This window comes from Rhodococcus sp. HNM0563, from assembly GCF_012726195.1.
Taxonomy (GTDB): domain Bacteria; phylum Actinomycetota; class Actinomycetes; order Mycobacteriales; family Mycobacteriaceae; genus Rhodococcus.
Genome location: NZ_JAASAF010000008.1, coordinates 1 through 230,686, shown reverse-complemented (window position 1 = coordinate 230,686; position 230,686 = coordinate 1). Strand labels below are relative to the sequence as shown.

Here is a 230,686-nt window from a genome sequence, read left to right as displayed (position 1 = left end):
GGTCGCGGGACTCGACACGCCCGACGAGGGGACCGTCACGGTCGGCGGCGCTCCTGCGTCCCCGGGGTGCGCTGCACTGATGCCCCAGAAGGATCTCCTGTTCCCATGGCGCACAGTCCTCGACAACTGCGCGCTCGCCCTCGAAGTTCAGGGCGTGCCACGTCGGGAGGCACGCGCGCGGGCGCGGACACTGTTCCCCACGTTCGGACTCGCCGGGTTCGAGGAGGCTCGTCCGTCGCAACTGTCCGGCGGGATGCGTCAGCGTGCAGCGTTGGCGCGAACAGTGATCCAACAACGCGAGATTCTGTTGCTCGACGAACCGTTCGGCGCTCTCGACTCACTCACCCGCACCGACATGCAGTTGTGGCTGCAGTCGGTGTGGCTGCGCGACCGGTGGACCGTCCTGATGATCACGCACGACGTACGTGAGGCCGTCCTGCTGTCCGACCGCGTCCTGGTCCTTTCGCCGCGACCTGCACGGATCCTGCACGAAGTCCGGGTCGGGCTACCGCGACCACGGTCGTTGGAGTTGCTGGCCGACCCCGAATTCGTGGCGATCGAACGTGAACTCGTGTCGGTCCTGCACTCACGATCCGACATGCTTTGATCGCTCGCGCTGTTCGGACAACCCGCAATATCGAATCGGTAACAGGATGCCACCCCACCTGCAGCTGGCGTGCCACGTCGTATCTATCGGATTACGAGGCCCACCTGCACCACACCTCGGGCGTAGCTTGAATGATCCGTAGTTCGAACACCCGTCCGGTGTTGCGGCGAGTGGCGAGGAGGCGACGAGATGAGCAGCGCATTGTCCGCCCCCCTCGTCGCGCCTGTCCGTGCACGCTCCACCCCGCAGATCGAGGAATACGGCGGCGTCAGCATCGCCTCGCGCGCCCTGAGCATCTCCTTGCGCCACACGGTGCGACCACTCCTCGACGCGTGGGCGCTCACGCCGTCCCTTCCGTGGCCCACGGGTCTGGTCGACCGCGCAGCGTTCCCCCTGCTCCCGGCACCTGGGACCGAGTATCACCGCATGACGTTGGATACCTGCCCCGCCGAGTTCGTCCGTGCCCCCGGCGCCGGCGGCCGCACCGCAATCCTGTACCTGCACGGCGGAGCGTTTCTGTGCTGCGGGCTGACCACCCACCGCCAACTGGTGTCGCGCATCTCGGCGGCAGCAGGCGCCCCGGCCCTGTCGGTGGCCTACCGGATGCTGCCACGTCACCCGATCCGACATGCGGTCGACGACGGCCTGTCCGGACTCCGCTGGCTCATCGCCCATGGCTACCCGATCGATCGGATCGTCATCGCAGGCGATTCCGCGGGCGGATTTCTCGCTTTCTCCGTGGCTCACGAAGCACTGCGGCTGGGGCTGGGTCGAGCCGCGGGCACCGTCGCGATCTCGCCGCTGACCGACCTCGATCACCGCCCCAAGCTCGACCATCCGAATGCCCGGAAGTGCGCGCTGTTCCCGCGCCGGGCGGTGCCGGCATTGTCCACCCTGATCGAGAGGGCCGAACAGATCGATGACCGCTACGCGCCCGTGCCTTCTCCCGTGGATCTCGACCTGACCGGCATGCCGCCTGCGCTGCTCCAGACCGGATCCGAGGAGATGACGTTCGTCGACGCCGAGACGATGGCCTACCGTCTCGCCTCGGCAGGTGTGCCGACGCAACTGCAGGTGTGGGAGAAGCAGGCGCACGTGTTCCAGGCTGCCGCGTCACTGGTTCCCGAGGGCAGTCGCGCGATCGTCGAGATCGGAATGTTCGTGCGCTCGCTCGACACGGTGTGATCCAGCGAACAGCAGGACCCCTCTACGGCATCCACAGCTAGGAGTCGGGTGGGCGGTACTGTGCGTCACGGCGCCCGGTTCGAGCCGGTTGCCCGAATCATCATGTATCGATCGAAGGGGTCAGCGTGAGCTCTCTCAATTCCGGCCAAAGCCTCGGTGTGGGCCAGGAACTGAAGTCCGACAACGGCAAATACACTCTCGTGCTCCAGCGGGACGGCAACCTGGTCCTGTCCGAGGGCGGCAAGGCCGTGTGGGCGACGGGAACCGACGGCTCCGGCGCGGTGCGCGCGAATGTACAGGAGGACGGCAACTTCGTCCTGTACAAGGATGACAACTCCCCCGTGTGGGCGTCGGAGACGAGCGGTAATTCAGGTGTGCGGCTGACGGTGCAGGACGACCGCAATGTCGTGCTGTACGCGGGAGACAAGCCGGTCTGGGCAAGCAACAGTGTTGCTCCGAAGGCTGCAGAGCCCGTTGCCGAGCCGGCCCACGTGGCTCCCGCACCGGCCGAGCCCGCTCCTGCCGCGGCCCCGGCCGCCCGCACCCACACTGTCGCCTCCGGCGACACTCTCTGGGCAATCGCCGAGCGTTTCTACGGCGACGGCAACCAGTACCAGCGCATCGCCGATGCGAGCGGCGTCTCCAACCCGGACCTGATCCAGCCCGGCCAGGTGCTCACCATCCCCTGACGACCGCAGGCCGTTGATGCCGAACGTCCCCACACCGACTGTCCGGTTGTGGGGACGTTCGGCATTCACCGTCTCTCGGTTCACGGATCCTCCTCGTCGAGAGGCCCCTGACCTGCGAGAGGCTCCTGACCTGCCTGGCGACGCCGCTGCTTTGCCGCGAACGTGAACAACCGCACCACCAGGGCAAGAAAGACCAGATTGCCCACGATCTGCGCCGAGACCACCGCCCTCGTTCCGTCGGTGACCGCGGCGATGTCCCCGAATCCGACGGTCGCGAACACTGTGAGACTGAAGTACAGAGCACCCATCCGGGTGAGGACCTCCGTGAATCCTTCCGGCTCGACCTGCGAGATCACCGCGTACAGCGACGCGAAGCCGAGGATGTAGACGGTGACGGTCGCGGCGATCCCCTCCATGGCCTGGACCATCGGATGCGGCGACCGCAGCACCGACCACACCTGCCAGCCGCAGACCGCGCACACCACTACTGATCCGAATACGAGCAGGAGCAGTGTGGGAAGGTCGTCGAGTCCCGAGAAGGGAAGCGTGAAGTAGGCGGTGCCCGCCACCACGAGCGTCGTCACGGTGCGAAGCAATGCCCGCCACGTGAGTGCGCGTAGTTGCGCCGCCTTGCCGGTCCCGGCTGCATCGGATGACTGCGCGCTGTTCGGCACAGGTGCCAGTATGCGCCTGGCGCTGCGTGGGCGCGCTCACCGGCGGGCACGGTGTCGGTGGGTCCGACTAGTGTTCACGACACGGGTCAATGTCGGGAAGGAAGGGGGCAGGTTCATGGACGAACCGGAAAGCGGATTCGACCGCGACGTCGACCGGGCCTGGCGCGAGTTCCGGGGGGACCTCGCCGACCACGTCGCAGCCATGCGCGATGGAGGCGGACTCGTGCTCGAGCCACTGGCAGAGGAGGCCGGAGGACCGGCCGGGCCGTGCGTGCAGTTCTACGCATGGGGTGATCAGCAGGTGCGCTGCGAAGTACCGTCGAATCTCCATCTGACCGAGGATCGTCATCTGTCGCCGCACGACGAGGCGCTGCTGTTGGATTTGGGATGGCAGACACCGTCGCGTGATCCCGACGCACCGGAGGACGGCGGCTCGCCCGCGTTCTGGATGGACCTCCCCTCGTCGTGGGCCGATCGGCTCGCCGAGGTCGCGGTGCGCGTGTTGCGCGAGGTATGGGGCGTTCCGCATCCTCTGTTCCTACGTGCGGAATCCTTCGGGACCGCCGGCAGCCACGAGTTGGAAACTCCGGCACCGGTCGCCGAGGTCTCTCCCAAAGTGCCGATGCGAGGCCCTGTCCATCCCCTCGGCGAGGAGCACCTGCGAGAACTCATCGAGGACACCGTGGGCGACCGGGTCGGCGACACCCCCACATGGGACGAAGACGGCGACCTCGTGCTGCGTCTCGCCGACGTCCTCGTGTTCGTCGGGGTCGGTGCGGGCGCAGCAACGGTGGATCTCCTTGCGCCGATCGTGCATTCGATCAGTGGTCGCACACGCGCGATGGAGGTGGTGTCCGATCTCAATCGGCAATGGCCGCAACTGAAGTTCGTGCTCATCGACGATCGCGTCGCCGTCGTCAACCACCTGCCTGCGTCGCCCTTCGTGCCGGAACATCTGGTGTCCGCTCTCGATCGCATGTCCGGCTTCCTCGAGGGCGTCGACCACGACTTCGCAGCGCATATCGGCGGCCTTCCGATGCGCGGTCACGGTCACGATCATTATTTCGAGGCCCCGGATTTCGAATCCTCCGACGAGCGCAATCTGTTCGAGGACGACCTGTGGGAACCCCGCCTCGAAGACGATCTTCCGGCGGCACTGCTCGAACTTCGTGATCATCACATCCACGGGCGCTCCGATATACCGGTCGAGACGGTCGCGGCGATCGGAAACCGGGAGGCCTCCCGGCTGCAGCAGTTCCTCGAACTCAGCACCGAGCAGCACGTGGGCTGGACCAGCGAATCCCTCAACCGTGCCTTCATGGGCGACGACGACGGTGTCGCCGCTGCCGACGCAAAGGCCCTCGAGTGGAAGCTGACGAGCTGGTCGCTGGCCGCAGCCCTCAGCTACCTCGACCTGCCCACGGAGATCCCGAACCACCGGCGCCCGCCGGCGAAGCCGAGCACCGACCAGCCGCCGCTGTTCGACAATCCGGACGAGCCGACGCTCTTCGACGGATTCGGCGACTAGCGTCCCGCTACTGCCCGTCGCAGCACGTCAGCGACGGCGCTCGTGTATCCGACGAGGGTGACCGTGGCAGCCGCCGTCGTAGTGGCGCGAATCGCCGAGACCGCCTGCGCGGCGGCGTCCTCCACCGGCCATCCGTAGACGCCGGCAGAGATCAGCGGAAAAGCCACGGTCGCCGCACCGAGCTCGTCCGCGACCATCAGTGACCGGCGATAGGCGGAGCGGAGAATCAGCGACCGGTCGTCGTCACGTGCGTACACGGGACCGACGGTATGGATCACCCACCGAGCAGGCAGTCGTCCTGCTGTGGTGGCCACCGCGTCGCCCGCGGGAAGGCCGTCGGGCAGTGTGGTGTCGCGCAGCGCGCGACATTCGGTGAGGATCTCCGGCCCGCCCGCGCGGTGGATCGCGCCGTCGACTCCGCCTCCACCGAGCAGCGACGAGTTGGCGGCGTTGACGATGGCGTCGACCGCAATCGTGGTGATATCACCTTCGACGACGTCGATGATTGTCATGTGGTCTCTCGTTCGTGGTAGTGCCACCACGGGCGTTTCCTGGCATGATTCCAGAGCGTGACGTCGTCGGACAAGCTTCGCGAACTCGCCGGGTACCACGGGGTGTCCTGCACCTACCGTGGATGGGACACCCTCGAACATCATGTCCCCGATCGGACGCTGCGCTCGATCCTGGCAGCGCTCGACGTGCCCGCCGGTTCGGACGCCGAGATCGACAAATCCCTCGCGGATGTCCCGAACGCACCGTGGCGGCAGATGCTGCCGCTGTCGCTGGTTGTCGCCGAAGGCGATAGGCGTCCTTTTGCCGTACACGTGCCGCACGGAGATCCGGTCTCGGTGTGGGTAGTGGCCGAGGACGGCTCCGACGTCGACGCCGAGCAGCTCGACGTGTGGGTCGAACCGAGGATGGTCGACGGACGGCTCGTCGGCCGGGCCACCTTCACGGTGCCTGCGCTACCACTGGGCTGGCACACGATCCATGCGCGCAGCAACGACATCGAAGCGACCGCGACGCTCGTGGTGACGCCGGCGCGACTGTCCACGGCAGACCGCGTGCTGCGCTCCCGACAGTGGGGTTTGGCCGCACAACTGTATTCGGTCCGGTCGAGCCGGTCTTGGGGTATAGGCGACTTCGCCGATCTTGCCGATCTCACAGCAGTGACCGCGGGCCATGGCGGCGACTTCGTGTTGATCAATCCCGTCCACGCCGCCGAGCCGCGGCCCCCACACGAGCCGTCTCCGTACCTTCCGTCCTCACGGCGGTTCGTGGACCCCCTCTATCTGCGGGTCGAGGACATTCCCGAGGCCGCCTATCTTTCGCGCAAACAGCGCAGACTGCTCGACGAGAGCGCACGGGACTGCGCGAAAGCGAACCGGAAAGGTGCACGGCTGAAGCGGAATCCGGTGTTCCGCGCCAAACTGAAGGTGCTCGAGCGGATCCACAGTGTGCCCCGGGGTCCTGCCCGTCAGGCTCGTTACGCAGCATTCTGCGCTGACGGCGGCCGGGCACTCGACGACTTCGCATTGTGGTGCGCACTCGCAGAGAAGGCCGGGCCGCACCACTGGGACGAGCGGGCCACGGCTCCGGACGATCCCTGGGTGAAACGCCAACGCGTCGTACTGGCCGAGCGCATCGATTTCCACCGCTGGTTGCAGTGGTTGTGCGACGAGCAACTCGCCGCCGCACAGATCGCGGCACGAGCCGCGGGCATGGGCATCGGTGTCGTACACGACCTGGCGGTGGGGGTGAAACGCGAGGGCGCCGACGCGTGGGCATTGGGCGATGCGCTGGCCGCGGGGGTCACAGTGGGCGCCCCACCCGACGACTTCAACCTGAACGGACAGAACTGGAACCAGCCGCCGTGGCGTCCCGATCGCCTCGAGGAACTCGGCTACGGCCCGTACCGCGAGATGCTCCGGTCGGTGCTGCGACATGCCGGTGGTGTGCGGATCGACCACATCCTCGGTCTGTTCCGCACATGGTGGGTGCCGGAAGGATCGTCGCCGAGCGAAGGCGCGTATGTGCGGTACGACCACGAGGCGATGATCGGCATCCTGGTACTCGAGGCACACCGCGCGGATGCGGTTGTCATCGGTGAGGATCTCGGTGTGTTCGAGGGATGGGTCCAGGAGTATCTCGCTGAGCGTGGGGTCGCGGGTACGTCGATCCTGTGGTTCGAGAAGGACGGAGACACTCCGCGCGCACCTGAGAGCTACCGCCGGTTGTGCCTGACGTCGGTCACCACACACGACCTACCTCCGACGTCCGGATACCTTGCCGGGGAGCATATTTCGATCCGGTCGAAGCTCGGGTTACTGAAAGACGACCTGGCGACCGAGTTCGCTGCCGCGGAAGCCGAACGCGATGCGGTGCTCGGTCTCGCCCGCGATCGCGGGCTGCTCGACCCGGTAGAGGGCGAGAGTCTCGAGCACCAGGTCGAGGCGCTGCATCGGCTCGTCGCGGCGAGTCCGTCGGCCATGCTGGCGTTGTCACTGGCCGACGCGGTCGGTGAACCCCGTAGCCAGAATCAGCCGGGCACCGTCGACGAGTATCCGAATTGGCGTGTGCCGCTCGCAGACGCCGACGGTGAGGCCGTCCTCATCGACGACCTCACCGGTCATGAGCGTTTTGCGCGACTCGCGGAGGCGTTGTCCCCGGCCGAGCCCGGCTGAGCTTCACCGCTTCACGTAGATGCCCTCGATGTCGGCGGCGAACTTCTCGGCGACCACATTGCGCTTGATCTTCAGCGTCGGGGTCAGCTCACCGGTCTCCTCGGTGAGGTCGCGATCGAGGATCACGAACTTCTTGATGGCCTCCGTATGCGAGACCGTGCTGTTGGCGTCGTCGACGATCGTCTGCATCGCATCGCGCAGCGACGGATCGTTTCGCAGGTCTGCGATAGTGGCGTCCGCCGGCTTGCCGTTCTCCCGCTTCCAGTTGTCGAATACGTCGGGGTCGACCGTCAGCAATGCCGAGATGAACGTGCGCCCGTCGCCGAGAACAACGGCCTGCGAGACCAGCGTGTGCGATCGCATCCGGTCTTCGAGCGGACCCGGAGAGACGTTCTTGCCGCCGGCGGTGACGATGAGGTCCTTCTTACGTCCGGTGATCGTGGTGTAGCCGTCGGCGTCGAGCGAGCCGAGGTCGCCGGTACGAAACCATCCGTCGTGGAACGCGTCCTCGGTCGCCTTCTCGTTGCGCCAGTAGCCGTTGAATACGACTCCTCCGCGAAGTTCGATCTCGCCGTCCTCAGCGATACGAACACTGTTGCCACCCAAGGGCTGACCCACCGTACCGATCTTCTGCGATCCAGGCATGTTGACGGTGTGTGCCGCTGTCGATTCGGTCAGGCCGTAGCCCTCGTAGATCGGCACGCCGACGCCGCGGAAGAAGTGTCCGAGCGTGGTGCTGAGCGCTCCGCCACCGGAGATGGCCATCTGACACTCGCCGCCCATGGCCTCACGTAGCTTGCCGTAGACGAGCTTGTCGGCCATGGTCCGCTTGGCCTTCAAGAACAGGCTCGGGCCACCGTGGTCGAGCGACTCGCTGTACGCGATCGCGGTGTCCTCGGCGAACTGGAAGATGGCCGCATTGAGCTTTCCGCCTGCTGCCGCCTTACCGGCCGCGGCGTCACGTACCTTCTCGAACACGCGAGGCACGCCGAGGATCATGTGTGGCGAGTACCGGGAGAACTGGCTCGATACGGTTCCGAAATCAGACCAGTGCGACTGTGCTGCACCACCTTCGAATGATGCAAGCGACACTGCCCGCGCCAGCACGTGTGCCAGGGGCAGGAACGTCAGGATCCGGTTACCCGGCTTGGCAGCCATCTGACCGATCGGTGCCGTCAGAATTCCGCGAACCTCCGAGAGGAAGTTCCGGTGGGTGAGGATGCAACCCTTCGGCCGGCCTGTGGTGCCGGAGGTGTAGACGAGGGAGGCGAGATCGTCGACGCGGATCCCCTCGCGGCGAGCGGTGAGTTCGGCGTCGTCGATCCCTGCGCCCGCGGCGATGAGTGCGTCCACGGCCCCACCGTCGATCCGATGGATCTCACCGAGGGTGTCGGGCATGCCGACGAAGAGCGCCTCATGGGCGGCGGTCTCGACGATGGCGAGGCAGGCGCCGGAGTCCTCGAGGATCCAGCGGATCTGCTCGGTGGACGACGAATCGTAGATCGGCACCGATGCCGCACCCGCCGCCCAGATCGCGTAGTCGAACAGCGACCACTCGTACCGAGTGGCCGAGAGCAATGCGACACGATCGCCGGGTTGCACTCCTCTGGCGATCAAGCCCTTGGCGACACCGGCGACCTGCTCCGCGAACTGCGATGCGGTGACCGCGACCCACTCGTCACCGAGCGGGCGCGAGTACATCACGCGGTGCGGGGTCTTCTCCGCTTGGATGAATACCGTGTGGACCACGGAATCGTTGTCCGCAACAGTGAACTGGGCGGGGGTCGAGTACTCACGCACTGAAATCTCCATCGTTCTGGTCGGTCGAAGGCGGGGTGGACGGGTCCACACCGAAGCGGAAGCGGCGCAGCAAGTGGATGAACGTGTCGATCTCATCCTGGTCCCATCCCGCCAGTCCTGCTGTGACTTCGCCGTATCGGCGAGTCACTGTGACGGCGAGCACCGCGTGCCCCTGGTCCGTCAGCCTGAGCGGGTGTCCCAACCTGGTCGGTCCGGAGTCCGCAGAGAGCCAACCCTCGTCGATGCAGTGGCGTACTTGCCTCGAGACGGTCGACCGATTGACGCCGAAAACCTCCGAGATATCGGTGGCGCGGCAACCCGGATTGCGGGCGATGAACCCGAGCAGCGAATGCTGCGCGAGCGACAGGGAACTGTCATCGGACCGCTCCCCTGCAGTCAGGAAGCGCACGAGGTGAACGAATTCGTCGTAGGCCTCGGATACCGAGGTCCGATTCGGTGAATCGGACCTCCGCTTCTGTTGCATACGGCAACTATAAGCCCGGTGTGCTCCACGCCTCGAATCAGGGCAACCCACCGCGTTCGGTCAGCGGAATCGCTCGGCGGCCGCCTGCACCCGGGCATGGTGAGCACGCACCTGCGCGTCCTCGTGGTACTGCAAATTGTCGAAGTCTCGCCGCCATCCGGCCGAGCCGTCGATCATTTCCCGCACTATGTCGGCGTGCCCGGCATGGCGGGCAGTTTCACTGTTCATGTGCACGAGGATGCGGTGCAGCGTAATGCGGCCCTGGCCCCACAGCTCCACGCGCGTCACGTCGTCGAGCTCGGTCGCAGCGAAAGTCTCCGCGGCATGCTGCCACGAGCGGCGATACAGACCCACGAGGTACTCGCGCGACTGGTCGGCAGTAGCCCACATGTCGATGTTCGCACCGTCAGCACCCTCCGGATCCGCCCAGGGCAGCGCAACCGGAGATGGCCGGCCGAACGCCTCACCGAAATAGCCGAATTCGCAGGTCGCGAGGTGTTTGACGAGCCCGAGAAGGTTGGTTCCGGTCGGTGTCATCGGGCGCCTCGCGTCGTACTCGGACAGCCCGTCGAGCTTCCACAGGATCAGGTCGCGCGAGGCCTGTAGCTGCTCGACGAGGTCGCTCGCAAACCCGTCGGTACCTGTCATGGGCCCATCGTAGGCGCACACCTCACCCTCACCCCGAGGCTCGACGAATCCGAGCAACTAACCTGTGCGTACCGTGGTGGTGGCGCACAGGAAGGACGACCGATGGGTGATGGGGGGTCCCGCGGCCTGTTCCGCTACCTGGTGGCCGACGAATCCGACGACTACGTCGCGATCATGGACTACTTCACAGGCGTCCTGCTCGCCGACGCGACTGCCGCCGACATCGCCGCCGCCCTCGCTGCCTGTGGACATCGCATCGACCGGGACGTCGTGGAGGTCCGGTGCCGACAACTCGTGGCGTGGGGCAACCTCGGCGAGGGAGGCCGCGACACCCGCGTCGGGTCGATCGGCGACTACGTCCGCGCCACCGCCCGATATCGTCCGACAGTGCTCGGCGGCCGCATACACCGCGAAGCCACAACACTGCTGTCGTCCCACGAAGGCGCCCGCGAAGTCACCCGAGAATCCCTCGCGCGCATCTGCGACGCACTCACGCACATCGACGCAGCGACCCGCACCGGATTCGCCATCGATCCCGACACCCTCGCGGGACACGTCACCGGGGTGTTCGTGCACCACAGAGCATTCACCGACAGCGTCGCCGACTTCTACAACTACCTGGCGGAGATCTCGGGTCGACCGGATCTCTCCGGCGACGACTACACCGAACTCAAGTTCCTGCTACTCGACTACATCGACGTCATCACCTCCGATCTGGGCCGCTACGCGACCCGGATCCACACGGCGGTGAAGCGCCTGCTCCCACACATCGACGACCTGCTCGCGGCGCTCCCCGATCCGGGGTTCCCCAGCGGCACCGCCTCCCGCTCCCCCGGGCGCACACGAGACGAATGGGAACATCTCGTGTCCTGGTACGACGAGGAAGCAGGCCCGCGTGAGCTGCGCGACGCCGCGACCACGGCACTGAACCGGCTGCTCACTCATACCCGGACCCGCACCTCCGACGCTCCCGGGTTCTCCCACCGAGCCGATCTTCTGCGCCTGGCCTCGTGGTTCTCGGAGTCCTCGGACGAACAGGCCCACCGGCTCCATGCCGCTACATTCGGGGCCTATCCGAGTCGGCACCTGCTGCTGGGCCCGGAAGAACCGGACCCGCGGATCGGGGCCGGAACATCTTGGTGGAGCGCCGATCCGGTGTCGGTGCCGGTGTCGCTGCGCGAACGTGGCGACCGCTCGCCGCGTGGCCGAAACGCCCGGATTCCCGACCCGGCCGCCGACCGTACCCTCATCGCAGCGCTGGCCGAGAAGGAATCGGGAGAACTCGCCGACGCCGTCGCCGAACTACGCGCATCCGGCGACCTGGACGGCGAGCGGATCTCCACGACCGCGCGCGACGTACTCCTCGACCGACTCGCGGCACTTCTCGCACGGCACCAGGAACTCGACGGCGTGTACCGCATCGACGACCACGACCTCGGCCTCACTCTGACCGCCGAACCCGGTCGCGACACCACCGTGCACTGCCCGGACGGCGATCTCACAGTGCACGGGTTGATCCTTCGCACCTCGTCGCCGCTGCTGGCGCCCGCCGATTCCGGACACACGATCGGGGTGTGGTGAATACCGGTACCGCAGTCCAGGATGCTGCAGGCCGGCGCGACGGCGCCCGCGCCGTGCTGCAGCGACCGATCCTCACGGCCGTCCACGACCCCGACACTTTCGATCTGGTCCGCCGCCACGCAACAGCACTGCGCGCCATGTTCGCCGATCAATTGGGCTACACGCTGATCGTGGAGGCGGAGTTCGCACGGCTGGTGAAGACACCGCTCGATCCCGCAGCGCCCCTGCGACCGCTCCATCGCGCAACCGGCGGCGAGTTCGGCGCGATCGGATACACCTATCTCGCATTGACCGCCGCCGCACTGCTCGCACCCGGTCAGGGCGACCGCATTCCCATGGCGGTACTGGTCGGGCAGGTCCGAGCCGACGCCGCCGCGCAGAACATCGAGATCGCCGACGGGTTGTCGGAACGGCGACATCTCGTGGCCGCATTGCAGGTCCTGATGGAGTGGGGGGTGGTCGGGGAAACCGACCTCGGCGACGACGGGGACGGCTGCGAGGGGGATGAGGACGAGGTGGTTCTCACCGTCTGCCGGTCACTGCTGCGGCACCTCACCGCTTTCGCCTTACACGACCTTCCCGGCCCGTCGGCAGCGATCACCGCGCGACCAGAGACACCGCGGCGCCGTCTGTATCGCAGGCTCGTCGAAGACCCGTTCACGGCACGCGACGATCTCGATCCTGAAACTCTCGACGTGTTGATCCGCGAACGAGCAGAGATCGCACGTCGTCTGGACGAGGATTTCGGTCTGGTCCTCGAGGTACGCACGGAGGGCGCGCTCGCCTACGACCCGGACGGCAGCCTCACCGACCTACTCTTCCCCGGCGCAGGGACCGTGAATCAGGCTGCGCTTCTCCTGATTTCGGAGTTGGTCGACGTAGTCGACCCCGTACCCGGCAACCCCGTGCACATCGACACGGCCACCCTGGACAGGACCTTGACCGGCCTCACAGCAACCCATGCCAGGAGCTGGCGCGGCGAGTACGTCCGTGATGTCACCGCTTTGCGCCGCGATGTCACGGCACTGCTGGTGCGACTCGGTCTCGCACGTGCCCTCGACGACGGAATCCTTCTCGCTGCCCCCGCCGCCCGGTATCGCCCGACCATCGCCGAAAGCCCCCGACCATGACCCATTCGTCCGACACGCCCGTACTCGATGCCGCCACCGCCTCATCGCACCCGCACCGGTGGAAGCTCTCCCGCGCGGGCATCGTCAACGTCTGGCATTACCTCGATACCGAGTTCACACTCAGCGATGGGCGCATGATCCTGCGCGGCACCAACGGTTCCGGGAAATCACGTGCCCTCGAGATGCTGCTGCCGTTCCTGCTCGACGCCGACCGCAAACGCATGGATGCCACCGGCGCGGGCAAGGTCGATCTCGACGAACTGATGCGGATCGGAGCAGGCGGTCAGAACAACCGAATCGGCTATCTGTGGCTCGAATTATCGCGTCCTGAAGGTGTTCTCACGATCGGCGCGCAAGTGCGCTACAGCGCAACCGCGCACCGGAGCGAGGTGTATTTCTTCACCGCGGATGCCCGGGTAGGCACCGACCTCCCACTGGTCGACGAGCATCGGGTGCCACTCTCACGCGACGACCTCGCTGCCCGCATCGGCCCGGACCGGATCACGCGCAACCCCGAGGAACACCGCGACACCGTCCGCACGCTGGTGTTCGGTCTGCACGGCGACTCCGGGCGCGATCGGTACACGGGCCTGCTGCAGCTACTCCACACCCTGCGGTCACCCGATGTCGGCAACCGGATCGACGAAGGCCGTCTACCTCAGATCCTGTCCGACGCACTCCCCCCGCTCAACGAGAACATGCTCGCCTCGGCGGGTGATCGTCTCGATCTGCTCGGTGAGAGCCGTGCAGCCCAGACTCGGCTGGAATCCTCGCTCACCCGAGTCCGTCAGTTCCACGCCGTCTATCGTCGTTACGCGGCCGACCTGCTCCGGGCAAGTGCGGATGCCGCCGCACAGACCGCCGATCGGGTCGCCCGGGCGCGTACCGAACTCGACGAGGCCGAAGCCGAGGTCGCGGACCTCGACGCTCAGGTCGCCGCAGCCGACACTCGCCTGAGCGAACGACGTGACCAGCTCGCCGAACTCGATCGTGCCATCCGAGGCCTCGAATCCCATGCTCTGTTCCGCCACGCCGATGACCTGGCTCAGCGGACGCTCGCCGTCGACGCGCTCGGCCGCGCTGTCGACCTGGCCATGCATCACGCCGCGCAGGCCAGAGACCGCGAGTCCCTGGACGCCGAGCGCGCAGACACACATCTGGGCGCTCTGGAGGTCACCGTCGCCGGGGCGTCCGAGATGCTCGCGGCCGCGAAACTCCGCCTCACCAACTCAGCCGTAACGGCTGACGCACTCCCGGAGCGGATCCGTCTCGACATCCAACGACCCCAAGACCATTCCGAACCCGTCCGCACGCGGCGCGAAGCCGTCGCAGAGTCCATCGTCAGGCCCACGGTCGCGCAGGTACGGCTTCTTCCGGAGGGCTGCGAAGATGCCCGCGTCGCCGCCTACCACGCGGCGACAGCCGCGCGGCGCAGGCGGGATCAAGCATCGAGACGACTGGTCGAGGCCCGTCGCCTCGAACTCGCCGAACGTGGAGTGCGCGACGCCGAAGCCGAGGCCGAGCGCGCCGCACACGATGCCGAACGCGAGATACTCGAACGCGATGCCGCTGCTCATGCACTGGACGACGCTGCCCTCGACCTCGAGCACCGATGGCGTGCATGGTTCACATCCGAGCGCACCACTACTCTGCTGCCGCACCTCGACCAGAACGGTGCGGCGTTGATGCAGCGCCTCGTGGACGCCATCGAATCACTCTCCGGCGACGACCCCGACCCCGCGGCTACCGACGCGGTCCTCACCGAACTCGTGGCACTCACTCGAACCGCGACACCCGGCGACCTCGACATCACCAGCGCGACAGGCACGGCCGAGTCCCCCAGCACAGCCGAGAGGGAGTTGCGGTCGGCTCTGCTGGAGGAACGACAACGTCTCGAACTCGGCTCCGAAGGCCCTTCGATGGCACCGTGGCGGAGTCCCCAGAGCGGAGTCCCGTTCTGGAGGGCCGTCGATTTCGTCGATGTCCTCGGCGATGACGATCGGGCAGGTATCGAATCCGGACTGCTGGCCGCAGGATTACTGACTGCCACCGTGGACGGTGAAGGTCGGCTACGTGCGTCTTCAGGGCAGATCCTCGTCTCGCCCCGCGGTGAACCTCCGCTCCGGCCGCTTTCGACAGTTTTGCAGCCCGACCCGACTTCCGAGGCGCCGGTCGAGGCGGTCGCTTCGGTTCTGTCCGCGATCGGGTTCGAGGATGCCTCGGCGTCCGCATCCGTCTCACGCGACGGCCGCTGGCACAACGGCGTATTGCGCGGACGGCACACCGCAGAGGCACCCGGATTCATCGGTGAGGCCGCCCGGAGCAGAAACGAGGCCGCGCGCCGGAGCCGGCTCGACGAGATCGACGGTGAACTGGTCCGATTGGACCTCGTCGAGCAGAGACAGGCGGTCGACAACCGTGTCGCGCCGAGGCCACACGACGAACTCGACGCCCATCTTTCCTCCGCGCCCACCGCGCACGCTCTACACCGGGCATACGCACGGTCTCGCGCACACGCCGAGTACGCGCTCCGCCGTACGGAGGCCGCGGCCCGAGCTCGGGAGCGGGCGGGTGCACTGCGCTCCCGGTGGGCGGCCGATCTCGAATCCCACCGGACCGCCTGCGCCCATTTCGCGTTGCCGATCGGGGTCGCCGACCTGGACGCAGTCGTCGTGGCCTGTGCCGAGGCGGACACCGCGTGCACAACTCTGGACCGCGGCATCGGCGACGTCCTGGCCGACTACGCAAGATTCGGCGGTTCCGCGCACGCAGTCACCCAGTCGGCAGAACTGCGCGCACGCGCCGAGCTTGAGGCCGACGCCCGTTGGCACGAGTGGCACGAGCGGGCAGCGGTGATCGCCGCGCAGACTCAGGCGGTCGACATCGAGGTCGCCGACCTCGCGGAGGAATTGCGAAGCTCGGAGACGGAGAGGGCCCGGACCGACGAGCAGTGCCGCCGCACCCTTGCTCACCGCGAGCAGCTGGGCAAGGCTGTGGCAGCGGCGATGCAACAGGCCTCGGCAGCGCGGGAGCGACTCACCCGTCACCGCGAGGAACTCGAGGCCGCTGCGGGCATACTCGAGGCTCGGCTCGCCATCCCCGCCCTCTCCGCAGCAGCCGATGTCGAAGGTGGTCCGATCGCGCATCTCGACTCGCAACATGTCCGTGAGGCTGCCGATGCCGTGCTGACAGCACTGCCACGCGCCACGGACACGGGCGAGAACCGGATCCTCGCTGCGCTGCAACGATTCGATCGGGAGATCTCGGAAGCGCTCGACATCGAGCACACCGTGGAATCTGGCGCCCATGTGGTGCGCCTGTCCGGCGCGGGTCCCGACACCACCCCGACAGGGGTACTCGCCCACCTCACCGCCCGTGTCGAAGAGGGCAGGGCCGCGCTGTCCCAGCGTGAACACGATGTGTTCACCGGCTTCGTGCTCGGAGGTGTTGCCGATGAACTCCGCAGGCGGATCACGCAGGCCGAGAATTTGATTGCGGCGATGAACGAGAGTCTCAGCGACAGCCGGACCAGCCACGGTATCGGCGTCCGCATCGGGTGGCATCCGGTCCGTGAGGACGCCGACGCGGCGCGGATCACCGGACTCCTCACCGGTAGCACCCGGTCGATCGAGGACAGTGACGATCTGATCGAGCTGCTTCGTCACCGCGTGGAGGTCTCGCACGGCACCGACCCGTCGGCCGGGTATGCAGCGCATCTGTCGCGGGCACTGGACTACCGGGCGTGGCACACCATCGACGTCACCATCATCGGCCCGGAGCCCGATCAAGAGCGTCGTATTTCGAAGCGGGCGAAGATCTCCCAGGGCGAGACTCGATTCGTGTCGTACGTTGCACTGTTCGCCGCAGCAGACGGCTATCTGTCGGGACTGCCCGACACCGACCTCGCGCTGCGGATGGTGCTGCTCGACGACGCGTTCGCCAAGATCGACGAGCCGACGATCGGTGAGCTCATGGGTTTGCTGGTGCGCCAGGACATCGATTTCGTCATGACCGGGCACGCGCTGTGGGGATGTGTGCCCCAGGTGCCGGCACTCGACATCTACGAAGTCCGTCGCCTCGGCGACAGCTCTGCCGTCACGACCCATGTCCATTGGGACGGGCGCAGCAGACACGTGCGCGGGGGCGACTGAGTAGGCTCGCGACGTGAGTTTCCGCCGCCTCCGCCACTCGGTCCGCGCACTTCTCGTCGACCCGGACGATCGACTGCTGCTGTGCCGTGCGCGCACGCCCGATGGGTACACCGTGTGGATCACCCCCGGGGGCGGCATCGAGACCGGGGAGACCCCGCTCGAGGCCTTGGCGCGCGAACTCGTGGAAGAGGTCGGATTCGAGCTTTCCACGGAGCCGTCACACGTATGGCATTCGACGATCATCTCGCCCGATCATGTTCCCGGTTTCGACGGCATCATCAACGACTACTTCCTGATCCGCACCGCCCCGTTCGTCCCGAGCCCCACTCTGACCGCAGACGAACTCGCACAGGAGAACCTGACCGCGTTCCGCTGGTGGGCGCGTTCCGAGATCACCGGATACGCAGGTCCGGATCTGCTGGCACCGCGTTCGCTCGCCAGTGACTACCCGCGTCTGCTCGACAGCCCGGTGCCGAATCTGCCCATCGACCTGTCCCCTCCTCGGTAGGCCTCGCGGCCGCTATCCTCTGTGACACACACCACATAGAGGAGTCCGTATGCCCGCGTCGCACTCATCCACGCTTGTCGGCCGCCTGGAACATTGGGCACAGACCATCCCCACCTCTCCCGCGGTCCAGTATCTGGACCGGTCGCACAGTTGGCGCGAGTGGCACGACCGGATACGGCACCTTACGGGAGCACTCGCGGCGGCCGGGATCGGCGCGGGCGACACCGTCGCGTTCGTCGACAAGAACAACCTCGCCTGCGTCGAGGTGACCTACGCGGCGTCGGCACTGGGCGCGGCCAACGCGATCCCCAATTTCCGCTCGGCCGGAGACGAGCTGGCGTACATCCTCCGCGACTCGAACGCGAAGATTCTGTTCGTCGGAGCCGAGTTCGCCGAGATGATCGCGTCGATCCGGGACCGGCTCGGTACGGTGACGCAGGTGATCGTCGTCGGTGGCGACGGTGACGAGTTCGAGTCGTTTCTCGGATCCGGCGACCCGGCACGGCCACTGCCGGATGTCGAGCCCGATACGACGGCGCTCCTGCTGTACAGCTCCGGAACCACGGGACGCCCGAAGGGGGTTCAGCTGACCCACCGCAACCTCACTGCGCACGCGGAGGCCATGCTCTCGATACTCCCCTTCCACGACCACGACTGCCTGCTCGTGGCGATGCCACTGTTCCACGTCGGAGGTACCTGCTACGCGATCATCGGAATCCACGACGGCCGACGGTGCATCTTCACCCGCGAAGCGGACGCGCAGTCGCTGTTCGGCGGGATTGCGGCTGGCGCGAATGTCGCGTTTCTCGTGCCTCCCGTGATCTCGGGCGTCCTTGCGGCAGGTGACCAGGCGATCGCCGCACTGTCTCGACTGAAGCGCATCACCTACGGCGCAGCTCCGATGCCGCTGCCCTTGTTGCGCGCAGCTCTGGCCGCGTGGCCTGATTCCGAATTCGTGCAGGTATACGGGATGACCGAGCTCGCCGGGGTCATTACCGCACTGATGCCGGAAGTCCACCGCGACCCGACGCAGGAGCGGCGGATGGCGTCGGCGGGAACTCCGATACCCGGCATCGAGATGCGTGTCGTCGATCCGGTCGGTGAGGCCGACGTTCTGGTGGGTTGCGTCGGCGAGTTGTGGTGGCGGTCGGCGCAAACGACACCGGGGTATCTGGGCCGGCCGGACGCGACCGCCGAGGCGATCGTCGAGGGCGGTTGGCTGCGCAGCGGCGACATGGGCCGCGTCGACGAAGGCGGGTTCGTGTTCATCGAGGACCGGCTCAAGGACATGATCATCACAGGCGGCGAGAACGTCTATTGCCCCGAGGTCGAGCGCGTACTGATCGAGCATCCGGCGGTCGCGGAGGTCGCGGTGATCGGAGTGCCCGACGAAAAGTGGGGTGAAGCGGTCAAAGCCGTGGTGGTCCTCACTCCGGACGGGTCGGTCGGCGAGGACGAACTGATCGAGTACGCGCGCGCAGGACTCGCAAAGTTCAAGTGCCCGAGCAGCATAGACATCGTCGGTAACCTCCCCCGCAATTCCACGGGGAAGATCCTCAAGCGCTCGCTTCGCGAACCTTACTGGGACGGGCACGAACGAAGCATCTGAGACCGAGGTCGGGGGCCGGGCGACCGGTCCCCGACCCCGGTCTCGGGGTCCATCCGTTCTACGGGTCGTCCGTCAGCCGACTCGACGCAGCAATGCGGCGAGGGCCTGGCCACCGCCGATGCACATCGTGACGATACCCAGTTCGAGGTCGCGGCGGACCAGGTCCTTGGCGACACGGACGGTCAGGATTGCGCCGGTGGCGCCGACCGGGTGACCGAGCGCGATCGCTCCGCCGTACGGATTGGTCTTGGCGGGGTCGAGCTTCGCGTCGCGGATCACGGCGATTGCCTGCGAGGCGAAGGCCTCGTTCAGTTCGATCGTGTCGATGTCGGACGGTGTCGTGCCGGTCTGCTCGAACAGCTTCGCAAGCGCGTGAGTGGGGGCGTAGCCCATCAGGGACGGATCCATCGCTGCGACGGCGACCGAGTCGATCACCACGGAGCCGGTGAGGCCGCGCTCCTGCGCGACGGACTGCTTTGCCAGCACTACTGCGGCGGCACCGTCGTTGATACCCGAGGCATTGCCTGCGGTCACCGTGCCGTCCTTGATGAACGCCGACCGCAACTTACCGAGCCCTTCGAGGGTGGTCTCGGGCTTGGGATGCTCGTCGGTGGTCACGGTGACCGGCTTGCGTCCACCGACCTCGACCGGAGTGATCTCTTCGGCGAAGGCGGCCTTGGCCGCGGCACTGTCTGCGCGTCGCTGCGATTCGAGGGCGAACTCGTCCTGTTGCTCGCGGGTGACGTTGTACTCGCGGGCGACGTTCTCAGCCGTGACACCCATGTGCTTGCCGCTGAACGGGTCGGTGAGCATGCCGGTGGTGCCGTCGACGAGCTCGCGGTTACCGAGCTTGTAACCGCTCCGGGCGCCGAAGTCGTAGAACGGCATCCGCGACATGTTCTCGTCGCCACCGGCGATGGTGATGTCGGCGCCGCCCCAGTGCATCTGCTGTGCAGCCGACCAGATGGCCTGCAGTCCGGAACCGCACAGGCGGTTGACGGTGAATGCAGGGGTCGATATCGGCAGGTCCGCCGCGAGGGCGACTCGGCGCGCGTTGTATGCGTCGCCACCGACCTGCCCGATGCAGCCCATGACCACTTCGTCGATGTCGCTGCCTGCCACACCGGATCGCTCGAGCGCTGCTCGGACGGCAACCGCGCCGAGTTCGTGAGCGGGGACATCTTTGAACGCGCCGCCGAAGCTTCCCACCGGGGTACGTGCGCCGTCGACGATGACGATCGGGTCCGGAGTGGTCATATCTGAAATCCAATCTGGTCGAACACTCTCGTGTTGGGCTGCCGTGCTGTACACCCCGAACGAAGGCTACGGCACTCAGTGCCGCAGAATCCATTACGCAATGGACTCTCGACCCCGACTATATGGAAGTATCGCTCTCTTTTCCAGAGAATCCGACTTTCATTCGCCGAGTCGGTCAGGGTCGCGAAGGTCGGCTCGCCGGAACCTCTCGACCGCCCGCGGGGTGCCGAGTTCGCTTCGCGCGGCAGGGTGAGACGTGTAGAACTCGAGCATCCGGTGAAGCAGCACCGGGTCGACCGCGTAGCGCCGCGAGTCGATCTCTATGCGCGGTGTCTCCGGGAACCTGTCCAGCCGGAACAGCGCACTGGTGCGGCGACGCGCCCACGCCGCGGTCGGCGTTCCCTCGATCCACGTTTCCGGGTATCCGAAATCCAGTGCCTGTACGCCGGCCACCGACATCCACGGCAGATACGACTCGAACGACCATCCGCGCTGACGAATGCCGTCGGGGCTGAGCACGAGCGCCCCCACCGCCAGGCGACCGAGCGCCACTTCGATCACGAAGGTCACGCACGGCACGCCCAGCAGCGCCAGGACCAGACTCACCCAAGGGATGCCGTTGTTGAACAGGAACACCTCGACGGCGGCGCCCACGGCGAGCGCTGCCGCGCAGCCCACCATCGAAACGAGAGCGACGAAGACCGACATCCGTGAGCGCACCTCGGTCCCCGCGCCGAGACCACCCCGGCGCAGAGTCCGCACCCCCGGGGCACCGCGCCTCGGCCACCAGAACACACATCCGAACGCCGCAGTGAGCAGCATCAGCGCGGAGAGGATCAAGAAGAATCTGGATTCGGGCCCGAAGCCGGAGCCTGCGGACGACAGTCCGCCGACGAAGGCGAGGACACTGACCACGGCTGCCACCACGATCGAGATCGCAGCCCGGGCATTCCACCTGGGCCGCCCCCACTCACCCGGACGCACCAGGCCGTTCGCGTGCTCCTGACGTTCCCCCGAGCCCTGCCCGTTCCGAAGAATCGGCCGTTGCATAGGTACTCCCTTCCGGAGCACCGGAGGCCCCGACGCCTCCGGTGAATGCCGGTCGCGGCCCGACGCTACCGCACCCGACCCCACCGACGAGTACCCCGTCAGGTGCTCAGCACAAAGTCTTGGCACACGCCAGTGTGACAATTACCATACTCACCGGTCAGATAGGGTATTTATCCTGTTCACAGTGCCTTTGAGGGGGGTTGATTCGGTCGTGTCTGCGGAGCCGGAGAATTTTCATGTACGGATGAGTAACACCCTCGCCGATGAACACGACACAATCTGTGACGATTCAGACGAGACCGGAGGAATCTGCATGACCATCCAGCTTGATTCGCCTGGCATCGAGCGCGCCGAAGCAGCATCGTCGGCCAACGACACGGACCTGGGAAGCCTCTTCGACCAGATCCGCGACCTCGACGCCCATATCCTCGAGGCGGTCAAGCGGCGCTCCGAATTGTCCCAGCAGATCGGCGCCGCAGCGAAAGAATCGGGTGAGACCCGCGAAGCACAGTCCAACGAGATGAGCGTGCTCGATCGGTTCGCCGAACTCGGCAACGACGGCAAGACCCTCGCCATGACCCTGCTTCGACTGGGACGTACGCGCCGGTCCTGACCACACTCTCCTGAGCGAGGCCCCCGCACCGATGGTGCGGGGGCCTCGTGCGTAGATGCGCACACCCTCGGTCGACCACGACTATCCGACGATCGCCCGAGACTCGTCCAGTTCGAACTCGGCGAGCGCCCGCCCTGCCAGCGCGGCAACACGCGCGGAGGGAAGCCCGTCATACGCGCTCAGCACGATCGTGACCTGCTCGAGCGGGGACAGAGCTCCGAACAGCACCGTGTCGTCGACGCCGAGATCCGGATGAGGCGGACCACAGTGAGGCCGCTTCGCCTGCAGCAGATACCCGAACCAGTACAGGACGTAGGCACACAATTCGGGCCCCACAGGCTCCCGCCAGGTCGCCGCGGCACGAGCGACCGCCCGATCGAGCAGCGCGGTGTCCACGTCATGACTGCCTGCCAGAAGTCGTGCGCAAGGCGCGAGATCCGGAAGCCGGGCCTCGAGGAGACTGCGCAGTGGCGGTTCGGCACCACGACGACCGGGCGGCAGGTTCCCGCCCGGAACGCCACCGTGGCCGAACCCGCCGACTCCGTCACCCGTATTCGCCGACCAATACATAGCCGCGCTTCTTCCTGTGCCGTTGTGCTGTGCGCCGCGATCGATCACATGTTTCGAGCTGCGATTCGTCGCCCACTTCGACTATCGCCCGAAACGTGTCGAACGTCACACACTGCCGAAATCGGCGTGTCGCGGCGCACGGCACGTGGTGCCGATCAGCGCAGGATGGTCTTGATCTCCAGGAACTCCTCCAGTCCGAAGACGCCGGCCTCACGGCCGATGCCCGACTGCTTGTACCCGCCGAACGGAGCATCGGTGTTGAACGCGCCGCCGTTGATGTAGACCTGGCCGGTGCGGATACGGCGTGCAACGGACTCGGCGCGCGCAGGGTCTCCCGACCACACACCACCCGACAGTCCGTACTCACTGTTGTTGGCGATGCGCACAGCGTCGTCGTCGTCCTTGTAGCCCATGATCGACAACACCGGTCCGAAGATTTCCTCCTTGGCGATGGTCATGTCCTCGGTGACATTGCTGAAGACCGTGGGACCGACGAAGTAGCCCGTGGAGAAGCCGTGCTCGCGCCCGTCGAGGGTCAGTTCGGCGCCCTCGGCCACACCCTTGTCGATGTAGGACAGCACCCGCTTCTGTTGCGTACCGCTCACAAGCGGTCCGAGCTTCGAACCCGGCTCGGACGGGACCCCGACGGTGTAGGCCTTCGCCACCTCGGCGGCGATCGCGGCAGCCTCGGGCAGTCGATCAGCGGGCACGAGCATCCGGGTGAGCGCCGTGCAGGTCTGTCCGGAGTTGAGGAAGCACTTGCCCACGCCCTCGGTGACAGCGGCGGCAAGGTCGGCATCGTCGAGAATGAGGTTCGCCGACTTACCGCCGAGTTCGAGCGCCACCTTCTTCACGGTCTCGGCGGCAACCACCGCGACCCGCTTACCCGCGCGCGTCGACCCGGTGAACGACACCATGTCGACGTCGGGATGCGCGGCGATGGCCTCGCCCACGACAGGGCCGTAACCGCTGACGACGTTGAATACGCCCGGGGGCAAGCCCGCTTCGTCGACGATGTCTGCAAGCGCGTAGGTGATCAGCGGCGCCACTTCGGTGGGCTTGAGGACCACAGTGCATCCGGCTGCCAGCGCCGCAAACACCTTGAGGACCACCTGATGTAGCGGGTAGTTCCACGGGGTGATCGCACCGACGACCCCGATCGGTTCACGCACCACAAGGGCGTTGCCGATCTCCTGGTCGTCGAAATCGTAGGCGCCTGCCAATGCGGCATAGGCGGCGATGTTCTTGAGCGGCATGCCGATCTGCACCGGCTTCGCCAGACTCAGCGGCATCCCCATATCCTGAGACACGGTCGCGGTCAGTGCATCGACACGCTCGTTGGCGAGGGACGAGATCTTCTCCAGGTAAGCCGCGCGCGCAGACCCACTCAGCGACGACCATGCCGGGAACGCCTCATGGGCGGCTGCCACCGCCCGATCGACGTCGGAAGCCACACCGTCCGCGACCTTCGCGATGACCTCTTCGGTGGTGGGATCGACGACCTCGATGTGTCCGGCGCCGTCGGAGTCGACCCATTGCCCGCCGATGTAGATCTTGGTTCGGTCGAGAACTTCACTCATCTGCAACACCCCTGCTCTTCTTCGATACCTGCACGTACGGATCGGACGACGATCGCAGCGTATCCGACCCCTGTGACCTGCGGCACTCACACAGATGCCACCCCGCCTGTGACGCACGACGCGGACCCACGGCCGTAACCTGTGCGCTACAATCGACAACGCTGCTCGCGCGCTCCACTGTCGCAACGCTCGGCGCATTCGGACAAAGACGTCTGTTTTCTGATCTTTGGTCACCGTCGCAGGCACCGGTCTACCCTTGGCGCTTTCCGTGCGTATACGCACGCGCCTTCCGCCGCCGTCGGTCGACTTCGAATCGCCGAGGAGGATGGCCCGTTGACGCATGACGCCGACACCGGATTGTACGACCGCGCGCTCGACAAGAGCAGCTGCGGAGTTGGATTCATCACCCGCAAGGACGGTGTCCAGACCCACGAGATTCTCGTCCGCGCCCACGAAGCGCTGTGCGTGGTCCCCCACCGCGGCGGCATGTCGGCCGAGGGTGTCGGCGACGGCGCAGGCGTCAACGTCGATCTGTCCGTCGACCTCTTCTCTGCTGTCACCGGACATCCCTTGCGCGCGAATGAATTCGGTGTCGGCAATTTCTTCATGCCTGTCGACGGATCCGCACCCGACGCGGAGGCCTTGATCACCGGCGCTCTCACCGCAGCCGGCATCGATGTACTCACCATCCGTGAGGTTCCGGTGGACCACTCCGTGCTTCGTCCGGCCGCCGTGGCACACCAGCTGCCGATCCGGCAGTGGATCTTCCGCCGCCCCGAGAGCTGCTCGTCGGCAGAAGAATTCGATTCCATGCTGCACGAGGTCCTGCTCGCAATCGAATCCCGCGCCTACACCGATCCCGAATCGGCAGGCCTCTATCCGCTGTCGCTGAGCGCGCGAACCCAGGTGCTCAAGGGACGCTTGAACTCTCACGAAGTCATCCCCTACTTCCGCGACCTCGTCGACCCACGACACGCGGTGCACACCCTGTTCTTCCACACCCGCTTCTCGACGAACACCGACCCGCATCCGACGATGGCGCAGCCGTTCCGCCTGATAGCCCACAACGGTGAGCTCAACACCGACCGGAAGAACCGCCTGTTCGAAGGTGCCCAGGCGCGAGCGGCCGGACGCGACATCGTCCGCCCACCCGGCCAATCCGACAGCTGCCGCTTCGACCAGACTCTCGCCGCCCGTGTCGCACCCGGCGATCCGGATCTCGTCACCGCAGTCGTCCAGATGGTTCCTCCCGCATGGGAGAACGATCCGACCGTGTCGCCGCAGGTCCGCGCGATGCTCGAGTTCTTCTCGCTCTACGAGGAGAAGAACGACGGGCCCGCCGCACTCATCTTCGGCAACGGGACCGTCGTGGGCGCGCGGCTCGATCGGCTCGGCCTGCGTCCCCTACGGACCGTAGAAACCGACGAGTATCTCGCCGTCACCTCCGAGGCCGGCCAGTTCGACTTCGCACCCGAAGCGGTGATCCGCCGCGGTCGCATCGAAGCCGGCGGCATGCTGTACTTCGACCACCGCACCGGCAGATCGTACGGAACCGACGAGGCACTCGAGATTCTCGCGGCCCAGCATGATTACCCGACGATGGTCGACGAGGCCCGCCGCAACCTCGATGCGCTGCCCCCGGTCCCGGCCGAGAAAGCCGGTTCGCCGCTGCGGTACAACGGCAACCTCGAGCGCCACCAGCGCTACGTGTCCTACTCACTCAACCAGGAATCGTTCCGGTTCATGCTCGACCCCATGCTCGCGTCGGGTCAGGAACGGATCTCGGCGATGGGCTACGGCAACGCGATCAATGCCCTGTCCGACCAGGAGGGTGGTGTCGCGAAGTACTTCTCCCAGCGATTCGCCCAGGTCACCAATCCTTCGCTCGATTCCATCCGCGAAGCGGACGGGATGACGCTGCGGGTCGCACTCGGCGCACGCCCCGGCAGCGGCGCGCCGTCGGCCGCCCAGATCGTGGTGCCCACCCCGATCCTCACTCACCTCGACATGCTCCGGATCCGCGAGCAGTCCGAGACACCGGTGCAGCGTTTCGAGATGCTGTACTCCCCGGTGTTCGACGACACCGAAGCGAACTCTGCAGCGCTCGCCGCCGCCGTGGACGAGGCCGCATCCAGCATCGCCGAATTCGCACGTGACACAGGCGGTATCGCTGTCCTGACCGATCGTCACGTGTCGACCGATCGTGCGCCGCTGCCGATGATCCTCACGGTCGCGGCCGTCAATCAGCGACTCATCGACGACGGCGTGCGTCTCCGGGTGTCCGTGGTCGTCGAATCCGGCCAGTTGTTCTCGTCGCATCACATCGCGGCTACCCTCGGTTTCGGTGCTGCCTCCGTCTACCCGCTGACAGTGCAGATGCGTGCCGAAGAGAAATTCAGCGACGACGCCGACGCAGCGTTCCTGAAGTTCCGCAAGGCCGCAGAGAAGTCGCTCATGAAGACGATGGGTCGCGTGGGGCTGTGCACCGTCGAGTCGTACATCGGCGGCGAGTTCTTCGAACCGAGTTACCTCGACACCGACGACGAGGTGCTGCGCCGCTGGTTTCCGAACGTCAAGACTCCGGTCGGCGGCGTCGGATTCGACACCATTGCACAAGCCGTCGCCGACTGGCACCGCCACGCCCTGAACGTGCAGGGTGAGACCGACGTGCCGTTGCTCGGCCTGTTCAAGGAGCGCGCCGAAGGCGCAGGCCACTCGTTCGGCACTGCGGCGGTACGCGGATTCGTCGACATGACCGAGGAAGCGGTGGCCCTGCCGGTCGAGCAGACCGGCGAAGCCGACCTGACCGACGCACTGCGCCTGCTTCCCCTGCACCGTCTGTCCGACGCACACGGCCTCGACGACGACGCATACCGCTACGGCGGGTTCCGCGCGCTCACCCCGGCCGAGATCGACGCATTCGACATCACCCCCGGCTATCGCGCCTTCGCGCGCACAATCGCCGATGAGCGCATGCACCGCCCGGCCGCGCTGCGCGACGTACTCGCATTGCCCGCCGACATCACCTACCTCACAACCGCCGACGACTTCCGGCGCGAAATGGGCCGGTTCGCCCGGCACGGCAACAACTCCATGCTGGTGCGCGGGCTCTCGGCGTCCCGCGTCGGCGACACCGAGTTCGTGCTGCGTCTGACCGGCCCGTTGGCCGACGATCACACTCGCCCCGAGGCGCTCGCGCAGTCGCTCGTCGCTCGGTTCGGCGACGCGATCATCCGATACCGCTGCTACGGCGACACGCTCACCGTGCAGGCGCTGGGGCAGGCTGCCGACTACCTCGGACAGATCCGGCAGGCGCCGCAGAGCCTGCGCCTCGACCGGATCCAGCCGGCCCACGAGATCACCCGCACCCTCGCGTCGGGTGCGATGAGTCACGGCGCGCTCAATTCCAATGCCCACGAGGCTGTCGCGCACGGCACCAACATGGTCGGCGGCATGTCGAACTGTGGTGAGGGCGGCGAGCACATTTCCCGCTACGGCACCATCCGCGGCTCGCGGATCAAGCAGTTCGCGTCGGGTCGCTTCGGGGTGTGGGCCGGGTACCTGGCCGATCCGATGCTCGAGGAGATCGAGATCAAGATTGCACAGGGCGCCAAGCCGGGTGAGGGCGGTCAGCTGCCCGCGAAGAAGGTCACCGTCGAGATCGCCGCGGCGCGCGGCGCGACTCCGGGCGTCGAACTGGTCTCGCCTCCCCCACACCACGACACGTACTCGATCGAAGATCTCGCGCAGCTCATCCACGACGCCAAAGCAGCCCGCGTGCGGGTGGTCGTCAAACTCGTCTCGTCGGAGGGCATCGGCACCATCGCGGTCGGCGTCGCCAAGGCCGGGGCCGACGTCATCAACGTTGCCGGTAACACCGGTGGCACAGGTGCGGCCTCGGTGACCTCGCTCAAGTATGCCGGTCGATCCGCCGAGATCGGTGTCGCCGAGGTCCACCAAGCACTGTGCGCGAACGGATTGCGCGACAAGGTGATCCTTCGCTGCTCCGGCGCCCACCAGACCGCCTCCGACGTCCTGACCTCCGCGTTGCTCGGTGCCGACAGCTTCGAGTTCGGCACCACCGCGCTGATGATGCTCGGTTGTGTCATGGCGAAGAACTGCAACGTCAAATGTCCCGCGGGACTGACCACCAATCCCGAGATGTTCAACGGCGATCCTCGGGCGATGGCGCAGTACCTGCTCAACATCGCGCACGAGACCCGAGAGTTGCTCGCGCGCTTGGGCCTGCAGTCGCTGGGCGACGCGCGCGGCCGATCCGACCTGCTGCACCTGCTCGATCATCCGTCGAGCGTCGGTGAGCTGGACCTGCGTGCAATGCTCGCGGTGGTTCCCGAAATCCACATAGACCAGCCGGTATACCTCGAGAAGGACTACTCCCTCGACGACGAATGGATCGCCCAGGTCCGCGATGCGCTCGAACACGACAACGCGCTCACGGTGGCGCTCGGCAACGGCGTGCGCCTGACCAACAACAACAAGAGCGTCGGCGCGCAGCTCGCGATCGACATCGAGCGCATGCTCAACCACGAACAGATCGGCCACACCGCTGCCATGCTGTCCGACGAGCGCGGACGCCGCTGGCTGCGCGACGGCACGGTCGATCTCACCACCACCGGCTCGGCGGGCCTGTCGTTCGGGGCGTTCTGCAACGACGGCATGGTGCTCCGCCACACCGGCACTGCCAACGATGGTGTCGGCAAGGGCCAGTGCGGCGGGCAGATCGTGATCTCCTCGCCCGGCGGCGGCACGAACGACCGCGGTGGCAATGTACTGATCGGCAATTTCGCGCTGTTCGGAGCCACCGGTGGTCGCTTGTTCGTCCAAGGCGAGGCCGGTGACCGCTTCGCTGTCCGCAATTCCGGGGCGACCGCCGTCGTCGAGGGTGTCGGCGACTTCGCCTGTGAGTACATGACCAACGGTGCCGTGCTCAACATCGGTGGGTTCGGGAAGGGTGTCGGCAACGGCATGTCGGGCGGCTTCGTCTACCAGTACGACCCGCACGGCCTGCTCGCGGGCAAGGCCAGCGCGGACTCGATCGTGCTCGGCTCCATCACCGGCGACGACCCTCAGGCCACGATCCACAATGCGACCGTGCTGCGCTTGCTGCACCTGCACGTCGAGGCCAGCGGATCCGAGAAGGCCCGATTCCTGATCGACAACTGGCAGGTCGAGCAGCAGCACTTCGCCTACGGTATGCCGCGGGCGCTGCTGCAGTACCAGGATTTCGACGAGATCCTCGCCTCCTCGACCCGCAAGGAACTCGCGAGCGAGGTTGCGGCAGCACTCGTCGCGCACCAAGTGCGCAAGTTCAAACAGAGCTACCGTTCCGGGGATCCCGTCGTGGACGGTGTGACACCGGATGGCACCGATACCGAAGCGATGTACGCGCTGCTCAACAACTACACGGTGCTTGCCGCCGCGCAGGCGATGGCACTGCAGAAGGTGCCGGGCGCAGCCGGAGCCGACGACCCCGCGGTCCGGAAGGCTGCACGAAACTTGCTGCTCACCGAGGACTTCTTCCTCATCAGCAGACTCGAGCGCTTTGCGCTGGAGGCGATTTCGAGCTACACCGATCTACAGCTGGCCGCACTCGTCGCCGACAAGCGTCTCACCGACTACAAGCGGGCGCTCGCACTGCGCAACGTCCGGTCGGTCGATGCGCCGGGCACCTACGGGTGGATCCTGTGGCAGAACCGCAAGAATCTCGACATCGCCGGTGATCTGCCCGGCTACGAGGAACTGTTTGCCCGCCACGCTGTGCCCGGCCTCGTTGCCCCGACCCTCGGAGTTCCCGCATGACCGCGCCGTTCATCCCCACCGACGCCCCGTTCACCCCCGACCAGCGTTCCTGGCTGGCCGGCTTCCTCGCGGGCATGCAGACCCGCCTGTTCTCCGGTGATCCCGCCAACGACGTCGGAATCACCGGTACGGCCCCCACACTGCACGTGCTGTACGGGTCGCAGACCGGCAATGCCGAATCCATTGCCGACGATGCCGCTGCCACGGCCCGCACTCACGGATTCGCGCCCGTCGTCTCTGCTCTCGACGACGTCGACATCGCCGCGTTCACGGAGTTTCGCCGAGTCCTGATCGTCACGTCCACCTATGGCGAGGGTGAGATGCCCGACAACGCCGAACTGTTCTGGGATGCACTGTCGGCCGAATCCGCGCCGCGACTCGACGGTATGGACTTCGCGGTGTTCGCTCTCGGCGACACCGGGTACGACGGGTTCTGCCAGGCAGGCAAGCTGATCGACATGCGGCTGGAGCAACTCGGAGCCACTCGCATCGTGCCGCGAGTCGACTGCGACGTCGAGTTCGAGGATGTTGCCGCAGCCTGGATCGCCGAGACTCTGCCCCTCGTCGCGGCCGTCGAAGGCATCAATGGTGACGGTGTCGCCGCTGCTTCGGCAGAGCCCTCACCGGCACGAGCGAAGGCACAGTGGACGCGGAAGAATCCCTTTCCTGCCACTCTCACCGTCAACCGTGTGCTCTCGGGTGAAGGCTCCGCGAAAGAGATCCGGCACTTCGAGTTCGCACTTGCCGACTCCGGGATCGAGTACGAGGCAGGCGACGCACTGAATGTAGTTCCGGTCAACGACGCCGGACTCGTGCAGTCGTTGGTCGACGCGCTCGGGCTCGATGGTGCGACGATCCCCGACGGTCACGACGAGAGCCTCGAGCATCTTCTGATGTACCGGTACGAGATCACCGCGCCGAACGTCGACCTGCTCGAAGCGGTCGAAGAACGCACGGGCAACGAGGAACTCACCTACGTGCTGCGCCACGGCGACAAGGCCGCTCTCGACGAATGGCTCTGGGGCCGGGACATTCTCGATATTCTGTCGCTGAAACCCACTCCTGCCTTCTCATCGGAGGAGCTTCTCTCGGTCCTCAAACCGCTGCAGCACCGTGCCTATTCGATCTCGTCGAGCCCTCTCTACGCCGACGGATCGGTGCACCTGACGGTCGCGGCCGTGCGCTACGGCACCGATGACCGTGAACGCCGGGGGGTGTGCTCGACGTTCCTGTCCGACCGCGCCGCCGAGAACCCGGTCGGGATCTTCGTGACGAAGAACAAGTCGTTTCGTGTTCCGTCCGACGACACCGCTCCGATGATCATGGTCGGTCCGGGCACAGGTATCGCCCCGTTCCGCGGATTCCTGCAGGAACGCCGCGCCCGCGGCGCCACCGGGAAGAACTGGCTGCTGTTCGGTGACCAGAGGCGCAGCTGCGACTACATCTACGAGGACGAACTCGCGGATTTCGTCGAGTCCGGGCTGCTCACCCGCCTCGACCTGGCATTCTCCCGCGACCAGGCTCAGAAGATCTACGTCCAGACCCGGATGAAGGAGCACGGCGCCGAACTGTTCACGTGGCTCGAGGAGGGCGGCCATTTCTACATCTGCGGTGACGCATCGCGGATGGCGAAGGATGTCGATGTCGCACTCCACGAGATCGTTGCCGAGCACGGCAGCATGAGTGGGGAACAGGCTGCCGAATACATCACCGCGCTCAAGCGCGAGAAACGGTACGTGCGCGACGTCTACTGACACGCACCATGGCCGAATGTCACCCTCATACACTCGAAGTGCACGAGGGTGACATTCGGCCATGTCGCCTCGGCAGATCAGCAGCCGGGCACTGCGCTACCGTCGCCCTGGATCGCAAGCAGCGTGCAGAACGTGACAGCAGAGACCTTCCACTGACCATCCTCGAGCAGCGCTTCACCCGACTGGTCGGGGAGGACGGGTGCGCCGTTCATCAGCAGGGTCCACGAGACCGTGGCAGCATCATCTCCCGCGCTCATCACGCCTTCCACCGTCGCAGTGGTCGCCGTTGCCTGCGGATCTGCTGCCATCCCCTGCAGGGCGGGGAGGAACTCGTCACCGTTCTCGACGAGGCCTGCGCGGGTCTCGGGCGGGGTCGTTCCGTCGAAGAATGCGACCCAGGCATCGGTGACGGCCTGCGTCGTCTCCGCGTCGGCAGCGCCCCCTGCAGCTTCCGACGTCTCCGCCTCGGTCGTCCCGTCGGCGTCCGTCGTGGCGGTGGCGACGGTGGTCGATGTCGTGTCGTCGGTCCCGTCCGACGAATCGTCGCTACTGCAACCGACGACTCCGGCGAGAGCAACGGCGGCGATTCCGGCGACCGCCAATGCCCGACGGATGGAATGTGTGCGCACTAGGTGTTCCTTTCGAAGGGTGGACCTTCGTCCACGTGGATGGTGCAGACGAGTCAGGGTGTGGTGGGGTCTGCGGGGAGTCGCTCACTGAGCCGAGCAAACTCGTACGACTGGCGGGCCAGCCAGAACCTCAGGAATCCTGTGATCGAATACCTCAGGAAAACAGCGGATCCCACGATGCCGACGCCGATACCGAGCAACGCGATGATGATGGCGTCGCGCTGAACGAGCGCGTCGGAGGTGTTGTGCGACATGAGGTACGCCACGATCGTCAACACCGGACCGAGAATCATCAGCGCAACACCGAGTTTCAACCACAGCCCGGACCGGCCGGCAGCCGGATCGGGGATCTTCAGTTCGGTCAACTCGCGTGCGAACTTGTCGGCACGTGTTTCCGTGGCGGTCATGATGCACTTCCTAGGTAGAGGGACGCGAGCTCGTCGCCGAGTTCGTCCGGTGGGCCTTCGATCTGGATTTCGCCGCGGACGAGCACCGCGGCGTGGTCGGCGGTATGCAGCACCGCGGTGGCGAACTGTTCGACCACCAACACCGCGACCCCCTGCCGCGCGGCCTCGGCGACGTGCTCGTACAGTTCGGCCACGATCCGCGGCGCCAACCCCATCGACAGCTCGTCGAGCATGAGTACTGCCGGATCGGTGGCCAGCCCGCGTGCCAGCGCGAGCATCTGCTGTTCGCCGCCGGACATCGTTCCCGCCGTCTGGGATACGCGCTTCCCGAGGATCGGGAACCGCGTGTAGGCAACCTCCTCGATCTCCTCGATCGAGCGGCCCGTGAACGTCATCATCACGAGGTTCTCGCGGACGGTGAGGTTGGGAAAGACTCCGCGCCCCTCGGGAATCAGGCAGACGCCGATCCGGGCGAGTTCGCGCGGCGAGACACCTGTCATGTCCCGGCCACCGAGCAGTAGCTGGCCCGAACTGACGGGATGGGCGCCACACGCGACGCGCAGTGTCGTGGTCTTGCCCGCACCGTTGGGGCCGAGCAGCGCCACGATCTGCCCTGGCATCACGCTCACGTTCACGCTGCGCAGCACAGTGATCTTCCCGTAGGCGGCGGAGACGTCGCACAGTTCGAGAATGGGGTTCATGTCGCTCCCAGGTACGCGGTGATGACTCGTTCGTCGCTACGAACCTCGTCGGGTGTGCCGACGCTGATGATCTTTCCGAGGTCGAGCACGTGGACGGTGTCGCACACCTCCATCACCAGTTCCATGTCGTGCTCGACGAGGAGCACCGCTACGCCGTCGTCGGCGACTGTGCGCAGCAGTGCAGAGAAGCGTTCGGTTTCTTCGCGGTCCTGGCCGGCGGCTGGTTCGTCGAGGAGAAGAACGCTGGGCTTCGCTGCCAGGGCCCGTCCCACCTCGACGAGACGTCCCATGCCGGTGGACAGCGCATCCGCAGTCGTGCCGGCGATACTGCGCAGATCGAGACGGTCGAGTAGTCCGTCGACAACCGCGGACGCCATCTTCCGGTCGGGACCCATCTCGGCCGCGACGAGGAGGTTGTCTCGGACACTGAGCCGCCCGAACAGTTCGAGTCGTTGGAAGGTCCGGGACATCCCGAGCCGTGCGCGACGGGCAGGACCGAGTTTGGTGATCTCGCGACCGCCGAGGGCGACACTGCCGTGCACAGGCTTGCGCAGCCCTGAAATCACATCGAACAGCGTGCTTTTTCCTGCTCCGTTGGGGCCTATCAGTCCGGTGACATGCCCGGGCTCGGCCCGCAGGCCGACACCGTCGAGAGCTCTGCGTCCCCCGAATGCCACCGTGACGTTCTCAACCTCGAGTTGCGATGGCACGATCGAGCACCTCCTCGTCGTTCTCGTCCCACGGGCGTTGCAGTCCCCACCACTCGACGGGTATCTCCCGCTCCGAATCCGTCCGGGAGACTCGACTCGCGCCCCATCCGAACGCAACCGCTGCCGCGATCGCGATCCCGGCGACGAGCACGTAGCCGTTGATCAGGTCTGCGAGCCGCAGCATCCACAGCGCGACGACGGCCACCGCGAGCAACCCCATTGCGAGCGGATTGCGCAATGCACTGTCGAAACGTTCCCGCAGGGAGGGCACGACGCCGTCGTCGACCGAGCCCGATCCGTATGCGAGTCCGGCCAATGCCGGGAGGGTCTGCACGAAATTCTGTGTCGCGGGTATCAGTGCGACCAGTGCGTTCATCGGTCCCGCAATCATCGCGCCGGTGAACAGGCCGTTGCCGACGACACCGAGGCCACCCACCACCGCGATCAGGAAGATGCCGAGACCCGCCACGAAGTTGAACTGTTCGGGTGCCACCGCTTGGAGCTGCATCCCGTACAGCGCCCCGCCGAGTCCCGCGATCGCAGCCGAGATCGCGAACACCGATGTCTTCATGAGAAGCAGGCTTCCACCGAAGGTTGCGTACGCGGTTTCACTGTCGCGCAATGCAATCAGACGGCGCCCCAGCTTCCCCCGTCGAACAGCTGCGACGAAGGCGGTCACCAGTGCCAGGCATACGGCCGCGAACACCGTCAGCTCTGCTGTGCTGTCGAGACGGAATCCGAACAGGCTGGGTCCGACCAGGTTCGCGGATCCCATGTTGAAGAAGGCGAACTCTCTGCCGAATATCTCGAGTGACGCCATCGGGAAGATCCACCGGTCGAGTACCACGGCGATGGCACCGGTCCCCAGCGCCAGATACACACCGGACAGTCGAAGCGCGGGCAGCGCCACGAGCGCACCGATCGCACCCGCGACAAGCATCGCGAGGGGTATCGCCCACCATTGACCGTCTGCACCGAAGTTGGCGCACACGACGGCACCGATTCCCGCGATTCCCAATTGGGCCAGCGAGATCTGCCCGGCGTAGCCGATGAGCGGCACCATCGACACGGCGATCACACCGAACGCGAAGATCTGGCCGTAGGTGATCAGGTCTCCTTCACCGAGCACCGTGGCAAGCATGAGACCGAACATCACGATGATCACAGCGAATACGATCGTGCCCCGCACGGTGGGAACCGGAACCTGGGTGAGATTGCGTTCGCGCCCGCGCAGTTTCCGGTGCGGGAAGATGAGCAGTGCTATCAACAGCAGGATCGCCGGCGCTGCGAGTCGAAGTCCCGGCAGATACTCGTTCTGCGGCAGATAGCCGGCAAGATAGGCCTCCATACATCCGACGACGATCGCGCCGACGAACGTCATGGGCAGGCTCGTCAATCTGCCGAAAATCGCGGCCGCATACGCACTGACGATCAACAGCGACAGTTGCATTGCGTCCAGCGACACCATCGAGGCGATCAGGACCCCACCGAGAGCCGCAAGCATGGTTCCTACCACCCAGGCGACCCTGTTGGCGCGCACCGGATTCGCTCCGGTCAGACCGACGAGCGCACGGTCGTCGACGGTGGCCCGCATCTCGACTCCGGTGCGGGTGTTGAACAGCAGAACGCGGAGGGCGAGCGCCACCGCTATGGCAATCACCATCGTGATTGCCTGATGCCAGCTGACCGTTGCCGAACCGATGTGGAACGGTGCTCGGTCGGCAAAGAAGCTCGGCAGCGACCGCGGTTCCATCGGGTCCCAGATCCACCGAGCAAGCGCGATGAGCCCGCTCAGCAGCGCAATCGTCATCACCAGCTTCTCGGCATCGCCGAGCCCCTGAACGGGCCGCATCAGCAATTCGACGAGTATCCCGAACAGCGGCGCCAGCACCAGCAGAATGACAGGCAGCGCAAGCCATACGGGCCATCCCCAACCGACACTGAGCTGCCAGTAGGCGAACGCTGCCATCATTCCTGTCGCGCCGTGTGCAAAGTTGAAGACACCGGTGGTGGCGTAGGTGACCACCAACCCGCTGCTGATGATCGCGTAGATTGCGGCCGTCGACAGTCCGACTACACCGAATGCGATGAACTGGTCCATCATTCGAGGTCGTTCATACTCTTGCCGACATCGGCGAGGGACAACGGCGGAGTCGATGTACCCTCAGAGAGCTCACGCGCAGGGATGTCGCATCGATAGAGGCCGTTGTCGGGCCCGAAGTCTGCGGGTTCCCACCCATCGGACGTCGCACGCTCGACGTTGAAGCAAGGCTGCGGCGGGAGCGGTTCCGCCAGATCGTTGGCGACATGAAGCCCTCCGCCGGTCCACGCAGTTTCTTCACGTGCGTTCTCGTAGAGGCACTTTCGTGTCAGGTCGTCGCCACAGGCTGTGGCCGCTTTCGCGAAGAGCAGCCACGAGGACCACGCGCGCATCGCGGGAAGTGTGATCTGACTTCCGGGCGCGTACTCGTCGAACAACGCCTTCAGTTCTTCGACCGCAGGCTCATCGCTCTCGAGTGGAGCGACACCGCTGAGGTCGACGACGTTGTTCTGGAAGTCCGCAGACCTGCCCAACAACTGGATGAACTGATCGTTGTACGCGTTGTTGTTGGCGTCGATCCAGTCGAGCTTGTAGTCCATGTTGGTGAGGGACTCTTCGAGCTTGGAAAGCGAGTCGAACGTGCCGAGGAAGACCAGGCCGCGGACACCGCTGGACTTGATGGCCTGCGCATAGGGAGTCCAGTCCGTCACGCCCGACAGTGGGAACAGCTCGTCGTAGACGATGGTGGCACCGAGGTCGACGAGTGTCTCCCGGTTGATGTCGCCGATCAGCTTGGAGACCGCGGCATCGCCGTTCAGCATGCCGATGGCGCCCTTCGATTCCGGGTATGCCTCGTCCATCAGCCAGGTACGAATACCGGCGTAGTTGTCGTACCCGGGAATCTTCGAAGGTGATGCCGCAACCTCGAGGTCGGCGCCAGCGGACTTCTCCTGCACGGCCTGGGCGGGGAAGCTCGGCAGCAGGCACTCGAGCCGCGTTTCGACACCGAGCCCGTCGAGTGCTGCACCACCCCCGACCAGGGCGAAGTCGTCGCGGCACGCCTCGATCATCCGCTGGCGCGGCTCCATAAGTTTGGAATCGCGCGTATTGGCGATGAGCTCACGACCGTTGATTCCACCGGCCTCGTTGCACCACGAGGTGAACACCTTTGCGGTGTCGACGAATTCGGAGTTCTTGGTGAATCCGATGTCGGAGAACACTCCGACCTCGATCGAATCGGCGGTCACGCCTTGGGCCGAGGCCGTGGACGCATCGCCCGGGCCGCATACTTCGGTCAGGTCGCCGAAGTTCGCTGTCGCTGTCGAGTCCGACTGGCCTGAGCCCGAGTCGATCTCCTCTGCGCCTTCTCTGCCACCACATCCGGTCGCGAGTACTGCGAGAGCCGCGAACGCCACAACCACCTTGTGTAATTTCAAATTGGAGTCCTTCATCCGGGCCGTCGCCGGCCGTGTCGATGATTCGGGCTATCCCCACGCCCGGAGAATCTCAGGGAGAGTGCCCCATCGACAGAACGAATCGATGCCACTCACCGCGCGTTGCTCAGAAATGCTGCCGTTTCGACCCCTCTGCCCCGTAGTCCCCCCGACCACATCGAGCGCGTCCGATCCGCGATCGACTCACATATGGTGCAACTCACATACTCGATTGTCAATAACGCAATTCTCATTCTTGAAATACGTTATTTCGCGGTGGATAAACTTTCCCTATGGGTATGTTTTCGGTCGCGCCCAGGCGCGTCGATCACGTGTTGCGCCCGCCATTGACGCCGAGAATCTGCCCGGTGATGTAACCGGCCTCCTCGCGGATCAGGAAAGAACAGGCAGCCGCGATATCCTCGGGACGGCCCGCCCTCCGCACCGGGGTTCGCTCGATGTGTTCCTCGATGGAGCCGCCGAGCAAGCCTTTCCCCTCTGCGCGTCGCAGCATCGGAGTGTTCACGAATCCCGGTGGTACGGCGTTGACCGTGATCCCTTGTGGGCCGTATTCGAGTGCAAGTGACTTCGTGAGCCCGTTGACTCCCGACTTCGCCGCAACATAGGACGACATGAACGGCTGCCCCGAGTGGGTACTCGACGACGAGATGTTGACGATGCGCCCCCAGTCGGCATCGACCTGAGCGCGATCCGTGACGTCGACCTTGTACTCGAGTTCCCCTCCCGACGGAGCGATATCGAACACGGCCACCTGATACCCGTCCTTGCGCAACCGGGCGGCGACCGCCTTGCCGATCCCCGATCCACCACCGGTCACCACAGCCGTCCTCACGTCCACGGCTCATCCCCGACGATGGTCGTCCGCTGCATCAGCCGCCCGGATGCGGGATCGTACGATTCTGCACGGTGCAGGATCCCCGTGTTGTCCCACAGGACGAAATCTCCGACCTCCCATTCATGCAGGTAGGAGAATTGCTTCTGCGTGCTCCACGCCAGTACTTCGTCGAGCAACCTGCGACTTCGCTCCGGATCCATGCCGACGACATGATCTGCTGTCGCGCCCAGCACCAGCGAACGTCGTCCGTCACGACGGTCCCAGATCAGCGACGATTCGTTCTGCGGCAGCATGCGCCACAACTCGACCTGCTCGTCGGTGGGATCCGGGTACACGGTGCGCTGTGCGGCCTCGAAACTGTGGACGACCCGCAGCCCCCCGTATCTTTTCTTCTCGTGCTCGGACATGTTCTCGTACGCTGCGTACGTACTGGCGAACTCGGTTCTGCCTCCGACTTCGGCGACCTGCCGCGCCGTCAGTGTGGTGACTTTCGCCGGGACCTTGTTCGTGGTGTCGTCGATGTGCCAGCTGAAGGTCCCGGCGAGGTACTCTGCCGCCGCTGTCTTCTCCGGGTCGAGCGAGACCGTCATGATCTTCTCGTTTCGCACCGGTTCCACCAGATCGCCGAGTCGCCGGCTGAAGGCGATCTGTGCGTCGTCGTCGAGATGCAGTCCGCGGATGAGTACGACACCCCGCCACTTCAGGGCCTCGGCGATGCGGGCCGCGACGATGTCGTCGTCGAGAGTGTCCACTCCCCGAAATTCCGTACCGAACAACGGGGTGATTGCCACAGACTCCATCAGGCTTCGGCCTCCATCGTCGCGTCCTTCACGCCCTCACGCAGGTATGCGTTCCGGTAGCTCTCGGCCACTCGCCGGTGCTGGCTCATACGCTCTTCCAGGGACATCTACAGCCTTTCGAGTGAATGCTTTCCGGTTGGAATGGAACGCTATTCGGAGATCTGAACGTCTTCGTAACTGCCGAGCATGGCGCTCTCGGGAAGCGCCATCTGCAGGTAGACGTCGATATGGGAAATCTTCCCGGCGTCGTCGAATTCGTAAACCGATACAGAATTGACCACGCTGGAGAAATCACCCACGCTGCTTCGTTCCTCGAGCTCGAGGAAGACGACGTCCGGTGTTTCGGTGATGCGCCTGAAGGATCCTGCCCACTGCGACGAGCCGGCCCAGCCGGTGAGAAACTCGACGTATTCGGACCAGTTCATCACCTCCTTGAAGTTCCCGACCCGCACGAACTCGTCCGTGGCGACGAGTTCGGCGAGGGGCGCCCAGCCTTCCTTCGAGAACCCCGGCTCTTTGGCGAGGTCCACGAGAGACTTCATGAGCAGGCTGTATTCGAGCACAGTGCGTGCTCGTCCGGTGTAATCGTCAGCGACGTCGACAATTTCGCGTAGTTCCGTGTCCCTCTCCTGGTGCTGTGGTGTGGTTCCGGTTGCGAACGTGTGGATCAGGCCCGCTCACTCGCACCGAGGTAACGGTCGAGCACAGAATGAAAGTGCGCCACAACCACTTCCTCCGACACGAGAAGAAGATGGTCGAGCGCCTCGTTGCGCAGGCCCCGCTGCTGGCGAGGCATCTGTTCGTAATCCTGCTGGAGCGCTTCGAAATACTTGAACTCGCCCGGTTCCTTCACCTCGATGGGTGTTGCGCGCAGCGCGTCCTTCATCTCGTCGGGCAGGAACATGACGCTGATGATCTGCCAGACGCATCGATTCGGGTCGCCCTCCGGGTCGGGCTGGGCAAGAATCACTGTGGCTTCACCTGCACGAACCGTCATGAAGAAGTTGGGGAACAGGACCCAACCGTGGTTGTCGCTCATCTGAGCGTCTGTGAGGCCGGAGACGTCGAGACCCGATTCCGTCAGAACCTCCCGCGTGGCTCGCTGCAGGACGGTTCGCGCAGTGACCCCGTCGGGGAACGACAGTGCCCGGCCGTCGGTGCGGTGGCTGTCGACTATTTCCTCGAAGCGTGGGAGGACCCGCATGATCGATGGAAACGTCTCGGGCAGTTCACGAATCCCCTGGACCTGCCCCTCGGCAGTGAATTCGTCGACGTGCGCGACCTCGAACGGAGAACAGGACACCGCGTGCCGATCGAGCAGGCGGTATCGACTCTTCTCGACCACTACTTTCCCAACAAGGCCGAACTGGTCAAGGCCGCCTTCACCGCTATCGCGCAGGTGACCCTGCCGCGCTTGGAGGCCGCGGCCGAGCGAGCCGACGGTGTTCGGGCGAAGCTCCTGGCGGTACTCGACGAGGGCGCTGCCGTTCTGCTCGAGAATCCTCACTCCGTGGCGTTCGACCGCGCACTGCGGATGGAAAACGCCGAACATCTCCATCTGGGTGAAGACAGCGACGTGATCTTCACATCGCTACACGACGTGATCGCCGGAATCATCGATCAGGCCGCCCGGGAAGGCATCCTCAACACCGGCACGGCAGGTGCAACGGACGCGATCATCACGGTGCTTCGGGGTCTGCACGACCATGCCGCGACCGCCACACCCGAGCAGTATCGGGCCACCCACGCCGCAGTCAGAATGTTGATCCAGGGATCGCTGTTCGATTATCCCCGCAGCGACACCTGATCACGTTGTCGGTGTCGCGAAGACGAAGTCGTTGTTCGCATAACCCAACGGCGGCCCCACGAACTCACCGCCGCACGTGACCAGCACCAACGTTTCCGGTCCGCCGAGTCGGTTCACTTCGTCGAACGGCACGTCCCCGCCCTTACCGACACTGACGACCCGATCGACACGGTACTGGTGCCTCGATCCGCCTCCCAGCGACAAGGTCACCTCGTCACCTTCGTCGAGTTCGGTGAAACGCACGGCGAATCCGTCACCCTGCTCGACGTCGTCGACGTGCCCTGTGACGACGATCGATCCGGTCCCGGATCCGGGTAGCGCCGAATCCGCCCACCATCCCAACCGCGACACATCCTGTGGGGGCATCAGGACACCCGCGGTATCGGTCGCGACCGGATCCGTCGGGGCGGAGTCCTCGCCGATGGTCAGAGCCACCGGCACGGCCGGGTCGTCGGCGATCGCCATCACCGGCGGCGGCATATCGCGCTTACCATCCTCCTGCCGAGTGGTAGGTGGGGAGACCTCCGAGCCTGTGGTGGGGGCATCCGAGGAACAGGCTCCCGCGAGGACGAGAACGGCCGCCGCCAACGCTGCGAGAAGTACCCGGGCGCGCATCTCAGGGCCTTTCGACCGGGCCGGCCGGTATCGACCGCACCGGTACGCGAAGGTCGGGATTGCGGAAGACCGGCCCGGGGTTCTCGGGCATGTTCAGTGCCTGGACGGTGAAGTACTCACCCTCTGTCGCGGTGAATGTGATCGGGGCGGTGTCCGCGATGTACCCGTCGGGTGCGCTGATTTCCTTCGCCACGTAGCACCCGGGGGCGAGCATGAGGGGGATCAGACCGTCCGCACCTGTGACCTCACGATGGTTCCACTCCGAGTTGCACGGACCCACGACGAAGATCGCTCCCTCGAGAGGCGAACCGGATATCCTGTCCATCTTGATGATTCGTCCCTGCACGGTAGGCGTCGGCGGATCCGGCGGAGATGAACGGTCGAGGACGACCTCGACGCTGCGCACGACCCCCGGGGCATCGAGTTCGACGGTGAACGGTCCGCCGGACACTACTGTCGAGCCTGCAGGAATCGTCGTGGCGGTCACTTCGTAGCAGTTCAGCGGGAACGTCGCGCTCGCTGCACCGTCCATATCCGTTGTCAGGTAACCGTAGGGCCCGTCCTCGACACAGGAGCGCACCGACGCCGTCACTCCTGCGATCGGCGTTCCGGTAGTGAGGTCGCGAGCCCGCAGATCGATCGTGCCCTCTCCGGGTGGTGCCCAGCGAGCAAAGGTGAACCCCACGCTCTGCACCTGTCCCGGAGCCGTGACCTCGACCTGCCATGGCCCTACCGACACGGGGTCGTAGCCGTCGGGGAAACCCACAGCCGTGGCGGTGTGGCATCCGAGTGGGACCGACACGCTCGCGGTTCCCTCCGGACCGGTCGCCGGTGTCCCGACGATCTCACCGGTGTCGCAGCGCGCGACTTCGACCGACACACCGGCAACCGGCTGATCGTCGGAAAGGGTGGCCGCTCGGATCGCCACCGTACCCATCTCGATGCCGACATCGGGTGGCGCCGGGTCGGTGTTCACGGACGTCGTCGGCAGTGACGGCGCAGTAGTTGTGGGCACAGTTGTTGAGGGCACAGTTGTTGTGGCTGTGATCTCGGTCGTGGTGGGGACGGTCTCCGACGGGTCCGCGAGAGCGACTCCGGACAGTGCGACGACGAGAGCGGAACCGAACAGCACGGAGAGTACGCGTGAGGGAGTTCGCATGGTGGGTGCCTCCTTCGACTTTCGAAAGGTGGGTACCCCGACACCGGTGTCGTCGACGTGGCTCCGTCACCCGTTAGCACCTCGGAGCGACTCGAGACCGAGACGTAGCCGCATCGTCATCACACGGTGTTCGACGGTTCCCGTCGTCTCCCGATGATCGAAAGGGGACCGCCGCAGCCGTGTCGCTGCCTAAACTGGGCGGAAGCGACACGAGGAGCAGGTCGATGTCAGATCGCACCGCATCACGTACTCGGCAGGCGCCCGTTGCAGAAACGCCGGACGCCATACGCAACGTCGCGCTGGTCGGGTGCAGCGCCACGGGAAAGACGACGCTCGCGGAATCACTCGCCTTCGCATCAGGTGCAATCGGCCGTGCGGGCCGGGTGGCCGACGGCACCACAGTGTCCGATTATGAAGAGATCGAGCAGGAACACCGACGCTCCGTGCAGCTGGCGGTACTGCCCCTCGAATGGAAAGGCGTCAAGATCAATTTGATCGACACGCCCGGCCACCCCGACTTCGACGCCGAACTCCGCGCCGGGCTCCACGCCGCCGACGCAGCGATCTTCGTCGTCTCGGCCACCGATGCCATCACTCCGGCCACTCGCGCGTTGTGGCGCGAGTGCGACGACGAGGCGATTCCGCGCGCAATTGTCGTGACCAAACTCGATATCGCGCGACACACCTACGACGAACTACTGGAGCAGTGCCACGACGCGTTCGGACTCGGCCCCGACACCGTGCGCGCACTGTTCTATCCGGTGTTCGACGGGGACCGGCCGATCGGGTCGATGGGGCTGCTGACGGGTCGAAGCTACGGCGAGCCCGGCCCATGCCCTGTCTCCGATGCCGCGCGCGAAAGCCTGGTGGAGGCAATCTCCGGCCAGGACGACACACTCATGGAACGGTTCGTCTCCGGTGAAGAACTCGATCCGGATTCCTTGCAGGACGGACTCACCCGCGAGATACTTTTGTGCGCAATGCACCCTGCGGTTCCCGCGACCGAGAGCGGCGTCGGCGCGGTCGAGTTGCTCGAGTTGATCGTCACGGGATTCCCCGACCCCACCCACCGGTTGCGGGGCGCTCCGCCGTGCGATCCCGACGCCCCACTGGTTGCCCAGGTCGTGCGGGTGACGGGAGACTCGTATGTGGGCAGGATCAGTCTGGCGCGCGTCTACGCGGGAACGTTGCGACCGGATACGACAGCCGCACTCACTGGAAGCGAGCGCTCGTCCGAACGAATCCCCGCGCTGACCAGCCCGTTCGGCAAGCAACAAAGACCGACCGGCGAGGCGGTGGCCGGAGATCTCGTCTGCGTGGGCAAGCTCGCGACCGCTCGCCCCGGCGATACGCTCCACGACCCCGACCACCCCGCAGACCTGGCGATGTGGCCGATTCCCGAACCGCTGCTGCCCCTCGCGGTCGAGGCACATTCACGCACCGACGACGACAAGCTGTCACAGGCCCTCTCGCGCTTGACGGCCGAAGATCCCGCCGTGCGCGTGGAGCAGAATGCCGACACCAATCAGGTCGTACTGTGGTGCACCGGCGAAGCCCACGCCGAACTGGTCGTGGATCGGCTCCGCAACCGGCACGGCGTGCAGGTCGATCTGGTCGAGCATCGTGTCCCGCTCCGCGAGACGTTCACTGCCCCGACCTCAGGGCACGGTCGTTTGGTGAAACAGTCGGGTGGACACGGCCAGTACGCGGTGTGCGACCTGGAGATCGAACCTCTCCCGGTCGGCAGCGGGGTGGTGTTCGAAGAGCGCGTGGTCGGAGGCGCGGTGCCGCGGCAGTTCATTCCGTCCGTGGAAAAAGGTGTGCGCGCGCAGGCCGCCAAAGGAGTCGCGACAGGAAATCCGATGGTGGATGTACGAGTCACGCTCGTCGACGGCAAGGCCCACTCGGTGGACTCGTCGGATGCCGCGTTCCAGGCCGCTGCGGGCCTGGCGCTGCGTGATGCCGCGGCCCATGGCGAGACCCGCCTGCTCGAGCCGGTAGCGGCGGTTCGGGTGACGTTGCCGGAGGAACACCTCGGGTCGGTACTGAGCGATCTGTCGGCGCGCCGCGGCCGGGTGCTCGGAACCGAAGCCCCCGGCCCGGGGGTCGCGCTGCTACGCGCGGAGGTGCCCGAACTCGAATTGGGCCGCTACCCGATCGACCTGCGCGCCATCACCCAGGGCACCGCGGATTTCGCTCGTGGATACCTGCGGCACGAACCGATGCCGGCATCGCTCGCCGCACAGTTCCTCGACGGGACGGCACCCGCTCGGTCGTGAGGCTGGTTTCGCGGCCCGCCGACTCGGGTACGTGGAAGTCAGAGAATCCGCACGACGAAAGGAATACCATGCCCGACCCCGATCGACGTGCACACGACAACGACCTGACCGGCGACAACCTGTCTCAGCTCATCGACGACATGGAAGAGAACGTCAAGAAGGAGCGGAACGAGGAGGGCGTCCCGGGAAGTTCCACCGACCGTGAGAAGACCGAGAAAGTCGAGCCCGACGATCAGGCACCCTCCTGACTACATCCCCTGCCCTGCGCGCGCGGCCGTCTTCGAGGCGAGATCGGTGAGATCGGCGGCACGATATCCGGGCCAGCCGTGCAGCATCTGCTGCCAACGTTCCGGTACTGCCGACGCGCCCCACCGGGCTCCGAGCAGACCGCCTGCAATCGCCGCGGTCGTATCCGTGTCGCCGCCGGCACGCACTGCAGCCTCCAGCGCATCGACGAGGTGGCCCGGTCCGGACGCGTCGGTGTGGGTGATCGCCCACCACGCGACCTGCAGCGCGTGCACGACCCATCCGTTCTTGTCGAATACTCTTGCGGTATCTGCCTTCTCAGCCTCGTCGAGTAGCCCTCCCCAGAAGTCGGCCACCTCATCGGATGCTCCGTCGAGATACAGTCGGGCCCCGTCGAAGTTGCCGTGCAGCACGGCGTGACGGATCGCGTACGACCACAGGCGACACGCTTCGATGGCCTGAGGGTCGTTGTGAGTCAGGGCACTGATGTCGCCGGCCGCGGCGACACACGCGCCGGCGTCGTGCAGATAGGCAATGCCGACGGGCGCGGTGCGCATGAGCGACCCGTTGCCCGCTTTGCGTCCCGGAAGTTCGAGGGCATGCCGCCGCATCGCCGCGGCCGACGTCGGCCGCGCGGAGAGCACGGCCCGCGTCTGGTTGCCGATGTCCTTCGGGTGGGTGTCGTACCAGCGCACGAACTGCGCTGCGACGGCATCGAGTCCTTCGCCGTGCCCGATCGGTCGTCCCGAGGCGGATACCTCGGCAATGGCGAGGGCCATCGAGGTGTCGTCGGTCCACTCCCCCGGTGCAAACGGGCCCAGTCCGCCACCGATCATGTCGATTGCCATATCCGGTCGCGGATAAGTGAATTCGTATCCGGCACCGAGCGCATCGCCCGCGGCGGTGGCCACGAGCACTCCGGCGACACGATCCTTCTGCTGCGCGTCCAGTTCCATACTCTCCCCTTTGATCAAACTTGCGCCAACCAAGTTAGCGCAAGTTTGATTTAATAACAACATGAGCAAGAGTCCGCGGTCACCGAGCAAGCCCCTCACCGACTATCCGCGCCCCTCGGTCGCCGTGGACGTGGCGGTACTGACCGTCGTCGACGACACCGTGAAAGTGCTGGTGGTCGATCATCCGCGGGGACGCGCGTTACCCGGAACCTTCCTGCATCCCGGTGAGCGCCTCGCCGACGCCGCCGCACGCGCACTCCACGACAAGGCCGGACTCGACAGCGTGGAGTTCCATCAGATGGTGATGCTCGACGACCCCGCGCGCGATGACCGCGGCTGGGTACTGTCGATGACCCACAGCGCAGCCGTGCCGTTCGAGCGCTTCCCCACCGGGGCTCAGCTGGCACCTGTGGACGACACGAGTGAGCTCGCGTTCGACCACGCCGACATCGTCGACCTCGCCGTCGACGATCTGCGTCGCCGCTACGCAACAGCGGTCGATCCGTCGGGATTGATCAGCGACGAGTTCACCATCCTCGAATTGCGACGCCTCTACGAAGTGATCTACGGGCGTCGGTTCCCGAAGGACACCTTCCGACGCCACCTGTCACACGGCCTCGAAGCAACGGGCGAACTCAGCCGCGAAGGTGTGGGCAGGCCTGCCGAGCTCTATCGGAAGACACACACGCCGCTGCTTCCAGGTGCAGCGTCTTTCCTCTGGAACCGGTCCGGCTGATGGGCGAGCACATCTACGTCGTCACGCACCCCGAAGCGACCCATCACGTCGACGGTCTCGTCGGCGGCTGGTACGACTCCGCACTCACCTCCCGCGGAGTGATCCACGCGCATGCGATCGCTACACGACTGCGGGATCTCATACCCGCCGATTCGATTCCGGCTCTCTACACGTCGGACCTCACCCGTGCCACCGAGACCGCCCGCCCCCTCGCGGAAGTTTTCGACGTCGAACCCGTACTTCTTCCCGACCTACGCGAGAAGTCCTACGGCGTTGCGGGTGGTCGTCCGCAGGCCTGGCTCGACACCTACTTCGTTCCTCCCCCTCCCGCCGGAGAACGCCTGGATCACGACGAAGGAATCGAGGGTGCGGAAACCAAGCTCGACTGCGTCACTCGCGTCTACCGGGCCATGGCTCGAATCACTGCCGACAGCAAGGCGCATCGCATTGTCGTCACCCACGGCGGTTCGCTGAGCTGGGTCATTGCCTCCTGGCAGCGGCTACCGATCAGTGCCTGCGCGTATGTGGCCTATCGCGCCGCTCCCGGCAGCATCACGGTGCTCGAGCAAGACGACGTCTTCCACAACCGAACGCTGCACACCCTCGGGGACGTCGGTCACCTACTCTGAGGCCGAGTGCCTTCGGTCAGCATGCACCCTGGAGGGCTGTCGCGATCTCCGCTGCGACCTGCACGTTCCTCAAGTACACCGCAATGTTCGTGTCGAGGGTGGCACCCTCCGTACCGCGGTGCATGTGGTCGAGCAGAAACGGCGTCAGGTCCTTGCCATGAACACCGGCCGTGGCCGCCTCCCGCTCCGCCTCGGCGAGTACGCGATCATGCAGGGCCGGATCCACCTGCTCGTCGGCAGCGACCGGATTGGCGATGAGCACAGCCGACCGTATCCCGAGATCGTCGCGGGCTCGGGCTACAGCGGCAGCAGCTTCCGACGACTCCACCGCCTCGATCGAACACCCGCTGTCGCGCACGTAGTAGCCCGGGAAGCGGGTAGTGCGATACCCCAGCACGATCACGCCGAGCGTTTCGAGCCGTTCGAGTGTGGCAGGCACGTCCAGGATGGATTTCACTCCCGCGCTGACGATCAGAATCGGAATCGACGACAGCGCGACGAGATCTGCACTCTCGTCGAAGGTTGTCGCCGCACCGCGGTGGACACCTCCGAGACCCCCTGTCGCGAACACTGCTATCCCGGCGCGGTGCGCAAGCCACGCGGTCGAGGCCACGGTCGTTCCACCGTGCAGCCTCTTCACCGCAGCCGTGGGCAGGTCGCGGATCCCGGTCTTCACGGTCCCCGCGTCCACGGCCTCGATCAGTTCGATCTGATCGCGGGACAGACCGACGGTGGGGACACCCGCAACCACTCCGACGGTCGCCGGAGTCACGCCTGCGTCGCGCAATGATCGTTCGGCCTCGAACGCCACCTCGAGGTTGCGCGGCCGTGACAGGCCGTGGGTGAAAATCGTCGACTCGAGCGCCACCACGGGCCTGCCCTCCGCGACGGCCGCGCGCACCTCGTCGGCAACGACGATCGTTTCGGTCATACACCGACGATAGGGGTCATCACTTTGCTCGGCGTCCCAATCGCGCCAGTACCCGCTCCTGTCGATCGTCGGAACCGGCTTCCGCACCGGGCTTGCAGACACCGTCCATGTAGAGGGAGTCGCCGAAGCTGTTCGCCCCGGCCTCCATCCGGTCGAGTTCGGCATCGGTGAAAGACACCGGGATTCCGGCGCCCTGCGCAATGTCCCAACGATGAACGAGCAGATCCCAGATGTAGAACTGCTCGAACGTCGCACCCAACGTCGTGGGGCCGAAGTATCCCTCGTACGGGGCGCCGACGAGCTCGTCGTCGGTCAGCAGCGCCGCGACACGAGCGGTGTGCTCACGCCATCCCGCCGCAGGATCGCCGAGGTCGGGACGCTCACCGACATCGAGACCACGACCGGTGAGGAATTCCCGTTGAGTATCGACGATGTGGGCAACCACATCGCGCGTGGTCCAGCCGTCGCAGGGCGATGGCCGGTCCCACGAACCGGACGCGACGGCGCCGATGAGCGCGGTGAGCGGCGCGTTCGCCTCGTCGTGTCGGAGTGCTGTTGTATTCATGGACGCTGTACTCATGACATGACAATATTTCCGCGCAAAGGATGCGGTATTGATGAAACCCGACACGGGCGACGATCCGGATCGACAGCCGATCGAACGCGCACACCTGAACGACCCGACCGACACCTCCAGCAGGGTGTTCCGGTATTCGGCCGCACCCGAGCTCACTGCATTGATGCGTCGGTACTGGATTCCGGTGTGGTCTGTGCCCGACGGTGAGGAGTCCGTCCAGCGAGTTCTGCAATACCCCGTGTGCCTTGCAGTGATCGCACAGGACTACGCGCGCTTCTACGGCATCACGTCGGGGTTGTCCCGTACCACGCTCAGAGGCAAGGGGTGGGCGGTCGGGGTGATGTTCACCCCGGCAGCAGGTCGGTTACTTACACACACACCGGTCGCGGCGTTCACCGACCGGTTCGTCGATCTGCGCGACATCTTCGGCGACGCCGGTGCCCGCCTCACCGACGAGGTACGTATCGCGATGGCGACTTCGCCCCGTGCTCCCGAATCGCATCGCGCCGCAATGGACCTGTTCGACGACATGCTCCGGCCATATGCGTCGATCGACGACGAGGGGCGCTTGATCAACCAGGTGGTCGCATACGTCGAGGACAATTCCGACGTCCTTCGCGTCGAGCAGGTCCGAAACGAGTTCGGCCTGTCGGAGCGGGCGCTGCAGCGGCTGGTACACCGCAGGATCGGGCTGACACCGAAATGGTTGATCCAGCGTCGCCGTCTCCAGGAAGCGGCGGGACGATTGCGTGAGCATGCAATCCCCCTGGCCGAAATGGCCGCGATGCTCGGGTACGCAGATCAACCGCATTTCGTACGCGACTTCGCGAAGGTCGTCGGCATGACACCGGCAGCCTTCGCGCAGCAGTACGGGCTCTGACCCGGTCGTCAGGCGGTCTCCCCGGTCGCGTCGCTGTCCGCGTTCTCATGCTCGCCGATCGCCTTCGCACTGACGTGATCCGGATACCAGGAGGTGAATTTGATCGCACATATCATCGCCCCGGTCTGCAGCACCCAACCCGTCCAGATGTTGTTGCTGTCGTCGAGAACAGCGTCGCCGTACCAACCGGCGGCCGCCGCAACCGCGAATGCTACGGCCCACGCTGCTGTGATGATGTAGTTGGTCCTGATGAACAGTGGGGAATCCCAGTACTCGCGCTCGACCATCTCGCGCGCGTACTGGAGGGTGAAAGGCACCCGGATCAGGATCGATCCCACCGCAATGATCACCAGGGTGATGTTCGCGATCTCACCGATCCATTTCTCGAGCCATACCTCACCGTCGGCGCTCAGGAAGAACTGCAGGACGAACAGGCCGGCGAAGAAGAGCACGTCGACGGCCCCGAGAAGCTTGAGGCTCTTTCCGCGGATCCGATCCGCCACGACGAAGAACACCGAGATGGCGAGCGCCACCGCAGACACCCAGCCGATGCTGCCGGGTCCTTCGAAGATGGCAAGGAAGATCCAAGGCGCGAGGCCTGTCAGCGGTCCGTCGAGCACCTTGTCGATGATCGATGAACCCGCACCCTCCCCCGCCGATGAAGCGCGATTGCTTGTGGTGTTGTCAGCCATGGCTGCCTCGATGTCACGACAATGGGCCCCGACCCTCATCCGAGGGTAGACCCGTTACTGCAGCCGAATGTCACATTCGTTCACTTCGACTGCCTGACGACCACATTCGGCCCACGTATCCTGACGCCATGGCAGCCGATGAGTCCACTCTCGAAGCCCTGTTCGGCGACACCGGAATCGCCGCGCTCGTCACCCTCAAACGTTCAGGCAGACCTCAGGTCTCGAACATCCTCTACCATTACGATCACCGGACACACACGTTCTCCATCTCGATCACCGACTCTCGCGCGAAAACGAGGAACATGCGCCGCGACTCGCGCGTGAGCCTGTTCAAGGACTCCGACGGTGGTTGGTCGTACGCCGTCGCCGAGGGCAACGCCGAGTTGTCCGATGTCGCACGCACTCCCCACGACGACGCGGCCGAACAACTCGTCGCGCTCTACCGCAAGGTCCAGGGCGAGCATCCCGATTGGGACGAGTTCCGCGCGGCGATGGTCGACGAACAACGACTGGTAATGCGAGTGCGTGTCGATCGGTTCTACGGCGTCGCGGGTCGATGACACCCCGCCGCCGGGTCGCTGGGGGTGGCTAGGCTCGGTTGTCCACACCGAGTTCTGAGGAGAACAGTGAGCACCCTGCAAACCCTGGACCGCGGCCTTCGCGCCTTGGAGATCATCTCTCAACGGCCGGGTGGAATCTCGATCGCTGAACTCGCCGCGGAACTCGATGTCGCGCGTGCCATCAGTTATCGAATCGTCGCGACACTCGAGGCGCATTCGCTCGTCGCTCGAACCGAGGATGGCCGTATCAGGCTGTCAGCGGGGACGGCGATACTCGGTTTGCGATTCCACCCCCGCCTGCGCGAGGTGGCGCAGCCTCTGCTGCGCGAGCTGGCGCAACAGACGTCGGCCACCGCGTTCCTTTCCATGCTGGAGGGTGACGAGTGCGTGGTGATCGCGGTGGCCGAGCCCGATTCGGGCATCTTGCGTGTGGGCTACCGGCTGGGCACGAGGCATCCCGTATCGCGGGGAGCGGCGGGTATCGCGATCCTCGCAGGGCGGCCCGCCGCCGACTCCGACACCGATCAGGTGCGCCAGGCACGTCGGGACGGATTCAGCATCACTGCCGGCGAGCTCGAGCATGGCGCCGTGGGAGTCGCAGCCGGTGTGGGTACGCCGTTGGACCACGACGGACTGGGATTCGAGTCGAGCGTCGGCGTCGTCGCGATCGAAGGTCTCGACACCGACATCGCCGCGGCCGCAGTTGTGAAGATTGCCGCCCGGATCGCTGCCTTGCTCGACATCTGACCGGAACACGACCGGCCATCGAGGGGACGCTCACCGGAGCGTCCCCTTTTTCGTCGTGCCCACGTCCACGAAGCAACGCCCCGCCTTGACGACACGATGTGACGGCGCTTACTCTGCAAATGTTCGTTTAACGAACACATATGTCCACTATTAGTAACGCAGAGTCCACCGCCTGGAGAAGCCCATGACCAGTCCGTCGAGCGGAACCGTCCTCGAAGCCAGACGAGCGTCGACCGACGGCCGATGCCCCATCGACCACAGCGCCGTCACATCTCCCGGCGGTTGCCCGGTCTCGCCCCGAGCGGCCGCATTCGATCCATTCACCGGCCCTTACCAGACAGACCCTGCAGCGTCACTCCGCTGGTCACGGGACGAAGAACCCGTCTTCTACAGCCCAGAACTCGACTACTGGGTGGTCACACGCTACGAAGACGTGAAAGCCGTCTTCCGCGACAACGAACTGTTCTCACCCGCGATCGCACTCGAAAAGATCACTCCCACCTCGGACGAGGCGAATTCTGTTCTTGCACAGTACGACTACGCGATGTCCCGGACGCTGGTAAACGAAGACGAACCGGCGCACATGCCGCGACGACGCGCCTTGATGGAACCGTTCACCCCTGCCGCGCTCGCCCACCACGAACCGATGGTGCGCCGATTGACTCGCGAATACGTAGACCGCTTCGTCGATGCCGGGCGCGTCGACCTCGTCGACGAGATGCTCTGGGAGGTCCCGCTCACCGTGGCACTGCACTTCCTCGGTGTTCCCGAAGAAGACATGGATACGCTGCGCGAGTACTCGATCGCCCATACCGTCAACACCTGGGGACGGCCGGCACCCGAACAACAGGTTGCCGTGGCCGAGGCCGTCGGGAAATTCTGGCAGTTCGCAGGCACCGTCCTCGACAAGATGCGAAAGGACCCGAGTGGGCACGGCTGGATGCCCTTCGGCCTCCGCGTACAACAGGAACAGCCCGATGTCGTCACCGATTCCTACCTGCACTCGATGATGATGGCCGGCATCGTCGCCGCACACGAGACCACCGCCAACGCCTCTGCCAACGCCTTGCGGCTGCTGCTCGAGCACCGCGACGTGTGGGAGGAGATCTGCGCCGATCCCAGCCTGATCCCCAACGCGGTCGAGGAGTGCCTTCGCCACTCCGGCTCCGTCGCCGCGTGGCGACGCCTCGCCACTGCCGACACCACGATCGGCGGCGTCGACATCCCCGAGGGTGCAAAACTACTGATCGTCAACTCTTCGGCCAACCACGACGAACGCCACTTCGACCAGGCAGACGACTTCGATATCCGTCGCGACAACGCCAGCGACCACCTCACCTTCGGCTACGGGAGCCACCAGTGCATGGGCAAGAACCTTGCGCGCATGGAGATCCAGATCTTTCTGGAGGAACTGACCCGTCGCCTACCCCACATGGAACTGGTTCCCGACCAAGAATTCACGTATCTGCCCAACACCTCGTTCCGCGGACCGGACCACGTTCTGGTCCAATGGGATCCGGCCCGCAACCCCGAACGCGCTGACCCGGAACTGCTGTCTCTCCGACAGCCGGTCAAGATCGGGGAACCCTCGAGGAACACCATCGCCCGCACGATGACCGTCTCGGAGCTCGAACACCTCGCCGACGACATCCTGCTGGTGACCCTGTGCGACACCTCGGGGCGACCATTGCCCAAATGGTCGGCCGGGTCGCACATCGACATCGACTGCGGCGCGGTGTCGCGGCAGTACTCACTGTGTGGCGACCGTGACGACCGCACCGCTCTGCAGATCGCGGTGCTCCACGATTCCGACAGTCGCGGTGGATCCCGTTGGGTGCACACCCAACTCGACATCGGGACCACACTGCGTATGCGGGGGCCGCGTAACCATTTCAAACTCGATCCTGATGCCCGGCGATACGTGTTCGTCGCCGGCGGCATCGGAATCACCCCCGTGATCGCGATGGCCGACGAGGTCAAGGCCTCCGGAGGTGACTACGAGATCCACTACGCTGGGCGCTCGCGCACCTCCATGGCGTTCCTCGACCGCCTCGCCCGCGACCACGGCGACCGTGTCCGGATCTATCCGAGCCACGAGGGCACCCGAATGGGTCTCGCCGAACTCTTTGCGACCGTAGAGGACGGCACACAGGTGTACTCGTGCGGACCCGAACGCCTCCTCACGGCGCTGGCAGACGCGACCGCACACTGGCCCGACGACACCCTGCATGTCGAGCACTTCTCCTCGACCCTCGAAGCACTCGACCCGTCGAAGGAGCATGCATTCGAGGTCGTGCTGAAGGACTCCGGAATCACCGTCCCGGTCGCCGCCGACCAGACGGTGCTCCACGCACTTCGGGCCGCGAACATCGACGCGCAGAGCGACTGCGAGGAAGGCATCTGCGGCGCGTGCGAGGTACCCGTCCTCGACGGAGATGTCGACCACCGCGACCTGGTTCTCACCAAGACCGAGCGCATCGCCGGAAAAACCATGATGACCTGCTGCTCCCGCGCCTGCGGCAGCACGCTGACCCTCCAGCTCTGAGCTACCCTTCCGAAAGGCAACCGCATGACCACCGTCGAGAATGCGAACATGCCGTCCGTTCCACCGGACGCAGACGCACCGACCACCGGCACCCCGTTCAAACGGGTCCTGGCCGGCAGTATGGCCGGTGCAGTACTCGAATGGTACGACTTCGCGATCTACGGCATCCTCGCCGCGACCGTTCTCGGACCCCTGTTCTTCCCCAGCGGTAACGCCGTCGCCTCCCTCCTGATGGCTCTCGCGACACAAGGTCTCGGGTTCGTGGCCCGCCCGCTCGGCGGCATCGTCTTCGGGCACCTCGGCGACAAGTTCGGGCGCAAACCTGTTCTCGTAGCGACCTTCCTGATGCTCGGGGCGGCAACAGCCGCGATCGGTCTGCTTCCGACCTACGGCCAGATCGGTATCTGGGCGACCGTTGCGCTCGTAGTCCTGCGCATGATCCAAGGATTCGCGCTGGGCGGCGAGTTCGGCGCTGCAGTCATCCTCGTCAGCGAATACGGTGAGCCCAAGCGGCGAGGATCCTGGGCCGCTTGGCCCCAGGCCGGCGCGCCGGCCGGTACCGTCCTGGCGACCGTCACTGTGGGCATCCTCGCGGTGGCCTTCCCCGGCGGTGCGTTCGACACATGGGGCTGGCGGGTCGCGTTCCTGCTGGCCGTGCCCCTGCTCGTGATCGGCTTCCTGATCCGTCGCGGTGTCGAGGAATCCCCCGTTTACCAAGCGGCGCAGGAGAAGAGCCAGACCGGTGCCGACACTTCCCAGGAACGCTCCAGCATCATCGAAGCGCTGCGCAAGCCCCGCTCCATCCTGCACGGGCTCGGGATGCGCCTCGGGGAGAACATCGCGTTCTACGTCTACACGATCTTCGTCATCGCCTACGCGACCACCTACTTCCAATACACGCGCGGCGCGATCGTCACCACCGTCGCGTTCGCGTCGGTCTGCCAATTCGTCGGGATGATCGGCGGCGGTCGGTGGTCGGACCGCGTCGGACGCAAGGTCGCTATGCTCGTCCCCGCTATTTCGCTCGTCATCTGGGCACCGATCTTCTTCTCGCTCGTGCACACCGAGAGCATGCTGGCGTTGGGTGTGGGCGTGTGCGTCGGTGCACTGCTCCACGGCATGTTGGCGGGTCCCGAAGCCGCGTGGATCACCGAGCTTTTCCCCACGAAATACCGCTTCGCAGGCTCATCGCTCGTGTTCCAGGGGTCATCGATCATCGCCGGCGCCCCCGCGCCGTTCATCGCGGTGTGGCTTGTCGACCGCTTCAGTGCCACAGCCGTAATCATCTACCTCATGATCACGATGGGGATCACCGTCCTCGCGGTGGCCACCAGTCGCGAGACGAAAGGCGTGGACCTCGGGAAGCTCGACGAACTCTACTGAGAGTCGTCCATCTCCACCCGCACCCCCACCAGCCGCACCTGCCGCTCGTGATCGAAGCGGTCGAGCAGCGATACTGCTGCCGCCGCGATCACCGAAGGATTTACTGTCGATTCGGGCAGCGCGCGGCTGGTGGTGTGCGTGGTGAACGGCGCGTACCGTACCTTCACCTCGACCCGGATCCCCGCCCGCTGTTCTGCGGCGATGTCCTCGGCAACCCGCTCGCTCAACCGGCGCACATGCTCGGCAACCTCGTCCCAGTCGGTGAGGTTGTGTTGGAATGTCGTTTCGCGACTGTGTGATCGCGCAATCCACGGTTCGCTCGACACCTCCGCGCTGCCCACCCCCCTACCGAGCCCCACGAGCCATGGCCCGGTCTTCGGACCGAATCGCGACGCCATCTCATCGACAGAGGCGGTTGCCAATTCGCGAACAGTGTGAATTCCTAAGGCATCCAACTTCTTCGCGGTCTTCGAACCGATCCCCCACAACGCGCTCGTGCCCAGATCTCCCATCACCGCGAACCAATTGACGCGGGTCAAGGTGAATTGGCCCCGAGGTTTACCGAATCCGGTCGCGATCTTCGCGCGCAGCTTGTTGTCGCCGATCCCCACCGAGCAGTGCAGACCGGTCGCGTCGAGCACCGACCGTCGCACCACCGTCGCGAACGTTTCGGGATCGTCGCTCTCCACTCCGAGGAATGCTTCGTCCCACCCCAGCACCTCGACTGTGACGCCCAGCCCGCGCAGGGCATCCATCACCCGTTGCGACATTTCGTTGTAGGCATCTGCGTCGACAGGCAGGAACACCGCGTCGGGTATCTTGCGGGCCGCAACACGCAGCGGCATTCCCGACCTCACCCCGAACCTGCGGGCCGCGTACGACGCGGTCGACACCACGCCACGTTCGGTGGGGTCGCCGCGACCCCCGACCACCACCGGTTTTCCGGCAAGGTCGGGGTGCCGGAGAACTTCGACGGCAGCAAGGAACTCGTCGAGGTCGACGTGCAGCACCCAATGCACATCGCACACGCTACCGTCGGAGTCGGAAGCCCGAACCCGATATTGTCACCAGCGTGACCGACCCCGATCAACTCTGGAGTCTTGTGCACGCCGAACGGACGGTGCTTGCGGACGACCTTGCGGACCTCGATTCTGCCCAGTGGGCACGTCGGTCGCTGTGCGGCCAGTGGACGGTCGAGCAGGTCGTCGCGCATCTCACCGCGGTCGCCACTGTGGGACCGCTGCGGTGGATCGGAAGTGTCGTCGGTGCACGCTTCGATACCGACCTCCACAACGCACGACGACTCGCAGAGCACCTCGGCACCACACCCGATGACACGCTCGCGAACTTTCGACGCGTGCTGACCAGCACCACGGCTCCGCTCGGCCCGACCGCCGCATGGCTGGGTGAGGTGGTGGTGCACGCACAGGACATTCGTCGCCCGCTCGGCATCTCGCGCACACCGGCGATCGCGGTAACCATAGAAGTTGCACGCTTCTACGCGCGAAAAGACTTCGCGGTGAACAGCAGAACCGCGGCCGAGGGGGTGCGGCTCACCGCCACAGACAGCGATTTCACCGTGGGCTCCGGACCGGAGGTGGGTGGCCCGACCCTTTCGCTGACGATGGCGATGGCAGGCCGCACCGACTACTGCGATGATCTCACGGGGCCCGGTGCCGACATCCTCCGCGCGCGCTGTCCATGACATCTCACCCCAGAATCCCCACGGCAACGCACGCCGCGACCACGACGAGCACCACCACGGCATCGCCCACCCCGAGCCGCGGCCAGGCCCGCGCAACAGGGCGTGGGCCGCGCACCGACAGGGCGTCACCGAGGTCTCGCACCTGCCGCATCGACACCGACGCCACGGCACCGACCGCATCGATGACCTCGTTCCACGACCCGCGTGGTGACGGGAGTCCCGCTCGGCCACGAAGCCTTCGCGCCGCGAACAACATGCGCAGTTCCCCGCGGATCGACGGCAGCACGCGCAACGCCAATGCGCACGTGGTCACCCATTCGTCGACCGGGACACGCAGGATCCTCAGTGGTGCCAGCAGCACGGGTAGGGCATCGACGAGCTCGGACAACCGCGTCGTCCACCCCACCAGCGACGCAAGAACCAACAGCGCGACACCGAGCAGCGTCGCCCGGATGTATGCATCGATACCACCGCCGACCGCATTGATGACGCTGAAGAAGGCGAAGAAGGCGAACACCCACCACGGGATGGTCGGCACCACACCGCGCGGAATGCGCGCGACGAGCAGACCCGCGAGGAGCACCGCGACGATGACGCCGAGCCCCGCCCACGACGGCTGGAAACTCACCACCACCGACAGCACTGCGGCCGCAGTCACTTTCGTGCCCGCCCACACGCGGTGCAGGGGTGTCTCACGCGGAACCGGCCGCAGCAGGATAAGGGGACGGCGCTGACGCTGCTTCTTCATCACGCGGCCGCCTTCGTTCCGTCGTCGACGACGGTGCCGTCCTCGAGGACCACGGTGCGCGAGCACACCTCTTCCATGCCGTGCAGGTCGTGGGAGATGACGATGATCGTGACGTGCTCGACGGTTCTCAGATGCACGAGGATCGAAATCAGTTCGCGGCGTCCCGCGGAATCGAGACCGGCAAGGGGCTCGTCGAGCACGAGCACACGCGGTGCGCGCGACAGTTGCGCGGCAATCGCGACTCGTCGCATCTCGCCGCCGCTGAGCTGATCGATAGGGCGAGCTGCGAGGTCGGCGCTCAATCCCACCCGATTCAGGACGGCAGCGACATATCGGTGGTCGGTGCGGTGGAGGCCCGCGACTTCCGATATTTCGCGAGCAACAGTCGGGCGCTGCAGCTGTAGCCGCGCCTGCTGGAACACGAGCCCGACCTCGCCGCGCACCTGCGCGGTGGGAGTGTCATGCACGGTGCAAGTGCCACTCGTGGGTCGCAGGAGACCCGCGATGGTCCACGCAAGGGTGGTCTTGCCGGAGCCATTGACTCCGACCACCAGCACCCCTTCCCCGCGGCCGACGGTCAGCGACACGTTGTGCAAAGCGGTGTGCGCCCACGGGGTGCGCGCCGCATACGTGTGGGTGACTTCGTGAAGTTCGAGCACCGGGAGCCACTGCACCGGCGGCGCGGCCGTGATCGTCTCGCGTCGTCGTTCGGGTGCCGGCGGCGCGACCATATGCCCCCGATCCAGATGTACGACCCGGTCGGCGCGCGCAGCTTCGTCGTCCAGATGGGTGATGAGCACGACGGCAGTGCCACCGGCAGCTATCTCGGCGAGCAGACCGACCAGTGCGGTGCGGCTGCCCGAGTCCACCATCGCGGTGATCTCGTCGGCGATGAGCAGCTTCGGAGTACGCGCAAGTGCGGCGGCCAACGCCAGGCGCTGTTGCTGCCCGCCGGAGAGATCTTCGGTGGCGCGATGTGCCATGCCTTCGAGTCCGACTTGGGCGAGCAGGGAGTCGATGTCGATATCGCTGCTCGTGCCCCAGCGCAGATCCTCACCGACCGTACGGCCGAGCACCTGCGCTTCCGGGTGTTGGAAGACCAGCACTGTTCCGCCCGGACTACCGAGTCCCACCCGGCCGGGACGATCGACGAAACCCGAGGTGGGGTCGAGACCTGCCAGAATGCGAGCGAGTGTCGATTTTCCGGAGCCGTTGGCGCCGACGACTGCGACGAACTCGCCTTCGGCGATCGTCAGATCCACGTTGCTCAACGCTTCGACGGTTGTGCCGGGGTAGCGGTACGAGACCGAGTTCAGCTTGACGGGAAGCGGGCCCGGCTCACGTTCGGTGGTCCGTTGCGGCCACCCTGCCTGTTGCCGCGGCCAGGTACTGCGCTGTGCGACGGACGCGAACATCCCGAACGCCAGCAGTGCCGTGCCGACGACTCCGAGGACAACAGCACTGCCGATCCACAGCCACCAGTAGGTGACGAGGAAATCGATGGTCTCGTTCACGATGCGGCTCAGCTCGGTACCCGCCCCAGCGGCCTCGAACGCGGCAAGCATCCCGCGCATGGTGTTGACCAGTGCCTCGAGCAGCAGGACGCGGGTCTGTTCGAACACGACCAGGAGGCCGACGACCGCCGCCGCCACCGTCAGACCCATCGGTACCGAGCACGCGAAGATGACGAATACCGCCGATCGTCCCCAGCGGCGTTGCGCAAACCCCACAAGGGTGCCGATCGCCGCGAGCAGCACCACCGCCGCGACCGCGAACGGTCCGCCTGCGATCAGTGCTACGACACCCGCTGCGGTAGTGGCGGCGATGACGGTGCGGACGCGGCCCGTGATGGCGAGAAACGCGATGGGTAGCGCCACCAGAACCTGCGCGATCCCGACCGGAATCAACCCTGCGACCACCGACAACACCGCCGTGAGTGCTCCGAACACTGCCGCAGCTGCGAGTTCCGGCGGCTGGAGTGGTCCTCTGGTTCTGGTTCTTGTCCCCGCGTTCACCGGGCCCAGTCTGCCAGCGTCGACTCCGCCTTACCCTGGGTGAGGTGAGTATCGAAGATGCCGGAACGGCCCCCACAGACGGACTCGCCGGATGGGCGCTCGATCTCATGGATCAGCTCGGCGGGGTCGGCGCGGGCATCGCCATTGCGCTCGAGAACTTCTTCCCTCCGCTCCCCAGCGAGGTCATCCTCCCGCTCGCGGGCTTCGCGGCGAGCCTCGGCAGCTTCACCCTCTTCGGTGCGCTCTTCTGGACCACGCTCGGCTCGATCGTCGGAGCACTGGGGCTCTACTCCCTCGGACGCTGGGTGGGTGAGGCACGGATACGCCGCGCGGTGGACCGGCTGCCTCTCGTCGACGTCGACGATCTGGACCGGACCACCGAATGGTTCCGGCGGCACGGCCGCAAAGCAGTGTTCTTCGGCCGGATGGTGCCCATCTTCCGCAGCCTCATCTCGATCCCGGCCGGCGTGACACGCATGCCGATCTGGCAGTTCACTGCGTTCACCACCGCGGGCAGCCTCATCTGGAACAGCATCTTCGTGATCGCCGGGTATCAGCTGGGCGAGAACTGGTACCGGGTCGAGCCCTATGCGGAGACGTTGCAGTACATCGTGATCGCCGTCGTGGTGATCGCTGTTGCCTACGCCATCGTGCGACGCATGCGGTCGAAGGCAGAGCACAATACGGACGAGTCGGCCGGCACAGACAAGTAGTGGGTCCGTCCGACTCGGTAATGCGCAGGTAATGACCCGAAAGCCCCTCCCGCAGAGGTGGCAGATGGGTGTATGTTCTTCTCCGCGCGGCTCAGTGAGGGTCGGCTCACCTTAGTACGGGAGTTGCTCCATGTCCGCTCTGGCTGCAGGCGCCGATGCACCGTCCATTGCCACTCAACTGGCGGGGTCCGGGCTCATCGGCCTCCGCGAGGGACTCGAAGCCGGAATCGTCGTCATGATCCTCGTGGCGTTCATCGTCAAATCCGAACGTCGCGATGCCCTCAAATGGGTGTGGCTCGGCGTCGGGATCGCTGTGGCGTTGGTCGCTGCCACCTTCCTGATCATCCATTTCGGGACGAACACGCTCGACGGTCTGGCCGCCGAGATCGCGGCGGGCATCGCCTCGCTCATCGCGGTCGTGATCGTCACGACCATGGTGCTGTGGATGCGTAACGCCGCCCGGACGATCTCCGGCAATCTCAAGTCCGGCATGGAGAAGGCACTGGTCGTCGGACCGGTCGCCGTGCTGTCCCTGTCGTTCTTCGCGGTCGGCCGTGAAGGTCTCGAAACCGCGTTGCTGATGGTCGGCTACGCAGAGAACACCGCCGGTAGCCCGTGGCCGCTCATCGGACTCCTGCTCGGTATCGCCGTCGCCGCCGGGATCACCGTGTTGATGTATCTCGGCGCTATCCGAATCAACATGGCGAAGTTCTTCACGTTCACCGGAGCCTTCCTCGTGGTCGTGGCGGCAGGGATCCTCGGCTACGGCGTGCGTGCACTACAGATCGGCGGGGTACTGCCCGGTGGCACGTCCCTTGCCTTCGATGTGTCCGACACCTACGACGCCGGAAGCTGGTACGGAACGGTCCTCGGCGGCATCTTCAACCTCCGCCCCGATCCGACGGTCCTGCAGTTCACCGCGTGGCTCCTCTACCTGGTCGTCGTCCTGTTCCTGTTCCTGAGGCCGTTCGCTGCCGAGCCACGGGTCCGCCCGTCGCAGGCCGCCGTAACCCCCTGATTTCGCGTCCGCGATCCGTGTGCGCTCGCTCGAAAGGTACGAATATGCGTCGTTCCCTCTACTGCGCCGGGGCTGCCGCCCTGCTTCCGTTGGTCCTCGCCGGATGCACGGAGAAAGCGTCGTCCGACGCCGAGGCGATCACGGTGACGGCCACCGACACGTCCTGCGACGTATCGACCGAGGAGGCCGTCACCGGCCATTCGACGTTCGCTATCACCAACAACGGCACCAAGGTCACCGAGTTCTACGTGTTCGCCACGGGCGACCGCGCGCTCGGTGAGGTCGAGAACATCGGCCCGGGCCTGACTCGGCAGCTCATCGTCAGCATCCCCGAAGCCGGTGAATACGAGCTTTCGTGCCGGCCGGGCATGGTGGGCGATGGTGTCCGCCAGCCGTTCACCGTCACCGGAGACTCCCAGGCGGCAAGCGACGCCGACGGGAAACTCGCCGAAGCCGCCGACGGCTACCGCCGCTACATCCGAAGCCAGGCCGAGGCGTTGGTGACCACCACCGGCGAGTTCGTCGCCGCGGTCGAAGCCGGCAATGTCGACGAAGCCAAGCGGATGTTCCCCCTGACCCGCACATATTACGAACGCATCGAGCCCGAGGCCGAAAGCTTCGGCGACCTCGATCCGCGCCTGGACCTACGCGAGGCCGACCTCGAACCCGGTCAGGATTGGACGGGCTTCCACCGCATCGAGAAGGACCTGTGGGTCGACGGACTCCAGCCCGACACCAACGCCATTGCCGATCAGCTCGTGGTCGACATCCAGGAGCTCGCGAACCTGGTGAATGCAGAGGACTACACGATCGATCCCACCCGCATCGCCGGCGACGCACAGGGCCTACTCGACGAGATCTCCACGTCGAAGATCACCGGTGAGGAGGACATCTTCTCCCACACCGACCTCTATGATTTCCAGGCCAATGTCGACGGCTCGCAGGCTGCGATCGCCGCTCTGCGTCCGGTCCTCGACGAGCAGGATCCAGAACTCGGACCGGTGATCGACAGTCGGTTCGCCGACCTCGATGCAGCCTTGCAGCAGTATCGGGAAGGCGAAGGGTTCGTCTCCTACGACACGGTGACCGAACCGCAGCGTCAAGAACTGTCCCGCTTGCTCGACGCACTGTCCGCTGAGGTCAGCAAGGTTCAGGGCGTTGTTGCGGAGGCATCGGGGCAATGACCGAGAACCCGGGGATCTCCCGCCGCCGACTGTTCGGCGCGGTGGGGGCCGGAGCGGTGCTCGCAGGAACGGGTGCGGTGATCGGCAGAGCCACCGCACCCGAATCCGACACGACCGACCCCATCGTCGCGTTTCGAGGGGCGCATCAGGCCGGGGTGGTCACTCCGGCGCAGGACCGCTTGCATTTCGTTGCGTTCGATGTCACCACCGATAACCGTGACGCGTTGATCGCGCTCTTGAAGACGTGGACCGAGATGGCCGACCGGATGACCGCCGGCCGCGAGGCCACGGAGGACGGCGCGACGGGCGACGGCGCCTATCACCCACCGAGCGATACCGGTGAAGCACTCGACCTCGGCCCATCCCACCTCACACTCACCATCGGATTCGGCCCGTCCCTGTTCGACGACCGGTTCGGGCTCGCCCACCTCAGACCCACAGCACTCGAAGACCTCCCGCACTTCCCGGCCGACAATCTCGACCCGACGCGTGGCGGCGGCGACATCGCCGTCCAGGCCTGCGCCGACGACCCGCAGGTCGCGGTGCATGCAATCCGCAATCTCGCGCGCGTCGCGTTCGGAACTGCATCGGTGCGCTGGTCGCAACTCGGTTTCGGGCGGACCTCGTCGACGTCGACATCGCAGACGACACCGCGGAACCTGTTCGGATTCAAGGACGGAACGAACAACCTCAAAGCCGAGGATCCTGCCGCACTCGACCGGTCGGTATGGGTCGCACCAGCAGACGATCAGCCTTGGCTCGGCGGCGGCACGTATCTTGTTGCGCGACGCATCCGGATGCTCATCGAACAGTGGGATCGTGCGGTGCTCGGCGAGCAGGAAGCGGTCATCGGGCGCGACAAGAGAGAGGGTGCACCGCTCGGGAAGACCCACGAGTTCGACGAACTCGATCTCGAATCCAACGGTCCCGACGGGCCGTTCATCCCCACCACCGCGCACGTCCGGCTCGCGTCGGCGCAACATCTCGGTGGCATCGAGATCCTGCGTCGCGGCTACAACTTCACCGACGGGTCCGACGGCTTCGGCCATCTCGATGCCGGCTTGTTCTTCATCGCCTTCTGTCGCGACCCACAGACCCAGTTCGTGCCGATGCAACTCGCGCTTGCCCGGTCCGACGCTCTCAACGAATACATCCAGCACGTCGGATCGGCAGTGTTCGCGTGCCCGCCCGGTCCCGGTGAGAACGGTTACTGGGGCCAGACACTCTTCGAGGCCTGACCTGCGGCCCAGGCATTCCCCGAGTCCTGACCCAGGGCACAAATTTCGTCCGAGCGCAATGTAACGAAAAGAACACAGTGAACGACACCCCTGACGAGGCATGTAGAACAAAGGGGTTCATCGTGGCACACCAGCAGTTGCTGTTCATCGGACGTCCGGACGCGACCGAGGTCGCCCACTGGAGCACCTTGCGCGAGCTGGCTCCGCAGCGAGGGTGGGTTCCCACCCGCAAGTTCGAGCCCGGCAAAGTGACCTGGGCGGTCGCTGCGAACAGCCTTCTGGCAGATCAGGCAGACGTCGTCGACGCGTTGCGCGAAGCCGACGTCCCGTGCACCACCGCACTCGACGCGATCAAGAACGCATACAGCTGATACCCGAAGTGGGGATCCGGGCCCGGATCCCCACTTTTCAAATACTCACGTGATGTCGCCCGACCGGCAGCACCAGCGGCTTTCCGGAGACAGGGTCCTCGATCACGCGGCTGTCGAGCCCGAACACCGCGGCGACGGTCTCACTCGTGAGCACGTCCGACGGATCACCCGCCGCATAGAGCCGCCCGTCTGCGATCGCGACGAGGTAGTCGGCGTAACGGGCGGCGAGGTTGAGATCGTGCAGCACCATGACGATCGTCGTGCCGCGGTCACGATTGAGGTCGGTGAGCAGGTCCAGCACCTCCACCTGATGACTCACATCGAGGAAGGTAGTGGGTTCGTCGAGCAGCAGCACGTCGGTCTGCTGCGCGAGGGCCATCGCGATCCACACCCGTTGACGCTGGCCACCCGACAATTCGTCGACGGCGCGTTCGGCAAGTTCGGTGGTATTCGTGGCGGCGAGCGCATCGGCGACGGCGGCGTCGTCCTCGCGACTCCACCTCGACAAGACCCGCTGATGCGGATGCCTGCCGCGTCCGACGAGATCCGCGACGACGATCCCCTCCGGAGCTATCGGCGACTGCGGCAGCAGGCCCATAGTACGAGCGAGCTTCTTCGCAGGCAGCTTGTGGACGTCCTTGCCGTCGAGCAATACATGCCCGCCGCGCGGCGCGAGCAGTCGCGACATCGACCGCAGTAGCGTCGATTTGCCGCACGCATTTGCGCCGACGATGCATGTGATCATCCCGGAAGGTACGTCGAGATCCAGGTTCTCGACGACCGTCCGGTTACCGTAGCCGAGTTCCAGATTCTCGACCGTCAAAGTGTGCGATGCGGTCACAGCGAGCCTCCCGCTCGATTGGAGCGAATGATCAGGTAGACGAGGTACGGTGCTCCGAGGGCGCCGGTCACGACGCCCACCGGGTAGCGGGTACCGAATGCGTACTGGCCCACGAAGTCGGCGACGAGGACCAGCAACGCACCTACGAGCGCCGCCGGGACGAACAGCGACGTACCCTGCCCCACGATGCGCGCGGCGATCGGACCGGCGAGGAATGCGACGAACGCGATCGGTCCGGCTGCCGCGGTGGCGAACGCGATGAGTCCGACGGCGGCGACGATCGCCACTATGCGTGTGCGCTCGACGCGCACACCGAGTGCCTGCGCGGCCTCGTCGCCGAGCTGGATTACCGACAGGTTGCGGGTCTGCGCCAACAGCACCGGACCGAGAATCGCGAGTGCGACGATCACGGGCACGGTCGCGCCCCACGTTGCACCGTTGAGGCTGCCGGTCAACCAGCGCATGGTCTCCTGCAGATCCCATGCGGCTGCGGTGCTCAGCAGATACGAGGTGACGCTGTCGAGCATGGCTGCGATGCCGATGCCGATGAGGATCAGCCGCGTCCCCGCGACACCGCCTCGATACGACAGCGCATAGATCAACAGCGCCACGCCGAGCCCCGCGACGATCGCGAAGATCGACACCTGAGTACTGCCGAGACCGAGCACGATGATCCCGAACGCGGCAGCGGCGCTCGCCCCGGCACTGATCCCGATGATGTCGGGACTCGCGAGCGGATTGCGCAGCATCGTCTGAAAGGTGATGCCGCCCAGACCGAAGCACACTCCCGCGACCACGGCGAGCACAGTGCGCGGCAGGCGGAGTCGGCCGACGGTGAACGTCGCACCGGGGACGTTTTCGCCGAGGATCACGCGGACGATGTCGGACGGCGGATAGAACGTCTTCCCGAACATCAGGCTCGCGACGAATGCGGTGAGGACGAGCGCGCCGAGGATTCCGATCACGATGCGTCGACGTCGTCCGCGGCGCACTCGGCTCGCGGCGACCTCGTCGACATCCGGTTCGATGGTGGTGAGTGTGGCTGTCACAGTTCTCGGAGTTTCTGCCGGCGGACGATGTACACGAAGAACGGTGCGCCGATGAGCGCGGTGATGATGCCGACGTCGATCTCGCTGGGTCGCGCGACGATGCGGCCGACGACGTCGGCGGCCGTGAGCAGCGCGGCACCGACCAGTGCGGAGAAGGGCAACAGCCACCGGTTGTCGACGCCGATCAGGAGCCGGCACAGGTGCGGCACGACGAGACCGACGAAGGCGATGGGGCCGGCGATCGCGGTCGCGGCGCCGCACAGCAGCACCGCTCCGAGCGAGGCGAGCCCTCGCGCGAGCGCGACACGTTCGCCGAGCCCGGCGGCCATTTCGTCACCCAAGGCCAGGGAGTTGAGGCTGCGCGCCGACAGCAGGCAGATCACGAATCCTGCGATCAGGAACGGCATCGCCTGCCCGATCACGTCGAAGGTCGCGCCTCCCACACCGCCGATCTGCCACGAGCGCACGTTCCCCGCGATGTCGTTGCGCGGAAGGATTATCGCGGTGATGAACGACGAAAGGGCGGCCGCGGTAGCGGCTCCGGCGAGTGCGAGTTTGAGCGGTGTCGCTCCGCCGCGGCCGAGCGAACCGATCATGTAGACGAACACCGCGGTCACGCCTGCGCCGAAGATCGCGACCCACAGCATCGCGGTCTGCGTCCACAGCCCGAACCAGGCCATGCCTACGACCACCGCGAGCGACGCTCCCATGTTGACGCCGAGGATTCCGGGGTCGGCCAACGGGTTTCGGGTGACGCCTTGCATCACCGCACCTGCGAGTCCCAATGCCGCCCCGACGAGAAGTGCGAGCACCGTTCGCGGGATTCTCTTCGCGATGGCGCCCTGCCCGATGTTGTCGGTCGACCCGCCGAGCGCGGCGACGATGTCGGCCCACTCCACATCACGCGACCCGATGGTGACCGACGCAACGACGAGGAGCGCGAGCACCCCGAGCAGAACGAGGAGCCACGCGGAGTTGCCGAGCGCCGAGCGCCGCGAGAGTGCGGCGCCCGGCGTCGATGCTTGTTGTACGGAGGTCACTCCGCGTTGGTCTTGCTTGCTGCTTCGGCGAGCATCTCCACGTAGTCCGAGAGCACCCACGAGATGGCGAGCGGCGTCGGGTTCGCGGCGGTGCCGAGCGGGCCGGAGCCGTCGAGGAAGACGATCGAGTCGTTGGCGACCGCGGGCATCTGCGACAGCAGAGGGTCTGCCTTCAACGAGTCGACGAGTGACTGGTCGCCGTAGGTGACGATGATCTGGACGTCATCGAACACGTCGACCTGCTCGGCGCTGACCTTCTGCGAGAACTCGTCGCCGGTGGAAGCGTCAGCGACGCTCTTCGGGGTGGCGAGTCCGAGGTCTTCGAAGAACGCGGCCCGCGTGTCGTTGGCGGTGTAGAAGCTGACCTGGCTCAGGTCGGCGGTGTCTACGTGGGTGAGGAACATCGCCGCCTTGCCTTCGAGTTCCGGGTGAGAGGCGGCTTCGTCGGCGATCTCGCTCTCGAGGCTCGCGATGAGATCCTGGCCTTCTTCGGCCATCCCCATCCCCTCGCTGTTGATCGCGATCATGTCGCGCCATGCCGTCGCCCAGGGGGCTTCGGGGTACGCGATGACCGGAGCGATCTCGCTGAGGGTGTCGTAGTCCTCCTGCGTGAGTCCGGAGTAGCCGGCGAGGATGACGTCGGGGTCGGTATCGGACACGGCTTCGAAATCGATGCCGTCCGTCTCGTCGAACAGCACCGGGGTTTCGCCGCCGAGCTCCTCGAGCTTCTCCTCGACCCACGGCAGCATGCCGTCGCCGTCGTCGTCGCCGAAGTTCGCGGCGGCCATACCGACCGGCACGACACCGAGCGCGAGGGGCACTTCGTGGTTGGCCCACTGCACGGTGGCGACGCGCTCCGGCTTCTGCTCGAGCGTGGTGGTGCCGAGGGCATGCTCGATGGTGATCGGGTATCCGCCGGAGGTGGTGCCGGTGTCGCTCTCGGTGGTTTCCGGGTCGGAGCTACAGGCCGACAAGCCGAGTGTGACGGCGACCGCGGCGGCGGCCACTGCCAGGAAGCGCTGTGAACGCATGGGGACGAACTCGCTTTCGTGCAGGGGGTGCCCACATCCGGACAGATCGGATGTTAGGCGAGGTTTGCCTAAACCTAATGTTTGCCGACCTGAGACGCAATCGCGCGATCGGGCCACCGGTTATCGCGATCGGGTCACGACTCGTCGCCCGTTCAGCCCGCGCGGAACGATGCCGGTGTCGCCCCCGTGGCCCGCCTGAACGCCGCACCGAATGCGCTCGCCGAGCGATACCCGAGCTGCTCTGCGACTTCGCCCAGCTCGATGCCGTGTCCGAGGAGCATCACCGCGTGCTGCGCTCGCACTGCCGCCACCCAACGGCCGAAGCTGAGGCCTGTCTCCGCGCGGAACGCACGTGTGACGGTGCGGCGGCTGACCCCGAGTTCCGTCGCCCAGTCCGACAGGGTCCGCGGGTCACCGGGGTCCTCGCCGATCGCTTCGACGATGGGTCGCAGCAACGGTGAGGCAGGCACCCGGACCAGCAGCTCGTGCTCAGCGGGGACGAGCACGTCGATCACCATTTTCTCCGTCAACGATCGTGATGCAGGCTCGAGCGAATCGTCGGCGAGGCGGTCGAGTAGCAGACGCAGCAATGGTGTCATCTCGACGGCCACCGGGCCATCGGACAGCGACGGCGCATGGTCGATACCGAAATGCGCAGTGCGATACCACGTCCCCGTCGGCATGATGCCCCAGTGCAGCAGACCCGCCGGGATCCACAGTCCGATCGTCGGGGAGATGGTCCAGGTCTGGGAGCCGATCGTTGCGCTCGATGCGCCGCGCTCGTTCCACAACAGCTCATGGGTGGGATGCGAGTGCGGCTCGAAACGGGTGTCGCGTCCGATGAGTTCGTCCATACCGGCGATCACGAACGGCACCTCGATCTCTCCAGCGGCGTAAACCGGCAGTGCCCTCGTCTCCACGACTCCTCCTCGCTTCCAGCTCTCGGCGGTCGATTATGTCGCCCTCGGTCGGCGCGGCCGATTCCGGCCCGAGTACCGGCCGTGCGGGAGACAATTGCCCGAACCCCTTCGACCGAAAGGCTCGATCGTGTCCGAGGTCAGTGAAACTTCCGTCCTGGTCGTCGGCGCCGGCCCCGTCGGGTTGACAGCCGCAATCGAACTTCGCCGCCGGGGCGTCTCAGTCGTCGTCATCGACAAATTGAAGACACCCACGCACTACGCCAAGGCCGTGGGGATCCAGCCTCGAACTCTCGAAGTGTGGGACGCGATGGGAGTGGCCCGACCCGCGCTCGATCTATCGACTCCGATGCACGGGCAGATCGTGTTCGTCAACGGCGACGAGGCAATGCGAGTCGACCTCGAACTGCCCGACGATGTGCCGTATCGCTTCACGTGCATGCCGCAGTACGCGACCGAAGAGGTACTCCGAAGGGCACTGGCAGAACGCGGCACGAAGGTGCGGTACGGCGTCGAACTCACCGGCTTCGAGCAGTCCTCACGGGGCGTCGTCGCCGCCCTGCGCAGCACGGACGGCACCGAGCACCTGTCGGCACGCTATCTCGTCGGCTGCGATGGGGCCCACAGCGCGACGCGTAAAGGATTGGGATCCTCGTTCGAGGGCGACGCGTTTCCCGAGGAGTACATGCTCGCCGATGTCGAACTGGATTGGTCGTTGCCCTCCGGATATGCCGTACGTGCAATGACGCAGGAGAACGGTTCCACGTCTGACCTGATGGTGTGCATCCCGCTACCGGGCGACCAGCGGTACCGCGTATCGTCGCTGGTCGCACCCGATCTGGCCACCACCAGAGGGGACGGCGCGGTTGCCCATGGCCTCGAGGGAAAGAACCCGCCGACTCTCGCCCACATCCAGGCCGTGCTGGATCGTCTGGCCCCGGAGCCCACACGCGCGCGAAACATGCGGTGGTCGTCGGTGTTTCGGATAAGCCACCGGATCGTGGATAGTTACGGCGCCGGGCGGGTGTTCCTTGCGGGCGACGCCGCGCATATCCATCCGCCCACGGGCGCACAGGGTATGAACACGGGAATTCAGGATGCGTACAACCTCGGCTGGAAACTCGCGCTCGCCGTGAGTGGAAATGCTGCCGACGGTCTGCTCGCGAGCTACGACGTCGAACGCCGGCCGATCGGCGAGGACGTAGTGGGTCGCACCGTGCGTCACGCACGTGAGGGTATCGGAAGCGGCGAGACCGACGTGGAGACAATCATTCTGAGGGAAGCCCAGCTGCTACTGAACTACCGGAACAGCCCGATCGTCGGGGGCTCGACAGATGGTGGTGGCCCCGTCCCTGGCAATCGGGCGCCCGATGCTCGCGAGCTGCGTCAGGATGCACTGGCCGCACCACTGCGACTGCACGACCTCCTGCGCCACCCGGGCCACACTGTGTTGTTGTGGGCCCCCACCGGGCCTGCCGTGAAGGAGTCGGCCGACCTGGCCGAAGGCATCGCGGACAGATTCGGAGGCCTGGTGCGCGGGTACGTTCTCACACCGGACCTCGCCCAGGCCGCCGACGGACGGGTACTCCGCGACGAGCGGGGCAACGCAGCACGGATGTACGGGTTCGGTGCGCACCCGGAGATCGTCGTGGTACGACCCGACGGCTATGTGGGATTTCGCGGGCCCGGAGCAAGCATGACGACGCTCGTCGCACATCTCGCGAACGTGCTGCATATCGCGGAGTGAACTACGAGGACACCACCATCGGCACGATGAATTGCCGGGCGATCACCGAAAGCTGATCCTGATCGTCGAGGTCGACCAGATCGGTCGGGGCCATGAGGAACGACGCTGCGATCCGCACCATCATCTCCGCGGTGAGATCGATGTCCATCTCGCGCGAGATGGTGTCTGCCTGCTGTTCGCGGCGAAGCTGCCCCGCGACGAACTGCCGTGCGATGGCGAGCATCCGACCGTCATCGACGAGCAATCCTGCGAGGAGTGTCGGTTCGGCGTCGAGAAGACCACCGATCAACGAGTTGGTACGGATTGCGGTCAGCGAGCTCACGAATCCGAGAACGATACGATCGGCGACGGTGCGTGCGGATCTGATATCGACGAGGAACCGATCGAAATATCGACGAAATTCGCGCAGCAGTACCTGCTCGACGAGCGCATCCTTCGTCTCGAATCTTCGGTAGAGCGTGACCCGCGACAGGTTCGCCCGCCTGGCGACCTCCTCCATCGACGAGCGCTGGATTCCGGAACGGCAGAACTGTTCGTGGGCTGCGTCCAGCAGACGCGTGCGCACGGTGTCGGCCTCATCGGCATTCTCGACAGCTTCGAGCAAAGCGCGCTCGAGTAGAGATTCCGAAGCCGCTGTTCGGGCTTGTGGTTGAGAATCCACGATCACCTCCTGGGGAATCCGAGGCTACACGCCGTTCCGTGCGGCAATTTCGGCAAAACTGCACACGTACGTCGTCACACCGTGTTACAAAATGATACGCAGTAACGGATTTTGTAACCCTGTTTCTCTCTGCATCTCATCGGGGGTAGATGGCATGACCGATCTCAGTAGGCGAAAGATTCTGGCGGCCGGCGGGGCTCTGAGCGCTCTCAGCGCAATCGCGCTCGCGACGCCCGCCAACGCACAACCCTGGCGGTGGTCGCCGGCGGGCTCGATCCCGGGCACCGGTAGCGGCGCAGATCCGCGAACCGTCTGGGACACCGAAGCCGACCCGCTGGTCGCATCGCTACTCGACCGAGGCGACGTACCCAGGGTCAATCAACTCCTCCGCACATGGACGAAGAACGGACAGCCCCTGCCCGACGGACTTCCCGCCGACCTGAAGGACTTCATGGAGCGGGCACGCCAACTGCCGGAGTGGGCAGACCGCGGCAAGCTCGAGACCGCGGTGCGTTTCAACGAGAAGCGCGGCCTCTATCTCGGCGTCCTGTACGGCTTCGCGAGCGGCATGATGAGCACGGTGATCCCGAAAGAGGCTCGCGCCGTGTACTACTCGAAGGGCGGCGCCAACATGAAGCGCCGCATCTCGAAGACCGCGAAGCTGGGTTACGACATCGGCTCCCGTAACGCGTACCTCGACGACGGCGAGATGATCGTCACCGCCGTGAAAACCAGGCTCGTGCATGCTGCAGTACGTCATCTTCTGCCGCAGTCGCCGCACTGGGAGGGCGCCGCACCCGAAGACATTCCGATCAGCCAGCACGACATGATGGTCACCTGGCACAGCCTCCCCACGACCGTCATGCGCGTGTTGAAGCAGTGGAAGGTGCCGATTCCGGCCAATGAGTCCGAGGGGTTCCTCCATTCCTGGCAGATCAGTGCCCACATGCTCGGCATCGAGGACCAGTACATCCCCGCGACCTGGGACGACGCCGAGTCCCAAGCCCAAGCGTCGCTCGACCCTGTGCTGGCACCCACCTCCGAAGGCCTCAAACTCGCGGACATGCTCCTCGACCTCGGCGCCGGACTCGATTTCACACTCCTCAGCCGGCCGATCCTGGGCGCCCTGACGCGCTTCACGCTCGGCGACGAAATCGCCAACTGGCTGAATATCCCCCGAGAGTTGCTGTGGGACAACCTCCTCAATGTGGCATGGGGGCCATTCATCGCGGTGCGCGAGGGGCTACTTCCCCTGCCGTTGGCCCCGGAGGCGTACTGGACCTTCGACGAACTGCTCCGCCAGTTCGTGCTGCTCTACATGTCCGAGCTGCGGACGATCAGCATCGAGATTCCGGAGTTCAACAACCCGAACTACCCCTGAGGGCTGGTCGCGCGCCCGCCGATCTCCCGCGAGTGCTGTTCGGCAGCGGGAGACCGGCGAGCGCGCGAACCGACCTGCGTCAGCGAGGATCCGGCCCCTCCACCAATGGCAGCGACTCATCGGCGGTCCACGCGTTGAGCGATCCGTCGTACACCGCGACGTCGGAACGTCCAGCCACCGCGAGCGCATGTGCAACACCCGACGCGGCGATACCACCACCGCAATATGTCACCGGGTGCACGTCCGGGTCGAGCGCACCCGCCTTCTCGAACACCGCCCGCAATTCGGCCGGCTGCTTCAGACGCCCGGTCGACGGATCGACGAGATCACCGAACGGAATGTTGATGCTGCCCGGAATGTGCCCGCGGCGGGGGTACGACGGGCTGTCACCTCGATAGGTCGCCGGGTCGAGAGCGTTGATGATCAGTGTGTGCGGGTCGTCGAGCGCACCACGCACTTCGCCGGTGGAACGCAGCAGTTCGGGACGGCGATGCGACGTGAAAGTGGCGGCGTGCGGGATGACCTGCTCGTCCGACACCGGGTAGCCCGCTGCCGTCCAGGCCGGTAGCCCACCGTCGAGGACGGCAACATCGTCGAACCCCTCGAGCCGCAGCTGCCACCAGAGACGGGCAGCCCAGATCCCACTCGACTGGTCGTACACCACCACCCTGCGGCCGTCCCCTATTCCGACGGCACCGGCAGCCGTTGCGAAGCGTTCGGACGGAGCGGCGGTGAACGGCTGGGCGGCATGATGATCGGAGAAGTCGGTGAACAGATCTGCATACACCGCACCCGGGATGTGGGCTTCGAGGTACGTGGCGAGACCGGGCTCGATCTGCACCGACCCGTCCGGCGGCATCGTGAGGTGGGTGGTCGCGTCGACGATGACCAGGTCTTCGTCGGCGAGCTGCTCGTACAGCCATTCCGGCGAGACGGTGTGCGGTTTCGGTTCACTCATCGGGTCCTCCTCAGTTCTCGGTACCGATCCATCAGAGCAATGTTCGGGCTCGGGCTCGTGTCACATCTTGACCGCGTAACCCATGTAGGAGATACCGGTGAATCTCGTTCGTCCGAAGTCCAGCCGCCTGCTCACCTCTCCCCACGGGAGCCGGCCCCGCGCGCCCCGCACCATGTCGAGTACCCGCAACGGATTCTTCGACCGTGGTCCGAGACCCACGATCTCTCCGGCGCGGAGTCCGTGCCTGCTCATGACCTCCGCGAGTTCCTCCGGCCGCACGCACATCGTCCAGTCGTGGATCGGAGTGTCGAAGAGCCGGGACCATCGCCACTCCTGCATGATCTTGATAGCAACGAGTCGGCTGGTCCAAGTCCGGTTGATGGTGTCGAACAAGAACAATCCTCCCGGTTCGAGCACCCGGAAGACCTCGCCGATCACCGCGTCCAGATCGGTGACATGCTCGAGCACGTCGCAGCAATACACGACGTCTACCCAGGAATCGCGAACCGGCAGCATCTCGCCCCTACCGCGCAGGTAGTCGATCTCGAGGTTTCCCTCGGCCGCGTGTCTGCCCGCTGTGAGCAGGGAAATCCCCGACGGGTCGACACCGACAACACCGAATCCGATCTTCGCGAACTCTTCGGCAAGGAACCCACCACCCGACCCGACGTCGAGGGCACGCAGTCCTGTGTATTCGCGACCGACCCTCTTCTCGAGCACCTCGAGGAAATACGCGAAGCGACCCGATGTCAGACTCCCGTGCAGCATGTTGAGGGGATTGTCCTCGTCCCACCACGCTGCACCTTCACGGTTGTACACATCGTTGTCGATGGGCACGGAAGTCACCTGCACATCCTCGAGGGATCATCTCGCTCTGCCACCATCGCATGTTCCGGCGATCGGCATGCGCAATCAGGTGGGATCGACCCGCATCATCGCGACGATCCTCGCCGTGCCCGCTACACCGCGGATCAGTTCAGGTATACGACGACGTCACCGCCGACACAGGTGACCACAGGGCTTCCCGAGCACTTCATGGTCTGGTTCTGCCCGGTGGCCGGCTCGCGCGCCTCGACTGTCACCAGCCCGTATCGCAACGGCTGGTCCAGGTAGGAGCGACGCACCGCTTCGGCGAACTCACAGGACATGGCCGGGTCTGCGATCGCGGCGCTGGTCACCTCAGGGCTGTCGAACGCGCGGGGGCACGAAGTCGCATTCTGCGGCACACTTTCCAAACCTTCCAGACCCGCGACAGGAGCCGAGGACGAAGTCGTGGCCATGTCGCCGTCGTCCTCGCCCCGCGGCGAGAGAAGGATGATCCCGACAACGACGATGGCGATCACAACAACAGCTGCTGCAATCTTCGGCATCGCAGAGTTCGAGGTCTTGCCCATTGTTCACAAGGTCCTTCGATCACCGGCCTGCACACGCAAGCCGTCGAGCTCGTCGCGGCACGCGACCGCGCAAGGTCGGCCGATGTAACCGACTGCATGTACGTTGTACCATTCGCAAGACTAACGGTATCCATCGTTCGAACTACATGCCCGTGACCTGAGCCACGTGCGACGGTCACGCCAGATCACGCCGCAGCGGAACCACCACAGCCGCCGCCGATGCCACTGCCGCATACATCAGCAACACGAGTGCACCGAGCGCGGGAGTGAGCAAGGCCGCCGCCCCCGACGACATCTCCCCCGCCATGGTGTCGCTCAGGAACGTGAAGTTCGTCAACGCCGATGTCGCCCCTCCCGGCATGAACGGATACAGCGTGTTCAGACCAGGCAGGATCATGAGCACCGGCTCGAGGAAATAGAAGTACCCGAGCACGATCCCGACCGCGACGAGTTGGCTGCGCACGAGCGCGCCGATCCCCACACCCAGCAATGTGTAGATCGCTGCGGCCACGGCAACGCGAGCGAGGACCGCCGCGAGACCTCCCGTCGTGGCGCCGAGGTCGATGCCCCTCGAGGCCGTGACCGCCCACAGCGCAAGCGCCGACGACAACGACATCAAGAACCCGAATGCGAGACCGAAGACGCTGTAGACGAACAGTTTTGCGGCGAGGACCGCCCCTCGTCGCGGAACCGCCAGGAAAGTGGTGCCGATGGTCTTGTGGCGGTACTCGCCTGTGACCGCAATCGTTCCGAACAGTGCGGGCACGAACAGCAACAGACCGGTGAAGCCCACGGCGATCGCCACGCCCTCCGGCGTATCGAGGCCGGGCATCGGCGGCGACGCGTTCTCCGGACCCACCACGCCGAGCACACCGGTGAGTCCGGCACCGGACAGAACGGCCGCGACACACGCCCACAACGGCAAGCGCGTGGAGAACAGCCGGAAGAACTCACCGCGGACCGCGTTCGTCATTTCACAACCGCCCTCTCGGTGAGGGAAAGGAAGGCCTCTTCGAGCGTGTCCCCTGTGGCCACGAGTTCGGAGAGTTCGCCCGTCCACGCGATGTGCCCACGATCGATGAGCACTACGTCGTCGATGGTGTTCTGCAGTTCGGACAGCGCGTGGCTCGAGATCAGCACGGTGCCACCGCCTGCTGCGAACTCACGAAGGAATGTGCGCAACCATACGATGCCCGAGGGGTCGAGACCGTTGGACGGTTCATCGAGGACCAGGACCTCGGGATCGCCCAGAAGTGCGGTGGCCAGCGCGAGCCGCTGTCGCATTCCCGTCGAGTAGGTGCCGACGCGGCGGTCGGCGAACCGGTCGAGTTCGACCGAGTCGATCACCTCGCCGACTCGCCGCACCGGATGACCCCCGAGTGCGCAATAGGTGCGCAGGTGGGCGCGGGCAGTGGTCGCGGGGTGCGCAGAGGCGATGTCGAGCACAGCACCGACAGTGCCGGTAGGAAACGGGAGGTCCACGTACGGGACCCCGCCGAACCGGGCGGTGCCCGCATCGGGTCGGATCAGGCCGAGGAGCATCCGCAAGGTGGTGGATTTGCCTGCTCCGTTGGGGCCGAGGAATCCGGTCACTCGTCCAGGCTCGGCGGTGAAGCTCGTGTCGACAACAGCATCGACCATGCCGAATCTCTTGGTCAGGTGTTCGACTGCAATGCCGGTCATGACGCCGAAGCTCCTTGAAGACCGCGAGCGAGTTCGACGGAGCAGGGGCTGCTGACGAGTAGTTCGTCGAACTCGTCGCCGGCCACGCGGCCACGAAGCACTATGCGCAGCAATGGTTCACCTCGCTTCATGACGACGAGCCGTTTGGTGCCGCGGGGATGCGTGAAGGTGCCCACTTTGAGGAAACCGGAGATTGCGAGACCGTTCCGGATGCCGAGCACTTCGGAGGTCCACCCCGGCAGCACCTCCACACGGACTATCGACGACCTCGGGAGCGACAAGTGGGTGCGACGGACGAAGAGTGCTTCCCAGCCGGTGAAGGCGAGGTGCAGGGAAGATTCGGAATGCGATAGGTCGGCCATGGCGGTGGCCCTTCTGTCAGCGGTAACCTGGACTCGATAGTGAGAACATTATCAGAGTGAGAACAATGGAGGAAAGGGCCAGATGGACGGCGAACCGTCGATAGCCGACGTCGTGCTGCACCCGGTACGGTTGCGGATCATCCAACAGCTCGGTGGTCGAAGTCTGACCACCGCAGAGCTCCGCAAGGAACTACCCGACATCACCCAGGCCACGCTCTACCGCCACGTGTCCGCGTTGATCGACGCACAGGTCGTCACCGTCGTGGACGAACGACGCGTCCGCGGAACCATCGAACGCACGCTCGCGCTCGGCGAGCGCATGGCGCACGTCGGCCAGGACGACCTCGACGCCGTGGGCAACGCCGAATTACGCAGCGCCTTCGTCTCGTTCCTCGGCATGCTCGGCAAAGAGTTCGACAAATTCATCGACAGCGGCGATCGAACCCTCAGGAACTACCTCGGATTCGGCGCGACACCGCTCTACGTCGACACCGACGACCTCGCCGAAATCCAGGCGAAATTCAACGAAGTACTCGCCTCCTACCGGACCGAGAAGGACAACGCCATCCGCATCACCTTCGGAACCACGTTGATCCCCACCCCTCCGATGGAATCCTGATTACGTGTCGGCGTCGTGCCCGAGATCCGCGATCCCGCCAGATGCGGCAGCACATGAGTACGTCGCAATTGTCGGACCCCGCTGGCACTCTGGCCGACATGAGAGACGCGCGGATGAACAGGCACACACGATGACGGCCCGATCGGGTGACGAGTTCGATGCGGATCGCGCCGTGTCGGACATCGCAGCCGCACTCGCTGTTCCACTCCCCACCTCCGGGCCCACCACCGATGAGGGAGAACCGAACACCGGCGAATGGACGATCACCCGGGGTGCCGGTTTCCAGCTGTTCCCGCTCTGGGAGAGCAACGACTTCGTCGGCGTATACGCACCGGAATGGAACGTCGCGGAGGAGGCAGCGGAAGGCCATCTCACGTCGTTGATTGCGGAGTTGACCCGCCGCTGGGGGCCTCACCGCACGGTGACGATGGGGCCCGCATTATGGCAGCCGCCCACCACTGAACCCTTCCGCACACTCGTCGCCAAGGATTGCCTAGGTGATCTGGCGGTCTGGGGTCCGGTCACCGAATCGGATTCCCGTTGGGTCGCGGTGTCGCTCAATCAATGCGACGGCGACGCCCCGATGATCCTGACCGCACTGATCACCGACAGTCCGATCGATCCGCTCGAGTAGCTTTGAGGCCCGCAGTTCCCCCACCGGCCCGCTTCGGACTGGCACACTCGCGTCCATGAGCGATCATCCCGTCATCGTCACTGTCACCGGCCATGCCGAACGCGAGTTCGCCCCGAACCGGTGCACGGTCGCGCTCCGGGTGCACGCTGACGGCACGACGCGCGAGCACGCCGCCGACCCGGTCGCCGCCGCGATCGTCACCCTGACCGACCTCGTCACCGAGCTGCGCGAACGCAACAACAGCCCGGTCACTCGCTGGACCTTCGATCAGGTACGCCACAGTCGACACCGCCCGTACAGCAAGGACGGCAAGACCCGCCCTTGGCGGTACACCTCCTCGGCGTCACTCACCGTGACATTCCGCGAGTTCGACGCGGTCAGCGCGTTCGTCGACACTGCCTCCGAGGTCGAGGCCGTCGCGATCGCAAACCTGAACTGGTGGATCACCCGCAAGACCCGCGAGAAGCGGATGGCGAAGGTCCGCGACCTCGCAGTCCGCGATGCCCTCGCCAAAGCCAAGGGCTACACGAAAAGCTTGGGCTACAGCGACTTCCGTGCTCTCGCCGTTGCCGATCCAGGAATGCTGGGTCTTCAGCCGGGCCCGAGCCCAGGTGCAGGAGGTGCACCCATGATGCGAGCGATGCGTTCCGCTGCGGCGTCGGCGTCCGAAGAGAACGGTCCCGGCTACTCTCTGGAACCCGACCGCATCACGCTCAGCGCCGACGTCGAAGCGCGATTCGAGGCGTCCTGACGCAGAGGATTTCCGTACCGCGAACCGCGACATCCGACCTACAGTGGGGCAGGCTCGAGAAAACCGGGGGTCGCCGTGAACTCGAACGGGACGATGATGGCGTGGCGGGTAGCAGACCCGCGACCGATCCACGAGCACCCGCTCGTCTTCGAACCCGGCCCGATCCCCACGGTGGGTCCCGACGAGTTACTCATCGAGATCCAGGCCTGCGGGGTCTGCAGAACCGACCTGCATGTCTCGGAAGGCGACCTGCCCGTCCACCGGCGCCACGTGGTTCCCGGGCACGAGGTGGTAGGTACCGTGCACCGGACCGGCGACGCGGTCAGCGGCTTTTCACCGGGCGACCGCGTCGGCGTCGCCTGGCTCCGGTACACCTGCGGACGTTGCCGGTATTGCCTGCGCGGGCGCGAGAACCTCTGTCCCCATTCGCGATACACCGGGTGGGACGATGACGGCGGATACGCCGAATACGTCACGGTCCCTGCACAGTTCGCACTTCCACTCCCGGAGGGCTACGACGATGTCGAACTCGCGCCCTTGTTGTGCGCCGGCATCATCGGGTTCCGCGCATTGGAGCGCGCGGCCGTTCCGGAGGGCGGGCGCCTGGGCATCTACGGTTTCGGTGGTAGCGCCCATATTGCGGCGCAGGTGGCGATGCACCGCGGAGTGTCGGTTCATGTCATGACCAGGAGCGCCGACGCCCGCGCGCTCGCCGAGGAACTCGGCGCAGAATCCGTGCAGGGCTCGGCCGACAGGCCACCCGTCCCGCTCGACGCCGCCATCGTGTTCGCACCCGTCGGAGATCTGATCCCGACCGCACTCGAAGCACTCGACCGTGGTGGAATCCTCTCCCTCGCCGGCATCCATATGACCGATGTCCCTCCGCTGAATTACCAGCAGCACTTGTTCTACGAGCGGGAGATCCGGTCGGTGACAGCCAATACACGCGACGACGCGCACACCTTCCTGCGCTTCGCCGGTGAGCACCGGATCCAGGTGAGCACGGTGCGCTACCGGTTGTCGGAAGCGGACCGAGCATTGACCGATCTCGCCGACGACCGAGTCCGCGGCGCCGCCGTCCTGGTGCCCGACCGCGAATAACCTCCGCCCGCACTCGTAGTCGCGCCGTGCAGGCACGCACCTACGAGGAGTCCCGATACGTACTGCACCTCGATATCGGGTTGAGCGAAGATTAATTATGTGGGTTAGTCTAACCTAACTATTACCCGGCCGCTTTCGACAGGAGCACAACGTGCGCCCACCACGCCGTGCCACACGCACAGCACCCGCACTTCTGACACTCGCCCTACTGACTGCACTCGGCACCGCTTGCGCCGGCACCGAGACCCCCACGAACGAAGAAACCCGAATCATCACCGACCGATTCGGGACCGTCGAGGTTCCCGCCGATCCGCAGCGCGTCGTCGCACTCGGCTGGCAGGAGGCAGATACCGTGCTCGCTCTCGGCGTACAACCCGTCGGCACCGCATCCTTCCCACTGTCCCCCGATGGGCAGGTGCCGTGGCAGACCGATCTGATCGAAGGTGAACCGACGCGGGTCAACACCACCCGAGCCGGGTTCGATGTGGTCGATCTCGACCTCGAATCCATCGCAGCGCTGCAGCCCGACCTCATCGTTGCGACGACATTCGCAGACCTCGAGACCTACCACGACCAATTGAGCGAGATCGCACCCGTGGTCGGTCCGGAAAGCGCCACGTACCTGACGATCCCGTGGCAGGACCAGGCCCGCCAGATCGGTCGCGCACTCGGCCGCGAGGACGCCACCGAAACCCTCATCGACGACGTCCAGACCCACATCGACGAGGCCGTCGAGCGCAACCCCGAACTCGACGGCGTGACATACACGCTCGGCATCGCCACGCCTGTCGGCTACAAGGCCGTCAACGATCCCGACGATTTCAGCAGCGTAATCCTCGGCGAGTTCGGAATGACCCTCACCGACACCATCAGCTCCTTACCCGACACGGGCGACGGCTCCGGGTCGGCGACGATCTCTCCCGAGAATGCGCGCCAACTCGATGCCGACATCCTGCTGTTGAGTTTCTTCGCAGTGGGTGGGTCACAGCAGGCGTTGTCCGATCCGGTCTTCACATCGATTCCGGCCGTCGCCGACGGCCGGTACGTCGACGTCGACGCCGCATCCCTCACAGCGCTGCGCAATGCCTCGCCACTGTCGATCGACTACACGATCAGCGAATTGATAGAAGGACAGATCGCCCCGAACGTTGCCGCGCACAACTGACACGTGACACTCCGGGGTGCGTACAGACACCCCGGAGATGTTCACGAGCTCGCGTCAGATCTCGATGTCGAGGTCGTCGGTCGCAAAAACGGCGCGCCCTGCCTCCATCGACGACCGCGCAGCTTCGAGCCGAGCGATATCAATTCGCGTGTTGGATATTCCGCGCTTCCAGTAGCCGAAAACCTGGATGCTCTCGGCACCCAGTACGAGGTCGTCCCGACAGCGGCGGCGCACCTCTCGTACGTCCTCGCGCTCCCCCGCCGCCCACACCGATGCTCCGGTCGGCACCTCCATCCCGGCGAACGCGGTTGCGAGGGGCCGTTCGACGCCCGGCGCAGCCCGCTGCACCGTGACGAAGTTTCTCCGATCCCCGAGATCGCTTTCGGCAAGCGCGATCTCGTCGTCGGGCGCTGCAGCAACGAGCACCGTAGAACCCTCGATAGGCAGACGAGTGAGGATGCCGACCGCCGCGGGCAGCGCCGAGGAGTCGGCCAGCAGGATTCGCGGCGAGCCCAGTCCGGGAACACGGTGTGGTCGCGGACCGGCGAGCGGTACGACATCTCCACTGCGCACCCGACCGAGCCACTTCATCGCCGGCGACGATTCACCGTGACGGACGATGTCGATCGCGACCGTCCTGCTCTCGATGTCCACGTCGGCGACGGTATAGACACGGGCGGTGGTGTCGGGTGCTCCGTCGATCCCCGCGAACTCGGCCGACTGCTCCGGAAGTGACAGTCGAACGGCAATGTTGAGGCCCGCCCAGTCCTGGAGTGAATGCGTTCCGGAGATCGTGCCGCTCACTCGGATCAGTCCGGCCGCGCGATCGACAACGGACACGACGGTGAACGTCGCCTCCTCGAGCCCGGCCTGGTGTTCGGGTGTGCGCAGCACTTCCATCAGGTCGGCGACCCGGTCGGCTGTGAACGGTACCTCGTCCGGCATAACAACCTCGATCTTCGTCGTACGGAGCCATTCAGATAATGTGAGTTAGTCTAACCTTACAACGATTCCATGGGAGAATGCTCGGCATGTCCTCACCTGGGCGGCCTCGGCTCGTCACCCCCGAACGCCTCGTCGACGCCGGCGCGCGTATCACGCTGCCCAAGTTGAGCATCCGATCGATCGCCAGCGATCTGGGGGTAAGTGAGATGTCGGTGTACCGCCACGTCGGCGACCTCGACGGACTCCACCGCATCGTCGCCGACGGCATCGTCGCGCGAACCCCACTCCCCGAGCCCACCGCCGACGATCCGGAGGACGCCCTCGTCGACCTCGCATTGGCCTTACGTGATTTCGTGGTCGCGAATCCCGGGATCGGCAGGTATCTCACTGCACTCACTCCGAGTTCAGAAGGCGCACTGGGTGCGATCGACCGCAACCAGAAAGAATTCGCCGACCGCTACAGCTGGGAACCGGCGAACGCAAGCATCGCCCTGTCCGTCGTCGCCGAGCACGCGGTCGCACTCGCCGAGATCAACCCGGTCTCGCACCGCGACGAGCGTGACACGATGCGCCCCTCGAGGGCCGATGGGTTCCGCACGATCAACTCCGGCGCACGGAAGCTCGCGCACCTCACACCTCGTGAGACATTCGCGTGGTCGATGCGCGCGACCGCGCGCGGAGTGATCTCGATGCTCGGTGCCGGACTCTGACGTGCACCCGCGAGTCTCCCAGCCATCCGCGCGCGCACAATCGCGCTAGCGGGAAGCTGGGATCGTCGCAACCACCGTTCACCGGGGCGCACGCGGCGCGTCAGCAGCACCGGCCACTGCAGCGATGGCCTCCGCGATCCGCGCATCCGCGCGCAGCGCGGACTCCGCGGCTCGACGGTGCTCCCCCAACTCCGCATGCGCACGCCCGATCACCTGCATCAAGTGAGAAGCCAGCATTGCCCCGCCACCCTGCAGCGCCCGGTCGTCGATCTGCAGATCCTGCAACGACCCATCAGCACCCACACGCACCGACACCGTCGCACTGCTCGCAGAAGCGCTCGCAGTCGTCAGAGCAGAAACCAGATCGTCGAGATGCCCGGACAGCGGATCGAGGTCCGAGCCTGCCCCTCGCCCGGATACAACAGAACCCACGGACCCCCCCTCGCGACGTATCGGTATGGCTGGGATACCGTAGCCGATCATCCGCGGGGGCCGGATGCATCGGGGGGATACATGTACGTCGATACAGCTTTGGTGCGGGAGTTCGCATCGGCGATGGGCACCACAGGCGCAGAGGCAGGTGCCGTCCGTACCGACGGCGCGTGCAGTTCCGTAATCGATGCTCTGCCCGGGTCATCGATCGCGACCGCAGTCATGGCGCACGCTCTGCTGGCTCACACCGGACTCCAGCAGGTCGCCCACCACCTCGCCGACACCCGCGACCGGCTGGTCGCGAGTGCCGAAGCATACGATGCCACCGACGATGAGACTGCAGCGAAGCTTGTTTCGGTCGACGGATCCTCACTGTGGTGACCCCTACCGTCTCGCAGGTACTCGCATGGTCGCCCAATACGCTCCATTCCATGGCGACCGCGTGGACCGAAGCGGCAGCGACCCTGGACGGCCAGTTCCGAAACGCAAGTCACGCCGCGGCCGGTTCCTACACATTCTGGACCGAAGGCGCCGGCGACACGATGCGCAGCCACGTCTACGACGTCCTGCACCCGGGCCGCACCCTCGCCACCGCCCTGGCAGATGCCGCGGCCGAACTGACGACGCACGCCGGGCGACTGCAGGATGCGGTCGGAACAGCAGTTTCCCACATCCAAGACGCACGCGGGTCCGGATTCTCGGTCGCCGACGACGGCACCGTGACACCGCCGCCACCTGTCGTATCGGACTCGCCGGACTCGAGCGGATCCCAGATCGTCATCCAGATGGCGGCACTGAGCCAACGCGCGAACATCCTGACCAGGATCATCACCACAGATCTCGTAGCAGTCGATACCGCCGACACTGCTGCGACCGTTGCCGTCGCCGATGCGTTCTCCAGGGTGCGACGGGATTCCGACCTCGACCCGAGCCTTCTCGCCCCGGTACGAAACCCTTGCCCGATCCGATGCAGCCGGCGATGGCACCGCAGCACGCAACGGCACTCTGACGCTCACCGACTACCAGCGGATCGCTGACATCCTCGTTGCCGCCCAGCTCTCTCCCGCACAGCTCGACGCGCTCGCACGCGGAGACACCGTCGACAATGTCCCGACGGCCGTGCTGACATACCTGCGCGACTTCTACCGGGAGGCAGGCACGGACGGCCTCCTCGATGTCGCCGACGTTCTGCGTGGTCGCGAGGAATCCGGTGACGACGATGCCGCGTCCCAACTCGATGCACTCGCCAACGGACTACTCATGATCTCGAACGAGAACGTGGGCGACGGCCAGAACACCGGCAGCTACGAACTAGTCCCGGATGAACTGCGCGACACCCTGTCTCGGATCCGTAATCCCGGTGAGGATGCACGCTTCATGGGAGATTTCTTCGACGACGTATACGTGGACAAACGGCTCGCCGACGTGGCAGCTCTTCTCGGCGAGGCCAACCCCGGAGTCGTTCCCGGCACGCAATTCGCAAGCGAGCTCGACCATGCGGCCTCACGCTTGCTCGACATCGCCTCAGGAACAGGCGGACTCTACCGAGATGCGTACGAGCCGGTCGCAGAGAAGTTCCTGGACATAGGACTGCGGAACGAGGACGCCTCCTACGAACTGCTCACCGCATCCGACAACACCCGAACGTTGATGCCGCTGTTCGAGCACGAGTGGAACGACGACGGAGCGACACTGAGCCGTCTCGTGGGCTGGATCCCCGAAAACTCAGCAGTCACCGGCCCCGACGACACCGTCCGCGCCGAACGCGCAGGGGAGGCAGCGCACTCGCTCGCGCTGATGCTGTCATCGTCGGGTTCCGACTCCCCCGTCGCCTTCACCGATGCAAACAACACCAACCCATACAGACGGCTGATGGACATACCCGGAGTGGGCGACGGGAGATCCGCTCTCGGAGAGGTCAACCCGGCACTGACGCAGTCGATCGCGGGCGCATTGTCGCCGTACGTGATCGACATGGTGACCGATGATCCGAGACTGGCCTATCACGAGAGCTTCGACTGTCTCGGCCCGGTCGAGACAACGCGCATCTTCTCGCTGCTCGACAGCGACCCGCACGCGGGAACACTCATCAGCGGCCACGCACTCGCGGCGGCACACGAGATCGACCGCGCGTTCGCCCGCTCGGACGTAGATCCGCCCCCGATCACGCTCGGAGAAACCTCAGGAAGGCTCCGCGCTGTCGTGGAGGGCGGTCTCAGGACTGAACTCGGCGACAGGTTGAGCGACTCCGGCGAAGCGAAATCCGACCGGGCAGCAACACGTGCCGGACACTTCGGGGCCGGGCAGGCCATCACTGCAACCGGTTTGAGCTACCTACCTCCACCGTGGGGTGTCGCCGCATCGGGCGCTGTCTACACCGCTGGAGCGTTGCTTTCGGGCAACATCATCGATGCCGACGGCAACCTGACCGATCGGTTCTCCGGATCGCCGGAAGCCCGTTTCCGGATCAGTCAGTACGAAGCCGGTCCTGACCAGATTCGCATGACCGACAACGAGATCAAGTACACGATCCTCACCGAACTCGTCGACTCGGGCCGGGTGCCGGCTACCGATCTCCCACCGGAAGCAAGTCGTGCCGGCACCTTGATCACATATGGGGAACTCATGGACGGACACACAGACAACGGAGAACTACAGAACATCGAGCGAGTCAGGCAAGGTATCGTCGACGAAACTCCCGGCGCCTTCGAACGTTCCGGCATTCGACGTGTCGACGAGTACATCGATCAGCACTCGGTGGCAATCAATGCCTACTACGACAACATCTTCGGTAGCGACGACGACCAACGAGCATTCGAGTCGGTCTTTATCGGAGACGGTGAGCCCACCCGAATGAGCAGGTGGCCCGTATGAGATCCGCACCTGCAACGCTGCTCGCATGCCTGCTTGCTTCAACACTGCTGAGCGGGTGTATCCCCACCTTCACAGCCAACGACGCGGGGCCTACATCCGAATCATCCAGTACCTCAGTACCTTCTACATCGGGGCCGTACCGCGTTCCTGACACTCGGCTCACCTCCACCATCGTCTGGTCCGCCGAACCCGGAATCGATCTCTTCAGCACCGAGGCCACCCTCGCCCGCGCCGCGATCGAAGCCAATGAGATCGCACTCGCCAACTCCGTCACCGACAGCTATCGCGGATTCGCCCGCGCCATCGACCAAGAGACGAAAGACCAGTATGACGAGTTTCCCCCGCTCAACACACAGCACTTCGGTACCGCCTACTTCCACATCATGCGCATCGAACCCACCGAGACCGGCTTCATCGCACACTCCTGCCACCAAACATCCAACGTCGCAGTGAGAAACACCGATGATCACTACAGCCGCTCCGTTACCACCGGGGGCCCGAACCTCAAATTCGTTCTTCAGCGAACGAGCAATGTGACTCCGGTGCCACCTTCGATCGGGTCCACCTCCACCCCGCCCGTCAACGAAAACGGGAATCCACAATGGCAAGCCCCCACCTACGACGTATTCACCGGCTGGAACATCAACATCGACGGCTCATCCGGACGCGACCACACCCAGGCATGCCGACAATGGGGACACCAGTACGCTCCCGACGCAATCCAAAACGAGTACTTCATAGTCACATCCGACACACCCCCAGAAACGCTGCCGGCCTACCCTGGATGGTGAGCCCACGTTCCCGCGCGGATCCCAGCCATCCGCGCGCACAATCGCGGTTGCGCGAAGCTGGAATCGTCGCGACTACCGTTCACCGGGGCGGACGCCCGATCACCTACATCAGGTGAGAAAGCCTGCACCGCCCCGCCACCACCCGTTCGAGTTCGTCGACATCCTTGATGTCGGTCAAGATAATGCTCGTGTTCGCACGGTTGACGAACGTCGACGCGGTGAACTCCAACACGCCCACCAATGATCTGTCCTCAATGATCGGAGCCTGCCCCCGAAAGTTCGAAGGGCAGGGGGCGCCGAAAAAGGCGACGCCTTCGGCCTGGTCCAGGAAACCGTCAAATCTGCGAGTATGTACACATGTCGGCCCTGAGAATCTTAGGACGCGTGACCGGATGGACCTGCATCGCGATCGGAGGGATCCAGCTCGTCGGCGGAGTATCCGGGGAACCCGGCATGACTTATGGCGCGACCGTGGATTCACACGTGCGCTTCATGGGTCCCGTCTTCGCCGGCTACGGTTTGAGTTGGCTCGACGCCGCGGCTCGCCCACAACCGGTCCTGAACCGAATGCGGATCCTGGCCGGACTGATGGCGCTCGGAGGTGTCGGCCGGCTCGCGACCCGCGCCACCCTGGGTCGGCCCCACCGCTTCCATGATTTGCTGCTCGCTGTGGAGCTCGCTGCCCCCGTAGTGGTGGAGGCGCTGGATCGACGCGAGCCTCCCGCGCGCGGTTAGTCCGCGCGATTGGCCTCCGACCAGGAGCTACGGAACCTGCCTGGTCAGCTGTGCCCAAGGAGCTCATCGGCGATGAACGCCGTCCACGACAGAATCCGCTCGGTATCAGTCGACGGGAAGTACTTGTAGTCCCGTGCCGTGACCGTCTCCGCCAGTTCGGACAGGTCGATGTTGCTGCTCGTCGCTCCGTCGGGCGCAGGGCCTGAGAACAGCCAGACCAGCCGTTGCGTCAGAGCTGGGGCGTGACGTGTGCACGCCTCGCGCGCGACGTCGGGCCAGCCGTCACCCTCCGCGTCGCTCCCGATGACTATGGCCTCGAACTCCGCGGCCCGTTCGAGGTCGGACAGGGTGCCCAGTGTGACCTCGAATCCGTGTTGGGCCAGCGACCCCGCGATCACCGTGGCGGTGCGCCGGGTAGTGCCTCGGGTGCTCTCGGTTGCGACAAGGACGGACATGCCCACCGGGTTCCCCGGCGCCGGAGTGGAGAAACATCGCTTCGAACATGGCTACACCGAGTCCTCAGGTAGCGACGGCCCCCCAGTCCTCGGGCGCCACCTCGCGGATCGTCTGTCCGAACGTCCACGCGTGGCCCTCGGGGTCGTCCGCGGAGAAACTGCGGTCGCCGTACGACTGGTCTTCGAGATCGGCAGTAATCTTCGCCCCTGCCTCCTGCGCCCGACGATAGAGCGAATCGACATCGTCCACCTGGACGTGAATCTGCACCGTCGCGCCACCGCGACGGCCCGGGCCGCGGTAGTCCGGGCCGGGATCGCCCAGCATGATCACCGCCTCGCCCAGTCTCATCTCGGCGTGGCTGACATACCCGGCGGGATCGTTGTAGCGCAGTGTCTCCTCGAACCCGAAAGTTCGAGTCAGAAAGGACAACGCGCTCTCCACGTCCTCGTACAGCAAGTGCGGCGTGACGGTGTTCATGAGGAACTCCCTGGAACTCGGCGTCGATCGATGTGCTGACATATCGAGCATCATGGTTCGAGGGCGGCATCGTCTTGAACGATTGGAAGATCCCCACCGATCAGTTCCCGAGGCGTGCAGCCGGCAAGATCGACGAATTCCCGTGTCAAATGCGCCTGGTCGGAGTATCCACACGACACAGCGACGTCCGCGACAGATCCGCGCCATCGCGGCGACCGCAGCGCCAGCTGGGCCCGTTCGAACCGGATCACCCTACTCGCCAGCTTCGGTCCGAGCCCGAATTCGTTCTGGAACAACCGGGTCAGGTGCTGGCGAGAGTAGCCGGTATGCGCTGCGAGCCGGGAGACGGGCAGCGCCCCGCCGCCATGCACGATCCCCTGCCACGTGGCCGCCAACTCGCGAGCAACGGGCTTCTCCAGCCGCAGCCGGAGCAGGACCCGGTCACACGCATCGAACCGCTCCGGCCAACCGAGGTGTTCCTGCAGTCGCTCCCAGAGCTCGTCCCCCACCTGTCCCAGCACGTCGGCGGATTCGAAGGAGCCGTCCCACAACTCGGCCGCCGGCATTCCGAAGAGGGCGCGACACCCCACCTGCCAGTGTATTGCGTATGGAAGCCCATCTGAGCGGAGAGCTCGGGTGTGACGCCGTCGGGAATCGCAAGGCTCGAGCCGGCCTTCCGCAATCAGCCTCGGGGCCTCGCGCGCCCCAGGTTGCCGCCGCACGTTGCCGTGTCGCGCCGAGTTTCCGCTGTATGCGATCCGGTCGAATGATCCCGCCATCCGACCAGCACCTTGTGCACCGTCTCGGCACCATGCAGTGGCGCAGGCGGTGCAGGCAGGTCTGCGGGGTAGATGAGAAAAGGCGTGCTCTGCGGTCCGCCCATCCCACCGTGCGAACCGACCTGCTCCTCGAACGCCGCAACCTCGTCGGTGTCGGGCCAGTACGCGCCGCCCACCATGATGTCGGCGACGTTGTCGAAGGTGTCGGTGCGACGCACCTTCACCAGCGCGTCGTCGCCCATCACCGCCAGCGGGTCGTCGCCGGTGACCTCACCGGTGGTCAGGTCGACCTGGCCGTGCGGTCCGAGTACCACGGATCCGCCGGTGCCGCCACGAGCAGAAAGCCGATCCCGGGATGCTCCCGCAGGCCGGTGAGTAGCCCCGGGTGAGCGCCCTCGATGGCGTTGATGTCGGCACGACCGGGCAGGTCCGGGAAATAGATCAGACCGAGGTTGCCCGAGCCGAGCACGATCGGCTCACCCGTAGACGGATGCACCTCCTCGCCGGCGGCCGGCGAATGCACACTCGCAGCGGCATATCCACGTCGTTCTGCTCCAGGTTGGGAAGAGACGTCGGATCCAGACCTATGCCGGACAGCATCCAACTCTCGCGTCGAAGCCAGACGGATTACCAACTGCCCCAGTGTTTCCCCATAGCGTTGCAGAAAGGTCGCGCCCTGACTCTGGCCGTGGTCGGACAGCACCACCACACGGTACGGCCGGTCGGCCTGCGCCACCACGGAGAGCAGCATCTCGACGACGTCGTCGAGTTTGGTCAGCACCGCAAGCGTTTCGGGCCTGGAGATACCGGAGTGGTGCGACACCTCGTCGTACCCGATCAGATCGAGATAGACGGCGCTGCGCCCCTTGATCAGATCTCCGACCACCGCGGCAGCGGCGACGTCGGTGGCCAGCACCGTCGCGAACGCCCGAACGAATGGATACAGCCCGCCCCGCGGCACCCGCGGCCGGATGTCCTTTCGCTTCTGCCGCAGAGACTGACGTACTTCCCGTTGCAGTTCGGCAACCATCCTGATGACGGTGCGCAGTGCACTCGCCGGATCGGCGAAATAGTCGCGGTAGCCGGCACCGCCACCGAGGCGCGCACCGCGCATGCGGCTGACGACGAGAACGTTGTCGTGCGCGCCACCGGTGAACAGGTTGCCGCGGCTCGCACCATCGCGCGCGAGCAGCCCGGGAATGTCGCTGCGTTCGAGTTCTCGCTGTTCGTTGTCGGCCGGGTTGCTGAATACGGAGATGCGTCCGGTGGTCTTGTCGTACCAGCGGAAGGCCGGCACGTTGTGGTTCGAGCCGTGCAGCACGCCGAGTTGGGTCGCGCCCGTCTGGCTACTCCAGTCGGTATGCCACGGCATAAGGCGGTGGGTCTCGCGCACCAGCTTCGCCAACCCGGGGTGACACCGTCGGCGATCGCGCGGCGCAGCACGTCGTAGCCGAGTCCGTCGATCTGGATGCACAACAACCCCGGGGACGCGTCCGCGAGCACCCTGCGGCGACGCAATCGGAACCGTTGTCGGCGTACCTGCATCAACCGGTACGCGACATCGGACCGAGAAGCGATGGCGCCCGAGACCACGGACGTGAACAGCGACAGCAGCGCGGCGATGAAGAACGCATCCTGCCACCGGTCCACCGACGCCAACGGCACGAGGTACAGCGTCAACAGCATGATCAGTCCGCCAGCCACGAACACCCCGACGAACAACAGCACCGGGCCGATCCATGACATCAACCGCATCATCACGGGCCACAGTGCCGCGTTGAACAACCCGAAGACCAACGACAACGCCAGCGCGGCCGGAAGGGTCGAAATCGGAGCGAAGCCGGACGGATCCAAGGTGATGCCGCCGAGGATGCGGTCGAGCACGATGATCGCGAGCGCCGACGACCCCCACAGCACAAGGAACTCGACGAGCACCCGAACCATGCCACTCACCGTGCGCATCGCAGTTCCTTCCCTCGTCTGGAATCGTAAGGGTCGTGAACGCCACTGCGGGTCGAGATGCCGTCCCGTCCGGTGTGCGCTGGCTCGGACACGCCAGCACGCTGATCGCGGACCGGGGGACGGTGGTCCTGACCGATCCGGTGCTGACCGACCGCGTCGCGCATCTGCGCCGCCGACGGGGTCCCACTCCCAGTGGGCCGCATGTGCGAAGCCCTGACGCGGTCCTGCTCTCGCATCTGCACGCCGACCACACACATCTACCGTCGTTGCGGCTGCTCGATCCGAGCACTCCGATCGTGACCCCGTGGGGAGCGATCGACGGTCTGCCCGCACTGCGCCGGTTCGACGACCGCCTGATGCCGCTGCGAACCGGCGACGAGATCCGGATCGGCAGCGTCACTGTCCGCGCTGTGCCCGCCCGACACGACGGTCGACGCTGGCGACGCGGCCCGGAACTCGCGCCGGCGATCGGCTTCGTCGTCGAGGGCGACCACCGGACGTACTTCGCCGGCGACACCGATCTGTATCCGGGCCTCGCAGGCCACGTCGGCCCCGTCGACATCGCGTTGCTTCCCGTCGGCGGCTGGGGCCCGACCCTGGGCAACGGCCACCTCGATCCGTCCCGGGCGGCGGTCGTCGCGCGCCTCGTGGCCGCAGGCCTGGCGGTACCGATCCACTACGGCACTTTGTGGCCGGTCGGACTCGATTCCGTGCGCCCCCGATTGTTCTTCGGTCCCGGAGCCGAGTTCGTCCACCATGCGGGGCGGTCAGGTATCGACGCCGTGGAGCTGTCCCCGGGTGGCGCACTCGTCACGCCGCACGAGTGAGGTGCTCTACGGGTCAGCGAAACAACTGGACATTCGCGGCGGCCCACTGAGCGAAGGTCGTCGCGGGCCGGCCGAGAATCTCCTCGACCGTCGTCAATGCCGATTGCGGATGATCGACGAGCAGCGCCCGGCCATCCAGATACCACCCGGCGTACTCACCCATCGACCGAGCAAGCACCGCTTCCGCTTCCTCCCGCGACACCTCGACGAACGGCACGTGGCGCCCGAGCGCCGAACCGATGCCCTGCACCATCTGCGGATGGGTCAGCGACTGTGGCCCGGTGAGTTCATACGTGCGCCCGGAATGGGAATCGCCGAGCAGTGCCTGCGCCGCGACCGCAGCGATGTCTTCGAGCGCGATCGGGGCATTCGCCGCGGTCGGATACGTGCCGCGGACCTCACCCGTCGTGCGTATCTGCTCTGCCCAGATGGTCGCGTTGGTCATGAACTCGCCGGGTTCGAGGTGGGTGCATTCGAGGCCGGACGCTTCGACGTCGGCCTCGATGCCGTACCAGTCGGTTCCCGGTCCGCCTGTGAGGGTGACGAACCGGCGCACCCCGGCGCCGCGCGCGAGGATCGCGACTTCCCGCGCTGCCGCGGGAACCGGCGCGAGGTACACGGTGTCGATGCCGTCGAACACCCCGCTGAGTGAATCAGGCTTGCCCACATACCCTTCGACGACTTCCACGTCGCCGGGTAGTGCCGCCCGCGTGGGATTCACGGTCAAGGCGCGCACGTGTGGGGCATCAGCGCGCATCAGTTCGTCCACCACGAGTCTGCCGACGTTTCCGGTTGCTCCCGTCACGAGAATTGTCATTTCACCAGGGTAGGTCGCCGTCGCAGCGCCAGTCGGCGAATACCTGCACGATATGGAGCGCAAGCTTGACGTCCGTACTCACACCCGATTCGGGATCGCTCGGATTTCTTGGTTACTTCAACGGCGTATAGCGACGTCGATCCAACCGAAGTTCGATCTGCGCCGTGACAATCCGGGCGCGATGTCCACCGCGTACAACGGGCACAGGTGACGGATTTAGTCTTCCGCCACCGCGAGCACGACGTCGATGTTGCCACGCGTCGCGTTGGAGTACGGGCAGACCTGGTGCGCCTTCTCGGTGAGCTCGAGCGCCGTGTCGTGCGTCAAATTCGGCAGTGAGACCTCGAGAGTGACCGCGAGCGCGAAACCGCCCGCGTCCGTCGGGCCGATACCGACACGAGCACCGACTGCGGAATCGCTGACGTCGGCACCTTCCTGACGCGCGACCATCTGCAGGGCGGAGTGGAAGCACGCCGCGTATCCCGCGGCGAACAACTGCTCGGGGTTGGTGCCCTCACCGTTGCCGCCCATTTCGGTGGGGATCGCAAGGTTCACGTCGAGCTTTCCGTCGCTGGCGCGGGCGTGACCGTTGCGTCCCTCACCGGTGGCAAGAGCTTCTGCGGTGTAGATGATCTTCATGGGGGTCCTACCCTTCTTTGGAGGTTCCGCCGGTTGCGTCCTGCAGCGCGGCGGTCAGATCGTGAAGCGTGTCTCGAAGCGCGACCAGTTCGTCGACGCCGAGCCCACTCGAGCGCGCGATGCAGCCGGGTATGTCCTCGGCCTCCTCGCGTAGCGCGTTGCCAGCATCGGTGAGGTGAACGACGACTCGGCGTTCGTCGGCGCGTTGCCGTCGACGTTCGACGAACCCGGCGGTCTCGAGCCGTTTGAGCAGCGGCGACAACGTGCCGGTATCGAGATCTAGGGCGTCGCACAGATCGTGCACGCCGCGTGCGTCACGTTCCCAGAGCGCCAGCAGTACGAGGTACTGCGGGTACGTGACGCCCAGCCGCTCGAGGTGCGGCCGGTACACGGTTGTGGTGGCGCGCGACGCCCGGTAGAGCGCGAAGCACACCTGCTGGTCGAGCGCGAAGTGATCGGACACGAAAATAAAGGTAGTGCACGGTTCTATTTTGCGCAATACAAAAGTCCACGATCTACCGGGTGAAGTGGATCACGGTGCAAGGGGGCCGGGAAGGGCACCGCAGTCACGGCCGAGTCAGTCGTCGAATGGCATTGAGCGGCAGCCTCAACCACGTCGGCCGGTTCCGCGCCTCGTACACCACCTCGTAGACCGCTTTGTCCACCTCGTATGCGCGGAGCAGGACACCGACCTCTCGCGGATCGGATCCGGCGGTAGCAGCGTAGCCGTCGCAGAACGCGGCGGAACTGCGTTGCGCCCACTCCCCCGCCCGGAACTCCCGCTGGGACGCGACACCCTCGGTTTCACTTTCGCGCACCGCATGATGCGCCGCATAGTCGAACGACCGCAACATGCCGGCCACATCACGCAGCGCCGTGTCCGGCTCCCTCCGTTCGGCCAGTGGCTTCGCCGGCTCTCCCTCGAAGTCGATGAGCAGCCACCGCTCGGGTGTCCGCAAAACCTGACCCAGGTGCAGATCGCCGTGGATGCGTTGCACCGTAATCGGGTCGAGTGCCGCCACCTCCTCGAACAGCGCCCGCGCGCCGGGCACGAAAACCGCGAGTTCGTCCACTTCAGCGGCTGCGGCATCCAGCCGGCGCACCATACCCGCAGCGAGGTCCGATGCCGGGCGCTCCGAGACGCCGAGACCCTCTGCGAGATGAGCGTGGACCTCCGCGACCGCGACACCGATCCGGTGCGCCTCACCTGCGAAGTCGGTGCCGACCTCGTCGGCGCGCAGATCACCCTCGAGGAGCAGGTCGCGGACGCTTCCTAAGGCCATCGACCAACCGTCGGCGGAGTTCGCCGCGAAGTCTTGAACCATCGCGAGAGTGGTACGCACACCCTCGATATCCGCCTCGAGCCATGCGCGGATCGGCGCGACCGACCGACACTGGCCCGCGGCAAGCGCGAGATGGAGTTCGACGTCGGGATTGATCCCCAAAGTAACGCGGCGGAACATCTTGAGCAGCAACTGTTCTCCGAGTGCCACCGAGGTGTTCGACTGTTCGACCCTCAGTGCGCGCCCCCGCATCCCCGGCTCGATCACGGTGCCCGGGACGGTGTGTAGTTCGATGGGACCGCGGGTCGCGCCACGCGCCAAGCTGCTGTTCGCATACAGACCGATGATCTCCTGGTCGCGGAGCCCGTCGTAGACGAACACGGAGCGGCCGGCTGCCTCATCCGGAGCGGCGATCGTCGACGGTGCCAGTTCGTCCGGCAGGTGCGATCGATAGCCGAGGGGCACCTGATAGATCTGTTCGGGTGCGGAGTCGAACGTGACCGCCACCAGCACGTGGTCGGCGCCGAACCCTGACTCCTCGGCCAGGGGTTGTCGCAACACGACTCTCACGCCGGTGATCCTGTGCCCCTTCGCGGCACACCACCGCTGGTGCGGCAGCCATTCCACCAACCGGGCCTCGAGGTCGGAATCCGGATACAGCCGCTCGTTCGACTCGGTCATGGCTACACCGCAGCCGGCATGAGCCATATCCCGCAAACGGAGACAGCGATCAAAGCGACCACGTCGGGAGTTCGATACACGACGGCGTGGCCGATTCGTGGGAGAGCTCCTGCTCCGCCCGGTGGAGCGCGGTCGCGGTGGCAGCGGGTTCACCCGATCCCGGGTTGCGAGCGTAGCGCGGATGCGCGCCGGAGCTGATCTGAATCCCGATGCGGTGACCGGCGGCGAACTCATGGAAGGTCGGCCACAGGCGTACCTCGACGATGCGGAATCCATCCGAATCCGCTTCGGGATCGGTGCCTTTCGTTCCTACGGAGCCGATCCGGCGGATCCCATCGCACACCGTCATCGCACGACCGTCCGGATGCACATCGCAGATGCGGACGAACAGGTCGGCGCTGGGCTGCGAGGAGCGGAATCGGATACGGGCCACAGGTTCACCGGCGACAGTCAGCGGTTCGGCGAGGACGTCACCGCGGAACACTACGACATCGGCCCGGCGCTCGTGTTCGGTGTTGTCCACCGGATCCGATTTCGGATCCAGACTCGGGCCGCCGAGGGCAGGAGTGGGATCGGAGGGGTCGTAGATGTAGGTGGTGCTGCCACCAGCGGGCTTGTCGGGTCCGAGTCTGCTGGAGGGCAGAAGGAACAGGCATTCGGTGGAAACGCCTTCGGGTGGCCACGTAGCCAGATCGTGCCATTCGTCGGCGCCGGTGCGGAACGCACGAACCGGTGCGACGCGTGTGGTGGGCGCGTCGGCAAACTGCTCCTTCAGGAACTCGACTGTGCCCGTGATCGTCGGCGCGGCCATACCGCGGGACTGGTGGGCCCACGGCCCCACGGTCAGGCGCGGCGGTCTGCCAACCGCGGCGAGCTGGGCGTAGTTGTGTAGTTGCCAGGGCAGGAAGATGTCGTACCAGCCAGTGACCATGAAGGTGGGCGCGGCGACCTCGGGAACTGACGCGGTGTGCGACTGTTGGGTCCAGTACTGGTCGGCGAGGTCCTCGCGGGTGACCCAATCCTGGTACCAGCCCACCTGCCGCCCGTTCGCTGCGACGTCGCCGGCAGTCAGCGGCAGCACGTCGAACGCCGTCCGCAGTCTGGAATCCGGGCCGCGGAGCCCCAGCAGCAGCGGGAGAAACTCCCGGTGGTTCATCCTGTCCATCATCTGTGTCCAGCCGAGTGCATTGCGCATGGAGAATGCGCCGTTGTCCCAGGTGATCGCACCGAAGTCGGGCATGGTGACGAGTAGGCAGAGCGCGTCCGGAGCGTTGTCGGGGTCCACACGTTCGAGTTCTGCGGCCACCGCCCATTGGGTGAATCCCATGTAGCTGGGGCCGTAGGTCGCGACCGGCCCGGTGTGCCACGGCTGGGCGCGGACCCAGCGGTGTGTGGCCATACCGTCGCGCTGTTCGTCGATCTGCGGGGTGAATTCTCCTTCGGACCCCCACGTGCCTCGGCAACTCTGGAACAACACCCGGAAACCCTCGCGGGCGAGAGCGCGCGCGGAACCCGCCACCGCACCGCTGCGCCCGTAGGGTCCGCGAATCACGACGGTGGGCAGGCGCGGATCGACGTCGCCGATCGGGGTGATGAGGTCGGCGAGGAGGATGACGCCGTCGTCCATCGGGACGCGGAGATTCTTACGGACCTCGATGTCGTATGGTCCGGGTTCGAGCCCCTTGATGGTCTTGGCCTGAATCCAACGGCCGAGACGTTGACGTAGCGTGCTCAGACCACCGATACCCGCCCCTGCGATCCCCATGGTGGGTCAGTTTCACCGAAATACCGTTCTGGGTCAATGACGTACGGCCACAGGCGGCGCTACTCTTTCTTCATGGAGACCTGGTGCGCCGACTTCATGGCAAGAGCGTCGCGGCGCGCCGTTACACCCGATCCGGACTGGTCCCACGACTGCCGTCTGCATCCTGCGGTGGCGCGGAGTCTGCAGAAGTTCCAGGTCGGAGAGAGCGGCGACGGAGCTCACCTGATCGCAAAGGCCGATGCCGCAGGAAACTCCGACTATGCCGCCGCGGTGCGACTGTTCGTCGCCGAGGAGCAGAACCATGCGCGGATGCTGGCGTCACTTCTGCAATCCGCCGGCATTCCGATAATTGGCCGGCACTGGTCCGACACCACTTTCGTGCAGCTCCGCCGGCTGACGGGTCTACGGTTCGAACTCATGGTCCTGACCATCGCGGAGGTCGTCGCACTGCGCTATTACCGCGCCCTCGCCGAGGGCGGAGACGACGCGCTGCTGGTCGACGTGTCGGAGCGAATCCTCGACGACGAGCACCACCACGTCCCGTTCCAGTGCCATCGCCTGCGTGTCGGATTCGCTCATACATCAGCGTCGATCCGCGTGGCGGTCATGCAAGGCTGGCGCGTCCTCGCGCGTGCTGTTGCGGTGGTCGTCGCATTCGACCACGGGCCGGCCCTACGCGCGACGGGAGTGACGCGGCGAGCCTTCATCTCCGACACCATGCGGTTGTTCGGCAGTGCCACCGCAGAGGTGTTCACGTCCGGTTCGGCCGCCAGCGGCCTCAGGACACAGAGCTCGACCGGGAATTAGCGACGTACGTTGCAGCGCCTGACCGCGAGCGACCTCCTGCACCGACACATCCGTTCGACAAGGATGTGCAAGAAGCGCCGTACCATCACGCTCACCTCGCGTGCGTCGTAGGAGTAGATGACATGACCGCAACTTCCCGTTCCTCGACGCGGCTTCTTCCTCACCGTTGGGCACCGCCCTCCGCACCAGCGCGAGCAAAGAGGAAAACGAGCACACCCCCGCTACCGCCGGTACGACGGATCGCGCTGTCAGGGGGCGGCCCCGAAGACGTTGTTCTCGGCGCAGATGGATGCATCTACACCGGTATCGATACCGGCGAGATTCTGCGCGTCGACATCGACACCGAAAAGGTCACCGCCGTGCTCGACACGGGCGGTCGCCCACTGGGCCTCCACGCGGGCGCGGACGGGTCGCTGCTCGTGTGCGACGCTGAGCGCGGACTTCTGCACTGGCCCGGTCCGGGACATTCGGTCACGGTGTTGGTCGACACGGTCGACAACGAGCCACTGAACTTCGCGAGCAATGTGGTCGCCGACCCCGATGACGGAACGATCTACTTCACCGCATCCTCGCGTCGGTGGCCGCTGGAGCAGTGGATGGGCGACCTGGTCGAACACTCCGGCACCGGCCGCTTGTTCCGCCTGTCACCCGAGGGCGAAGTGGAGACGCTGCTCGACGGTTTGCAGTTCGCCAATGGCGTGGCATTGACGCCCGACCGCTCGGCGTTGATCGTCGCAGAAACTGCCGCCTACCGACTCAACCGCTACTGGCTGCGCGGCCCCGAGGCCGGCACCCGGGAAACATTGGTGGACAACCTGCCCGGCTTCCCCGACAACATCGCCCTCGGCAGCGACGGATTGATCTGGGTAACTCTCGCATCACCACGAAACCCTGTGCTGGACACTCTACTTCCGCTTCCTGGTCTCTTACGCAGAGCGTTGTGGATGTTGCCCGAGCGGCTCTTGCCCGCCCCTTCCCGCACCGCGTGGGTGCTGGGGGTGGCAGCGGACGGTTCGATCGTCCACGACCTGCAGCAGAACGGAGCCGACTACGCCATGGTCACCGGAGTCGTCGAACACGACGGCACCCTGATCCTCGGCAGTCTGCACGAGCGCGCGATCGCAGTGACCCACGTCGTGTCACGGTCTCGGCGCGGAACGTGAAGTCCGTCAACGCCGCGGTCCCACCTCCGGACAGGTGCTGAGTCGTCACGCATGTTGTCAGTGCAGTCTCTGATCCAAAGCTATTGACCGTCGTCCGAGTGGCTCACGATGTTGACCACGGTGCCGTCCGGCGCGCGCACGAAGAACCGCCGCACGCCCCACGGCTCCGTCGTCAGCGGGTACACGATTTCGAACCCGCGCCGTTGCGCGTCCTCGTAGGCGGCTTCTACCTCGTCGCCGACGTGGATGGACAATGCGGAATCCACGGGCGCACTCTCGTCGCCGCTCACCAATTGCACGGTGGCGCGCCCGTCCGGGGTGGTGAACCGGGCGACCCATCCCAGATTCATCTCCTCGACGGAAAGCCCGAGATAGTCGGCATAGAAGCTGCGGGCTTCCTCGATACTCGGGACGTTCAGATTTGCGGTGAGGCCGGTAGGGCGCATGTCTGGAATCTCCTTCTGATTCGGCCGCATTCCATCCGATTCCACTACAGGAACGGTCATCCTCGTAGCGGTTCAGGCGTCAAGACCGTCGTGCACGTCGCGTCACGGTTCCGCGTCACCTGTAGACAGAAACAACCTTTCCGGAACGACGCTTCTGTCTATATGTGCGGCAAACGCATCGATCACTGGACGCCGCCATCTTGTGCGGACGCCTTCCCAGCCGAGTGGCAGGTTGGGCCGAAATGCGCGGGATCCGGCGGTCACGGAACCGGTGTGGGGGCGAGGTCGTTTCCGGGCCCGACCACGGCACAGTTCCCGGCCGGTGGTGCGCCGGCGAAGCGGTCGGTGAAAAACTGCGCCGTTTGCGCTTGGAACGGCATGAATGCCTCACCGTGCGAGAGTCGGTCGTACTGCACATAGGTGACGTCGACACCACGTTCGCAATACTGGTGTGCCAAACCTTCGACGTCGGCGGTGATCATCACCGAATCACCGGTACCGTCGACGTCTCCGACCGCCAGCAGCATCGGCACCCGCGGAGTACCCGCCGTGCCCATGATGTTGTCGTTGATGGCACGGACCACGCCGGGCACCTCGAGCAGCGACGTGTAGGGCGCCCGGAGCATCTCGGTGTCGGTCAACCCCGGGTATTTCGCTGCGAATGCGTTGATGCACTGTGAGCTGACCGTGTCGACGATCCGCTGCCCGTACGGGTTGAGAAATGCCGCGGTGTCGAGGCCGTAGGTGCGCTGATACGCGACGAGCAGAGCAGGGATGACACCCGCCCAGCCCGCGCTGCCACTGACGTAGGGCAGATTGTGGGCCAAGTTCACCGGCAGGCCACCCGCCGCCGCGCCGACGATGTTCAGCTCGGGCGCATACGTCGGTGCAACCTCGGCGCCCCACTGGGTGGGCACCGAGCCACCGGAGTAACCGGCCAATCCCACCGGTGTCGACGCGGGAAGTCCCAGAACCGACTCCGCGGCACGCACTCCGTCGAGCGCGGCGTACCCGGACTGGCGTCCGATGGTCCACTCGAGGTCCGGGCCCTCGTAGTCCGGCACGACGACGGTGTATCCGGACGCGAGATAGCCGGTGATCACGGCCTGCTCGAACGTGCCTGCCTGACTGTAGGTGCCGTGCCCGGTGAGAGTGTAGGAGGGATCGCACTCGGACCCGAGCGCGTCGTATGCCATGTGGTACGAGATCATCCGTTCCGGTCCGGGCACCAAGGGTCGTAGAACCGTCGCGACCGTCGTGGTCGGCCGGTCGAATTGGTCGGTGGTTCGGTAGAGCACCTGAGTGCTCGTGATGGGTGTGGCCTGATCATGGAACCCGTATGGCACCGTCCGGGTGTCGAGCACCGCGCCAGGTGCGACGCCGTCCAACGGTCCGTCGTACGTGTAGAACGGGTCGGCCGACGGTAACGGAACCACTATCGGGGCCGAGGGCTGCGCGGTCACGCTACCCACACCGGCGGAAAGCAGGACAGCGGCGGTTAACACGGCAGAAGCACAATTCCGCGCTGCGCCGGAGAACGAGCGGGTTCGGGGCATGATGGTCGCCTGTCTCGGACGGCACTCCCACCCGGGGCCCAGGTGGAGCGTCGTCCATCGTCGGAGGCGACGAAGAACCGGGACGGGACAGACCTGCGGAGCGAACGTCACACCAACGCTTCTCGCGCACCTGTCTCACATGATTGTCGAGCCTGCGCCGGTTGTCGCAGCAATCGAAGAATCGATCGACAAGCCCACCGTGCCCAGATGGGAAACCGCTCCGCGTCAGACGGCTTCGTACGCTGCGGCGAGATCGATACGCAACCACCCGCCATTCGGCCCCGCCTGATCCAGCGGATAGCCCGCGGGGATCGCGGTGCGCCGCAGGATGTCGAGCCGCTCGTCGTCGGTGAGGTCGGGGGCGACGCCACGCAACAGTACTGCGGCTTCGGCAGGAATGTCGTTCGTCATCGACGGATCGATCCGATCGAATCCGTACGTCATCCGTTCGTTGTACTCGGCGAGCGCGGTACCGATCGGGCGATACGGCGTGTCGGATGAGATGTACTCGTCGAGCGGCTCACCCACCGACCATTCGAGCGCTGCCCGCAGCTCGGCCGCGGCTTCATCCACCAAGCGTGCGAATGCCGGATCACTCAACCGGTCCGCAGCCGCAGCGTGGCCCATGATGCGCCCGCCCATGACGTCGAGGGGGTAGTGCACACCGAGCACGATCCGGCTGTTGCCCACCTCGGATGCTCTGGTGAGGATCTGCGGTGCCAATTCCGGAAGCATGTCCGCCAGCAGGATGCCGATCAGATACGAACTCGATGTATGGCCCGACGGGTACGAGCTCGTCCCACCGACCTCGGCGTATGGATCGGCGGCGCCGCTGACTCCGTCACCGAAGTAGTAGTGGATCCGGTCGGGCGCCACCTCGAACGGCCGCGGATTGCTCCAGTGCTGCTTCTCCAGGAGGGAAAGGTTCGCGATGCCGACGGCGCGACTGAGCTCACCTCCGAGAAGCGCCTGCACCTTGGGCAGTCGGCCCTCATGGAGGGCGGTGCGGAACGCCTCGCCGAGCCCCTCGCCGAAACCGTCCGATAACGACACCAGTCGTTCGTGGTTGCTGTCGAACAATGCCCGCTGCTGAGCAACTGCCGACGCACCGTTGTTGATCTCCACGGTCCGATCGAGATTGCGTTGCATCAGGTCAGGTCGGGTATCGCGGATCCCGGTGAATCCGTCGAGTACCGGAATGAAGGTGCCACGCGCGGGAAGGTCGGACGGGTACGGACCGACGAGCTCCTGCAGGGTGTACGGCTCGGCGACCGGGGGCGCCGGGTCGGCGTGAGCCAGCGTTCCCGACAACGTCATCGTCGTTGCCACCGCGACGGCACCAGCGCATCTGAGGAGCTTCATCGAGTTGTCCCTTCCCGAACCTGGACGGCCGTTCGGGAGACTACCTACAGCGTGCATGGAATGTATAGGTTTCGCTTCGCTCCGACCGGCGCACCTATCGAAGTAGAACTCGGATCATGTCGACGGATCGGTGATGCCGCGCAACAGCGTCAGTGTCTCGCGTAGGTCGTGCATGCGCTGGGCTCCGAGGTGCTTCGTCCAGTCCTTGTCGATTTCGGCTTCCTCGGCGCGGGCAACGGCAACCAGTTCCTCGCCGCGCGGTGAGATCCGGACGAGGCGAGCGCGGGCATCGGCTGGGTCGACTACTCGTTCGACGTATCCTGCGCGTTCGAGCTGGTCCACGAGGTGCGTGGCGGTCTGCTTGGAGACCAGGGCCTGCTCGGCGAGTCCGGACAACCTCGTCCCGCCGGGTCCGATCCTGGCAGCGATACGGGCCTAGACTCTCCCCTCGCGAACCGCTCGTCGACATTCTCGTCCATGGACAGGACATCGCGATCCCACTCGGCCGCACGCTGAGCGTCTCGCCGGAGGTGGCCGCAGACGCCGCGACACACATCGCGTCCTTCGGTACAGGATGGAAGTCGAAAGTGTTCCAGAAGAACCGCTTCAGCGCATCGCATCTCTGCGCGACCGACATCGCGTGGTCGACAGGCACCGGACCTGAGATCCGAGGACCGATGCTTACCCTCCTTCTGCTACTCGCCGGTCGAGACGTCGATCTCGGTTCGCTATCCGGAGAGGGCCTCACCACGCCCACGACGAAATCGGCTCCGCAGCAAGCGCCCCCGGCGTGAGGATCGAGTGGGACGCCGACAGTCCGGACGAGGGACCCGCCGTCAGCGGCCCACTTCGGATACGTTCACCTGATGCAGATGCTCCGCACCGTGTCGATCATCTCGGTTCTGTGCACAGTACCGATCTGGCTTTTCGCCGTTCCGCAGTTGGTGTTCGCGGGGGTGGTCGAAGTCGGAGGCGGCGTCGAGATCATGGTGGTCTTTCCGACCCTGCTCGGGATACCCACCTCGTTCGCCGGAGCCGTTGCCGGTGCTGTCTGCATCGTTCAGCGGCGCCTGCGCGGATGGGCGATGATCCTCATGGGAGTCGGTCAGCTGACAACCATCGCGCTGGCCACCGCGATCATCGTGTGGGCGCTGGCGTTCGCGTCGACCGGCTGGGAACTGATCGTCCTGCCGTCGGCACTGATGCTGGGCCAGGCCATCGTCGCCGTCGGCCTGATCCGCTTGCTCTTGGTGCAATATCGTTCGTCCAGCGACGAATATTCCACCGAGGATTGAAGCCGGGCAGGGCGTTGTCCGCCGAAGATCTTGTCCACGAATTGTTTCCATGACTCACGGCCTGTAACACCGGCCCGGAGGCCCACGATCCTGGTCACGGAGCACGCCATCGCGGTGACCTCCGTGCCCACCTGACGCTCAGCCGACGTGCTCGCCGGTCGTAAGATCCTTCCCACTCGTCTCCGACGCCACCCATGCAGCGATGATCGTGATGCCTGCCGTGATCGCAAGCAACAAGCTGAGCGGTAGGCTCGACCCGTCCGAAGCCGCCAGCAGACTCGCCGCGATCAGTGGAGTGAAGCCGGCACCGATCAGGCTCGAGAGCTGGTAGCCGAGCGAAACCCCCGTGTAGCGGACTCCCGTGCCGAAGAGTTCCGACAGGAGTGGAGCGAGCGGCGCATACATCGCCGACTGAATGACCTGCCCGAGCAGTAGGCCGATCACCAGTAGCGTGGTGTCGCCCGAGTTGATCAGCGCGTACAGCGGGAACGCATACAGCACCGCCGCGGCAGCGCCGGTGAGGCTCACAGCACGCCTGCCGATCCGGTCCGACAAGGTCGAGAAACCCGGGATCGCGACGATCGACACCATCGACATCACAACGAGGACGCGCATGACCGTCGACGTGTCATACCCGATGGTCTTCGTATACGAGATGATGTGCGACGTGATCAGCGCAGTCAGCGCGAACGGACCGATTCCCACCGCGCATGCGAGAATCAGTGGCCGCGGACTGCGCAAGAGTTGCAGCACAGGAGGTTTCGCTGCAGCAGCTTCCTTCGCCTTTTCCGCGGCAACCTCGAACACAGGGCTCTCGACCACGCTCATCCGGATGTAGAGGCCGATCACCAGCAGCAATGCGCTCGCGAGGAATGGGATACGCCACCCCCACGAGTTGAACGACTCGTCGGGCAGCAGCGTCGCGATCATCACTGCCAGCGTGGACAGCAGGAAGCCGACAGGCGAGCCGAGCTGCATGAGCCCGGTCCAGAACCCGCGACGACGGGGATCTGCGTGCTCGGCGACCATCAACGCGGCACCACCCCACTCGCCGCCCACCGCGACGCCCTGCACCACGCGCATCGTCACGAGGAGGATCGGCGCCAGCACACCGATCTGCTCGTATGTGGGTAGCACCCCGATGGCGAAGCTCGCGATACCCATCATGACCATCGTGATCACGAGCATCGACTTGCGGCCCAGTTTGTCGCCGAAATGCCCGAAGATCAGACCACCGATCGGCCGTGCAACATAGCCGGCAGCGAGGGTTCCGAAGGCCGCGATGGTCGAGACCGCCGAATTGGACGCGGGGAAGAACAGATCGCCCAGTACCAAGGCAGCCATCGTGCTGTAGAGCAAGAAGTCATAGTACTCGATCGTCGTACCCAGGAGGCTCGACAAGGTGACCTTACGCAGTTGTGATCGATCGACCACCGTCTTGGCGTCACGAGACGAGTGTGGCTCTTCGACCGACGCCGGCACGCGTGGGTTCATTCATCACTCCGAATCACTAGTTGTGTCATGACTCACGTCACAACTGCGACCCTTCCGAACCATGCGGAGCAATTACATACCGATTTCCGTTCAGCGGAAACTGAGGTTGGTCCTGACATGTCTGGCCCGTATCGCGGCCCACACCTGCGCGCGGTGTTCGGTTCTGGTAAGTCACCGACTACGCGCAGGGTTGCCGCCCAATTCCCTTGCTAGCACATCGAACCGCGGGTGCCGCGACCACGCCGAACGATCCCCGATCACATACAGGCGCTGCTTCGCCCTGCTCACGGCAACGTTTGCAAGGTTCGGTTTCGACGACGCCCACCGCTTCGCGCCTTCACGGGCCGGGTCGCCTCCCAACACCAGGACGACGACCTTCGCCTCCCGTCCCTGTGCGGTGTGCACGGTTCCGGCGGTAATCCCGTCGTACCGGGAACGAAGCCCCGCGAGACGTCGCGCGACGTCCTTGAACGGACTGAGCACGATCACGTCGTTCATCGGATGATCCCTGCTCATCAGGTCCTCGAGAAGTTCGACGAGTCGGTCGTGTTCGGCCTGCACGAAGTGGCCGTTCGACGTCCCGGTCACGTCGTACCACTGCGACGGCGGCAGTTCACGGTCCGGTTGCGGATTCCCTCCGTGGATCATCGTGCCGCCGTACGCGATGGTGTTGACGACAGAGAACATCGGCTCGGCACATCGCCGGTGCACACGCAGGGGCGCACCTACCCAGATCGGTTCGTCGTCGCCTGGCAAGGTCGTTCCCCACCGTGTGAGACGGTCGGCGATGGACTGTGTCGACGACCGCGCAGGCAACCACCGTTCGTCCACGCCGAACGCACCCCGCACCGCCTGCTGTGCCCGGAACGGCAGAGTCACCACAGGTTCGAGTTGCAGTGGGTCGCCCACGACAACGGTCCGTCGCGACCTCCAGATCGCCCCTACGGGGTTCTGCGGTGTCGCCTGCCCGGCTTCGTCGATGAGCAACCAGCCGAGCGCTTCACGTCCGAGCCCGCGAAACACCCGGTCGAAGGAGGCGAATGTCGTCGACACGAGCGGCACGACGAAGAACAACGCACGCCACGCATCGGCGACGGCAGCCGGGTCCAGGTCGTGTGGCGCGTTCTCCCCGACCACATCCATCGCCCCGTGCAGGCTCTGACGCATCTGTTTCGGCACCTGCGCGAGGAAGTCTTTGTGAAGGTCGAGCGCGGCCACGAACAGTCGCGACCGTGCCTCGTTCAGGACCTCGTCCAACCAGGGCGCCGCCAGTTCCCGGGCCGGGTCGTCGGCCCACTCGAGCCCAGGCATCGCCCGGCCCCATCGCTGACGCAACTCGCCGAGAGAGCGGTCGAGTTCGTCACGCCGATACCGCACTGCGTCGGATCGCTGCACGAGTTGACCGTGGATGCTTTGCAGGTCGACCAGTTTCTGGAGAGTCTGCTGATGTGCCACGAACGCGGCGGTGTACTTCTCGTCCCATCCCGCGAGTGCGTCGGTCAATCGGGTGCGGTGCGACTGCCAACGCCGACGCTGCTCACGTGCGCCGCGGCTCATCCGCCACCACGCGACACGCTGCTCGTTGTGCGCGGCGAGTTCGTTCTCGACTGCGGCCCGGCCCTGCCAGAGACGGTCGATGGCACCGCGTTGCACCACCTCTATGTCAGCCGCAGAGCGGAGTGTCTCTGTGTGGGCCGCTATTTGGTCGAGCACTCCTCGGAGTTCGCTGTCGCGGTGGGTTCGCTCACAGTACCTCTCGTACCCGTGCTGACGTTCGTCGATCATCGCGGCGACAACGTCCCGCGCGCGGCGATACTCGGAGACGGCGTCGTGCCACGATCTGGTCGGCCCGGCCGATTCGAACTCCTTGAGGATCGACTGCAGTCCTCGTCGAGTGGCTTTCTTTCCGCTGCCCTTCTCGTCGAACCAGAGCGTGTTCGTGAATCCGGTGCGGTAACTCTTTCGTCCGAGCCGGGCGGCGGTCAACCCCCAGGCCTTCGAATCCTTGCCGGTGTCGTTCAAGAGCGCCGTTGCGATGTCTGCAAAATAGTCGGTGTCGAACCGGTCGGAATCGATGGCGTCCGCCGCGGGCATTTCGAAGCTGATGTTCTCGACAGCACTGTTGTTGGACGAGGCCACCACGATCTCGAATCCGTGGAAGGCGTCTGTCCACCGCTGCACAACCCTCGTGTACTCGCCGGCTTTCCAGCGGTGTGGCGTCGCCGTGAACGCGTCGGCCGGGCTCGCGAGATGTGCGAGTCGATCGGCGCGTTCGACGACGACCGCGGCGACGAGGTCCCGCAGCAGCGTCGACTTCCCTGTTCCCGGCGGCCCGTTCACCGCGAAAATCCCGGCGTTGCTGTGTAACTCATCCATTATTGTGTTGACGGCGAACTGCTGCCCGAGCGCCAAGGGATGTTCGGGTTTTCCTGGCCACCGGCCGGGCGGAGTTGCTTCGGGTCGGCACGCCATGAACGACGCAGCAGGCACAGCACTGACGTCGACGCGGCGCGCCGTGTCGAGGGCTGCATCCTCGGTGAGGTAGTGCGCGAGGCCTGTGCCGATGTCTCCGGCCGCGACTCGACCGGCCACCGTCCCCAGGTCGGCGGCGATGAAACTGTTGAGAAAGTCGGTGCCGTCGACACCGTCGGACTGCTTGACCTCCACCGACCGGACACGGATCTCGGCGGAGTCGATCATGCCGTTCACTCCCACAAGCGCGGCGATACGTTGCCGTATCGCCGAGAGCCGTTCGGCGTCCAGGGGGAGGCGGCATCCGCAACGGGGGTTGATGCGCTGTTCGTCGTCGATGAGTTCGGCCAGAAGTTTCTGCGCTTCGTCCAGTCCGTGCAGCCAGGACGTGGAAGCCGGGCCCGGGTTGCAGGTACGCCCGGCCGCCCACGCGAGCCCGGACAGCACTTCGGACCCGGAAACAATACAGCCGTACCTGTCGACGACAAGTGCGGCCAGGGCGCATTCCCCCGACAGCCGTGGATCGTAGTTCTCGTCGCCCGGGGCGAGGATCTCGTCGACAGCGGACCACACTTCGTCGATGCGGTACACGCCGATATAGATGATGTGCTGCCGCTCGTAGCCGGCTCGGCGCGGCGGTAGGCGCAGACGGTGGCCGTGTTCCCACGGCAGCAGATCGTGAAGGGTCATCTTCTCCACGGGCGACAGGGTGTCGAACTTGTCGACCTTCGGTACCTGTTGAGGGCTGAACAACTCCACCGCTCGCCAGAACTCGATGACGTCGCTCTGCCGACGATATTCCCCGTCCACCGCTCCCCCTCGCTGCGCATTCAAGATCGGCTGCGAACCCTAGCGAAGGGTGCCGACACCTCGACCGGCCGACCGCGGAATTGGCGGACACCGACCGAGGCGCTAGTCTGTGGCGGATCGGACAAGGGGACCGATCGATGGGGGATCATGGGGATGACCAACACGCTCGAAGCCGACCTGCCACAAATCCGGTCGGTGTCACGCCACTTCGATCTGCATGCAGAAGAGATCTGCGAGATAGACACCTCACCGATGAGGGCTCGTTCGACAAACGGATACCTGCAGGTCTCATCCGTCGCCGCGGCGCTCGGCGACGCCGAGGCAGCAACCCGTCGCGCACTGCTGATCCTCGCTGATCGGGCATGGGCACTGCACGACACCATGAACCGCGTGTGTGAGGACTACTCACAAACCGACGAATACTTGAGGGACGAGCTCGCGAGGGCAGTGTCCGCGTGATTCCCTCGGTATCCGATGTGCGTCAATGGACATGGTCTGCACTGTCCGAACAGGCGACCTCGACCGAGTCGGTCGCCACCCGACTCGAGGACGCCCGCGACTCGATCCACGCAGCCACCAACGACCTCTGGTCTGCATGGACGGGTATCGCTGCCGACGCCGCAGCAGACCACCTCGACCGCGAACGCAAGTCCGACACCACCATCTCCTACGAAATACGCGAAATCGCCTCCGCTACACGAAGAGCCGACGAAGATCTCGCACACGCAGCCCGTGTGGCTCTCGACAGAATCGCCGCCGCCGAACGAGCCGGCTTCATTGTCGGTGACGGGGGCGTCACCGCCGGGCCTGACTTCACAGGGGTCTACGAGGGAGAACCCGACGCCGCCGCGCATTGGGGCATGATTCAAGACGCATTGCGCGTGATCGGTGAGGTGGACGACGACCATGCACGCCGCATCGCCGGCATCGTCTCGAACCTCATCGACGTCACACCATCACCAGCAGCCTTCTCACCCGACGAAGCCGCCCACGACTGGGCAATGCTCAACGACGGCACGGTCACGTCAGAGGACCTGGCACGATTCACAACGAACCTCGCCGCAGCCGGACTCGATCCGCAATCTCTCGAAGAACTTTCGACAGGGAAGGTCGTCACCGCTCTTCCGGCAGGCGCGTTCGACTACCTCGAGAATCTTTACGGCGAAGCGGGAGCGACCGGCGTCATGGAGTTGCAGCAGCAACTCCTCGCCGACGGCAGTACCTCGGCGCTCGACGCTCGCGACAGCCTCGCAAACGGGATTCTCGCGCTGTCGAACGAAAACGTACGCGACATCAACGACGAGCGCGGCGGATGGGATCGCCTACCACAGGACGTCCGCGACCTCGTCGAAGCGCGTCCGGGCTCGGCCCAGCTCGATGGTTACCAGGTCCCGCCCACCCTGTCCGCATTCATGGATACCCTGCCGCCCGACATCCGGAGCGAGCTCGAGTCCGAGCCAGGCGCCGCGGCCACTGCACACCGCAACGCGCTCTCCAATCCGGCTGACGCCGCATACATCGACTCCGTGATCCGTGGGCGCGAATTCTGGGAGTTCGTCGGAACGGGGACCGGCACTCCCGGCGTCGAACTCGGCACGAAACTCGTCGAATCGGCCGCCTCCCAAGTATCCGTCCTCGATGCGACCGGTTCCGGCAACACACCGTACGACACCATCCCCATCGCGGTCGGTCATGCCAGCGAATCGATGCTCGACGTCGCCACGAGTAACCACGACGTCAGTGCCCGTGTGCTTGCAGGAGACCTGCATGGGGACAGCCCCAAAAATATCCAACGCGACGACATTCTCACACGGCTCTTCACTCATACCTGGGACGACGGCGGGGAATCCGCGGGGCGCCTCACCAACTGGATGACGCACGAGATGGGTGACGCTCACGCTGCCGGCGACACCGCACGTGTCGACCGAGCGGAGCGTGCTGCCCTCCACCTGTCTCAGTATCTTGCGCACGAAGACAACTTCGACCGTTTGATGGACGTCCACGGCGAGAACACCTCCAATATCGGCGAGGTGAATCCCGGACTGGTTCGAGCATTCGCCGATGGGTTGCAGGGGTACATCCCCGAGCTTGTCAGGGCTGATGGCGTAGGCGAGTGGGAAGAAAACAGCCTCGAATCGCCCAATACCAACGCAGCCGCGCGGCGCATCTTCACACTTATGGCAACGGACCAGGAATCCAGCGCCACATTCGGAAGCGCAGCTACCGCATTCGGGCGGTACTACGCAGACGATTTCGTCGAAGGCCCCTCATACCTCGGTGCTTCCAACGCGGGTCGTCTCCAAGCACTGCTAGACACCGGTATCTACAACGCCGGAAGGGAAATGTTCGACGACCAGGCTCGGATCGACGAGTTCGTGCAACAACGCCGGGAAGACACGTTCAACACGAACTACACGGTCATCCGGAACCTCGTCGCACTGGATCCTCGCCTCAGCGGCACAGTAGGACTACTGATGGACGTCAACAGCACCTCCATCCGAGACACGTTCGTACCGGCATTCGAAGACCCCGAAGCAACGCCGTTCACGGGAGACTTCAGTCGATATAGCGCGCCGAACGCGTACAACCTGCTGGAGAATGCGGTGGGACGGTACGGGTTGCCCTCCGATGAACGGGTAGTAGTCGAGCTGCGCAGGCTGGACCTCCTCGGTCCCGACGGCACTCTCCGCTACCCGGCCAGCGACCCGCCACTCGACGCGGTCACCGGCCTGGCAGACAAGGCCCTAGAGACATACGGAATCGACTTCTCAACGTTCCGCGAGTACTACATCGACGCGTATGGAAGTGTCGCACCCACGAATAGAGAACCGAACGCCCCGCGATGAAGAACCCCTGTACCCGCGCGACCATCGTCGCCGCGACACTCGTCGCCGTCATCTCAGCGTGCACACCGCAGGCCGCTCCCCCACCTTCGCCGGAGCCCGACCCCTTCGCCGCACTCGAAGCCGACGCGAAGATCATGTCCCATCGCTGGACCGCACCAGACGGCGTCAATCTCGACTCACCGGAGATACAAGTGACCCGAGGCTATATCGAGAGCGAAAACAACTACGATCGCACCGCCGACCCCGCCACCCTCTATCCCGGCTTCAAGGATGTCGCCCACGCGTACAAGTCCCCGCCTACACCGCGAACCGGGACGATCACCCACCACATTCTCCAGGTCGAATCCACCACCCACCTGGGACGGCCCGCCACAGAAGTCCACGTCTGCAGCGTCCATATGCAAACCGCCAAGCCCACCACAACCGGCTGGACCCGCATGGAGACATCCTTCTACATGTCGCTTCGAATAGAACAGACCGACCGAGCCACGGGATCTTCACCCACTCTCGACTATGAGCATCGTCTGCCGTACCCCACCTGGAACGTATTCGACGACTGGAAGGTAGAACGCTTCACCGACAAGCGGATGGGTTACGAAGACCCGTGGAGTATCTGCGTGACCGGCATGCCTGGATACAACCTCGACACCCCCATAACAGAACGACTCGCCGCAGCTCCCGTCGTCGAACCGTTCTACCCCGGATGGCCCACAGTTGTCGAAGATGATGAATAGGAGCGCGGGATCATCCAGAATGACTCCCGCAGCAATACATTCGATCGCCACGTATGTCCGGCTTCTCGCTACCGCGTCACTCGCCGCTGTCATCTCAGCGTGCACACCGCAGGCCGCTCCCCCACCTTCGCCGGAGCCCGACCGCTTCGCCGCACTCGAAGCCGACGCGAAGATCATGTCCCACCGCTGGACCGCACCAGACGGCGTCAATCTCGACGCCCCGGAACTACAAGTGGCCCGAGGCTATATCGAGAGCGAAAACAACTACGACCGCACCGCCGACCCCTTGACCCTCTACCCCGGATTCAACGACGTCGCCCACGCGTACAAGTCCCCACCTACACCACGAACCGGTACGATCACCCACCACATACTCCAAGTCGAACCCACTACGCACCTCGAACAACCCGTCACCGAAATCCATGTCTGCGACGTACACACACAAACCGCCATGCCCACCGCTGATGGATGGACCCGCATGGAAAGGCGCTTCTATACATCGCTCCGACTCCAACAGACCGAGCGAGCCACCAATCCCCTCTCCAATCTCGACTACGAACATCGACTGCCGTATCCCACCTGGAATGTCTTCGACGGCTGGGAAGTCGAACGCTTCACAGACAAGCGGATGGGCGAAAACGATCCATGGCGCATCTGCATGTCGCAGATACCAGGAATCACTCCGGATACCCCAGTGCAAGAACGTCTTCAGGGATCCCCTGCCATAGAACCGTTCTCCCCCGGCTGGCCGACCCTCGTCGACAACAACGAATAGGAGCATGTTCATTTCCGGAACTCCCGCAGCGAATCAGTCGACCTGGATGCTCATCCGGGCCGTCGGCATCGCAACGCTTGCCGCAGTCATGGGGGCGTGTACCCCCGAGACCGATCCGTCGCTTCCACCGGAACCAGATCGCTTCGCCGCACTCGAAACCGACGCAAAGATCATGTCCCATCGCTGGATCGTACCCGAGGGCGTCGACCTCAACGCCCCGGAACTACAAGTGGCCCGCGGCTACATCGAGAGCGAAAACAACTACGACCGCACCGCAGACCCCAGCACCCTCTACCCCGGATTCAACGACGTCGCCCACGTCCAGAAATCACCGCCTACACCACGGACCGGCACGATCACCCACCACATCCTTCAAACCGAATCCACGACCCACCTGGGACGACCCGCCACAGAAATCCACGCCTGCAACGTCTACATGCAAACCGCCAAGCCCACCGCAACCGGATGGACCCGCATGGAGACTTCTTTCGATACCTCGCTTCGAATACAACAAACTGACTCGGCCCCAGACGCCCCACTCGCTCTCGACTACAACCATCGACTGCCCTACCCCACCTGGAACGTCTTCGACGGCTGGCAAGTCGAACGCTTCACAGACAAGCGGATGGACGATGACGCCCCGTGGCGCATTTGCACATCACACATGCCGGGATACAACCGGGATACTCCCATTACCGAACAGCTCACTGCGGCTCCCGTTGTCGAGCCCTTCTACCCCGGATGGCCCACAGTTGTCGAAGATGACGAATAGGAGCGCGGGATCATCCGGAATGACTCCCGCAGAAATACATTCGATCCCCACGTATGCCCGGCTTCTCGCTACCGCATCACTCGCCGCCGTTATCTCAGCGTGCACACCGCAGGCCGCTCCCTCACCTTCGCCGGAGCCCGACCCCTTCGCCGCACTCGAGTCCGACGCGAAGATCATGTCCCACCGGTGGACCGCACCACACGGCACCGACCTCGACTCACCAGAAATACAAGTGGCCCGCGGCTACATCGAAAGCGAAAACAACTACGACCGCACCGCAGACCCCAACACCCTCTATCCCGGATACACCGACGTCGCCCACGTCCAGAAATCACCACCCACGCCGCGGACCGGCACGATCACCCACCATATCCTCCAAGTCGAAACCACCACTCACCTCGGAAAACCCGCCAACGAGATCCACGTCTGTTCCACCTACATGCAGACGGGGATGCCCACCGATACTGGGTGGACGCGCCTAGAATCACTGTCGTACGTATCGCTTCGTATCCAGTCATCCGGAACGGTGGCCGTGACCGCCCCACCAATTGACAACGACCGCAGGCTTTCGTTTCCAGCCTGGAACGTGTTCGACGGCTGGGAAGTCGAACGGTTCACGGACAAGCGGATGGGCGAGAATGACCCGTGGCGCGTGTGCATGTCGCGGATGCCCGGGTTCGATTACGACGCCCCGCTGAAGGAATTACTTCCCGCCGCTCCTGTCGTCGAACCGTTCCACCCAGGCTGGCCCGCCGTTGTCGACGCCAGCGAGTAGAAGCATGATCAACTCCGGAACGACTCTTGCAGTGAATCATTCAATCGAGAACGAACGGCACGATTTCACCCCCATAGCGACGGACCTGGAATCCACCACATTCGGAAGCGCACCTACCACATTCGGACAGCACGGATTACCGCACGATCCCACCATCGTCATCCACGCATACGGAAGCATCGCACCTACCACAAGGGAGTCGAGCAACCCACGATGAGACAGTCCACCACCGGAAAAAACATCATCGTGTTCGTCACCGCAGCATTGACCTTCACGACAGCAGCCTGCACAACACCCGCCGCCGCGCCGACACCACCTGAACCCGAACAGGTCTCCTTCGCAGCACTCGACGCCGACGCACAACTGCTGTCACATCGCTGGAATGCACCAGCCGGGGTGTCACTCGACTTACGAATACTACAAGCGGTCCGGTCCTACGTCGAAAGCACAAGCACCTACAGCCACACGGCAGATCCAGCCAGCGTCCACCCCGGATTCTGGGATATCCGAAAGCAATGGGAATCCACTCCCACACCTGAATACGGGACGGTATACCACCACATCCTCCTGATCGAACCCTCCGTCCACATCGGCGAACCCGTAACAGAAGTATTGGTGTGCAGCGACTATATGCACACCGCGATATCCACAAGGCACGCATGGATACGCATCCACACAATGCGGTACACGCCCCTACGAATCCGGCTGACCACCGCCCGCCCTGCCACCACTCCAGCACTCGACTACGAGCATCGACTTCCCTATCCGACGTGGAATGTATTCGAAGGCCTCGAAATAGAACGAGCAGATGGCTCCCGCGGCAGCGAGAGGCCCATGTGGACCATCTGTGATGAGGACATGCCGGGATACAACCCGGAGGTACCCGAAGAGGAGGAGCTTCCGGCCGCTCCCGTCGTCGAACCGTTCTACCCCGGGTGGCCCACAGTTGTCGAAGATGACGAATAGGCGTGTGGTCACATCCGGAATGGTCTGCGCAGTGAGGTATTCCAGCCAACCATCTGGTTCAACGCGCTGGAATCCTTGCCGATCGGACGCCGGCATGCAGACTTGGTTGGCTCGACTGCGCATACCGCTGTTGAACCAACCCGATCTGCGATGCGTGTGGCGGCGGGAAACCGAAGAGTTTCTCGCGCAGATGGACGCCGGGAATCAGGCATTGCCCGGGACCGACTTGGCGCAGATGATGGATGATCTCGCGAACGACGCCATCCGGCTGTGCATGGAGCTCAATACCCGTTACTGCACGCCCGAGGAGCGCGTCGAGATGATGTCGCGTATCACCGGTCGCGAGGTGCCCGCGTCGTTCCGAATCTTTCCTCCTTTCACCACCGACTGCGGGAAGAATCTCCGCATCGGCAAGCGGGTGTTCGTCAACAGCGGATGCCGCTTCCAGGACCAAGGCGGCCTCACCATCGGCGATGACGCCCTCGTCGGCCACAACGTCGTGATCGCAACCCTCAACCATGACCTCGATCCGGCGCTGCGAGCGAGCACGGTGCCGAAACCGGTGAGAATCGGCAACAGTGTGTGGATCGGCGCGAACGCCACCGTCCTGCCCGGGGTCACGATCGGAGAGGGAGCCGTCGTGGCAGGCGGAGCTGTCGTCACCAAGGATGTCGCTGCGCACATCATCGTCGGTGGGGTGCCCGCCAAGAAGCTTCGATACGTCGACCGCGAGCCCTGATGGTGGCGCGAATTATTCTGCGCTCGAACGTCTCCCGACGACACTGCGCGTTCAGGCGGCGCTCGCTGATACATTGAAGCGATGCTGCTCAGTCAACTGATGCAGGACGCGCTTGCCGCCACACCCGACAAACCCGCCCTCATATTCGAGGATGACGTGCTGTCGTATCGCGAACTGGACGACGCGATCGAACGTTCGGCCCGTGGCCTGCTCTCCCTCGGGGTCGACCTCGGCGATCGGGTGGCGATCTTCATGCGCAACCGGTGGGAGTACGTCGAGCTGTACTTCGCGTGCTTTCGCATCGGCGCCATCGCGGTACCGCTGAATCACCGGTTCCAGACCGACGAAGTCGTCTTCGCCGTCACCCACTGCACGGCGAAGTTGCTGATCGCTGACCAAGCGCTGCTACCGGTAGTGCGGGACGTTCCCGAGCAGGCGGCAAGTCTCATCGGGATGTACGTATACGGCGGTGATGTAGCACCCGACGCACCGCGCCGGTGGAGCGACGTCGTGGCCGCGGCATCCGATTCAGCCTGGCCCGAGGTCGACGACGACGATCCCGCGATGATCCTCTACACCTCGGGCAGCACCGGTAAACCGAAGGGCGTCACCCACACGCATCGGTCGATCAGCGCGACCGCAACGAGCCGCGCGGCCACGCAACAGCTGGACGCCGAGGACATCTCGCTGGCAGCCACGGCGATCTGCCATGCCGGAGCCGCGATCGGCGTGACCTTTCCGACCTTGCTTACCGGGGGCACCGTGGTGATCCTCGCCGAGAGCGATCCGGGGTTGTTCCTCGACGCGGTGAGCACCCACCGGCCCACGCGCACGGTGCTGCTGCCTGCGCAGTTGCTCGACGCGGTGGTCGACCCGCGCGCGAAAGACGTGGACTTCGGGTGCTTCCGCGAGATCGCGTGCGGCGGCGACCAGATGTCCAGCGACCTCTACGACGAGTTCGCGACGATCACCGATCTGCAGCTCAACCAGCTGTATGGCCTCACCGAATGTGAAGCCGTGAGTATGAATCCGCCGTTCGGGCTGATCGAGCGTGGCTCGTTCGGCCTTCCCCGTGCCGGCGTCGAGGTGCGCATCGCCGCGGCAACATCGACCGCGTATGACGCCGACGGTTCGCATGTGGTGGACGCCGCGCCCGGCGAGGCCGGCGAGATCTGGGTGCGCAGCGACTCGGTGATGACCGGGTACTGGGACGACCCCGAGCACACCGCGGCGACCTTCGTCGGCGACTGGCTGCGTACCGGAGACCTCGGCAGCCGCGACGCCGACGGCTACCTGCACTTCCAGGGCCGCATCAAAGAGATCATCATCAAAGGCGGCTCCAACATCGCCCCCGGTGAGGTGGAAGATGTGCTCGAGGCGTCGCCCGCGGTCGAACTGTGCGGGGTTGTCGGCACGCCCGACGCGCGACTCGGGTCGCTCGTGCACGCGTTCGTGCAGCTGCACCACGGCCTCACCGACCCGCCCACCGAAGCAGATCTGAGAGCGTTCGCCGCCGAGCGGCTTGCGGCCTACAAGGTGCCGGATCGCTGGACGTTCGTCACGGATCTGCCGCGTAACCACGTCGGCAAGCTCGACCGGCACGCGCTGCATCTTCGCGCGGTCGAACTCGACGCGCGATAGCCCGCGCACCGACCTCTCCCCTGCATCGCCCGATCGCCGGACGGGTCGTGCACTCGTCGAGACTCTTGTTCCGTTACGGAACGTACTGTAACGTATTCCACCGGGACAGCTCCGGCGTTCGCGCACTCCGCCGCGAATGCACTCATCGCCTTCAGGAAACGGATACCGCATGACCGGTCTGAACATGACCCGAGCTCCAGCAGCCGGAGCGACCATGAAGTCCGTCGTCGGCTTCCTCGTGTTCTGCGAACTCGCCAGCGGCTTCACCCAGGGCTACTACGCCCCGCTGCTGCCGGAACTGGCGCGATCACTGTCGGTGAGCGATGCCGACATCACGTGGTTCCTGACGGTGCAGACGTTGTCTGCCGCGGTCTGCGTGCCGCTACTGTCGCGCCTCGGCGACATGTTCGGACACCGGCGTGTGCTGCGACTCTCGATGGTCGCGGTGGCAGTGGGTGCTCTCGCGGTCGCGTTCGTCCCCAGCTATCCCGTCGTATTGGCCGCGCGAATTCTGCAGGGCCCGTTGGCGGTATGGCTTCCGCTGGAGATCGCGATCATCCACGGTCGCCTTTCCGGCGAGAGCGCGCGCCGTGGCGTGGGCATGCTGGTGTCGTTCCTGACCGGCGGACTGATCCTCGGAACAGCCGCGGCCGGAGCGGTTTCCGCTCTCGCGCCGTCGCTGCTCGTGACCCTGTTGATTCCGCTGATCCCACTGGCGATCAGCCTGTACGCGGTTTTTGCGCGCGTACCCGAGTCTCCACATCGGACACCCAGCCGCATCGACATCGTCGGCTTCGCCGGGCTTGCGGCAACGATGATCACCCTCCTCGCCGGTCTGAGTCTCGCGACCTCCAACGGATTCACATCGGGCACCGCTGCCCTGACGCTCGGCGCAGGACTGCTCCTGCTCGCACTGTGGGCGCGATGGGAACTCAGGACGCCGTCGCCTGCTATCGACGTGCGCCTGATGCTTTCGCGTCGGGCGAGTCCTATCCACATCGCCGGATTCCTGTTCGGGCTCGTGATATTCGGGTCGCAGGCTCCGCTGACCACGTTCCTGAGCGCGGACCCCGACACTGCCGGGTACGGCTTCTCCGCGAGTTCCGCATCGATCTCCCTCGTCGTCGCCGCGCTCGGGTTGTTCGCCACCGTCGGGGCCGCAGCGTTCGCCGGAATCGCTCGCTACACCGGCATGCGCGGTGTCCTGTTGCTCGGCGCGCTGCTGGCGCTGGGCGCCAACGTCATGATCGCCGCCCTCCACACCCAGATGTGGCAGGTGTGGCTGTACACCGTGATCGCGGGATTCGGCATGGGCCTCCTGCTCGGTGGCCTGCCCGCGCTCCTGGCCGAAGTCACACCTCCGGAGCAAACCGGATCCTCGGTCGGTGTCTACAACTCCTTGCGCTCACTCGGCGGTGCGGCGGGCGGCGCCCTGTTCGCCGTCGTCCTGAGCGCCGCGACGATCGGTTCACGCGACACAGCCGAGCTCGGCGGATACGTCCTGACGTGGGTGTTGTGTGCCATCGCATTCCTTGCCGCCGCCATCGCACTGACCTTCCTTCCTGCACGCCGATCGGTTCCGTCCGCAGACGGCGACGCACCGGCCTCCCTCTGACATCGAAAGAGTCCCAGCATGTCCCACGACTTGGACTACGCTCCCGCCTCGATTCCTGGCATCCCCGACTATCCCGCGGAGGCAACCGCTCTGAGCGACGACTTGATCGCCCTGCGCCGCGCGATTCACGCCGACCCCGAGATCGGGCTGCACACCACCCGCACCCAGCGCCGGGTACTCGATGCCCTGTCGGGGCTCGACCTGGAGATCACGGTCGGCCGCGACCTCGCCTCCGTCGTCGCGGTGCTACACGGTGCACACGCCGGGCCGTCGGTGATCCTTCGCGGTGATATGGATGCGCTTCCCATCGAGGAGAAGACCGGATTGGAGTTCGCGGCGACCAACGGGACGATGCACGCCTGTGGTCACGACCTGCACACCGTCGGACTGGTCGGTGCGGCGCGACTCCTGGCAGCCCACCGCGACGAACTGCACGGCTCGATCATCTTCATGTTCCAGCCCGGAGAAGAAGGACACGGCGGCGCGAAGATCATGCTCGACGAAGGGCTGCTCGACGCTGCCGGCGATCGCCCGGTGGCCGCGTACGCGATCCACGTCGCGCCCGGACCTCGTGGGGTGTTCATCACCCGGCCCGGGCCCGCCTGCGCTGGTTCGGGCGACCTCACGATCACCGTCCACGGTCGCGGCGGACACGGGTCGCAACCACACCTGGCTCTCGATCCGGTGCCGATTGCAGCGGAAATCGTTCTCGCACTGCAGAGTTTCGCCACCCGACGGTTCGACGCATTCGATCCCGTGATCATCTCGGTGACACAGCTCGACACCGGTGACGGCGCGATCAACGTCATCCCCGAACAGGCCCGCCTCCGCGCGACCGTCAGAGCACTCACACCCACCTCGGTAGATCGGCTGCAGGAGGGAGTGCCGCAGCTTGCCGACGGAATCGCGCGAGCACACGGTGCGCGCGCAGACGTCGAGCTCGAATTCACCTATCCGCCCACGGTCAATGACCACGCAACGACGTCGGCGGCCCTCGACTGCCTTCGCGACGTCTTCGGAGAAGAGCGAGTGCTGACCTCGCCGGTACCGATGATGGGTTCCGAGGACTTCTCCTTCGTGCTCGACCAGGTACCGGGCACATTCCTCGCGCTGTTCGCGACCCCCGCCGATGTGGACCTCACCACCGCCGAGTTCAACCATTCACCACGAGCCGTCTTCGACGACACTGTGTTGGCCGACCAGGCAGCCGCCTTGGCCACGCTCGCCCACGCACGCCTCGAACGGGCCCGCCGCTGACTCCGCAACCCGCTCGGCACGTACGGAACGGTCCGTCACGTATTCTGGAGAGCATGGCTGCCGGCACCACGTCCCCCGACTCCACCGTTCCGGCGCCGGGCGGCCGCCCCGCAGACACCGACGTCACCAAACGGATACTCGCAGCAACCGTCGACCTCGTTGCCCAGCACGGCTACGACGCCCTGCGCATGGAACACGTAGCCAAGCAGGCGGGCTGCGGCAAGCCCGCGATCTATCGGCGGTACACCGACAAAGCCGAACTGGTTGCGGCCGCAGCCATGACCGTCCTACAGCTCGGGGATCTCCCCGACACCGGAAACGTCGAAGAAGACCTGCTCGAACACGCACTGGTGAACCGGGCGAACCAGCAAGCGCCGGGCGCGCCCGCGACGGCAGGGAGCGTCATCCTCGCCGCCTTCGAACCGGCCGTGTTCGCCCTGCTGTGGGAGCAGTTCTTCCGACACCGCCGCGATCAGGGCGCGGCCATCATCGAACGCGCCATCACCCGTGGTGAACTCCCCGTCGACGTCGACGTCGACGTCCTGCTCGACACCATCGCCGGCCTTACCCTCTACCGGCAGACCGTCAAGCAGATCGACATCCCTGTCGAGCAGTATCGCGCCGTCATTGCCGCACTCGTCGCTCATCCACCGCGTAGGAGCAAGTGAGTCGAACCGACGAGTTCAACCAGTGTCGCGCCGAGATCCCCAACTGAAATTCGATGTCTCAGGACAACAGTAGAGGTCTGACCACAGTAGGAACCCACGGACGACGTCACCTCTCAGCTCAGCGCAAAGTAGTTATGCTGAGACCGCACGACTGGCGAGGGTGGGCAACCACCGGGGAGTGCACGTAGAGCAGCCATCGACCGCCTGGGTGTCTCTCGATTTCGATCGAGAGGACCAACTGTGACAGCCCAGATCGTCGATGGCCGTACCGTAGCGGCACAACTCCTCGACACCGTCACCAACGAGACGGCTCAATTCGTCCACCAGCACAGCCGCCGCCCATGCCTGGCGACCGTGCTCGTCGGCGACGATCCTGCCTCCCACACCTATGTACGTATGAAGCGCAACCGGTGCACCTCCGTCGGCATCGAGTCGCGCTACGTGGAACTCCCGATCGACACCACCACAACCGCCCTCATCGCAGAGATCACTGCCCTGTCCGCGGATCCGACCGTCGACGGAATCCTGCTACAGCACCCAGTTCCCGACCACATCGACGAACGCGCGGCGTTCGAAGCGATCGCCCCTGACAAGGACGTCGACGGCGTCACCATGCACAGCTTCGCTGCAATGGCCCTCAACGAGAATGGCTTCCACTCCTGCACCCCGGGCGGGATCCTTCGGCTACTTGACGCCTACGACGTCCCGCTGGCCGGCATGCACGCAGTGGTGATCGGCCGCAGTCCGATCCTCGGAAAGCCCGTCGGGATGCTGCTCCTCGCGCGCGATGCGACGGTCACGTACTGCCATTCCCGAACCCGGGACCTGGCTGATCAGGTACGGCGTGCCGATATCGTCGTCGCCGCAGTAGGCCACCCTGCACTGATCCGGGGCGGCTGGATCAAGGATGGCGCCGTGGTCATCGACGCGGGCTACAACCCGGGCAACATCGGCGACGTCGACTACGCCGGCGCAGCCGAGCGGGCACGGCTCATCACGCCTGTACCCGGCGGGGTGGGTCCGATGACGATCGCGGTTCTCCTCGAGCAGACCCTCGCCGCCGCAAAAGCTGCAGAACAGAGGTAGCTGCGCTATCCGGTTCTCGGGATACACCGGACCGTGACAGACTCGCCGATGTGGAACTGTTCCCAATGATCGAACCGTACGACTCGGGATACCTAGTTGTCTCTGATGGCAACTCGTTGTACTGGGAGACCATCGGCGTTCCGTCGGGCGTTCCCGTCGTCTATCTTCACGGAGGCCCCGGATCCGGCTGCACTCTGGGTATGCGTAGATTTTTCGACCCAGACGTGTTCCGCGCGGTGCTGTTCGATCAACGTGGCTGCGGGCGCAGCACACCCCGTGCTGACGATCCCGACACGGATCTCTCCACGAACACCACCGCCCACCTCGTCGCCGACCTCGAGAGACTCCGTGAACACCTCGGAATCGAGAGATGGGTCGTGGCCGGGGCATCGTGGGGCGTCTGCCTCGGACTGGCCTACGCGCAGACACACCCCACACGAGTGATAGGGATGGCATTGGGCGCGATCACCTCCGGTAGCCACAAGGAAGTCGAGTGGATCACCCGCGACATGCGGCGCATTTTCCCTCGTGAGTGGGAACGGTTCGTCGAGCCGGTTCCGGAGGCCGATCGCGACGGCAATCTCGCGGCTGCCTACGCACAACTACTCGCCCACCCAGACGCCGATGTTCGTGAGAATGCCGCGTTGCGCTGGTGCCAGTGGGAGGACACCCATCTTTCACTCGTTCCCGGGTGGACGCCCTCCCCTCGCTACCAGGACCCCACCTTCCGAATGATGTTTGCGCGCCTGGTTACTCACTATTGGGGCAATGACCACTTCCTCGCCGAGAATCAACTCCTGGACGGCATGGGCCGGCTCGCGGGGATACCGGCGATTCTCGTCCACGGTCGATATGACGTCTCCGGTCCCCTCGACACCGCGTGGGAATTCTCCCGACAGTGGAAAGGCAGCCGTCTCGTAGTCGTCGACGATGCCGGTCATGGCGGCGGCAGTTTCACCAGCGAGCTAATCGAAGGGATCAACAGCTTTGCTGGGACGGCCGGTGGTCGCCCACGCGACATCGGCCAGACCGAGGCGTGAGGACATGGCAGCTGCCCACCACGACACGCGGTCTGCGCACCAAGGGATGTCAAGTTGCGCTGTGACTGTGGCACCGGATTATCGTGCAACGCGTGCGTCTCGTAGCCGGCGTGGAAGACATTCGGCTATGTCTCCGGCGTCGAACTCGACACCCCTTCCGGCAAGAAGATCACGCTCGGATCGGGGGTACGAAAAGAGTCTCAGCCGCGTCGGAACTGTTCTCGATTCTGCCGGGCAGCGATCAGGTACCGTCATTTGACGAGTACGTCGCTGCCCGGCTGTTCCCGCTGAACTTCCAGCCATACACACCGACTGTGACGCGCGCGGATGAATGGAAACGTAGCGGGAGCGGAGCGCGGGAACACATGCAGGTCGACGCTTATGTCACGCATACACCGCACGACCTCCGGCCAACCGTCATTGCCGCACTCGTCGCTCTCCCGCCGCGTAGCTCGAGTGAGCAGGAGATCGCTTTCAGTCACGCGCTCGGAGAACGTGGACGTAGTTGGCGACGGCAAGCCCACCCATGTTGTGCACTGCGGCAACATCTGCCACCGGTAGCTGCATGTCGCCTGCCGTGCCGGTCAGTTGCATCGCACTGAGGACCAACTGGGACACACCCGTCGCACCCACCGGGTGACCCTTGGACTTCAGGCCACCCGACACGTTGACGGGCAGAGCCCCGTCACGGTCGAATATGCCCTCCGCCAGTTGCGACCCGCCCTTACCGGGCTCGGACAATCCGAGCACCTCGTAGAGGACGAGTTCGGCGATGGTGAAGCAGTCGTGCAGTTCGACGAAGGACAAGTCCGACGCAGCTACACCGGCTCTCTCCAACGCGGTCCGCCATGCGACGTGTGAGCCGCGCATCGCCAAGGGGTCGCGTCGACTCGCGGGATGAAAGTCGTTGGCCTGCCCCATCCCCGCGAGCCGCACCCCAGCGGTGCCGGCTGACGACGACGTTCGATCCGCGGTGGTGACGACCACGGCAGCCGCCCCGTCGGACACCGGTGAACAGTCCGTGCGACGCAGCAGGTCCGCCACCATCGGGTTGTCGGGCCCCACGGTCCGGCAGAAATCGTACGAGAAGTCGCGGTGCAGATGCGCCCACGGGTTCGCGAGCCCGTTTGCGTGGTTCTTCGCCGCGATGCGCGCCATCGCATCACTGGGATCTCCGTACCGCGTGTCGTATGCCCGCGCCACTTCGGCGAACAATCCCGCGAAGCCGACGCTGGACGGCTGGCCGGCGCTGTCGTAGTCGGCGCCCACGAGAGCGCGTCCGACCACCTCGGCGCCGGCGTCGGTCATCTTCTCCGCGCCGATGACCAGGACTGTGCGTGCCTCGCCGGCGAGGATCGAGTGAACTCCGGTCCGGAAGGCCGCAGCACCCGACGCACACGCATTCTCGACGCGCGTCGCGGGTTTTCCCCACAGTCCGTCGTCGGCTTGTAGCGCCAGCGACGAGGCGAAGGCCAAGGGCTGCATGCCCGCGTTGAAGGTGCCCAGCACGATCTCGTCGACGTCTGCTGCGGTGATCCCGGCGCTCGCGATCGCATCGTTCGCCACGGTGGTGATGAGTTGTTCGAGCGTGGCGTCCTGTTTACCGAACGGCGTGTGTGCCCATCCGGCCAGCACGATCTCCTGCTCACGAGCTCCGAGCGGACTCGACATCATGACGCCACCTCCACTGCGGAGCCCGACGGCGATTCGCTCGCCGCATGGCCCGACCCGGCGGGAACCGAGGCGGCTTCTGCGCGTCGAAAATCGTTGGGCTGCAGCACGAAGAGCGCCACGATCGATACCAGTCCGGTTGCGACGAAGAAATACCACGGTGCGGTGATGTCGCCAGTCTTCGTGATGAGCCACGCTGCCACGAAGGGGGCGCACCCACCGAAGACCGCAACAGGAACGTTGTAGGCGATCGAGATGCCGGTCGACCGGATCCGCGTGGGGATCAGCTCAGTCATAGTCGCGTAGGTCGACGACACGTACAGACCGAACGTCACGGCGGTGGCGAGCAGTGGAAGCAGGAACGATTCGGGTGTCGCTCCGGGTCCAGCCTGGAAGAACCAGAACATCGACGCAGTACCGAGCACACCGACCACAAGCAGGAACGGCTTGCGGCCGTAGCGATCCGTGAACGCACCACCGATCGGCATGACCGCAGCGGCCAGCGCACAGGCCAGCAGGACGTACCAGAATCGGGTCGAGTTGCTGAAGCCGAGGGTGTTGGTCATGAAGGTCGAGGCGAACGTGAGCACCAGGTAGAAGATCGACGAGTGCAGCACGATGATGCAGAACACAAGTGCGAGAGCACGCTTCCACCGCATCGATTCACGCAGCGGAGCCTTCTCGTGCTCCCCCGCTGCCTGCAGTGCCATGAACTCGGGGCTGTCCTCGAGCTTGAGCCGGATGTACGCGGCGATCAGACCCAGCGGACCAGCGATGAGGAACGGGATGCGCCACCCCCACGCCGCCATGCCGTCCTCGCCGAGCAGCGCCGTCAGGCCGTTCGCCACGAGGCTGCCCAGCATCAGGCCGAGCACAGCGGTGACCATCAGCCAGCTCGTCGAGAAGCCGCGACGACGCGGGCCGGCATACTCCGCGACGAAGCTGGTCACGGTGCCGATCTCACCACCTGCCGAGAAGCCCTGGACGCAGCGCAGCAGGATCAACAGGATCGGTGCGGCGATACCGATCGATGCATACGTGGGCAGCACACCGATCAGGCACGTCGATCCCGACATCAGGACCATCACGATCATGAGTGTCTGCTTGCGCCCGATCCGGTCGGCCATCGGGCCGAAGAAGATCCCGCCCAGCGGACGGATGAAGAAGCTCAGGGCAAACACCGCGAAGCTGCTGAGCAGCGCGACGGCGGGGGATTGCGACGCGAAGAACAGTTGCCCCATGGTCACGGCGAGGAAGCCGTAGACGCCGTAGTCGAACCATTCGATGAGGTGGCCGGAAACGGCGCCGACGAAGGCACGTCGCCGTCGAGTCGCTGAGACGGGAGTCGCGGTTGTCATCGTGTGACAGCTCCTTCGGTGTCGGCCAGCTTGAAGCGGCGGATCTTGCCCACGCTGGTGCGCGGCAGTTCGGGTACAACGGTCCACTCGTGTGGACGGGCAGCTTTGGTGAGATTGAGTGCAGCCCACGCTGAAAGCTCATCGGCGCTCGGAGGATCCTGCGGGTCGCGAGCGACCACGTAGGCCACCGGCACCTGGTCCCGGATCTCGTCCGGACGAGCCAGCACCGCGGCCTCGAGGACACCCGGTGCCTGGGCGACGGTCGCCTCGACCTCCGTCAGTGAGACATTCTCGCCTGCGACCTTGATGACGTCATCGGCTCGTCCGACAAATCGCCAGCCGTGCGGTGTCTCGGCAGCGAGATCGCCGGTGAGCATCCAGACCGTGCCGTTCTCGTCTGTGCGGAACGTCCGTTCCGTCGTCGCCGGGTCGTCGAGGTATTCCTCGAAAAGCGTATCGCCGCGGATACCGGCGACCGCAATCATCCCGGTTTCTCCGGGGACCACCGGATCGAGGGTGCCCGGTGTCACCAGCCGCGCGACCCGCCCCTCGAGCGGCGTGCCGATCAGGTCGGACACGGGCGGAGTGCTTCGGTCGTAGGTAACGATCGGGACCGTCTCCGTCATGCCGTAGAGCTGACGGGGCAGGCATCCGGCGAGTCGGCCGAATTCCGCATGGTGTTCGGCGCCGAGGCTCTGGGCGAACCACACATGCCGCAGTTGGGCGGGCGGCTGGTCGGCAGGGGTACGGGCCAGGACCATGCGCATCGGAGCGGCGAACAGGCTCGCGTGTGTCGCGCCGAGCGCTATCGCGTCGCGCACCCATCCGCTCGCCGAGAAGGTGGCAGTCAACCCGACCCCAGCACCCACCGCGATCGCCGACGCGAAGCAGTAGTACTGGGCGTTGCCGTGGAACAGCGGCAGCGTCACCAACCAGCGGTCGCCGGCCTGGAGGTCGGCCGCGACGGCCATTGCCGTCGCCACCCGGAAGTAGTTGGCCTGGGTCAACACCACGCCCTTGGGCTGGGATGTCGTGCCGGAGGTGAACATGAGGGCGAGTCGGTCGGCAGGTCCGGGTGCAGTCCACTCCCCCGTGGCGACCTCGTCGTCGACGAGTCCTACGGCCGAGTCCAGGACGTCGCGGGCCGTCTCGGTCAACTCCGCCGTGGGCAGCCCGTGAACAGCGGCGCCTTCGAGGTAGGCGTCGCGGCGTGTCGACGAGTGGAGTCCGAGCTTCGGCGACGTCCGGCCGATCTGCTGGTCCAGGTCTCTAGCGGAGGCGCTCGGGTCGGCCGGAACGATCCATGCGCCTACCCGTGCGGCCGCAAGCCACAGCGCCACGAAAGCCGGGCAGTTACGAAGGCACAGGTGAATGCCGTCGCCGGCGACGATGCCACGACGGCGCAGACCAGCCGCAGTGCGCGCGACGACGTCGTCGAACTCGGTATACGTCCAGCGTGTGACGGTGCCGTCCTCGTCCTGGAACACGAGGAAGGTTCCGGCGCCGTGCCCGCGAACCGCAGTCGCCCACAACGAATCGAAAGTACCCGGCAATCCACCGAGTGGTGTGCCCGCATCGTTATCCCGGGCTACTACCGCCGCTGCCGATCCAGCGCTTGTGATCCACGTCATGCTCTACATATTCAGTGGTGAGCCGACATTTTGCTACGGCCCACAGGCCAACCCGGCTGTAAGGTGATTGGAGAAAACTCCAATCCGGGCCCCTCGGTGGATAGATAGGAGACCCGACAATGACGGTGACGCTCGAGTCGGTCGCCGCGATGCTCCGCGCCGAAGCCGAACAGATCGCGCAGAAAGCGGCCGACGACATCCACCGGGAACTCCCCGACTACCTGAGCATCGACCGCAACGAGCTCATCGCTTCGGCCCGGCTGAATGTGGCGCGCGGCATGCTCACTCTCGAAGAGGGGCGAGCACCGCGCGATATCCCCGATGGCGAGGCACGGCAGACGACCCGGCGGCGGATCAGCCAGGGCATGACCATCGAAGACATCATCCGGGCATATCGACTCAGCCTCAACGCCATCCACAACCGCTTCATCGAAGTCGCACGGGAATTCTCGTTGTCGGCCGAGTCGACACTGCGTGGCTCGACGCTCCTGTGGGACGTCGGCGACTGGTTCGTCGCCGACGCCGTCAAGGAATACCGGGCGCACGCCGTCTCGGAAGCGGTCCGTCGATCTGTGGAAGAAGCCGACGTGCTCCGGTCCCTCTTGTCCGGATCAACCCTCGACCCTGCTCTGCTCCCCCGGGTACGCGCCCTCGGCATGGATCCCAGCCGCGAGCACTACGTCGTCTTCGGGCACCCGGTATCGAGCAGCCGGGAGCGGTGGACCGCAGACCTGAGCAGGTACGGATCGACACCCGGCGCCGCGGCCCTGGTGGCGGAGGTATCCGGACGCACCGCTGCCTTGGTCACCCGCGTGCCACGCGAGATCGCGGACCGCGGGGTGCTTGCCGTGGGACCCTCTGCCCCACTGCATGCGGTCGGTGCATCCGCCGCCGTGGCAGAACAGATCCTCACACTCGTACCCAGTGGAATACCGGGCCTGCACGACCCCAGCACGATGTCGTGGCGACTGGGCATCCCAGGGGCTCCGCTGGTCACGCAGTTGCTCCGACAGCGCTACGTCGAACCTCTTGCAGGAGAGGGTGATTTCGGCGCGATCCTGCTCAACACCGTGCAGGCCCACCTCGAACACGACCGTGTCGTGCGCGCAACGGCCGAGGCGCTCGTCATCCACCAGAACACACTGCGCCACCGGCTCGCACGATTCGAGGAGCTGACCTCATGTTCTCTCGACTCGACCGAAACCGTCGTCGAACTCAGCTGGGTTCTTGTTGCCCACCGCAGCGAGGGCAGCATCGACGCATGAGCGATCCAGCTCCGACAACGACGGCAGACTCAGATTCGACGCCGACGCCACGCCCACACGCACCAACCGATTCCTGCGAGTGACGCCACCGGTAGGACCCATCTCCACCGGCTCAGCATCACGAATCGCTGGTACTGCTCACTCGACAAGAACTGCAAGCCCGGCCGATTCACAGTGGGAGGTTCCCACCAGTAGCTCCCCGAGCCGGTCAGCGCCTGAGGCCACGCGAAAACGGCGATCGCGGCCGCGACGACAATGCACGTCGCGGGGAATGCCACCCAGAACCAGGGAAACCCTGACGCGGGTCCCAGCTGAGGCCGCCGCGGCACGACGATGCCCGCCGTCAAACCCACAGCTCCGAGAACGCACAGTACCAACCACGCCATGAGTTCGGAGACTACGGCTCTTCCATCTGGAAGTCCGGACAATGCGCACGATGCCCCGTTGCAGACCGCGAGTCGGCGTAGTGTTCAGACGGCCATCCAGCAGTACATGCCCTCACCCCGCTGGCGCGCAGTCTGTGCGAGCGCGCGCCAGTCGCGGAGCATCGGCAGCAACTGAGCGGGATCCCCCGCGCCCCAGAACTCCTCGGTCTCCGACCACGGTCCGACAACCTCCGCGAGACGCTCATCGGTCGCCGCCGCCAGCGCATTGGTGAAAGCGTCCGGCATCGAAACAATCCACGCCGCTTCGTGATCCGGATCGCTGATCAGCGGGACCCAGGTCCGATCCCCAATGATCCGGTCGTAGGGTTCACCGGAGAGCAGAGCCATCAGCGTGCCTGCCTGAACAGTCGCCTCGACCGCATCGAGTACGGGTGCGTGCGACAGCGCGGGCCCGTCGTCGACTGTGGCAGCCGCAGTCTCGTCGTCCGGTGCGGTGAAGTACGTGTTGATGACGCCCATGCGACCCATCCTGGCAGAGGCCGCGGCGACCGCGGGATTCGCTTACAAACGCACCGGAGGCAGTGGTTCGATGTCGGCTCGCGACTCTGAGCCCGAGCGCGTATCCCGGATCGCCGAGAGCGCGTCCGAAAGAGTCGGCCCGAGCAGGTGCAGCGAATCCAACCCGCGCGATTCCCACACTGGGAACTCGCCGTCCGCGCGACGAGCTGACGTGTCCCAGAGCAGTGCGTCGCCGTTCTCGCTCCACCCGAATACATGCAGCGCCTCGACACGTGCCCAGTCGCCGTCCGGTTCGATCATCCACTCGAACTCCTCGGCCCGACCGTCCCGGTAACGGTCACGAAACCGCTCGTTGAGAACCTCTGCGCGCCCACGTCCGTCCGCGTAGCCCGGAAACACCGGCGGATAGATCAGCCAGAGACCGAAGGTCCGCGCCCAGCCGTACCGCCGGATGAAGTCTCGATAGGACGGCGGGTATCCCCCGCCCTCGGCGAACCGAAACGATTCGAGCGCGGCGAAATCGATGTGTTCCGTTGACAAGTCGACGCCGCCATCGGACAGGTGTGGGCGACATTCGGGCATGGGTGCACGATACCGGGACGCCGTGGGTGCTCTCACCGGGCGAGTGGAGACGGGATCCTGATCGACCGGTATCCGTCACCGGTGCGGGACGGCGTCCAGCGGCGCCAGTGCTTCACCGAGAAGCGCACTGGAGCATGTTCCTGCACGTGCGCCGCCGCGGCGGGCAAGCGGTGGTCGCCCGGGAACGACAACCACAGCGAGAGCGAGGAGCCAGTCGAGCCGATCGTCGCTCGCACTCCCGAGACACCGAGCGTCCGACCGTATCCGTCCACCTCGAACCGTCCGGAATCCTCCACGGACACTCCGGCATACGCTTCGCCGGTCGCTGGATCGATGAGGCGCGCCGGCCCGCCGACGACCAACCCGACGAGCGGACGGCCATACCGAGTGACATCCTCGCGTGCAGCGCCGTCGAGCGCGTCGAGGATTGCGTTCACACGCTCGGCGCGGACCCTCCACTCGCAGTGGGTGTGCTGCGTGCGCCGCGGACCCCCGAGTAACTCCGTGGCGATCTGTCGCCAGCGTTCCGAGCGGTCTTCTGGACCGCCGGCCCACAGCCGGAACCCCGAGGCCTGGGCATCGACATGCTCGGCCGGGACCGCACATGCGTCGAGGAATGCACGCACCTGCATGTAGGTCGCGGACGGCTTCCGGCTGCGTAACGTATGCGCACCCCGAGGCAACAGGGAGCCCGTCGTAGGTCACGAACTCGGGCTGCGTCATGCGGGCAGGCCCTCTGACCGCGGTACGTTCACCCGCAGGCCCTCGGGAGCACCGACCGACCAGAACCCATCGGGCGATCCAGCGGGAATCAGCGGTTCGATCCACCGCGTCACGACCTCGACGACCACGGCCTCGAGATCGTCGCGCGTCCAGTCGCGCAGCCGCGACGGCACCGCCGGCTCCCAGCCGAGCTCGCCCCATTCCACACCGAAGAGCCGACGCTCCTCATCGAAGCGGCGATCGAGTAGGAAGGCGTCGCGCCCGTCGAATCGGGCCCAGACGTCGAACGGCCCCTCGCCGTCCTGGTCGACGACAACATCGATGGTGATGCCCTCGATGTCGACACCGTCTGCGCGCGCCGCGGCGAGGAACCCGCGGAGCCGGTCGGCAACCTCGGTCGAAGCCGTCGTGAGAATCCGCCGCACCGCGGCCTCGTAATCGCCTGTGTCCACGCGGCCAGAATATCCGCCGGTCAGACGCAGCCCAGGAGATCTCGATATCGGAGAACCCCTCGCCTCCCCTTCATTCGAAGAAGGCTGCAGCGCAGGTAATCACGCCGGGACCGCGGCGCCCCCTGCAGCGCTACGGTCCCGGCGAGTCCGGTGGCCAGCGCGACAAGCACGCGGGCAGGTCTTCAGGGCCCCCGAAGGAGCGTCCTTGCGCGTGCGCCCCTCAGATAATGAGGGCGGCGACACCGACACAGACGATGATGAGCACAGCCACCAAAGCACCAAAGGCAAAGGAGCCGGTCAGCACCAACGCCGGCACGCCGGCCGGTACTCCGGAGCCGAGCGCGATGGCCGTGTGCGACCGGAATCGGGACTCCGACAGCTCGGAGTCGTTCGTGCGGGAATCCATCCGAGACTCGGGCATCACAGGACTTCGAGTCCCTTTGCCGAGGCACCGCGGTTCCCCATGCGGATACATCGAGTCGGTCGGCGACATCGGCAGCGGCATGTTCCTCGGCCCTTTCGAAACTCCAGCCGGATCGGTGGTTGTCCGGCTCCTCCTGGGAGCTGTGGGTGTGAGGTGCGGCGGTATGTCTACCGCCAACGGTTTTTATTGCGAAGCATCACAACCGTTTGCCCACGAGCTAGTTCTACATCACACACGCGAGCGGGTCCACCCAGGAAGAACGCCAGGTTTGTGCTGGTGAGAGGCAATTTCGGCACGTTCGTACACATTGTCGACGATCGCGTCGACAGGGCATGGCCGGCTGCTCCGCCCCTGGTGACGGGGGTTTCTGCGCATTTCGCGGGGTTACCAGCAGTAAGCAGACAACTCACAGCGCTCGGGCACCGCAGGCTCTCCGACGTCGGCAGATGGGCCCTTCAGCGGAAGTATTGAGGTCTTTGTACCCATCGAACGTTGCGGTAGTACCCAGCGGAAATCGGGTGGTACGGCCGTGGTGTCCCGCCCGTCTCCGAAGGTCGGAGTCACCACCCATCTCGAGTCGACTTCTTCACTGCGGTCCGGCATCCCCTGCAAGAGGGGTCTTTCGCCGCCAGTGCTCGCGGTCGTCGGCGAGCACCCACTCGACCACGTCATCGTCGGGGCGAACGGAATCGGTGAGCCAGTGGCTCTCGTCGGGTGCCCACCCGGCGATCACACTCGCGGTGTCGTCGTCGACGCAGATCGCTGTTCCCGCCGCGGCGAGATATCCCCTCACCGTGAGGTGCACTCCCCCGTACGCCTCGGCGACGCGACTCCAATCGGGCATCACCCAACGTCCGTCGCGCCCGGTGGTCCGATACCAGTCGTGACGTTTCTGCGCCGTCACCTCCAATGGGTATCGACGGCACAGATCGGCCCACGCGTCGGCACCGTCGATCTCGAATACCTCGATGCCCGCGGGCACTGGCATGCGCCGAGCGAAGGCCTGCTTCCAGCCCATGCAGTCTTCGACGAACAGGACGCCCGACGGCAATCCATCGTCGAGCGACCGCGCCGAACAGCGCGCTTCCCACGGAAACGACCACCACTGACCCGAGTACATCGCCTTCGGGTCCCGCGGGCGCTCACGTTCCGCCCTCACTTCCTGCTCGACGACGCGGACACGCCACGCAGCCAGGCGCTCGGTGAGAGGTGCCTGCTCGCGGGGCTCCTGCGGCCTCGCTTCAGCAGTGTCGGCCCACCCCACCGACCACTGGTCGTCGCGATCCACCTCGGACAACCACCACTCGACGTGAGATGACTGCGCGATGTGGGCGGCGACGCGTCGCAGTTCTCGTCGCATGGGAGTTGTAGCGGCGAGAATGTCTTCCCCGTCGGGTTCCTGCCAGTAGCGGGCATGGTCCACTGCTACCCCGAGCGCCGAACGCAAACCGGCTTCCGTCACCTCGGGAAGCGGCACTGTTGCGAGCCGGCGCGCAACCTCATCCGGTGAAATATCCGGCAGTGGTTCGTCAGCGCCGGGCCCGAAGATGACCCCCGGGTTGGGGTCGAGGTCATGCGCGGCGTAGAAGACGGCGGAGTTGAAAGAACTCCGGTCGTAGTTCTGCTGGGTGGCGCGGTCGGCTTCCCGCGCAAATTCCAACAACAACCTGCGGCCACGGGGACCTGCCAACAATGTGTCTTCCGTCATGCGGACCAGTAGATCACCGGACGACCCGAGTCACCGGTGGGTGTACGGCAGGGCGTCAGGGCACCCGGACGCCCTGCCACTGATCAGACCAGCGAGCGATACACGCGTGACTCGAATTCGAGGAATCCGTCAACAGATGCGCGGTCGGCGAACGGCAGGATCTGCGTCGCCCAGATCCCAGCGACGTCGGCAGTGCGATCGATCCAGTAGTACAGATTGGCCAGGCCGGCCCAACTCAAGGATCCGGCGCTGCGACCTGTGGGCGCTTGCTCTTCGTTGACCATGAAGGTGTAGGCCCACGTCTTGCGCTGACCCGGAAAGAATTCTGCGTCGTTCGACAGCTCCGGCTCGACACCGGGCAACATGGTCACCTGAAGGTCGCCGAGACCGTTGACCGCAGCGTTCGCAACGGTTTCCGGCCGCAGCACCCGTCCGTGCTCACCTTCGCCGTCGTTCAGCCACATTCGCAGAAAACGGCTGTAGTCGCCGATGGTCGAGTACAGCCCGTGGCCACCCATATCCACCTCGGGCTGCTGCGGCAGCACCAGACCGGTCGGTTCCAGTGTGCCGTCGGCTCCGCGTTGGTGGATCTCGGTCCGCCGCTCTTCCATCGACGGCGTCAGACGGAACGCCGTGTCGCTCATACCGAGTGGCCGGAAGACCCGTTCTGCCATGACCTTCCCCAGCCGCTTCCCACGAATGGCCTCGACCACCAGCCCCGCCCAATCGATGTTGGACCCGTAGTTCCACCGGGTACCCGGCTCGAACAACAACGGGGTGTTCAAAGCCGCGCGAGTCGCTGTGATGACACTGGGATGCACGCCGTCGACGAGGAGACGATGATACGTCTCGTCGAAGAACGAGTAGCCGAATCCGGCCGTGTGCAACAGGAGCATTCGTGTGGTGATCTGGGTATTGGGCGCGCGCAGCTTCAGGGCGCCGGCATCATCGAACCCCTCTGCGACGCACAGGCCTGCGATCTCAGGAATGTAGTCCGATGCAGGAGCGTCGAGGTCGAGCAACCCCTCCTCGACGCATTGAAGCACCGTCGTTCCGGTGATGGCCTTGGTGGTGGAGAACATCGCGAACACCGAATCGGTCGTCATGGGTGCCGCATCGTTCATTGACCGGACACCTGCCGCACCTTCGTACACGGGCCCGGCCGAGCGCGTGACTGCGGCGACGACACCGGGAACCCGATCAGGTCCATTGGAAGCGGTGGTGACATCGGCGAGAGCATCGTCGAGCGTCGACTTCAACGGAGACTGTTTCAACGTGGACATGTCGATCCTTTCGGTGTGATGAGCAGCACAACGAAAGGTATGGGATCCCTCACCCTGATACGTCCGCGATCGGCAGTAACCATCTGCAATCGGCAGCAACGGGGTGTTCAGCCGTTACGCCGCCGAGCCAGCGTCTCCGACGGGTTCTCCCCGAATCGGCGGCGATAGGCGGCTGCGAAAACACCCATATTGATGTAACCCCATTCGTGGGCAGCCGCCGACACTGACAACGCTCCCGCGCTCAGTGCGCGGTGGACGCCGTGCAGCCGACGCTCGATGAGATATGCGCGCGGCGACATTCCCACGTATTTGTTGAATGCGCCGTTCAGCGCGCGAACGCTGACACCTGCCGCCAGCGCCGTCTCGGCGACGGTGGGCAGGTCCTTGACGTGCTCGTCCATGTATTGCACCGCTGCCCGCACATACCCGGGCGCCGCAACGGAGGAGGGCTCGGAGAGATCGATGCCTGCAGAGCGCGACCACTCGTCGAGTAGGTGAGCGGCGATCATCTCCTCGAGATTCCGGCCGACCCTCCCGGTGGCGACGGCCTGGGGCGCCGTCGACGCCGTTCGCGCTGCGTACTCGAGCAGCGCCAGCCACGAACTGTTCTGCCCACCGATCGGGCACCGGTGGCTCCACAACCGTTCGCCTGGGACGTGGCCCCACCACTGCAATGCCAGATCGGACAGGAGTCGGTGCGGAATCGTCAGGTTCAGCTGGAGATGGTCGGGTGCCGCGCCGAGCCGATAGTCCACCCTGCTGCAGTCCGCGACGAAGGTCCCACCCACGGTCAGCTCTGTCTCGTCGCGTGTTCCTGCAGCGTGACGAGTCGATCCTTGCAGGGTGGTCAGCACGAGGACGTTTCCCGCGTCGGCGTCGAAATTCCGGAGATCGACCTCCACGCCGTAGCAGAAATGTGTCATCGTGATGGTGCTGATCTGCACAGAGAACATCGATGACGCGGGGATGATGTTCCGGCCGATCGGCTGCACGTCGAACCGCATGTACTTGTCGTCGGTCCACATACGGATCGCGTCCCAATCCGATTCGGGAGCCGTCAGGCGACGGCTACGCGGTGGTCTCGGGTCCGGCTGTGGCGACACTCGTCCACGGTAGGCGACGAGGCCGGTTCGATGCGCCTGACTCCCATGACCTCGAGCAGATCCAAGCGATCGTCCGCGATGTGCAGGACGGCTTCACCAACGACGCATCACTGATGAACACCCATCTCGCCGACGACGCGATCGTCGCCCGGAAGAACGCATGGTCGACGAAACAGGACGCCGACGGCGGCAATCCGCCGGAGATGAACGCGCTGTACATCTTCGTGAAGCGGGACGGTCGCTGGCTCATCTGGAGGAGGCAGAACACCATCGTTTCGAGTTAAGGGGCCGAGCCGCCGTTCGGGGGAGCCTGCAAACATCGCTACATCACCGCGCAACCGCTCTCGGTAAGAGACTGGAGGATGTCCGGAGTTCCGTGGGACTTCGGCAGCGGTCTCGACAATCCCCGCCGCACTTCACTGCAATGCCATCTGAGGGTCTTTCCACCGCTTCACATTACGGGAATGATCCCGCCACACGAGATCATCGGCTCGGCTCCACCGCCGAGTCTGCATGGTAGGCCTGCGTCATCGTCCTTCCCACACTGGCCCACAGCTGACCCATAACACCGCCCGAGCATGGGCGGACGCGAAATAGACTGCTGACCGGTGGTTCCCGCTACATTCTCAGCCATACACACCGGCTGTGACCCGAGCGTATGGATGGAAATGTAGCGGGAACGCTGCGGGCGACGGACGGAGGCTCGATCCGGCCACCTTCAGGCTTGCGCGCATCGGCGTACCGCGCGAGTCCCGCCTTACGCTGACACTGCCCGCCAGAGAATTCGGGACGCGATCGGTGAGGGCAGCCGGCAGGAGCAACCCGCTTCCGTCGCCGGAAGTTGTCATCCTGTCCGTGCCTGTGGTCGCTACGCCTGAACGGGACTCTGCTATGGTCCCGAACGCACACATCGGGGCATTCTGTCGGGGGGACAGTAGTGACGTTGCACGTAGAGCCGCACCCGCTTGGCGCGTTCGCCGCATCGGCGAGTGGCGCGGCAATCGACTGCGAGATCGTCGAGACCGGCGTCGCCGCAGGATTCAAGGCCATGGACCGACCCGCGTGAACCCGAGCGTAACGTCCGTTACCGCATGGAGCCCGGACGCTTTGCGGGCGACCGCCGTCGCACTCGACGATCTCGTCGACAAACTCGACGACCGCATGAGGGGGCTGCTCGACGATCAGGACGTCCTCTCGGAGCAGTGGAAAGGCGACGCCGCGAACGCTGCCGCCCGCCGTGTCGTCAAAGAACATTCACTCGGCAGTTCCGTCGCCGGCGCCCTCCTACAGATCGCCGACGCCTATCGCACAGGTGCTCCGATCATCGAAGGCATACAAATGCACGTCCTCACCCTGGTGAGAGCGGCCGAGCATCAATCGTTCACAGTGCACGACAACGGAATCGTCGACGCAGCAAACCAGATCTCCCTCCTTCGCGCCCTACTACCATCCGGCGCGACCTACGACACTGCGTCCCTCCAACTCGAACGCCAGGCCGCCGAACTGAGTGTCGCGCTGGTCGACGCGCTCCAGCAGGCCGCGGCAGGAGCCGACGACGCGACCGCCCGTATCCACGCTGCCGTCGTAGTGCTGGAGGACGCTGCCGAAGCGGCGAAGCCAGGAGAGGTCGTCAGATCCGAGAGCGGGGAGTTCTCCTGGGTTCCGGACGTGCCCGCCACGGTTGCCTCCTCCACGATCGGACTCATGTCCGATGCAACCAAAGAAGGCCTGAAAAGCGCAGCCCTATCGTCAGGTGACGACATCGGACGCGGTATCGCCAGAGGACTCGGCCCGTACGCTGCGATGCTCGGAACAATACCGGCCATCAACAACGATATCGAGGGTGGGATGGACCCCACCAGAGCAGTAATCACGGAGGGTGTAGGTTCTGCCGTCGGTTTCGCGACAGGAACCTACGCGGGAACCAAACTTGGCGGACTCATCGGCACTGCCGTTGCGCCCGGTGCCGGAACGGCGGCAGGGCTACTCATCGGTGCCGCGGTTGGCGGCATCATCACCTGGGGTGTTTCCAAAGGATCTCAGGATGTTTGGAACTAACACCGTCACGCCTCAAACCACCAGGAATCGACCTTGTACAACTCGAACCGCAAGACAGCGTCCGAACACGCTGCAGATGCCAAGTTGCCGTCCGGTTTTCAACCTTGGCCGCAAGCCTTCCGCCCCAGCCAGCTCGCCGCATCGGTAGCAGTAGCACTTGCCGCTGCACTCAGCGTCGCTACTGCCTGGAACGGGGCCCGCGGAGGCGAACCGCTCACCGCCCTCGGTTTTGCCGGATTGAGCCTGACTACCCTCCTGGTCAGTGTTGGCCTCCTGCAGGAATCCGGCTTTCGCCACATTGCGCTTCCCCGCCGCATCTCGCGCCACACCGATGGTGAACACGGTCCAGGCGTGACAGTACCGATGAGCAGATCCTCGATTCCGGCCATGATCACCATCCTCGTGGGGGTCGCCGCCTATGGCCTCATTATTTGGATCGGGTGGCTGGCCGGTGTGAGCGACAGCCTCGTGCCGTTCGGTCGTGACACACGAGAGGTCGCGATTCTCTCTGCAGCTGGCGCCGCCGTGACCGGCGTCGGCGCCTTACTATTGGCTTCGGTACGATTCACCACGGTCCTGCGCATCTACCCGAATGGCATCAGGCGGTACGCGCGGCGAAGAATTGTGTTTTCGATCCGTGAATCAGATCTGTTCCTCCATTGGGACGAAATCGCGCAAATCTCACCGGGAGAGTTAGGCGTACGCGTCGGATCCGCGCCCCACCCGGTCATCAATCTGACCATCACATCATCTGTACCGTCGGCTCTTAGAACTCAGCATGATGCCGATTACTCGATCGCGATCATGGCTCACACGTTGGTCTCGGAGCCGAACACACTCTTCGCTTTGTTGAAACGCCTTCACGAAAACCCACACGACCGAAACCTGATCAACGAGCCAAGCGCAGCCGAACTGCTGAGGCCCCCTCCCCTGCGCGAACGCTTCCGCTCGGCACGCGCCCAGAAGGCAAAAGCGTAGTCGGTCTCGTTTACGCCGCCCCTACTGTTCCCGCTACATTCTCAGCCGTCCACGCCGGCTATTGCACTCTTCGAGATTCCGGCCGACTCTTCCGGTGGCGACGGCCTGGGGCGCCGTCGACGCCGTTCGCGCTGCGTACTCGAGCAGCGTCAGCCACGGACTGTTCTGCCCACCGATCGGGCACCGGTGGCTCCACAACCGTTCGCCTGGGACATGGCCCACCGCTGCAATGCTAGATCGGACAGGAGTCGGTGCGGAATCGTCAGGTTCAACTGGGAGTGGTCGGGTGCCGCGCGGATGTGCCGCGTCGATTTGCTCGAACACGGTGTGTTCATATTGCAGGGCAATATAATTCACGTCGGCGACAACAATGCTCCGTCCACCGGGCCGTGAGCGAAGGTCACGACCCGGTCACCTCCCGAACACTCGGAGAGCAGCGTGAATATCATTCCGGCAAACATCGCTCTGAAGCGAATCGACAGCGGTAGCTTTGTTACACCACAATTCCCCAACGCCTCTGTACACATCATCTGAAACACCCCTGCTGGAATCTTCCCCGGAGGCCCGACGTGCGTGGATTCGGTATCGATCTCGGAACAGCCAACACCGTCGTCGGAATCCCCGACGAGGGCGTAGTCCTGAACGAACCGTCGCTGATGATGGTCCGAACGACGGAACGACGCCGAGCACTCGCTATCGGACGGGACGCGAGCGATCTCCTCGACCGCACACCGCCTGAGATCGCACCGGTCCGTCCGATATGCGACGGGGTGATCGTGGATCTGGAGACCGCACGGACATACGTCACGGCCGTCCTCGCCAAGGTCGCCCCGCGCCACCGCTACGGCATTCGTCCGACGGCCGTCATCGCAGCCCCCGTGAGCGCCACGCCACTCGAGCGTCGCGCACTGCTCGAAGTCGGACATGAGGCCGGACTGCGAAAGGTCGGGTTGATACCCGGTCCGGTTGCGGGTGCCCTGGGCTGCGGGATCGACCCGCTCGAACCGCGAGCGCACCTGGTCGTCGACATCGGCGGTGGCACTTCGGAAGTCACCGCCCTCTGTTACGGCGGTATCCTCTCCCACCGTAGTAGCCGCATCGCCGGAGATGATCTGACCAGCGCGATACTCCGGTACCTGCGCGCGGAACACAAGATCGTCGTCGGCGAACTCACCGCCGAGCGCGCCAAGCTGGGCGCGCCCGACACCGCCGACGAGCGATCGCTCGTCGTGGAGGGGCGCGACGCCGCGACCGGGCGAGCGCGTCTCGTCACGTTGGAGACCGAAGAGGTCATGGACGCCATCCGGCCCACCACGACGAGCATCGTGCAGACGCTGTCGACCTGCCTGGACGACCTGCCGCCGCGCGCAATCAGTGACGTCATGTCCGAAGGCATCCTGGCGATCGGCGGAGGGTCGATGCTGCGCGGCGTGCCGCAACTGCTCGAAGAGGCTTTCGGTCTGCCGGTGAAGACGGCCGAGCGACCACTGACCTGCGTTGCCGAAGGCGCAACCGCGTGCATGGCGCAGCGCGAGGTGATTGCCGCGTACGCCGCCTGACCACTCAGGGGTTCGGTGTGCGGATCTGCGCGAGGTAATGCTCGAGCATGCCCTTGACGACCGGCCCGGCCGTCGCCGACCCGAATCCGCCACCTCGCACCAACGCCGTCACCACGACCTCCGGTGCGTCGGCAGGTACCACCGCCGAGAACCAGGCATTGAGGCCCTTTCCGGGCGCCGACGGATCCTCCGCCGTACCGGTCTTGGCGGCGGCCGGCACCGGCAGGCTCGCGAGTTGGCCGGCAGTACCGGCCGACGCCGACGCCCGCATCCCCGCTCGCACAGGTTCGAGTTCGTCCGCGAAGGACAACCGACGAGGTTCTGCGGTGGGAAGAGGCACAGTGCCCGCGGGTCCGTATGCTGCCGCGAGCTGCGGGGTCACCGTCGCGCCCGAGGCGATGCCCGACGTCCAGCGCGCCACCTGCAGCGGCGTGGCGGTGACGGTGCCCTGACCGATTCCCATCAGCAGCGTCGAGCCCGGGTACCAGGTTCCGCCGATACTCCCGACGTTGTCGGGTGTGCCGAGGAAGCCCTCGGACTCGCTCGGCAGGTCGATTCCCGAGCGTGAGCCCACCCCGAGTTCGGTGGCGGTAGTCGCGATGCGTTCGGGTCCGAGGAGGTCGGCGAGCTGGTAGAAGTACACGTTGTCCGACCACTGGATCGCCCCGAGCAGGCTGTTCGGTCCCATCGGTTGCCAGTTCGCGAACGTGTGCCCGCCGTAGGTGTAGGCCGCGCCGCCGGCGAGGGCTGCGTCCGGCGACAGCACGTGGAACGCCGCGTTCGCCGAGGCAGTCACGATCTTGAAGGTCGAGCCGGGAGGTGCGGCCGTCTGGACGGCGTGGTTGAGCATGCGGCCCGGCCCGTCACCGTCGGTCTGTGCCGCGAGTGCCACCGGATCGACCGGTGGTCCGAAGACGTTGTTGTCGTAGCCGGGCACACTGGCCAGTGCCAGCACAGCCCCGGTGCGGGCGTCCATCACGACCGCTGCGCCGAGGTCGCCTCCGCTGCTGCGCACAGCCTGGGTGAGGGCATCGGTCGCGGCTTGTTGCATGCCGAGATCGAGGTGGAGCCGCAGGTCGTGGCCCCGAACCGGATCCACCCGCTCCCCTGTGCCGACGGGACGCCCGGACGGATCGACGTACATGCACTGCCGGCCGTCGACGCCGCGCAACAATGCGTCGTACTGCCTCTCCAGCCCGGCCTTACCGACCCGCGATCCGAAGGCGAGATTCGGCCAGACCTGCATGTCCTGTGAATCCGCGATCCCGACGTATCCGAGCACCGACGCCAGCACTTCCCCGTGCGGGTAGTGCCTGCGGCCCGTCGGGTAGACGAGCACCCAGGGCAGCTGGGCGTCCACGATGGCCCGGGCCTGCTCGGGTCCGACCCGTCCGAGCGTCACCTGGAGCTCTCCATCGCTACCCCGGAGCTCCTCCCTCAGCTGTTCCGGGGTGATACCGAGCAGAGCAGCGAGCTCGTCACGCACCGCCGGGTCTCCCTCGTCGAACATCCGCGCGACCACCGCGACGGTGTACTCGGCGGCATTGGCCGCGACCGGAACACCGGCCCGATCGACGATGTGACCGCGCTCGGCGGGCAGGCGGATGCAGCGCAGCATCTGCGTGTCGCTCGTCGCCCGCAGTTCCGTGCCGTGGTCGGTCTGCAACTGCCACGCGAACACCGACATCGCAACCAGCGACGCCGTCAACGTCACCGCGCCCGCCGGCACGGCACGCGGCAGCCGTCTCCGGTGGGGCTCGGTCATCCATAGGGGGCGCGTCACACCGTCACGGCGTACCGCGAGCACCAGGCCGATGGACACGAACCCGACGATCGAGGCGGTGCCACCGTAACTGAACACCGGAATCGGCATGCCGGTGTGCGGCAGCAGCGACAGGCTCTGGGCGACCGAGACCGCGGTGTGCAGACCGAACACCCCGCCGACGCCGGCCGCGACGAGTGCTCCCTCCCGGGTCCGTGCGAGCCGGGCGGCGAGCACGGAACGCCACACGATGATCACGACGGCGACCACGACGGCCATGCCGGCAACGAGGCCCCACCCGTAGACCAGGCTCGCAAAGGCCAGGTCGTGTTCCGATTCCGGTAGATATTGAGCCCGCAGGTCGTAGTCCGGTTCTCGTCCGAGGCCCCACCATCCCGCGCTGCCGATCGCGATGTCGGCCTGCCACGCAGCCCACCCCGACCCCTGCGGGTCGGCGTCGTTCGACAGGAACACGTGGATCCGCTCGAGCTGATACGGACGCAGGAACACCACAGCCAGCGGCAGGGAGACGAGCCCGAGCGCGAACAGTGGGCCCAACGTCCGCATCGGCACCCGCGCCAGGATCAGCATGAGCACCACGGTGGCCACGAGCACCACGGCGGTCGACAGGTCGGGCTGCACCGCAACCAACACGATCGGCACCGACGACACGGCCAGGACTTGGACGAACCTGCCGAACGTGTACCCGACGGCCAGGATCGAAGCGGGCACCAGAACGAGCGCGAGCTTGGCGATCTCGGAGGGTTGGAGGGTGAACACGCCGAGGTTCAGCCAGCGCTGAGCGCCCTTCGTCGCGATCCCGATCAACGGCACCGCCGCGAGCAGCACCACCGAAGCGGCGAACGACACCCACCCGAAACGACGCAGGGCAGCGATCCGCGTGCGCGAGGCCGCCCACATCGCGCCGAGCCCCACGACGGCGAGCACGGCGTGACGCACGGCGAGCGACGACATGCCCGTCGAGATCATGTTGAGCATGCCGAGGACGACCAGCGCGACGGCCGCCGTGACAAGCCACGGATCGGAGGGGCGCCTACCCGCCGTCACGAGGGCTCCCGGGCGAGCAGGTTGCGTTCTCGCTGGGAACGTACATCGGTTCGGACGCAGTCGCGGCGGGGACGGTGGTGACCGCGGCGACGGCAAGCGCCGACCCCGGCGGCAGGTCGACGCTGCCGATGCCGTATGCCTCCCGCGCACCCGGCGGCACCGGAATCGTGACCTCCGCACCGGGCAGCGTCGCGCCCGTACATCGGTCGTAGACGGTCGGATTCCAGGTCACCGCGCCGACGTTCGCCGCGGGGTCGACTCCCACGTCGACCCGCACGGTGCACGACTGCCCTGCCTCGCACGGGCCGTTCGCGAAGGTCGCGGCCACCTGAGTGATCGGGCCGGCGGCGCCCGGAAGAGCGGTATCGACGGGCCCGGGTCCGGTTTCCGGCTCGGCCGGCGGCGAGACCGGACTGATCCGATCGTCCATCGACGACTCCACCGGGTCGAGGAGAGTGCGCCAACTCCGGTTCAGCTCCGACCACGCGGTGGGAGCCGCCCACACCATCCCGACGAGTATCAGGACGGCGAGCAACGCGAAAATGCCCCGGCGCTTCGACGGCCGCCTCCTCTTGCGGTGCCATACCTTCCCCACGGATGGACGCCGACGGTTCCGGCCGGTTGCCGGGATCGGTACGTCCGTCGGTTCTGCCGCAGCGTCCTCCGTACGAGCCCGTCCCTTGACAGCCGTGACGAGTGCGGCGAGTTGTGAACGTTTCCTTCCGATCTCGGCGTCGTCGAATTCGGTTGCGGCAGCGTAACGAACCCGCCTCGCGAGACCGACGAGATCCGACGATTCCGCGATCGCTACCTCCACTCGGTCTGCAAGTGTCTCACTGCGGCAGTTCGTCACGATCCGGTGAAGCAGACGCGCCGCTACGTCGCGCGCCTCGTCCCAGGACCCGGCATCGCCGGTGGACCGGATCGTGAGCTGTCCGGTGTCGGACACCATCACGTCGCCGTCTCGGAACCGGATCGGGGGGCGGCCCCGGCCGTGCGCGAGTTCGAGTTGATCGACCACATCCGTGACGAGCAAGGCGGCCTGCGCGGGGGTCAGCGTCGCAATGGCAAGCAGCCTCCCGAGCGCCACACCACCCGTGTCGTCGACGCATACGGGCGGTCCGGATCGAGCCTCGTCGTTCTTGAAGTCCGTCGCATGAACTCCCAAGACTGCTTCGATCATCACGCATCCCGCAAATGCCGGCCCTCCCGCAAACCAGACCGGAGCGGGAAAGTATTTGACCTTGAACTACCTTTCCCCCTTGATGATTCGTTCCCTGAATCTATTGTGTGCTATTTGCCCACGAGTTGACTCGGGTTTCAGCGAAACCCTGCTGGGCTGCGGTGGTTGAGAGTGTCCACCGGAAAGCAGAATTTCGTACCCATCGAAACCCGGATTTCAATCCTTGACCTCGAGTTCACTCGAGGTCCTACTGTCGCCCACATGACATCAACCACTCCAGACCCCCACGACGTCGAGCAGATCCAGGCGATCGTCCGCGACGTGCAGGAGGGCTTCAACACCAACGACGCATCACTGATGAACGCTCATCTCGCCGACGACGCGATCGTCGTGAATGCGCGGGGTGCGGTCCTCTCCGGGCACGCAGTCATCCAGAAGGTCTCGGAGGACGCACTCGCCGCCGGCTACCTGAACGAGTCGACGGCCTACTACGAACTGACCGACGCCGCCACCCTCTCCCCCGACGTCATCGTCGCCCGGAAGAACGCATGGTCGACGAAGCAGGACGCCGACGACGGTAATCCACCGGAGATGAACGCGCTGTATGTCTTCGTGAGGCGGGACGGTCGCTGGCTCATCTGGAGGAGGCAGAACACCATCGTCTCGAGTTAGTTCGGAGGCACTGTCCGGCGAGAGCGTCCTCCCGATGTCGATGCGGCACCGGTCGATGAGAACCCTTAAATCCGTGCGATATTCGACCAAGCACTTGCGTTGACTGTAGGGACAGTGCCAAGATTCCAAGATCGCCGACAATCCGAGCGGCGTCACAAGTGAAGAGGCCCGCCAGGAGCTGCAACTCCCGACGGGCCGGTTGTCCGACTATCAAGGAGTCGAACGTGGCCAAGAATACCTTGGCTGGTGGTGTGCGTCGTGGACCGCGCCTGGCCAGCAATTTCACCATTCTCAGTAACGCCGTCCTCAACGACGACCGCCTCTCCTTCCGGGCGCGTGGCGTCCTGATCTGGTTACTGTCGAAGCCGGACGATTGGCGCACCCGATCCGACTCGATCGCCGCGCAGTCACCGAAGGAAGGCCGCGACGCCATCCGCTCCGCACTTCGCGAGCTCGCCGAACTCGGCTACCTCGTGCGCGAGAGGTTTCAGAACGAGCTCGGCCAGTGGTGCACCGTTCAGACCATCTACGAAGAGCCTGTCATCAGCCCGGGGCCTGAGAAACCGACGCGCGGCGACGCGGACGACGGTGAGCCAGGCGCTCTTATAAGTACTGATAGACCAAGAACTGAAACCAACCGCCCGTCACGGGTTTTGAACGTCCCGCTCAGTCCCGGTATCGCCGGCCTCGCAGCAGCATGTCGGCATGCGGGATTGACAGCAACGTTTGCGTACCTCAAGGCAGACGCAGCGGCAGCGATCGACGAGCTGATCGAGGTTCATGGCGTATCGGCACTGGTTACCACTGCAAAATCGGTGCATCGCCCGGCAGATCCGATGAGGTTCGCGCAAGCGTGGATCCCGCTCTGGCAAGGGTTGGCGAAACCGCGGATGGTGCCGGACAAGTGCGGGAGGTGCGACGAGTACGGGTGGTTGCCTGACGACGAGCACGGGCGCGCTGTCAGATGCAGTTGTCGAGCACTTGCGGTTGCCTGACCGAAAGGCGGCAAGCTTCCGCGTTCGCCGCACCGCAAATTCCGCCGCCCTACGCTGTCATCCTGTCTGTGCCTGTGGCCGCTACGCTCGACCGGGACCTGAAACCCTCCACTCGCTCTGCTATCGTCCCGACCGGACACATCGGGGGATTCTGTCGGGGGGACAGTAGTGACGCTGCACGTAGAGCCGCACGCCATCGAGAAACGGAATATCCGCGCCCTATACGCACACTCGCAATCAGTATTTCTCGGCACCGGTTTCAGCGCTGCAGCTGCGTGCGATTACATCGCCACCGCGCAAGCACTGGCGAACATCCGCCATCGCTCGTTCGAAGTCACCGACAACTCGTACGGTGCGGCAAGCGACTGCGATGTCGTCGAGACCGCCTTCGTCGCAGCGCTCACGGCCATGGACGTACCCGCATGAGCCCGAGCGTCACGTCCGTTACCGCATGGAACCCCGACGCCTTGCGGGCGACCGCCGGCGCACTCGACGATCTCGTCGACAAACTCGACGACCGCATGAGGGGGCCGCTCGACGATCACGACGTCCTCTCGGAGCAGTGGAAAGGCGACGCCGCGAACCAGGTCTCACTACTTCGCGCCCTGCTGCCATCCGGCGCGACCTACGACACTGCGTCCCTCCAGCTCGCACGCCAGGCCGCCGAACTGAGTGTCGCACTGGTCGACGCTCTTCAGCAGGCCGCGGCAGGAGCCGACGATGCGACCGGCCGGATCCGCGCTGCCGTCGTAGTGCTGGAGGACGCTGCCAAAGCGGCGGCGCCTGGAGTGGTCGTCAAATCCGCGAGCAGGGAGTTCTCTTTGGTTCCGGACGTGCCCGCCACCGTTGCCGCGTCCACGATCGGACTCATGTCCGATGGAACCAAGGAAGGTTTGAAAAGCGCAACCCTATCGTCAGGTGACGACATCGGACGCGGTATCGCCAGAGGACTCGGCCCGTTCGCTGCGATGCTCGGAACCATACCGGCCATCAACAACGACATCGAGGGTGGGATGGATCCCACCAAAGCAGTAATCACAGAAGGTGCAGGTTCTGCCGTAGGTTTCGCGACGGGAACCTACGCGGGAACCAAACTTGGCGGGATCATCGGCACTGCCATTGTGCCCGGAATCGGAACGGCGGCAGGGCTACTCATCGGTGCCGCGGTTGGCGGTCTCTTCACCTGGGGTGTTTCGAAAGGAGCTCAGGCTGCCTGGAACTGACACTCCAGCCCCAGGACGCCTCATAGCCCACGAGGAATCGAACATGTACACCCCGAACCGCAAGACAGCTCCCGAACGCGCCGCAGGCGCCCACGTTCCGCCTGGTTTTCAGCCCTGGCCACAAGCCCTCCGCCCCATGCAGCTCGCTGCGTCGGCAGTCGTTGCACTTTCCGCTGTGGTCAGCGCAGCCGCTGCGTGGAACGGGGCGTGCGACGGCGAGTCACTCACTGCCATCGGATTTGCTGGAGTGAGCCTGGCTGCGCTCCTGATATGTGTTGGTCTCTTCCAGGAATCCGGCTTCCGGCACGTTGGCCTTCCCCGGCGAATTTCGCGTCACACCCACAGCGAACACGGACCAGGCGTGACTGTACCGATGAGCAGATCATTGATTCCAGCCCTGACCGTAGCGCTCGTAGGAGTTACCGCCTATGGCCTCGCCATCTGGATCAGTTCGCTGGTCGGTGTCAGCGAAAGCCTCGTGCCATTCGGACGCGACCCCCGGCAGGTCGCGATCTTCTCAGCAATTGGCACAGCAGTCACCGGTACCGCAACCTTGCTGCTGACCTCGGTACGATTCACCACGGTGTTGCACATTTACCCAAAAGGCATCAGGCGGCACACGCGTCGACGAATCCTGTTCTCGATTCGTGAATCCGATCTGTTTCTCCACTGGGACGACATTGCGCGAATCTCACCTGGGGACTTGGGAGTACGCGCCGGGTCCACGCCTCACCCGGTCATAGATCTGGCCACCACATCGACTGTCCCGGTACCTCTCCGCACTCAGCATGACTCCGACAACCTCGTCGCGATTATGGCCCACATGCTGATCTCCGAACCAAACACACTCTTCGGCCTGGTCGAACACCTTCACGAGAACCCGCACGACCGAGAACTCGTCGGCGAGCCGAGCGCAACCGAGCTCCTGAGACCCCCTCCCTTGTGCGAACGCTTCCGCGCGGCGCGCGCCCAGAGAGACGAAGGTCGAGCACCTACTCGACGACGTCGACGTCGGGACGAACGGCATCGGTGAGCCAGTGGGTTTCGTCGGGCGGGGACCGGAGCGGTGGAGAAGCTCCGCCTACTCGGGGCGGTCGGGATTCAGAACTTCTCGTAGCCGCCCGGCTGATGCTCGTGTGCGTGCATCACAAGCCAGGGCGCCCGCCTCTGCACGAGGTCGGGCGCCCTTCTTCTCGAAAACGAAGTCAGTCGGCCGAGATCGAACCAGCCGAACCGGAACCGGACGACCCGACCTTCAGGAAATCGGTAAGCGCGCTGACCAGGCAGTCCGGGGCGAAGGGGTTGGCCGAACAGGGCGCGATCGGCCACGGTCCTTCGAGCGGTGCGGCAGTCGCAGTCGCCGGGCCGGCGAATCCGATCGCTGTGGTTGCAGCGGCCACCACCAACAACTTGCGAATCACGTACGTGTCCTCCTCGTTTCGATGAGCCGTTCGAGCCCCCTATCGACGCTGTTACGCAGAGCGTTACAGATCGACCGACTTCCCCCACCGGCATCTACGTCAACCCAGCTGAGGTCGGATCCAGATATCCGAGCCACCGGAGAACTCAGGCGATTCAATGCGCTCCGTTCGTATGAACCAAGACGACCGACCAGATCCTGGCCAAGGCAAATCGGCAAAATACTCAACCACGGATCACTCGTTTGGCGGTGAATCACGGAGATCAACGCGCCCGCGGAACCCTTCGTAAGGCTCGCTACAATCCGTGCCATGGCCCGAATCCGTTCCATCGCCGAAGGTACGCAGAATATCCGCGCCCATGACAGTGAAGTCGACTGCTTCTACAACGTCATCGATGACGACGGACTGCACCTACTCCATCTGTCGACGTTCGGATCCGACCACCGCAAGTCCAAGCCGAAGAGCAGCCAATCCATCCAGCTGGATCGGGATATGGCCGTTCAACTCATCGAGGTACTGCTCAAGACGTTCCCCGATATCCTTCCCGCTGCGAAAGCAGCCCTGCCGAGCGCCACTTTGGGCGCGAAGAACGGGGATGGAGAATCACCCATCTTCCAATCCCTGTTGCGCGAGCTGGGCATCACTGACTGACTCGAAGGCCAGTCCGATTTGTAAGAACTGCGCACAAGAAATATTCACAACACACTTGAATATCACAGCCCATCAAGGCCTTTGCACGTTCCGCTCGGATCCGACATCGCTGGCATCGCGGCGGCATGGCAGTACGCGGGACTGACGGCGACATTCGCGTATCTCAAACCGAATGCAGCGGCCGCGATCGGGCGATTGATCGAGACGCACGGGGTGTCGAAGCTGGTCGCAGCGGCGAAAGCGGTCCATCGGCCGAGCGATCCCACGCGCTTCGCGCAGGCGAGGATACTGCTCTGGCAAGGACTTGCTGTGCCGTCAGTAGTGCCCGACAAATGCAGGAAGTGCGACGAGTGCGGGTGGCTTCCCGACGACGCGCACGGACGGGCGGCGCGGTGTCCGTGTCGGCGGGTGGTCGCGGCATGAGCGTGCCCGGGAGAATGCTCTCCGCCGCTGCGCCGAGCAGTACCCCTCCCGAGCCCGAGGTAAGAAGCGCCCCGCGGACCTGTACTCGTGCTATCCTGGCGCCACCACATCCCCCACGCCTCTCCACGATGCGCACTTGGGGGATTTTCTTTGTCCAGGGTCGGAAGGAACACTCTCGTGGCTCGACGCCCGCACACACCCCGACCACCGCGGCCTCGCGGCTCCCTCGACTACGACAAGCCGGCACTGAGCCTCGATGAGCTCGTCAGCCGCCTCTCCGATCGCGGCCTGCAGATCCCGGACCCGGATCGAGCCCGCCGATACCTGCGTCATATCGGCTACTACCGGCTCTCGCCCTACACCATCCCCTTTCAGCAGGGGCGACCCGACCATCGCTTTCGCGACGGCACGGCGTTCGACGATGTGCTCGACCTCTACGTCTTCGACCGGGCACTGCGGTTGTTGGTCATGGACGCGCTCGAGCGCATCGAAGTCGCCGTCCGTGCAGCGCTGACCGACCACATGTCGACGGCGTATGCCGACCCCCACTGGTACACCAACCCCGACCACTTCCGACACCCGGGCACACACACCAAACTGCTGAAGATCGTGCAGATCACCTGCGACGATCGGTTGCGCGGCGCCCCGGATGCCGGGGAAGATGCGTTGGTCCATCGCTCAGCGATCGAACACTACCTGACGACCTACCACTCGCCCGAACTCCCACCGTCCTGGCTCATGGTCGAGACACTGACGATCGGGCAGCTGGCCAATGCGCCCCGCAACCTGACCCGGCGCGCCGACCGGACAGCGATCGCCACAAGTATCGGCCTGACCGCGCCCGTACTGGAGTCCCGGCTGCAGACCTACGTGCGTGTGCGGAACATCTGCGCGCACCACGGGCGACTGTGGAATGTCGGTCTCGGTGTCTATCCTGCCATCCCGAACTCACCCACCATTTCATGGCTGGAAGGACCACACGCTCTGCCCGAGCGATCACGCAAGCGCCTCTACCCGGTGCTGGTGTCGATGCAGTCCGTACTTGACGCTGTGTCGCCCCGGAGCAGTTGGGCCCAGCGCCTCCACGAGTTGTTCCGCACCCGCCCACGGATGAACCTGGCCGGGATGGGCGTCCCGGCAGACTGGGCAGACAACGATTTCTGGAGCCGGCACATCGAGTAAGAAACAGTCACTACGAGGTGCGCTGCGCACCACGGCGGAAACTGCGGTCACCGACCGAACGCTCGACGCCAACGACGCTGACGCTCCGATTCATGCACGGTCGAATCATCGATCAAGTTTCCGCAACGATGATGCGTCACTACCGCTTCCGCCAGAAGCAAATCCGTCGGCACAAGGGTCGGGCACCGTGCTGCGAGCCGCCCCCACGTTTCGAGCAGGCCGGGAGACAACGAATCACTCAGCAGGTCGTGCGCTTAGAACCGGGCGAGGGCGGCCATCACCGCAGTGAACACCGGCCGTCCATTCGTACCCATCGCTGTTCGGACAGTCCCGCGATTGCTCTGCTCGTTCGAGATGTGAAGTCCCGGACGCTGGCGCAGCACCTGAGGCACGTGGCTTTGGATGCCGGGCTGGATGGAGAAAGCCTGCGTGAGTACTTGAGCGAGCAGCATATTCAGGGATGGCGCGCCATCCTCAAAGCGACCCCGACGGATGTTCTTGACCTGCTCCAGTATGTCCAGGGTAGAGATCGACATAAGCTGGCCGAAATGATGGCAACCGGCGTTGTCACCGCTCAGTCTCACCTTGAGGGCAACGAGCAAGTCGGCCCGGTGCCCGTAACCGTGGTCGCGTCGGACACCGGTGATGAGCCTCATCAGAGCTGAGGATCCTGGCCGAAGATCGCTCGGTTCTGGGGTTGATTGTGGCGCGTGATCATGCCGGCGTCGCAGCGGTGCTCAATAGCGGCCTACTACTCGACTTCCGCCTACAGGGCACCACTGTGACGATCACTCGCGCCACAGCAGGTCAACTCAACTCAGCTTCGTATAACCATTGGGCGACGATCAGCCTCATCGACTGGCCATAATCTGCGACACCGACATTTCAATCGCTACCGGAAATCACTGTCTCCGCGAGGGGTATCAAGGCCCTCGTCTCGCCTGCCCCAAACCAGGCCGACGGACTCCGCTGCCCATTCTCAGCAGGCTACAGCCGATGCGCCCCGCTCGACCGCACCCGCTTCCACATGATTATCGGTGGCGTCTCGACCCGCCGCGACCAGGGTCATCAACGTGTAGGTATCGGCATCTACCAAGACACCAGCCGACGGCATCAGGCTCGATGCGGAAACTGCCTGCCGCAACTCGCCGTTACCCCGCCAGCAATGCCCCGAAACCGCCATCAACTACAAGTACGGGCACCGTGGCCGAGCCCCACACGATTCGCAATCTCGGCCACGGGCGACCAGCGCTAAGTCGTTCCGATAAGCCTCACCGCAAGTTCCCCAGCGTCGACTTCGACGATCGCCACAACGTCGCAACCGTTCGCCATCAACCATTCGTCACGCTCTGTGTCGCTGTCCAGAACGGCAGCCAGTTTCCTCGTTGCCCAGAAGGCTTCGACCGGCCAATATAACGGTCCAACCTCTGCCCCGATGTCCGGTACCGGAGCTCCCAGCTTTGCCAGCGATTCCAATACCGGCCGCGCCTCAAGATCTGCGAGTTCGATTGCAGTAAGCCATTCATCAGAGATGAGCGCAGGCACACCCGACTCGGAATCGGTGACGAGCATACCGGCGTTCGTGAAAACATCGAGAGCTGCACGGCGGGAAAGCTGTTCGTGCGATCGTGCGTTCCGATAGGAGCGGAGACACCCGTAGCACGAAGTTTCCTCACCGCAATCGCAGTTGGCGACTCGATGAGCGGCAGCGACGAGCACCCTGTCCAGATTCTCTGCGATCCTCTTTGCCACACCGGCTCCAGCGGGAACAGTGTCGAACAGCACCAAACTGCGGTGACCGCGCCCGTCCCAGGACAGCGCACCGTCGATGTCGTCGCGACTGATCTCGAGCGCTTCGGAAGCTCCTTCCAGCAGTGCATACAACACCGACAGCCAGCGACCTTCGTCATCGCCGGCGTATCCGAGTCCTTCGAAGGTGAACTCCGCGATATCGGTCTGATACCGGTGCGCAAGCGACAAAATCTTCATCGGGCCATTACATGCTCGACCTGTCATCGGCTGTTCATGAGCCGACCCTTTCTTCCCCTTACTTTCGCTCCGGGGTGCTGCCCATCCACACCAGTCGCAGACCGAGAATCCCTTCCACCCACCGCCATCTGCAACGACCGCGAGTGTCGCTCGCGTGCCGGGTGTCGCGCAGACACGGGGGTTCTCGCTCGATGGCCAGAAGAACGGCGAAAGGACGTCACCGGTGTCCTCCACGTAACTACGCCCGGACCAGCGGCGCTCGGGTGGCGCGGTCGACACATCCGTCGCCTTGCGGTCAGCAACAAATCCGAACTCGGGCACGATGAACTTGCGCGGCATGTCCAGTCGCGCTCCGCAGCCATCGCAAACCTCCTTGGCAGACAGCGTCAGTGCCGATTCAAACCTCTTGCACTTCTCGCAGACTCTGTACTCCCGCTGTTCGAGTTCGTACCGCGGGATCTTTCGAATCCCCCGCGATCTCCACACCTTCCCGCCCGCGACGACCTGATTTCCGGGCGCATAGTCATAGATTGCCTGCCTCAAGTCACGCGACAACTCGAGTCTCGTACCGATCGGCTCCTGGCAGTGAACCGTCTGCAGTTCCACTGTGTCCACCGGAAATCCGTACTTGGGCAGAATGTTCTTGTTCGCCAGGTACCCGAGCAACTGACGTCCACGGATTGTGTTGACAGTCTTCTCGAGTCGGTTGGCGTCACCGAACTTGCGGGATTTCACTGCGTCGTCGATCAAGCTCTCGAATGTCTGCACATCGACTTCGAGATCGCCCTGAGCCTTGTCGAGGAGAGCACACAACTCGTCGACCCACTTGCCTCCGTCGAGATCGAGGGCATCTCGCAGCGTCTCCGGAATCACTTGTTCGAGGGCACGTCGTACGTCGTCCGGTACAGGAGTCAGGAAACTCCTCACACGGGTGGACGGTGCGTCAGCTCCCTCTGTCTGCAGGAAGAAGGGACCGGCATGCTTCCATGTCAGCTTCTCGACTTCGTAGCAGTGCCGGAAGAACGCGGCCAGCGCGATGGAATGCGCATGACGCCGGGCAATCCGCTCGTTGTCGATAGGGATCCACGGAATACGCATATTTCCGGCGATCATGGATTCCGGCCGCTGATACTTGGCAAGATCGTGCGAGCTGCGTGTTGCATATGTGAGAACCAACGCTGCCGACGCCGCACGTCGGCCGGCTCGGCCGGCACGCTGGACGTAGTTGGCCGTCTTCGGCGGCATGTTGCGCATCACGACTGTCTGCAAATCACCGACATCGACGCCGAGTTCGAACGTGGTGGAACACGACAAGACGTTGATCTTGCCGGCGACAAAGTCGTTCTGAATCTCTGCAGCTTTCTTCGAGTCCCACTGCGCGGTGTGCTCCATGGCAGTCAGCGGAGCGGTGTTCAGCGTCCGGTACAGGTGTCGATAGTGATTGCTGTCTTGGCGCACTTCCGGGATCTCGAACGGTAGAAGCTTGCCTGCACATGCACTGTTGGGACATACCGATCGGACCGAGAACGCTGTCACCCTGCGACAGGTGTCGCATCGGAACCATTCACAGTCGAGCCCGTTGCGCACTCGGAGCTTCCGGTGGTTGACCTGATAGACACCCGACGCTCGCTTGTCCGACTCATCGACGAGCAGGTCGTTGGCCTTGAAGAAATCCCAGCATCCGTCAAGGACGTCCTGCACAGACAATGGAGAACCGATCGATTCCAACACCTTCTGCACGAACAACACTCGATTGTTCGTCGTGCCTGGTCGCCCACTCGGAAGCCAGCTGAGTACGCGTTTCGCTGGATCCGAACCGATCCGTGCAAGCCGAATACGCACGTTTCGCGGCGCGAAGTGTTCGTCCATGACGTCGACCTCGTCCAGGAGGTTGATCGCGCCCTGCTGACGAACCGTCTTGAGGAGCTCATCGAGAAGGCCCCACGCTTCGTCGACACTCAAACCGATCTTGGCCAGTGCCTTCGGTGGCATCGATCCATCCACACGACTCATCGCAACGCGCATCAACCCGAGCCCTTCGAGTGACTGGCGGTGCTCGGTCGTCATGACCTCACTCATCACCCATGTGTTGACGAACTCTTCGATCTCGAGCTCCGTCATATCGGTGTCGAAATGTCCCGCTGATTCCGCATTCTTCGTCGCGAAACGTGCAACGTCTCGAAGCGAGATGTCCTTCCCCTCGGCCTTCGGCTCCTGCAGTGCAAGATTGATGTAGCGACGTTCCAACAGTCTGGAGTATGTACGTTCGAGATACGGAGCAGCGAATGCGGCAGCCTGTCGAGAGTCCGAGAACGCCAAGAGTTTCCTGCCATCACCGACTTCCTGCACGGTCTCGTCTGTCGCAGCGGGAAGCTGCTCATAGAGTGCAGTAGTGATCACGGCGGGAGCAGCGTTCACATCGGTTCGAAGCCTGCGAATAACCTGTCGCGATTGCGCCCCGCATTCGGTGCACTTGCTCATGACAGATGTCGGCGCCGTGTGCTGACGAACGCGACGAACCGTTCCACCGACGCACGTCACGTTTGTGCACTGCCCGCCTGTGTCTGCAAGGAGGCCGCAGCAGGTACAGAGATACCGAACGCTGGGGTCATCGGACGGCTTCTCGTCGGACAGAGTCTGCTCGTCCTCGTCGACGGTCACGTCGGCGGCGCCGTCACTGAGAACGAGCCACCGCACCGATTCATCGCTCGTCTTGCTGGGAGCAAAGTACTGCTGCCCTTTTACTTGCGTTACTTCACCAGCCAGATGCACAGCCCCGCACCGTTGACAGGTCCCGAATTCGAAAACAGCACGCCCGGTTTCAGGATCGACTTCACGCCGCCCAAGGAAGATCCGAGGACCAGCATCCGCGAAGCTGACGAACGCTCCTTCCGTGGCCCGCACGAACATGTGGTAGCGCGCAGACAACACCGGATTTCCGGTGTCGTCGATAATCTTCGAACCGAGCGCCACGAGAGCTTCGAGTTTGATACAGGCGTTCGGGTCGTCCGGCCATAAATCAGCGGCGAGTTCACGCGCGTCCCTTGGCTTGGGCTTATCGGCTCCGGCGCTCAATCGTGCTCGAAGATCGGCGATCGTCTTCTCATCATGCAATGCGTCGGCGGCGTCGCCCGAACGAGACCGCGCTGCAAGATCGGAGAGATCTGCACCATCCGCCGACCAGCGGAACAGTTCCTCGTCGCTCATCGTCCACGTGGGAGACGTACGACTCGTCTGCCGCGTTGCCGTCACGAGATCCTGCCGGTCCGAGTCCTCAGCGACGTACTCGAAGTCGGCTTGAAACAGTTTGGACGCGAATGTCATCGCTTCGGCCCGTTCACCGTCGAGCGAGGCCGACGTTGCGATGCACTGCAGGGACGTACCCGGTGCGACGCGCTGGCGCAGTCGGCGGAGAAGAAGCGCAACTTCGGAACCTTGTGCGCCGTCGTACACGTGCGCTTCGTCGAGCGCAATGAACTTCCAGTTGCCTGCGTACTGTCCGTCGAACAGTTCGAGATCAAGTGGGCGAACCAGAAGATACTCGAGCATCGCGTAGTTCGTGAGCAGAATATGAGGCGGTCTTTCGCGCATCTCGTCACGGCTGAGCAATTCATTGGGAAGCCGCGGCTTCCTCGAATTCGATGCAAGGAAGTCTCGCACCGCATCTCGCTCCTGTTCGATCGTCTCCCCCGTGTACCGACCGAACGTGATGTCCGGGTGCTCGGCGAGTATCGTTCGCAAACGCGAAAGCTGATCGTTGGCAAGCGCATTCATTGGATACAACAGCAGAGCCCGCACACCCGGGCCGAGGGTGCCGGCCGCCTTCTCCGCAATGAGGGAGTTGAGGATGGGCAGCAGGAAACTCTCCGTCTTACCGGAGCCGGTACCTGTCGAGACAACCAGATTCCGTCCGGACACCACCTTCCGGATGGCAGATTCCTGGTGCTGATACAGAGGCCGATCGATAGGCAACGCGGCGCTGTCGATCGTGACGAAGTCTGGGTGCAGGATTCCTTCGTTGACAAGATCCCGCAGCGACGCCCCTGCTTTGTACGGCGGTGTGAGTTCGAGTATCGGCCCCTTGGTCAGGAAATCGGTGTCGTCGATCGTGTCCTCGAACGTGGCAGCCATTGCGCTGTCGCTGGGCGCCACCATCGTTTTCAGATAGCGCTTGTAGGCAGCCTCGATCTGGGCTCCGGTGACCAAGGGATCCAGGCGCGCGGTCATTCGTTGTCTCCGATCAGATTTCCGTTGTGTGCATGAGTTACCAAAGCTTCTGCGATGAGGAGGTCCGACATCACAGCGTCAGGGCAGAGCCGCGCGATCTCACTCCAGAAGGCCGTGTTCTCCTCGTTGAGGACACTCCGACCGACCAGGTCATGCGCCTCAAGCCGGGCGATCAACGCCAAGAGGAGTGAGACGAACGAGAAGTACAACCACGGATGACTTGCCATCGCGATTCCGCTCAGCGCCTCGGCACGTCGACCCAACTGGTCGTAGGCCGGTCTGCAGTACGAGTTCACTACACCGACCGCTCGGGACATCTTGGAAACGAACCTCGCGTCCCACCCAAGTTCGCGAAGTTTGTGGCGAGCCCTGAACGCAGCGAATGTGCCGACAACCCGCGTGTCGAGGTCGAGCAGAGCGCCCGGCACGAGCTGAGATGCCTCTGCCAGTGCGTCGATCGCCTCGTCCCCCATCGAGTCCCAGCCGACCTGCGCTGCACTGAATACGCCGGAAGCGATCTCATCCGATCGGCCGGACCGAAGTAGGTCCATAAGCATAGGCCCGCCCTTGTCCCCCAAGTACGCCAACGTTTCTTCCCTTTCGGCATCCACAAGATGTCGACGCTCGAAAAGTGAAGGGAGGTCGGCCATCTCCACCATGCACCCGACCCAAGGGTGGGCATGAAGTTCGTTCGCGGTGTCGTCTGCTGTGAACGGTCGTCTGACAAGGCCGGTGCGTATGACGAGGTCCATCATCTCTGCGGACGAGATTGTGCTGTTACCGATTGCATTCAGTGCCTCACGCGAGTTGATCCGCGCAAGGTACGAGAGCGAGCGCCGCAACGGAAGCGTGGTCGTATCGTCCGGCAGTACCGAGAGGGCAGTCCAGACTTCGGCGACGATATCGGTCTGTTCAGGTACTTCCCCGACACCGGCCAGGAAGCGAGACAGAGCGTCGCGACCCGGATGCTCGTCATGCACCCAACCCGCTTGGTCGAGTCGAATTGCCGTAGAGTCCGGCCACTCCGGGACCGGAAGGGAAACCCATGGGTCATCGACGAACACTTGAATGAGCAGCGGTCCCGAATCGACAAGGTCATCAGGGAGAGCAACGCGCGGACCGTGAACCTCCACGGTGCGAGCGCGGCGCCACGGTGCGGTCGTCATCCAAACATTCACTGCCACGTCATCGACCTGGGCAAGATCATCGATGAGCAGCGAACCGTCGAGAAGCGATACAGACCCGTACAGCGCTGTCGGTCGCACGTAGGCGATGTGCACCGTCGTGGTGTAGACCTGCTCGTCGATCACTTCGTCGATCAGAGCGACCACCCAGCATTCGTCGAGATCGCGTGCGACGTCGAAGAAGACTCGGCTCGATTGCGTATGGATCCCTCCGCCTCGGCTCGCCGGAGTCACGCTGAAAAGGACCTCGTCGGCTGCGTCCACCAGCGCGAACTCCACCGTCACGTCGGCATCCAGCCGAAGGCCCAGAGTCAGTTCCTCGTCCAGTTCGGCAGGCGTCATCACTACCGCAGTGGTTCTCCATTGCGCGGGCGCGCCGTACGGGTCGACTCGAATCTCGGCGTGCGGAGGTCGGATACGAAGCCGTGCGGTGTGGTCCCCATCCGAGACATCGACGGTCGCATCGCGACGGGAGGTCTCGAGGACCAATTGTTCGACATTGACCGACAACCCATGAGAAGTCGAGATCTCGACGGTGGTTTCGGACAATCCGCCATCGGTCGGATACCGGAATGCCTCGGAGAGGCTGATATCCAGGCCCTCGGCCAAGAACAGTGTCTGGCAGGGAAGGTCGACGCCGGAGGAACCCGTGACGATGATTTCGTACAGCCCCAAGACACCAGCACCGTAGCCCGAAAACGGGTCGACCGTCGTAACCTCGTCGGAACTGGTCCACCATTCGTCGATAAGCCACTGTCGACTGCCCGATCGCCTGACCTGAACACGCCAATCCAGCCGGTTCTTCGATGACGTTGCGGGCAGATCGATCGCCGGTCGCTCACCGTAGACGGTCAGGCCGTTGAGTGCGTGAACTCCGACGATGGGCTCGCCCAGATGCAACCTGGGCGCGACCGTATTGCGGACTCGGTGGGCAACTCTCGCGGAAGCGCGACCAGCGCGTTCGAGCGCGAAAGCCCCGATCTGCGACAAGTCGTACTCGTTGCAAGCCCAACCTTCCCAGCCGACAGGTGTTCCCCACTCCGACTTCGGGGCGATGCCCTCGTTGTAATCGGCATCCACGATCCTCGCGTCTCGCGGATGGATCACCACCACCGACTCGTCAGGCAGCGATTCAAGCTTCGTGATGCGTCGCCCGTCGAGCTCGAAAACGAGCAACGGGTCCATCTTGTCGATGAGGGGAAGGGTTGCAGATTCCCCACTGGCATCGTGCCGAAGGACGATCTCGCGGACCGGAGACGGAACTGCAATGGGCGTCGGGGGATGTTCCTGCCCCGTACCGACACCCCATCCGCGCTCCGCGTAGACATCTCGAGTGCTGCCGTCGAACGAAACCCTCCACGGCAGGTCCCCATCCGCTGACGGATAGGGAACTTCGACGAGAACCTGACGTTCGTCGGGTGAGAGAACAACCGATGCGCGGCGACGACGCTTGCGACGCGGAGCCACCGTTCCGAGTCCAGACCCGATCGGGTTGTCCGTCAGCCTCGCAACCAGCGCATCGAGCATGATCGTCGGGAGTCCGGTGTTGCCGGTGTCGAGGTCGATGGATTGTTCGGCCCACCCCTCTGTAACGACCGTGTACTCGGCAAAATCGCAGATTCGATCCAGCAGGTTCACCGCAAGCTCGCCACCGAGCTGCACGAAGTTCCGAGCAGGCGCATCGAGCTCTCTGAAGCGATAAGACTTCCCCGGCTCCATCCACCACTCGATCAGTGCTGCACCCGATACTTCGTCGCCCGCCAGCATGCGGTTCTCGATCGTGTCGAGGACGTCGCCGAGACAATACACCGGAAGGCCGCTGTGCAAGGCCATGAGTTGCACGTAGTCGTTGGCCAGTTCCGGGAAGTCACGGAGACCGAACTTCCTGAGAAGTTGCCGCAACTCGTGACGGAAGACGTCTGCTACAGCCTCATCACGGTCGAGTCCGAGTTCGGTGAAGAACTCGTCCCAGTATCGCGTCTGCTCGTAGCGCAACGCAGCCTGCCCGACGAGGATCGCGAGCGTCAGAGCCGGGAACCTCCTGATAACCGTCGTTACCGGAACATCGGTCCTCACGGCATTCGCAACCCGTTCGCCGTAGAACAGTTGGATCTGGCGTAGATCGTCCTCACTCAGATTGATCTCGACCACCAGTGATGCGCGTTCCAGGAGTTGTCGAACCTCGAATTCCTTGTCCGACAGCCAACGGCTCCGGAACGACTGATCGCCCAACGTGTACTTCTCCCCTCCACTACGCATCCCACCATCGCGTCGGAACGCGACTGTGCCACACACCACCGACAAGTCCGACATTCAGGACGCGCAGACGGTGTCACAGAGGGACATCGCCGAACCGTGCACCACTGTTAACCATGCGAAGAACTGCCCCAGAACATGGACTTCACGAGCAGGAGGAGGAGCTGCGCGATCGCAGGATTCGGCGGCGCATAAGATTCCCGCCATCGGCCGGGCCCCACATCATCGGATTCGGTCGACACGCGTTGCAGTGACAGGTATGGATGGAGTGCGGTAGATGGCAAAGCTGGTCATTGCGTCGAACAGCAAGGCGATGCCTACGCTCGACCGATCCGTGAAGGCGAAGGTGCTGAGCTTCTTCGAAACACTCGACGCCGACGATGCAGCTTCGGTAGCGCATGTCGAGTCACCGCACGACGCTGCCGATCATCGAGTACGGACCGGCCGTGTCGACCAAGACCATATGGCGATTCTGTTCCACATCGATCTGCACGGTGAATCCACTTACATCTATCTCGGGACCTGGCCGCAACCGGACGCGTCCCGGCTCGCCGCGCGGTCGACCCTCCGGATCAACCCGATCAACGGCGCACTCGAAGGCATCATCGGCGAGCTCGATGGATCATCCGATCGTAGGAAACGCGTCATCGTGCCGGATCCTCGCGGGGAACTCGCGCGGTCCCTCTCGCGCACCATCACGACGACTGCCTACCTGCCCGGCCGCGAGATTACTCTCGAAGATCTCACCGAAAGGCTCGGCGTCGACCCCGCTATCGCCGAAATGGCAATGGCTGCTCCGAACCCAGATGCTCTGCGTCAGATCGCAGATTATGGACTCGAATGGGAGAAGAGTGCGCTCGTCGAACTGTCCGTAGGTGCGAGTATCGACGCGGTCCGCACTACGCACGGCTTCGACGAAAATCCGATCGATCACTCCAAGAGCGAGGACGAACAGATCCTCCAGGCACTGGATCAACCGGCGTCGAAGATGCAATTCGCTTACATCGAGGATGACGAGGAGCTGCGTCGTGTCATCGAGGAAGGAGACTTCGCAGCGTGGCGCACGTTTCTGCATCCACAGCAGCGCGAGTATGTCGAGCGGAACTACAACGGTGCATTCCGGCTCTCGGGTGGGGCCGGAACCGGCAAGACGGTAGTCGCCATCCATCGAGCTCGGCGTCTGGCTATGGAGGACCCGAACGCCCGAGTTGTCTTGACCACTTTCAACAAGACCCTCGCGCTCGCGCTCGAAGCCGACCTGAAAAGCCTCGATCCGAGCATTCGGATCGCTGCCGCGCTCGGCGAGCCGGGAGTTCACGTGCGGGGAATCGATGCCTTGGCACGGGAGGTACTCGACCAAGCTGACGAAGTCTCCGAGGCTTTCCAGTTCGTACTCGGCGCATCGTTCCCTCCCAAGACCTCGCGGACACGCGCCGAAGACGCCTGGAACGAGGCGATCGACGCCGCGGGCAGGCTGGACGCGAAACTCGCCACACCTGGCTTCCTCGAGAACGAATACGTCGACGTCGTTCTCGGAAACAACATCACGACAGTCGAGGCATACACGAGAGTTGCACGGCCCGGTCGCGGTGTTCGTCTGAGCCGGCCCCAGCGAGTCGCCGTCTGGAAGGTGGTCGAGGCCTATCGCCGTCAGAGCCGCGCGGACGGGACGATCAGTTTCCCCGAAGTACTGGCGGTGAGTGCCCGGTACCTTCAACTCCGCAACGATGCCGGGTTACCGCCCATCGCTGATCACGTCGTCGTCGACGAAGCTCAGGATCTGCACGCCACCCACTGGAGACTGCTCCGTGCTCTGGTTCCCGAGGGACCGAATGATCTGTTTCTCGCCGAAGACTCTCATCAGCGCATCTACGGTCGTCCCGTCGTTCTCGGGCGGCACGGGATCAAGATCGTCGGCCGTTCGCGGCGGTTGACTCTCAACTATCGAACGACTGCACAGAACCTCCACTTCGCGGTCGGCATTCTCTCCGGAGCCGAGTACACGGATCTCGAGGAACGCGAGGAGTCCACCACCGAGTACCGCTCGGCGCGGCGCGGACCCGTGCCCGAATTGGTCGCATGTACCGATCTGAACGACGAACTCGACAACATCGCGTCACGAATCTCCGATTGGCTCGCGGAAGGGTTCGAGCCCGAGTCCCTCGCCGTGTTGACCCGGAGCGCCCAGACTCGTGACCTTGTGATTCGCGGTTTGAAAGAACGTGCGATCGAAGCACGTGCCGTATCCGACAACCCTCGGCCGACCGGTCATGTCCAGGTTCTGACCATGCACCGCTCCAAGGGTATGGAATTCACGAACGTGGTGCTGGCGGGACTCGACGACGCCCACGTACCTGCGATCGCCTCCATACGTTCCGTACCCGAGGAGGAAAGGAGCGATGCGCTACTCCGGGAACGTTCGCTCCTCTATGTCGCGGCAAGCCGAGCACGGGACCAACTGGTAGCGACTTGGTGCGGGAACCTCACCGATCTGGTCCCCACTGCGTCGCAGGAGGCTGGACGCAACGAGTAACGATTTGTCCGATTCTGCGATTGCTCTAGGAACCCCAGCTAGCGCAAGCAATCTGATCGACATCGAAGAGGTCTCTATCCAGCGCGTCCACCACTGCAACACCCATCGACCTCACTACGCTCGTTGACACAAATCAGTACCGACACCAGGAGTCCAGCAGACGTGACCACCACGGAGTTCACAGCAGCACCCGGATCAATCGTGGTGGTCCGCGACGAAGACTGGCTGGTCACCGCAGTGGAGGCCACGTCCGACGGCTACTTCGTACATGTCACCGGCATGTCCGACCTCGTCCGCGACACCGAAGCCGTCTTCTCGACAGCGCTCGACGACATAGTCGAGGTCGATCCCACCGCAGTGTCCGTCGTCGGAGACCACTCCGACCAGTTCCGCCGCGCGCGTCTGTGGCTCGAAGCGATGCTGCGCAAGACTCCGGTCGCGATCGCCGATCCAGGGCTGACGACCGCTCATCGTGGTTTGGCGGATGCCCTCGACTATCAGCTGAAAGCTGTCGCGAAGGCCCTCGATCCGGACAAGCTACGACCGCGAATTCTCCTGGCCGACGCGGTGGGGCTCGGTAAGTCCATCGAGATCGGCATGATTCTGTCCGAGCTGGTTCGGCGAGGGCGCGGCGACCGCATTCTGATCGTCACCCCGAAACACGTGCTCGAGCAGATGCAGATGGAGCTGTGGACGCGCTTCGCGCTGCCGTTCGTTCGTCTCGATTCGGCGGGGATCCAGCGGATCCGGCAGGTGCTGCCGGGTAACCGGAATCCATTCACCTACTACAAACGCGTCATCATCTCGATCGACACGCTCAAGAGCGACCGATACATCGCGGCCCTGCGCAAGCAGAGGTGGGACGCCGTGGTGATCGACGAGTCGCACAACGTCACCAACACCACCGCCCAAAACAACCGGCTGGCACGCCTGCTGGCCTCACGCACGGACGCGTTGATCCTCGCGTCCGCAACCCCGCACAACGGACGCGCCGAGTCGTTCGCGGAGTTGATTCGGCTCCTCGATCCGAGCGTCGTCTCCCCCTCAGGAGAGCTTCACCTCGACGAGGTGAAGAAGCTCGTGATCCGTCGCCACCGCCATCATCCGGATGTGGCCGGCGCGGTCGGATCGGATTGGGCCGAACGCGAGCAACCACGCAATGTGACGGTGCCGGCCACCGCTGCCGAAGATGCAATCGCCCGCGAGTTGGAAGACGTGTGGCTCTGGCCGAAGAGTGGTTCTTCCCCATATTCGGGCAAGAATGCATCGCTGTTCCCGTGGGTGCTCGCCAAGGCCTTCCTGTCGTCGCCCAGGGCACTGCTCGATTCGGTACGCGAGCGCCATCGCCGACTCGATCAGGACAACCCCGCCACTGCGCCCGAGCGAGCCGCCTTGGATCGCTTGGCAGCACTTGCTGAGGCAGTGCCGATCGCGAAATCTGCGAAGTACCTCGCCCTTCGCGACTACCTCGGCGAGATCGCCGTATCACGCACCGGAACCCGCCGGGTTGTGGTGTTCGCCGAGCGGGTCGCAACGCTGAACGGGCTCGCCGAAGCCCTGGCGAAGGACCTCAAATTGAGCACCGCATCCGGAGATCAACTCGGTCAGGTCACCGTGTTGCACGGAGGGCTCAGCGACGCCGAGCAGCAGGCGATCGTCGAGTCGTTCAAACTCGAGTCGTCCCCGATCCGGGTTCTCGTGACCGGTGATGTCGCATCGGAAGGCGTCAATCTCCATTCGCAGTGCCACCATCTGGTGCACTACGACATTCCGTGGAGCCTGATTCGCATCGAGCAGCGCAACGGCCGTATTGACCGGTACGGGCAGAAACATCGTCCTCAGATCACCACGCTGCTGCTCACCCCATCGACCGCCCATTTCGCGGGCGACATTCGCGTTCTCGCACGTCTCGTCGAGCGGGAACACGAAGCACACACCGCTCTCGGCGATTCGGCATCGCTGATGGGTACCTACGACGTGAAAGCCGAAGAGGAGTCGATCCGGCAGGTCCTCGCCGGCCAGAAGCAGCTCGACGCTGTGGTCAAGACCGTCGAGGAGGTACAGACCGGCGGTGGTCTCGACGCGTTCTTCGCTCTGCTCGACACCGAGCCAGGCGACGAAGACACCAATGTCGTGGACACGATCGATGTCGCCGAGTCGGACGAGTCCGAAACCGGCGTCTACGAATCCGAATTCGCCTTTCTCGAAGCCGCCCTCACCGAGTTCCTGGACACCCCCCACCTCAAACCGCCGAACGGGGTGGGCTGGAAGGTACACAAGCAACAGTCGATCGCGAGCCTCACACCGTCGAAGGATCTCCGACAGCGACTCGAGGTGCTGCCGCAGGACTATCTGAGATCACGACGTGTCACCGAGTCGTACAAGCTCGCCTATACGAAACTTCGTGGACAGGAAGAGCTGCGTCAGGCGAAGGCCGGAACGTCGACGTCGGCATGGCCCGAGGCACACTATCTGGCGCCGCTGCATCCGATCATCGACTGGGCTGCCGACCGTGCTCTCGCCGAGCTCGGCCGTGGCCAGATCTTCGCTGTGCGCGGCGGCGTACCGTTCGCCTCCGTACTTGTCCAGGTGACGCAGACGAACTCGCGGGGGCAGGTAGTAGCAGCGTCGTACTACACCGTGGATTTCCCGGATCCCTCCGATCCGGACGGGTCGCTGGTCACTCCACACACGAACGCCCGCGGTGCGGTCGAACACCTGAGGATCGCGGCTGAGAGCCGCAGCGACCTCTCGGGTGCTCAGTCGTTGCAGTCTCTTGTCGCTGCCGCAGTCCGCGCCGCCGATAGTGCTGCTGAGCAACAGGCCACCGCAATCCGGGAGGAAACCGAGCAGCGCATCGCCGCGTGGATCCGGAGGTCGGAGCACTGGAAGGCACAGGCCGGGGAGCTGATTCAGCGTGGGGAGTTGCGTGAACGCACTGCCCGCATCACCGAGGAGCAAGAACTCGCGCAAGCGATGAACCCGGAACGCCGGCTCGCCCGACCACTGATCCTCACCGTCCCCACCGATCTCGAACTCGCGCAGGAGAACTGACGATGGCCATTACGTCCGATGCCCTGGTGGTCGGAGAAGATTTCATCAGCGAGCACTACTTCACCACCGACGCGAAATCTCAGTCGTTCCACGCCAAGGTACTCGAGCGTCGCAAACAGTGGGATGCTGCGAAGGCCGAGGGACATTCCACTGTCCGCGCCCGTTACACCGAATCTCGTGGAAAACTCACCACGGAGTTCATCGGCTTGTCCGAGAGCGCTGACGAGCAGACGCTCGACGAGCTGTACGGCACGCTGCGTACGGTCCTGGGATTCGACAATGCACTCCGCTGGCAGACCGAGCGTATCGGCGGTAACGAGACGCAGCCGGGACCGGCTCTCGCCGTGCATGCACGGGATCTCGGCGGTTCGGCGCCGTTCGTCCTGGTCGAGGCGTGTGGCGGCCTGGAACTCGAAGATCTTCTCGCCAAAAACGAGAAGACGCTACTGCGTGAGTTTCACACCGAGAACGACACCATCGTGTCGGTCGCCGGGCTGCTGTCACACTTGTTCGTCAGCGAGGACGGCCCGAAGTTCGCGCTCGTCCTGGCCGGCAGCACTGCGCTGGTGACCGAGCGTGAACGTTGGCTCGAAGGACGCTATCTCGCAGTTGACCTTCAGTTGATCGGTGAACGCAACGACGACAAGCGCGGAGGCGAAACAGACCGCGCGCTGACGTGTCTCGAAGCAGACTCGCTCGCACCGGACTCCGAGGGCGACATCTGGTGGACGAACGTGATCGACGAGTCCGTCAAACACACCGTCGGTGTCTCGAAGGATCTTCGTGAAGGCGTGCGGTTGTCGATCGAGATCATCGCCAACGACGTCGTCTCGCGCCGCCGCGAGCAGGGACTCGTATCGCTCGCCGACGATTCAGCACAATTGCTCGCCGGCCAGTCACTCCGGTTCCTCTATCGCATCCTGTTCCTGCTCTACGCCGAGGCCACCCCGGAACTGTCCGTGGTGCCGGCCGGCGATCCGACCTACGAGCGCGGTTACAGCCTCGACCGCCTGCGTGAGTTGCTCCCCGTCGAATTGGTGACGCCGCACGCCCAGAGCGGAACGCACTTCTACGATTCCCTCAAGACCCTTTTCGACCTGGTCGACCGGGGACACGACGGCGGTGTCGACGACAATGACGATGCTCGCGCCGAAGGTCTGACATTCCGCAGCTTGCGCGCCGACCTCTTCCGTCCGATCGCGACCTCGCTGATCGACGACGTGAAACTCTCCAATGCCGCGTTGCAGAAGGTCCTGCGGCATCTGTTGCTGAGCAAGGAATACCGTGGAAAGGACCGCGGATTCATTTCGTATGCCGAGCTGGGCATCAACCAACTCGGTGCGGTGTACGAGGGGCTGATGAGCTACACCGGATTCTTCGCACAGGACACCCTGTACGAGGTGGCGAAGAACGGAGATGACGAAAAGGGCTCGTGGGTGGTGCCCGAGAGTCGCATCGAAGGTATCGCCGAATCCGATTTCGTCCGGATGCCCGATGAGATCACCGGTGAGCTCGCCCCTGTCAAGCACACTCCGGGGACCTTCGTCTTCCGGCTGGCCGGTCGTGAACGGCAGCAGTCGGCGTCGTACTACACGCCCGAGGTGCTGACGCGCTTCACTGTCGGGCAGGCACTCGAAGAACTTCTGGACCAGAACGGCACAACCACCACCGCCGAGGAGATCCTCGAAATTACTGTGTGCGAACCGGCACTCGGTTCGGGCGCCTTCGCAATCGAGGCTGTTCGCCAGCTCGCAGAACAATACCTGACGCGACGCCAGAACGAGCTTGGTGAACGTATCGAGCCGGACAAGTACCCGACCGAACTGCAACGAGTGAAGGCATACCTCGCGTTGCATCAGGTGTATGGCGTGGATCTGAACGCCACGGCGGTGGAGTTTGCGGAGATCTCGCTGTGGCTCGACACGATGGGGCCGGATCTCTCGGCTCCGTGGTTCGGTCTACATCTGCGGCGTGGCAATTCGTTGATCGGGGCACGCCGTGCCGTCATTCCAGGCAACCGAATCACCGACACGGGGTGGATCGCTGCAACCCCGGTCGATGTTCCGCTCGGCGAATCACTCGACAAGCACAAAGGCGCGGTCCATCATTTCCTGGTGCCGGCCAGCGGCTGGGGTTCGACCGCTGAAGCGAAGGAAGGCAAGGCACTTGCCCCGGACGCCACGGCGGAGCTGAAGGAATGGAGACGCGGTCTGAAGAAGAAGCTGACCGCCACCCAAGTTCGACAGCTCCGTGGGTTGGCGCAGCGAGTGGAGACCCTGTGGGGTTTCGCGCTGCGACGCTTACAGATCGCCGAATCCGAGATTCGGCGCGATATTCCAGTGTGGGGCCGGGATTTCACGCCGACCGGTGGTGCCGTGAGCCGGGAGGAGATCGAGGAGTCGCTGGCCGATGAGGCGGGCGCCTATCGCCGGTTGCGCCGTGTGATGGACGCGTGGTGTGCACTCTGGTTCTGGCCGCTCACCGAGACCGCCCGCAGGGTCGGCCACATAATCGCGAAGCCGCCGAGCGTGGATGAGTGGATCGAGACGCTAACCGACCTACTCGGTACCCCGGTCAAGGAGACCCGCGGCGAGTCAAAGTTCGGCCAGTACAACCTGTTCGATGTGTCGGATTGGACTGAACTCGGCCACGCAGAGGAAACTGACCTCCTACTCGCGCAAGCAAAGGACCCGTTCACGGTTGCCGAGGAGCATCCCTGGCTCGCGGTAACCGACAGAGTCACCCTCAGGCAGGGCTTCTTCCACTGGGAACTGGACTTCGCACAGGTATTCGACCGAGGTGGCTTCGATCTCCAGGTCGGAAATCCGCCGTGGGTGCGACCTGACTTCAACGAATCCGCAGCACTCGCCGAGTTCGATGTCACGTGGGCATTGGAGTCCAAGATCGCGACCGACAAGGCGCGGACGATGAAGACTTCCGCCCTAAAGAACCCCTCGGCTCTCGATTTCTATATCTCCGAGCTTGAAGACACTGTAGCAAACCGCGCGTTTCTATCTTCCCCAAATATGTTCCCCTACTTAACAGGATTGCGGGCAGATCTTTATCGGTGCTTCATGGAGCAGACCTGGCGGAACAACTCCAACACCGGAATCGTTGCACTGATCCACCTAGTAACACATTTGACCGACGAAAAGGCGGGCAAGCTTCGGCGTCAAGTGTACGAACGTCTACGACGCCATTGGCAATTCATAAATGAATTGAAGCTGTTCGAGATTCAAGACCAGAAATCGTACGGCGTTGAGGTATACGGACAGCCTCGTGATGTTCGTTTCCTGAGCGCCTCGTGGCTGTACCATCCCGAAACTGTAATCCGCTCACTTTCGCATGACGGCTCCGGACCAGAACCTGGATTGAAGGACGATACAGGCAAGTGGGATCTTCGCCCCCATGCCAAACGCATAATACAGGTGGATGACACCGTTCTTTCCATGTGGAAGTCAACGCTTGAATCGGAGGCGGTCCCAATCCGCCAAACGCGGATGTTTTCTGCGGTAAATGAATCTTCATCGAAGACGCTTGCCGCCATCTCTCAAACCACCAGAATCGGCGATCTGGGACTCTTTTTCTCACAAGGATGGAACGAAACAACGGATTTCAAGAAGGGATTCTTCACCAAGAAATGGGGGGCGCCACAATCCCTCGCTGAGACGATAATCCAGGGCCCCCACCTGTATGTCGGAACACCCTACTACAAGTCACCAAATGCGACAATGTTGCACCAACAGGATTGGGCCGCAACGGATCTTGAGACGCTTACACCGGACGCCCTCCCTATTACGTCCTACAAGCCAGAAGACGACCAAGCGCATTATAGCGCAAACTACACTTCTTGGTCAGTTGCCAAAAATTCAAGAACGGAAACCATCCGCGCCCGCGACTATTTTCGAATCGCGTGGCGCGCGATGGCAGCAAATACCGGGGAACGGACTCTAATGGCGGCTATAGTGCCACCAGGTGTAGCGCATGTTCACGGCGTTGCCTCAGCTGCCCTTCCATTCAACTCGTCAGAATTTCTCCCCAGCATCGCGGCCGTCGCGGCTTCACTCCTTGCTGACTTTGCCGTACGAACTGTCCCCAAATCTACGATCTCTGCGAGCACCTTCGGACGCCTTCCCTGGATTTCTGATCGTCGGGTCCAAGCTCTTCTCCACTGCCGATCACTTCGACTGAACTGTGTCACCGACGCTTACCGTGAACTTTGGAACGAGTCCTTTGATAATGAGATGACGATTGATGGCTGGGCTGGTGGGTTTGAGCATCAACTCCGTACCCCACTTGGCGAAGTCAATCCCGAATGGACCCCTGACACTCCTCTCCGCATCGCCGCCGATCGTCGGCAAGCTCTAGTCGAGATCGACGCACTCGTGGCCCTCGGTCTCGGACTGACAGCGGACGAGCTATGCACCATTTACCGCACCCAGTTTCCTGTTCTCTACGGGTACGACCGCAACAAGTTCCTGTACGACATCAACGGGCGCCTCGTCCCCCAGAAAGTTCTTGCTGTGTGGCGGAAGAAGAATGATGCAATCAGCGAAGAAGAGCGCACCGCCACCAATGCAGCCGGCAACACCTACGTCTACGAACTGCCCTTCCAGTTCCTCGACCGTGAAGCCGACATGCGCGAGGCCTATGCCGAGTTCGAGAAGCGACTCGCCCTCAAGGGAGACGACTGATCGTGGCCGAGCTGCTGCCACTCGCCCAAGCCGAGACCATCAAAACGAGCCTGCTCGACTATCTCGGCACAACCTTCGCGCTCGCCGACCCCGACGCGCGACACGTCCTCGACGAGTTCCTGCAGGACCGCGAAACCGGCATGTTCCGCGGACCCTACGTGCGTCTACGGCTGCCGTTCCGAGCCGCCGACGACGGGTGGCGCGACAGCCTCGAATGGTACGAGGGCTACACGCCTTACGGGCATCAGGCAGCAGCATTCGATCGGCTCTCCAGCTTCAACCTCACTGCTGAGAAGACGCGGCCCCTGCCCACTCTCGTCACCACCGGTACAGGCTCGGGTAAGACCGAAGCATTCCTGTATCCGATCCTCGACCACGTGCAGCGTGCAAAACGCAACGGGGTCACCGGGACCAAAGCACTCATCCTGTATCCGATGAACGCCCTCGCCAACGACCAGGCTGGGCGTCTCACCGAAATTCTCACGAGCAACCCCGCACTCGGCGGCATCACTGCCGCCCTCTACACCGGTGAAGCCGGCACCAAACGCACCACAGTGAGTTCCGAAGGTCTCATCACTGACCGCGAGATCATCCGCGACACCGCACCCGACATCCTGCTCACCAACTACAAGATGCTCGACCAGCTGCTCCTCCGACCTGCGGATGCACGGCTCTGGAAGCAGAGTGCAACAAGTCTGCAGTACCTGGTCCTCGACGAGTTTCACACCTATGACGGTGCACAAGGCACCGACGTGTCGATGCTCCTTCGCCGTCTCGGCCACACCCTCAAGAGTCACTGGCACTCGAACGAGTACGGAGTTACATCTGAAGACTGGGAGCGCCCGCTCGGCCTCATTACTCCGGTCGCGACCTCTGCGACCCTCGGAGACGGCAACGACCCCACTACGATGCTCGAATTCGCCCACACAGTGTTCGGGGACGAGTTCACCGCCGAAGCTGTTGTCACCGAATCGCGATTGGGACTCGACGAATGGATCGGGGACGCGCCTGCCCGTGTCGCACATGCCGGGTACGCCGCTATCGACCAACCCGCCCTGCTTGCCCTACAGGTTGACAGCCTCGACCCAGCCGAACCCATCGCCACCACCGCTACTCTACTTTCAGCCCTCTACATCGGCGACCCCGAAGCCCTGCTTCGAGAGGTCCGGAACGGCAGCGAGTTCGTCCTCGAACTCGTCAAGAGCCACCCGATCTTCCAACAAGTCGTCGAACACACGCAGACAGCCATCCCCCTGGACGAACTGTGCGGAACTGATGGCACCCCCTCCGTTCTCACCGGCCTCGACGAACTCAAACCTGAACAGCGATCCATCATTGTCAATACGTTGCTGACTGTTCTGAGCCACGTCCGCGCAACCGTCGGCCGTGGCGCTGCGTCGGTCGACGCTCACCTGTGGATCCGAGAACTCACACGTATCGACCGAGCCGCGATCGGCACTCCGCTCTTCACCTGGAGCGACGATGGGCTGATCGTCAACAATCCGGACGACGAACTACTCGACGCCTCGTTCTTCCCAGCCATCTATTGCCGGCACTGCAACCGCTCCGGTTGGGGAGTCGTGCTCGCCCCCACCGGAACCGAACTCGACGCCGACGACGCAACGATTCGACGCCGCGCGCTCGTCAACGACGACCGATTCCGCGCGCTCATCCACGCCCCCGCCGAAGCCTCCGAATCCGAGAACGGACCGGTAACCGACCCCGGCCTGTCCGACGGCGCTGGCCTGGCATGGTTCGTCGTCCGAGAACGCCGCCTCGCACACCAGCGTCCCAGCGATTCGCTCATTGCCGAGGGCGGTGCAATTCCTGTCCTGGTGAATATGTCAGCCGACGCAGGCAGCGACTCCGTCAAGGAAATCTGTCCGTCGTGCCGGCAACCCGACGGCATCCGGTTCCTCGGTTCAGCGATCGCGACAATGCTGTCCGTCTCACTGTCCACATTGTTCGGGACACCGAATCTGGACCCGAAGGAAAAGCGAGCGCTGGTCTTCACCGACAGTGTTCAGGACGCCGCTCACCGCGCCGGATTCGTCCAGGCCCGCTCCCACGCACTGACCTTGCGCACACTGCTGCGGCAAGCGCTCGAGCGTGGAGAAACCGACCTCGATACACTCGCGCACCGCGTCCTCGAACTGGCCGGCGACGACGCCGGGGCGCGGTATCGCATCCTGCCGCCCGAGCTGGCCGAACGATCCGACTTCGAGAAGTTCTGGAAAACAGCCTCCGCGAAGAGAATTCCGGTACGGCTCCATCGAGCGGTGATGCGCCGGTTGCTTCTGGATATCGAGCTCGAGTTCGGCCTGCGCTCCGGTGTCGGCCGCACCCTCGAACGTACCGGCTCTGCACTCACCTACATTGATGTCGCCGAACCCGCTCTGCTCGCCGCTGCGCGCGACGCCGTGGACTCCCCCGACGTCCAGTTGACCTTCGACAATCCCGACGACGCGACACTGGTGCGCTGGGTGCGAGGGGTGCTCGTACACATGCGGCGCCGCGGCGCGATCGGGCACGAATGGTTCGACAAGTTCCGCCACGAAGACGGCAACCGCTGGTGGATCACCGGGGGCCGCCGACGTGGTGAGGGTATGCCCGGTTTCGGTCGCGGCAACTCTGCACCCGGCTATCCGGTTCTGGGCAAAGCTCCTGATACCGATCTCGAACCGATCGCCTCACCGCGCGGCTGGTACGCCCAGTGGACAGCGAAAACGCTCGGTGTGACGACTGCCGAGGGCGGTGTCCTGGCGCGTCTGCTCTTCGGTCGTCTGCATCGTCGGGAGATAGTCGGGCAGGCCGTGTCGAAGTCCGGAGCCCAGACATTCCATCTGTCGCCGTCATCGGTGATCGCACGCCCTGTCACCGACACCGAGCTCGCCGATGGACAGGTCTCACTGATCTGCTCGATCTGCCGCGACACTGTCTACGCCTACCCTGCGACCGTCGCTCAGCTGCGGGGCGGACCGTGCATGGTGATCCACTGCGACGGCACACTCGAGCAGCACCACATCGACGACAACTTCTATCGCCAGATGTACGCAGCGACCGATATTCGCCGAGTTGTCGCCCGGGAGCACACCAGTCTTCTTCCCGACGAGGTGCGCCTCGAATACGAGAACCAGTTCAAGGAGAAGGAACCACCGCCGAACGCACCGAATGTGCTCGTGGCGACACCAACTCTCGAGATGGGCATCGACATCGGCGACCTGTCCGCCGTGCTGCTGTCGTCTCTTCCCCGCACCGTCGCGTCTTACCTCCAACGTGTCGGGCGAGCCGGGCGCCTCACCGGCAACGCGCTCGCGCTCGCCTACGTGACCGGTCGTGGCGACCAACTCCCGCGATTCACCCGTCCGCACGACACCATCAACGGCGCGGTTCGTCCGCCTGCGACCTACCTCGATGCCGAGGAGATCCTGCGGCGCCAGTTCATCGCGTCGGTCGCCGACATCCTTGCGCGTCGCCCCGATGCGCCACATCCACGCACCACACCCGACGTACTGCGTTCGACCGAATCGGGAACCTATCTCGGCGCGCTGATCCGTGAGGCCGAGGACCGCGCCGACGAACTGGTCACCGCGTTCGTCGAAGCATTCCCGCCTCTCGACGACGACGTCGTCGACCGCCTGCGCCGTTTCCCTCGAGTCGACAATGCCACTGGCACGAGCGAATTGGCGTTGCGCTGCCATCGCGCATCGCAGGAATGGAACCGTCGTATCGAGGCGCTGCAACACCGCCGAACTGCGGTCGAGACGATCCTTCCCGGTCTGCGAGAGAAGGCGGAGTCGCCCGCGAAAACGTCCGAAGACGAGTCCGAGTTGCGCACCGCCGAGGCCACGCTGAGGCTGATCCGGAGTCAGCTGTCTGCGTACCGGTCGGAATATTGGATCAGCGCGCTCGAAACGTTCGGTCTGTTCCCGAACTACACATTGCTCGACGACACCGTGACCCTGTCGGTATCGGTGAACTGGCGTGATCCCGAAACCGACAGCTTCGAACATTCGGAGTTCGAAATCAATCGTGGTGCCGCACAAGCACTCCGTGATTTCGCACCGGGATCCACCTTCTACGCCAACCGTTTCGCCATCGCGATCGACGCTGTCGACCTCGGGATCGATGGCGAGGAAGTCCACCAATGGGCATGCTGTGCACGTTGCGGATTCGTCGCCGATCTCACGGATTCCGGTCGAGCCACGGCCCCCAGCATGTGTCCGCGATGCCACTCGACGACGATCGGAGACACCGGACAACGACTTCCGGTGGTTGAGTTGCGCAATGTCTCCGCGGTGATCCGCCGCGAAGAAGCCACCATCGACGACGCGCGCGACGAACGGAACCGGCAGGCGTACACCATCATCACCGCCGCCGATGTCGATCCCGACGAAGTCACCCGAAGGTGGTATGTCGACGGTCTCGGATTCGGCGCGAAACACCTGCGCAGCATGGACATCCGATGGCTGAACCTCGGCAGCGGATCCAGCGGTGCACCGTCTCGATACCTTGCGGGTGACGACGTGAACGTCAACCTGTTCAGGGTGTGTTCCGAATGTGGAAAGCTCGACCAGGCAACCCGGTCCAATCGACCGTCGGAACACCGGCCGTGGTGTTCGCTTCGCACCGCTTTGGAAGAAGACACCCGGACGATCGCCCTCGCCCGCACGATGACCACCGAAGGGCTGGTTCTACGCCTGCCCCCGACCATCACGCTCGGCGATTCGTTCGCGGTGCCGTCGCTGGCTGCAGCACTATTGCTGGGGTTGCGCGAACGGATCGGCGGAGCACCCGACCATCTTCAGGTGACGACCATCGTCGATCCGTCACCCGGCGGAAACGACCATCCCGCGCTGTTGCTCCACGACATCGTTCCCGGCGGAACCGGGTACCTCGCTGATCTCACAACACCGTCGACGGTGTGGGACCTGCTGCATCGGGCATGGAGCGTGCTGCACGCGTGCGGATGCCGCGCCGAGGGCAAACTCGCCTGTGATAGGTGCCTGCTACCGTTCGCCTCACTACACCAGATCCGATACACATCGCGGTCGGCTGCCCAGCACCACCTCGAAACGCTGCTCACCGGCCGGGAGCACGCCCCCGACGACGACGTGGTCATCCCGCCCGATATGCCCTGGCACATCACCGAATCCGAACCCGATGTGGAGGACGGCGAATCCGATCTCGAGAAGCGGTTCCGTGTCGAGTTCCGTGACCGCCTCCTCAAACTCGGTGCGACCATCACCGAGAAGCCCAGTGACCGTGGAGTGTCCTGGGATATTTCACTTGGATCGAGCAATCAGTGGTCACTTCGCCCGCAGGAAAACGTGCTCGGAAGCAAACCCGACTTCATCCTCACGTCGTCGCGGGCGGGTGTGCCGCCGACCGCCATCTTCACCGATGGTTTCCGGTACCACGCAACCCCGAACCACAACAGGCTCGCTGACGACGCCGAAAAGCGCCGAAACCTGCGTGACGGCGGCTACCACGTCGTCGCCGTGACACGCGCAGACGTCGACGGCGACGTTGTCGAATCACACGCGTTCAATTCAGCGCACCGCTCGACCGTCCTCGGTCTCGCCGGCGACCAGTTGTCGAAAGGCGCTCTCGATCTGGTTTTCACCAATGCCCTCGAGCTGTTGATCGCGTGGGTCCAAAACCCGTCGAAGGATTCGCGTGCGCAGCTCGCACACTGGATGCCGGTATTGGCGTTGTTCAGCGTCGGAAAGGCTGGCATCCGCACCGGTGGAGCTTCTGCGCGCGAGTTGGCACTCCGGGCCCTCGACCAGCCCATCGAACCCGATCCCTCCGGCGATACATCCGTATGGCGGTCCGGGCACATCGCTGTGGCGGTGCGTCTGACTCCAGGCGGCCGAGTGCCGATCCCTGCCGAGATCAGTGTGGTTCTCGACGATGCGGACGCGGTTCTCACCCCCGACCTGCAGGACCCGTGGCGGGAATGGCTGCACTGGAGCAACCTGCTGAACTTCCGGGCACTGCCCGCAGATCTGACCACGCGGTCGCATCTGGCGTCCGCATCAATGGCGCTCGACGCAGCATTCGACAGGCTTGCGGAGACACACGCCTCCGCGGAAGAGGCCACAACCCGCCTGACCGGCGCATGGCTCGATGCGTACGAGAACGTCGACGCCTCCGAACGGCAGTTGGTTGAACTCCTTGCAGAAGCGGGCGTTCCGGTACCCGACATCGGAGAGGAAGCCGACGGCGGGATTCCGCTGGAGATCTCCTGGCCCGACCACAAGATCGCGGTGGACGTGTTCGTCGACGACGATGAACGAGATGAACTTGTCCAAGCGGGATGGATATTCTGCAAACCCGACATCGACGACGTACGCGCACTCCTCGAGCAGAAAGGCCTCTAAGTGCCCCAGATCATCCTCGGCCCCGGCCTCGAAAAGCTCGACGGAAGTCTCCACAAGGCCACCTACGCCTTCCTGGCAAAGCTCACCAAGAGTGATCAGACCGCGGGACTGCACATCGAACCGATCAACAATTCGGTCGACCCGCGTGCCCGTACCGGTCGCGTCGACATCAGTAACCGCGCGGTGCTCTTCAAGCTGCAGGGCACCAACGAGGACGCTTCGTACGTCTTCATCGGGACATTCCCTCACGACGAAGCGATCGAGATCGCTCAGAAGAACGTCTTGAAGATGAACCCGCGTAACAACATCGCGGAATTGATCACCCCCGACGAAGCACCGAGAGCCCCCCAAACTCGAACGGCAGCAGCCCCGACGCCATCGACACAGCAGCCGGCCCGCTCCGGTCACAAGTCACTCCGTGAACGAGAATTCACAGTCGACGATCTGACCGATCTCGGAATCGACGCCTCCTTCGCTGAAGGCGCGCTCGACATCGCCGACCCGGATATTCAGCTCGAGTACGCGGAGAATGCCCCTGCGACCTGGCAGGCGAACGCCCTCCTCGACATCTTCGCGGGCGAATCCCTCACCGACATTCGTGAGAAGTACCGGATCGACGAATCCGAACCCGAAGGCGAGACCGAGGACGATCGGATCCTCGCAGGACTGCGTCATCCTGCAGCGCAGATGGAGTTCGCCTTCATCGAAGACGACGACGCACTTCGCGCCGCGATCGAAAATCCCAGCTTCGCAGCATGGCGGATCTTCCTGCACCCCGAGCAACGAGTTTTCACCACTCAGAACTTCAACGGGCCTGCACGTATCACCGGTGGTGCGGGAACCGGCAAGACCGTCGTTCTGCTTCACCGTGCCCGTGCACTGCAACGGAAGAATCCGCAGGCGCGCATCGTGCTCACCACGTACAACCGCACTCTCGCAGACAGCTTGAAAGCACAGCTCCAGCTTCTTGACCCGTCCATCCCTCTTGCCGCCGAGCTCGGCGAGCCCGGCGTCTATATCGCGGGTGTCGACGCCATCGCCTATCAGGTGATCGCATCCGCCGGAGATCTCGGCGGGACCGACGGCAAGCCCGGACCGGTCGTCGACGTTCTCGGCCCGCGCACCTCACGCATCCTCGACCGAACTCGCGACGACGAATGGCGCGTCGCCGCAGAGGAAAACGCCGGCGACCTTCCAGCTGAGCTTCGCGCAACCTCGTTCCTCGAAGCCGAGTACGCCACCGTTGTTCTTCCGGAACGAATCACCACCGAGCAGGATTACCTCAAGGTTCGCCGCCCCGGTCGCGGGGTATCGCTCAATCGTCCCCGCAGGAAAGGCGTGTGGGGAATCATCGCGGCGTACCGCGCATCAACAGCGGCTGCAGCGACCACCGACTACGAGGAACGCGCAGCTATCGCAACCCGCATCCTCGAAGACAGCACTCCCCCTGCGGATCATGTGCTCGTCGACGAAGGCCAGGATCTGAGCCCCGCACGATTCCAGCTCCTGCGAGCGCTCGCCGCGCCCGGGACGAACGATCTGTTCATCGCAGAAGACGGACACCAGCGCATCTACGGACAGCGGATCGTCCTGAAGCACTTCGGCATCAACATCGTCGGTCGTGCAAAGCGCCTGACTCTCAACTACCGAACCACCGAGCAGAACCTGCGCTACGCGCTAGGGATCCTTTCCGGCGCCGACTTTGCCGACCTCGCAGGGGAATCCGAGAGCAGCGAACATTACCGTTCGGCCCGTAGCGGACCGACGCCCCAGGTCGAGCCGGTGAAGTCGCTGGCCGCCGAGTACGACCTGATTGCCGAGCACGTGTCCACATGGCTCGAGAAGAAGGTCGATCCCGAATCGATCGGATTGCTCGTCACCACCAAGAAGGAAGGCCAGGAACTCGCACGCTCCCTCGGCGAACGCGGAGTCACCGTGACCTTCGTCGACCGCGATTCGGCCGGCAAGCGCAACGTCCCTCAGGTCATGACGATGCACCGATCCAAGGGGATGGAGTTCGCCAAGGTTGTCCTCGTCGGAGTCAGCGCAACGAACCTGCCCCGCAACTACATCGTCGACGCGCTCCCCGAAGGGGATCGCGATGCTGCGCTGCAGCGGGAACGCTCACTGCTGTATGTCGCAGCAACCCGAGCGCGGGACGAACTGATCGTGGTGTGGGTCGGTGAGCCGAGCAAGCTTCTACCCAGCACAGCCACACCGGATTAGAACCGAGGACCATCCGTGGAACGTGCCTACGACCTAGTCATCGATCGTTACGTCTCGGCGTACGACGCAGATCCACATCCCGGCTACATGTGTCCGTGTTGCTTTGGTCGGGTCCACCTTCGCCCGGGACGCGTCAAGGTACCTCACTTCGCCCACAATCATGGCGAAGGCAGAGATGACTGCGAGGAGTATCATCCGGGTTCGCGTGCATACGGTTTTCACGAAACGGCCGCTGGTGGCTCACCGCTCTATGTCCACGTCGACGACGAAACCAGGGAGTGGTCTCTGCATCTCGAACTCACCTACCTCACGGCACGCGAGACGCGACACACAGCGCCGTCGGTGCTCGGATCCAGCCGGGTCGAACTTCAACGACGTGGGTTCGGACCCCACCAGGTTGACGCGAAGGTTCTGTGGCCCGGTACCGGACGAAACTCGATTCCAGTTCCGCCCAGCCGATATGACATAGCGGTGAAGACCACTGGTCGTTGGCCCGAGAACATCCCTCCGACACGGTGGCAGCAGACAGTACGTGGCCTTCCGAGTCAGGGAATCCTGTTCGTACCCTTCCGCGGCGGTTCGCTCCGGCGATACGGGTGGTCCACACCGATTTTCTGGGGCGACCGGATTGTCCTTGTCGGCCAACCACAAGCTCGCCCACCATCGCATCTACAAGCTATGAGTCTTCGCTCGAAAACCGTCGATGGAGCCGAATGGTCGGCTTGGTCGATCACCTTGCCGCGCAAACCGAACAGTCGTTTCGTCAGCTGGCTCGCTGGGTTCGGAATCGCAATCGAGGAGCGAAGGAGCCGCACCCGCGTCGCCACACCTGCCGTCGAGTACGGAGCCGACGGAACACGCCACTTCTACCTTGGTGACCCTGTGGTCGTAATTCCATCGCCACAAGCAACTGCGATGGTGGCGGAATCACCCGCAACGATCAGCGCCAAGCGCCTGCAACGGCGCACCGTGTACTCCGTGACCGCCGTCGAATCCGGATCCCTGCACCTGCGCACTGACGCCAAGCAGGACACCGTTCGCGTCAATGTGATCACCGAGCCGAGTGTTCCGATGGACGACTTCACACCGGCATGGTCAGTCGTTTACGGGGACACTCGACTGGACCCGTTCACTACGCATCGAGGTGATCCTCGAATAACGACGATAAAGATCGTCTCCGAAATCCAACATCTCGGATTCCAAGTGGCGGTTCAGCAATCGTCCGGTGTGGAAGATCGACTTCACAGTAGTTCGGCTATCGACGCCGGGACATGGCTAGCTTCGCGACTACCCTCAGCTACGCATCTGACAATCGATGCCGGAAACCTTGGCTACATTCGGATCGATTTCGCCCCTACCCGGACGAGACCAACGTCGGTCCACAAGGCTCCGCCCAAACGGTCACCAAACTGGGAGAACGCATACGCACTCGCAGCGGAAGCGGCATGGGACGCCACAGTTCCCCACTGGCGCCTTCACTCGAACCGACTGCAGAAGGGCACTGCCCACTCTGCGAGTCGGAATCGCAGTCTATCCTGACCCAATGGGAGTTGCAGCAGGTACTCGGGTTGTCGGAAAGGTCGCCTGGGTCAGTACCAAGAGTTTTCGATTCGCCGGGATCACACCTGTGTACAACGACTTCGGCGAGGGTTGGGAAACTGCGGACCCGGAGCACTACCGAGATAGAGAAGGCCGCGAACAGATCTTTTGGCGGGAGCCCGGACCGGACATCACTGTAGGATCCGTCGTCCTGGTGACTATCGGGGAGAACCCTCTCCGTGAAGACGGACTCGCAGTGCAGAGTACCGGTCGATTGCATACAGTTCTCGACCATCACAAGCACCGTTACGACGCAACGATTGATCGCATCGCAAACCGAAAGATCTCCGCCACAACCGAAATCCTCGCCGGTTCCGATCTTTACATCTGGTGTCGCGACGACACACTCATCGGGCCGATTGGCTACAAACTCGACGAGAAGTACTTCACTGTCGCCGCGGATGATCAACGGCTTTCACGGGTTCCCATCCGAAAGGACGAGAATGCCGTCTTCCGATTCCCAGGAAGGATCTACTGCGCCCCCGAAACCCTCCCGACCGGCTATCTGGATTGTCGGCCCGATGTCGCGGTAGTGAGGACTGCTATTCGCGATGCCGTTGAGATCGCCGAGGCACGGACCAACGACGTCCCCGATTTCCTTCAAACGCGGGCCCTCATGCAACATGCCGCCAATGCCCTACGCGTTGGGGAGGACCTCGACGACCGCAAGTTCCGGTTCGAAAGAATGGCCCGGGCAATCAAGATCATTCAAGACAGCAACGACATCCGCGAGGAGGCCGAGGAACTCGCGACGCTGGTATTGAATCACCCGTCCATACGTGACGGCGTGGAGGAACATCGCCGCAGGATTCAAGCGGAAATCGCCCGAACTGCACGCGAAACTGTGGAAGCCGAACTGAAGCATGAGACTGCCCAGCTCGAGCGCATACGCCGAGAAGTCGCTGAACTCGAACGTCAGCATGCCGACGCTTTCGCATCACTCGAGCAAACCCGTCAACAAACCGCTGATGCGGAAGCAGCAGTCGACACGCAGCTGGCCTCCCTCGAGTCATCGATTGTCGAGCGCATTGCTGACGCTGTCGACAATGCGTCCGACCTTCTGTCGGATTCCGTGATCTTCCGCGCACTCGGCAACAGCAAGTCCACACCCCGGCCGGAAGCGTTCGTCCGTACGAACGTCTCCTTCGCAACCACAGAGAATGCGCCGACCGTACAGAAGGCCGTCGACTTCGACACCGTGCTCTACCGGACTGCCGCCGACCAGAATCTCTCACACAGCGCGCTGCGACGGATCCACGCAGCGGTTCGTGCCGGCCTCATCCCTATCGCAACTGGGAACGGTTCCAGCGCCGCGCTCAACGCCTACGCAAACGCAGCGTTTGCTGCCCGTATCGCTGAGCTTCCTGTCGCACACGACTTCCTGAGCCCGGTAGATCTCCTCGGCGTTCGAGCATCGGATACTACGACCCGACGAGCGCACTCGGACCTCCTACTCGCTGCCAACAGAGAAGCGGAAAAGAACGGCCCGAGTTTGCTGATCCTCGAATCAGCGAATCAAGCACCCACCGAGTCGTTTCTGCTTCCGTGGCTACGATCGCACGATCGCAGTATCGCCGTGCCACCCACACTTCAGGACATAGTCGGATCAAGACGGGTACAGATCCACGAAAATCTGAGGATTGCCGCAACAGCGGTATCCGGGACCACGACAGCACCGCTGAGTCCCGATATCTGGGGATTCTGCGTAGCGATCGATGTTCCACAGCCGCGTCCTGGATCACCGAAGATTTCGGAACCCACCCAACTCGTACCCGACGCACCCGTTCCGACGTCCGATCACGTCGCCCGACTCGTCGATGATCTCGACGACGCATTCGACGAATGCTGGATGATCGACAACGCAATCGACGACGCGGCCCGACGGTTCGGCGAGGCACTCCACCAAGTCGTACACGCAGACTCCATCGCGTACGCGATCGCTGAGTGCGTGCTGGTTCCCGCACTTGCAACTTCTGTACCTGCAGCCGGCCTGAATGATGCGCTCGACGCAGTCGGAATGTGGTGTGGGGCCGACAGCACACAGATGCGAGGTATCCGGCGGCTCGCGCACCGACTCCAGCGGACTTTCACATGATCCCGGGCGCACCAATTATCGAGCAGTTGACTTCATCAACGTATAGCTCCCACATCAGCACAGTTCTGCGCATTCCTCCGAACACTCCACAGACAGAAATTAGCTACGAACTGGTACGAGCGATCGCATGGGCATCAACAAGCGGACGAACGCCCATTTCGACCCGCTCGCTGCTCGACCGGATCATGGATGCAGACGCTGCGCTCAACGACAACTCTGTCGACGAGCAGGCACGCCGACAACTCTATCGACTCCGGTTGGACGAACTTGCTCTGGCCGGCGACCTCGCTGTGCTCGGGCGCGGCCAGTGGGTTTCCTCCATTGGTTCGATAGTCCACCAGGACGACAGCGCAATGCAGTCCCCGATCCTGGTGAGCGGCATTCCAATCAGAGTTATGCCCACCTCGACTCAACGATCGCTCACACTCCACGGTCCAACTCGCATGATCGATCACGTCGAGAATGTTCAAGGTCTCGGCCTTCGCCATATCAACCTCGACGAGTGGGCTCGCGTCCCCGACTCGCCGCTCGATGCCTGGACTGCAAACATGCTCGAATCCCCACTCTACAGACCTCATGAAGCCTCCGCGCCCATCCGTGTCTATCTGCCCGAATCAGCAACCTCCGGCGCCCTACAGAAAAATCGGTGGTTCCCAGTACACAAAGGACTCACCGGCCGATACCTCTCCCGGCACAAGGTCCCGGGCGGATGGACCGAATTCACCGTTGTCGAACTGGATTCGGGCGTGGCGAAGGAAGCGCGCGAAGTCGACCCACTTGATGTTCGGCGCTTGATGTACGGACTGGATCATCGATCCGGAAAACACACAGTCGCCGATGTGCGGACGGACGGCAACGTCGTCCGCATACGCTTCGGAAACCCACTGCCACATCCCGAGGCCCGCATCATGTACACGTTGTGTGGGCTTCCTACACAGGACATGTGGAGCGTGCGGCGAGATCCGCAGATCGCTCGAAAGTGTTTATCCGAATTGATGATCGCATATTGAAGGTTCCTCAGTAAGTCGACCTAATGGGAGCTACCGACCACGTCATGACCGCGACAGGGTCGGTGGCCCCCGGGCCAGGCAGGCGATAAACCCCACCCTGGCGCCGCTGCTCGACGCGCACCGCGCCCACGGACCCGAAGCACTTCGCCTGCTTGCCGACAGGGCGTACTCGCATCCGAGCACCCGAAAGCACCTGCGAGAACAAAGAATCTCGCACACCATCCCCAAACGCAGCGACCAGATCCGACGCCGCAAGGCCAAGGGACCGGACGGAGGTCGACCGCCGACATTCGACAAAGACCACTACCGCGAACGCAACACCGTCGAGCGTGGATTCGGGCGCCTCAAGCAATGGCGCGGTATCGCCACGCGCTACGACAAGTACGCGACCACGTTCCTCGGTGGCGTACTCCTCGGTGCGATTGTTATTCATCACCGTGTCCGCAAATAGCAGACACACTCTAGTTCTTCACACGGTCGGACCTATGAGCCAATGCCCGGGACAGGACAGCTGCAATGTCCGCAGGACGGTGCGTGGCGGACAAAACTTGAGAATTGGGCCGCTGAATCGAAATGGGCCGCTTGTCCCACTCAGAGCGAAACTGCGAGAGCGCGTGTTGCACCTCGGCATTCTCGGAATGCACTGGGAAGTGTTCTGGCATCCAACTCGGCTTTTCACCGAGCATAGCGGTCACCAACAGCGCTGCAGCGCCCCCGTACCCTCCGGCAACGAATAGCTCTGCGCCCGCTACGACACTCAGCCGCGCCTCCTCTATCGTACCCGGCTCTTGCCCTGCATAGCCTTGCAGTTTGCCTCCGACAACGATCCGCGCATCAGTGTGTTCAGCAACATACGTCCGCATCGCGGTGAAAGCGGCTGAGTCGTCAGCAGTGTCAGGTATCTGTTCAATGTTTCGAAGCGGGATAGGGTTCCCGGCACGGTCGATGCGTGTCAACTTCCCGAACTCGCCCAGACGTTGCACCACCTGTTCGAGCCGCTCTTTTGGAGTGTGCCGGACGACTGGTTCTGCAAGCACGATTTCCAACGACGCCGTCCGGTCTCTGAATCGCTGAATCTCGTCGAGCAGGATCTGTGTATACCCGGTCTTTTCCAGGTGTCCTCCGTAGACAATGGTGCCGCCGCCAAGGAACACGGCCCTCGCGGTTTCAGCGACGACCATGCGGCAATGCCGTTCAGAAAGCCCTAAAGCAGAAAGGTCTGCGCTCTCAGAAACGGAGAGGGCGATGCGTCGGTGGGCGAGAGCATCGCGGGCGATCAGTGAGGGTTCGTTCACGACGACAGCACTCCTCCTCGGGTGGCAAAAGTCCTCGGCGTTAGAATCTCGACCGAATCGGTGAACCCGGCGAGAGAACACAGTGATTTCACCACGTCACGTTCCTGCGGCCCTAAGGGCGGGTCGGGATGCATGATCCAGACGTGCTGGTCCCCTGGGTCTTCTTGTTGATGCCCGCGGAGCCACTGCGTTAGCGTCACCGGTTCCGGTGCATGCACCGGCAGCCAATCAAACCCGTCGCTCTCGTGATACACCCGTTGCGCTTCCCACAAGGCACGTTTCAGCGCTTCATCGACGAGACTATTTAGAGCGGCGACGATCCCCGTTTCTGGGCTTTCAAGACTGCAGGGCACCGTGGGAACATGGTCCATGAGGAAAGAGCCGCGGTCTTCCCCGCCGGTAAGTGCGTGGAGACATACGATCGGCACGTCAGCAGTTTTCGCGGTGAGTACTTCCCGTTGCGTCCATTCACGACCCGCGTACTTATCCGTACGAACCATCAGCAGTGCGGACCCTTCGGCGTTGCCATCGAGCACGGCTTCCCAGTCGTCACCGGCCTGGATGTCTTGCGCGTCGAAGAAAGCACCCAAATGCGTACTGTGAATCACATCACGCACGTGTTGAGCGATGTTCGCGCCACTATTTGCGTCAGTTTCGACCAGTGAGGAGTGTTTCGTGTGGCTGATGAACACGCGGATCTGAGGTACGCCGGTGATCCACTGTGTGATCGCTTGACTCACCTCTCGGCCGAGGTGTCCCTGTTCATGGAGCGACACCCCGGTAAGCGCTTGGGCGCTACCGACGAGTTCCCCGATGCTCGAACCCGCCATGTCGAAGTCTTCGGCGAAGAGAGTGTAGACCTTGACGTGTTCACGCGCGTCCAGTTCGACGATATCCCTGATGTATTGGCCCCATGCTGGATCATTCTTGAATGCGGTCGCGAGCGCGGCACCGACATAGAGGATGATGACATTGCGGTGGGCGGGCACAATACCGGGGGCGAGTTCGTCGCTGATCCCCATGGGGCGCGGAGCGCCGTCCGCCCCCCATGGCGCGCTCCGCGCATACACTTCTACCGCGCCGCCAGCGAGACCGGAGAACGCTGGGGAGTGGTAATGGTCGTCAAGTCGGGTGAAGAGTTGCTCCCCATCGAACTCTCCGGGGTGCCACACCGCGAAAACATCAAGGATGGGCGGTGTCACAGCCATGAAATTCTCCCTTCAATCAGGACTCGGCCAGGTTGACGTGGTTAGGGCAGGAACGGTTGTTGACCATCAGGTCAGAGGTCGACCCGGTAGCCGGATCCATATCGTTGCGCCTGGCGACAGCCTCATCCACCCATTGCACAATTGTGCCATCGCTCGGAGCCGGTGGGTACACCCGTGCGTACCCGGTGTCGACGCCGTCTTCTTGAGCCAGATTCAAGGCGAGCCGTGGCGGGAGCTTCGGCGTTGCCAAGTCCTGGGTGCCAGGCAATTGCACCCCGATCAGACCTCCACGCTGACTGTCCTTGAAATTGCGGAGCGTGGCAGCGATTTCCCAGTCCACGTATCTCCTCGCCCAGGTGCACTGGCCAAGGAGCACCACGGTGCAGGAGGTGCCGGCGATCTTGCCCTCTCGGATTCGGCGCATCACGTAGTCGCTGTCACCGCTTTCGATGTGCTCGGTGAAGTCGTCTCCGAGTTCGTGCAGCCCGAGGCTTCGTATCTCGCTAAAGTACTGGCTGTACCGCCGGATCCAGATGTTCGCTTGGATCTCATCAGTCTGGTGGAATGAGATGAAAATCTTGCGTGCCATGACTTTACCCTTCCGGTTACAGCGCGCTACGTTCGGCCATACCGACTTCGCTGAGGTCCTGCAGACTCAGCTTCACTTCTGTGGGAGACTTTGCCCACCCCGGCACGCTGCTTCCGAAGCTGACCCCTACCTCGGGGCACAAACGCTGATGACGGGCGGGATCGTTCCGAATCGCAGAGATAAATCGCACCCAGTACCGTGGGGTCAACCCTTCAGATCCGGCTTTAGCTGCGAACCTGGCCCCCAGGATTGCAGCTTCCGGTGAGGCTTTCCCCTCCCACCCGGGAAGATCCGTCGAGAAGTCCAGTGTGGGGTTTTCCGAATGGGCCGACCAATTGATTACGGCCTCAATCTCATACACGCGCTGGCCATTCTTCAAGAGGTAGAGGCCTACGGCGGCAAGCCATTTCTCCTGAACCCCGTGACAGACCTTCACCGTAGAGTCCGGCGGGATTCCCGCTTCCGAAAACAGGACCTCCACTTGGTCAACCAGCGCCTGCGAACGCGTGTACGCATATGAATAGGTGAACGTGCTCATCGTCTCCTCCTCATTCCCCGACGTACGATTGGGTGGCCAGCATGCGTTGGTGCCAGACATGCAGCGCGAGAGTCTTCACCTGCGCCCCGTCCAGTCGCCCCGTGGGGAGCACGCGTTCAAGCTCCTGACGTTCCGTGCTCCTCGGGAGGATCAGACGGGGCAGGGAAGCAGCATGTCGGCGTACCGCCGCGTCCGAAGATTCCGCGAGAACTTCCACGAGCAGGTCGGAGAAGAACGCGATCGGCGCCTCCTCCAGTTCTCCCAACAGCTCGTTGATCTCAGTCGGCGAGAGCATGCTGCCTAAGATGCCGGTGACGATGTGGGCGCGTTCTTCTGTGGTGGGGAGCCACGGGAAAGCGCGCATCCGGCCGGGGCGACGCAATGGCGGATACACCTTCGAGAGGTCGTTGCCGGTGATTATCACCGGCACCCGGCGGAGAGACCGATCACCTGCGCGGGTAGGGCTGTCTGCCAGGTGCATGAGTTGCGCCAAGACCTGCTGGTGATTGACCGTCGTGGTGCTCTGCGCCCATTCACCGACGGTCGTGTCAAAGTCATCGACCACCAACACCGTCGGGTTGCCTTCGTCGATCCGATGGCCAGCATCCTCATACGTGTCAAGTACAAGCTTTCCCGGCATTCCCGCCCGGTCGCTTTCCAGATCCGCAGCATTGATCGAAACAGGGAGGATGCCTCGACATTCGAGATGCGTTCGGACCTGGAAACTCTTCCCGTCACCAGGACGCCCGAAAATCCCGAGAACCAGCGGCCACGCCTGCACCCCGGTGTAGTTAAAGACCAAGTGCTGGTCTATCGCGTATGAAAACCGTTCCGGAATACGCACATCCTGAACTGTGGAACCCATGCCTTCTCCTTCTAAACTTCGTGGACTCCGAGGTAACCACACACCACCGACACTCCCGACACGTGCAAAACCAATCTCAATATGACCCAGCACATTGGAGCTTCATACCATCATCAGCCCGGCGGGACGCGACGATGACCGTCGTGCAAGTATCGGACGATCGCCTCACCGACGTCGATGGGGATCGGGAGAAGCTCGTGACGGTGACCTTTTCCTCGGATCATGATTTCACCACGCCGCCAGTCGATGTCATCGACTCTCAATCCGGCAACCTCAGCGCGACGCAGCCCCAGCCGCCATAGTGCCGTCAAGATCGCATAGTCGCGTAACCCGACGTCACGGTTGCAGTCGCAGCCCCCGAGTAGACGGGCGAAATCGGATTCGTCGAGTTCACATGGCACGGTGCGACGAGGTCCGGCGAGCTTCGGCAGCGCCGTGACGAGCGGGTGGGCGGTGATGCCTGTGACGTGGAGGAACCGCAGAAACGATGCCAACGCACTCACCGTCTTCTTCGACCATCCGATGCTCGAGCATGCGGTGATCGCGACGATGTAGGCGGTGGCCGCGGCTGCCGATAGTTCCTCCATCGGGTGGTCTTGTTTTCTGCAGAAGGATTCGGAGCCGGTCGATGCTTGCTCTGTACAGATTCTTCGTTCAGGGGCGCTATCGGACGTCATGCGCGCAGAAACGAGTAAGGACCGAGCGCCATTCATCCCGTAGCGCGGAGCTTGAAGGATCCAAGAAGTCGCCGATATCGTTGGTTCCGCGCCGCTCACCAATCCATCGCTCCTGTCCTCAAATCCACTACCGTGTACCGCTGCCCGCCGCTGAATCCGGTCCGCGTTGAGCCGATCGCCATTCTTCCCATGGACCCCTGCCGCATTTCGCGATCAGAGTTCGTCCAACTGCACCATCAACTCTGCGAGAACCATTACTGTCGCTGCGTCACCGAGACACTCAAGCGCAGCCGTTTCGACTCGGCCCACCTGGACCGCCGACATCCCCAACCGAACACCGATATCGTTGTGACGCTTCGGCGATTCACCTGCGAGTCCGAACCGAAGGATGAGCACAGCGACCTGCTGCGGATCCAACACAGACAAGCACGCGAGCACGGTGTCGAGGTCATCGACGTCCCCATACGCTCCGACCGACAGTAAGATGCGGCGGACATCCACATCTTCGGACTCAACAGTCGGGGCTACCTCCGGAGTGTCATCCTCGACCAGGCGATGCGCGATCTCGACGATGTCCTCATCGACGTCAATAGTCGCCTCAAACTCCTCGGAGTCCACCCCCACAGCCGAGGACCCGACGTCTGCTGCTCCCCCGTTGTCCCGCTCGATTGCGAGCCACGACCGAAGTAGTTCCGGCGCCCCTTCCGGACCGACCGTAACCACCTCGGACGCAATGCCCGTGAGCTGTTCCAGGAACGTACCGTGGGCGCCGGTGCTCGGATCTTCCGAACTTCCCTTCGCGTACATGACCAGGAACGATGCCGCCCGGCCATCCAATTTCGGCCGAATGATTCTTCCCATGCGCTGAATCATCTGTCGCCGGGTCTTGCTGCTCGCAAGAATCACGCCGACATCCGCCTCGGGCACGTCGACACCCTCATCGAGGACCTTCGGTGCCACCAACGTCGTGACAGCACCATTCCGGAATGCTGTGAGCAGCCGATTCCTGTCCAACCTACTCAGCTCACTCGTGAACGGGGCAGCCAGCACACCTTCCTCGAGTAGAACCTCAGCCGCCGCCCGGGCAGATTTCTTCGTCTCCGAGAATGCCAACGCTCGCCCAGATTCTCTGAGCACAGTGCCGAGGTCGCGGAGTGCGTCCAGTTTGCTGCTGGATTCGGCCAGCAGTGTCCGTCGCTGCGAGATTGCGTGCAGGTATCGGCGTGCCGTCCACGTCGCCTTTTCGGCATTCGGACCGTCGCTGAGGAGCTGAACGTCCCGCATGAACTCACCGAATGATTCGTCGCTACAACCCAAGTTGTGGATCAGTTTGCCGTACAGCTTCCGAGCGAGCTCGTCACACTCTTGGTACTCCGCTGCTTCGACCGAGTCGAACGGCACCTCGACGAGCATCACCCGAACGGGCGCCAGGATTCCGTCTGCGCGACCACGCTCATATGTACATCCCTCGATCACCGTCTCGAAGTACGGGAGCAACAATCGCTCCACGCCGTCGTCGTTGCGCTCGAGTGTCGCAGTGAGTCCCATCCGTTCGGTGAATGCATCCAAGAGGAGCCGGGAGTATCTCGGTGCACCGTATCGGTGCACTTCGTCAGCGATCAACAGCGCCGGCCCGACCGGCCGCGGCGCCGAAAATCCTGTCGCCGATTGCACTGTGCTGACAACAATTCGGTGGCCGCGGAACGTATCCGAGTTTCCGTCCCCTCGTCGGCCGACCGCGACGCCGGGCAGTGAGTTCCCGATCTCGCGGTGCCACTGGTTCAGCAGCTCCACCCCAGGGACCACCACCAAAACACTGAGTCCACGAGCAATGGCATCTGCAGCAGCAGCAATGCCGAGTGCGGTCTTGCCGGTCCCCATCACCGCCTCTACGACAGCGCGACGATCTGCTTCCACCCACGCATTGAACGCCTCACTCTGCCATGCCCGCAGCGACAGCCCCTCGATCGTCGCCGACGTCATCGAATCGACCGCACCCAGCATGTTCCGTTCGAATCCACCATTCGCGACAATCGGCCTTCCCTCTCCAGTCTCGCCAGAACCTGCAGAACTGTCTCGTCGTCGAGTCTCGTCAGCTTCTTCGCGCGCTCCACCGAAACCGAGGCGATCGCGGCCGCTGCGGTGAGGACCTCGGCTGCCGAATCCACATGTGCCGGCGGCAGATCAGCAATCGACGAACCCACACGGCCCGAGCTTTCGACGGCCGATCGCTCGACGACCTCGGGCCTTGCCGGTTCCACGAGACCGTAGACACTGGGTCCCCGCTCAGGCAGCCGCTCTACCCTACGATGCGAGACAAGCGCGGCCATCACCGCCTCGACCCGGTCACGCGGCTCGTCCAGCCGATAAGCCAGATCGGAGAGCGAAACCGGACCGGATCCCAACATCTCGACGATCATCGACTCGAGCATCGACGACGGGTTCGACGCGGGATCGTCCGCCTCGCGACCTGCCGCCGCCGGTGACGGAGCATCGGCAGGCTGCCCGACGACACCGGTGACGCGGTACTCCGTTCGCTTCCCCATCACGGAGATCTCGTCCACGACGCCCGCGAACTGAAGCTTGTCCAGCTCCGCGAGCACGACCTTCCAGTCCATATCAAGCCGGCCGGCAAGCTCAACGACAGGGAGCGACCCGTTCCCCAAGGTCTTCACGATCATGCCCCCCACCGGGGACAGCGACTGTGCGTCAGGTACTTCGACGAGAGCAGCCACTGGCTCGTAGGGTTCAACGGCAGCGACCTCGACTACAGGCTGCAGCGCTACCACTGCGGGTTCGGCAATCGACTCTGCAACCGTCACGGACTCAACAACAGTCAGGGGATCCGGCTGGATCACCTGGATACTGGCCAAGTCAACAACGTCCTCGGCCAAGGAATCGTCCTCGACCAACTCGACAGGGGCCCAGTCTTCATCGGACGCGACAACCACGTCCGCGACACCCACCACGTGCGGTGTGATCCCCCGCCGCTCGAGCTCGACCCACAACCCCGCCATCGATCCGACGGGGTCAAGGTAGTACTCGGATTCGCGGATCCGCCAGAACTTCCACCCGCACCGCTGCAGTTCACGTTCCCGTTCGAGGTCGGCGCGCTGCTGGTCGGGGCTCGTATGCCAGTGGTCGCCGTCGCACTCGACCGCCAGCTTGCCCGCACCACCCGTCACCACCAGGTCGATGAACCTCCCGTTCGCCTCGACCTGAGGATTCACGTGGTAGCCGCGCGCAACGATGTCGAGGAACACCCGCTGCTCGAAGAGGCTGTCGAACACCCCGTGCCGCTCGTCGCGTGTCACGCCTCCCGGCATCGATTCAGCAGGCGCCGGAGATGTCGACTGCATGTAGGTGAGCAGCGAATGCCGGAGATCCGTCGACTTCAGCGAGTCGACGGTCCGCGAGTGGAACAACCACAGCTGGTCCTGCGCCCGCGATGCCGCGACGTTGAATCGTCGCTGGTACTCGGTCTTCGTCATCGCCATGATGTTCTGTTCCGGCGCGACGACCATCGACAGGAACACCACGTGCCGCTCGTCGCCCTGGAAGTCCGGCGGAGTTCCGACGCGGAGGCGTCGCTGGTCCCACTGGTCCGGAGTCAGCCTGTCGAGCAGTTCGTTCTGGATGACGTCAACCTGCGACTGCCCCTGCAGGACGACCACGCCGAACGTCTTCCCGTCGTATGCCTTGTCGTCGAGGCATTTCGCGAGTGCGTCGGCGAGAGCACGAGCCTCGACCCGGTTCGTCAACGACGCGTTCTTCCCCGTGACGACACCGCCCTCGACGTAGGTGGTACGCAGCGGAGGCAGACGATCCGCACCGAACTGACGCACCGGAACGAGCGGTGCGTCCGCATAGAACTGGCCGCTGGACCAATTGATGATCTCCGGCATGCAGCGGAAGTGCTCCCGCAAGCGGATGACGCTGCCGAACCGCGACCGCAGCAGCGAGAACACGCTGGATCGCGGAGTGAAGCTGTCGCGCAGATACTTCGGGATGTCGGGAAGGTACGAGTCGAGACGGCTGAACACGCCGTCGAGAGCACCCGACGACACATCGCTCGGTGCGCACTGCTTGTCGTCGCCGACCACGATCACCCTCGGCGCCAACCACAGCAGGAACAGGCTGCTGATATCGGCCTGGCTTGCTTCGTCGACGATGACGACGTCGAACGAATTCTGCTCGGGTGGAATCGAAGCCAACACCTGCTGCAGCGGCATTACCCACGCCGGCACCGCGCCCTGCGCGACCTGCATGGCCTCACGAGCACCTGCGCGGTAACGCTCGGCGTACTTACCGGTGCCCTTGCCGATGCTGGCGACGTGGTCGCGATACGTCTGCAGGGCCTGGACCTGGGCTGCGGTAGTCCGGTCGAGGCATGCGCTCCACGCCTTCTCCGCAGCGAGCTGGGCGGTGAGCCGCGCGATGTCCTTCTCGACAGCGTCGAGGTCACGATCGAGACTTCCGTCTTCGCTGCGCGCGTGGTTGCGTCGGACCCATTCTTCTGCCCGACGCCACGCCCACGCGCGGTCGATGTAGGTGAGGCGGGCCGGCCACTCCGGGCTCGTCGAATCGTCCGCGATGGCCTGCGCGAGTGCGGGCGCGGCATTGTCGAGGCGGGTGTGCAGCGATTCGAGGTGCAGTTCCTCCTGGTGTTCGCGCACAGCGCCGTCCCACGCATCGAGGGCTGCGCGGATGCCGTCGAAGTCCGCGGTGTCGAGCGCGAAGGTCAGTGCTTCGCCTTCCGGCGACCGTCCGCCGGCGATCGTGCCCCGGACCGAAGCGGCGACGGATTCGAGCCAGTTCTTGTGCGCCTCCGCGTTCCGCGCAGCGGCGATGGCGTGCGCCGACTCCGCGACGGACCGTGCTTGGTCGATGCTCGCGATACGCGGTGCGTCGGGGCTGACCTCCTGCAACGCGACCACCACCTCGCGGGCGCGAGCCACGAAGTTGTCTACGACGGCCCGATCACGGTCGATCTGCGTCAGGATGCTGACGGCGCGGCTGCGTGGTCCTTCGATGGGGATGTCGATGCCGAGGTCGCCGAGAACGACACCCACCGCCCGCACCGCGTCGAGGACGCGCAAATGTTCAGCGACGACGCGTGCAGTCGCGGCGGTAGTCGCTTCTACACCGTCGACTGTTCCGAGTTGACCGACCGCTTCAACCGCGGACTGTTCGTCGCTCCGCCGGAACCGGGAGATGCCGCTGCGCCACGTGTCCCCTGCTTCGAGTTTGCGGGCCAGCGCGTCGTACGCCTCGAATGCTGCCCGTCCCGTCACCGGTGTTTCGACCGCGCTGGTGCCGACGAAGTGGTCTGCCGCCTGCGCGGCCTGGACGAACTGCGGGATCTGTGCAGTCTTCCCCCACAGGTGCTGTGCCTGCCCGGACAGAACGGCGTCGGCGGCGCGTTGGAATCGCGGATCGAGCTGCTGCACGTCGCGAAGGACGCCGCGCAACTGTTCGCACAGACCCTGGATGCGGCCGAGGGTGTCGGGTGACGCGCCGTCGAGCATCCGCAGCAGACCCGGCACCTCACCACCGGCCTCCGCACCTGGTGCCTGGGCGACGGCGTCGCACGCATTCCTCAGGTCGGTGACGTCTGGCAGCGAGAGCTCGGGAAAGACCTGGCGACGACGACGCGCGCGTTCTGCACTCGACCGCTGGTGCAGCGCGAGGAGCGTGTGGAATTCCTCCGCTGTCAGCGGTGGGGTGTCTGCGAGGAGCGGTACCGGCAGCCATCGATGCTGGGAAGACTGTGTCTGGACCTGTCGGACGATCGACGCCGCCGTCCCTTGAAAACCCGGGGCCACCTCCGGATGGACGTACGTTTCGGCTTCGCGGACCTGGCGGATCTGTTCCGTCAATTTCGCGCGACGACTCAACGCGTCGTCGCGTTGAGCTGCGACGTCGGCGATCTGCTGCTCGGTGCGTCGGCGGTTGAATTGTGCTTTGCGGGTGGCGATCTCGCTGACACTGCGATTCAGCTCTGCAGAACCGCCGCGCGCCGCGTCGGTCACCGACACACAGAGTTCCTGCAGTTCAGATGGGAGCTTGTCGCGGAGGACGCGCAACGCCTGCGCCTTTTCACTGGTCACCAGCACCCGCTGGCCGCGCGCGAGCAATGCCGATACGAGGTTGGCGATGGTGTGGGTCTTGCCGGTGCCGGGCGGACCTTCCACCACGACGCCACTGTCGCCAGTGAGGCGGTCGATGATGTCGCGCTGCTCCTGGTTCGCGGGCAGCGGGAACAGCGGATCCTCGGCGAGCAACGCCGACGACGACGTCCCCGACCGATCGAGCCACGCGATGCGGTCGGCGGGTTCGATCGCTTCGACGAGCTGCGCGAGCCCCAACGGAACCGGACTCGACTCACCTGCCGCCGCCTCGGTCATGCGGTCGTAGTACTCGATCAGCGCGTACGCTCCGCGCTTGCGCAGGACAAGCGCAGGCGACGACGTCAGCAATCGGTCGGGTGAGGGTGCGTCCTCAGCTCGGTCGACGACGTCGACACGAACCGTGAGAGCGCGGTCTGCCCAGTCCTTCAGGAACACCGTGGCCGCCGGATCGACGGGAGAGGTGACACGTGTCGCGAGGGATTCGTGCAGTGTGCGGGTGCCGGACGGGTCGAACACATCCAGACCGGTGAGAAGCTGGGTGTCTTCGAGAGACGGGGCAGCCTCTGGGTTCAAACGGATCAGCAGGTCTCCGGATGCTGCGTGTCGCTCGATCAGCGTCGACTGCGTGATCAGGTGCGTGCGCACCTGCTCCCCCGCCACATCTGCCGATAGCTGCAACAGCCCGGACGCAATGACCAGCTCCAACGACTCCGGCTGGGCTTCGAGGTCGAGCATCGCCCGCTGCAGAAACGTGTACAGGTGCCATGCGGGACGACGCTCCCGGTCCACGGCCGCCCACGCGTGCCATTCGTCGAGCCAGGGATCGAATCCGTCGAGGTCGTCCGGGGCTTCCGGGCTCAGCGTCGGCTCCAATGCCGAGTCGCCGATCGACCCGCGGACATACTTCATGACCTGCTTGGGCGGCTGCGGCGGATCTTCGAGGTGAACTCGGCGGGCACGAAGAACGACATCGCCGGCCGCTGCGTCAGTGCTGAGTCCGACGTCGAGGTTGCCCTCCGCAAGCGACATCACCGCACGATGCCTGTCGACGACTCGGACCGGGGCGCTGCGGGCCTTGACCAGCTCGGACAAGAAAGTGAGCAGACGTTGTACGCGATCCTTCAGTTCAGGATCGTTCTCTCTCGACTCCACAGACACCCCGCTCACCCTGCAGCAATACTCCGATCCATCGACGGAAACGGACAAAATACACCATAGGGAGGCGTGCGGACACTTGTGCATCCGCCCTCTTTCCGCTTGGCGTCTTTCCTCCGAATTACGCCTCCGTCACCGTTGCTGGCCTGCACGAACAACAAGTAATCCGTACATCTCGGATCGGGCATATGGACGTTACATGTGCGCAACTCGGTGGTCCCTGCCGGCGCCGTGTCGGGGGCGAGCCACCGACAACGCACTGCCAAACGAACGGACTATCGACTCGGAGCACCTGCCAGCAACACTGGGAGGATTACCAGAGCCCGCCTTCGAGCCTCCATTCCTTTGTCAACAGGCCCACGAGTTCCTTCTGACGTTCCTCGAGAACGTCGACAGTCCACGTCTTCTGCTGCAAGACCTGAGTGGTGATCGCAAACGACGCAACTCCGTACCTGGCCGTGAAGTACTGAGCCTTCTTACGATCGAAATCGTAATTGCCCGCCGAAGCATTCTTCGTTCGATTCAGCAGCACCAAGTTGCCGAGCCGGTGCGTCCAGAATTCACGCTGTGCAGGCGTGAACCACTTCATCCAATCCGACCCCACCTTCGGGTTCTGGGGAAGCACATGTTCGACAGAGATACGAGGGTGGTCGTACGACACTCCTGATGCATTCGACAACAACTCGTCGAGGCGCAGGAGCACATACTTCCGCACCGGGGCAACCTTGTAGATCTCACCCTGCAAGCGATCGCCGGCCTCCTTGATCTCGTCGCCATTCAAATTGAACGCGGGAGAATCGAGACCGTGTCCGGCAGTGAGGTCTTTCAGCAACTGGATGTAACGCGAAGCGCGTGGAGTCGCGTATACCCGGCGTACCAGCATGCTTGCGGCGAGTCGCTCGAGTGAGCCGAAAAAGCTGTTGAGGAAATCCGGGTCATCGCCCATGTTTCTCAGCGCCCACAGAGCAGGTGCACGCCAATCGCTGTTGTCCAGCTGGTTCAAACGCTTCAACCAGCGGTTGACCTCTTCCGCGCCCGACGAAGAGGTGTAATTCTGGTCCCGCAGGATACCATACGCCTCGGCGTAGGGAACCACGACAGTGTCGACGAACTCGGCTCCCCTACCGGGAATGTATGAGGAAAGAACCGACTCCTCGAATTCCTTCAGCAGCTCCTTCTTGGGCCGTTCTTTGACGACGATCGTCCTGATATGCAGGAACAAATCGGCGAAGTCGTCTGTACCCAGAGCTTCTTCAGCGTCGTCCCACCTGTCCTCATACTCGTCTCGTCGGCTCTCGACCACATCGCCCACGACCCGTGCTTTGAAGATGTCCGCCGCAGAGAGATCCAAGCCGCGCGAGTTCATGACGCTGAAGATCCGGTGTGCGCTCGCAAGGTCCGGGGTGGTGACCACTACAAGGAACGTCCGGGCTGCAAGCATCTTGGTGAGCTGGAGCCGGCGCTCCTCCGCCCACTCGGATACGGTCCCGAACAGTGCGAGACCATTCCCATGGATTGCACGCTGCGCGTCTGTTCTCAAATTCTCGGGTTTGATGTCTTGGAGAAGCTTGATCCCACCCGGCGATTGGACGTGATCGGCGAAGAACTCGCGATCCCGGGCTCGAAGCGCCAAGCGTGGTTTGCTCTCGAGGTCGAGCATCAGGCTTCCCTGCTCTTGAAGCATCGCGTCGAGCTGCTTCGCGAGTTCCGGGTTGATCGTCGAGTCGCGAAGCACGCCGAGCAGGATCGTCAAGGTGGTCAGACGCTGCTGTCCGTCGATGACTTCCGCGCGCGTCGCGCTAGTAGGACTTTGTTAGGTTGGGAAGGTGTGGTGGCAGGTCGGGCAGGTACCGATCCAATAGGCCAGTGCGCGTTGAAGTTCGCGCACGATTCCGTAGAGGGTCAGTCCTGCCCAATCGCTTTTGGGTCGGTCAGCCGCAGGGTGGTGATGAACAGGTGCGCGGCGGTGACGAGGGTGGCGTGGTGATGCCAGCCGAGCCAGGACCGGCCTTCGAAATGATCCAGTCCGAGACCGGTTTTCAGCTCCCGATAGTCGTGTTCGATGCGCCAGCGGATCTTGGCCAGACGCACCAGCTCCGACAGGGGTGTGTCCTCGGGCAGGGTGGTCAGCCAGAAGTCGGTGGGCTGGGCTGCACCATCGGGCCATTCGGCCAGCAGCCACGCCTCGGGCAGGACACCGTCCTCGTCGCGGGGAATCGTGCGATTCGCCGGACGTATCCGCAACGCCACGAACCGTGAGCGCATCGCTGCGGTCGGGTTGCCCGGACCGGTCTTGGTTCCGCGGCGCCAGGTGACCTCGTTCAGCGCCGCGGCTCCGGCCGCCAGAACGAGATCCCTACAGGTCGCGGCCGCCGGGTAGCGCCGGGTCGGAGGCCGTCCGCGTCCGGAATACGTGGCGGCGGCGGGCACCGCATCGGCGGGGTGCGCGAGGGTGGCGCCCTTGACTGCTACGACGTAGGCCAGATCGCGGTCGGTCAGGCCCTGCCGGAAGGTGGCCGAGTCGCCGTAGCCGGCGTCGGCGACGATCACAGGTGGGACTCGGCCCCACGAGATCAGCTCGTCGAGCATCTCGAGGGCCATCGCGGCCTTGGTGCGATAACGCTCGTCGTCGGGAATCGCGCTGCGCCGCCGTCGGGCGGCGATCGCCGCGGCCGCCTCGGGATCCTCGGTGGCCCCGTCGTCCCAGCTCTCGGGCAGGTACAGGCGCCGGTCCAGCGGCGCGGACGCACTATCGGTGGCGGCGTGCACGCTGACCGCGACCTGGCAGTTGCCGACCTTGCCGAGGGTTCCCGAGTACTGGCGGGCCACGCACGGGGAGCCGTCCCCGTCCTTGGCGAAGCCGGTGTCGTCGATCACCCACGCATCCGAATCGATCAGATCGCACGCTTTGCGGGACAGTGTTTTCCGGACCGGTACCACGTCCCACGGCGAACTGGTCACGAACTGCTGCAACCGTTGGTGATCGACCCCGAGTCGCTGCGCCATCGGGTGCATCGATTTGCGGCGTCCGTCGAGGATCAACCCTCGCGCGTACACCCCAGCCGTCGCCCGCTGGTCCTTGCGGGCGAGCGAGGAGAACACCTCGCCGACAAACGAATCGAGGCGTTCATCGACGTCGGTCAGGGTTGCGGCATCCACCCGGCCATCGTCTCGGAAACCTCACCGAATCTCGAGGCCCCGCAACAAGAAGTGGTGAACCTAACAAAGTCCTACTAGCGGTCGTCACCAAAAGCGCGTCAGGGGTAATTCCACGCGGTGGGGTCAGCGAGATAGAGTCCACAGGCGCAGGGAGTTCTTCGTCGACCCGGTGCATGCGTCTTGGTCGCATCAGGCCGAGACCTACTTCTCCATCGTGCAGCGGAAGGTGCTTACTCCCAATGACTTCCCTGATCTCGGGACGGTCGAAGACCGATTGTCTCAGTTCGCCGGACGTGACAACGCCACTGCCACGCCCTTCCGATGGCGCTATACCCGGACCGACGCGCGTGCGCGCACGCGCGTCGGGGACCACTCCTGCACCGAGATGCCCATCGAGATCCTCATCGCGGTGAGGAAGTTGCGGTGTTTCGGGGGTCACACGGATGGCAGCATCTCCACCAGATCCCCGGCGAGGAAGGTCACTGCCACAGCAACCTCGTCAGGATCGCCAACCCCTTCCTCAGCGCGCCCTGCCATCGCCGCCCCCAGCGCGTCGTGCCCGGCAGCGAACAAGTCCCTCAGGTGCACGACGGCTTCTGCCGTCACGGCACCACTCACTTCGTCTGCAAGCAGGCGTGTGAACGAGCTACTCAATTCCTCGGTCTCGACCGCCCGGAGAATCCGGTAGATGTCGTGCGCATCCTTGTCGTTCAGCCGAGTCGGATTCTCGACCCGCTCCCCGATCTTGTGCAGTTTGGCCACCAGGAGTGCCGCGGGACCGGCAACGCGCACATTCACCTGTCGTCCGTCGGCAGGGTCGAGGGCATCGATCCAGGTCCGGTCGTTGTCGACCACCACTGCTTCCAACCCGCGAGCCCGACGCGTCGCCCGCTTCCCGTGAGGTGGAATCCGCCCGCCCCGAGTGCTTTTCGATCCTGGCCCCGCCAGCGCTTCGGGCACCATCAAGTCGACTGGGATCCCGTCGGCGTTTCGCCACGAGCCTGGCTGTCCACTGACACGATCGAGGAAGAACCCGGCCGCCTCCATGGCGGCCTCGACTCTCGGGTCCTCCGCCAAGCCCCGAGGGTCGAGTGCGAGGTCGGCATCCTTCGTCGACTCCGCGAGGGCAACGGGTACACCACCTGTGCGAAGGTAGATCGCCTGAGCTCCGATCACCACCACTGAGTCCCTGTGCTCGCCCAGCGCTTCGACGGCATCCAGCAGGGCCGACCTCGTCCGCACGAGGAGGTCGTCGTTACCGTCGACGCCACTGGGGCTCATTTCGCACCATCCATTCGATGAGTTCTTCGGCCTCAGACGGGTTGCGGCCAGGTCCGGTGAGGAGGTCTACGGCCACCTGCGCAGGAGCCACACGGGTCACGCCAACGTCGTCCTCCAGCATCCGAGCGAAAACGACGTCTGTGCTCGGTTCCGCCAGAAGTACATTCACGCCCGATTCCGTGGCGCGGAGCCCCCACGCCTGAGCGCACCTGGCGCTGTCATCGACGTAGATCATCGCGTTGCGGGGCGGCGCGTACTCGACCCAGGCTGCGGCCGCGATAGTGCCGGTCACTGCATACAGCTCGTCGGATTCGGCGACGGTCTCCATCAGCGCCTGCAATCCGCGTGGTGCGATCCAGCGAGTAACGACGCTGCTGCGCACGAACGCATAGTCCGCACTCCACCGTCGCAGCAACTCGCTCCAGTGCGGGACGACGAGTCCTCCCGCATCGGTTCGGACGATCAGCTCTTCGGCTTCGAGGAACTCCACCACTCGGTAGGTTGACCCGGTCGACGAACCCGATTCTCGAATCAGGTCCCTGATCGTCCACTCCCGGTCGACGTCGATCAGCGTCCGAACCACCTTTGCGGCAGGATCACCCTTCAGGGTGCCCCGCGGGCGTCCGGGCCCGCGCCAAGGATCCCGTTCCGCACCGCTACCCGAGATGAACAGCCCCGGCGAATCGACGTCCACCTGAACATTCCCCGTGGCGTCGACGTACGAGATTCCGGCGTCTCGGAGGCGCTTGCGCACCGGGGGCGACAGGTATTTCGCCACCACCACGCCGTGACTACCCAGCCTGCCGCCGACGACGAGATCGAGCCGCTCTCTGATCAACGGGATGTCGCGACTCTCGACGTTGCGTCGGGCCTGCAGAACCAAGTCCACGGCACGGCCATCCGGCGCCGTCACGTGGACGACCGCGTCCGCCCCCGCATTCTCAGGGGTCGCGCCGTAGCGTGTTTCCCATCGAGATGGCAGGCGGTCGATCAGTATCGACCCGCCGGCGCGCACGATCTCGGCCTCGTTACGCGGCTCCCTGCTCGTGTCCACCCTCCACCCCTCCCGGCGTTCGGGAAAGATAATACCTCCACCGCCGTTGGAATCAACCAATTATCTGAACGCTGCACCATCGCTGCCTAGCCGACGACGCATTCCTCATCGTCGTCAGGGCGCCGACCCCGACACTCAGAGCCCCCACCACACCGCTGCCACCACACCTCCGCGCAGAAAGCAATCAACCTAAATCACCAATCAGTGATTTAGGTTGATTGACATTCAAGAGTTCAAGCGCTAAGTCCGCCGGTCGAGCTCTTCCCACAACCCCGCCATCGCCCCGGCCGGGTCGAGGTAGTACTCCGATTCCCGCACCCGCCAGAACCTCCACCCGCTCCGCTGTAGTTCGCGTTCGCGTTCGATATCGGCGCGCTGCCGGTCAGGGTTGGTATGCCACTGATCGCCATCGCACGCCACAGCCAGCTTCCCCGCCGCACCCGTCAACACCAAGTCGATGAAGTAACCGTTCACGTCGACTCTCGGATTCACGTGATACCCGCGCGAGGCGATGTCGAGGAACACTGCCTGTTCGAAGAGGCTGCCGAACGCCTCGTGCCGCTCGCTGCGCGTCACGCCCGCCGGCATCGGATCGGCAGGTGCCGGCGACACCGACTGCATGTATGTGAGCAGGGAGTGTCGCAGGTCTGTCGGCCGCAACGTGTCTGCTGTGCGCGAGTGGAACAGCCAGAGTTGGTCCTGCGCCCGCGACGCCGCAACGTTGAACCGCCGCTGGTATTCCGTCCTCGTCATCGCCGCAATGTTCTGTTCAGGAGCCACGACCATCGACAGGAACATCACATGCCGCTCGTCGCCCTGGAAATCCGGCGGCGTTCCGACGCGGAGCCTGCGCTGCTCCCACTGTTCCGGGGTGAGCCTTGCCAGCAGTTCGTTCTGAATGACGTCGACCTGCGACTGCCCCTGCAGCACCACCACGCCGAACGTCTTCCCGTCATAGGCCTGGTCGTTGAGGCACTGCACGAAGGTGTCGACGAGAGCGTAAGCCTCAGCTCGGTTCGTCAACGATGAATTCTGCCCTGCAACAGCACCATTCTCGACGAGAGTGGTGCGCAGCGGCGGCAGTCTGTCGGCTCCGTACTGCCGCAACGGAACCAACGGGTCGTCCGCGTAGAACTGTTCGCTCGACCACGCGATGATCTCCGGCATCGACCGGAAATGCTCCCGCAAGCGGACGATGCTCCCGAACCGCGACCGCAGCAACGAAAACATGCTTGATCGTGGAGTGAAACTGTCGCGCAGATACTTCGGGATGTCGGGAAGGTACGAATCGAGACGACTGAACACCCCGTCGAGCGCACCCAGCGACACCCCGCTGGGCGCGCACTGCTTGTCGTCGCCGACGACGATCACACGCGGAGCGAGCCACAACAGGAACAGGCTGCTGATGTCCGCCTGGCTCGCTTCGTCGACGATGACAACGTCGAATGAATTCTGTTCGGGCGGAACCGAAGACAACACTTCCTGGAGCGGCATCACCCATGCGGGCACCGCGCCTTGCGCGACCTGCATGGCTTCTCGTGCCGCAGCCCGGTAGCGCTCTGCGTATCTGCCGGTGCCCTTACCGATGCTCGCGACATGGTCGCGATACGAGTGGAGGGCCTGGACCTGCTCGGCGGTGGTGCGATCGAGGCACGCGCTCCACGCCTTCACAGCGAGGAGCTGCGTCGTCGCACGCGCGATGTCTTGTTCGACTGCGTCGAGGTCGCGTTCGAACTGCCCGTCGTCGCTGTGCTCGTGGAAACGTTTGGCCCACTGATCTGCGCGACGCCACGCCCACGCATCCTCGATGTCCGCGAGACGGACCGGCCAGCCCAAACTCAACGGATTCTCGGCAATGGCCTGTGCGAGCGCCGGCGCGGCGGTGGTCAACTTTGCATGCAGCGAGACGAGCTCGAGCTCTTCGCGCTGTTCACCGACCGCGCGATCCCACGCGTCCAACGCCGTATTGATGCCCTCGAAGTCCGCGTCGTTAAAGGCCCGCGCCAGCGCGCGTCCCTCTGGCGATGCTCCCCCTGCGGTCTTGCCCCGCACGTCCATGCCGATGGATTCGAGCCAGGTCTTGCTTGCTTCCGCAGTACCGGCTGCAGCAATCACTCGCGCGGACTCCGCAACCGACCGAGCCTGCGCGATACTCGTGATCCGCGGCGCACCGGGGTGGATGTGGCGCATTTCCGTTTCGACGTCCCCGACGCGGGTGACGAGGTTGTCGACGATGCCGCGGTCGCGGTCGATGAACGCCAAGGTGCCGACAGCGCGGCTGCGCGACTCGTCGAGCGCAACATCGATACCGAGATCGCGGAGGACGATCCCCGCCACCCGAATCGCTTCGAGCGCGCGCAAGTGTTCCGCAACGATGCGTGCCGTGTGCGCGGTGGTGGCCGCGACACCGTCGACGGTGGCGACCTCACCAAGCGCCTCGACTGCAGATTGCTCGTCGCTCCTGCGGAAGCGCGTGAAGCCGCTACGCCATGTGTCGCCGGCCTCGAGCTTGCGGGCCAGCGCGTCATACGCCTCCAGCGCAAGCGGTCCTGTCACCGGCGTCTCGACCGAGCTAGCGCCGACAGCGCGGTCGGCAGCCTGCGCAGACTGCACGAGATCTGCGAGTTCAGCGGTCTTCCCCCACAGGTGCTGCGCCTTCCCGGACAAAACGTCGTCGGTCACGCGTTGAATTCGCGCATCGAGCCGATCTGCGTCTTCCAGGGCGCCCTGCAGTTGTTCGCACAGGCCGCGGATGCGGGCGAGGGCGTCGAGTGGCGCACCCTCGAGTATGCGCAGCACCTCTTGCAGTGCGTTGCTCCCGATCTCCTTCGGCGCTTGCGCGACCGCCGCGCACGCGTACTGCACCTCCCTCTGGGTGGGGAGGGCCAGATCGGGGAAAAGCTGGTGCCTGCGCCGTGCACGCTCGACACTCGACCGCTGGTGAAGTCCGTGAAGGGTGACGACCTCATCGACGGTCAGCGGTGGAACGTCGGCGAGAAGAGGCGCGGGCAACCACTCGTACTTGGATTCCTGTGCGCGGACCCGCCGGACGATCGACGCGGCTGTGCCCTCGTAGCCGGCGGCGACGGCGGGTTGCACGACCGTCTCCTCCGCTCGGACCCGCCGCACCTGTTCCATCAACATCGCGCGGCGGCTCAGTGCCTCATCGCGTTGCGCCGTGAGGTCGTCGATGCGTTCTTGTGCACGCCGCGCGTTGAATTGCGCTTTGCGCGTGGCGATCTCACCGACGCTATGGGTGAGCTCCGCAGAACCGCCCTGCACCGGGTCGGTCACCGATACGCACAGCTCCTGCAATTCGGGCGGAAGCTTGTCGCGGAGCACGCGCAGCGCCTGGGCCTTCTCACTGGTGACCAGCACCCGCTGGCCGCGAGCGAGCAGCGCGGAGACGATATTGGCGATGGTGTGGGTCTTGCCGGTACCCGGCGGCCCCTCGACCACGACCCCACTGTCGCCGGTGAGGCGATCGATGATGTCGCGCTGCTCTTCATTCGCAGGCAGCGGGAACATCGGGTCGCCGGTGAACAGGGCGGACGGCCTGCCGATGTGGTCGAGCCAGGCCACACGCTCTTCCGGTTCGATCGCCTCGACGAGCTGCGCCAGACCGAGCGGCACCGGCTTCGACTCGTCGGCAACGGCCTCGGCCATACGGTTGTAGTACTCGATGAGCGCTGAGGCGCCGTGCTTGCGCAGCACCAGCGAAGGTGACGGCGTGAGGAACATGTCGGGCGACGACGCGTCCTCGGCATGGTCCACGACGTCGACGGGCACGACGAGCGCGCGGTCGGCCCAGCCTTTGAGAAAACCGCGGGCTGCGGGATCCACGGGCGACGCAACCTGGGTTGCAAGGGACTCGTGGAGGCTGCGGGTGCCGGATGGGTCGAACACCTCCAGGCCGGTGAGGAGCTGGGTGTCTTCGAGCGACGGCCCGAGGTCGGGATTCAACCGCACCAGCAGGTCGCCGGTTGCCGCGTGTCGTTCGACGAAGGTGGACTGCGTGATCAGATGCGTGCGCACCTGCTCCCCCGCGACCTCGGCCGACAGATGCAACAGCCCCGACGCGAGGACGAGCTCGAGCGATTCGGGTTGAGATTCGAGGTCGAGCATCGCGCGTTGGAGGAAGGTGTAGAGGTGCGAGGCGGGGCGACGCTCGCGGTCGACGGCTGCCCATACTCGCCATTCGGTGAGCCAGCTGTCGAAACGTTCGGCGGCGTCGGTGGCGGTCGGGTCGAGAGTGGGTTCGACCGCGGAGTCGTCGATGGCTCCCCGCACATACCTCGCGACCGACGCGGGAGGTTGCGGCGGGTCTTCGAGTTGAACACGTCGTGCGCGGAGGACCACGTCGCCCGCTGCGGCAGCGGCGCTCAGTCCGATGTCGAGGTTGCCTTCCTCGAGAGACATCACGGCGCGGTGTTTGCCGAGCACTCGGACGGGGGTGCTGCGCGCTTTGACGAGCTCGGACAGGAAGGTGAGCAGGCGTTGTACTCGATCCCTCAGTTCAGGATCGTTGTCCCTCGACTCCACACCCACTCCCCTCACTCTGCGGACACCACTTCCACCCGTCGGCGGCGCGGGCACGACCAACCTTAAGAACTCTCCCCGACATGTTCATCCCCACCCCCGCTTCGCGACAGCAGGCGTCCCGCGGATCGCTCCCCGCGACGCCTGTTTGGACGCCTACCCTTCGGGTACCGCGTGATGATGGCAACGGACAGAATCGGGCAACCCTGGGGTACCCGTACCCCGTACGGTCCAGGCGAGCGGTGGCCCACCCGCGTCGACATGCACCTCGCAGAGGGAGTGAGCGAAGACGAGGTCGATACGTGGGCCGAGCGCATGGGACGGTTGAAACTCAACGGTCGGCTTCGCGGCTATTCGCCGCTGAGCCGGTTCGTGGAGCTCGAGTTCCTATTGATGGGTATCGAGGGCAAGAAACAGCTGTGGACCACGCTGCGTGATCTCGCGGAACTCGATTCCCGGCTGCCGAAAATCAACTTCGACGAGCTGATCGCCCGCGCCGAGCGCCAACGCACTGTCCTCGAGCCGTTTCGCGCACGCACCGGACGCGAAGTGTTCGGTGCTGCCTCGGCCGGTGGAGCCCTACCGCCGCAGAAGTAGTGACCGACTCATTTCTCCCACGGACGCAATGGTTGCGAGACCGCAATCGACTGCGGAAGGATGCGGGATATGAACGCCACGCAGCGTCGACGATCCGGCCGAGGAAAAGATCTCCCGGCTCAGGTCGATGCGGTGCTGTGGGCGTCGCGTGCGCTGGTCGGGATCGCGGCGGCCTCGGTGGCCGAGGTGGAAGACGTGGTGTCGGTGCCGCACTTGCGGATTCTCGTCATGGTCGACACCTGGGGACCGCTGAATCTGGCGGCGGTCGCGCAGGCGCTGGAAGTCAATCCGTCCAATGCCAGTCGCGCGGTCGACCGACTCATCAAAGCAGGCTTGATGGATAGGCGAGATGCACCGGAGGATCGGCGCAACCTGAACCTGACATTGACCGCTGAGGGAAAAGCATTGGTCGAGAAGGTCAGCGCGCATCGACGCGACTCGATCTCAGCGGTTCTGGAGCGGATGACCCCCGAAGACCGCGACTCCCTCACCGTCGCGCTACGCCGCTTCGCAGCCGCTGCGGGTGAGCCGCTGGACGGAGACGTGCTCACTCTGCTGTGGCCACCGAACCGCTGATCTCGCGTCTCCTCTGTTCGGGTGCAGGATCACCGCCGGTTTCGTCCGGCGAACACGGCGACGGCGCCTGCCGCAGCGGCCAGACTCGCCGCGACACCGAGGGCGCCGTGATGCTGCGACGCCCACAGTTGTGCGCTGCGGTCACGAGATTGATCATCGAAGATGCCGTGCGCACCGAAGTCGCGGCCGCCCGCACCGTCGGCAGGCGTGAAGAGATTCTCCGGCTGATCAGGATCGCGTGGGGTGTCGGTCTGCTGAGAGGCGTACCCCGTGCGGGCGAGATACCTGTCCAGGATGCCTGGCGCAATCGCATTGGCAGCGAGGGTGCCCGCAGTACTGGCGCCCACCCAGTACTCGCGGCGGCGCGGATGATCAGCGGCGTAGAGAACTGCGCGCGCCGCGACCTCGGGTTGGAAGATCGGTGGGACGGGCTGCGCGTGGTGCGGCAACCGCGACCGCACCCAGGAGAACTGCGGGGTGTTGACCGCGGGCATCTGCACCATCGTCACCCGGACACCGCTGCGCTCGTGCAGCAGTTCGCAGCGTAGTGCTTCGTTGAACCCTTGAATGGCGTGTTTGGAACCGCAGTACGCGCTCTGCAGCGGGATACCGCGATAGGCCAGCGCCGAGCCGACCTGCACGATCACACCGCGATTGCGGGATTTCATCCGCCGCAGTGCCGACAGGGTGGCGTAGACGTAGCCGAGGTAGCTCACCTCGGTTACGCGCCGGAATTCGGCGGGGCTTATCTCGCTGACGGGGGCGAATACGGAGGTGAAAGCCACGTTCACCCAGATGTCGATGGGTCCCAGCGTCTGCTCGGCTTCGGCGGCAGCGGCCTCCACCTGCTCGGGGTCGGCAACATCGGTGGGGATCGCGAGAGCGCGGCCTCCAGCAGCCTCGACGTCGTGGACCGCGCCCGCGAGCCCCGTCTCGCCGCGGGCGAGTAGCGCGACCTTGGCCCGGCGAGCGCCGTAAGCGCGGGCGACGGCGCGGCCGATACCGCCCGAGGCGCCGGTGACCACGACAACCTGTTCCGAATGCGGTGCATTCATCTCGGCCTCCTTGTCACGATCGAAATTGGGAGTGTGAGTTGCTTTGACGTAGAACGTGAGCGATCACGCTATGGCGAGGCGGTGGGCCGATTCGAGCAAGAGTGCATGAACGAAGGCTTGCGGCAGATTGCCGCGCAACTGCCGTTCGACGATGTCGAACTCCTCGGTGAACAGGGCAGGCGAACCGCATGCGGCGCGGTTGCGTTCGAACCAGCGCGCTGCCGCGACGTGGTGGCCCTGCTGATGTTCGGCCAGCGCCATGACGAACCCGCACAGGAGGAACGCGCCCTCGGCGTCGGCGAGAGGTTGGCCCCGATGTCGGAACCGGTAGACGTATCCTTCGCGGCCGAGTTCGGCGCGCACGGCGTCCAAGGTGAGCCGGGTGCGGGGGTCGTCGGCCGCAACACCACCGCGGATCGCAGGCAGAAGCAGCGCTGCGTCCACGCGGTCGTCGCCGGGGGCGCGCTGCCAGCGCCCGCTCGGGTGCAGCGACCGGGTATCGGTGTCGGCGACGAGAGCGTCGGCGAGGGCATCCCAGCGAACGGAGTGTGCGGCCGGAGCGGCTGCACTGATGGCGCGCAGACCGGCGGCGCAGGTCAAACGCGAGTGCGCCCACTCGGCGTTGTCGAGCTCCCAGATACCGGCGTCGGGTTCGTTCCAGCGTTGTTCGATGGTTTCGGTCGCGATCTCGACGGCCTTCCAGTGCTCACTTCCGAGGTGGCCGACGCGGTCGGCAGCGGCGAAGAGAAGCAGAGCTTCACCGAACGAGTCGAGTTGGAATTGCTCGTTGACCCAGTTCCCCAGGTGTGCGTCCGCTCCGGGATATCCGGGAAGGTCGAGGGTGGATTCGTCGGGGACCCGCCCTCCGCCGACGGTATAGGCGGGTTTCAGTTGCGGCCCGTCATCGAGGAGTCGTTCGGCGATGAAGGCGACGGAGGCGTCCAGAAGCGAGTCGGCGCCCGCTGCGGCAGCCGCGTGACCGGCGTAGCACTGGTCGCGGATCCAGCAGTAGCGGTAGTCGTAGTTGCGGCCCTGTTCGGCCCGTTCGGGCAGGGCGGTGGTCGCGGCGGCAACCATCCCGCCCGAGCTGCTGGTCATCCCCGTCAGGACCGCGCAGGCGTGCCGGGCGTCGCGGTCGGCAAGCGTCCCGTCCATGTGCGGAACACGTCGGTGCCATTCGCGTTCGGTCTGCCGCCACAGCTGGTCCGGGTTCGGGAGGTGTTCGCGTAGCGGCCGGTCGCTGAGTTCGAGGACGAGGTCGTGGTGCTCGCCCTCCCTGAGCTCGATGGCCGTCTCCAGTTGCCCGTTCCGAAGGTGGGCGCCGCGGCCGCCGGTCCAGCGCAAGTGGAGCGGTCCGGCGCGCAGCATCCTGACGTCTTCACGGTGCGCGACCTGATGCATCGGGTGGGCACCGAAGTCTGCGTCGGCAGACAACGAGACCTGAACCTGCGCGTCACCGTCCACCGCCACGATCCGGCGAAGCACCACTGCCGTGTGCGGGTCGCCCGGAAACGCGAGTGCTTCACGGCACTCGATGATGCCGGTGGTGGTGACCCACCGGCTGCGCCAGATCAGCGTCCCTTCCTCGTAATGTCCGCCCCAGGTGAAGCGCGTGGTCGCGGGGCACACGAGATATCCGCCGGGGCCGCCGAGCAGTGAGCTGAACACCGCGCCCGAATCCCACCGCGGTGCACACATCCACGCGAAGTCTCCGCGCGGGCCGATCAGGGCGCCCCGCTCCCCGTCTGCGATCAGGGCGTACTCGCGAAGCACGTGCGGTGGCCAGGAGGCGCCGAAGCCGGACTCGTGGGGCGCCATGAATTTCGCCTCCCTCGGACGAGGTGGTCATCTTATGCCCGTATTCGCAATGATTGCGGGGTCGCAACTACATGGGTGGTGGGCAGTGTTCCCACACGAAGATGGTTCAAACATCGAGAATCGAGATGGGAATTCACGGTTGAATGCCGTCCGGATGGGCATTCGGGCAAGACGGACAGTCACCGAATCGACGCCGCCAGGGACCTTGCGCTACCGCAACGTTTGCGCGTAATGATGGAAGAAAGACGTCTCGCCTCTGCTGCGCGTCGAACACGCACCCTGCTCCGTCACGTCGATGGCATCGCCCGGAGATCGGACAATGCCCGTGAGCCGAGGGAAGGACACAATCCGATGGCCAGTCAGAACGTTGCCGACTACCTGTTGGAACGGTTACGCGCCTGGGAAGTCGAACACGTCTTCGGCTACGCAGGAGATGGCATCAACGGAATCATGGCCGCCTGGGGCCGAGCCGATAATCAACCGCGGTTCATCCAGTCACGGCACGAGGAGATGAGCGCGTTCGAGGCGGTGGGCTACGCGAAGTTCACCGGCCGGGTCGGAGTGTGCATCGCTACCTCCGGCCCCGGCGCGATCCATCTCCTCAACGGTCTCTACGACGCCAAACTCGACCACGTCCCGGTCGTCGCGATCGTGGGGCAGACGAACCGCACCGCTATGGGTGGCTCCTACCAGCAAGAAGTCGATCTGCTCAGCCTCTACAAGGACGTGGCCAGCGACTACGTGCAGATGGTGACAGTGCCCGAGCAACTGCCGAACGTTCTCGACCGGGCGATTCGAGTGGCACTGAGCCAGCGGGCACCGACCGCGCTGATCATCCCCGCCGACGTCCAGGAACTGGAGTACGCCGCCCCCACCCACGAGTTCAAGATGGTGCCGTCGAGCATCGGTATCGACTGGCCGACCACCACACCCGACGATGCCGCGGTCGCACGGGCCGCCGAGGTCCTCAATGCCGGGAAGAAGGTGGCGCTGCTGGTCGGACAGGGGGCACGCGGCGCAGACGAGGAGATCGCTCAGGTCGCGGATCTCCTCGGGGCGGGTGCCGCGAAGGCACTGCTCGGCAAGGACGTGCTCTCGGACGAATTGCCCTGGGTCACCGGTTCGATCGGTCTGCTGGGCACGCGGCCGAGCTACGAGCTGATGATGGGCTGCGACACCCTCCTCACGATCGGCTCGTCGTTCCCGTACACGCAGTTCCTGCCCGAGTACGACCAGGCCCGTGGCGTGCAGATCGACATCGACGGCCGGTTCATCGGCATGCGCTACCCCAATGAGGTCAACCTGGTCGCCGACGCGAAAAGTGCGCTTCGAGCATTGATTCCGTTGTTGGAACGCAAGACGGACCGTGCGTGGCAGGAGGAGATCGAATCGAACGTGTCGCGGTGGTGGGAGACGATGGCGAAGGAGGCAGAAGTCGCCGCCGACCCCGTCAACCCGCTGCGTTTGTTCGCTGAGCTCTCGCCCCGGCTGCCCGAGAACGTCATCGTCACTGCCGACTCCGGGTCGGCCGCCAATTGGTACGCCCGTCAACTGAAGTTCCGGCCGGGCATGCGCGGTTCCCTCTCGGGAACGTTGGCCACGATGGGACCGGGTGTGCCGTACGGGATCGGCGCGAAATTCGCTCATCCTTCGCGTCCGGTGATCGTGTTCGCCGGAGACGGGGCGATGCAGATGAACGGGCTCGCCGAGCTGATCACCGTCAAACGGTACTGGCAGGAGTGGGACGACCCGCGGCTGATCATCGCGATTCTGCACAACAACGATCTCAACCAGGTGACCTGGGAGATGCGGGCGATGTCGGGGGCTCCGAAATTCGTGGAATCCCAAATGCTTCCGGATGTCGACTATGCAGGATTCGCCGCGAGCCTCGGACTGCACGCCGAGACCATCACCGATCCAGGTCAGCTTGCCGGCGCGTGGGACAAGGCATTGTCTGCCGATCGTCCGACCGTCCTCGATGTTCACACCGATCCGAACATGCCGCCCATCCCGCCGCACGCGACCTGGGAGCAGTTCAAGTCCGTCGCTACGGCGGTTCTCTCCGGTGACGAGGACAGCTGGGGATTCACCATGGCGGGTATCAAGACCAAGGCACAGGAGTTCCTGCCGCACAGAAACGGCTGACCGGATGCTCGACGCACCGATACGGGAGGTATCCACCGCCGCCTACACTATCCCCACCGATCTGCCCGAGGCCGACGGCACCCTCGATTGGGATTCGACGACCCTCGTCCTCGTGCAGGTCCGCGCGGCCGACCGGGTGGGTACCGGCTGGACCTACGCGCCTGCGGCCTCCGCCGCCGTCGTCGAGTCCGTCCTCGCCGACCGGGTACGTGGACGCAGCGCGCTGGATATCCCCGGCGCCTACGACCGCATGAGCAAAGCGGTTCGCAACGCCGGACGGCCGGGTATCGCTGCGTGCGCGATCTCCGCGGTCGACGTGGCGTTGTGGGATCTGAAAGCACGCATCCTCGACCTGCCGCTGCACCGACTCCTCGGCGCCGTGCATGACCAGGTGCCGGTATACGGCTCGGGCGGATTCACCACCTACGACGCCGATCAGCTCACCGCGCAACTCGAACACTGGGTGCACGAGCAGTCGATTCCGCGGCTGAAGATCAAGATCGGAGAGTCCTTCGGCGCCGACGAGCACCGCGATCTCGCGCGGATCGAGCAGGCCCGCACCGTGATCGGCGACCACACGGAGCTCTACGTCGACGCCAACGGCGCCTATCAACGCAAGCAGGCCATCCGGATCATCGACCGGGCAGAGCGGTTCGACGTCCGATGGTTCGAAGAACCTGTCTCGTCGGACGACCTCGACGGCCTGCGGCAGGTCCGTGACGCCGTGCACCCGGACGTCACTGCCGGTGAATACGGCTATGCCCTGAACTATTTCGAGCGTATGTGTGCGGCAGGCGCAGTGGACTGCCTTCAGGCCGATGTCTCCCGCTGCGGCGGTATCACCGCTTTCGCGCAAGTGGCCGCCGTCGCTGCCGCGCACAATCTGCAGCTGTCCGGGCACTGCGCGCCCCATTTGCACGCCCATGTCGCGGCAGCGACCGCCAACGTGCGTCACCTGGAATGGTTCCACGACCACGTCCGGATCGAAACGATGTGTTTCGACGGCACTCTCGACGCCACCGGCGGATCCGTCCGCCCCGACCCCGACGCACCCGGCCACGGCCTGACCTTCCGCAACGCCGACGTCGAACGCTTTCGCGTGCAGTGAGCACCCAAGGAGGAAACGTCGTGCCCGAGTCGCCCACCGCTGGAACACGCCCCGCGATGTTGTTCGAGACGCTCGCCCACTCGCTGCGCGACCGTGTCGACGGAGAAGTCCGGTTCGATGCCGGTTCTCGCGCCGCCTACTCCACCGATGCCTCCAACTACCGCCAGATTCCCATCGGTGTCGTCGTACCCAGAACTCCGGAGGCAGCAATCGCGGCGGTGACCGTGTGCCACGAGAACGACGTGCCCGTCCTCTCCCGCGGCGGTGGCACCGGCCTCGCGGGGCAATGCTGCAACGCGGCGGTGGTGCTGGACTGGAGTAAGTACTGCACCCGGGTCGAGAGCCTCGACGCCGACGCGGGCACCGTGATCGTGCAGCCCGGCATCGCCCTCGATCAGCTCAACGATCAGCTCGAATCGACGGGTTGGATGGTGGGGCCGAAGCCGTCGACGCATGTCAGCTGCACCATCGGCGGGATGATCGGCAACAACTCGTGCGGCTCCACAGCACAGGCCTACGGAAAGATGGCCGACTGCATCCGCCGGCTCGAAGTGCTCACCTACGACGGGCACCGCATGTGGGTGCAGGACACCACCGACGACGAGTTCGAGCAGATCATCGCCGCGGGCGGGTGGCGCGCCGACATCTACCGGACACTGCGGCAGATGCGGGACGACTATGCCGACGAAATCCGCGACCGCTACCCGGACATTCCGCGGCGGGTGTCCGGGTACAACCTCGACCAGCTGCTGCCAGAGAACGGCTTCAACGTCGCCCGGCTGCTCGTCGGTTCGGAAAGCACACTGGTGACAGTGCTGCGCGCGGAAGTGTCTCTGGTGCGCGTCCCTGCGGCAAAGTCGTTGGCCTTACTCGGATTCGATGACATCTGTGCTGCCGCCGACGCTGTCCCCCAGGTGTTGGAACACAACCCTGCCGCATTGGAAGGCATCGACCACCGGCTGGTTCAGCTCGAACACAGTCAGCATCTCGCCGCCGCAGCACTGAAAGAACTACCCGACGGCACCGCATGGCTGATGGTGCAGTTCAACGGAGACACCGAAGAAGAGGCCGACCGCAAAGCAACCGCAATGATCGACGACCTCCAGGCGGTGACATCGCACGCGCGGATCCTCGACGACCCCGATCATGAAAAGCAGGTGTGGGCTGCCCGGGAGGCCGGTCTCGGAGCAACCGCCTATCCGCCCAACGAACCCGAAACCCATGAGGGCTGGGAAGACGCCGCCGTCCCCCCGTCTCGTCTCGGCGACTATCTCCGGGACTTCCGCAGGTTGCTGGACAAGTACGACTACGGGACAGCGTCACTGTACGGGCACTTCGGGCACGGCTGCGTCCACACCCGCATCCCCTTCGACCTGCGCACCGCCGAGGGGATCGCCCGCTATCGCTCGTTCGCGCAGGAAGCCGCTCGTCTGGTCGTGTCGTACGGCGGGTCGTTGTCCGGTGAGCACGGCGACGGACAGTCCAAGGCCGAGCTGTTGCCGATCATGTTCGGCGAGAAGATCATTACAGCGTTCGAGACACTCAAGGCGATCTTCGACCCGGCGGATCGGATGAATCCGGGGAAGATCGTCCATCCGCACCGCCTGGATGAGAATCTGCGCCAGGGAACCCACTATCTTCCGATCGAACCGGCCGTGCACTTCGCCTATGCCGACGACGACCATCGATTCAGCCGGGCCGCGGCCCGCTGCGTCGGGGTCGGCAAATGCCGCGGCCACGAATCGGGCGTGATGTGCCCGTCCTATCGCGCCACCGGCGAGGAGGAGCATTCGACCCGCGGCCGCGCTCGACTGCTGTTCGAGATGCTCGAAGGCGATGTCATCACCGACGGCTGGAAATCCACCGCCGTCCGCGACGCCCTCGATCTGTGCCTGGCCTGCAAGGGGTGCCGGTCCGACTGCCCGGTGAACGTCGACATGGCCACGTACAAGGCCGAATTCCTCTCGCACCACTACCGTCACCGGCTCCGGCCGCCGTCGCATTACTCGATGGGATGGCTCCCGCTCTGGGCTCGTATGGCTTCCACCGCACCCACCGTGATCAACGTCCTCACCCACACTCCCGGCCTGTCGGGCATGATCAAAACGGCCGGGGGTGTCGACCGGCGGCGGCCTTTCCCGCGCTTCGCCGAGCAACGATTCACCGACGGGTGGCGCCGGCAACCTCCCCGCCGTCAACAGGCCGCGCATCGCGGCACCGTCCTGCTCTGGCCCGACACCTTCACCAACAACTTCGATCCCGGCATCGCTCGCGACGCCGTCGCCGTCCTCGAAGCCGCCGGGTTCACCGTCCAAGTCCCGGACGGCACGCTGTGCTGCGGGCTCACCTGGATCTCCACCGGCCAGCTGAACGTCGCCCGACGCGCACTGCGCCGCACCCTGCACGCCCTGCAGCCCGCTCTGCGTGCAGGCACCCCGATCGTGGTCCTCGAACCGAGCTGCGCTGCGGTCTTCCGCGCAGACCTTCCCGAGCTCATGCACGGCAACGAAGATGCACACCGCCTCGCCGGCCAGACCTACACCCTCGGAGAGCTACTGCAGAAGGAGGCACCCGACTGGCATCCCCCGCACGAGAGCACCGTGAACGCCGTCGTCCAGCCGCACTGCCACCACCACGCCGTCCTGAAATACAAGGCCGACCACGAAGTTCTCGACAAGGCCGGGGTGGACGCGAACGTCCTCGACGCAGGCTGCTGCGGGCTGGCCGGGAACTTCGGGTTCGAGCGCGGCCACTACGACGTCTCCGTCGCGTGCGCTGAAGACAAACTGCTGCCCGCCCTCCGGAAGAAAGCCGACGACACCGTGGTGCTGGCCGACGGATTCAGCTGCCGCACACAGATTCGCGACCTCGAGCCCGGGGTGAGGCCGCTGCATGCGGCTCAGATTCTGGCCGCCCAGGTCCGTGGCAGCATCACCGACTACTGAGGCGACCTTCCGCCAACCGCCTGCGAAGACCGCGGCTGTCCGTGTAAGCAGACTGAAGAGGACGCACACGGGCAGAGGAGGTACCGATGCTTCGGTTCTTGTCGGTGGGGGCACTCGCCGCGGCAGTCATCGTCACCGGTCTCGCCGCGGTTGTCGGAGGGTGGGCATGGATTCTGGTACTGGTCCTGCTTGCCTGCCTGCTCCTCGTCGGCGTCTACGACCTGGTACAACGCCGACACTCGGTGCTACGTAACTACCCCATCCTCGGCCACCTCCGGTATCTGCTCGAAAGCCTGCGTCCGGAATTGCAGCAGTACTTCATCGAACGCAATTTCGACGGGCGACCGTACGACCGTGACGTCCGCACCATCATCTACGAGCGAGCCAAAGGCATTCACGGTGAACTGTCCTTCGGTACCGAACGCGACATCGAGGAAGTCGGCTACGAGTATCTGGTCCATTCCACCGCTCCCGTCCCCGAGCCGGACGAGCCGCCACGGGTGATGATCGGTGGGCCCGAGTGCGCACAGCCGTACTCGATGTCGTTGCTCAATGTGTCGTCGATGAGCTTCGGTGCACTCTCCGGTAATGCGCTGCGGGCGCTCAACAAGGGTGCCGCTATGGGCGGGTTCGCTCACGACACCGGCGAAGGCGGGCTCACCCCGTACCACCTCGACGGTGGCGGCGATCTGGTGTGGGAGGTCGGATCGGGATACTTCGGTACCCGGACGAAGGAGGGCCGGTTCGATCCCGACCAGTTCGCCGATCAGGCCGCCCACCACCAGGTCAAGGCCATCTCACTCAAGCTCAGCCAGGGTGCCAAGCCGGGGGTCGGGGGCGTCCTGCCCGCCGCGAAGGTGAGCGATGAAATCGCCCGGTATCGCGGCGTGCCTGCTCACGAGAAATGCGTCAGCCCCGCGGCGCATTCCGCGTTCCATACTCCCCGTGAACTGATTCAGTTCATCTCGACGATGCGTGAACTGTCCGGCGGGAAGCCGATCGGGTTCAAACTGTGCGTCGGGTCGCGGGTGGAGGTCCTCGCATTGTGCAAGGCGATGCTCGATCAAGGCAGCGCGCCCGATTTCATCATCGTCGACGGCGCCGAAGGCGGCACCGCGGCAGCACCTTTGGAATACGAGGACCACGTCGGGCTTCCGCTGACCAGCGGATTGATCACCGTCCACAATGCACTCGTCGGAAGCGGTCTGCGCGATAAGGTCAAAATCGGCGCCAGCGGCAAGGTCGCGCTCGGAAACGACATCGTCAAACGCCTGATCCAGGGAGCCGACTACACCAACGCCGCCCGCGCCATGATGATGGCGGTGGGCTGCATCCAGGCCCAGCGGTGCCATACCAATACCTGTCCGGTCGGGGTCACGACGCAGGATCCCAGGCGCGCTCGCGCCCTCGACGTCGAAGACAAGAGTGTGCGCGCGTATCGCTATCAGGACGCCACCGTACGCCAGGCCGTGCAGATCATGGCCTCGCTGGGTGTATCCGATCCCAGTGGATTGACGCCGCACATGCTCCACAAGAAGCTGGGTCCCACGGAGATCCGGTCGTACGCCGATCTCTACGAGTGGTTGGCTCCCGGCGAACTCGTGGCCGACCCTCCGCAGGAGTGGGCAGGCGACTGGGCGGCAGCGAATCCCGACACGTTCCGTCCGGTCATGCGACGTTGAGTCCGGTCGTGTCGTGGACGCACGACAGCAAAGGATCTCAGAACGGTCCTCGCAGCCTGGGTGTCGCCCGTGCCGCGTCCGCCACCCGCCGCTCGTACCACCCCTCGACAAATGCCGCATATGCTTCACGGGCCAGATCGACGGTGCGGTCGCGGAACTCCATGAGTTCGGCACTCACCGCCGCCTGAACTCCGCGGAGGTCTCGCGGTCCGAGATTCCACGGCTCCGGCAGGATCTCCGCGGCGACCTCGTCGAGAATCCCGCGCCGATCAGCACCGTCGCCGACTACGAAATGCGCTAGCACACCGACACTTTCCGACACCAGCACCACGTCAGGAGAGTGCGGCGAACTCAACACCGCGTATGCAATCAGCCAACTCTCGTCCAGCGCACCGGACTGCGCGAGTTCGACGATCGAGTCGACGACGAATCTCGCGTTGACTTCGACCGCATCGGCCAGCGCCGCAACATGCCTCGCCGGAAGTGTGGGGAGCACTGCGCAACGCGCTTTCGCAGCTACGATGCACACCGCCAGACCCGCGAGCACGTCATCCGGCAGATCTGCTTCGTAGTGTCGGGCATAGTCGGTGATCGTCGGCAGACCGTACCGGCCGAGGTCCGCATCCAGTTCCTGCTCGGTGATCCCGTCCCAGCTGTTCCTCAACCGAATCAACGCCCATGCCCCGGCAAGTGCGTCGTGATGTGGATCTTCCTGCCACGGAGCGACAACGGCGTGATCCAGCAGGTTCAGGATATGCCGGGCAAGTAATTCGACGTCGGCACACCAGGGTTCGCACACCACCGCATCCTGGAGGAAACGCGGCGCAACCACACTCGGATATGCCTGGACCATCCGACGCCATTGCGCCGCCGTCCACCGCTGTGCGGCTACGACATCGTCCAACCCCGGAATCACACCCGAACCTTCGCTGAGTTCGTAGAAAGCGCGCCACAGAGCGACGACCGCCAGCTCGCTTCGCACCCGTGCCCCTTCTCCTCGCTCGGCCAGGGCAAAGACACCTTCGGCGATGATCACGCTCAACGTGGTGTTCACCAAGGACGGGTCTGAAGCGAAGTCGTCGAAAGTCGGCACGTCGGCCACGCTGCTGGCGATGAAGGCCAAGACGGCCGGTTCGAGCCGGGATCCGAGCGGGCGGCCGATGAAGTCGAAGTGGCCGATCACGGCGGGCTGCAGATAGTCCATGCACGTCGACCGTCCGACCGGGCCGACCCCCTCGACGAGCTTCGGACCCCGGGCGTCGTCACACAGCACCGGGACCACCGCCAGTTCGAGGATCTCGCGGACGAGCTGGTCGCCGAGATCGCTCATGAGGTCGGCACGGACGATCGCATCGATCGCCTGGAGTGCTGAGACCGCCACCTCTTCGATCTCGTAGGCGGTATACAGCCGGCTGCGCAGAGCGCGGAGAAGACGATCGGCTTCCGTCACCAGTTCAGGTGTCCGATCGCAGTGTTCGAGTAGTGCACGATGTGCTGGGTCCGCGTTCCGGAACCACGCGCGATCGTAGAACACCCGGAACGCGAATACTCGAGCTGCAAGGGTGCACACCACGGGCGCCAACCGGCCGGCTGCATTCCACGCACTGAAGACGCGGGCAGCCTGCGACGCGGTATCCCCGAAGCTGCTGTCCACCACGTCCACGATCAACGACGCGAACTCCGACTCCATCACCGTGTCGGGGCTTTGTTCCAGCAGGACGGTCGTCGCCTCGGCCAACGAGTCGTGCAGGTCGCTGTCCGCCACCACCGCCATCGCCAACGGCCACATCGGGGACAGGTGCTCGTCGCCCGCTTTCCTCGCGATCTCGTCCTGATGCTCGAGCGTACGGGCGGCAACCGATTCGTCGACGAGGACGATCTGTGCCAACCGTGACCAGGGAGTTACCGGCACCACGTCGCCGTTGTCGACGCAATGTGGTTCTCCATCGAGTGCGCCGAGGATCGGCGATTCGTTCTCACCGAACACCACGCACCCCGGTGTGTCACCCGGAAGATCTTCGAGGGGTACCGCCACCAGATGCGCGCCGCGCGCAACGGTGTCGTCGACTGTGTGCAACCTGTCGAAGGTCGACCATCCGAAGCGCCTGCTCGTTCCCGGTGACATGAAGTGGGAAACTGCGGCGATCCATCCGGCTGCACTGTCCGAATCCGCGCAGCCGAGGACCACGGGTGACCCGCCGCGGAAGGCCTGCGCAACCGCGTCGAGCAGAACGCTGAAGATACCGATGCGCGACGTATCCGGGTCGAGGAGAAAGTCCACCGCCGCGGCACGTGACGCGACACCACTGGGGCTGGGTTCCGGGGACGAGAGGATTGCGGCAGCGACGTCGCTGGGTCCGTACGGCGTGAGCCACTCGGCCGAGTGCCATCGTTCGATCGGCCGCAGCGCTCCTGCCTCATCGGTGCGCCGGTCGAGAAGTGTGTGAGCGAAAACGTTCTCGATCCGACCGGAAGCGTCCATACCGGCCTGAACCGTGTGCCAGTACAGGCCTGAGTTTGCGGGCCCGGGCGCGTACACCATCCGGCGGGGACGATTCTCCACTTCCTCGGCTGTGACGAATCGGGGAAACGGCCGGACCGATTCGAACTGCGTCACGACGCCAGCGAGTAACCGTTCCTCTTCTTCCGCATCGACATCGCCGGTTGTCTGCTTGATCTGCCAATCATCGCCGCCGGCGTTGCCGGGGCGACCGAAGAACGTGTAGGTGAGTTGACCGAATCTGGGGCGCTCGGCAACGGTGGTCACGTCACTCCGTCCCCTCGCCGATCCGAACCCCATCGAGCATCAACCGCAAGCGGATTGTGGGTCACAATGGACGGCACCAGCATGACGTGCACCGATTCTCGGACGGAATCGGACAGCCCGAGAGTGTGTGCATCCAAATGCGCCCGATCGAGACCTTCCCAGGTGCGGTTTCGGTGGGATCCATGGCAACCAATAGTAGTCAGCGCGAATGCGCACCACAGCCGGACCGGTCAGTCACTCCCTTCCACTTCCACCCCGTATCGCACCGCGAGCGCTGCAAGATCGTCGTCGTATCCCTGCCCAACAGCCCTCAACCGCCATTTTCCGGATCGCCGGTAGATCTCGGCCAGCACCATCGTGCGCTCGGTTGTACCTGCGTCGAGGACCGCGGTGGCGGCGGTGCCTGATTCGCTGTCCACGCTGATGGAAATCGCGCCGAGGTCGCCGAACGTGCGGTCCCCGTCGATCGCCGCCGCAATCGCGATGCGCTCGCACTCAGCCGGAATGGATGCCAGGTCGATGCGGACGGACTGCTCACTGCTGCCGTCCACGGTCAGCTCGACAACACCGTCGTCGCATGCAGGGTTGTTGTAGAACACGAAATCGACGTCGGTGTCGACTCTTTCATTACCGTCGAGTAGGAACGCGACGATGTCGACGTCGAACTCGTCTCCGGTCGCTTCGGCCTTCCACGCGACATTGACCGACCACTGCGCGGGCTTCGCCGGAAGGTCGATCACTTCGCCTTGTGAGAGCACCGGCGCGCTCAGGCGGGATTCGGTGCGCATGTGGGGAGGGACGACACCCATCTCGATCGCGGCATTCACGTCGTCCGGCGTGAGCACCGGCAGCTGACGATCGTGGACCCGCGACAGCCGCTTGTCTGCGTCGGCGCCTTCCAGGAGCAGGGCGTCGGTGACGGCAGCCGTGAAGTTGAGGGACGGTCGGGCACCGAGCTGCGCGATGCGCGAGCGCATCAAGACCGCCTCGAGGTGCGTGCCACCCAGCAGGAGGACACGACGCCCCGACCACAACTTGGGCTTCATTCCCTGGAGCGCCCAGTTCTGCGGCTCCGGCGTGGGTGCCGCCGTCACCGGGGTTTCCTGCTGAGGAACGATGTCGATCACCGTCGCGGCCTTGGACTCACCCGGCGCCACCCACATCATCAGTGCTTCGAGCTGCTGTTCGGTGATGACGGGGATGCCCTCGGCCATGGCCTTGCGCACCTTCGCGGTCTGCACGCCGGGGTCGTTGCAGACGACAACGCTGGTCTGGCGACTTGCGCTGTTGAGTACGTCGAGGCCAGCGGCTGTCATTCGCCCGGCCAAGGTCAGTCGCGGCGTAGTGGTGGCACCACTGATCACGACCTTCATGCCCTGCACCAGCCCCGTCTCGGTGAGGCGGCCCGGATTCGTCCACTGGCACGGCACCCGCTGCACCGAGTCGGGGTACACGGACTTCCTGCTGCGGCAGTTCACCACCGGCAAGGGCAGCTGCAGGCTTTCTGCCATGGTGGCGCTGCGCACGAACACCTCGGAGAGCACCCGCGCGTCGTCGTAGGCGTCGTGTGCTTGCAGCTGCTGGACCTGCCAGTGCTGGGCGAGGGTCGCCAGCCGGTAGTTGGGTACGTCGAGTTCCAGGCGCCGCGACAACGCCAAGGTGCAGAGCCGCTGATCGGCCGGGATGGACCGGCCGGACCGCCGGAACTCGGCGTCGAGGAACCCGTAGTCGAACGACGCGTTGTGTGCGACGAGAGTGCCGCCGTCGAGGATGTCGGCAAGCTCGCCGGCGATATCCGTGAATCGGGGTGCGTCGGCGAGGCGCTCGCGTGTCAGGTTGTGGATGTGCACAGGCCCGGGGTCGCAGTCGGCGTTGACGAGGGTGGAGAACTCGCGTTCGACAGAACCGTCCTCGCGCAGCACGAGAGCGGCGACGCTGAGCACACGGTGCGCGTTCGGGCGCAACCCGGAGGTCTCGACGTCGACCACCACCCAGCGGTGACCGCGGGGCAGCGTCGCAGGCCCGTTGGCATGTGCGCGCGTATCGATCACATCGACCTCCTGATGCCTTCCGCGTCGGGATGGAAAACCGACATGACCGACATTCTTACCGGACGCCACCGACAGGTTCCAAGGCAGGCCGGGGCCGAATCGACTTGTGTAACACCACTGCCAGCACTGCCGATAACCAGGGACTTCTGCTGATCGGAATTCGGGTGACGGGACAAACGTGAAGAACTGGTTGGGACTCTTTGCAGCCCTCGTCGTCCTCGGATTGATCATCGAGCACTGGCAGACCATCCTGGTCGCCCTCGGCATCATCATCGGGGTCGTGGTCGCTGTCGCGATGATCGCGGCGGCAGCTCCCAAGATCCGCGGAGCCACGGAGCGCGCGCTCGAGGCCCGACGGAACGCAGCAGAGATGGAACGGGCTCGGCGATCGCGTTTGCGGGCTCGCGCCATGACGCAGCACGACTGGTACCTCGAGGGCAGCGATCGCGGGATCTACGGCGAGTTCCCGCCCGTCGACCTCGACAAGCTCTAGTTACGCCGCCGCATTCCACAGCACAGCCGCGCGCCGGAAAGACAGCCGCTCGCGGTCGACACGTTGTTCGCGTCCGTTTCATCCGCGGTTGTGCTTCGAAGCCGGGCGGATCTGGGCCCGGAATCCGCGCTCGGATCCTTTGTGCTGGATCAATCGCAATAACCGTGCAGGAAGACCCGCACCCCCGCGCGCACATGCTCTTCGGTCGAACGCCCCCCGCCTGAGGCGTCCCGGCCGATCAATGCCATCAGATGAAATGCGGCGAGCATCGGATCGTCGAGGTTCAGCCCGTCCAGGTTCTCGAGACGATCGGCGAGGTGCCGGCGCACTCGTAGCGGCCCGGCGTCCCGCCATGCGTCGATGGCAGCCTGCGGAATGTGGTCGATGTCGGCCTGTATCTGACGGACGAGAGCGAAGTGGGTGACGTACTCTTCGTCCCACACCAGGGCAACGCCCAGGTCGGTGAGGTCGTCTTCCAGGTCGGTGACCTTACGCTGCTCGTCCAGAGCTTGCATCGTGAGGGTATTTTCGTCGTGGGAGCCGCCGGTGGTGCGACGAAGACCGCACAAGTGCGCGACAACGATGCCGATATCGCTGTGGACTACAGCGATCCCGCCTGGCCGGAGCGCCTTGCCTCCGCACCCCGGATCAGTGTCGTGATGGACGGCGTCGGCGGCCGGATCGGCCGACAAGCTCTCGAACTTCTCGCCCCTGGTGGACGGATCATCCTCTACGGGTGGGCATCCGGCTCACCCACCGAGATCGCGACCACCGACCTGATCTCCCGGCAAATCACAGCAACCTGGGCGCTGGGGCCGCGCATGGTTCCGCCGGGCGGGTGGGACGCATTGCGCTCGACCTCCTTGGCGCGCGCTGCGGGCGGCGAGTTCCGACCGCTGATCACACGCTTCCCTTTGTCGGAGGCCGCAGCAGCACACGCGGCCGTGGAGGACCGGACAGCGCGCGGGAAGGTGGTGCTCACCAGCCGAGCGCAGGTAGTCCGATCCGTTCCAGATCGGCGTTCAGCCGGTGCCCAGTCTCCGTCCAATCGGTGACATAGACGGTTGAGTGTGCATTTGTTGTCGCGAATGTCGAGTACAGCCGACAACAACTGCGCACCCGATTCCGTCTCATGTCAGGTGTATCGGTAGAAGCCCTCACCCGACGCAAGTCCGAGCTTGCCTTTGTCGATGTAATTCTCTTTCAACCACACCGCGAGTTTCTGCTGTTCCTCGTCGCCGTTGGCCATGATGTTGTACGGGGTGGCAAGTCCAATGATGTCGTAGATCTGGAACGGTCCGAGCGGCGCGCCGGTCGCGATCTTCCACGTCTTGTCCACTGCCTCAGGGTCGGCGTATCCGCCGGCGGCGAGTTGCGCGGCCGATGAGAGGAACGGTACGAGGAGCGAGTTCAGGACGTATCCGGCCTTCTCCTTGTGCAGTTCGATGGGCACCATGCCGATCTGGGTCGCGAATTCGACTACCGCGGCCAGCACCGCGGGATCCGTATCGGCGGTGCCCATGATTTCGGCTGTGTTGAACTGCCAGACCTGGTTCGCGAAGTGCAGCGCGAGAAACCGGTCGGGGCGTCCGGTGGATTCTTTCAGGTCACTCGGGAGCAGCGTCGACGAATTTGTCGCGAAGATCGTCTTGGCCGGCGCCGCCGGCCCGATCTTCTCGTAGATCTCCTGCTTGAGCGACAGGATCTCCGGCACCGCTTCGACGACGAGGTCGGCGTTCGCCACTGATCCTTCCAGGTCCGTTGTCAGGGTGATTCTTTCGAGCGCGTCCCGAACGGCGTCCTCGGTGGCACCTGCAACGTCCCGCTTGTATGTCTCGCCTAATTCGGCGAACCGCTGTCGTGCGCCATCGAGCGCTTCACTACTGATGTCGTAGGAAGTGACATCGAATCCCTTGTAAGCAGACTGGAATGCGATCTGTGATCCCAGGACTCCAGCTCCGAGCACGGTGACTCTTCGAATTTCACTCATTCGTTTCTCCTTGTTGAGCCCGATCGAACTGCACTCCGATACGTGGACAGCTGCGACGAATACGAGGCTGACATTGCCGAATGAAGCCGGTCTGCTTACACAACAAAACCTCCGACGGCCCCGAAGGGGAAATCAGACGGTATTATGGGACGCCGGAACAAGTCGAAATCTATCACAGGCCACAGTCGCGCACAGGCGTTCCGAGCTCGGACAGATCCGCTCCCCACTCGACCTCGACCCGGCTTCTACTCGCGCGCGTGGGAATCATGACGGGACCGGTCGTGCTAGCGTCGAACCGATTTTCGGGCGGATCGGGGGGTCGCGTGAGCAGGTGGGGACGTGCAGCGATGAGTGCTGCAATCATCGCGGTAGCAGCAGCCTGCGGACCAGCACCAGCACCAGCAGTCGACAACAGCACCACCGTAACCACCGCACCGACAACACGCACACCGCGCATCGTCGACGACTCCGGTCGCCCCGACGTCACCTTCGACCCCTGCCTCGACCTACCCGACGACGTGATGACCGAAGCGGGATACGACGCGGCACACAAAGAAATCACGGACATGCCGATGGGGTGGTACACGTTCCTGGGCTGCACCTACCGCGACCGAACACTCATCCCAGGAGTCCGACGTGGATACGGCCTCAATATCCTGGCAGGCAACGTTTCCATCGATGAGGAACTCGAAAAGAACGGATCTGTGGCAACCGCGGCCAGCATCAACGGACGTCGTGCTCTACTCGAGGTCGACCCGAACAACAGAGACACCTGCACGTACGTGTTACAGACCGAGTTCGGCATTGCCATCTTCAGCAGGATTTACCACAAGGATCACCCCGGGCCAGTGCCCCAAAACGAATGGTGTACCGGGTTTGAGGATTTCGTCTCCACTCTTGAGCCCTACATCTAGAACTGGATATAACGACCGCTACCACCGGAGGAACGCTTGCCTGACTTCGTGAGACTCGAACCGCTCGTCATCGAGGAGATCGTTGCGATCTGCAACACTACGCTCAGCGAACTAGAGAAGGCGCGAGAGACAACGAACAATCTGGCGGCAGCTCACGGCTTCGGTGACTTCGAGTCCGCCAAGCAACTCGCCACCGGCTACGCCCGCAAGGGCGCCGGCACACCCGAGTCTGCCCGCGAACGCGTAGAACAGTTCATCGACGCCCTCACCCAACTACACGACGCATTCGCTTCAGGCGGCGAAGCATTCCTCGGCANTTTCGGGCGGATCGGGGGGTCGCGTGAGCAGGTGGAGACGTGCAGCACTAGCTGCTGCAATCATCGCGGTAGCAGCAGCCTGCGGACCAACACCGGCAACAGAAATCGACAACAGCACCACCGTAACCACCGCACCAACAACACGCACACCGCGCATCGTCGACGACTCCGGCCGCCCCGACATCACCTTCGACCCCTGCCTCGACCTCCCGGACGACGTGATGACCGCGGCAGGGTACGACGCGGCGCACAAAGAGTTCGCGGACATGCCGATGGGGTCGTACACGTTCCTGGCGTGTGCCTACAGGGGAACAGAACTCGTCCGTGGTACGCGCAAGTTCTCCCTCAACGTGCTGTCAGGCAATATCAAGCTCGAAGAAGAACTTGCAAAGAACGGCGAAATCTCAACGGCCATCACCGTCAATGGAAGACGTGGTCTTCGCGAGATCGGCCCAAACGGCCGGAACGAATGCACTTACGCGCTACAGACCAACTTCGGGATTGTGCTCGTCAACCGCCTTTACCACAGCGATGGCTCGGCCCTGCCTAAGGAAGAGTGGTGCGCCGGAATGGAAGAACTCACCGCAATACTCGAACAATACATCGCCAACTAACCCAATCCTTCAATCGATGAACCGGGAGGACGCACTGTGAACGATTTTGTTCGGCTCGAACCGCACGTAATCGACGAGATCGTCTCGATATGCGATACGACCCTCGGCAAACTGAAGGATGCCCAGCAGCTTGCATCCCGACTTGGATCTGCCGACGGCTTCGGTGAGTTCCACTCGGCTCAACAACTTGCCGCGGGCTTCAGCCGTAAGGGTGCAGGCACTCCAGAGTCAGCGTACGAACGAGTCGCGCAGTTCATCGAAGCCTTGGAACAACTCCGCGACGCATTCGCTTCAGGCGGCGAAGCGTTCCTCGGCACCGAATTCGACTGGGTACGACAGCTTCAGTCGATCGACGTCGACACGTAACCGACCCGCCCTTCCCACGCGAAAGCCTGCTTGCCACAGCAACAATTGCTGCTGTGGGAAGCGGGAACCGTCGCGGGAATCATGACGAGACCGGTCGTGCTAGCGTCGAACCGATTTTCGGGCGGATCGGGGGGTCGCGTGAGCAGGTGGGGACGTGCAGCGATG

General features: G+C 64.4%; 184 protein-coding genes and 3 pseudogenes (1 of these 187 cut by a window edge). 91 read left to right on the top strand and 96 right to left on the bottom strand.

The window, feature by feature from the left end; all coding sequences use genetic code 11:
• The 3 genes from HCA61_RS19380 to HCA61_RS19370 all read left to right on the top strand — a co-directional run.
• Nucleotides 1-607, top strand: the 3' portion of a protein-coding gene (locus tag HCA61_RS19380; protein WP_169689820.1) for an ABC transporter ATP-binding protein. Its footprint begins 143 nt before the window's first position; 607 of the gene's 750 nt are visible here — the last part of the coding sequence; its start codon lies beyond the left edge, outside the window; it ends in the stop codon at nucleotides 605-607.
• A 189-nt stretch (nucleotides 608-796) separates the two neighbouring features.
• The gene (locus tag HCA61_RS19375) at nucleotides 797-1,792 is read left to right on the top strand and encodes an alpha/beta hydrolase (protein WP_169689819.1); all 996 of its coding nucleotides are present in this window, start codon (nucleotides 797-799) and stop codon (nucleotides 1,790-1,792) included.
• A 125-nt stretch (nucleotides 1,793-1,917) separates the two neighbouring features.
• A complete protein-coding gene (locus HCA61_RS19370) occupies nucleotides 1,918-2,481 on the top strand; it encodes a LysM peptidoglycan-binding domain-containing protein (RefSeq protein ID WP_169689818.1) in 564 nt (187 codons plus the stop codon).
• A gap of 80 nt (nucleotides 2,482-2,561) precedes the next feature.
• Here the strand turns inward: HCA61_RS19370 and HCA61_RS26880 are convergent, their stop codons facing one another.
• Nucleotides 2,562-3,155 carry a potassium channel family protein gene (locus HCA61_RS26880; RefSeq protein WP_169689817.1) on the bottom strand — a complete coding sequence of 198 codons (594 nt, stop codon included), beginning with the start codon at nucleotides 3,153-3,155 and terminating at the stop codon, nucleotides 2,562-2,564.
• Nucleotides 3,156-3,270: 115 nt separating this feature from the next.
• Here HCA61_RS26880 and HCA61_RS19360 point away from each other — a divergent pair, with 115 nt between their 5' ends.
• On the top strand, nucleotides 3,271-4,683 hold the full coding sequence (locus HCA61_RS19360; protein ID WP_169689816.1) for a hypothetical protein: 1,413 nt from the start codon (nucleotides 3,271-3,273) through the stop codon (nucleotides 4,681-4,683).
• Here HCA61_RS19360 and HCA61_RS19355 read toward each other — a convergent pair.
• Nucleotides 4,680-5,195 (bottom strand): O-acetyl-ADP-ribose deacetylase, encoded by a 516-nt coding sequence (locus tag HCA61_RS19355; protein ID WP_169689815.1) that lies wholly within the window; start codon nucleotides 5,193-5,195, stop codon nucleotides 4,680-4,682. The two genes, HCA61_RS19360 and HCA61_RS19355, sit on opposite strands and share 4 nt — an antisense overlap.
• Nucleotides 5,196-5,252: 57 nt before the next feature.
• Between HCA61_RS19355 and malQ the strand changes: the two genes are divergently transcribed.
• Nucleotides 5,253-7,367: a 4-alpha-glucanotransferase gene (gene malQ / locus HCA61_RS19350; RefSeq protein ID WP_169689814.1), complete on the top strand. Its 2,115-nt coding sequence runs from the start codon at nucleotides 5,253-5,255 to the stop codon at nucleotides 7,365-7,367.
• A gap of 3 nt (nucleotides 7,368-7,370) precedes the next feature.
• On the opposite strand, the gene HCA61_RS19345 is transcribed toward malQ, so the two are convergent.
• From HCA61_RS19345 to HCA61_RS19335, 3 genes are read right to left on the bottom strand one after another with little or no spacing between them, the layout of a single operon-like run.
• The gene (locus HCA61_RS19345; protein WP_169689813.1) at nucleotides 7,371-9,167 is read right to left on the bottom strand and encodes a long-chain fatty acid--CoA ligase; all 1,797 of its coding nucleotides are present in this window, start codon (nucleotides 9,165-9,167) and stop codon (nucleotides 7,371-7,373) included.
• A complete protein-coding gene (locus tag HCA61_RS19340; protein WP_169689812.1) occupies nucleotides 9,160-9,651 on the bottom strand; it encodes a MarR family winged helix-turn-helix transcriptional regulator in 492 nt (163 codons plus the stop codon). Before HCA61_RS19340 ends, HCA61_RS19345 begins: the two co-directional genes overlap by 8 nt.
• Before the next feature lie 60 nt (nucleotides 9,652-9,711).
• Nucleotides 9,712-10,299: a DinB family protein gene (locus HCA61_RS19335; RefSeq protein WP_169689811.1), complete on the bottom strand. Its 588-nt coding sequence runs from the start codon at nucleotides 10,297-10,299 to the stop codon at nucleotides 9,712-9,714.
• A 102-nt stretch (nucleotides 10,300-10,401) separates the two neighbouring features.
• On the opposite strand from HCA61_RS19335, the gene HCA61_RS19330 reads away from it, so the two are divergent.
• Genes HCA61_RS19330 through HCA61_RS19310 form a run of 5 tightly spaced genes read left to right on the top strand, consistent with a single transcriptional unit; the run spans nucleotide 10,402 to nucleotide 19,278 of the window.
• Complete coding sequence (locus tag HCA61_RS19330; protein ID WP_169689810.1) at nucleotides 10,402-11,880, top strand: DUF2397 domain-containing protein; 1,479 nt, start codon at nucleotides 10,402-10,404, stop codon at nucleotides 11,878-11,880.
• On the top strand, nucleotides 11,874-13,010 hold the full coding sequence (locus HCA61_RS19325) for a TIGR02678 family protein (RefSeq protein WP_247274376.1): 1,137 nt from the start codon (nucleotides 11,874-11,876) through the stop codon (nucleotides 13,008-13,010). Before HCA61_RS19330 ends, HCA61_RS19325 begins: the two co-directional genes overlap by 7 nt.
• Nucleotides 13,007-17,161 carry a TIGR02680 family protein gene (locus tag HCA61_RS19320; protein ID WP_169689809.1) on the top strand — a complete coding sequence of 1,385 codons (4,155 nt, stop codon included), beginning with the start codon at nucleotides 13,007-13,009 and terminating at the stop codon, nucleotides 17,159-17,161. The genes HCA61_RS19325 and HCA61_RS19320 overlap by 4 nt, the downstream gene beginning before the upstream one ends.
• A gap of 13 nt (nucleotides 17,162-17,174) precedes the next feature.
• Nucleotides 17,175-17,669, top strand: coding sequence for an NUDIX domain-containing protein (locus HCA61_RS19315; RefSeq protein ID WP_169689808.1), 495 nt, complete (start codon nucleotides 17,175-17,177; stop codon nucleotides 17,667-17,669).
• Nucleotides 17,670-17,718: 49 nt separating this feature from the next.
• A complete protein-coding gene (locus HCA61_RS19310) occupies nucleotides 17,719-19,278 on the top strand; it encodes a long-chain-fatty-acid--CoA ligase (protein WP_169689807.1) in 1,560 nt (519 codons plus the stop codon).
• 72 nt (nucleotides 19,279-19,350) lie between these two features.
• On the opposite strand, the gene HCA61_RS19305 is transcribed toward HCA61_RS19310, so the two are convergent.
• Together HCA61_RS19305 and HCA61_RS19300 are read right to left on the bottom strand one after the other, a co-directional pair.
• Nucleotides 19,351-20,535, bottom strand: coding sequence for a thiolase family protein (locus HCA61_RS19305; protein ID WP_169689806.1), 1,185 nt, complete (start codon nucleotides 20,533-20,535; stop codon nucleotides 19,351-19,353).
• A gap of 159 nt (nucleotides 20,536-20,694) precedes the next feature.
• Complete coding sequence (locus HCA61_RS19300; protein WP_240959834.1) at nucleotides 20,695-21,585, bottom strand: hypothetical protein; 891 nt, start codon at nucleotides 21,583-21,585, stop codon at nucleotides 20,695-20,697.
• A 313-nt stretch (nucleotides 21,586-21,898) separates the two neighbouring features.
• Between HCA61_RS19300 and HCA61_RS19295 the strand changes: the two genes are divergently transcribed.
• Nucleotides 21,899-22,198: a chorismate mutase gene (locus HCA61_RS19295; RefSeq protein WP_169689805.1), complete on the top strand. Its 300-nt coding sequence runs from the start codon at nucleotides 21,899-21,901 to the stop codon at nucleotides 22,196-22,198.
• An 81-nt stretch (nucleotides 22,199-22,279) separates the two neighbouring features.
• Here the strand turns inward: HCA61_RS19295 and HCA61_RS19290 are convergent, their stop codons facing one another.
• Both HCA61_RS19290 and HCA61_RS19285 read right to left on the bottom strand, forming a co-directional pair.
• Entirely contained in the window at nucleotides 22,280-22,768 is a 489-nt protein-coding gene (locus tag HCA61_RS19290; RefSeq protein WP_240959832.1) for a hypothetical protein, read from the bottom strand.
• A gap of 155 nt (nucleotides 22,769-22,923) precedes the next feature.
• Complete coding sequence (locus HCA61_RS19285) at nucleotides 22,924-24,348, bottom strand: aldehyde dehydrogenase family protein (protein ID WP_169689804.1); 1,425 nt, start codon at nucleotides 24,346-24,348, stop codon at nucleotides 22,924-22,926.
• A 333-nt stretch (nucleotides 24,349-24,681) separates the two neighbouring features.
• On the opposite strand from HCA61_RS19285, the gene HCA61_RS19280 reads away from it, so the two are divergent.
• Entirely contained in the window at nucleotides 24,682-30,168 is a 5,487-nt protein-coding gene (locus HCA61_RS19280; protein ID WP_169689803.1) for a glutamate synthase-related protein, read from the top strand.
• A complete protein-coding gene (locus tag HCA61_RS19275; protein ID WP_169689802.1) occupies nucleotides 30,165-31,922 on the top strand; it encodes a sulfite reductase flavoprotein subunit alpha in 1,758 nt (585 codons plus the stop codon). The genes HCA61_RS19280 and HCA61_RS19275 overlap by 4 nt, the downstream gene beginning before the upstream one ends.
• Before the next feature lie 77 nt (nucleotides 31,923-31,999).
• On the opposite strand, the gene HCA61_RS19270 is transcribed toward HCA61_RS19275, so the two are convergent.
• From HCA61_RS19270 to HCA61_RS26875, 10 genes are all read right to left on the bottom strand, one after another.
• On the bottom strand, nucleotides 32,000-32,551 hold the full coding sequence (locus HCA61_RS19270; protein WP_346777606.1) for a hypothetical protein: 552 nt from the start codon (nucleotides 32,549-32,551) through the stop codon (nucleotides 32,000-32,002).
• Nucleotides 32,552-32,604: 53 nt separating this feature from the next.
• Nucleotides 32,605-32,958 (bottom strand): hypothetical protein, encoded by a 354-nt coding sequence (locus HCA61_RS19265; protein WP_169689801.1) that lies wholly within the window; start codon nucleotides 32,956-32,958, stop codon nucleotides 32,605-32,607.
• The gene (locus tag HCA61_RS19260; RefSeq protein ID WP_169689800.1) at nucleotides 32,955-33,659 is read right to left on the bottom strand and encodes an ABC transporter ATP-binding protein; all 705 of its coding nucleotides are present in this window, start codon (nucleotides 33,657-33,659) and stop codon (nucleotides 32,955-32,957) included. The genes HCA61_RS19265 and HCA61_RS19260 overlap by 4 nt, the downstream gene beginning before the upstream one ends.
• Nucleotides 33,656-34,369: an ABC transporter ATP-binding protein gene (locus tag HCA61_RS19255; RefSeq protein ID WP_169689799.1), complete on the bottom strand. Its 714-nt coding sequence runs from the start codon at nucleotides 34,367-34,369 to the stop codon at nucleotides 33,656-33,658. Before HCA61_RS19255 ends, HCA61_RS19260 begins: the two co-directional genes overlap by 4 nt.
• Nucleotides 34,347-36,470: an ABC transporter permease gene (locus HCA61_RS19250; RefSeq protein ID WP_169689902.1), complete on the bottom strand. Its 2,124-nt coding sequence runs from the start codon at nucleotides 36,468-36,470 to the stop codon at nucleotides 34,347-34,349. Before HCA61_RS19250 ends, HCA61_RS19255 begins: the two co-directional genes overlap by 23 nt.
• Nucleotides 36,470-37,861: an ABC transporter substrate-binding protein gene (locus HCA61_RS19245; RefSeq protein ID WP_169689798.1), complete on the bottom strand. Its 1,392-nt coding sequence runs from the start codon at nucleotides 37,859-37,861 to the stop codon at nucleotides 36,470-36,472. Before HCA61_RS19245 ends, HCA61_RS19250 begins: the two co-directional genes overlap by 1 nt.
• A 310-nt stretch (nucleotides 37,862-38,171) precedes the next feature.
• Nucleotides 38,172-38,696 carry an SDR family oxidoreductase gene (locus HCA61_RS19240; protein WP_169689901.1) on the bottom strand — a complete coding sequence of 175 codons (525 nt, stop codon included), beginning with the start codon at nucleotides 38,694-38,696 and terminating at the stop codon, nucleotides 38,172-38,174.
• Entirely contained in the window at nucleotides 38,693-39,499 is an 807-nt protein-coding gene (locus HCA61_RS19235) for a TauD/TfdA family dioxygenase (protein ID WP_169689797.1), read from the bottom strand. The genes HCA61_RS19240 and HCA61_RS19235 overlap by 4 nt, the downstream gene beginning before the upstream one ends.
• A 149-nt stretch (nucleotides 39,500-39,648) precedes the next feature.
• A complete protein-coding gene (locus HCA61_RS19230; protein WP_240959830.1) occupies nucleotides 39,649-40,041 on the bottom strand; it encodes a hypothetical protein in 393 nt (130 codons plus the stop codon).
• Between the two features lie 125 nt (nucleotides 40,042-40,166).
• Nucleotides 40,167-40,538 (bottom strand): SRPBCC family protein, encoded by a 372-nt coding sequence (locus HCA61_RS26875; protein ID WP_346777605.1) that lies wholly within the window; start codon nucleotides 40,536-40,538, stop codon nucleotides 40,167-40,169.
• On the opposite strand from HCA61_RS26875, the gene HCA61_RS26870 reads away from it, so the two are divergent.
• Nucleotides 40,524-41,306, top strand: a complete 783-nt coding sequence (locus HCA61_RS26870; protein ID WP_346777604.1) for a TetR/AcrR family transcriptional regulator — start codon at nucleotides 40,524-40,526, stop codon at nucleotides 41,304-41,306. The two genes, HCA61_RS26875 and HCA61_RS26870, sit on opposite strands and share 15 nt — an antisense overlap.
• On the opposite strand, the gene HCA61_RS19215 is transcribed toward HCA61_RS26870, so the two are convergent.
• Both HCA61_RS19215 and HCA61_RS19210 read right to left on the bottom strand, forming a co-directional pair.
• Nucleotides 41,307-41,921 carry a class F sortase gene (locus HCA61_RS19215; RefSeq protein ID WP_169689795.1) on the bottom strand — a complete coding sequence of 205 codons (615 nt, stop codon included), beginning with the start codon at nucleotides 41,919-41,921 and terminating at the stop codon, nucleotides 41,307-41,309.
• A 1-nt stretch (nucleotide 41,922) separates the two neighbouring features.
• Entirely contained in the window at nucleotides 41,923-43,080 is a 1,158-nt protein-coding gene (locus tag HCA61_RS19210) for a prealbumin-like fold domain-containing protein (RefSeq protein WP_169689794.1), read from the bottom strand.
• 224 nt (nucleotides 43,081-43,304) lie between these two features.
• Here HCA61_RS19210 and HCA61_RS19205 point away from each other — a divergent pair, with 224 nt between their 5' ends.
• Both HCA61_RS19205 and HCA61_RS19200 read left to right on the top strand, forming a co-directional pair.
• Nucleotides 43,305-45,359 (top strand): elongation factor G-like protein EF-G2, encoded by a 2,055-nt coding sequence (locus tag HCA61_RS19205; RefSeq protein WP_169689793.1) that lies wholly within the window; start codon nucleotides 43,305-43,307, stop codon nucleotides 45,357-45,359.
• A 68-nt stretch (nucleotides 45,360-45,427) separates the two neighbouring features.
• Complete coding sequence (locus HCA61_RS19200; RefSeq protein ID WP_169689792.1) at nucleotides 45,428-45,607, top strand: hypothetical protein; 180 nt, start codon at nucleotides 45,428-45,430, stop codon at nucleotides 45,605-45,607.
• Here HCA61_RS19200 and HCA61_RS19195 read toward each other — a convergent pair whose 3' ends face one another.
• A complete protein-coding gene (locus HCA61_RS19195) occupies nucleotides 45,608-46,561 on the bottom strand; it encodes an ADP-ribosylglycohydrolase family protein (protein ID WP_169689791.1) in 954 nt (317 codons plus the stop codon).
• Nucleotides 46,562-46,622: 61 nt separating this feature from the next.
• Between HCA61_RS19195 and HCA61_RS19190 the strand changes: the two genes are divergently transcribed.
• Nucleotides 46,623-47,297, top strand: a complete 675-nt coding sequence (locus tag HCA61_RS19190) for an NUDIX domain-containing protein (protein ID WP_169689790.1) — start codon at nucleotides 46,623-46,625, stop codon at nucleotides 47,295-47,297.
• Entirely contained in the window at nucleotides 47,297-47,926 is a 630-nt protein-coding gene (locus tag HCA61_RS19185; protein WP_169689789.1) for a histidine phosphatase family protein, read from the top strand. Before HCA61_RS19190 ends, HCA61_RS19185 begins: the two co-directional genes overlap by 1 nt.
• Before the next feature lie 16 nt (nucleotides 47,927-47,942).
• Here HCA61_RS19185 and HCA61_RS19180 read toward each other — a convergent pair whose 3' ends face one another.
• Nucleotides 47,943-48,857 (bottom strand): pseudouridine-5'-phosphate glycosidase, encoded by a 915-nt coding sequence (locus HCA61_RS19180; RefSeq protein WP_169689788.1) that lies wholly within the window; start codon nucleotides 48,855-48,857, stop codon nucleotides 47,943-47,945.
• Between the two features lie 19 nt (nucleotides 48,858-48,876).
• Nucleotides 48,877-49,437: a maleylpyruvate isomerase family mycothiol-dependent enzyme gene (locus HCA61_RS19175; protein WP_240959828.1), complete on the bottom strand. Its 561-nt coding sequence runs from the start codon at nucleotides 49,435-49,437 to the stop codon at nucleotides 48,877-48,879.
• 37 nt (nucleotides 49,438-49,474) lie between these two features.
• On the opposite strand from HCA61_RS19175, the gene HCA61_RS19170 reads away from it, so the two are divergent.
• Entirely contained in the window at nucleotides 49,475-50,314 is an 840-nt protein-coding gene (locus HCA61_RS19170; protein WP_169689787.1) for a helix-turn-helix transcriptional regulator, read from the top strand.
• A gap of 8 nt (nucleotides 50,315-50,322) precedes the next feature.
• Here HCA61_RS19170 and HCA61_RS19165 read toward each other — a convergent pair whose 3' ends face one another.
• Nucleotides 50,323-51,006 carry a hypothetical protein gene (locus HCA61_RS19165; RefSeq protein WP_169689786.1) on the bottom strand — a complete coding sequence of 228 codons (684 nt, stop codon included), beginning with the start codon at nucleotides 51,004-51,006 and terminating at the stop codon, nucleotides 50,323-50,325.
• A gap of 128 nt (nucleotides 51,007-51,134) precedes the next feature.
• Between HCA61_RS19165 and HCA61_RS19160 the strand changes: the two genes are divergently transcribed.
• The 4 genes from HCA61_RS19160 to HCA61_RS19145 all read left to right on the top strand — a co-directional run bounded on the left by HCA61_RS19160 (nucleotide 51,135) and on the right by HCA61_RS19145 (nucleotide 56,241).
• The gene (locus HCA61_RS19160) at nucleotides 51,135-51,566 is read left to right on the top strand and encodes a PPOX class F420-dependent oxidoreductase (RefSeq protein ID WP_169689785.1); all 432 of its coding nucleotides are present in this window, start codon (nucleotides 51,135-51,137) and stop codon (nucleotides 51,564-51,566) included.
• Between the two features lie 66 nt (nucleotides 51,567-51,632).
• Nucleotides 51,633-52,313, top strand: a complete 681-nt coding sequence (locus tag HCA61_RS19155) for a helix-turn-helix domain-containing protein (RefSeq protein WP_169689784.1) — start codon at nucleotides 51,633-51,635, stop codon at nucleotides 52,311-52,313.
• 184 nt (nucleotides 52,314-52,497) lie between these two features.
• Nucleotides 52,498-54,858: a cytochrome P450/oxidoreductase gene (locus HCA61_RS19150; protein WP_169689783.1), complete on the top strand. Its 2,361-nt coding sequence runs from the start codon at nucleotides 52,498-52,500 to the stop codon at nucleotides 54,856-54,858.
• Nucleotides 54,859-54,882: 24 nt separating this feature from the next.
• Complete coding sequence (locus HCA61_RS19145; protein ID WP_169689782.1) at nucleotides 54,883-56,241, top strand: MFS transporter; 1,359 nt, start codon at nucleotides 54,883-54,885, stop codon at nucleotides 56,239-56,241.
• On the opposite strand, the gene HCA61_RS19140 is transcribed toward HCA61_RS19145, so the two are convergent.
• The gene (locus HCA61_RS19140; RefSeq protein WP_169689898.1) at nucleotides 56,235-57,251 is read right to left on the bottom strand and encodes a DNA polymerase IV; all 1,017 of its coding nucleotides are present in this window, start codon (nucleotides 57,249-57,251) and stop codon (nucleotides 56,235-56,237) included. The two genes, HCA61_RS19145 and HCA61_RS19140, sit on opposite strands and share 7 nt — an antisense overlap.
• Nucleotides 57,252-57,313: 62 nt before the next feature.
• On the opposite strand from HCA61_RS19140, the gene HCA61_RS19135 reads away from it, so the two are divergent.
• Nucleotides 57,314-57,946: a maleylpyruvate isomerase family mycothiol-dependent enzyme gene (locus HCA61_RS19135; protein WP_169689781.1), complete on the top strand. Its 633-nt coding sequence runs from the start codon at nucleotides 57,314-57,316 to the stop codon at nucleotides 57,944-57,946.
• 4 nt (nucleotides 57,947-57,950) lie between these two features.
• Here HCA61_RS19135 and HCA61_RS19130 read toward each other — a convergent pair whose 3' ends face one another.
• Both HCA61_RS19130 and HCA61_RS19125 read right to left on the bottom strand, forming a co-directional pair.
• Nucleotides 57,951-58,694, bottom strand: coding sequence for an energy-coupling factor transporter transmembrane protein EcfT (locus tag HCA61_RS19130; protein WP_169689897.1), 744 nt, complete (start codon nucleotides 58,692-58,694; stop codon nucleotides 57,951-57,953).
• Entirely contained in the window at nucleotides 58,694-60,709 is a 2,016-nt protein-coding gene (locus HCA61_RS19125; protein ID WP_206040295.1) for a DUF2232 domain-containing protein, read from the bottom strand. Before HCA61_RS19125 ends, HCA61_RS19130 begins: the two co-directional genes overlap by 1 nt.
• Nucleotides 60,710-60,753: 44 nt before the next feature.
• On the opposite strand from HCA61_RS19125, the gene HCA61_RS19120 reads away from it, so the two are divergent.
• From HCA61_RS19120 to HCA61_RS19100, 5 genes are all read left to right on the top strand, one after another.
• A complete protein-coding gene (locus HCA61_RS19120; protein ID WP_169689780.1) occupies nucleotides 60,754-61,422 on the top strand; it encodes a DedA family protein in 669 nt (222 codons plus the stop codon).
• 130 nt (nucleotides 61,423-61,552) lie between these two features.
• Nucleotides 61,553-62,440, top strand: coding sequence for an iron uptake transporter permease EfeU (gene efeU / locus HCA61_RS19115; RefSeq protein ID WP_169689779.1), 888 nt, complete (start codon nucleotides 61,553-61,555; stop codon nucleotides 62,438-62,440).
• 44 nt (nucleotides 62,441-62,484) lie between these two features.
• The gene (efeO, locus tag HCA61_RS19110) at nucleotides 62,485-63,624 is read left to right on the top strand and encodes an iron uptake system protein EfeO (RefSeq protein ID WP_169689778.1); all 1,140 of its coding nucleotides are present in this window, start codon (nucleotides 62,485-62,487) and stop codon (nucleotides 63,622-63,624) included.
• Entirely contained in the window at nucleotides 63,621-64,862 is a 1,242-nt protein-coding gene (gene efeB, locus HCA61_RS19105; protein WP_169689777.1) for an iron uptake transporter deferrochelatase/peroxidase subunit, read from the top strand. Before efeO ends, efeB begins: the two co-directional genes overlap by 4 nt.
• Before the next feature lie 122 nt (nucleotides 64,863-64,984).
• On the top strand, nucleotides 64,985-65,233 hold the full coding sequence (locus tag HCA61_RS19100) for a hypothetical protein (protein ID WP_169689776.1): 249 nt from the start codon (nucleotides 64,985-64,987) through the stop codon (nucleotides 65,231-65,233).
• A 37-nt stretch (nucleotides 65,234-65,270) separates the two neighbouring features.
• Here HCA61_RS19100 and HCA61_RS19095 read toward each other — a convergent pair whose 3' ends face one another.
• The 5 genes from HCA61_RS19095 to HCA61_RS19075 all read right to left on the bottom strand — a co-directional run bounded on the left by HCA61_RS19095 (nucleotide 65,271) and on the right by HCA61_RS19075 (nucleotide 70,114).
• On the bottom strand, nucleotides 65,271-66,074 hold the full coding sequence (locus tag HCA61_RS19095) for an ABC transporter ATP-binding protein (protein ID WP_169689775.1): 804 nt from the start codon (nucleotides 66,072-66,074) through the stop codon (nucleotides 65,271-65,273).
• Nucleotides 66,071-67,123: an iron chelate uptake ABC transporter family permease subunit gene (locus tag HCA61_RS19090; RefSeq protein WP_169689774.1), complete on the bottom strand. Its 1,053-nt coding sequence runs from the start codon at nucleotides 67,121-67,123 to the stop codon at nucleotides 66,071-66,073. Before HCA61_RS19090 ends, HCA61_RS19095 begins: the two co-directional genes overlap by 4 nt.
• On the bottom strand, nucleotides 67,120-68,163 hold the full coding sequence (locus HCA61_RS19085; RefSeq protein WP_169689773.1) for an iron ABC transporter permease: 1,044 nt from the start codon (nucleotides 68,161-68,163) through the stop codon (nucleotides 67,120-67,122). Before HCA61_RS19085 ends, HCA61_RS19090 begins: the two co-directional genes overlap by 4 nt.
• A complete protein-coding gene (locus tag HCA61_RS19080; protein WP_169689772.1) occupies nucleotides 68,160-69,194 on the bottom strand; it encodes an iron-siderophore ABC transporter substrate-binding protein in 1,035 nt (344 codons plus the stop codon). The genes HCA61_RS19085 and HCA61_RS19080 overlap by 4 nt, the downstream gene beginning before the upstream one ends.
• 152 nt (nucleotides 69,195-69,346) lie before the next feature.
• A complete protein-coding gene (locus tag HCA61_RS19075) occupies nucleotides 69,347-70,114 on the bottom strand; it encodes an AraC family transcriptional regulator (protein ID WP_169689771.1) in 768 nt (255 codons plus the stop codon).
• Nucleotides 70,115-70,241: 127 nt separating this feature from the next.
• On the opposite strand from HCA61_RS19075, the gene HCA61_RS19070 reads away from it, so the two are divergent.
• A complete protein-coding gene (locus HCA61_RS19070; protein ID WP_169689770.1) occupies nucleotides 70,242-71,858 on the top strand; it encodes an FAD-dependent monooxygenase in 1,617 nt (538 codons plus the stop codon).
• 1 nt (nucleotide 71,859) lies between these two features.
• Here HCA61_RS19070 and HCA61_RS19065 read toward each other — a convergent pair whose 3' ends face one another.
• Nucleotides 71,860-72,519 (bottom strand): TetR/AcrR family transcriptional regulator, encoded by a 660-nt coding sequence (locus tag HCA61_RS19065; protein ID WP_169689769.1) that lies wholly within the window; start codon nucleotides 72,517-72,519, stop codon nucleotides 71,860-71,862.
• A 154-nt stretch (nucleotides 72,520-72,673) separates the two neighbouring features.
• Between HCA61_RS19065 and HCA61_RS19060 the strand changes: the two genes are divergently transcribed.
• Nucleotides 72,674-73,900 carry an oxygenase MpaB family protein gene (locus HCA61_RS19060; RefSeq protein ID WP_169689768.1) on the top strand — a complete coding sequence of 409 codons (1,227 nt, stop codon included), beginning with the start codon at nucleotides 72,674-72,676 and terminating at the stop codon, nucleotides 73,898-73,900.
• 79 nt (nucleotides 73,901-73,979) lie between these two features.
• Here the strand turns inward: HCA61_RS19060 and HCA61_RS19055 are convergent, their stop codons facing one another.
• The 6 genes from HCA61_RS19055 to HCA61_RS19030 all read right to left on the bottom strand — a co-directional run bounded on the left by HCA61_RS19055 (nucleotide 73,980) and on the right by HCA61_RS19030 (nucleotide 78,297).
• A complete protein-coding gene (locus HCA61_RS19055) occupies nucleotides 73,980-74,858 on the bottom strand; it encodes a sulfurtransferase (protein ID WP_169689767.1) in 879 nt (292 codons plus the stop codon).
• Between the two features lie 60 nt (nucleotides 74,859-74,918).
• Nucleotides 74,919-75,704, bottom strand: coding sequence for a bifunctional 2-polyprenyl-6-hydroxyphenol methylase/3-demethylubiquinol 3-O-methyltransferase UbiG (gene ubiG / locus HCA61_RS19050; protein ID WP_169689766.1), 786 nt, complete (start codon nucleotides 75,702-75,704; stop codon nucleotides 74,919-74,921).
• 125 nt (nucleotides 75,705-75,829) lie between these two features.
• Entirely contained in the window at nucleotides 75,830-76,252 is a 423-nt protein-coding gene (locus HCA61_RS19045) for a serine/threonine protein kinase (protein WP_169689765.1), read from the bottom strand.
• 175 nt (nucleotides 76,253-76,427) lie between these two features.
• Nucleotides 76,428-77,225 carry an ABC transporter permease gene (locus HCA61_RS19040; protein WP_169689764.1) on the bottom strand — a complete coding sequence of 266 codons (798 nt, stop codon included), beginning with the start codon at nucleotides 77,223-77,225 and terminating at the stop codon, nucleotides 76,428-76,430.
• The gene (locus HCA61_RS19035; protein WP_169689763.1) at nucleotides 77,222-77,935 is read right to left on the bottom strand and encodes an ATP-binding cassette domain-containing protein; all 714 of its coding nucleotides are present in this window, start codon (nucleotides 77,933-77,935) and stop codon (nucleotides 77,222-77,224) included. The genes HCA61_RS19040 and HCA61_RS19035 overlap by 4 nt, the downstream gene beginning before the upstream one ends.
• Nucleotides 77,932-78,297, bottom strand: a complete 366-nt coding sequence (locus HCA61_RS19030; protein ID WP_169689762.1) for a hypothetical protein — start codon at nucleotides 78,295-78,297, stop codon at nucleotides 77,932-77,934. The genes HCA61_RS19035 and HCA61_RS19030 overlap by 4 nt, the downstream gene beginning before the upstream one ends.
• Nucleotides 78,298-78,379: 82 nt before the next feature.
• Here HCA61_RS19030 and HCA61_RS19025 point away from each other — a divergent pair, with 82 nt between their 5' ends.
• From HCA61_RS19025 to HCA61_RS19005, 5 genes are all read left to right on the top strand, one after another.
• On the top strand, nucleotides 78,380-78,916 hold the full coding sequence (locus HCA61_RS19025) for a helix-turn-helix domain-containing protein (RefSeq protein ID WP_169689761.1): 537 nt from the start codon (nucleotides 78,380-78,382) through the stop codon (nucleotides 78,914-78,916).
• A 130-nt stretch (nucleotides 78,917-79,046) separates the two neighbouring features.
• Nucleotides 79,047-79,550 carry a hypothetical protein gene (locus HCA61_RS19020; RefSeq protein WP_169689760.1) on the top strand — a complete coding sequence of 168 codons (504 nt, stop codon included), beginning with the start codon at nucleotides 79,047-79,049 and terminating at the stop codon, nucleotides 79,548-79,550.
• A 55-nt stretch (nucleotides 79,551-79,605) separates the two neighbouring features.
• The gene (locus HCA61_RS19015; RefSeq protein WP_169689759.1) at nucleotides 79,606-80,301 is read left to right on the top strand and encodes an SIMPL domain-containing protein; all 696 of its coding nucleotides are present in this window, start codon (nucleotides 79,606-79,608) and stop codon (nucleotides 80,299-80,301) included.
• 93 nt (nucleotides 80,302-80,394) lie between these two features.
• Nucleotides 80,395-81,402 (top strand): zinc-binding alcohol dehydrogenase family protein, encoded by a 1,008-nt coding sequence (locus HCA61_RS19010; protein WP_206040318.1) that lies wholly within the window; start codon nucleotides 80,395-80,397, stop codon nucleotides 81,400-81,402.
• A 151-nt stretch (nucleotides 81,403-81,553) separates the two neighbouring features.
• The gene (locus HCA61_RS19005; protein ID WP_169689757.1) at nucleotides 81,554-82,567 is read left to right on the top strand and encodes an iron-siderophore ABC transporter substrate-binding protein; all 1,014 of its coding nucleotides are present in this window, start codon (nucleotides 81,554-81,556) and stop codon (nucleotides 82,565-82,567) included.
• Nucleotides 82,568-82,621: 54 nt separating this feature from the next.
• Here HCA61_RS19005 and HCA61_RS19000 read toward each other — a convergent pair whose 3' ends face one another.
• Nucleotides 82,622-83,512, bottom strand: a complete 891-nt coding sequence (locus HCA61_RS19000; RefSeq protein ID WP_169689756.1) for an SIP domain-containing protein — start codon at nucleotides 83,510-83,512, stop codon at nucleotides 82,622-82,624.
• 86 nt (nucleotides 83,513-83,598) lie between these two features.
• On the opposite strand from HCA61_RS19000, the gene HCA61_RS18995 reads away from it, so the two are divergent.
• Nucleotides 83,599-84,222, top strand: coding sequence for a TetR/AcrR family transcriptional regulator (locus HCA61_RS18995; RefSeq protein WP_169689755.1), 624 nt, complete (start codon nucleotides 83,599-83,601; stop codon nucleotides 84,220-84,222).
• Nucleotides 84,223-84,300: 78 nt separating this feature from the next.
• Here the strand turns inward: HCA61_RS18995 and HCA61_RS18990 are convergent, their stop codons facing one another.
• Nucleotides 84,301-84,654: a YbaB/EbfC family nucleoid-associated protein gene (locus tag HCA61_RS18990; RefSeq protein WP_169689754.1), complete on the bottom strand. Its 354-nt coding sequence runs from the start codon at nucleotides 84,652-84,654 to the stop codon at nucleotides 84,301-84,303.
• 81 nt (nucleotides 84,655-84,735) lie between these two features.
• Between HCA61_RS18990 and HCA61_RS18985 the strand changes: the two genes are divergently transcribed.
• The 3 genes from HCA61_RS18985 to HCA61_RS18975 all read left to right on the top strand — a co-directional run bounded on the left by HCA61_RS18985 (nucleotide 84,736) and on the right by HCA61_RS18975 (nucleotide 88,319).
• A complete protein-coding gene (locus HCA61_RS18985; RefSeq protein ID WP_169689753.1) occupies nucleotides 84,736-85,035 on the top strand; it encodes a type VII secretion target in 300 nt (99 codons plus the stop codon).
• A 507-nt stretch (nucleotides 85,036-85,542) separates the two neighbouring features.
• A complete protein-coding gene (locus HCA61_RS18980; RefSeq protein ID WP_169689752.1) occupies nucleotides 85,543-87,528 on the top strand; it encodes a hypothetical protein in 1,986 nt (661 codons plus the stop codon).
• The gene (locus HCA61_RS18975; protein WP_169689751.1) at nucleotides 87,525-88,319 is read left to right on the top strand and encodes a hypothetical protein; all 795 of its coding nucleotides are present in this window, start codon (nucleotides 87,525-87,527) and stop codon (nucleotides 88,317-88,319) included. Before HCA61_RS18980 ends, HCA61_RS18975 begins: the two co-directional genes overlap by 4 nt.
• A gap of 103 nt (nucleotides 88,320-88,422) precedes the next feature.
• Here the strand turns inward: HCA61_RS18975 and HCA61_RS26660 are convergent, their stop codons facing one another.
• Nucleotides 88,423-88,557, bottom strand: coding sequence for a hypothetical protein (locus HCA61_RS26660; protein ID WP_277352041.1), 135 nt, complete (start codon nucleotides 88,555-88,557; stop codon nucleotides 88,423-88,425).
• A gap of 119 nt (nucleotides 88,558-88,676) precedes the next feature.
• Here HCA61_RS26660 and HCA61_RS18970 point away from each other — a divergent pair, with 119 nt between their 5' ends.
• Complete coding sequence (locus HCA61_RS18970) at nucleotides 88,677-89,054, top strand: DUF4345 domain-containing protein (protein ID WP_240959825.1); 378 nt, start codon at nucleotides 88,677-88,679, stop codon at nucleotides 89,052-89,054.
• 44 nt (nucleotides 89,055-89,098) lie between these two features.
• On the opposite strand, the gene HCA61_RS18965 is transcribed toward HCA61_RS18970, so the two are convergent.
• From HCA61_RS18965 to HCA61_RS18950, 4 genes and pseudogenes are all read right to left on the bottom strand, one after another.
• Nucleotides 89,099-89,509 (bottom strand): flavodoxin domain-containing protein, encoded by a 411-nt coding sequence (locus HCA61_RS18965; RefSeq protein ID WP_169689749.1) that lies wholly within the window; start codon nucleotides 89,507-89,509, stop codon nucleotides 89,099-89,101.
• Between the two features lie 64 nt (nucleotides 89,510-89,573).
• Nucleotides 89,574-89,987 carry a VOC family protein gene (locus tag HCA61_RS18960; protein ID WP_169689748.1) on the bottom strand — a complete coding sequence of 138 codons (414 nt, stop codon included), beginning with the start codon at nucleotides 89,985-89,987 and terminating at the stop codon, nucleotides 89,574-89,576.
• Between the two features lie 50 nt (nucleotides 89,988-90,037).
• Nucleotides 90,038-90,553 carry a helix-turn-helix transcriptional regulator gene (locus tag HCA61_RS18955; RefSeq protein ID WP_240959824.1) on the bottom strand — a complete coding sequence of 172 codons (516 nt, stop codon included), beginning with the start codon at nucleotides 90,551-90,553 and terminating at the stop codon, nucleotides 90,038-90,040.
• A 116-nt stretch (nucleotides 90,554-90,669) separates the two neighbouring features.
• A pseudogene (locus HCA61_RS18950) lies at nucleotides 90,670-92,728 on the bottom strand (phage holin family protein).
• A gap of 35 nt (nucleotides 92,729-92,763) precedes the next feature.
• Between HCA61_RS18950 and HCA61_RS18945 the strand changes: the two are divergent.
• Nucleotides 92,764-93,555 (top strand): MBL fold metallo-hydrolase, encoded by a 792-nt coding sequence (locus tag HCA61_RS18945; RefSeq protein ID WP_169689746.1) that lies wholly within the window; start codon nucleotides 92,764-92,766, stop codon nucleotides 93,553-93,555.
• 13 nt (nucleotides 93,556-93,568) lie between these two features.
• On the opposite strand, the gene HCA61_RS18940 is transcribed toward HCA61_RS18945, so the two are convergent.
• From HCA61_RS18940 to HCA61_RS18920, 5 genes are all read right to left on the bottom strand, one after another.
• On the bottom strand, nucleotides 93,569-94,372 hold the full coding sequence (locus HCA61_RS18940; RefSeq protein ID WP_169689745.1) for an NAD(P)H-binding protein: 804 nt from the start codon (nucleotides 94,370-94,372) through the stop codon (nucleotides 93,569-93,571).
• Nucleotides 94,373-94,588: 216 nt separating this feature from the next.
• Nucleotides 94,589-95,011, bottom strand: coding sequence for an organic hydroperoxide resistance protein (locus HCA61_RS18935; RefSeq protein ID WP_169689744.1), 423 nt, complete (start codon nucleotides 95,009-95,011; stop codon nucleotides 94,589-94,591).
• Between the two features lie 7 nt (nucleotides 95,012-95,018).
• The gene (locus HCA61_RS18930; protein ID WP_169689743.1) at nucleotides 95,019-95,474 is read right to left on the bottom strand and encodes a MarR family winged helix-turn-helix transcriptional regulator; all 456 of its coding nucleotides are present in this window, start codon (nucleotides 95,472-95,474) and stop codon (nucleotides 95,019-95,021) included.
• Between the two features lie 103 nt (nucleotides 95,475-95,577).
• Nucleotides 95,578-96,975, bottom strand: a complete 1,398-nt coding sequence (locus tag HCA61_RS18925) for a hypothetical protein (protein ID WP_169689742.1) — start codon at nucleotides 96,973-96,975, stop codon at nucleotides 95,578-95,580.
• A gap of 49 nt (nucleotides 96,976-97,024) precedes the next feature.
• A complete protein-coding gene (locus tag HCA61_RS18920) occupies nucleotides 97,025-98,740 on the bottom strand; it encodes a CocE/NonD family hydrolase (protein WP_169689741.1) in 1,716 nt (571 codons plus the stop codon).
• A 72-nt stretch (nucleotides 98,741-98,812) separates the two neighbouring features.
• Here HCA61_RS18920 and HCA61_RS18915 point away from each other — a divergent pair, with 72 nt between their 5' ends.
• Nucleotides 98,813-99,547: a ferritin-like domain-containing protein gene (locus HCA61_RS18915; RefSeq protein WP_206040292.1), complete on the top strand. Its 735-nt coding sequence runs from the start codon at nucleotides 98,813-98,815 to the stop codon at nucleotides 99,545-99,547.
• A 122-nt stretch (nucleotides 99,548-99,669) separates the two neighbouring features.
• Nucleotides 99,670-100,710 (top strand): SMP-30/gluconolactonase/LRE family protein, encoded by a 1,041-nt coding sequence (locus tag HCA61_RS18910; RefSeq protein ID WP_169689740.1) that lies wholly within the window; start codon nucleotides 99,670-99,672, stop codon nucleotides 100,708-100,710.
• Between the two features lie 80 nt (nucleotides 100,711-100,790).
• On the opposite strand, the gene HCA61_RS18905 is transcribed toward HCA61_RS18910, so the two are convergent.
• From HCA61_RS18905 to HCA61_RS18890, 4 genes are all read right to left on the bottom strand, one after another.
• Entirely contained in the window at nucleotides 100,791-101,156 is a 366-nt protein-coding gene (locus HCA61_RS18905) for a VOC family protein (RefSeq protein WP_169689739.1), read from the bottom strand.
• A 260-nt stretch (nucleotides 101,157-101,416) separates the two neighbouring features.
• Nucleotides 101,417-102,712: a lipase family protein gene (locus HCA61_RS18900; protein ID WP_169689738.1), complete on the bottom strand. Its 1,296-nt coding sequence runs from the start codon at nucleotides 102,710-102,712 to the stop codon at nucleotides 101,417-101,419.
• Nucleotides 102,713-102,937: 225 nt separating this feature from the next.
• Entirely contained in the window at nucleotides 102,938-104,074 is a 1,137-nt protein-coding gene (locus tag HCA61_RS18895; protein WP_169689737.1) for a phosphatase PAP2 family protein, read from the bottom strand.
• A 114-nt stretch (nucleotides 104,075-104,188) separates the two neighbouring features.
• Nucleotides 104,189-104,470, bottom strand: coding sequence for a MarR family transcriptional regulator (locus HCA61_RS18890; RefSeq protein ID WP_206040291.1), 282 nt, complete (start codon nucleotides 104,468-104,470; stop codon nucleotides 104,189-104,191).
• Between the two features lie 470 nt (nucleotides 104,471-104,940).
• Between HCA61_RS18890 and HCA61_RS18885 the strand changes: the two genes are divergently transcribed.
• On the top strand, nucleotides 104,941-105,369 hold the full coding sequence (locus HCA61_RS18885; protein ID WP_169689736.1) for a hypothetical protein: 429 nt from the start codon (nucleotides 104,941-104,943) through the stop codon (nucleotides 105,367-105,369).
• Between the two features lie 138 nt (nucleotides 105,370-105,507).
• Here the strand turns inward: HCA61_RS18885 and HCA61_RS18880 are convergent, their stop codons facing one another.
• Both HCA61_RS18880 and HCA61_RS26865 read right to left on the bottom strand, forming a co-directional pair.
• Nucleotides 105,508-106,863 carry an MFS transporter gene (locus HCA61_RS18880; protein WP_169689735.1) on the bottom strand — a complete coding sequence of 452 codons (1,356 nt, stop codon included), beginning with the start codon at nucleotides 106,861-106,863 and terminating at the stop codon, nucleotides 105,508-105,510.
• 171 nt (nucleotides 106,864-107,034) lie between these two features.
• A complete protein-coding gene (locus HCA61_RS26865; RefSeq protein WP_169689734.1) occupies nucleotides 107,035-110,145 on the bottom strand; it encodes an AAA domain-containing protein in 3,111 nt (1,036 codons plus the stop codon).
• Between the two features lie 153 nt (nucleotides 110,146-110,298).
• Here HCA61_RS26865 and HCA61_RS18870 point away from each other — a divergent pair, with 153 nt between their 5' ends.
• From HCA61_RS18870 to pip, 14 genes are all read left to right on the top strand, one after another.
• Complete coding sequence (locus tag HCA61_RS18870; RefSeq protein ID WP_169689733.1) at nucleotides 110,299-110,604, top strand: hypothetical protein; 306 nt, start codon at nucleotides 110,299-110,301, stop codon at nucleotides 110,602-110,604.
• A 17-nt stretch (nucleotides 110,605-110,621) separates the two neighbouring features.
• Nucleotides 110,622-112,991, top strand: a complete 2,370-nt coding sequence (locus tag HCA61_RS18865; protein WP_169689732.1) for a hypothetical protein — start codon at nucleotides 110,622-110,624, stop codon at nucleotides 112,989-112,991.
• Nucleotides 112,988-113,725 carry a hypothetical protein gene (locus tag HCA61_RS18860; RefSeq protein ID WP_169689731.1) on the top strand — a complete coding sequence of 246 codons (738 nt, stop codon included), beginning with the start codon at nucleotides 112,988-112,990 and terminating at the stop codon, nucleotides 113,723-113,725. Before HCA61_RS18865 ends, HCA61_RS18860 begins: the two co-directional genes overlap by 4 nt.
• A gap of 19 nt (nucleotides 113,726-113,744) precedes the next feature.
• The gene (locus HCA61_RS18855) at nucleotides 113,745-114,500 is read left to right on the top strand and encodes a hypothetical protein (RefSeq protein WP_169689730.1); all 756 of its coding nucleotides are present in this window, start codon (nucleotides 113,745-113,747) and stop codon (nucleotides 114,498-114,500) included.
• Between the two features lie 4 nt (nucleotides 114,501-114,504).
• Nucleotides 114,505-115,272, top strand: coding sequence for a hypothetical protein (locus HCA61_RS18850; protein ID WP_169689729.1), 768 nt, complete (start codon nucleotides 114,505-114,507; stop codon nucleotides 115,270-115,272).
• The gene (locus tag HCA61_RS18845; protein WP_169689728.1) at nucleotides 115,262-116,047 is read left to right on the top strand and encodes a hypothetical protein; all 786 of its coding nucleotides are present in this window, start codon (nucleotides 115,262-115,264) and stop codon (nucleotides 116,045-116,047) included. Before HCA61_RS18850 ends, HCA61_RS18845 begins: the two co-directional genes overlap by 11 nt.
• Before the next feature lie 678 nt (nucleotides 116,048-116,725).
• Complete coding sequence (locus HCA61_RS18840; RefSeq protein WP_169689727.1) at nucleotides 116,726-117,013, top strand: hypothetical protein; 288 nt, start codon at nucleotides 116,726-116,728, stop codon at nucleotides 117,011-117,013.
• 94 nt (nucleotides 117,014-117,107) lie between these two features.
• A complete protein-coding gene (locus HCA61_RS18835; protein ID WP_169689726.1) occupies nucleotides 117,108-117,752 on the top strand; it encodes a DapH/DapD/GlmU-related protein in 645 nt (214 codons plus the stop codon).
• Nucleotides 117,753-117,833: 81 nt separating this feature from the next.
• Entirely contained in the window at nucleotides 117,834-119,393 is a 1,560-nt protein-coding gene (locus tag HCA61_RS18830; protein ID WP_169689725.1) for an AMP-binding protein, read from the top strand.
• A gap of 169 nt (nucleotides 119,394-119,562) precedes the next feature.
• Nucleotides 119,563-121,008, top strand: coding sequence for an MFS transporter (locus HCA61_RS18825; protein ID WP_169689724.1), 1,446 nt, complete (start codon nucleotides 119,563-119,565; stop codon nucleotides 121,006-121,008).
• 18 nt (nucleotides 121,009-121,026) lie between these two features.
• Nucleotides 121,027-122,265: a M20 family metallopeptidase gene (locus tag HCA61_RS18820; RefSeq protein WP_169689723.1), complete on the top strand. Its 1,239-nt coding sequence runs from the start codon at nucleotides 121,027-121,029 to the stop codon at nucleotides 122,263-122,265.
• 53 nt (nucleotides 122,266-122,318) lie between these two features.
• Nucleotides 122,319-122,933 carry a TetR/AcrR family transcriptional regulator gene (locus HCA61_RS18815; protein ID WP_169689722.1) on the top strand — a complete coding sequence of 205 codons (615 nt, stop codon included), beginning with the start codon at nucleotides 122,319-122,321 and terminating at the stop codon, nucleotides 122,931-122,933.
• A 240-nt stretch (nucleotides 122,934-123,173) separates the two neighbouring features.
• The gene (locus HCA61_RS18810; protein ID WP_169689721.1) at nucleotides 123,174-124,019 is read left to right on the top strand and encodes a bifunctional 5,10-methylenetetrahydrofolate dehydrogenase/5,10-methenyltetrahydrofolate cyclohydrolase; all 846 of its coding nucleotides are present in this window, start codon (nucleotides 123,174-123,176) and stop codon (nucleotides 124,017-124,019) included.
• 65 nt (nucleotides 124,020-124,084) lie between these two features.
• The gene (gene pip / locus HCA61_RS18805; protein WP_169689894.1) at nucleotides 124,085-125,059 is read left to right on the top strand and encodes a prolyl aminopeptidase; all 975 of its coding nucleotides are present in this window, start codon (nucleotides 124,085-124,087) and stop codon (nucleotides 125,057-125,059) included.
• A gap of 474 nt (nucleotides 125,060-125,533) precedes the next feature.
• Here the strand turns inward: pip and HCA61_RS18800 are convergent, their stop codons facing one another.
• Genes HCA61_RS18800 through HCA61_RS18790 form a run of 3 tightly spaced genes read right to left on the bottom strand, consistent with a single transcriptional unit; the run spans nucleotide 125,534 to nucleotide 129,719 of the window.
• Complete coding sequence (locus HCA61_RS18800) at nucleotides 125,534-126,733, bottom strand: thiolase domain-containing protein (protein ID WP_240959823.1); 1,200 nt, start codon at nucleotides 126,731-126,733, stop codon at nucleotides 125,534-125,536.
• Entirely contained in the window at nucleotides 126,730-128,088 is a 1,359-nt protein-coding gene (locus HCA61_RS18795; protein WP_169689720.1) for an MFS transporter, read from the bottom strand. Before HCA61_RS18795 ends, HCA61_RS18800 begins: the two co-directional genes overlap by 4 nt.
• Complete coding sequence (locus tag HCA61_RS18790) at nucleotides 128,085-129,719, bottom strand: class I adenylate-forming enzyme family protein (protein ID WP_240959821.1); 1,635 nt, start codon at nucleotides 129,717-129,719, stop codon at nucleotides 128,085-128,087. Before HCA61_RS18790 ends, HCA61_RS18795 begins: the two co-directional genes overlap by 4 nt.
• A gap of 119 nt (nucleotides 129,720-129,838) precedes the next feature.
• Between HCA61_RS18790 and HCA61_RS18785 the strand changes: the two genes are divergently transcribed.
• Nucleotides 129,839-130,984 carry a helix-turn-helix domain-containing protein gene (locus tag HCA61_RS18785; RefSeq protein WP_169689719.1) on the top strand — a complete coding sequence of 382 codons (1,146 nt, stop codon included), beginning with the start codon at nucleotides 129,839-129,841 and terminating at the stop codon, nucleotides 130,982-130,984.
• A 29-nt stretch (nucleotides 130,985-131,013) separates the two neighbouring features.
• On the opposite strand, the gene HCA61_RS18780 is transcribed toward HCA61_RS18785, so the two are convergent.
• From HCA61_RS18780 to HCA61_RS18740, 9 genes are all read right to left on the bottom strand, one after another.
• Nucleotides 131,014-131,370: an amino acid permease gene (locus HCA61_RS18780; protein WP_169689718.1), complete on the bottom strand. Its 357-nt coding sequence runs from the start codon at nucleotides 131,368-131,370 to the stop codon at nucleotides 131,014-131,016.
• An 84-nt stretch (nucleotides 131,371-131,454) separates the two neighbouring features.
• A complete protein-coding gene (locus HCA61_RS18775; protein ID WP_169689717.1) occupies nucleotides 131,455-131,889 on the bottom strand; it encodes a hypothetical protein in 435 nt (144 codons plus the stop codon).
• Nucleotides 131,890-131,931: 42 nt separating this feature from the next.
• Nucleotides 131,932-132,471 (bottom strand): hypothetical protein, encoded by a 540-nt coding sequence (locus HCA61_RS18770; RefSeq protein WP_169689716.1) that lies wholly within the window; start codon nucleotides 132,469-132,471, stop codon nucleotides 131,932-131,934.
• 32 nt (nucleotides 132,472-132,503) lie between these two features.
• Complete coding sequence (locus HCA61_RS18765; RefSeq protein WP_240959819.1) at nucleotides 132,504-133,097, bottom strand: hypothetical protein; 594 nt, start codon at nucleotides 133,095-133,097, stop codon at nucleotides 132,504-132,506.
• A 93-nt stretch (nucleotides 133,098-133,190) separates the two neighbouring features.
• Nucleotides 133,191-133,646: a DUF6389 family protein gene (locus tag HCA61_RS18760; protein WP_169689715.1), complete on the bottom strand. Its 456-nt coding sequence runs from the start codon at nucleotides 133,644-133,646 to the stop codon at nucleotides 133,191-133,193.
• 220 nt (nucleotides 133,647-133,866) lie between these two features.
• On the bottom strand, nucleotides 133,867-134,052 hold the full coding sequence (locus tag HCA61_RS18755; protein ID WP_169689714.1) for a hypothetical protein: 186 nt from the start codon (nucleotides 134,050-134,052) through the stop codon (nucleotides 133,867-133,869).
• Nucleotides 134,053-134,656: 604 nt separating this feature from the next.
• Nucleotides 134,657-135,778 (bottom strand): hypothetical protein, encoded by a 1,122-nt coding sequence (locus tag HCA61_RS18750; protein WP_169689713.1) that lies wholly within the window; start codon nucleotides 135,776-135,778, stop codon nucleotides 134,657-134,659.
• An 83-nt stretch (nucleotides 135,779-135,861) separates the two neighbouring features.
• Complete coding sequence (locus HCA61_RS18745; RefSeq protein ID WP_169689712.1) at nucleotides 135,862-137,061, bottom strand: serine hydrolase domain-containing protein; 1,200 nt, start codon at nucleotides 137,059-137,061, stop codon at nucleotides 135,862-135,864.
• 107 nt (nucleotides 137,062-137,168) lie between these two features.
• Nucleotides 137,169-138,164: an AraC family transcriptional regulator gene (locus HCA61_RS18740; protein ID WP_346777603.1), complete on the bottom strand. Its 996-nt coding sequence runs from the start codon at nucleotides 138,162-138,164 to the stop codon at nucleotides 137,169-137,171.
• Here HCA61_RS18740 and HCA61_RS18735 point away from each other — a divergent pair.
• The 5 genes from HCA61_RS18735 (at nucleotide 138,155) to HCA61_RS18720 (ending at nucleotide 142,759) form a co-directional block, all read left to right on the top strand.
• Nucleotides 138,155-138,448: a hypothetical protein gene (locus HCA61_RS18735; RefSeq protein ID WP_169689711.1), complete on the top strand. Its 294-nt coding sequence runs from the start codon at nucleotides 138,155-138,157 to the stop codon at nucleotides 138,446-138,448. The genes HCA61_RS18740 and HCA61_RS18735 overlap by 10 nt on opposite strands.
• Before the next feature lie 653 nt (nucleotides 138,449-139,101).
• The gene (locus tag HCA61_RS26655; protein WP_277352040.1) at nucleotides 139,102-139,230 is read left to right on the top strand and encodes a hypothetical protein; all 129 of its coding nucleotides are present in this window, start codon (nucleotides 139,102-139,104) and stop codon (nucleotides 139,228-139,230) included.
• Entirely contained in the window at nucleotides 139,227-140,222 is a 996-nt protein-coding gene (locus HCA61_RS18730) for a hypothetical protein (protein WP_169689710.1), read from the top strand. Before HCA61_RS26655 ends, HCA61_RS18730 begins: the two co-directional genes overlap by 4 nt.
• A gap of 33 nt (nucleotides 140,223-140,255) precedes the next feature.
• Entirely contained in the window at nucleotides 140,256-141,200 is a 945-nt protein-coding gene (locus tag HCA61_RS18725) for a hypothetical protein (RefSeq protein ID WP_169689709.1), read from the top strand.
• 569 nt (nucleotides 141,201-141,769) lie between these two features.
• The gene (locus tag HCA61_RS18720; RefSeq protein ID WP_169689708.1) at nucleotides 141,770-142,759 is read left to right on the top strand and encodes a rod shape-determining protein; all 990 of its coding nucleotides are present in this window, start codon (nucleotides 141,770-141,772) and stop codon (nucleotides 142,757-142,759) included.
• A gap of 4 nt (nucleotides 142,760-142,763) precedes the next feature.
• On the opposite strand, the gene HCA61_RS18715 is transcribed toward HCA61_RS18720, so the two are convergent.
• Together HCA61_RS18715 and HCA61_RS18710 are read right to left on the bottom strand one after the other, a co-directional pair.
• Nucleotides 142,764-145,589, bottom strand: coding sequence for an FtsW/RodA/SpoVE family cell cycle protein (locus tag HCA61_RS18715; RefSeq protein ID WP_169689707.1), 2,826 nt, complete (start codon nucleotides 145,587-145,589; stop codon nucleotides 142,764-142,766).
• The gene (locus tag HCA61_RS18710) at nucleotides 145,576-146,772 is read right to left on the bottom strand and encodes a hypothetical protein (protein WP_240959817.1); all 1,197 of its coding nucleotides are present in this window, start codon (nucleotides 146,770-146,772) and stop codon (nucleotides 145,576-145,578) included. Before HCA61_RS18710 ends, HCA61_RS18715 begins: the two co-directional genes overlap by 14 nt.
• A 261-nt stretch (nucleotides 146,773-147,033) precedes the next feature.
• Between HCA61_RS18710 and HCA61_RS18705 the strand changes: the two genes are divergently transcribed.
• The 4 genes from HCA61_RS18705 to HCA61_RS18690 all read left to right on the top strand — a co-directional run bounded on the left by HCA61_RS18705 (nucleotide 147,034) and on the right by HCA61_RS18690 (nucleotide 149,662).
• Nucleotides 147,034-147,444 carry an SgcJ/EcaC family oxidoreductase gene (locus HCA61_RS18705; RefSeq protein WP_169689706.1) on the top strand — a complete coding sequence of 137 codons (411 nt, stop codon included), beginning with the start codon at nucleotides 147,034-147,036 and terminating at the stop codon, nucleotides 147,442-147,444.
• 224 nt (nucleotides 147,445-147,668) lie between these two features.
• Nucleotides 147,669-148,439 (top strand): helix-turn-helix domain-containing protein, encoded by a 771-nt coding sequence (locus HCA61_RS18700; RefSeq protein WP_169689705.1) that lies wholly within the window; start codon nucleotides 147,669-147,671, stop codon nucleotides 148,437-148,439.
• Nucleotides 148,440-148,607: 168 nt separating this feature from the next.
• Nucleotides 148,608-148,865: a hypothetical protein gene (locus HCA61_RS18695; protein ID WP_169689704.1), complete on the top strand. Its 258-nt coding sequence runs from the start codon at nucleotides 148,608-148,610 to the stop codon at nucleotides 148,863-148,865.
• The gene (locus tag HCA61_RS18690) at nucleotides 148,862-149,662 is read left to right on the top strand and encodes a hypothetical protein (RefSeq protein WP_206040290.1); all 801 of its coding nucleotides are present in this window, start codon (nucleotides 148,862-148,864) and stop codon (nucleotides 149,660-149,662) included. Before HCA61_RS18695 ends, HCA61_RS18690 begins: the two co-directional genes overlap by 4 nt.
• A gap of 1,205 nt (nucleotides 149,663-150,867) precedes the next feature.
• Here HCA61_RS18690 and HCA61_RS18685 read toward each other — a convergent pair.
• Nucleotides 150,868-151,083: a hypothetical protein gene (locus HCA61_RS18685; protein WP_169689703.1), complete on the bottom strand. Its 216-nt coding sequence runs from the start codon at nucleotides 151,081-151,083 to the stop codon at nucleotides 150,868-150,870.
• Between the two features lie 309 nt (nucleotides 151,084-151,392).
• Here HCA61_RS18685 and HCA61_RS18680 point away from each other — a divergent pair, with 309 nt between their 5' ends.
• Both HCA61_RS18680 and HCA61_RS18675 read left to right on the top strand, forming a co-directional pair.
• Nucleotides 151,393-151,734 carry a hypothetical protein gene (locus tag HCA61_RS18680; protein ID WP_169689702.1) on the top strand — a complete coding sequence of 114 codons (342 nt, stop codon included), beginning with the start codon at nucleotides 151,393-151,395 and terminating at the stop codon, nucleotides 151,732-151,734.
• A 600-nt stretch (nucleotides 151,735-152,334) separates the two neighbouring features.
• A complete protein-coding gene (locus HCA61_RS18675) occupies nucleotides 152,335-153,339 on the top strand; it encodes an Abi family protein (RefSeq protein WP_169689701.1) in 1,005 nt (334 codons plus the stop codon).
• 254 nt (nucleotides 153,340-153,593) lie between these two features.
• Here HCA61_RS18675 and HCA61_RS18670 read toward each other — a convergent pair whose 3' ends face one another.
• The 3 genes from HCA61_RS18670 to HCA61_RS18660 all read right to left on the bottom strand — a co-directional run bounded on the left by HCA61_RS18670 (nucleotide 153,594) and on the right by HCA61_RS18660 (nucleotide 162,998).
• The gene (locus HCA61_RS18670; protein WP_169689700.1) at nucleotides 153,594-153,995 is read right to left on the bottom strand and encodes a hypothetical protein; all 402 of its coding nucleotides are present in this window, start codon (nucleotides 153,993-153,995) and stop codon (nucleotides 153,594-153,596) included.
• A gap of 595 nt (nucleotides 153,996-154,590) precedes the next feature.
• Nucleotides 154,591-159,555 carry a DEAD/DEAH box helicase gene (locus tag HCA61_RS18665; RefSeq protein WP_169689699.1) on the bottom strand — a complete coding sequence of 1,655 codons (4,965 nt, stop codon included), beginning with the start codon at nucleotides 159,553-159,555 and terminating at the stop codon, nucleotides 154,591-154,593.
• Nucleotides 159,552-162,998: a hypothetical protein gene (locus HCA61_RS18660; protein ID WP_169689698.1), complete on the bottom strand. Its 3,447-nt coding sequence runs from the start codon at nucleotides 162,996-162,998 to the stop codon at nucleotides 159,552-159,554. Before HCA61_RS18660 ends, HCA61_RS18665 begins: the two co-directional genes overlap by 4 nt.
• A 274-nt stretch (nucleotides 162,999-163,272) precedes the next feature.
• On the opposite strand from HCA61_RS18660, the gene HCA61_RS18655 reads away from it, so the two are divergent.
• From HCA61_RS18655 to HCA61_RS18620, 8 genes are all read left to right on the top strand, one after another.
• Nucleotides 163,273-165,528, top strand: coding sequence for a 3'-5' exonuclease (locus tag HCA61_RS18655; RefSeq protein WP_169689697.1), 2,256 nt, complete (start codon nucleotides 163,273-163,275; stop codon nucleotides 165,526-165,528).
• A gap of 162 nt (nucleotides 165,529-165,690) precedes the next feature.
• Nucleotides 165,691-168,582, top strand: coding sequence for a helicase-related protein (locus HCA61_RS18650; protein WP_346777602.1), 2,892 nt, complete (start codon nucleotides 165,691-165,693; stop codon nucleotides 168,580-168,582).
• A gap of 2 nt (nucleotides 168,583-168,584) precedes the next feature.
• Nucleotides 168,585-173,276, top strand: coding sequence for a class I SAM-dependent DNA methyltransferase (locus HCA61_RS18645; RefSeq protein ID WP_169689696.1), 4,692 nt, complete (start codon nucleotides 168,585-168,587; stop codon nucleotides 173,274-173,276).
• 2 nt (nucleotides 173,277-173,278) lie between these two features.
• Nucleotides 173,279-179,662 carry a DEAD/DEAH box helicase gene (locus tag HCA61_RS18640; RefSeq protein WP_169689695.1) on the top strand — a complete coding sequence of 2,128 codons (6,384 nt, stop codon included), beginning with the start codon at nucleotides 173,279-173,281 and terminating at the stop codon, nucleotides 179,660-179,662.
• A complete protein-coding gene (locus HCA61_RS18635; protein ID WP_169689694.1) occupies nucleotides 179,663-181,888 on the top strand; it encodes a 3'-5' exonuclease in 2,226 nt (741 codons plus the stop codon).
• 1,753 nt (nucleotides 181,889-183,641) lie between these two features.
• Nucleotides 183,642-185,582: a hypothetical protein gene (locus HCA61_RS18630; protein ID WP_169689693.1), complete on the top strand. Its 1,941-nt coding sequence runs from the start codon at nucleotides 183,642-183,644 to the stop codon at nucleotides 185,580-185,582.
• On the top strand, nucleotides 185,579-186,592 hold the full coding sequence (locus HCA61_RS18625) for a hypothetical protein (RefSeq protein ID WP_169689692.1): 1,014 nt from the start codon (nucleotides 185,579-185,581) through the stop codon (nucleotides 186,590-186,592). The genes HCA61_RS18630 and HCA61_RS18625 overlap by 4 nt, the downstream gene beginning before the upstream one ends.
• Before the next feature lie 85 nt (nucleotides 186,593-186,677).
• Complete coding sequence (locus HCA61_RS18620) at nucleotides 186,678-187,043, top strand: transposase (RefSeq protein WP_346777608.1); 366 nt, start codon at nucleotides 186,678-186,680, stop codon at nucleotides 187,041-187,043.
• A gap of 10 nt (nucleotides 187,044-187,053) precedes the next feature.
• Here the strand turns inward: HCA61_RS18620 and HCA61_RS18615 are convergent, their stop codons facing one another.
• The 14 genes and pseudogenes from HCA61_RS18615 to HCA61_RS18555 form a co-directional block, all read right to left on the bottom strand.
• Nucleotides 187,054-187,887 carry a hypothetical protein gene (locus HCA61_RS18615; RefSeq protein ID WP_169689691.1) on the bottom strand — a complete coding sequence of 278 codons (834 nt, stop codon included), beginning with the start codon at nucleotides 187,885-187,887 and terminating at the stop codon, nucleotides 187,054-187,056.
• Nucleotides 187,884-189,095, bottom strand: coding sequence for a toll/interleukin-1 receptor domain-containing protein (locus tag HCA61_RS18610; protein ID WP_240959814.1), 1,212 nt, complete (start codon nucleotides 189,093-189,095; stop codon nucleotides 187,884-187,886). The genes HCA61_RS18615 and HCA61_RS18610 overlap by 4 nt, the downstream gene beginning before the upstream one ends.
• Before the next feature lie 16 nt (nucleotides 189,096-189,111).
• Nucleotides 189,112-189,684 carry a TIR domain-containing protein gene (locus HCA61_RS18605; RefSeq protein ID WP_169689690.1) on the bottom strand — a complete coding sequence of 191 codons (573 nt, stop codon included), beginning with the start codon at nucleotides 189,682-189,684 and terminating at the stop codon, nucleotides 189,112-189,114.
• A 16-nt stretch (nucleotides 189,685-189,700) separates the two neighbouring features.
• Nucleotides 189,701-190,222: a hypothetical protein gene (locus HCA61_RS18600; protein WP_169689689.1), complete on the bottom strand. Its 522-nt coding sequence runs from the start codon at nucleotides 190,220-190,222 to the stop codon at nucleotides 189,701-189,703.
• A gap of 10 nt (nucleotides 190,223-190,232) precedes the next feature.
• Nucleotides 190,233-191,087, bottom strand: coding sequence for an AAA family ATPase (locus HCA61_RS18595; protein WP_169689688.1), 855 nt, complete (start codon nucleotides 191,085-191,087; stop codon nucleotides 190,233-190,235).
• A gap of 113 nt (nucleotides 191,088-191,200) precedes the next feature.
• Nucleotides 191,201-191,674: a tyrosine-type recombinase/integrase gene (locus tag HCA61_RS18590; protein WP_169689687.1), complete on the bottom strand. Its 474-nt coding sequence runs from the start codon at nucleotides 191,672-191,674 to the stop codon at nucleotides 191,201-191,203.
• A gap of 303 nt (nucleotides 191,675-191,977) precedes the next feature.
• Entirely contained in the window at nucleotides 191,978-193,747 is a 1,770-nt protein-coding gene (locus HCA61_RS18585) for a DEAD/DEAH box helicase (RefSeq protein WP_240959812.1), read from the bottom strand.
• Nucleotides 193,744-199,053: an AAA domain-containing protein gene (locus HCA61_RS18580; RefSeq protein ID WP_346777601.1), complete on the bottom strand. Its 5,310-nt coding sequence runs from the start codon at nucleotides 199,051-199,053 to the stop codon at nucleotides 193,744-193,746. Before HCA61_RS18580 ends, HCA61_RS18585 begins: the two co-directional genes overlap by 4 nt.
• A 310-nt stretch (nucleotides 199,054-199,363) precedes the next feature.
• Complete coding sequence (locus tag HCA61_RS26650; RefSeq protein WP_277352043.1) at nucleotides 199,364-199,933, bottom strand: HNH endonuclease family protein; 570 nt, start codon at nucleotides 199,931-199,933, stop codon at nucleotides 199,364-199,366.
• A gap of 441 nt (nucleotides 199,934-200,374) precedes the next feature.
• A pseudogene (locus HCA61_RS26645) lies at nucleotides 200,375-200,836 on the bottom strand (DUF262 domain-containing protein); the annotation flags it as partial.
• A gap of 116 nt (nucleotides 200,837-200,952) precedes the next feature.
• Nucleotides 200,953-202,209, bottom strand: coding sequence for an IS701 family transposase (locus HCA61_RS18570; RefSeq protein WP_169689683.1), 1,257 nt, complete (start codon nucleotides 202,207-202,209; stop codon nucleotides 200,953-200,955).
• Between the two features lie 435 nt (nucleotides 202,210-202,644).
• Complete coding sequence (locus HCA61_RS18565; RefSeq protein WP_169689682.1) at nucleotides 202,645-203,490, bottom strand: GSU2403 family nucleotidyltransferase fold protein; 846 nt, start codon at nucleotides 203,488-203,490, stop codon at nucleotides 202,645-202,647.
• Nucleotides 203,465-204,544, bottom strand: coding sequence for a type IV toxin-antitoxin system AbiEi family antitoxin (locus tag HCA61_RS26860; protein ID WP_169689681.1), 1,080 nt, complete (start codon nucleotides 204,542-204,544; stop codon nucleotides 203,465-203,467). Before HCA61_RS26860 ends, HCA61_RS18565 begins: the two co-directional genes overlap by 26 nt.
• A 240-nt stretch (nucleotides 204,545-204,784) precedes the next feature.
• Nucleotides 204,785-209,086: an AAA domain-containing protein gene (locus tag HCA61_RS18555; protein ID WP_346777600.1), complete on the bottom strand. Its 4,302-nt coding sequence runs from the start codon at nucleotides 209,084-209,086 to the stop codon at nucleotides 204,785-204,787.
• 177 nt (nucleotides 209,087-209,263) lie between these two features.
• Between HCA61_RS18555 and HCA61_RS26030 the strand changes: the two genes are divergently transcribed.
• Entirely contained in the window at nucleotides 209,264-209,680 is a 417-nt protein-coding gene (locus tag HCA61_RS26030) for a hypothetical protein (RefSeq protein ID WP_206040287.1), read from the top strand.
• A 69-nt stretch (nucleotides 209,681-209,749) separates the two neighbouring features.
• A complete protein-coding gene (locus HCA61_RS18545; RefSeq protein WP_169689679.1) occupies nucleotides 209,750-210,256 on the top strand; it encodes a MarR family transcriptional regulator in 507 nt (168 codons plus the stop codon).
• 29 nt (nucleotides 210,257-210,285) lie between these two features.
• Here HCA61_RS18545 and HCA61_RS18540 read toward each other — a convergent pair whose 3' ends face one another.
• Nucleotides 210,286-211,311 carry an SDR family oxidoreductase gene (locus tag HCA61_RS18540; protein ID WP_169689678.1) on the bottom strand — a complete coding sequence of 342 codons (1,026 nt, stop codon included), beginning with the start codon at nucleotides 211,309-211,311 and terminating at the stop codon, nucleotides 210,286-210,288.
• 63 nt (nucleotides 211,312-211,374) lie between these two features.
• Complete coding sequence (locus tag HCA61_RS18535) at nucleotides 211,375-213,129, bottom strand: glycoside hydrolase family 15 protein (RefSeq protein WP_169689677.1); 1,755 nt, start codon at nucleotides 213,127-213,129, stop codon at nucleotides 211,375-211,377.
• A 351-nt stretch (nucleotides 213,130-213,480) separates the two neighbouring features.
• Here HCA61_RS18535 and HCA61_RS18530 point away from each other — a divergent pair, with 351 nt between their 5' ends.
• The 4 genes from HCA61_RS18530 (at nucleotide 213,481) to HCA61_RS18515 (ending at nucleotide 221,009) form a co-directional block, all read left to right on the top strand.
• Nucleotides 213,481-215,274: a thiamine pyrophosphate-requiring protein gene (locus HCA61_RS18530; protein ID WP_169689676.1), complete on the top strand. Its 1,794-nt coding sequence runs from the start codon at nucleotides 213,481-213,483 to the stop codon at nucleotides 215,272-215,274.
• Between the two features lie 4 nt (nucleotides 215,275-215,278).
• A complete protein-coding gene (locus HCA61_RS18525; protein ID WP_169689675.1) occupies nucleotides 215,279-216,382 on the top strand; it encodes an enolase C-terminal domain-like protein in 1,104 nt (367 codons plus the stop codon).
• Nucleotides 216,383-216,438: 56 nt separating this feature from the next.
• Nucleotides 216,439-219,327, top strand: coding sequence for an FAD-binding and (Fe-S)-binding domain-containing protein (locus tag HCA61_RS18520; protein WP_169689887.1), 2,889 nt, complete (start codon nucleotides 216,439-216,441; stop codon nucleotides 219,325-219,327).
• 86 nt (nucleotides 219,328-219,413) lie between these two features.
• Nucleotides 219,414-221,009, top strand: coding sequence for an FMN-binding glutamate synthase family protein (locus HCA61_RS18515; protein WP_169689674.1), 1,596 nt, complete (start codon nucleotides 219,414-219,416; stop codon nucleotides 221,007-221,009).
• Between the two features lie 37 nt (nucleotides 221,010-221,046).
• Here HCA61_RS18515 and HCA61_RS18510 read toward each other — a convergent pair whose 3' ends face one another.
• Both HCA61_RS18510 and HCA61_RS18505 read right to left on the bottom strand, forming a co-directional pair.
• Entirely contained in the window at nucleotides 221,047-223,776 is a 2,730-nt protein-coding gene (locus HCA61_RS18510) for a hypothetical protein (protein WP_169689673.1), read from the bottom strand.
• 230 nt (nucleotides 223,777-224,006) lie between these two features.
• Nucleotides 224,007-225,827 carry a TerD family protein gene (locus HCA61_RS18505; RefSeq protein WP_346777599.1) on the bottom strand — a complete coding sequence of 607 codons (1,821 nt, stop codon included), beginning with the start codon at nucleotides 225,825-225,827 and terminating at the stop codon, nucleotides 224,007-224,009.
• A gap of 178 nt (nucleotides 225,828-226,005) precedes the next feature.
• Here HCA61_RS18505 and HCA61_RS18500 point away from each other — a divergent pair, with 178 nt between their 5' ends.
• The gene (locus HCA61_RS18500) at nucleotides 226,006-226,320 is read left to right on the top strand and encodes a hypothetical protein (protein WP_169689671.1); all 315 of its coding nucleotides are present in this window, start codon (nucleotides 226,006-226,008) and stop codon (nucleotides 226,318-226,320) included.
• Nucleotides 226,321-226,469: 149 nt separating this feature from the next.
• On the opposite strand, the gene HCA61_RS26025 is transcribed toward HCA61_RS18500, so the two are convergent.
• On the bottom strand, nucleotides 226,470-226,835 hold the full coding sequence (locus tag HCA61_RS26025) for a TetR/AcrR family transcriptional regulator C-terminal domain-containing protein (RefSeq protein ID WP_206040286.1): 366 nt from the start codon (nucleotides 226,833-226,835) through the stop codon (nucleotides 226,470-226,472).
• An 18-nt stretch (nucleotides 226,836-226,853) separates the two neighbouring features.
• On the opposite strand from HCA61_RS26025, the gene HCA61_RS18495 reads away from it, so the two are divergent.
• Nucleotides 226,854-227,375: a zinc-binding dehydrogenase gene (locus tag HCA61_RS18495; protein WP_206040285.1), complete on the top strand. Its 522-nt coding sequence runs from the start codon at nucleotides 226,854-226,856 to the stop codon at nucleotides 227,373-227,375.
• Between the two features lie 80 nt (nucleotides 227,376-227,455).
• Here the strand turns inward: HCA61_RS18495 and HCA61_RS18490 are convergent, their stop codons facing one another.
• A complete protein-coding gene (locus tag HCA61_RS18490) occupies nucleotides 227,456-228,310 on the bottom strand; it encodes a 3-hydroxyacyl-CoA dehydrogenase (protein ID WP_169689670.1) in 855 nt (284 codons plus the stop codon).
• Nucleotides 228,311-228,390: 80 nt separating this feature from the next.
• Between HCA61_RS18490 and HCA61_RS18485 the strand changes: the two genes are divergently transcribed.
• The 4 genes and pseudogenes from HCA61_RS18485 to HCA61_RS18475 all read left to right on the top strand — a co-directional run bounded on the left by HCA61_RS18485 (nucleotide 228,391) and on the right by HCA61_RS18475 (nucleotide 230,521).
• Nucleotides 228,391-229,224: a DUF3558 domain-containing protein gene (locus HCA61_RS18485; RefSeq protein ID WP_346777598.1), complete on the top strand. Its 834-nt coding sequence runs from the start codon at nucleotides 228,391-228,393 to the stop codon at nucleotides 229,222-229,224.
• A 36-nt stretch (nucleotides 229,225-229,260) separates the two neighbouring features.
• A pseudogene (locus HCA61_RS26410) lies at nucleotides 229,261-229,536 on the top strand (hypothetical protein); the annotation flags it as partial.
• Between the two features lie 28 nt (nucleotides 229,537-229,564).
• Nucleotides 229,565-230,155, top strand: coding sequence for a DUF3558 domain-containing protein (locus HCA61_RS18480; protein ID WP_169689669.1), 591 nt, complete (start codon nucleotides 229,565-229,567; stop codon nucleotides 230,153-230,155).
• A gap of 36 nt (nucleotides 230,156-230,191) precedes the next feature.
• On the top strand, nucleotides 230,192-230,521 hold the full coding sequence (locus HCA61_RS18475; protein WP_169689668.1) for a hypothetical protein: 330 nt from the start codon (nucleotides 230,192-230,194) through the stop codon (nucleotides 230,519-230,521).
• Nucleotides 230,522-230,686 lie beyond the last annotated feature (165 nt).

Coding starts and splice junctions, on each gene's coding strand:
- HCA61_RS26875 (WP_346777605.1), bottom strand. CDS start 40,538: ATGAGCGACAACCACGGTTGGGTCCTGTTCCCCAACTTCTTCATGACG.
- HCA61_RS18610 (WP_240959814.1), bottom strand. CDS start 189,095: ATGGCTGTGACACCGCCCATCCTTGATGTTTTCGCGGTGTGGCACCCC.
- HCA61_RS19055 (WP_169689767.1), bottom strand. CDS start 74,858: ATGAGTGAACCGAAACCGCACACCGTCTCGCCGGAATGGCTGTACGAG.
- HCA61_RS18535 (WP_169689677.1), bottom strand. CDS start 213,129: ATGGCGCCCCACGAGTCCGGCTTCGGCGCCTCCTGGCCACCGCACGTG.
- HCA61_RS19335 (WP_169689811.1), bottom strand. CDS start 10,299: ATGACAGGTACCGACGGGTTTGCGAGCGACCTCGTCGAGCAGCTACAG.
- HCA61_RS18850 (WP_169689729.1), top strand. CDS start 114,505: ATGTTCATTTCCGGAACTCCCGCAGCGAATCAGTCGACCTGGATGCTC.
- HCA61_RS18800 (WP_240959823.1), bottom strand. CDS start 126,733: ATGATGTCGAGTCCGCTCGGAGCTCGTGAGCAGGAGATCGTGCTGGCC.
- HCA61_RS18910 (WP_169689740.1), top strand. CDS start 99,670: ATGACCGCAACTTCCCGTTCCTCGACGCGGCTTCTTCCTCACCGTTGG.
- HCA61_RS19235 (WP_169689797.1), bottom strand. CDS start 39,499: ATGGAGTCTGTGGCAATCACCCCGTTGTTCGGTACGGAATTTCGGGGA.
- HCA61_RS18705 (WP_169689706.1), top strand. CDS start 147,034: ATGACATCAACCACTCCAGACCCCCACGACGTCGAGCAGATCCAGGCG.
- HCA61_RS19010 (WP_206040318.1), top strand. CDS start 80,395: ATGATGGCGTGGCGGGTAGCAGACCCGCGACCGATCCACGAGCACCCG.
- HCA61_RS18995 (WP_169689755.1), top strand. CDS start 83,599: ATGTCCTCACCTGGGCGGCCTCGGCTCGTCACCCCCGAACGCCTCGTC.
- HCA61_RS18655 (WP_169689697.1), top strand. CDS start 163,273: ATGGCAAAGCTGGTCATTGCGTCGAACAGCAAGGCGATGCCTACGCTC.
- efeB (WP_169689777.1), top strand. CDS start 63,621: ATGACCGAGAACCCGGGGATCTCCCGCCGCCGACTGTTCGGCGCGGTG.
- HCA61_RS19150 (WP_169689783.1), top strand. CDS start 52,498: ATGACCAGTCCGTCGAGCGGAACCGTCCTCGAAGCCAGACGAGCGTCG.
- HCA61_RS18710 (WP_240959817.1), bottom strand. CDS start 146,772: ATGATCGAAGCAGTCTTGGGAGTTCATGCGACGGACTTCAAGAACGAC.
- HCA61_RS18815 (WP_169689722.1), top strand. CDS start 122,319: ATGGCTGCCGGCACCACGTCCCCCGACTCCACCGTTCCGGCGCCGGGC.
- HCA61_RS19015 (WP_169689759.1), top strand. CDS start 79,606: ATGAGCGATCATCCCGTCATCGTCACTGTCACCGGCCATGCCGAACGC.
- HCA61_RS18590 (WP_169689687.1), bottom strand. CDS start 191,674: ATGGAGGAACTATCGGCAGCCGCGGCCACCGCCTACATCGTCGCGATC.
- HCA61_RS18960 (WP_169689748.1), bottom strand. CDS start 89,987: ATGAACACCGTCACGCCGCACTTGCTGTACGAGGACGTGGAGAGCGCG.
- HCA61_RS18980 (WP_169689752.1), top strand. CDS start 85,543: ATGCGTTCTCCAGGGTGCGACGGGATTCCGACCTCGACCCGAGCCTTC.
- HCA61_RS19360 (WP_169689816.1), top strand. CDS start 3,271: ATGGACGAACCGGAAAGCGGATTCGACCGCGACGTCGACCGGGCCTGG.
- HCA61_RS18870 (WP_169689733.1), top strand. CDS start 110,299: ATGACCAACACGCTCGAAGCCGACCTGCCACAAATCCGGTCGGTGTCA.
- HCA61_RS18790 (WP_240959821.1), bottom strand. CDS start 129,719: ATGACGTGGATCACAAGCGCTGGATCGGCAGCGGCGGTAGTAGCCCGG.
- HCA61_RS18645 (WP_169689696.1), top strand. CDS start 168,585: ATGGCCATTACGTCCGATGCCCTGGTGGTCGGAGAAGATTTCATCAGC.
- HCA61_RS18520 (WP_169689887.1), top strand. CDS start 216,439: ATGTTGTTCGAGACGCTCGCCCACTCGCTGCGCGACCGTGTCGACGGA.
- HCA61_RS19285 (WP_169689804.1), bottom strand. CDS start 24,348: ATGAGTGAAGTTCTCGACCGAACCAAGATCTACATCGGCGGGCAATGG.
- HCA61_RS18840 (WP_169689727.1), top strand. CDS start 116,726: ATGCGGTACACGCCCCTACGAATCCGGCTGACCACCGCCCGCCCTGCC.
- HCA61_RS18680 (WP_169689702.1), top strand. CDS start 151,393: ATGGCCCGAATCCGTTCCATCGCCGAAGGTACGCAGAATATCCGCGCC.
- HCA61_RS18825 (WP_169689724.1), top strand. CDS start 119,563: ATGACCGGTCTGAACATGACCCGAGCTCCAGCAGCCGGAGCGACCATG.
- HCA61_RS18880 (WP_169689735.1), bottom strand. CDS start 106,863: ATGAACCCACGCGTGCCGGCGTCGGTCGAAGAGCCACACTCGTCTCGT.
- efeU (WP_169689779.1), top strand. CDS start 61,553: ATGTCCGCTCTGGCTGCAGGCGCCGATGCACCGTCCATTGCCACTCAA.
- HCA61_RS18525 (WP_169689675.1), top strand. CDS start 215,279: ATGCTCGACGCACCGATACGGGAGGTATCCACCGCCGCCTACACTATC.
- HCA61_RS19185 (WP_169689789.1), top strand. CDS start 47,297: ATGGGCGAGCACATCTACGTCGTCACGCACCCCGAAGCGACCCATCAC.
- HCA61_RS19160 (WP_169689785.1), top strand. CDS start 51,135: ATGGCAGCCGATGAGTCCACTCTCGAAGCCCTGTTCGGCGACACCGGA.
- HCA61_RS18565 (WP_169689682.1), bottom strand. CDS start 203,490: ATGAGCCCCAGTGGCGTCGACGGTAACGACGACCTCCTCGTGCGGACG.
- HCA61_RS19205 (WP_169689793.1), top strand. CDS start 43,305: ATGTCAGATCGCACCGCATCACGTACTCGGCAGGCGCCCGTTGCAGAA.
- HCA61_RS19275 (WP_169689802.1), top strand. CDS start 30,165: ATGACCGCGCCGTTCATCCCCACCGACGCCCCGTTCACCCCCGACCAG.
- HCA61_RS18885 (WP_169689736.1), top strand. CDS start 104,941: ATGCAGATGCTCCGCACCGTGTCGATCATCTCGGTTCTGTGCACAGTA.
- HCA61_RS19025 (WP_169689761.1), top strand. CDS start 78,380: ATGGACGGCGAACCGTCGATAGCCGACGTCGTGCTGCACCCGGTACGG.
- HCA61_RS18750 (WP_169689713.1), bottom strand. CDS start 135,778: ATGACGGAAGACACATTGTTGGCAGGTCCCCGTGGCCGCAGGTTGTTG.
- HCA61_RS18785 (WP_169689719.1), top strand. CDS start 129,839: ATGACGGTGACGCTCGAGTCGGTCGCCGCGATGCTCCGCGCCGAAGCC.
- HCA61_RS18895 (WP_169689737.1), bottom strand. CDS start 104,074: ATGAAGCTCCTCAGATGCGCTGGTGCCGTCGCGGTGGCAACGACGATG.
- HCA61_RS19080 (WP_169689772.1), bottom strand. CDS start 69,194: ATGCGTTCACAGCGCTTCCTGGCAGTGGCCGCCGCCGCGGTCGCCGTC.
- HCA61_RS18975 (WP_169689751.1), top strand. CDS start 87,525: ATGAGATCCGCACCTGCAACGCTGCTCGCATGCCTGCTTGCTTCAACA.
- HCA61_RS18665 (WP_169689699.1), bottom strand. CDS start 159,555: ATGACCGCGCGCCTGGATCCCTTGGTCACCGGAGCCCAGATCGAGGCT.
- HCA61_RS19310 (WP_169689807.1), top strand. CDS start 17,719: ATGCCCGCGTCGCACTCATCCACGCTTGTCGGCCGCCTGGAACATTGG.
- efeO (WP_169689778.1), top strand. CDS start 62,485: ATGCGTCGTTCCCTCTACTGCGCCGGGGCTGCCGCCCTGCTTCCGTTG.
- HCA61_RS19195 (WP_169689791.1), bottom strand. CDS start 46,561: ATGGAACTGGACGCGCAGCAGAAGGATCGTGTCGCCGGAGTGCTCGTG.
- HCA61_RS18900 (WP_169689738.1), bottom strand. CDS start 102,712: ATGCCCCGAACCCGCTCGTTCTCCGGCGCAGCGCGGAATTGTGCTTCT.
- HCA61_RS18490 (WP_169689670.1), bottom strand. CDS start 228,310: ATGAGTGAAATTCGAAGAGTCACCGTGCTCGGAGCTGGAGTCCTGGGA.
- HCA61_RS19245 (WP_169689798.1), bottom strand. CDS start 37,861: ATGAAGGACTCCAATTTGAAATTACACAAGGTGGTTGTGGCGTTCGCG.
- HCA61_RS18955 (WP_240959824.1), bottom strand. CDS start 90,553: ATGCCGGCGGCCGAGTTGTGGGACGGCTCCTTCGAATCCGCCGACGTG.
- HCA61_RS18600 (WP_169689689.1), bottom strand. CDS start 190,222: ATGAGCACGTTCACCTATTCATATGCGTACACGCGTTCGCAGGCGCTG.
- HCA61_RS18660 (WP_169689698.1), bottom strand. CDS start 162,998: ATGCGTAGTGGAGGGGAGAAGTACACGTTGGGCGATCAGTCGTTCCGG.
- HCA61_RS19175 (WP_240959828.1), bottom strand. CDS start 49,437: ATGAGTACAGCGTCCATGAATACAACAGCACTCCGACACGACGAGGCG.
- HCA61_RS18670 (WP_169689700.1), bottom strand. CDS start 153,995: ATGAGGCTCATCACCGGTGTCCGACGCGACCACGGTTACGGGCACCGG.
- HCA61_RS19320 (WP_169689809.1), top strand. CDS start 13,007: ATGACCCATTCGTCCGACACGCCCGTACTCGATGCCGCCACCGCCTCA.
- HCA61_RS18745 (WP_169689712.1), bottom strand. CDS start 137,061: ATGTCCACGTTGAAACAGTCTCCGTTGAAGTCGACGCTCGACGATGCT.
- HCA61_RS18835 (WP_169689726.1), top strand. CDS start 117,108: ATGCAGACTTGGTTGGCTCGACTGCGCATACCGCTGTTGAACCAACCC.
- HCA61_RS18860 (WP_169689731.1), top strand. CDS start 112,988: ATGAAGAACCCCTGTACCCGCGCGACCATCGTCGCCGCGACACTCGTC.
- HCA61_RS19330 (WP_169689810.1), top strand. CDS start 10,402: ATGGGTGATGGGGGGTCCCGCGGCCTGTTCCGCTACCTGGTGGCCGAC.
- HCA61_RS19030 (WP_169689762.1), bottom strand. CDS start 78,297: ATGGCCGACCTATCGCATTCCGAATCTTCCCTGCACCTCGCCTTCACC.
- HCA61_RS19355 (WP_169689815.1), bottom strand. CDS start 5,195: ATGACAATCATCGACGTCGTCGAAGGTGATATCACCACGATTGCGGTC.
- HCA61_RS18920 (WP_169689741.1), bottom strand. CDS start 98,740: ATGGGGATCGCAGGGGCGGGTATCGGTGGTCTGAGCACGCTACGTCAA.
- HCA61_RS19250 (WP_169689902.1), bottom strand. CDS start 36,470: ATGGACCAGTTCATCGCATTCGGTGTAGTCGGACTGTCGACGGCCGCA.
- HCA61_RS18935 (WP_169689744.1), bottom strand. CDS start 95,011: ATGAAGATCATCTACACCGCAGAAGCTCTTGCCACCGGTGAGGGACGC.
- HCA61_RS18585 (WP_240959812.1), bottom strand. CDS start 193,747: ATGACGTCGGCGACGATCGAGGGGCTGTCGCTGCGGGCATGGCAGAGT.
- HCA61_RS19340 (WP_169689812.1), bottom strand. CDS start 9,651: ATGCAACAGAAGCGGAGGTCCGATTCACCGAATCGGACCTCGGTATCC.
- HCA61_RS19170 (WP_169689787.1), top strand. CDS start 49,475: ATGAAACCCGACACGGGCGACGATCCGGATCGACAGCCGATCGAACGC.
- HCA61_RS19060 (WP_169689768.1), top strand. CDS start 72,674: ATGACCGATCTCAGTAGGCGAAAGATTCTGGCGGCCGGCGGGGCTCTG.
- HCA61_RS19290 (WP_240959832.1), bottom strand. CDS start 22,768: ATGTATTGGTCGGCGAATACGGGTGACGGAGTCGGCGGGTTCGGCCAC.
- HCA61_RS18970 (WP_240959825.1), top strand. CDS start 88,677: ATGTCGGCCCTGAGAATCTTAGGACGCGTGACCGGATGGACCTGCATC.
- HCA61_RS19145 (WP_169689782.1), top strand. CDS start 54,883: ATGACCACCGTCGAGAATGCGAACATGCCGTCCGTTCCACCGGACGCA.
- HCA61_RS19305 (WP_169689806.1), bottom strand. CDS start 20,535: ATGACCACTCCGGACCCGATCGTCATCGTCGACGGCGCACGTACCCCG.
- HCA61_RS19300 (WP_240959834.1), bottom strand. CDS start 21,585: ATGCAACGGCCGATTCTTCGGAACGGGCAGGGCTCGGGGGAACGTCAG.
- HCA61_RS18540 (WP_169689678.1), bottom strand. CDS start 211,311: ATGAATGCACCGCATTCGGAACAGGTTGTCGTGGTCACCGGCGCCTCG.
- pip (WP_169689894.1), top strand. CDS start 124,085: ATGATCGAACCGTACGACTCGGGATACCTAGTTGTCTCTGATGGCAAC.
- HCA61_RS19215 (WP_169689795.1), bottom strand. CDS start 41,921: ATGCGCGCCCGGGTACTTCTCGCAGCGTTGGCGGCGGCCGTTCTCGTC.
- HCA61_RS18755 (WP_169689714.1), bottom strand. CDS start 134,052: ATGGATTCCCGCACGAACGACTCCGAGCTGTCGGAGTCCCGATTCCGG.
- HCA61_RS19230 (WP_240959830.1), bottom strand. CDS start 40,041: ATGAAGTCTCTCGTGGACCTCGCCAAAGAGCCGGGGTTCTCGAAGGAA.
- HCA61_RS19020 (WP_169689760.1), top strand. CDS start 79,047: ATGACGGCCCGATCGGGTGACGAGTTCGATGCGGATCGCGCCGTGTCG.
- HCA61_RS19375 (WP_169689819.1), top strand. CDS start 797: ATGAGCAGCGCATTGTCCGCCCCCCTCGTCGCGCCTGTCCGTGCACGC.
- HCA61_RS19295 (WP_169689805.1), top strand. CDS start 21,899: ATGACCATCCAGCTTGATTCGCCTGGCATCGAGCGCGCCGAAGCAGCA.
- HCA61_RS26030 (WP_206040287.1), top strand. CDS start 209,264: ATGGCAACGGACAGAATCGGGCAACCCTGGGGTACCCGTACCCCGTAC.
- HCA61_RS18605 (WP_169689690.1), bottom strand. CDS start 189,684: ATGGCACGCAAGATTTTCATCTCATTCCACCAGACTGATGAGATCCAA.
- HCA61_RS19035 (WP_169689763.1), bottom strand. CDS start 77,935: ATGACCGGCATTGCAGTCGAACACCTGACCAAGAGATTCGGCATGGTC.
- HCA61_RS19180 (WP_169689788.1), bottom strand. CDS start 48,857: ATGACCGAAACGATCGTCGTTGCCGACGAGGTGCGCGCGGCCGTCGCG.
- HCA61_RS18595 (WP_169689688.1), bottom strand. CDS start 191,087: ATGGGTTCCACAGTTCAGGATGTGCGTATTCCGGAACGGTTTTCATAC.
- HCA61_RS18845 (WP_169689728.1), top strand. CDS start 115,262: ATGACGAATAGGAGCGCGGGATCATCCGGAATGACTCCCGCAGAAATA.
- HCA61_RS18925 (WP_169689742.1), bottom strand. CDS start 96,975: ATGACCGAGTCGAACGAGCGGCTGTATCCGGATTCCGACCTCGAGGCC.
- HCA61_RS18775 (WP_169689717.1), bottom strand. CDS start 131,889: ATGGGCGTCATCAACACGTACTTCACCGCACCGGACGACGAGACTGCG.
- HCA61_RS18965 (WP_169689749.1), bottom strand. CDS start 89,509: ATGTCCGTCCTTGTCGCAACCGAGAGCACCCGAGGCACTACCCGGCGC.
- HCA61_RS18545 (WP_169689679.1), top strand. CDS start 209,750: ATGAACGCCACGCAGCGTCGACGATCCGGCCGAGGAAAAGATCTCCCG.
- HCA61_RS18795 (WP_169689720.1), bottom strand. CDS start 128,088: ATGACAACCGCGACTCCCGTCTCAGCGACTCGACGGCGACGTGCCTTC.
- HCA61_RS18770 (WP_169689716.1), bottom strand. CDS start 132,471: ATGCCCGAATGTCGCCCACACCTGTCCGATGGCGGCGTCGACTTGTCA.
- HCA61_RS18530 (WP_169689676.1), top strand. CDS start 213,481: ATGGCCAGTCAGAACGTTGCCGACTACCTGTTGGAACGGTTACGCGCC.
- HCA61_RS18625 (WP_169689692.1), top strand. CDS start 185,579: ATGATCCCGGGCGCACCAATTATCGAGCAGTTGACTTCATCAACGTAT.
- HCA61_RS26025 (WP_206040286.1), bottom strand. CDS start 226,835: ATGCAAGCTCTGGACGAGCAGCGTAAGGTCACCGACCTGGAAGACGAC.
- HCA61_RS19190 (WP_169689790.1), top strand. CDS start 46,623: ATGAGCAAGAGTCCGCGGTCACCGAGCAAGCCCCTCACCGACTATCCG.
- HCA61_RS18915 (WP_206040292.1), top strand. CDS start 98,813: ATGGAGACCTGGTGCGCCGACTTCATGGCAAGAGCGTCGCGGCGCGCC.
- HCA61_RS19265 (WP_169689801.1), bottom strand. CDS start 32,958: ATGACCGCCACGGAAACACGTGCCGACAAGTTCGCACGCGAGTTGACC.
- HCA61_RS26650 (WP_277352043.1), bottom strand. CDS start 199,933: ATGCTGGTACGCCGGGTATACGCGACTCCACGCGCTTCGCGTTACATC.
- HCA61_RS19040 (WP_169689764.1), bottom strand. CDS start 77,225: ATGACGAACGCGGTCCGCGGTGAGTTCTTCCGGCTGTTCTCCACGCGC.
- HCA61_RS19165 (WP_169689786.1), bottom strand. CDS start 51,006: ATGGCTGACAACACCACAAGCAATCGCGCTTCATCGGCGGGGGAGGGT.
- HCA61_RS18820 (WP_169689723.1), top strand. CDS start 121,027: ATGTCCCACGACTTGGACTACGCTCCCGCCTCGATTCCTGGCATCCCC.
- HCA61_RS19260 (WP_169689800.1), bottom strand. CDS start 33,659: ATGAACCCCATTCTCGAACTGTGCGACGTCTCCGCCGCCTACGGGAAG.
- HCA61_RS18515 (WP_169689674.1), top strand. CDS start 219,414: ATGCTTCGGTTCTTGTCGGTGGGGGCACTCGCCGCGGCAGTCATCGTC.
- HCA61_RS19045 (WP_169689765.1), bottom strand. CDS start 76,252: ATGGGCAAGACCTCGAACTCTGCGATGCCGAAGATTGCAGCAGCTGTT.
- HCA61_RS18830 (WP_169689725.1), top strand. CDS start 117,834: ATGCTGCTCAGTCAACTGATGCAGGACGCGCTTGCCGCCACACCCGAC.
- HCA61_RS19200 (WP_169689792.1), top strand. CDS start 45,428: ATGCCCGACCCCGATCGACGTGCACACGACAACGACCTGACCGGCGAC.
- HCA61_RS18905 (WP_169689739.1), bottom strand. CDS start 101,156: ATGCGCCCTACCGGCCTCACCGCAAATCTGAACGTCCCGAGTATCGAG.
- HCA61_RS19000 (WP_169689756.1), bottom strand. CDS start 83,512: ATGCCGGACGAGGTACCGTTCACAGCCGACCGGGTCGCCGACCTGATG.
- HCA61_RS18780 (WP_169689718.1), bottom strand. CDS start 131,370: ATGGCGTGGTTGGTACTGTGCGTTCTCGGAGCTGTGGGTTTGACGGCG.
- HCA61_RS18855 (WP_169689730.1), top strand. CDS start 113,745: ATGACTCCCGCAGCAATACATTCGATCGCCACGTATGTCCGGCTTCTC.
- HCA61_RS18940 (WP_169689745.1), bottom strand. CDS start 94,372: ATGACAATTCTCGTGACGGGAGCAACCGGAAACGTCGGCAGACTCGTG.
- HCA61_RS18985 (WP_169689753.1), top strand. CDS start 84,736: ATGTACGTCGATACAGCTTTGGTGCGGGAGTTCGCATCGGCGATGGGC.
- HCA61_RS19210 (WP_169689794.1), bottom strand. CDS start 43,080: ATGCGAACTCCCTCACGCGTACTCTCCGTGCTGTTCGGTTCCGCTCTC.
- HCA61_RS19130 (WP_169689897.1), bottom strand. CDS start 58,694: ATGAAGAAGCAGCGTCAGCGCCGTCCCCTTATCCTGCTGCGGCCGGTT.
- HCA61_RS18485 (WP_346777598.1), top strand. CDS start 228,391: ATGAAGCCGGTCTGCTTACACAACAAAACCTCCGACGGCCCCGAAGGG.
- HCA61_RS18690 (WP_206040290.1), top strand. CDS start 148,862: ATGAGCCCGAGCGTCACGTCCGTTACCGCATGGAACCCCGACGCCTTG.